Origin of the sequence: uncultured Psychroserpens sp., from assembly GCF_947501425.1 — a bacterium.
In the GTDB taxonomy this organism is placed as follows: domain Bacteria; phylum Bacteroidota; class Bacteroidia; order Flavobacteriales; family Flavobacteriaceae; genus Psychroserpens.
On the sequence record NZ_CANMVN010000002.1, the window covers coordinates 1 to 230686 of the forward strand.

Annotated in this window: 207 protein-coding genes and 4 tRNA genes (1 of these 211 cut by a window edge); 117 read left to right on the plus strand and 94 right to left on the minus strand. The window is 34.2% G+C overall.

All coding sequences use genetic code 11. From position 1 onward, the window contains the following. Positions 1-380 precede the first annotated feature (380 nt). From thrS to Q0951_RS02495, 5 genes are all read left to right on the plus strand, one after another. Positions 381-2324: a threonine--tRNA ligase gene (thrS, locus tag Q0951_RS02475; protein ID WP_299333874.1), complete on the plus strand. Its 1944-nt coding sequence runs from the start codon at positions 381-383 to the stop codon at positions 2322-2324. 26 nt (positions 2325-2350) lie between these two features. Beyond that, positions 2351-2902 (plus strand): translation initiation factor IF-3, encoded by a 552-nt coding sequence (infC, locus tag Q0951_RS02480; RefSeq protein ID WP_299334945.1) that lies wholly within the window; start codon positions 2351-2353, stop codon positions 2900-2902. Positions 2903-2997: 95 nt separating this feature from the next. After that, positions 2998-3195 (plus strand): 50S ribosomal protein L35, encoded by a 198-nt coding sequence (gene rpmI, locus Q0951_RS02485; RefSeq protein WP_040250651.1) that lies wholly within the window; start codon positions 2998-3000, stop codon positions 3193-3195. A 105-nt stretch (positions 3196-3300) separates the two neighbouring features. Further along, positions 3301-3645, plus strand: coding sequence for a 50S ribosomal protein L20 (gene rplT / locus Q0951_RS02490; RefSeq protein ID WP_204347045.1), 345 nt, complete (start codon positions 3301-3303; stop codon positions 3643-3645). 152 nt (positions 3646-3797) lie between these two features. Next, a complete protein-coding gene (locus tag Q0951_RS02495) occupies positions 3798-7055 on the plus strand; it encodes an amidohydrolase family protein (RefSeq protein WP_299333876.1) in 3258 nt (1085 codons plus the stop codon). 37 nt (positions 7056-7092) lie between these two features. On the opposite strand, the gene Q0951_RS02500 is transcribed toward Q0951_RS02495, so the two are convergent. From Q0951_RS02500 to tgt, 10 genes are all read right to left on the minus strand, one after another. Continuing rightward, the gene (locus Q0951_RS02500) at positions 7093-8166 is read right to left on the minus strand and encodes an adenylate/guanylate cyclase domain-containing protein (protein WP_299333878.1); all 1074 of its coding nucleotides are present in this window, start codon (positions 8164-8166) and stop codon (positions 7093-7095) included. A gap of 19 nt (positions 8167-8185) precedes the next feature. Further along, positions 8186-9445: an asparagine synthetase B gene (locus Q0951_RS02505; RefSeq protein WP_299333881.1), complete on the minus strand. Its 1260-nt coding sequence runs from the start codon at positions 9443-9445 to the stop codon at positions 8186-8188. A gap of 99 nt (positions 9446-9544) precedes the next feature. Then, the gene (locus tag Q0951_RS02510) at positions 9545-10276 is read right to left on the minus strand and encodes a sulfotransferase family protein (protein ID WP_299333883.1); all 732 of its coding nucleotides are present in this window, start codon (positions 10274-10276) and stop codon (positions 9545-9547) included. Then, on the minus strand, positions 10266-11186 hold the full coding sequence (locus Q0951_RS02515; RefSeq protein WP_299333886.1) for an aminotransferase class IV: 921 nt from the start codon (positions 11184-11186) through the stop codon (positions 10266-10268). Before Q0951_RS02515 ends, Q0951_RS02510 begins: the two co-directional genes overlap by 11 nt. A 58-nt stretch (positions 11187-11244) precedes the next feature. Next, on the minus strand, positions 11245-12291 hold the full coding sequence (locus tag Q0951_RS02520; protein WP_299333888.1) for an AI-2E family transporter: 1047 nt from the start codon (positions 12289-12291) through the stop codon (positions 11245-11247). A gap of 69 nt (positions 12292-12360) precedes the next feature. Further along, the gene (dnaB, locus tag Q0951_RS02525) at positions 12361-13902 is read right to left on the minus strand and encodes a replicative DNA helicase (protein WP_299333890.1); all 1542 of its coding nucleotides are present in this window, start codon (positions 13900-13902) and stop codon (positions 12361-12363) included. A 166-nt stretch (positions 13903-14068) separates the two neighbouring features. Next, positions 14069-15022 (minus strand): acetyl-CoA carboxylase carboxyltransferase subunit alpha, encoded by a 954-nt coding sequence (locus Q0951_RS02530; RefSeq protein ID WP_299333891.1) that lies wholly within the window; start codon positions 15020-15022, stop codon positions 14069-14071. Between the two features lie 59 nt (positions 15023-15081). Continuing rightward, positions 15082-15996, minus strand: coding sequence for a DMT family transporter (locus Q0951_RS02535; RefSeq protein WP_299333893.1), 915 nt, complete (start codon positions 15994-15996; stop codon positions 15082-15084). Beyond that, the gene (locus Q0951_RS02540; RefSeq protein WP_299333895.1) at positions 15983-17053 is read right to left on the minus strand and encodes an LptF/LptG family permease; all 1071 of its coding nucleotides are present in this window, start codon (positions 17051-17053) and stop codon (positions 15983-15985) included. Before Q0951_RS02540 ends, Q0951_RS02535 begins: the two co-directional genes overlap by 14 nt. Before the next feature lie 2 nt (positions 17054-17055). Continuing rightward, positions 17056-18186: a tRNA guanosine(34) transglycosylase Tgt gene (tgt, locus tag Q0951_RS02545; RefSeq protein WP_299333897.1), complete on the minus strand. Its 1131-nt coding sequence runs from the start codon at positions 18184-18186 to the stop codon at positions 17056-17058. Positions 18187-18409: 223 nt separating this feature from the next. Between tgt and Q0951_RS02550 the strand changes: the two genes are divergently transcribed. The 4 genes from Q0951_RS02550 (at position 18410) to Q0951_RS02565 (ending at position 21677) form a co-directional block, all read left to right on the plus strand. Then, on the plus strand, positions 18410-19255 hold the full coding sequence (locus Q0951_RS02550) for a transketolase (RefSeq protein WP_299333899.1): 846 nt from the start codon (positions 18410-18412) through the stop codon (positions 19253-19255). A 1-nt stretch (position 19256) separates the two neighbouring features. Then, entirely contained in the window at positions 19257-19964 is a 708-nt protein-coding gene (locus tag Q0951_RS02555; RefSeq protein WP_299333900.1) for a hypothetical protein, read from the plus strand. Continuing rightward, on the plus strand, positions 19961-20917 hold the full coding sequence (locus Q0951_RS02560) for a transketolase C-terminal domain-containing protein (RefSeq protein ID WP_299333901.1): 957 nt from the start codon (positions 19961-19963) through the stop codon (positions 20915-20917). Before Q0951_RS02555 ends, Q0951_RS02560 begins: the two co-directional genes overlap by 4 nt. Positions 20918-21083: 166 nt before the next feature. Continuing rightward, positions 21084-21677, plus strand: a complete 594-nt coding sequence (locus Q0951_RS02565) for an outer membrane beta-barrel protein (RefSeq protein WP_299333902.1) — start codon at positions 21084-21086, stop codon at positions 21675-21677. A 67-nt stretch (positions 21678-21744) separates the two neighbouring features. On the opposite strand, the gene Q0951_RS02570 is transcribed toward Q0951_RS02565, so the two are convergent. Beyond that, positions 21745-22686, minus strand: a complete 942-nt coding sequence (locus Q0951_RS02570; RefSeq protein ID WP_299333903.1) for a hypothetical protein — start codon at positions 22684-22686, stop codon at positions 21745-21747. A 127-nt stretch (positions 22687-22813) separates the two neighbouring features. Here Q0951_RS02570 and Q0951_RS02575 point away from each other — a divergent pair, with 127 nt between their 5' ends. Further along, a complete protein-coding gene (locus Q0951_RS02575; RefSeq protein ID WP_299333904.1) occupies positions 22814-23194 on the plus strand; it encodes a S4 domain-containing protein in 381 nt (126 codons plus the stop codon). Positions 23195-23251: 57 nt separating this feature from the next. After that, a complete protein-coding gene (locus tag Q0951_RS02580) occupies positions 23252-23755 on the plus strand; it encodes a phosphoribosyltransferase family protein (RefSeq protein ID WP_299333905.1) in 504 nt (167 codons plus the stop codon). Here Q0951_RS02580 and Q0951_RS02585 read toward each other — a convergent pair. Then, a complete protein-coding gene (locus tag Q0951_RS02585; RefSeq protein WP_299333907.1) occupies positions 23747-24265 on the minus strand; it encodes a shikimate kinase in 519 nt (172 codons plus the stop codon). The genes Q0951_RS02580 and Q0951_RS02585 overlap by 9 nt on opposite strands. A gap of 129 nt (positions 24266-24394) precedes the next feature. On the opposite strand from Q0951_RS02585, the gene Q0951_RS02590 reads away from it, so the two are divergent. The 7 genes from Q0951_RS02590 (at position 24395) to Q0951_RS02620 (ending at position 29623) form a co-directional block, all read left to right on the plus strand. After that, positions 24395-24467, plus strand: a tRNA-Lys gene (locus tag Q0951_RS02590). Between the two features lie 54 nt (positions 24468-24521). Continuing rightward, a tRNA-Leu gene (locus tag Q0951_RS02595) sits at positions 24522-24606 on the plus strand. Between the two features lie 145 nt (positions 24607-24751). Next, positions 24752-25651, plus strand: coding sequence for a MerR family transcriptional regulator (locus tag Q0951_RS02600; protein WP_299333909.1), 900 nt, complete (start codon positions 24752-24754; stop codon positions 25649-25651). A gap of 53 nt (positions 25652-25704) precedes the next feature. Then, entirely contained in the window at positions 25705-27168 is a 1464-nt protein-coding gene (locus Q0951_RS02605; RefSeq protein ID WP_299333910.1) for an NAD(P)/FAD-dependent oxidoreductase, read from the plus strand. A gap of 1 nt (position 27169) precedes the next feature. Next, positions 27170-28009, plus strand: a complete 840-nt coding sequence (locus tag Q0951_RS02610; RefSeq protein ID WP_299333911.1) for a phytoene/squalene synthase family protein — start codon at positions 27170-27172, stop codon at positions 28007-28009. A 3-nt stretch (positions 28010-28012) separates the two neighbouring features. Continuing rightward, positions 28013-28462 carry a sterol desaturase family protein gene (locus Q0951_RS02615; protein ID WP_299333912.1) on the plus strand — a complete coding sequence of 150 codons (450 nt, stop codon included), beginning with the start codon at positions 28013-28015 and terminating at the stop codon, positions 28460-28462. Positions 28463-28477: 15 nt separating this feature from the next. Next, positions 28478-29623, plus strand: coding sequence for a lycopene cyclase family protein (locus Q0951_RS02620; protein ID WP_299333913.1), 1146 nt, complete (start codon positions 28478-28480; stop codon positions 29621-29623). Here Q0951_RS02620 and Q0951_RS02625 read toward each other — a convergent pair. The 5 genes from Q0951_RS02625 to Q0951_RS02645 all read right to left on the minus strand — a co-directional run bounded on the left by Q0951_RS02625 (position 29610) and on the right by Q0951_RS02645 (position 35827). After that, the gene (locus Q0951_RS02625) at positions 29610-30188 is read right to left on the minus strand and encodes a TlpA disulfide reductase family protein (protein ID WP_299333914.1); all 579 of its coding nucleotides are present in this window, start codon (positions 30186-30188) and stop codon (positions 29610-29612) included. The two genes, Q0951_RS02620 and Q0951_RS02625, sit on opposite strands and share 14 nt — an antisense overlap. 92 nt (positions 30189-30280) lie before the next feature. Further along, positions 30281-31348: a hypothetical protein gene (locus Q0951_RS02630; protein WP_299333915.1), complete on the minus strand. Its 1068-nt coding sequence runs from the start codon at positions 31346-31348 to the stop codon at positions 30281-30283. Between the two features lie 88 nt (positions 31349-31436). Then, complete coding sequence (locus tag Q0951_RS02635; RefSeq protein WP_299333917.1) at positions 31437-32108, minus strand: Crp/Fnr family transcriptional regulator; 672 nt, start codon at positions 32106-32108, stop codon at positions 31437-31439. A 121-nt stretch (positions 32109-32229) separates the two neighbouring features. Then, entirely contained in the window at positions 32230-34500 is a 2271-nt protein-coding gene (locus Q0951_RS02640) for an aconitate hydratase (protein ID WP_299333918.1), read from the minus strand. A gap of 190 nt (positions 34501-34690) precedes the next feature. Next, positions 34691-35827, minus strand: a complete 1137-nt coding sequence (locus tag Q0951_RS02645) for an acyltransferase (RefSeq protein WP_299333920.1) — start codon at positions 35825-35827, stop codon at positions 34691-34693. Between the two features lie 62 nt (positions 35828-35889). Between Q0951_RS02645 and Q0951_RS02650 the strand changes: the two genes are divergently transcribed. Next, on the plus strand, positions 35890-37032 hold the full coding sequence (locus tag Q0951_RS02650) for a hypothetical protein (protein ID WP_299333922.1): 1143 nt from the start codon (positions 35890-35892) through the stop codon (positions 37030-37032). 4 nt (positions 37033-37036) lie between these two features. Further along, a complete protein-coding gene (locus Q0951_RS02655) occupies positions 37037-37639 on the plus strand; it encodes an SCO family protein (RefSeq protein ID WP_299333925.1) in 603 nt (200 codons plus the stop codon). Here the strand turns inward: Q0951_RS02655 and Q0951_RS02660 are convergent. Genes Q0951_RS02660 through Q0951_RS02675 form a run of 4 tightly spaced genes read right to left on the minus strand, consistent with a single transcriptional unit; the run spans position 37631 to position 42799 of the window. Continuing rightward, a complete protein-coding gene (locus Q0951_RS02660) occupies positions 37631-38584 on the minus strand; it encodes a MoxR family ATPase (RefSeq protein ID WP_299333927.1) in 954 nt (317 codons plus the stop codon). The genes Q0951_RS02655 and Q0951_RS02660 overlap by 9 nt on opposite strands. A gap of 1 nt (position 38585) precedes the next feature. Further along, complete coding sequence (locus tag Q0951_RS02665) at positions 38586-40019, minus strand: peptidylprolyl isomerase (protein WP_367179735.1); 1434 nt, start codon at positions 40017-40019, stop codon at positions 38586-38588. Beyond that, positions 40003-40854, minus strand: coding sequence for a peptidyl-prolyl cis-trans isomerase (locus tag Q0951_RS02670; protein WP_299333931.1), 852 nt, complete (start codon positions 40852-40854; stop codon positions 40003-40005). Before Q0951_RS02670 ends, Q0951_RS02665 begins: the two co-directional genes overlap by 17 nt. Position 40855: 1 nt before the next feature. Continuing rightward, complete coding sequence (locus Q0951_RS02675; protein ID WP_299333933.1) at positions 40856-42799, minus strand: peptidylprolyl isomerase; 1944 nt, start codon at positions 42797-42799, stop codon at positions 40856-40858. Positions 42800-43106: 307 nt separating this feature from the next. On the opposite strand from Q0951_RS02675, the gene Q0951_RS02680 reads away from it, so the two are divergent. The 14 genes from Q0951_RS02680 to Q0951_RS02745 all read left to right on the plus strand — a co-directional run bounded on the left by Q0951_RS02680 (position 43107) and on the right by Q0951_RS02745 (position 52439). Next, positions 43107-43844 carry a T9SS type A sorting domain-containing protein gene (locus tag Q0951_RS02680; RefSeq protein ID WP_299333935.1) on the plus strand — a complete coding sequence of 246 codons (738 nt, stop codon included), beginning with the start codon at positions 43107-43109 and terminating at the stop codon, positions 43842-43844. A 109-nt stretch (positions 43845-43953) separates the two neighbouring features. Continuing rightward, complete coding sequence (locus tag Q0951_RS02685) at positions 43954-44409, plus strand: SRPBCC family protein (RefSeq protein WP_299333937.1); 456 nt, start codon at positions 43954-43956, stop codon at positions 44407-44409. Beyond that, on the plus strand, positions 44399-44638 hold the full coding sequence (locus Q0951_RS02690; protein ID WP_299334947.1) for a hypothetical protein: 240 nt from the start codon (positions 44399-44401) through the stop codon (positions 44636-44638). Before Q0951_RS02685 ends, Q0951_RS02690 begins: the two co-directional genes overlap by 11 nt. Positions 44639-44771: 133 nt before the next feature. Continuing rightward, entirely contained in the window at positions 44772-45167 is a 396-nt protein-coding gene (locus Q0951_RS02695) for a hypothetical protein (protein ID WP_299333939.1), read from the plus strand. A 257-nt stretch (positions 45168-45424) separates the two neighbouring features. Then, positions 45425-45811 carry a hypothetical protein gene (locus tag Q0951_RS02700; protein ID WP_299333942.1) on the plus strand — a complete coding sequence of 129 codons (387 nt, stop codon included), beginning with the start codon at positions 45425-45427 and terminating at the stop codon, positions 45809-45811. A 10-nt stretch (positions 45812-45821) separates the two neighbouring features. Continuing rightward, positions 45822-46526: a hypothetical protein gene (locus Q0951_RS02705; RefSeq protein WP_299333944.1), complete on the plus strand. Its 705-nt coding sequence runs from the start codon at positions 45822-45824 to the stop codon at positions 46524-46526. A 26-nt stretch (positions 46527-46552) separates the two neighbouring features. Next, positions 46553-47176: a CpXC domain-containing protein gene (locus tag Q0951_RS02710; protein ID WP_299333945.1), complete on the plus strand. Its 624-nt coding sequence runs from the start codon at positions 46553-46555 to the stop codon at positions 47174-47176. Positions 47177-47218: 42 nt separating this feature from the next. Continuing rightward, on the plus strand, positions 47219-47638 hold the full coding sequence (locus tag Q0951_RS02715) for a hypothetical protein (protein ID WP_299333947.1): 420 nt from the start codon (positions 47219-47221) through the stop codon (positions 47636-47638). A gap of 19 nt (positions 47639-47657) precedes the next feature. Beyond that, on the plus strand, positions 47658-48359 hold the full coding sequence (locus Q0951_RS02720; protein WP_299333950.1) for an SIMPL domain-containing protein: 702 nt from the start codon (positions 47658-47660) through the stop codon (positions 48357-48359). 2 nt (positions 48360-48361) lie between these two features. After that, entirely contained in the window at positions 48362-49258 is an 897-nt protein-coding gene (locus Q0951_RS02725) for a 2-dehydropantoate 2-reductase (RefSeq protein WP_299333953.1), read from the plus strand. Positions 49259-49304: 46 nt separating this feature from the next. Beyond that, the gene (locus Q0951_RS02730) at positions 49305-49688 is read left to right on the plus strand and encodes a hypothetical protein (protein ID WP_299333955.1); all 384 of its coding nucleotides are present in this window, start codon (positions 49305-49307) and stop codon (positions 49686-49688) included. 9 nt (positions 49689-49697) lie between these two features. After that, positions 49698-51185 (plus strand): glycosyltransferase family 39 protein, encoded by a 1488-nt coding sequence (locus Q0951_RS02735; protein WP_299333958.1) that lies wholly within the window; start codon positions 49698-49700, stop codon positions 51183-51185. A gap of 26 nt (positions 51186-51211) precedes the next feature. Next, on the plus strand, positions 51212-51877 hold the full coding sequence (locus Q0951_RS02740; protein ID WP_299333961.1) for a DUF4272 domain-containing protein: 666 nt from the start codon (positions 51212-51214) through the stop codon (positions 51875-51877). A 37-nt stretch (positions 51878-51914) separates the two neighbouring features. Then, on the plus strand, positions 51915-52439 hold the full coding sequence (locus Q0951_RS02745) for a hypothetical protein (protein ID WP_299333964.1): 525 nt from the start codon (positions 51915-51917) through the stop codon (positions 52437-52439). Positions 52440-52564: 125 nt separating this feature from the next. Here the strand turns inward: Q0951_RS02745 and guaB are convergent, their stop codons facing one another. Together guaB and Q0951_RS02755 are read right to left on the minus strand one after the other, a co-directional pair. Next, entirely contained in the window at positions 52565-54037 is a 1473-nt protein-coding gene (guaB, locus tag Q0951_RS02750) for an IMP dehydrogenase (protein ID WP_299333967.1), read from the minus strand. A gap of 370 nt (positions 54038-54407) precedes the next feature. Continuing rightward, positions 54408-54911: a ferritin gene (locus tag Q0951_RS02755; protein ID WP_299333970.1), complete on the minus strand. Its 504-nt coding sequence runs from the start codon at positions 54909-54911 to the stop codon at positions 54408-54410. Positions 54912-55140: 229 nt separating this feature from the next. Between Q0951_RS02755 and Q0951_RS02760 the strand changes: the two genes are divergently transcribed. Then, positions 55141-57366, plus strand: coding sequence for a TonB-dependent receptor (locus tag Q0951_RS02760; RefSeq protein WP_299333973.1), 2226 nt, complete (start codon positions 55141-55143; stop codon positions 57364-57366). Positions 57367-57418: 52 nt separating this feature from the next. Here the strand turns inward: Q0951_RS02760 and Q0951_RS02765 are convergent, their stop codons facing one another. Beyond that, entirely contained in the window at positions 57419-58282 is an 864-nt protein-coding gene (locus Q0951_RS02765) for a hydroxymethylglutaryl-CoA lyase (protein WP_299333976.1), read from the minus strand. A 38-nt stretch (positions 58283-58320) separates the two neighbouring features. Then, positions 58321-58947, minus strand: coding sequence for a LysE family translocator (locus Q0951_RS02770; protein WP_299334950.1), 627 nt, complete (start codon positions 58945-58947; stop codon positions 58321-58323). A 92-nt stretch (positions 58948-59039) separates the two neighbouring features. Here Q0951_RS02770 and Q0951_RS02775 point away from each other — a divergent pair, with 92 nt between their 5' ends. Both Q0951_RS02775 and Q0951_RS02780 read left to right on the plus strand, forming a co-directional pair. Then, positions 59040-59978: a spondin domain-containing protein gene (locus Q0951_RS02775; RefSeq protein ID WP_299333979.1), complete on the plus strand. Its 939-nt coding sequence runs from the start codon at positions 59040-59042 to the stop codon at positions 59976-59978. A 105-nt stretch (positions 59979-60083) separates the two neighbouring features. Next, a complete protein-coding gene (locus tag Q0951_RS02780) occupies positions 60084-61808 on the plus strand; it encodes a T9SS type A sorting domain-containing protein (RefSeq protein ID WP_299333982.1) in 1725 nt (574 codons plus the stop codon). 39 nt (positions 61809-61847) lie between these two features. Here the strand turns inward: Q0951_RS02780 and Q0951_RS02785 are convergent, their stop codons facing one another. Beyond that, on the minus strand, positions 61848-62885 hold the full coding sequence (locus tag Q0951_RS02785) for a quinone-dependent dihydroorotate dehydrogenase (RefSeq protein WP_299333985.1): 1038 nt from the start codon (positions 62883-62885) through the stop codon (positions 61848-61850). Between the two features lie 125 nt (positions 62886-63010). Here Q0951_RS02785 and pepT point away from each other — a divergent pair, with 125 nt between their 5' ends. The 4 genes from pepT to Q0951_RS02805 are packed head-to-tail and all read left to right on the plus strand — an operon-like array spanning position 63011 to position 67092. After that, entirely contained in the window at positions 63011-64252 is a 1242-nt protein-coding gene (gene pepT, locus Q0951_RS02790) for a peptidase T (RefSeq protein WP_299333988.1), read from the plus strand. A gap of 5 nt (positions 64253-64257) precedes the next feature. Next, positions 64258-65679: an amidohydrolase family protein gene (locus Q0951_RS02795; RefSeq protein ID WP_299333992.1), complete on the plus strand. Its 1422-nt coding sequence runs from the start codon at positions 64258-64260 to the stop codon at positions 65677-65679. 9 nt (positions 65680-65688) lie between these two features. Beyond that, positions 65689-66456 carry a hypothetical protein gene (locus Q0951_RS02800; protein WP_299333994.1) on the plus strand — a complete coding sequence of 256 codons (768 nt, stop codon included), beginning with the start codon at positions 65689-65691 and terminating at the stop codon, positions 66454-66456. Positions 66457-66492: 36 nt separating this feature from the next. Further along, on the plus strand, positions 66493-67092 hold the full coding sequence (locus tag Q0951_RS02805; RefSeq protein WP_299333996.1) for a YdeI family protein: 600 nt from the start codon (positions 66493-66495) through the stop codon (positions 67090-67092). An 83-nt stretch (positions 67093-67175) separates the two neighbouring features. Here the strand turns inward: Q0951_RS02805 and yajC are convergent, their stop codons facing one another. The 4 genes from yajC to Q0951_RS02825 all read right to left on the minus strand — a co-directional run bounded on the left by yajC (position 67176) and on the right by Q0951_RS02825 (position 70247). Beyond that, on the minus strand, positions 67176-67466 hold the full coding sequence (gene yajC, locus Q0951_RS02810; protein ID WP_299334001.1) for a preprotein translocase subunit YajC: 291 nt from the start codon (positions 67464-67466) through the stop codon (positions 67176-67178). A 3-nt stretch (positions 67467-67469) separates the two neighbouring features. Further along, positions 67470-67967, minus strand: coding sequence for a DUF1573 domain-containing protein (locus Q0951_RS02815; protein ID WP_299334004.1), 498 nt, complete (start codon positions 67965-67967; stop codon positions 67470-67472). Between the two features lie 127 nt (positions 67968-68094). Next, complete coding sequence (gene nusB / locus Q0951_RS02820) at positions 68095-69006, minus strand: transcription antitermination factor NusB (RefSeq protein ID WP_299334007.1); 912 nt, start codon at positions 69004-69006, stop codon at positions 68095-68097. 137 nt (positions 69007-69143) lie between these two features. Next, complete coding sequence (locus Q0951_RS02825) at positions 69144-70247, minus strand: Glu/Leu/Phe/Val dehydrogenase (RefSeq protein ID WP_299334008.1); 1104 nt, start codon at positions 70245-70247, stop codon at positions 69144-69146. A gap of 132 nt (positions 70248-70379) precedes the next feature. On the opposite strand from Q0951_RS02825, the gene Q0951_RS02830 reads away from it, so the two are divergent. From Q0951_RS02830 to Q0951_RS02840, 3 genes are all read left to right on the plus strand, one after another. Beyond that, positions 70380-72134: an ABC transporter ATP-binding protein gene (locus Q0951_RS02830; protein WP_299334010.1), complete on the plus strand. Its 1755-nt coding sequence runs from the start codon at positions 70380-70382 to the stop codon at positions 72132-72134. 73 nt (positions 72135-72207) lie between these two features. After that, on the plus strand, positions 72208-72618 hold the full coding sequence (locus Q0951_RS02835; protein ID WP_299334012.1) for a PUR family DNA/RNA-binding protein: 411 nt from the start codon (positions 72208-72210) through the stop codon (positions 72616-72618). Between the two features lie 83 nt (positions 72619-72701). Then, positions 72702-75206 carry a M14 family zinc carboxypeptidase gene (locus Q0951_RS02840; protein ID WP_299334015.1) on the plus strand — a complete coding sequence of 835 codons (2505 nt, stop codon included), beginning with the start codon at positions 72702-72704 and terminating at the stop codon, positions 75204-75206. Here the strand turns inward: Q0951_RS02840 and Q0951_RS02845 are convergent. From Q0951_RS02845 to Q0951_RS02855, 3 genes are read right to left on the minus strand one after another with little or no spacing between them, the layout of a single operon-like run. After that, positions 75201-76232 (minus strand): 1-acyl-sn-glycerol-3-phosphate acyltransferase, encoded by a 1032-nt coding sequence (locus Q0951_RS02845; RefSeq protein WP_299334017.1) that lies wholly within the window; start codon positions 76230-76232, stop codon positions 75201-75203. The two genes, Q0951_RS02840 and Q0951_RS02845, sit on opposite strands and share 6 nt — an antisense overlap. Then, the gene (locus Q0951_RS02850) at positions 76229-77140 is read right to left on the minus strand and encodes a bile acid:sodium symporter family protein (RefSeq protein ID WP_299334019.1); all 912 of its coding nucleotides are present in this window, start codon (positions 77138-77140) and stop codon (positions 76229-76231) included. The genes Q0951_RS02845 and Q0951_RS02850 overlap by 4 nt, the downstream gene beginning before the upstream one ends. Before the next feature lie 3 nt (positions 77141-77143). Beyond that, positions 77144-77479: a tRNA-binding protein gene (locus Q0951_RS02855; protein WP_299334021.1), complete on the minus strand. Its 336-nt coding sequence runs from the start codon at positions 77477-77479 to the stop codon at positions 77144-77146. A gap of 20 nt (positions 77480-77499) precedes the next feature. On the opposite strand from Q0951_RS02855, the gene Q0951_RS02860 reads away from it, so the two are divergent. Beyond that, on the plus strand, positions 77500-78054 hold the full coding sequence (locus Q0951_RS02860; RefSeq protein ID WP_299334022.1) for a thioredoxin family protein: 555 nt from the start codon (positions 77500-77502) through the stop codon (positions 78052-78054). Between the two features lie 47 nt (positions 78055-78101). Continuing rightward, positions 78102-79094, plus strand: coding sequence for a hypothetical protein (locus Q0951_RS02865; protein WP_299334024.1), 993 nt, complete (start codon positions 78102-78104; stop codon positions 79092-79094). Positions 79095-79176: 82 nt separating this feature from the next. On the opposite strand, the gene Q0951_RS02870 is transcribed toward Q0951_RS02865, so the two are convergent. Together Q0951_RS02870 and Q0951_RS02875 are read right to left on the minus strand one after the other, a co-directional pair. Beyond that, the gene (locus Q0951_RS02870) at positions 79177-79902 is read right to left on the minus strand and encodes an energy transducer TonB (protein ID WP_299334026.1); all 726 of its coding nucleotides are present in this window, start codon (positions 79900-79902) and stop codon (positions 79177-79179) included. A gap of 89 nt (positions 79903-79991) precedes the next feature. After that, positions 79992-82142, minus strand: coding sequence for a TonB-dependent receptor (locus Q0951_RS02875; RefSeq protein ID WP_299334028.1), 2151 nt, complete (start codon positions 82140-82142; stop codon positions 79992-79994). A gap of 173 nt (positions 82143-82315) precedes the next feature. On the opposite strand from Q0951_RS02875, the gene Q0951_RS02880 reads away from it, so the two are divergent. Further along, positions 82316-82996 (plus strand): lysoplasmalogenase, encoded by a 681-nt coding sequence (locus Q0951_RS02880; protein ID WP_299334029.1) that lies wholly within the window; start codon positions 82316-82318, stop codon positions 82994-82996. Positions 82997-83079: 83 nt separating this feature from the next. On the opposite strand, the gene Q0951_RS02885 is transcribed toward Q0951_RS02880, so the two are convergent. Beyond that, on the minus strand, positions 83080-84351 hold the full coding sequence (locus tag Q0951_RS02885) for an NAD(P)/FAD-dependent oxidoreductase (protein ID WP_299334032.1): 1272 nt from the start codon (positions 84349-84351) through the stop codon (positions 83080-83082). A 135-nt stretch (positions 84352-84486) separates the two neighbouring features. On the opposite strand from Q0951_RS02885, the gene Q0951_RS02890 reads away from it, so the two are divergent. Genes Q0951_RS02890 through Q0951_RS02900 form a run of 3 tightly spaced genes read left to right on the plus strand, consistent with a single transcriptional unit; the run spans position 84487 to position 86097 of the window. After that, positions 84487-84981 (plus strand): RNA polymerase sigma factor, encoded by a 495-nt coding sequence (locus Q0951_RS02890; protein ID WP_299334034.1) that lies wholly within the window; start codon positions 84487-84489, stop codon positions 84979-84981. 4 nt (positions 84982-84985) lie between these two features. Further along, a complete protein-coding gene (locus tag Q0951_RS02895) occupies positions 84986-85624 on the plus strand; it encodes a hypothetical protein (RefSeq protein ID WP_299334037.1) in 639 nt (212 codons plus the stop codon). Next, entirely contained in the window at positions 85624-86097 is a 474-nt protein-coding gene (locus tag Q0951_RS02900; protein WP_299334040.1) for a hypothetical protein, read from the plus strand. Before Q0951_RS02895 ends, Q0951_RS02900 begins: the two co-directional genes overlap by 1 nt. 1 nt (position 86098) lies before the next feature. Here Q0951_RS02900 and Q0951_RS02905 read toward each other — a convergent pair whose 3' ends face one another. Beyond that, entirely contained in the window at positions 86099-86899 is an 801-nt protein-coding gene (locus Q0951_RS02905; RefSeq protein ID WP_299334042.1) for a 1-acyl-sn-glycerol-3-phosphate acyltransferase, read from the minus strand. 48 nt (positions 86900-86947) lie between these two features. Further along, positions 86948-87589 carry a CoA pyrophosphatase gene (locus tag Q0951_RS02910; protein WP_299334044.1) on the minus strand — a complete coding sequence of 214 codons (642 nt, stop codon included), beginning with the start codon at positions 87587-87589 and terminating at the stop codon, positions 86948-86950. Positions 87590-87594: 5 nt separating this feature from the next. Here Q0951_RS02910 and Q0951_RS02915 point away from each other — a divergent pair, with 5 nt between their 5' ends. The 10 genes from Q0951_RS02915 (at position 87595) to Q0951_RS02960 (ending at position 96165) form a co-directional block, all read left to right on the plus strand. Continuing rightward, positions 87595-88302, plus strand: coding sequence for a peptidylprolyl isomerase (locus Q0951_RS02915; RefSeq protein ID WP_299334046.1), 708 nt, complete (start codon positions 87595-87597; stop codon positions 88300-88302). A gap of 97 nt (positions 88303-88399) precedes the next feature. Continuing rightward, entirely contained in the window at positions 88400-90550 is a 2151-nt protein-coding gene (locus Q0951_RS02920; RefSeq protein WP_299334047.1) for a M3 family metallopeptidase, read from the plus strand. Positions 90551-90706: 156 nt separating this feature from the next. Beyond that, the gene (locus tag Q0951_RS02925; RefSeq protein WP_299334050.1) at positions 90707-91078 is read left to right on the plus strand and encodes a hypothetical protein; all 372 of its coding nucleotides are present in this window, start codon (positions 90707-90709) and stop codon (positions 91076-91078) included. Between the two features lie 47 nt (positions 91079-91125). Beyond that, positions 91126-91530: a hypothetical protein gene (locus Q0951_RS02930; RefSeq protein WP_299334052.1), complete on the plus strand. Its 405-nt coding sequence runs from the start codon at positions 91126-91128 to the stop codon at positions 91528-91530. A gap of 180 nt (positions 91531-91710) precedes the next feature. Further along, positions 91711-92598 (plus strand): alpha/beta hydrolase-fold protein, encoded by an 888-nt coding sequence (locus Q0951_RS02935; RefSeq protein WP_299334055.1) that lies wholly within the window; start codon positions 91711-91713, stop codon positions 92596-92598. Positions 92599-92660: 62 nt separating this feature from the next. Then, the gene (locus tag Q0951_RS02940) at positions 92661-93938 is read left to right on the plus strand and encodes a M20 family metallopeptidase (RefSeq protein WP_299334057.1); all 1278 of its coding nucleotides are present in this window, start codon (positions 92661-92663) and stop codon (positions 93936-93938) included. A gap of 122 nt (positions 93939-94060) precedes the next feature. Further along, positions 94061-94522: a VOC family protein gene (locus Q0951_RS02945; protein ID WP_299334059.1), complete on the plus strand. Its 462-nt coding sequence runs from the start codon at positions 94061-94063 to the stop codon at positions 94520-94522. A gap of 103 nt (positions 94523-94625) precedes the next feature. Further along, positions 94626-95066 carry a hypothetical protein gene (locus tag Q0951_RS02950; protein WP_299334062.1) on the plus strand — a complete coding sequence of 147 codons (441 nt, stop codon included), beginning with the start codon at positions 94626-94628 and terminating at the stop codon, positions 95064-95066. A 214-nt stretch (positions 95067-95280) separates the two neighbouring features. Further along, on the plus strand, positions 95281-95700 hold the full coding sequence (locus tag Q0951_RS02955; RefSeq protein WP_299334064.1) for a hypothetical protein: 420 nt from the start codon (positions 95281-95283) through the stop codon (positions 95698-95700). A gap of 12 nt (positions 95701-95712) precedes the next feature. Then, positions 95713-96165, plus strand: coding sequence for a nuclear transport factor 2 family protein (locus Q0951_RS02960; RefSeq protein ID WP_299334065.1), 453 nt, complete (start codon positions 95713-95715; stop codon positions 96163-96165). Positions 96166-96234: 69 nt separating this feature from the next. Here the strand turns inward: Q0951_RS02960 and Q0951_RS02965 are convergent, their stop codons facing one another. Then, entirely contained in the window at positions 96235-96849 is a 615-nt protein-coding gene (locus Q0951_RS02965; protein WP_299334067.1) for a trimeric intracellular cation channel family protein, read from the minus strand. Between the two features lie 220 nt (positions 96850-97069). Next, the gene (locus tag Q0951_RS02970; protein WP_299334070.1) at positions 97070-97813 is read right to left on the minus strand and encodes an RDD family protein; all 744 of its coding nucleotides are present in this window, start codon (positions 97811-97813) and stop codon (positions 97070-97072) included. Positions 97814-97836: 23 nt separating this feature from the next. On the opposite strand from Q0951_RS02970, the gene Q0951_RS02975 reads away from it, so the two are divergent. The 8 genes from Q0951_RS02975 (at position 97837) to Q0951_RS03010 (ending at position 105261) form a co-directional block, all read left to right on the plus strand. Then, positions 97837-98814 carry a stage II sporulation protein M gene (locus Q0951_RS02975; protein ID WP_299334072.1) on the plus strand — a complete coding sequence of 326 codons (978 nt, stop codon included), beginning with the start codon at positions 97837-97839 and terminating at the stop codon, positions 98812-98814. Beyond that, a complete protein-coding gene (locus Q0951_RS02980) occupies positions 98801-99742 on the plus strand; it encodes a hypothetical protein (protein ID WP_299334075.1) in 942 nt (313 codons plus the stop codon). The genes Q0951_RS02975 and Q0951_RS02980 overlap by 14 nt, the downstream gene beginning before the upstream one ends. Continuing rightward, positions 99735-100493, plus strand: a complete 759-nt coding sequence (locus tag Q0951_RS02985) for a DUF4129 domain-containing protein (protein WP_299334077.1) — start codon at positions 99735-99737, stop codon at positions 100491-100493. Before Q0951_RS02980 ends, Q0951_RS02985 begins: the two co-directional genes overlap by 8 nt. Then, on the plus strand, positions 100490-101686 hold the full coding sequence (locus Q0951_RS02990) for a DUF4350 domain-containing protein (RefSeq protein WP_299334079.1): 1197 nt from the start codon (positions 100490-100492) through the stop codon (positions 101684-101686). The genes Q0951_RS02985 and Q0951_RS02990 overlap by 4 nt, the downstream gene beginning before the upstream one ends. Positions 101687-101689: 3 nt before the next feature. Then, entirely contained in the window at positions 101690-102793 is a 1104-nt protein-coding gene (locus tag Q0951_RS02995) for a MoxR family ATPase (RefSeq protein ID WP_299334081.1), read from the plus strand. A gap of 9 nt (positions 102794-102802) precedes the next feature. Next, positions 102803-104134 (plus strand): DUF58 domain-containing protein, encoded by a 1332-nt coding sequence (locus tag Q0951_RS03000; RefSeq protein WP_299334084.1) that lies wholly within the window; start codon positions 102803-102805, stop codon positions 104132-104134. 100 nt (positions 104135-104234) lie between these two features. Then, positions 104235-104693 (plus strand): hypothetical protein, encoded by a 459-nt coding sequence (locus Q0951_RS03005; protein ID WP_299334087.1) that lies wholly within the window; start codon positions 104235-104237, stop codon positions 104691-104693. 148 nt (positions 104694-104841) lie between these two features. Further along, positions 104842-105261: a DUF2141 domain-containing protein gene (locus tag Q0951_RS03010; RefSeq protein ID WP_299334089.1), complete on the plus strand. Its 420-nt coding sequence runs from the start codon at positions 104842-104844 to the stop codon at positions 105259-105261. Between the two features lie 71 nt (positions 105262-105332). Here Q0951_RS03010 and Q0951_RS03015 read toward each other — a convergent pair whose 3' ends face one another. From Q0951_RS03015 to Q0951_RS03025, 3 genes are read right to left on the minus strand one after another with little or no spacing between them, the layout of a single operon-like run. Next, on the minus strand, positions 105333-107633 hold the full coding sequence (locus Q0951_RS03015; protein ID WP_299334091.1) for a TonB-dependent receptor: 2301 nt from the start codon (positions 107631-107633) through the stop codon (positions 105333-105335). Continuing rightward, complete coding sequence (locus Q0951_RS03020) at positions 107630-108556, minus strand: FecR family protein (protein WP_299334094.1); 927 nt, start codon at positions 108554-108556, stop codon at positions 107630-107632. The genes Q0951_RS03015 and Q0951_RS03020 overlap by 4 nt, the downstream gene beginning before the upstream one ends. Positions 108557-108606: 50 nt before the next feature. Further along, positions 108607-109119 carry an RNA polymerase sigma factor gene (locus Q0951_RS03025; RefSeq protein WP_299334096.1) on the minus strand — a complete coding sequence of 171 codons (513 nt, stop codon included), beginning with the start codon at positions 109117-109119 and terminating at the stop codon, positions 108607-108609. A 130-nt stretch (positions 109120-109249) separates the two neighbouring features. On the opposite strand from Q0951_RS03025, the gene Q0951_RS03030 reads away from it, so the two are divergent. Next, the gene (locus Q0951_RS03030; protein ID WP_299334099.1) at positions 109250-110728 is read left to right on the plus strand and encodes a hypothetical protein; all 1479 of its coding nucleotides are present in this window, start codon (positions 109250-109252) and stop codon (positions 110726-110728) included. An 81-nt stretch (positions 110729-110809) separates the two neighbouring features. On the opposite strand, the gene Q0951_RS03035 is transcribed toward Q0951_RS03030, so the two are convergent. Further along, positions 110810-111289: a Dps family protein gene (locus Q0951_RS03035; RefSeq protein WP_299334101.1), complete on the minus strand. Its 480-nt coding sequence runs from the start codon at positions 111287-111289 to the stop codon at positions 110810-110812. 103 nt (positions 111290-111392) lie between these two features. On the opposite strand from Q0951_RS03035, the gene Q0951_RS03040 reads away from it, so the two are divergent. Next, positions 111393-112331: a LysR substrate-binding domain-containing protein gene (locus tag Q0951_RS03040; RefSeq protein ID WP_299334103.1), complete on the plus strand. Its 939-nt coding sequence runs from the start codon at positions 111393-111395 to the stop codon at positions 112329-112331. A 57-nt stretch (positions 112332-112388) separates the two neighbouring features. Here the strand turns inward: Q0951_RS03040 and Q0951_RS03045 are convergent, their stop codons facing one another. The 4 genes from Q0951_RS03045 to Q0951_RS03060 all read right to left on the minus strand — a co-directional run bounded on the left by Q0951_RS03045 (position 112389) and on the right by Q0951_RS03060 (position 116480). After that, positions 112389-112586 (minus strand): hypothetical protein, encoded by a 198-nt coding sequence (locus Q0951_RS03045; RefSeq protein ID WP_299334106.1) that lies wholly within the window; start codon positions 112584-112586, stop codon positions 112389-112391. A 182-nt stretch (positions 112587-112768) separates the two neighbouring features. Then, positions 112769-114985, minus strand: a complete 2217-nt coding sequence (locus Q0951_RS03050; RefSeq protein WP_299334109.1) for a T9SS type A sorting domain-containing protein — start codon at positions 114983-114985, stop codon at positions 112769-112771. 102 nt (positions 114986-115087) lie between these two features. Beyond that, entirely contained in the window at positions 115088-115912 is an 825-nt protein-coding gene (locus Q0951_RS03055; protein WP_299334112.1) for a TIGR00266 family protein, read from the minus strand. Between the two features lie 112 nt (positions 115913-116024). After that, a complete protein-coding gene (locus Q0951_RS03060) occupies positions 116025-116480 on the minus strand; it encodes a DUF4442 domain-containing protein (RefSeq protein WP_299334114.1) in 456 nt (151 codons plus the stop codon). Between the two features lie 144 nt (positions 116481-116624). Between Q0951_RS03060 and Q0951_RS03065 the strand changes: the two genes are divergently transcribed. From Q0951_RS03065 to Q0951_RS03090, 6 genes are all read left to right on the plus strand, one after another. Beyond that, positions 116625-117071 (plus strand): DUF4870 domain-containing protein, encoded by a 447-nt coding sequence (locus tag Q0951_RS03065; protein ID WP_299334115.1) that lies wholly within the window; start codon positions 116625-116627, stop codon positions 117069-117071. A 96-nt stretch (positions 117072-117167) separates the two neighbouring features. Next, entirely contained in the window at positions 117168-117512 is a 345-nt protein-coding gene (locus Q0951_RS03070) for a PadR family transcriptional regulator (RefSeq protein ID WP_299334117.1), read from the plus strand. Further along, entirely contained in the window at positions 117505-119358 is a 1854-nt protein-coding gene (locus Q0951_RS03075) for a PspC domain-containing protein (RefSeq protein ID WP_299334120.1), read from the plus strand. The genes Q0951_RS03070 and Q0951_RS03075 overlap by 8 nt, the downstream gene beginning before the upstream one ends. A gap of 89 nt (positions 119359-119447) precedes the next feature. Further along, positions 119448-120239, plus strand: a complete 792-nt coding sequence (locus tag Q0951_RS03080) for a DUF3471 domain-containing protein (RefSeq protein ID WP_299334122.1) — start codon at positions 119448-119450, stop codon at positions 120237-120239. A gap of 26 nt (positions 120240-120265) precedes the next feature. After that, positions 120266-120985 (plus strand): head GIN domain-containing protein, encoded by a 720-nt coding sequence (locus tag Q0951_RS03085; protein WP_299334125.1) that lies wholly within the window; start codon positions 120266-120268, stop codon positions 120983-120985. 108 nt (positions 120986-121093) lie between these two features. Continuing rightward, entirely contained in the window at positions 121094-121927 is an 834-nt protein-coding gene (locus Q0951_RS03090) for a DUF2807 domain-containing protein (protein WP_299334127.1), read from the plus strand. Between the two features lie 78 nt (positions 121928-122005). Here the strand turns inward: Q0951_RS03090 and trxB are convergent, their stop codons facing one another. Continuing rightward, positions 122006-122983 carry a thioredoxin-disulfide reductase gene (gene trxB / locus Q0951_RS03095; protein ID WP_299334129.1) on the minus strand — a complete coding sequence of 326 codons (978 nt, stop codon included), beginning with the start codon at positions 122981-122983 and terminating at the stop codon, positions 122006-122008. A gap of 191 nt (positions 122984-123174) precedes the next feature. On the opposite strand from trxB, the gene Q0951_RS03100 reads away from it, so the two are divergent. After that, positions 123175-123585 carry a hypothetical protein gene (locus Q0951_RS03100; RefSeq protein ID WP_299334132.1) on the plus strand — a complete coding sequence of 137 codons (411 nt, stop codon included), beginning with the start codon at positions 123175-123177 and terminating at the stop codon, positions 123583-123585. 107 nt (positions 123586-123692) lie between these two features. Here the strand turns inward: Q0951_RS03100 and Q0951_RS03105 are convergent, their stop codons facing one another. The 6 genes from Q0951_RS03105 to Q0951_RS03130 form a co-directional block, all read right to left on the minus strand. Continuing rightward, positions 123693-123830 (minus strand): hypothetical protein, encoded by a 138-nt coding sequence (locus Q0951_RS03105; protein ID WP_299334134.1) that lies wholly within the window; start codon positions 123828-123830, stop codon positions 123693-123695. 18 nt (positions 123831-123848) lie between these two features. Continuing rightward, positions 123849-124010 carry a DUF1328 family protein gene (locus Q0951_RS03110; protein WP_299334136.1) on the minus strand — a complete coding sequence of 54 codons (162 nt, stop codon included), beginning with the start codon at positions 124008-124010 and terminating at the stop codon, positions 123849-123851. A 113-nt stretch (positions 124011-124123) separates the two neighbouring features. Continuing rightward, the gene (locus Q0951_RS03115) at positions 124124-124831 is read right to left on the minus strand and encodes an SOS response-associated peptidase family protein (RefSeq protein WP_299334137.1); all 708 of its coding nucleotides are present in this window, start codon (positions 124829-124831) and stop codon (positions 124124-124126) included. 124 nt (positions 124832-124955) lie between these two features. Beyond that, positions 124956-125405 carry a PA2169 family four-helix-bundle protein gene (locus Q0951_RS03120; protein WP_299334139.1) on the minus strand — a complete coding sequence of 150 codons (450 nt, stop codon included), beginning with the start codon at positions 125403-125405 and terminating at the stop codon, positions 124956-124958. Between the two features lie 173 nt (positions 125406-125578). Next, positions 125579-126661 carry a DNA topoisomerase IB gene (locus Q0951_RS03125; protein WP_299334141.1) on the minus strand — a complete coding sequence of 361 codons (1083 nt, stop codon included), beginning with the start codon at positions 126659-126661 and terminating at the stop codon, positions 125579-125581. A gap of 6 nt (positions 126662-126667) precedes the next feature. Continuing rightward, positions 126668-127102, minus strand: a complete 435-nt coding sequence (locus Q0951_RS03130) for a hemerythrin domain-containing protein (protein ID WP_299334142.1) — start codon at positions 127100-127102, stop codon at positions 126668-126670. 391 nt (positions 127103-127493) lie between these two features. Here Q0951_RS03130 and Q0951_RS03135 point away from each other — a divergent pair, with 391 nt between their 5' ends. Next, positions 127494-128537 (plus strand): AraC family transcriptional regulator, encoded by a 1044-nt coding sequence (locus Q0951_RS03135; protein ID WP_299334144.1) that lies wholly within the window; start codon positions 127494-127496, stop codon positions 128535-128537. A 48-nt stretch (positions 128538-128585) separates the two neighbouring features. Continuing rightward, the gene (locus Q0951_RS03140) at positions 128586-129185 is read left to right on the plus strand and encodes a DUF2652 domain-containing protein (protein WP_299334146.1); all 600 of its coding nucleotides are present in this window, start codon (positions 128586-128588) and stop codon (positions 129183-129185) included. A gap of 82 nt (positions 129186-129267) precedes the next feature. Here the strand turns inward: Q0951_RS03140 and Q0951_RS03145 are convergent, their stop codons facing one another. Genes Q0951_RS03145 through Q0951_RS03155 form a run of 3 tightly spaced genes read right to left on the minus strand, consistent with a single transcriptional unit; the run spans position 129268 to position 130154 of the window. Then, positions 129268-129468: a hypothetical protein gene (locus Q0951_RS03145; protein WP_299334147.1), complete on the minus strand. Its 201-nt coding sequence runs from the start codon at positions 129466-129468 to the stop codon at positions 129268-129270. Between the two features lie 2 nt (positions 129469-129470). Continuing rightward, positions 129471-129818, minus strand: coding sequence for a hypothetical protein (locus Q0951_RS03150; RefSeq protein ID WP_299334149.1), 348 nt, complete (start codon positions 129816-129818; stop codon positions 129471-129473). 3 nt (positions 129819-129821) lie between these two features. Beyond that, complete coding sequence (locus Q0951_RS03155; protein WP_299334151.1) at positions 129822-130154, minus strand: YtxH domain-containing protein; 333 nt, start codon at positions 130152-130154, stop codon at positions 129822-129824. Positions 130155-130341: 187 nt separating this feature from the next. Here Q0951_RS03155 and Q0951_RS03160 point away from each other — a divergent pair, with 187 nt between their 5' ends. From Q0951_RS03160 to Q0951_RS03170, 3 genes are all read left to right on the plus strand, one after another. Continuing rightward, positions 130342-131694 (plus strand): NAD-dependent succinate-semialdehyde dehydrogenase, encoded by a 1353-nt coding sequence (locus Q0951_RS03160; RefSeq protein ID WP_299334153.1) that lies wholly within the window; start codon positions 130342-130344, stop codon positions 131692-131694. Positions 131695-131707: 13 nt separating this feature from the next. After that, on the plus strand, positions 131708-131860 hold the full coding sequence (locus Q0951_RS03165) for a hypothetical protein (protein ID WP_299334155.1): 153 nt from the start codon (positions 131708-131710) through the stop codon (positions 131858-131860). Positions 131861-131949: 89 nt separating this feature from the next. Further along, the gene (locus Q0951_RS03170; protein WP_299334158.1) at positions 131950-132426 is read left to right on the plus strand and encodes a hypothetical protein; all 477 of its coding nucleotides are present in this window, start codon (positions 131950-131952) and stop codon (positions 132424-132426) included. A gap of 15 nt (positions 132427-132441) precedes the next feature. Here Q0951_RS03170 and Q0951_RS03175 read toward each other — a convergent pair whose 3' ends face one another. The 5 genes from Q0951_RS03175 to Q0951_RS03195 all read right to left on the minus strand — a co-directional run bounded on the left by Q0951_RS03175 (position 132442) and on the right by Q0951_RS03195 (position 137472). Then, positions 132442-133821, minus strand: a complete 1380-nt coding sequence (locus Q0951_RS03175) for a sulfatase-like hydrolase/transferase (RefSeq protein WP_299334161.1) — start codon at positions 133819-133821, stop codon at positions 132442-132444. Then, the gene (locus Q0951_RS03180; RefSeq protein ID WP_299334163.1) at positions 133818-134630 is read right to left on the minus strand and encodes a phytanoyl-CoA dioxygenase family protein; all 813 of its coding nucleotides are present in this window, start codon (positions 134628-134630) and stop codon (positions 133818-133820) included. Before Q0951_RS03180 ends, Q0951_RS03175 begins: the two co-directional genes overlap by 4 nt. A gap of 517 nt (positions 134631-135147) precedes the next feature. After that, a tRNA-Pro gene (locus Q0951_RS03185) sits at positions 135148-135225 on the minus strand. Between the two features lie 19 nt (positions 135226-135244). Further along, a tRNA-Ser gene (locus Q0951_RS03190) sits at positions 135245-135329 on the minus strand. 97 nt (positions 135330-135426) lie between these two features. Continuing rightward, the gene (locus Q0951_RS03195; protein WP_299334166.1) at positions 135427-137472 is read right to left on the minus strand and encodes an HDIG domain-containing metalloprotein; all 2046 of its coding nucleotides are present in this window, start codon (positions 137470-137472) and stop codon (positions 135427-135429) included. A gap of 168 nt (positions 137473-137640) precedes the next feature. Between Q0951_RS03195 and Q0951_RS03200 the strand changes: the two genes are divergently transcribed. Both Q0951_RS03200 and Q0951_RS03205 read left to right on the plus strand, forming a co-directional pair. Further along, positions 137641-138819 carry an acetyl-CoA C-acyltransferase gene (locus Q0951_RS03200; protein ID WP_299334169.1) on the plus strand — a complete coding sequence of 393 codons (1179 nt, stop codon included), beginning with the start codon at positions 137641-137643 and terminating at the stop codon, positions 138817-138819. Between the two features lie 9 nt (positions 138820-138828). Further along, positions 138829-139578, plus strand: a complete 750-nt coding sequence (locus tag Q0951_RS03205) for a C40 family peptidase (protein WP_299334171.1) — start codon at positions 138829-138831, stop codon at positions 139576-139578. Between the two features lie 56 nt (positions 139579-139634). On the opposite strand, the gene Q0951_RS03210 is transcribed toward Q0951_RS03205, so the two are convergent. Together Q0951_RS03210 and gyrA are read right to left on the minus strand one after the other, a co-directional pair. Further along, a complete protein-coding gene (locus Q0951_RS03210; RefSeq protein ID WP_299334174.1) occupies positions 139635-140912 on the minus strand; it encodes a tetratricopeptide repeat protein in 1278 nt (425 codons plus the stop codon). Positions 140913-140939: 27 nt separating this feature from the next. Continuing rightward, a complete protein-coding gene (gyrA, locus tag Q0951_RS03215; protein WP_299334176.1) occupies positions 140940-143486 on the minus strand; it encodes a DNA gyrase subunit A in 2547 nt (848 codons plus the stop codon). A gap of 257 nt (positions 143487-143743) precedes the next feature. On the opposite strand from gyrA, the gene Q0951_RS03220 reads away from it, so the two are divergent. After that, a complete protein-coding gene (locus tag Q0951_RS03220) occupies positions 143744-146293 on the plus strand; it encodes an ATP-dependent Clp protease ATP-binding subunit (RefSeq protein WP_299334179.1) in 2550 nt (849 codons plus the stop codon). An 84-nt stretch (positions 146294-146377) separates the two neighbouring features. Then, positions 146378-146746, plus strand: a complete 369-nt coding sequence (locus Q0951_RS03225; RefSeq protein WP_299334182.1) for a hypothetical protein — start codon at positions 146378-146380, stop codon at positions 146744-146746. A 249-nt stretch (positions 146747-146995) separates the two neighbouring features. Here the strand turns inward: Q0951_RS03225 and Q0951_RS03230 are convergent, their stop codons facing one another. Together Q0951_RS03230 and hutH are read right to left on the minus strand one after the other, a co-directional pair. Beyond that, the gene (locus tag Q0951_RS03230; RefSeq protein WP_299334185.1) at positions 146996-157492 is read right to left on the minus strand and encodes a T9SS type A sorting domain-containing protein; all 10497 of its coding nucleotides are present in this window, start codon (positions 157490-157492) and stop codon (positions 146996-146998) included. A gap of 375 nt (positions 157493-157867) precedes the next feature. Next, positions 157868-159379, minus strand: coding sequence for a histidine ammonia-lyase (gene hutH / locus Q0951_RS03235; protein WP_299334188.1), 1512 nt, complete (start codon positions 159377-159379; stop codon positions 157868-157870). 127 nt (positions 159380-159506) lie between these two features. On the opposite strand from hutH, the gene Q0951_RS03240 reads away from it, so the two are divergent. Continuing rightward, complete coding sequence (locus Q0951_RS03240; RefSeq protein ID WP_299334191.1) at positions 159507-160892, plus strand: TlpA disulfide reductase family protein; 1386 nt, start codon at positions 159507-159509, stop codon at positions 160890-160892. A 50-nt stretch (positions 160893-160942) separates the two neighbouring features. Here the strand turns inward: Q0951_RS03240 and Q0951_RS03245 are convergent, their stop codons facing one another. Continuing rightward, the gene (locus Q0951_RS03245; RefSeq protein ID WP_299334194.1) at positions 160943-162496 is read right to left on the minus strand and encodes an NAD(P)H-hydrate dehydratase; all 1554 of its coding nucleotides are present in this window, start codon (positions 162494-162496) and stop codon (positions 160943-160945) included. Between the two features lie 322 nt (positions 162497-162818). Here Q0951_RS03245 and thrA point away from each other — a divergent pair, with 322 nt between their 5' ends. Genes thrA through Q0951_RS03265 form a run of 4 tightly spaced genes read left to right on the plus strand, consistent with a single transcriptional unit; the run spans position 162819 to position 168582 of the window. Then, positions 162819-165263 carry a bifunctional aspartate kinase/homoserine dehydrogenase I gene (gene thrA / locus Q0951_RS03250; protein WP_299334196.1) on the plus strand — a complete coding sequence of 815 codons (2445 nt, stop codon included), beginning with the start codon at positions 162819-162821 and terminating at the stop codon, positions 165261-165263. Next, a complete protein-coding gene (locus Q0951_RS03255) occupies positions 165263-166183 on the plus strand; it encodes a homoserine kinase (RefSeq protein WP_299334198.1) in 921 nt (306 codons plus the stop codon). Before thrA ends, Q0951_RS03255 begins: the two co-directional genes overlap by 1 nt. Continuing rightward, complete coding sequence (gene thrC / locus Q0951_RS03260) at positions 166184-167479, plus strand: threonine synthase (protein ID WP_299334201.1); 1296 nt, start codon at positions 166184-166186, stop codon at positions 167477-167479. 41 nt (positions 167480-167520) lie between these two features. Further along, positions 167521-168582: a tetratricopeptide repeat protein gene (locus tag Q0951_RS03265; RefSeq protein ID WP_299334204.1), complete on the plus strand. Its 1062-nt coding sequence runs from the start codon at positions 167521-167523 to the stop codon at positions 168580-168582. Positions 168583-168612: 30 nt separating this feature from the next. Here the strand turns inward: Q0951_RS03265 and Q0951_RS03270 are convergent, their stop codons facing one another. The 5 genes from Q0951_RS03270 to Q0951_RS03290 form a co-directional block, all read right to left on the minus strand. After that, a complete protein-coding gene (locus Q0951_RS03270) occupies positions 168613-169311 on the minus strand; it encodes a hypothetical protein (RefSeq protein ID WP_299334207.1) in 699 nt (232 codons plus the stop codon). Continuing rightward, complete coding sequence (locus tag Q0951_RS03275; protein ID WP_299334210.1) at positions 169308-174767, minus strand: T9SS type A sorting domain-containing protein; 5460 nt, start codon at positions 174765-174767, stop codon at positions 169308-169310. Before Q0951_RS03275 ends, Q0951_RS03270 begins: the two co-directional genes overlap by 4 nt. 33 nt (positions 174768-174800) lie before the next feature. Further along, positions 174801-177131, minus strand: a complete 2331-nt coding sequence (locus Q0951_RS03280) for a hypothetical protein (RefSeq protein WP_299334212.1) — start codon at positions 177129-177131, stop codon at positions 174801-174803. A gap of 31 nt (positions 177132-177162) precedes the next feature. Continuing rightward, positions 177163-177672 (minus strand): T9SS type A sorting domain-containing protein, encoded by a 510-nt coding sequence (locus Q0951_RS03285; RefSeq protein WP_299334214.1) that lies wholly within the window; start codon positions 177670-177672, stop codon positions 177163-177165. 114 nt (positions 177673-177786) lie between these two features. Further along, complete coding sequence (locus Q0951_RS03290; protein ID WP_299334217.1) at positions 177787-178434, minus strand: hypothetical protein; 648 nt, start codon at positions 178432-178434, stop codon at positions 177787-177789. A 228-nt stretch (positions 178435-178662) separates the two neighbouring features. On the opposite strand from Q0951_RS03290, the gene Q0951_RS03295 reads away from it, so the two are divergent. From Q0951_RS03295 to Q0951_RS03305, 3 genes are all read left to right on the plus strand, one after another. Further along, complete coding sequence (locus Q0951_RS03295) at positions 178663-180468, plus strand: tetratricopeptide repeat protein (protein WP_299334220.1); 1806 nt, start codon at positions 178663-178665, stop codon at positions 180466-180468. Between the two features lie 534 nt (positions 180469-181002). Then, positions 181003-181545, plus strand: coding sequence for a DUF4287 domain-containing protein (locus tag Q0951_RS03300; protein WP_299334221.1), 543 nt, complete (start codon positions 181003-181005; stop codon positions 181543-181545). 226 nt (positions 181546-181771) lie between these two features. After that, complete coding sequence (locus Q0951_RS03305) at positions 181772-182584, plus strand: hypothetical protein (RefSeq protein WP_299334223.1); 813 nt, start codon at positions 181772-181774, stop codon at positions 182582-182584. On the opposite strand, the gene rimO is transcribed toward Q0951_RS03305, so the two are convergent. Further along, complete coding sequence (rimO, locus tag Q0951_RS03310; protein WP_299334226.1) at positions 182585-183889, minus strand: 30S ribosomal protein S12 methylthiotransferase RimO; 1305 nt, start codon at positions 183887-183889, stop codon at positions 182585-182587. A 104-nt stretch (positions 183890-183993) separates the two neighbouring features. On the opposite strand from rimO, the gene Q0951_RS03315 reads away from it, so the two are divergent. Further along, on the plus strand, positions 183994-185085 hold the full coding sequence (locus Q0951_RS03315) for a serine hydrolase (protein ID WP_299334228.1): 1092 nt from the start codon (positions 183994-183996) through the stop codon (positions 185083-185085). Here the strand turns inward: Q0951_RS03315 and Q0951_RS03320 are convergent. From Q0951_RS03320 to Q0951_RS03370, 11 genes are all read right to left on the minus strand, one after another. Beyond that, positions 185082-186749: an amidase family protein gene (locus Q0951_RS03320; RefSeq protein ID WP_299334231.1), complete on the minus strand. Its 1668-nt coding sequence runs from the start codon at positions 186747-186749 to the stop codon at positions 185082-185084. The two genes, Q0951_RS03315 and Q0951_RS03320, sit on opposite strands and share 4 nt — an antisense overlap. A gap of 36 nt (positions 186750-186785) precedes the next feature. Continuing rightward, positions 186786-187211 carry an SRPBCC domain-containing protein gene (locus Q0951_RS03325; RefSeq protein WP_299334233.1) on the minus strand — a complete coding sequence of 142 codons (426 nt, stop codon included), beginning with the start codon at positions 187209-187211 and terminating at the stop codon, positions 186786-186788. 337 nt (positions 187212-187548) lie between these two features. Beyond that, complete coding sequence (gene ftsY, locus Q0951_RS03330) at positions 187549-188523, minus strand: signal recognition particle-docking protein FtsY (protein ID WP_299334235.1); 975 nt, start codon at positions 188521-188523, stop codon at positions 187549-187551. Positions 188524-188847: 324 nt separating this feature from the next. Then, positions 188848-189000 (minus strand): DUF4295 domain-containing protein, encoded by a 153-nt coding sequence (locus Q0951_RS03335; protein WP_179351793.1) that lies wholly within the window; start codon positions 188998-189000, stop codon positions 188848-188850. Between the two features lie 16 nt (positions 189001-189016). Further along, a complete protein-coding gene (gene rpmG / locus Q0951_RS03340) occupies positions 189017-189199 on the minus strand; it encodes a 50S ribosomal protein L33 (protein WP_031444791.1) in 183 nt (60 codons plus the stop codon). A gap of 27 nt (positions 189200-189226) precedes the next feature. Continuing rightward, positions 189227-189463, minus strand: a complete 237-nt coding sequence (rpmB, locus tag Q0951_RS03345) for a 50S ribosomal protein L28 (protein ID WP_299224996.1) — start codon at positions 189461-189463, stop codon at positions 189227-189229. An 81-nt stretch (positions 189464-189544) separates the two neighbouring features. Beyond that, on the minus strand, positions 189545-190792 hold the full coding sequence (locus tag Q0951_RS03350) for a competence/damage-inducible protein A (RefSeq protein ID WP_299334241.1): 1248 nt from the start codon (positions 190790-190792) through the stop codon (positions 189545-189547). Continuing rightward, positions 190792-191133 carry an Hpt domain-containing protein gene (locus Q0951_RS03355; protein ID WP_299334244.1) on the minus strand — a complete coding sequence of 114 codons (342 nt, stop codon included), beginning with the start codon at positions 191131-191133 and terminating at the stop codon, positions 190792-190794. The genes Q0951_RS03350 and Q0951_RS03355 overlap by 1 nt, the downstream gene beginning before the upstream one ends. 3 nt (positions 191134-191136) lie before the next feature. Continuing rightward, positions 191137-191748 (minus strand): fumarylacetoacetate hydrolase family protein, encoded by a 612-nt coding sequence (locus Q0951_RS03360; protein ID WP_299334246.1) that lies wholly within the window; start codon positions 191746-191748, stop codon positions 191137-191139. 90 nt (positions 191749-191838) lie between these two features. Continuing rightward, positions 191839-192759: a carboxypeptidase-like regulatory domain-containing protein gene (locus Q0951_RS03365; RefSeq protein ID WP_299334249.1), complete on the minus strand. Its 921-nt coding sequence runs from the start codon at positions 192757-192759 to the stop codon at positions 191839-191841. A 35-nt stretch (positions 192760-192794) separates the two neighbouring features. After that, a complete protein-coding gene (locus Q0951_RS03370) occupies positions 192795-193571 on the minus strand; it encodes a 3'-5' exonuclease (protein ID WP_299334252.1) in 777 nt (258 codons plus the stop codon). A gap of 94 nt (positions 193572-193665) precedes the next feature. On the opposite strand from Q0951_RS03370, the gene Q0951_RS03375 reads away from it, so the two are divergent. The 4 genes from Q0951_RS03375 (at position 193666) to Q0951_RS03390 (ending at position 198617) form a co-directional block, all read left to right on the plus strand. Next, positions 193666-194796 (plus strand): AraC family transcriptional regulator, encoded by a 1131-nt coding sequence (locus Q0951_RS03375; protein WP_299334254.1) that lies wholly within the window; start codon positions 193666-193668, stop codon positions 194794-194796. A 117-nt stretch (positions 194797-194913) separates the two neighbouring features. Further along, a complete protein-coding gene (locus tag Q0951_RS03380) occupies positions 194914-195309 on the plus strand; it encodes a hypothetical protein (RefSeq protein ID WP_299334257.1) in 396 nt (131 codons plus the stop codon). Between the two features lie 3 nt (positions 195310-195312). Beyond that, complete coding sequence (locus Q0951_RS03385; protein WP_299334260.1) at positions 195313-196809, plus strand: alpha/beta fold hydrolase; 1497 nt, start codon at positions 195313-195315, stop codon at positions 196807-196809. Between the two features lie 248 nt (positions 196810-197057). Then, a complete protein-coding gene (locus Q0951_RS03390; RefSeq protein ID WP_299334261.1) occupies positions 197058-198617 on the plus strand; it encodes a hypothetical protein in 1560 nt (519 codons plus the stop codon). 50 nt (positions 198618-198667) lie between these two features. Here the strand turns inward: Q0951_RS03390 and Q0951_RS03395 are convergent, their stop codons facing one another. The 5 genes from Q0951_RS03395 to Q0951_RS03415 all read right to left on the minus strand — a co-directional run bounded on the left by Q0951_RS03395 (position 198668) and on the right by Q0951_RS03415 (position 204594). Then, positions 198668-198826, minus strand: coding sequence for a hypothetical protein (locus tag Q0951_RS03395; RefSeq protein ID WP_299334264.1), 159 nt, complete (start codon positions 198824-198826; stop codon positions 198668-198670). A gap of 3 nt (positions 198827-198829) precedes the next feature. Beyond that, positions 198830-200170: a dihydrolipoamide acetyltransferase family protein gene (locus Q0951_RS03400; protein ID WP_299334267.1), complete on the minus strand. Its 1341-nt coding sequence runs from the start codon at positions 200168-200170 to the stop codon at positions 198830-198832. 90 nt (positions 200171-200260) lie between these two features. Continuing rightward, positions 200261-201358 carry a glycosyltransferase family 2 protein gene (locus Q0951_RS03405; protein WP_299334270.1) on the minus strand — a complete coding sequence of 366 codons (1098 nt, stop codon included), beginning with the start codon at positions 201356-201358 and terminating at the stop codon, positions 200261-200263. A gap of 7 nt (positions 201359-201365) precedes the next feature. Next, entirely contained in the window at positions 201366-201983 is a 618-nt protein-coding gene (gene recR / locus Q0951_RS03410; protein WP_299334273.1) for a recombination mediator RecR, read from the minus strand. 97 nt (positions 201984-202080) lie between these two features. Beyond that, positions 202081-204594 carry a T9SS type A sorting domain-containing protein gene (locus Q0951_RS03415; RefSeq protein ID WP_299334276.1) on the minus strand — a complete coding sequence of 838 codons (2514 nt, stop codon included), beginning with the start codon at positions 204592-204594 and terminating at the stop codon, positions 202081-202083. Between the two features lie 163 nt (positions 204595-204757). On the opposite strand from Q0951_RS03415, the gene Q0951_RS03420 reads away from it, so the two are divergent. Beyond that, complete coding sequence (locus tag Q0951_RS03420) at positions 204758-206218, plus strand: sodium:solute symporter (protein WP_299334278.1); 1461 nt, start codon at positions 204758-204760, stop codon at positions 206216-206218. On the opposite strand, the gene Q0951_RS03425 is transcribed toward Q0951_RS03420, so the two are convergent. Next, positions 206205-206567: a CoA-binding protein gene (locus tag Q0951_RS03425; protein WP_299334280.1), complete on the minus strand. Its 363-nt coding sequence runs from the start codon at positions 206565-206567 to the stop codon at positions 206205-206207. The genes Q0951_RS03420 and Q0951_RS03425 overlap by 14 nt on opposite strands. Positions 206568-206736: 169 nt before the next feature. On the opposite strand from Q0951_RS03425, the gene Q0951_RS03430 reads away from it, so the two are divergent. Continuing rightward, positions 206737-209202, plus strand: a complete 2466-nt coding sequence (locus tag Q0951_RS03430) for a TonB-dependent receptor (RefSeq protein ID WP_299334283.1) — start codon at positions 206737-206739, stop codon at positions 209200-209202. Positions 209203-209761: 559 nt separating this feature from the next. On the opposite strand, the gene Q0951_RS03435 is transcribed toward Q0951_RS03430, so the two are convergent. Continuing rightward, entirely contained in the window at positions 209762-210772 is a 1011-nt protein-coding gene (locus Q0951_RS03435; protein WP_299334285.1) for a 3-oxoacyl-ACP synthase III family protein, read from the minus strand. 185 nt (positions 210773-210957) lie between these two features. Here Q0951_RS03435 and Q0951_RS03440 point away from each other — a divergent pair, with 185 nt between their 5' ends. From Q0951_RS03440 to Q0951_RS03515, 16 genes are all read left to right on the plus strand, one after another. Further along, a complete protein-coding gene (locus Q0951_RS03440; protein ID WP_299334288.1) occupies positions 210958-213417 on the plus strand; it encodes a prolyl oligopeptidase family serine peptidase in 2460 nt (819 codons plus the stop codon). A 132-nt stretch (positions 213418-213549) separates the two neighbouring features. Then, positions 213550-215436, plus strand: coding sequence for a molecular chaperone HtpG (gene htpG, locus Q0951_RS03445; RefSeq protein WP_299334290.1), 1887 nt, complete (start codon positions 213550-213552; stop codon positions 215434-215436). Positions 215437-215714: 278 nt separating this feature from the next. Continuing rightward, complete coding sequence (locus Q0951_RS03450) at positions 215715-216296, plus strand: Crp/Fnr family transcriptional regulator (RefSeq protein ID WP_299334291.1); 582 nt, start codon at positions 215715-215717, stop codon at positions 216294-216296. 188 nt (positions 216297-216484) lie between these two features. Next, positions 216485-217663 carry an NAD-dependent epimerase/dehydratase family protein gene (locus Q0951_RS03455; RefSeq protein ID WP_299334293.1) on the plus strand — a complete coding sequence of 393 codons (1179 nt, stop codon included), beginning with the start codon at positions 216485-216487 and terminating at the stop codon, positions 217661-217663. Between the two features lie 185 nt (positions 217664-217848). Continuing rightward, positions 217849-218214, plus strand: a complete 366-nt coding sequence (locus Q0951_RS03460; protein ID WP_299334295.1) for a hypothetical protein — start codon at positions 217849-217851, stop codon at positions 218212-218214. A gap of 26 nt (positions 218215-218240) precedes the next feature. Further along, positions 218241-219968 carry a thiamine pyrophosphate-dependent enzyme gene (locus Q0951_RS03465; RefSeq protein ID WP_299334297.1) on the plus strand — a complete coding sequence of 576 codons (1728 nt, stop codon included), beginning with the start codon at positions 218241-218243 and terminating at the stop codon, positions 219966-219968. A gap of 52 nt (positions 219969-220020) precedes the next feature. Next, positions 220021-222012 (plus strand): hypothetical protein, encoded by a 1992-nt coding sequence (locus Q0951_RS03470; RefSeq protein WP_299334299.1) that lies wholly within the window; start codon positions 220021-220023, stop codon positions 222010-222012. Between the two features lie 154 nt (positions 222013-222166). Then, complete coding sequence (locus tag Q0951_RS03475; protein ID WP_299334301.1) at positions 222167-222694, plus strand: nuclear transport factor 2 family protein; 528 nt, start codon at positions 222167-222169, stop codon at positions 222692-222694. A gap of 1 nt (position 222695) precedes the next feature. Further along, positions 222696-223328, plus strand: coding sequence for an MOSC domain-containing protein (locus Q0951_RS03480; protein WP_299334303.1), 633 nt, complete (start codon positions 222696-222698; stop codon positions 223326-223328). 20 nt (positions 223329-223348) lie between these two features. After that, a complete protein-coding gene (locus Q0951_RS03485) occupies positions 223349-223966 on the plus strand; it encodes a hypothetical protein (protein ID WP_299334304.1) in 618 nt (205 codons plus the stop codon). 6 nt (positions 223967-223972) lie between these two features. Next, the gene (locus tag Q0951_RS03490; RefSeq protein WP_299334306.1) at positions 223973-224527 is read left to right on the plus strand and encodes a hypothetical protein; all 555 of its coding nucleotides are present in this window, start codon (positions 223973-223975) and stop codon (positions 224525-224527) included. Positions 224528-224700: 173 nt separating this feature from the next. Next, the gene (locus Q0951_RS03495) at positions 224701-226032 is read left to right on the plus strand and encodes an OmpP1/FadL family transporter (protein ID WP_299334308.1); all 1332 of its coding nucleotides are present in this window, start codon (positions 224701-224703) and stop codon (positions 226030-226032) included. 10 nt (positions 226033-226042) lie between these two features. Then, positions 226043-227293, plus strand: a complete 1251-nt coding sequence (locus Q0951_RS03500) for an FAD/NAD(P)-binding oxidoreductase (protein WP_299334310.1) — start codon at positions 226043-226045, stop codon at positions 227291-227293. A 4-nt stretch (positions 227294-227297) separates the two neighbouring features. Further along, a complete protein-coding gene (locus Q0951_RS03505) occupies positions 227298-227615 on the plus strand; it encodes a TusE/DsrC/DsvC family sulfur relay protein (RefSeq protein WP_299334312.1) in 318 nt (105 codons plus the stop codon). 28 nt (positions 227616-227643) lie between these two features. Next, positions 227644-228129 (plus strand): DsrE/DsrF/DrsH-like family protein, encoded by a 486-nt coding sequence (locus Q0951_RS03510; protein ID WP_299334313.1) that lies wholly within the window; start codon positions 227644-227646, stop codon positions 228127-228129. Between the two features lie 100 nt (positions 228130-228229). Next, positions 228230-229465, plus strand: coding sequence for a DEAD/DEAH box helicase (locus Q0951_RS03515; RefSeq protein ID WP_299334315.1), 1236 nt, complete (start codon positions 228230-228232; stop codon positions 229463-229465). A 55-nt stretch (positions 229466-229520) separates the two neighbouring features. Here the strand turns inward: Q0951_RS03515 and Q0951_RS03520 are convergent, their stop codons facing one another. Next, positions 229521-230138 (minus strand): hypothetical protein, encoded by a 618-nt coding sequence (locus Q0951_RS03520; protein ID WP_299334317.1) that lies wholly within the window; start codon positions 230136-230138, stop codon positions 229521-229523. A gap of 6 nt (positions 230139-230144) precedes the next feature. Then, positions 230145-230686, minus strand: the 3' end of a protein-coding gene (locus Q0951_RS03525; protein ID WP_299334318.1) for a hypothetical protein. It continues 622 nt past the right edge of the window; only the last 542 of its 1164 coding nucleotides appear in the window; the start codon falls outside the window, past its right edge; its stop codon occupies positions 230145-230147.

Genomic DNA, 230686 nt, shown 5'->3' on the forward strand with positions numbered 1-230686 from the left:
TAAGTACTTTATCACTTAAGCGGGTGCAAATATAAAACCCTTTTTTTTATCCCACAATACTTATCTGTACTTTTTTTGAAATTATTTTTAATTCAATTTAATTACTCAAAATATTGCGTTAGAACATCACTAACTTATCCCGTTAGCGGGTGCAAATATACAACCACTATTTTTATACCACCAAAACTTTTTTAATCTTTTTTTCTATTTATTTTTTTTGTAATCCCACATCAACTATAAATGAGGGAATTAGACTACTGTAATTGTAAAAGATTTTTCTTTTCCACAAAATTATGAAGTAAATAATATTATCTATTACATATATATTGTATCTGAATATTTAAGATACTATCTTTGCCAACTTAATTATACTCAATATTATGATAGATATTACTTTACCAGATGGTAGTATAAAAACTTTTGAGGCAGGAACTACTCCAATGGAAGTTGCCAAAAGTATAAGCGAAGGGTTTGCACGAAATGTTATTTCTGCAAATTTTAATGATGAAGTAATAGAAACTTCTACACCTTTAAATACAGATGGATCTTTAGTACTATATACGTGGTCTAATGAAGAAGGAAAAAAAGCGTTTTGGCATTCAAGCTCTCACGTCATGGCTCAAGCTTTGGAAGAGCTATATCCTGGTATTAAGCTATCAATTGGACCTGCAATTGAAAATGGATTTTATTACGATGTCGATTTTGGAGAACACTCTATATCAGAGAAAGACTTCAAAACTATCGAAAATAAAATGTTAGAGATAGCACGAGGTAAACATGATTTTAAAATGCGCTCTGTAACAAAAGCTGAGGCACTTTCACTTTATAAATCTCAAAATAACGAATATAAGGTTGAACTTATCGAGAACTTAGAAGACGGTACCATCACATTTTGTGATCATTCTACGTTTACAGATTTATGTCGTGGAGGACATATTCCAAATACTGGAATAATCAAAGCTATTAAGCTTATGTCTGTTGCTGGAGCATATTGGAGAGGTGACGAGAACAACAAGCAACTTACCAGAGTTTATGGCATCTCATTTCCGAAGCAAAAAGAATTAACCGAATATTTACAATTATTAGAAGAAGCAAAAAAACGTGACCACAGAAAATTAGGAAAAGAGTTAGAACTATTTACATTTTCACAAAAAGTAGGTCAAGGGCTCCCTCTATGGCTTCCAAAAGGTGCCGCATTAAGGGAAAGACTTGAAAATTTTTTGAAGGCCGCTCAGAAAAAAGCTGGATATGAAATGGTAATTTCTCCACATATTGGACAAAAAGAACTGTATGTAACCTCTGGTCATTTTGCAAAATATGGTGAAGATAGTTTTCAACCTATAAACACACCTGCTGAAGGCGAGGAATTCTTATTAAAGCCAATGAATTGTCCACATCATTGTGAAATATACAATTCAAGACCTTTTTCATATAAAGAATTACCTAAGAGATATGCCGAATTTGGCACAGTTTACAGATATGAACAAAGTGGAGAACTTCATGGTCTAACCAGAGTAAGAGGGTTTACTCAAGACGATGCCCATATATTCTGTACTCCAGATCAATTAGATGCTGAGTTTAAAGAGGTAATAGATCTTGTATTGTATGTCTTTGGTTCTTTAGGATTTGAAAACTTTAAAGCTCAGGTATCACTTAGGGATCCCGAAAATCCTGATAAATATATAGGTAGCGATGAAAATTGGAAAAAAGCTGAAGATGCTATTTTAAATGCAGCGATTGACAAGGGTCTAGATTATGTTGTAGAAACAGGTGAAGCTGCATTCTATGGTCCAAAATTAGATTTCATGGTTAAGGATGCTTTAGGTAGAAACTGGCAACTTGGTACAATTCAGGTGGATTACAATTTACCAGAACGATTTGAATTAACCTATAAAGGAAGTGACAATGAACTTCATAGACCTGTGATGATTCATCGCGCACCTTTTGGAAGTATGGAGCGTTTCATTGCCATTTTATTAGAACACACTGGTGGTAATTTCCCATTATGGCTCATGCCTGAACAGGTAATTGTACTATCATTGAGCGAGAAATATGAAAAATACTCGGAAAAAGTTTTAAATTTGCTAGAAAATCACGAAATTCGCGCCCTCGCAGATAATAGAAATGAGACCATAGGTAAGAAAATCCGTGAAGCGGAAATGAATAAAATACCTTTCATGATTATTATTGGTGAAAACGAAGAGAAAGAAAACAAGATATCTGTTCGTCAACATGGTGGAGAAGATTTAGGCATGATTAGTGTAGATAAATTTTCAGAGATTGTTGAAAATGAAATAAATAAGACATTAAAAACATTCAAATAAATAAGTTTAATTAAAATATATAAGTCATAGCAATACGTAGAAGACACAACTCAAGAAGAGTAGTAAAAGAAGATCAACACAAAATTAACTCTAAAATTAGAGCTGAGAAGGTAAGACTTGTTGGTGATAATGTAGAAGTTGGTATTTATTCAACAAAGGAAGCATTAGCCATTGCCGATGAGCAAGGGTTAGACCTTGTTGAAATTTCGCCAAAAGCTGATCCTCCAGTCTGTAAAGTTATGGACTATAAAAAGTTTCTTTACGAACAAAAGAAACGTGAAAAAGCGCTTAAAGCTAAAGCTTCTAAGGTGACTATAAAAGAAATTCGTTTTGGACCTCAAACTGATGACCATGATTACGAGTTTAAAAAGAAACACGCTGAGAAGTTTTTAAAAGATGGTGCAAAACTTAAAGCCTTTGTATTTTTCAAAGGACGTTCAATTATATTTAAAGAACAAGGTCAAATCTTATTATTAAGATTAGCTCAAGATCTTGAAGAATTAGGTAAAGTTGAACAAATGCCTCGTTTGGAAGGTAAGCGTATGACGATGTTCATTGCGCCAAAAAAACCAAAATAAACCTTCGCCAAAGCTTCGGTTTATGTAATAATGAATAACTGCTGAAAAGTTCAGCATTAAGATAATAAGCGAAACGTAAATAAAACTAGGAGACAATGCCTAAAATGAAAACAAAATCAAGTGCTAAGAAACGTTTTAAACTAACTGGCACTGGTAAGATTAAAAGAAAGCACGCTTTTAAGAGTCATATTTTGACAAAAAAATCTAAAAAGCGTAAGTTAGCTTTAACTCATGACACTTTGGTACACAAAGCAGATGAGAACAATATTAAAACAATGTTACGTTTAAAGTAATACGGTTTTAATCGGTTAAAACAAATTATAAACCCTGGAGTTAGGCAAAAGTATTTAGCAAGTGTCAATTTTTTGACCGCCTACTACAAAAAAACAATTTAAAAAATGCCAAGATCAGTAAATTCAGTAGCGAAAAGAGCCAGAAGAAAAAAGGTTCTTAAGCAAGCAAAAGGTTACTTCGGAAGACGTAAAAACGTTTGGACAGTAGCTAAAAATGCGGTTGATAAAGCGATGCAATATTCGTACAGAGACCGTAGAAATAAAAAAAGAACATTCCGCTCACTTTGGATCATGCGTATCAACGCAGGAGCTAGACAACACGGAATGAGCTATTCTAAGTTTATGGGAAAACTCAAAGCTAACAACATCGAATTGAACCGTAAGGTTCTTGCAGATTTAGCAATGAATAACCCAGAAGCTTTTGAAGCAATAGTAAACAAAGTAAAATAGGGCTTTCGCCTAAACAATAACAACAATTCGCTTATAAAACCGATTCAGAAATGAATCGGTTTTTTTATGTTCTTATTTTAATTTCTCAAAGTCAAAATCACACGACATTTCATTTTTTATAATTAACTTACAAATCAATTAAAACAAATCCTATGAAGCGTATTCAACTCATTGCAACCCTCACTCTACTTGTCACGTTCAACATATTTAGCCAAGAAAAAAAGAAAGAAAAGTCTTGGGACGTTTCTAACCCTGAAGGTAATTGGGACTTTAAAGAACTAAAACTATCAACTAATGAAGGTACATGGATGAATTTAGATGTGAGTCCGGATGGTCAATCTATTGTTTTCGATCTCCTTGGAGATATTTATAAGTTAGATATCTATGGTGGAAAAGCTAAAATACTAAGAGAGGGGTTGCCTTTTGAAATCCAACCACGTTTTAGTCCAGATGGAGAACATATTTCTTTCACTAGTGATGCAGGTGGTGGTGATAATATTTGGATTATGAATAGTGACGGATCTGATGCCAAACAAATCACGAAAGAAAATTTCAGATTATTAAACAATGCGATATGGACTCCAGATGGAAATTATATCATTGCCAGAAAACACTTTACTTCAGGTCGTTCGTTAGGAGCTGGAGAGCTATGGATGTATCACAAAACTGGAGGTAGTGGTATTCAACTTACTAAAAAGAAAAATGATCAACAAGACGTCAATGAGCCATCACTTTCTCCCGATGGTAAATACCTATATTATAGTGAAGACATGTATCCTGGTGGCTTTTTTCAGTATAATAAAGATCCTAATAAACAAATCTATGTCATTAATAGATATGATATGGACACTGGTAAAACTGATAGAATTACAGGCGGTCCAGGTGGCGCAGCACGTCCTCAAATTTCAAGAGATGGAAAAAAACTAGCCTTTGTTAAACGTGTTCGTACTAAATCTGTGCTTTATATTCATGATCTGGATACTGGTGAAGAATGGCCTATCTATGACCAGCTAAATAAAGACCAACAGGAGGCTTGGGCTATATTTGGAGTGTATACAAATTTCAATTGGATGCCAAATGATGAAGACATCGTTATTTGGTCTGGTGGAAAAATAAAGAAGATTAATATCAATTCACTCAATGTTTCTGAAATCCCTTTTCAAGTGGATGCTACGATTAAAATGGCTAAAGCAATTGAGTTTGACACACCTGTAGCACCAAAAACCTTTGATGCAAAAGTAATTCGTCATGTAGTGACATCTCCTGATGGCAAATCAATTGTATTTAACGCCTTAGGCTATTTGCACACACAAAAATTACCTAACGGAAAAGCAGAACGTTTAACTACTGGAAGCGATTTTGAATTTGAACCTACCTTCTCTCCTGACGGAAAAACAATTACCTATGTGACATGGAATGATGAAAATCTGGGAGCTATCTATTCTGTTCCTGTAACAGGAGGAACTCCTACTAGACTATCTTCTGAAAAAGGAATTTACAGAAATCCGTCATACTCACATAATGGGAAACATATTGTTTATCGTAAAGAAGGCGGTAATAATGAACAAGGAAGAACCTATACAAAGAAGACAGGTCTATATCTTATGAATGCTGATGGATCAAATCCAAAACGTGTGAGTAAAGAAGGTGATTATCCAATATTCAATACTGATGATACGAGAATTATTTATCAAAAGGGTGGACAATTTTTTGGGTCCCTTACTAAAGAATTAAAAAGTGTAGATCTCAACGGTTTTGAGGAACGTATTCATGTCAAGTCTAAACACGGAAACCGTTTGGTTCCAAGTCCTGATGGCAATTGGATTGCATTTATTCATTTACATAAAGTCTATATGGCTCCAATGCCTAAAGCAGGAAAAACGCTTGATCTTACAGATAAATCAAAGTTTGTTCCTATATCCAAACTCTCTAAAGATGCTGGTATCAATTTACATTGGTCTAAAGACAGTAGAACCATTCATTGGACATTGGGTCATATGTACTATTCGGCACAAGCTTCAGAAGATACTAAGCTCGTTGAGAAAGGCACTAAGATAAATCTGGAAGCAAAAACCGATATACCTGATGGAAAGATTGCTTTAAAAGGTGCTCGAATTATCACTATGGAAGGTAATGAAGTTATAGAGAATGGAACAATCATTATTACAAATAACAAAATAGATCGTATTGGTAATTCTTCAGAAATAACCATACCATCAGATGCAAAGGTTTATGATGTTTCCGGAAAAACTATTATGCCTGGAATGGTTGATGCCCATGCACATATAGGTGGATTCCGTTACGGGCTGACCACACAAAAGCATTGGCAATTCTATGCAAATCTAGCGTATGGTGTCACCACTGCTCATGACCCTTCTGCTCATTCTGAAACTGTTTTCGCACTTTCCGAATTACAAAAAAATGGAACACTAGTTGGTCCACGCCTCTACTCTACTGGATTTATACTTTATGGTGCTGATGGTGATTTTAAAGCAGTTATCAATAATCTGGAAGATGCTCGCTCATCCATAAGACGTACTAAAGCATTTGGCGCCTTGTCTGTAAAAAGTTATAATCAACCTAGACGTGAACAACGACAGCAAGTATTACAAGCGGCAAGAGAAGAAGGTATTTTTGTTGTTCCAGAAGGAGGATCGACTTTTTATCATAACATTACTATGGTTATGGATGGACATACAGGTGTTGAGCATAATATTCCGGTAGCTCCTGTTTATAAAGACGTTTTAGAACTTTGGGGACAAAGTAATGTTGGGTACACACCTACACTAATTGTAAATTATGGAGGTATGAACGGTGAAATGTTTTGGTATCAAAATACTAATGTGTGGGAAAATGAAAAGTTACTCAAGTTTACACCAAGAAGTATTATTGATGCACGTTCAAGACATCGTATTATGATTCCAGATGAAGAATATGACAATGGACACATATTGGTTTCAAAAACCTGTAAAGCACTTAACGACGCTGGTGTTAAAGTAAATCTTGGTGCACACGGACAATTACAAGGCCTAGGAGCGCATTGGGAATTGTGGTTGCTCCAACAAGGAGGCATGTCAAATCATGAGGCTTTAAAAGCTGCTACCATCAATGGTGCCAATTATATTGGAGCTGCAAATGATATTGGTTCATTAAAAGAAGGAAAACTTGCAGATCTGATTGTAATGGATAAGAATCCCCTAGACGATATCAGAAACTCGGAAAGCATTATTTACACCATGATTAATGGTCGTATGTATGATACTGAGACTATGAATGAAATTGGAAACCACCCTAAAGAACGTAGTAAATTCTATTGGGAAAATTCTAAATATAACCAAGCGTTTCCTTGGCATGAAGACTCACAGAGTTTTACAAGAAGTGGTTGCGGTTGTCATGTAGGATCTCACTAAAAATAAAACAATCCAATTCATATAGAATTGGATTTTTTTATGCGTTGATAATATATACTTTGAGCTTTTTTTGTTTTCCTTTTAGCGTAACATCTTCATCTATTTCCTCATAGTTAATTAGGTTACTATTGAGTTTTGCTAACACTGTTTTAGAGATGATAAGCGAAGCGTTGTAATTTTTACACAAGCCTTGAATTCTGGATGCTGAGTTAATCACATCGCCATGAAAAGCCAATTCTTTTTTAACAGTTCCAACTTCAGCAATCATAATTGTGCCAAAATGCACTCCTGCTTTAAATACTGGTGTATGCTCATATTCAGATTGATAATACTGTGACTTTTCAAGCAATGATTTTTGAAATGCAAAAAACAGCTTTGTGCAGTTATTATTTTTAAATCCCCTTTTCTCAGTCCAGTTAATAACAGCTTCGTCACCAACATACTGATAGACTTCTGCTTCATATTTCCGAAGTAAGTTATTTAAATCTTTAAAACAGTCTTGTATGAATCGACTATATTTTTCGTGACCTAAATGTTCTGCTATCTTAGTAGAATCTTTAAGGTCTAGAAACATTAGAACTCGTTTCTCTTCTTTTGGTTTTTTATATTTACCAAGAAGCATATTTAAAAACACGCCTCGCCCAAACTTATCATTAGCTATACGTATAAGTGAAAATACTACTGATGAAATGATAAAGAAAATAACTGTGTTCCAAAAGAAAGGGTCTTCGCGCCACCAGCCTCTTTCATTAGGTAAATCTATATCTATACTGTCCTCAATTAAAAAAGATATAGAACTTAACAAGATAACTATAAGTACAAAATAGATTATTGATTTAATAAGAATTGTTGCTCCTAAAATTAGTTTTTTGCTGATATAGATATCAAATAAAAATTCTATAATAGCATATACAAACCCCATAATTGCACCAACTAAAATTGCGAATTCAAAATAAGCTCTTATGGGCAAATACAACACATCGTCTGTAAATATTTTGAGTTCCTCCTCTAATCCATTGTAGCGAATTGTTGTAAAGAATATGAAGGCTAATACCCAGTAAATTACTGAGGAGAATTGTAATAAAAAGAATTCCTTAACTCTATTATTCATCTAGCTGAAATAAAGTTTTTTATGTTTTTTGCTTTTTCTTTTTTGCTGCTGGAAAGAGCACATTATTTAAAATTAATCGGTAACCTGGTGATGTAGGATGAAGATCCAGTTCTGTTTTTGGGTCTCCTACTTTGTGTGTATAATCTTCCGGATCATGTCCTCCATAAAAGGTAAAAAATCCTTTTCCTTTTATTCCATGTATGTATTTTGCCTCACCATTGGTTTTATTTTCACCCATAATCAGAACATTAGATTTTATTTCATCACGTGTAAATGATGTTGTTTGCCCCATAAATCCTTTAACTAAAGCCGTATGGTTTTGGCACAACATTGAAGGTATTGGATCCCATTTCGCCGAAAACTCCATCAGAGAAAAATAATCTGTAGTCATAGGAATACGACGCTTTCTAGTCATATCAATTGATGAAAACTCGTATACATTTGGACTTCTTTCCAGTAAGAAATCTTTAAATGCGAATGTTTTACTGTAATCTATTTTATTTTGATAACCAGCATCACTACCATCACCATCAAACATAGGCTCGCAAATATCTACACCATCAGCAGATAAGGCAATATCAAAACTATCTGTTGCACTACACATAGCAAACATAAATCCGCCTCCTATAACATATTCTCTAATTTTTTTGGCTACTGCTAATTTCTCTTCGGAGACTTTAGCGTATCCTAATCTTGCTGCTAATTCTTCTGCTTCTTTCTTTTCTTGAATATACCAAGATGCAGAACGATAGGCTCTGTAGAACTTTCCGTATTGTCCAGTAAAATCTTCATGATGTAAATGTAACCAATCGTATAAAAGCAAAGCATCATTTAAAACTTCTTCATCATATACTGTTTCATAAGGAATTTCAGCATAAGTCAATACCATAGTTACAGCATCATCCCAAGGCTGCAAACCTTTTGGCGTGTATACTGCAATTTTAGGAGCTTTCTCTAAAACAACAGCTTCCATATTTTGAGATGGACTGGCAATCATATTTAGAATCTCCTCTGCTTTAGCATTTGAAATGACTTCAAAACTCACGCCTCTTATTTGACATTCACGTTGAATTTCTTCAGAATCGGGTAGTAAAAATGAGCCACCTTTATAGTTGAGCAACCACTTTACTTTGAGTTGCTTTTCGAGCGTCCAAAAAGTAACACCATAAGCTTTAAGGTGATTATCTTGACCCTCCGCATCCATAGGAATTAAAATATATGATGCATATGAAGGTAAAGCAACCAACATTAGAAAGAGTAAAACAATTATCTTTTTCATTTGAAATTTATCTTTTTACTATTGAAATATACTTAAAAAATAATGCTAAGCGATACGCTTTAATATAGTTTTATGTTTTTTTAGCTGAAATACACGTTTTCAAGATAACGCTAGCTTTTGTAGTTGATTGTAGTAAGGTTGACATTCGTTTAACAAGGGTATCAGATGCTGCGGAAATGGATCTGTTTTAGGCGTATAAGTCGAGAACCCAGAAGACTTATGCACATTAGTGTACCAATATTTTGCCCAGACACCATCCTCTGGACGTTTGGCTGGAGTCCAGTTAAGCATGTGCTTGTCGAAAGAAATTCCAACATGTTCACATAACTGTTTGAGTACACCTTCAGGATTTAATAATACATTCTTAGCGTCTAAAACCACATAGTCGATATCTTGTTTTTCAAATTCGTTTAATAAATCAATATGTAGTTTGTAACCAACATCATCAATGGTAGGATTTTTAATCACTTTATCAAAAGAGGGTAACATTTCTTTCGGATCTCTGGTCAAAATCACATTGGTAAGCTGTTTCATGAAACTACGATCGAGATCAAGTATATGATGTGTCATATTTTTAAAAAATAAGACTGGTTTCTCCGAGTAGTTGAGCATCATTTCTACAACTGCACTGCCATCGTTTTCCATAGTTCTCAAAATCTCCTCAGCTCCTGGATGGTAAGTTTTTGCACTGCTATTATTAAGATAATAGGCATATAAAGGTTCATCAAATACTCGTGTATCCTGTCGTTGAGCAAAGCTATACATCAATGCTGTAGAAATATTTCGAGGTCCTGACCATACCGAAATTCGTTTTATCGTATCAGTTCCCATGGCTCACCGCTTCTTTGATAAGGTCTTGATATAAACCACTAAGCGTTCTGGTCATATCTCCAAAAGACTTGGTTCCAATTTGTCGGCCATCAATTTTGGTCACAGGCGTTAATCCACCAAAAGTTCCAGTAACAAAGGCTTCATCTGCACCATAAACATCAAATAGTGAGAAGTTTTTTTGGTGGCATACAATACCGTTTCGAGAACATGCTTCAATTACCTTTGCTCTTGTGATACCATTCATACAGTACTGGCCTGTAGAGGTCCAAACTTCTTCATTTTTTATCATAAAGAAATTGGTAGCATTACAAGTTGATACAAATCCGTTGATATCCAACATTAATGCTTCATCTGCTCCAGCTTCTATAGCTTGAATGAGTGCTTGAACTTCGTGCAATTTACTATGACAATTGAGTCGTGGGTCTAAATAATCTGGTGCTCCTCGTCTAATGGTGCTTGTAAATAAGGTGATGCCTTTCTCTTTACTTGTTTCAGAAGCTTTTTTATATTCAGGAATGATTACAATATTTGGCCCATAAATAGTTAATCTTGGATCTTGTGATGGTGTTTTTTTAACACCACGTGTGATCATAACTCTGACGTGCACATGATCGGTCATATTGTTCTCATTGAGAACGTTCCAGATGGTTTGGGTCAATTCTTCTTTTGAAAACGGAAATGTCATTCCAACCGTTGCAGCTGCTGTCCACAAACGTTCCAAATGATCCTCAAGAAATACTAAAACACCTTGATGTAAGCGCATAGCTTCCCAGATGCCATCACCTACTAAATAACCACTATCAAATACTGAAATCTTAGCGTCTTCGCGTTTAAAAAATTCACCGTTAATGTAGATTTTAATGTCTTTATTTCTGTCGTCACTGACAGCATTATGCGTTCCATGAACCATTTTTAAAAAAGTTTAAATATGATTCTAGAAAGATAATTAAAAAACCAGAGTTGTCAATCTATTTTTTGAGTGGTTTAATACTACGCTCAGGTCCGGAAAGTAATGATGCAATGACTTTGGTTTCCTGAAATTGCTCAAGAATGATTTTGACAAATACAGTAATTGGAATAGCCATAATCAAACCAGGTATGCCCCAAATAAAACCCCAAAGCATAAGCATTATTAAAACAGTGATCACATTTATTGAGAAGGATTTCCCCATAAAAATAGGCTCCAAAATGGCACCAAATAATACCTGTACTCCTGATATGGAAACAATAAAGAAGAATAAGGTGCTTGTAGGATCTAACTCTACAAATGCAAATATTGACAATAAGATCACAGAAATAAAAGATCCTACCATTTGTACAAAGTTGATTAGAAATGCAAATAGTCCCCAAAAAATAGGAAAACTCACATCAAAGAATACACATGCCAGACCTGTAAATATTCCAGTAAGTAAACTCACTAAAAATTTCACTTTAATAAATTTAATCAAGTCTTTTTCAATTTTCATGAAAGTCTTTATCGAAGTATGCTTTCGTTTAAGAATAGTATTATTCATTACCTTATGCATATTGATAGATTCTGACAACCACAAAATTGTAAAAAAAGTAATCATCAATATATTAGTGAGGAATTTTCTTATAAAATCAAATGTTGACCCTAAATTCTCTTGTTGAAAAAATTGGGCAAAGAAGTTACCTTCAGTATTGTATTCCAAACCAAATTCCTGTTGCAAATAGGTCATTAAATCATTGATCTTTACTTCAGCTTTACTAAGAAATTCAACATTATTGGACATGATTTGCTTACTAGATAATTGCACCAATTCGATACCAATAAAAACACCAATAGCTACAAGACTAATGACAATAATAATACTAATCAATCTTGGTACATTTCGTCGTCCCAACCAGCGCATTAATGGTAAGAATAACAACGCAATGAACATTGACGAAATTAACGGAATAAAAATAAACGATAAGATCTTAAGTAAATAAAATATCAACGGAATCACAATGACCAACAATAAAATATTAGTCGTACGTCTTTGGTCTAACATGAGGCAATCTTTTCCTTAGCTGAATTAGCAAATTTAGGGTATTAAGTTGTTAAATTTTCCCAAAAAAACTTAAAATGGCACATCATTATCATCATCACCTTCTGGTGCATCGAAAGCATCAGCTGCTGATGGGAAATTATCAGGTTTGAATGTGTCATCATTAGCCGCTGCATTCATTTTAGAATGGAACTCTCCAAATGGTGTATCAAAATCGTCGAGATTATCAAACTTACCTAAATGACCAATAAATTTGAGTCGGATATTTTCTAAACCACCATTTCTGTGTTTAGCAACAATAAACTCTCCCTGACCTTCAGTAGGAGAACGTTCTTCGTCATCCCATTCATCAATTTTATAATATTCGGGTCTGTAAATAAAACTTACAATATCGGCATCCTGCTCAATGGCTCCAGACTCACGTAAATCGGATAAGAGTGGTCGTTTACTACCACCACGTGTTTCTACAGCACGTGATAACTGAGACAGTGCAATAACAGGAACGTTCAGTTCTTTTGCTAAAGCTTTTAAGTTACGAGAGATCATAGATATCTCCTGCTCACGGTTTCCACCTTTCTGACTTCCACCTGCTGTCATTAATTGCAGGTAATCAATCATAATCATTTTGATACCATACTGCGATGCTAATCGACGAGCTTTTGCTCTAAGATCGAAAATGGACAATGAAGGTGTATCATCAATAAACAGTGGTGCTTTCTCTAGAGTTTTAACCTTGACATTTAACTGCTCCCACTCGTGCTTCTCTAATTTTCCTGTTCTTAATTTTTCCGAAGATAATCCAGTTTCAGAGGAGATCAAACGTGTGATCAATTGTACTGAGGACATCTCTAATGAGAAAAATGCTACTGGAATATTGGTGTTTACAGCAATATTTCTTGCCATAGTCAAGGTTAAAGCAGTTTTACCCATACCAGGACGTGCAGCTACAATAATCAAATCACTAGGTTGCCAACCAGAAGTTAACTTATCTAATTTTGTGAATCCAGTAGGAATTCCACTCAAGCCCTCTTTATTTGAAATCTCTTCAATTTTCTTTTTGGCCTGAATTACTAGACTCTGAGCAGTTTCTGTTGATTTTTTGACGTTACCTTGAGTAACTTCATAGAGTTTAGCTTCAGCATTATCTAAAAGATCAAAAACATCTTTAGTTTCATCGTAAGCTTCTTCAATAATTTCGTTTGAAATTTTAATTAAACTACGTTGGATATATTTCTGAAGAATGATACGAGCATGAAACTCAATATGTGCTGAAGAGGACACACGTTGGGTCAATGATATGAGGTAAAAATCACCTCCAACCAAATCTAGTTTCGAATCCTTTTTTAGTTGACTAGAAACCGTTAATAAATCGACAGGCTCACTATTTTCAAATAATTTGAAAATAGCTTCAAAGATATGTTTATGTGCATCTTTATAAAAAGCGTCTGGGCTTAAAATATCAATAACCTCATCAACACCTTTTTTATCTATCATCATTGCCCCAAGCACAACTTCTTCTAAATCAATAGCTTGCGGAGGAATTTTTCCTTTCTCTAGGCTTATAATCGTGCTCTTATCAACTTGATAACCTTTTATTTGGTTGGGTTGTTTCATATCTGCGAATGTAAATAAATTGTTACCTAAAATTGAATTTACATTATTTTCAATCTCAACAGTTCGTTAACAATTTAACTGTTAATAACTTAAATATATTGTTAATAGTGATAAAAAAAACCGAAACCAATGGTTTCAGTTTTTTTAATCCGTTATTTTATAAGGATTAGCCTTTAAAAACTCCCATTGCTAAGTATTTATCCATACGTTGGTTTACTAAATCTTTTGGTGATAAGTTTTTTAGCTCCTCATAATTTTTTTCGATGGCTGTTTTAACAGCAAGAAAAGTTGCTTCTCTATCTGTATGAGCTCCACCTAATGGTTCTTTAATAATAATATCTACCAGCTTCAGTTTTTTCATATCTGGTGCTGTCAATTTTAATGCTTCGGCGGCTTGTTCTTTGTATTCCCAGCTTCTCCAAAGTATTGAAGAGCATGATTCTGGTGAAATAACAGAGTACCATGTATTCTCTAACATGAGTACTTTATCACCAACACCTATTCCTAAAGCTCCACCTGATGCGCCTTCACCAATAATGACAGTAATGATAGGCACTTTAAGACGTGTCATCTCTAAGATATTTCTGGCAATCGCTTCTCCTTGTCCGCGTTCTTCAGCTTCCAAACCTGGATAAGCTCCTGGTGTATCGATTAGTGTTACCACAGGAATTCCAAATTTCTCTGCCGATTTCATTAAACGCAATGCTTTACGATAGCCTTCTGGATTTGACATTCCAAAGTTTCTATACTGACGTGTTTTGGTATTAAATCCTTTTTGCTGACCAATAAACATATAGGTTTGGTCACCAATTTTACCCAATCCACCAATCATGGCTTTGTCATCTTTGACATTTCGATCACCATGCAATTCTAAAAATGAATCACCACAAAGTGCTTTGATGTGGTCTAATGTGTAAGGTCTATCAGGATGCCTAGATAGTTGAACACGTTGCCAAGCGGTTAGGTTTTTATAAATCTCCTTTTTAGTTTCTAAGAGTTTCTTTTCAATTTTTTTACAGGTTTGAGTAACGTCTACATCACTCTCCTCGCCTATTAATTGACATTTCTCTAGTTGATCCTGGAGTTCTTTTATGGGTAGTTCAAAATCTAAATATTCCATTGAAATTTTGATTTAGTTCTTAATTAGTTTCTTAGTTAGTCACTGCAAATATAAAAACTTTAATTGGGTTTGTTCACTATGGATTTACGCTTTTTAATACTCTTTCTGTTTTTGAGGATACCATCGGCTAAAACAGTAGCTAAGACTAGGAAGGCTCCATAATAAAATTGAGTACTCATGGTTTCGGTTTCAGGAAATAACAATAGTGCTAAAGCTATACCATACAAGGGTTCTAAATTATAGGTAAGTACTACAGTATACGGACTTATATAACGCATAACCTTTACTGATCCAATAAAAGCATAGGCTGTGCAAACAGATGCCAGTATAAGTATGTAGATCCAATCTGAAGTTTTTAAACTGAAAAACGCTATAGAAAATCCATCGTTAAAAATCAAAATGAATAAAGACAAGAAAATAACACCACTTATAAATTCATAAAATGAAATCACAGTAGCTCTGTGTTGTTCAATAAATCGTCCGTTGATTACAGCAAATAAAGTAGAAAACAAAGCTGAAGATATCCCTAGTAAAATACCATTAAGGTATTTTATTTCGCTTTGCGTAATCAAAAACACTCCTAGTATAACAATTATTCCGAAGAGAATTTCATACCAGATAATCTTTCGTTTATAAATTAATGGCTCGATAAAAGAAGCAAAAAATGCACCTGTTGAAAACATGGCCAATGTTATAGATACATTAGATTGGTTAATGGCTTCAAAAAAAGTAATCCAATGTAAAGCAATAATGATTCCTGCGCCAAAAAATTGCAATTTGGTTTTAGCAGATACCTGAATTTTAAGCTTAATAATTTTTATGTAAGTAAACATCAGTACACCAGCAATAAGCATACGATACCATACTAAGGCTGTGGAACCAATCGAAATCAATTCACCTAAAATAGCTGTAAATCCAGCAATAAAAACCAGAAAATGTAAATGAAAATAATTCTTGAGCTTAGCGTTTGGCATTGAACAGCAGATAAGCAGCTAAGATACCAAAAACGATATTAGGAAACCATACAGCAACAATTGGTGAGAAGCTAGACTGTTCTGCCATTACACCAAAAACTTTATCAAAGAACACAAAAACCATAGCAATTGTAATCCCAAAAGCGAGATTTACTCCCATACCACCACGACGTTTAATAGACGACACTGAAACTGCTATAATGGTAAGAATGAAAACAGATATAGGTAAACTCCATTTTTTATACTTCACGACTTGATAGCGACCAATATTTGAAGAACCTCTTTTTCTTTCTTTTTCTATAAATCGAACAAGTTCTCCATATTGAAGTGTTTCTGCAATATATTCTTCTGGAGTTAAATCTTCGGCATCAAACTCAAAAATCATATCCTTTCGTCTTTCAGTTTCAATGATATCTTCATTTTCTCCAAAAATTCGTTTTGAATAATTATTGAGTCTATACATACTATCGTTGTCTTTAATTGATTTAGCCGTTATTTTATAGACGAGTTTATTACCTTCAAAATGTTCTAATTGAAAATCTCTTCCTCTTTTAGTTACCGGATTAAAACTACTTAGATAGATGTAATCGTTATCATTGATTTGCTTGTAAATGTTTTTTGTTTGAACAACATTAGCATTATTTTTTAAATACTTGTATTTAAATTCATTGAACCCTTTACTGGCTTTTGGCGCTAGATACAGTCCCATTATTAAAGCAAAACTTGCAATAATGGTTGCACCTATCATATAAGGTCTCAAAAACCTCCAAAATGACACTCCTGAACTTAAAAAAGCAACAATTTCGGTATTGTTTGCCAATTTTGAAGTAAACCATATAACTGAAAGGAATAAAAATATGGGAAATAATAAATTGGCAAAATAAATTGTAAAGTCTAAGTAATATTGAGCAACAGCCCCAAAGGGCACATCACGTTCTAGTATTTTACCTATTTTCTCTGCAAGGTTTACAGTTATTCCTATGGGAATAAATAAGAGCAACATCATCAAAAATGTAAACAAATAACGTTTTAATATGTACCAATCGAGTATTTTCAAAATTATAAGCGATTATCCATTTGTTTAACCATTTTATCTTTCCATGCTCTAAAATCTCCTGCTAATATATGCTTTCTGGCTTCCCTTACCAACCAAAGGTAAAATCCGAGATTATGTATGGTTGCGATTTGTTTACCCAATAATTCATTAACTGTAAATAAATGTCTTAAATAAGCCTTGCTATATTCAGTATCAACAAATGTGATACCCATGTCATCTATGGGTGAAAAATCATCTGCCCATTTTAGATTTTTAATATTAATTGTTCCGTGGGCAGTAAATAGCATACCGTTTCTTGCATTACGCGTTGGCATAACACAATCAAACATATCTACACCAAGAGCAATATTTTCTAGTATGTTTATAGGTGTACCAACTCCCATGAGGTAACGTGGTTTTTCCCACGGAAGAATCTCACAAACCACATCGGTCATGGCATACATTTCTTCAGCAGGTTCTCCAACAGACAAACCACCAATCGCATTTCCCTGTGCACCAGCATTGGCAATATATTCAGCAGATTGTTGTCGTAAATCTTTATAGGTACTTCCTTGAACTATTGGAAAAAATGTTTGTTCATAATCATACATGAACGGTGTTTTATCTAAATGCTTTAAACAACGCTCTAACCAACGATGCGTCATATGCATGGAGCGCTTGGCGTAATTGTAATCACATGGATATGGTGTACATTCATCGAATGCCATAATAATATCAGCTCCAATACTACGTTGAATTTCCATGACATTTTCTGGTGTGAACACATGGTAGCTTCCATCGATATGCGATTTAAATTTCACACCTTCTTCTTTAATTTTTCTATTTGCAGATAATGAATATACTTGATAACCTCCTGAATCGGTTAGAATATTTCTATCCCAATTCATGAATTTATGCAACCCTCCAGCTTTCTCCAAAATTGGTGTTTGAGGTCTTAGATATAAATGATAGGTGTTTCCTAAAATAATATCAGGATTGATATCATTTTTAAGTTCACGCTGATGCACTCCTTTTACAGACGCAACCGTACCAACAGGCATAAATATAGGTGTCTCAATTTGTCCATGATCAGTCGTAATTACTCCTGCTCTGGCTTTACTTTGAGGATCACTTGCTTTTAATTCAAAATTCATAAAAAAACTTAGTCAGTGAGCAAAGATAATTATATCGGTGTATTAAGGTCTTAAACATTTAATAAAATTATGCAGAGACCAACTTAAAACAATAATGAATTATTTTAATTCTGATTTAAATTGTTAGCAACTGACCAAAATCGTTAATAAGTGACTCGTTTCTATTTTTGTTTAGCCTTATGAAAACTTTATTTTTGGTGCTGAAATTACTCACACTTTTTTTATGCCAAACACACAACAATTAGAAGACTTAACAACACAAGTTCGTAGAGACATTTTACGAATGGTTCACAAAGTAAACTCAGGTCATCCTGGAGGCTCATTAGGATGCGCCGAATTTTTTGTCGCACTCTATCAGGAGATTATGGACAGAAAAGACACCTTTGATATGGACGGAATTGGCGAAGACCTTTTCTTCTTATCAAATGGTCATATTTCACCTGTTTTTTATAGCGTACTCGCGAGATCAGGATACTTTCCAGTTGACGAGCTGAATACTTTCAGATTGATCAATTCCAGATTACAAGGTCATCCAACAACCCACGAAGGCTTGCCTGGAATTAGAGTGGCCTCTGGTTCTCTTGGGCAAGGTTTTAGTGTTGCTTTGGGTGCAGCAGAAACCAAAAAATTAAATAATGATAACCATTTAATATACAGCTTACATGGAGATGGCGAATTGCAAGAAGGGCAAAACTGGGAAGCCATCATGTATGCTGCTGCTAATAATGTAGATAATATTATTTCTACTATTGATCTTAACGGACAACAAATAGATGGAGCTACTGATGATGTGTTACCAATGGGAAGTGTTCGAGCTAAATTTGAAGCTTTTGGTTGGACCGTTGTAGATATTGAAGAGGGGAATAATATAGATGCTATCCTTAAAGGAATGGCTGAAGCAAAATCTTTAACTGGTAAAGGAAAACCTGTTTGTGTTTTACTTAAAACAGTTATGGGTAATGGTGTAGACTTTATGATGCATACACATGCATGGCATGGGAAAGCACCAAATGACGAACAATTGGAAATTGGTTTATCTCAAAATGCTGAAACTTTAGGTGACTATTAATATGAAGAAAATATATACACTTATTGTTTTACTATTTGTTGCTTTTGGTTACTCACAAGAGCAAAAAATTACCATTGACTATACTGTTGATTACATCATCCCCAACAATCGGAAGGGTACAGCAGATACAATTACTATAGGATATTCTAAAAATGGAAAACACCTCTGGACAAACAGCGAATACCTGGCAAAAGATCTTGGTAAATCGATGTTTAAGAGTAATTCTAAAATGATGGAAAATGCTGATTTAGATATTATTTACGATTCTGAAAACAGCATATTAATTATGCACTTTGAATCGGGTAAAAATGATATGTTTATAAATATGGATTTAGAGACATTGATGACTAAACAAATCAGTTTTAATGAAGATGATGAATTTGAATTAATTTCAGAGAATACAAAAGAATCTATTGATGTAGCTGGTCATAAAACTACCATCTACGATCTTTACCCATCAAATAAACCTTCAGATATAATATCGGTAGCCTTTGATGAATCGATAGAAATCCAGAATAATACACTATTTAAATCGCTTTTTGAATTGATTTTCGCAGCTGAAGGCAGTGCTAATTTATTAGGCATGAATCTTCCAAACGGACTAATCATGAAAGCTACCAATAAAGGCAATACAATGATAGAGGCCTACAAGATTGATACAAGAAAAAAAACAATTAATATTAATTACAGTTTCAAAATCACAGAATGAAAACATATACTAACACAGGAAATAAAGACACACGCTCAGGTTTTGGAGCTGGATTAACAGAATTAGGAAAAACCAATGAAAATGTCGTTGCCCTTTGTGCCGACCTTATTGGTTCATTAAAAATGGACGACTTTAAAGCGAATCACCCAGAACGCTTTTTTCAAGTAGGAATTGCTGAAGCCAATATGATGGGTCTGGCTGCTGGTATGACCATTGGAGGAAAAATTCCATTTACTGGTACATTTGCCAACTTTTCTACAGGTCGTGTTTATGATCAAATCAGACAGAGTATAGCATATTCACATAAGAATGTAAAAATCTGTGCATCACATGCAGGATTAACATTAGGTGAAGATGGTGCCACACACCAAATTTTAGAAGATATTGGCTTGATGAAAATGTTACCAGGAATGACTGTAATTAACACGTGTGACTTCAACCAAACTAAGGCTGCCACTATCGCTATTGCTGAATACAACGGACCAGTTTATCTACGCTTTGGAAGACCAAAAGTAGCCAATTTCACTCCCGAAAATCAAACCTTTGAAATTGGGAAAGCTGTTCATTTAACCGAAGGTAAAGACGTAACTATTGTTGCTACTGGGCATTTGGTTTGGGAAGCACTTGAAGCTGCTAAAACCTTAAATGAAAAAGGTATCTCTGCTGAAGTGATAAATATTCATACTATTAAACCTCTTGATGATAAAGCTATTTTAGACTCTGTTGCTAAAACTGGTTGTATTGTTACTGCTGAAGAGCACAATTATTTAGGTGGTTTAGGAGAAAGTGTGGCAAGAGTACTTGCGCAACACCAACCTACTCCTCAAGAATTTGTAGCTACACAAGACACCTTTGGTGAGTCTGGAACTCCAGCTCAATTGATGGAAAAGTATGGTCTAAATGCCAATGCCATTGTGAACGCTACTGAAACAGTATTGAAAAGAAAAAACTAAAGTTAAAACAGTGTCTTCAAAATCTAAAGTTCAAATAAATTAGACTGATACTAAGGAAATAATTTTCGTTTGGCAACGTTTTTGATACTATACATCAAAATCACAAAAAACGAATATTATGAGAATTTTCAAAAAATGTCACGAACACTTTAATAATAAAAGTACCGTGAGCAAAAGATTAGTTATTAGTACGTTTTTATTAACGCTATTTTGTTTTAGTGCCCAAGCACAAAAGGGAAATTCGTTTGGAATTAAAGGTGGATTAAATTACAATGCTAATGGCGATTATTTCCAATCTATTGGTGACAATGCACAAAACCCAGATCGTAATATCGGGTATCACATTGGTCTTTTCGGAAAGATTGGTAATGACCTCTATTTTAGACCTGAACTAGTTTACACAAGCACAAAAAGTGATTATGACAGCGACGTCTTTGATATGAAAAAAATTGACGCTCCTCTATTAGTCGGTGTTAAAGTTATTGGCCCCTTAAGTGTGTTTGGAGGTCCGTCATTACAATACATACTCGATACTGAGTTTGAAGGTATTGATATTGATAATATTGACAATGATTTTTCTGTAGGCTTAAATTTTGGTATCGGACTTTCATTGAATAAAATTGGAATAGACTTAAGATATGAAAGAGGCTTTAGCGACAATGAAGCTACATTTATTGGTAACAATTTAGGTGAAGGTGTCGTAAGTAGAATTGACACTAGACCAGATCAATTGATACTGAGTTTATCAGTTGCCTTTTAATATAGACTTATAAAATCAAAAAAAGACGCCGAAAAAGCGTCTTTTTTTTGTATTGCGAATTATAGGTTTAACTATCCAGATTTGATTCCGTAGAATCCTCATCTAAATAATTTGGTATACCATCATTATCAGAATCATCATTTGTTGGATCACCATCTTCATCAAGATCTTCATTGATCGTTAAAACACCATCACCATCATCGTCTGGATCAAAGAAGTTTGGTACATTATCCTCATCAGTATCATCATCATTGATGTTAAAATTTTCATTTAAATCTTCTAGGTGTGATAACACACCATCGTTGTCGTGATCATTAGGTTCTGCCTGATATAATTCAAACTTAAAAATAAGGTTAGAATACACCGGAACTCCAAATGGAGGGTTAGCAAAATAAGCCAGACCAGATGGCAAGAACATAACTCCAAGCCCATAACCTGAGTAGTCTACTGTACCATCTTCATTGATAATAAAATCTGATGAAGTGTTAAATTGAGGAATTACATTTCTCCATCCCTGAATTAAACCTGTAAGATCAAATGGAATGTTAGGATTGACTGCACTATCAAAAATATCTTCGTCTTGCAAATTACCTGAATATACCAATCTAACATCATCAGTAAAATTCGGGCTATAATCACCTTGTCCTTGATTAATTCTCAGAATGTAGTATTCATATTCAACCTCTTCATAAGTTGTTGTATAAGTCTCTACAGCATCAATTAAAAGTGTATTGTTATCTGGGTCAGGAAGTGGCAAATAATCACCATTGTCATCTTGTGGAAGTTCAGTTATTATAATTTCATCAATATTGTGGTCTGTTACACCATCAAAAAATGATTCATTATAATAATGTGTTTCCAGGTAGCCAATCATTGAATCACGATCAACGACTTGCTGTTCTGTTCTATCTCTATCAGGAACTAGACTCACCTCTGGATCATCTGGTTTACATGACATGATGGTCACAATCAAAAGAAGTAAAACGATAAGGTTGTTTCTTAAATTCATAGTGAATACATTTTTCTTTAATTCAAATACAATTTGAATCGTTCAATATTGCTTATTTTTAGCACGCAAGATACAATAATATAATATTTTTGTGCAATACAATTAACGTCAATTTCACAGATTTAATATGCGAGTAGATAAATATCTTTGGTGCATTAGATATTGCAAAACAAGAAGCATAGCAACTAACGCTTGCAAAAAGGGTCATGTAAAGGTCAACGGCCAAGTTGTAAAACCCAGCAGAGATGTTTATGCTACAGATAAGATAGAGTTTAGAAAAGATCAAATCAACTATCAAATAATAGTTAATGATCTACCCAAAAGTAGAGTTGGCGCAAAACTGGTTGATATTTACAGAACTGATATCACTCCAAAAGATGCTTTTGAGGCTAAAGAATTACTTAAATATTCTAAAGATTATTATCGAAAAAAAGGCACTGGACGACCTACAAAAAAAGACCGAAGAGATATTGATGATTTTTATGATACTCCTGAAGAACATAACTAGAGTTTAATAGGCTCATTAAGAAAACTCTTTTTTATCTTTGAATAAATTAAATCAAGTATGGACACAGAAAAAAATATCATTCTAAATCATCAGCAGATCCAGCATAAAATAAGACGAATTGCTTACCAAATCTACGAAAGTAATGTTTATGAAGACGATATCATTCTGGCTGGAATTGAAGACAACGGATATATACTTGCAAAAAAATTAAAACAACAACTAGAAAAGATTTCCGAACTAACTCCTCAGCTTTGCAAAGTAACTATTGATAAAAAAAACCCATTAACTGAAATAAAAACATCTCTAAAAAAAGAAGATTACACAAACAAATCAATTGTCCTCATTGATGATGTACTAAACTCAGGCAGTACGTTAATATATGGTGTCAAACACTTTTTAGAAGTACCATTAAAACAATTTAAAACAGCAGTTCTCGTCAATAGAAATCATAAAAAATATCCTGTAAAAGCCGATTTTAAAGGCATCTCATTATCAACTTCTCTTCATGAACATGTTGAGATTGTACTTTCAGGAAAAACGCACGAAGCCTTTCTAAAATAATTGTAGCAAAATAGCTTTCACTAAATCTTCTACTGATCTATTATCTGTTTTTACACTAATATGTGATTGCTCATAATAAGGCGCTCTTTCAAATAAGTGCTTACCAATAAACTCATTGAGTTCTTTTACAGTAGATACATGTGAGATCAAGGGGCGTTTTTCTCGCTCTTCAAATAGTCTTTCAGACAATGTAGGAATGTTAGCTTTGAGGTATATACTCGTGGAGTGCTTTGCCTCTAATATTGTAGCCATATTATTACCATAGCAAGGTGTTCCTCCTCCCAAAGACACAACTGTTTTAGGCAAATCTAAAACATCTCTCAGATAGTTATATTCAGCTTTTCTGAAATAAATTTCACCTTTGGTTTCAAAAATTTCCTTAATAGTTGATTGCTCCTTAGTCTCAATATAATTATCAAAGTCCAGATATTCATAATTTAAAATATCAGCCAAAGCTTTACCTATTACTGATTTTCCAGAACCCATATATCCAATTAAAAATAAGGTCATTTTTCTCTTATAAATTGATTATTAAAAACATAAGATAATTTACAGCAAAAAAACAAAAAATTATCTAAAAATAGGTTTGGAATATTAATTAATCGTTTTATATTTGCACCCTCGTTAGAGAAACTTATTGACTTGGTAGCTCAGTTGGTAGAGCATCTCCCTTTTAAGGAGAGGGTCCTGGGTTCGAGCCCCAGCCAAGTCACTACAAAAAAGTTAAGCACTCGCTTAACTTTTTTTTTATCTTTACTGAAATAATGCGCACGTGGCGGAATTGGTAGACGCGCTGGCTTGAGGGGCCAGTGACCGCTTAGGTCGTGGAAGTTCGAATCTTCTCGTGCGCACTTTTACTCAACTCTTATTTCCTTAATTTCCTCTACATTCAATAATATCCTTTTTTTAGAATAATAGTGATACTATTAAAAAAAACATAAAATTTAGTGTAGTCCTAAAAAAAGCTTATTTTTGTTTAACTTTTTTATTCTAAAAATGAACAACGTAAAAAGTACTTTTAGCATCAAGGACCTAGAAAACCTTACAGGTATCAAGGCTCATACCATAAGAATCTGGGAGAAAAGATATAATCTTTTACAACCTGAAAGAACAGATACTAATATTAGATATTACAGTTTGGGTAATCTTCAAAAGCTACTCAATATTAGTTACCTCAACAACAATGGTTTTAAGATTTCTAAGATTGCATCTTTAGACCCTACCGAGATTACTAAATTAGTGAAAGAAGTAGCTCAAAATGACACTACGAACAATCACGCTATCGATACTTTCAAATTATCGATGCTCAACTTTGATCAAAAGTTATTTTATGACACTTATAATAGTTTACTGAAAGAAAAGAATTTCACAGATATCTTTTATGAGGACTTTATTCCTCTACTTTCAGAGATAGGGTTACTGTGGCAAACAGATACTATTACTCCGGCTCATGAGCATTTCTTAACGTCTTTAATAAGACAAAAGATATTAATAAACACAGAGCTTTTACAATCTAAAAATCCTGTTGATACAAATCAAGTATTTGTATTATATCTACCAGATAACGAAGTTCATGAATTAGGCTTAATGCTCATTAATTATGAAATTATAGCTAGAGGTCATCAAGCCATTTTCCTTGGCCAAAGTGTACCTTTAGACAGTCTTGGAGATCTCCTTAATTATTACGACGACATTACCTTTGTGTCCTATTTCACTGTAAAACCTGAAAAAGATCAAATTGCAGACTACCTTAAACAGTTTGAAGAGAAAATGTTAGCAAATAAATCCATGAAATTATGGATTTTAGGACGAATGTTAGATGAAATTGACTTAAATTCATTACCAAAACAGATTGTTCCGTTTAGTACCATCAAAGATTTAGTTAAAAAACTCTAAAAATTTATTGCTCAAGTTAAAATTGTTTAACTTTTGTATAAATTTGTTAAACAATGAAAAAACACATCGCCATAATCGGTTCTGGATTCTCAGCACTATCAGCATCCTGTTATTTAGCAAAAGAGGGGTATGACGTCACTATGTTTGAAAAAAACAGTACAGTTGGTGGCCGTTGCAGACAATTTAAAAAAGAAGGTTTTACATTCGATATTGGTCCGAGCTGGTATTGGATGCCTGACATTTTTGATAAGTTTTTTGGAGATTTTGGTAAAAAAACATCAGACTACTATCAACTTGATAAACTGAGTCCAGCATATAAAATTTTCTTCAAAGACGAAGTTATTACTATAGGAGACACACTTGAAAAAATATGTGATGAATTTGAGCGTATTGAGCCAGGAAGTTCTAAACCACTCAAAAAATTTATAAATAAGGCTGCCACCAATTATGATATCGCTATAAACAAGGTTGTTCTCAAACCAGGTATATCGCCTTTTGAACTGGTAACACCTGAAACAGCAATGCGAGTAGATCAGTTTTTTAAAACAATTAGTAGTGATGTGAGACGCAATTTCAAAAACCCTAAATTGATATCAACACTTGAATTCCCTGTACTATTTTTAGGTGCTAAACCAAGTAATACACCATCATTTTACAGTTTTATGAATTATGCCGACTTTGGTCTAGGAACCTGGCACCCTAAAGGTGGCATGTACGAAATCATAAAAGCTATGAGCGCTTTGGCAGAAAGCTTAGGAGTTAAAATACATACAAATAGTCCAGTTGACAAAATTAATGTTGAACAAAAAAATGCTATCTCTGTTGAGATACATGGAGAAGAAAAAATATTTGATGTTGTATTGAGTGGCGCAGATTATCATCATACTGAAACATTACTTGACCAAAAACACCGTCAATATTCAGAAGATTACTGGGAAAATAAAACGTTTGCACCTTCCTCACTTTTATTTTATGTAGGATTTGATAAGAAACTTAAAAACATACAACACCACAACCTATTTTTTGACACCAATTTTGAGACACATGCCGAAGAGATTTATGATGATCCAAAATGGCCTGAAGACCCACTGTTCTACGCTAATTTCCCTTCAGTTACAGATGAAACCATGGCTCCAGATAACAGTGAAACCGGATTTTTTCTAATCCCAATCGCTCCAGGTATCGAAGATACTGACGAGTTACGAGCTCAATATTTCGACATTATCATGTCCCGCTTTGAAAAATTGACGAAGCAAAATGTAAAAAATAATATTATCTTTAAAGAGTCCTTCTGTGTTAAGGATTTTATAAAAGAGTACAATTCATACAAAGGAAATGCCTATGGAATGGCCAACACACTATCCCAGACTGCGTTTCTAAGACCTAAACTAAAAAGTAAAAAAGTAAACAACCTTTATTTTACAGGTCAGTTAACTGTTCCAGGACCAGGAGTACCTCCTTCATTAATTTCTGGTAAGTTAGTCTCAGAATTAATAAAAAAACACCACAAAAACTAATATGAAAGCTATTTTTGATACCGTTTCAAACCAATGTAGTAAGACAGTTACCAAATCTTACAGTACTTCTTTTTCGTTAGCCACCAAAATGTTATCCAATTCTATACGCCAGGATATATATAATATTTATGGTTTTGTAAGATTTGCAGATGAAATTGTAGATACATTTCATGATTACGATAAAGAATTATTATTTAATAATTTTACTAAAGATCTAGAACTAGCTCTCGAACACAAAATAAGTCTCAATCCAATATTAAACTCATTTCAGGAAACATTTCACAAATATGAAATCGATATGGAATTAGTCAATGCTTTTATGAAAAGTATGCGACTGGATTTACACAAACAAGACTACCTTACAGATGCTGAATACAAAGAGTATATCTATGGTTCTGCGGATGTAGTAGGTTTAATGTGTTTAAAAGTTTTTGTTAAAGGTGATAACGAAAAATATGAATCGCTTAAAGACTCAGCAATGAGTTTAGGCTCGGCATTTCAGAAGGTGAATTTTTTAAGAGATCTAAAGGCTGATTTTGAAGATCTGAGTAGAACTTACTTTCCTAATACAGACCTCAATCAATTAGATGAAGCATCTAAGCAAGCCATTATTGACGATATTGAAAATGATTTTGCCAAAGGACTTCATGGTATTAAAAAACTACCTATTGAAGCTAAGTTTGGTGTGTTTATGGCCTACAGGTATTACAGCCAATTACTCAAAAAGCTAAAAAAGACACCAGCTCTTGAAATAAAATCAACCAGAATAAGAGTACCAAACTATAAAAAGTTTGAGTTACTCACACGTAGTTATGTAAAGTATCAACTTAATTTATTATAAAACATGCAAACTGTATTTTGGATTCTTATTTTTTTAGGTGTGTTCTGCACTATGGAATTTATGGCTTGGTTTACCCATAAGTATGTCATGCATGGCTTTTTATGGAGTTTACACAAAGATCACCATCATAAAGATCATAAAAGTTGGTTTGAAAGGAACGATGCCTTTTTTATATTCTATGCTGTTGTCAGCATGATTTGCTTCTATCTCTGGAGCTATGAAGATATCTGGTATTGTTTACCCATTGGTTTAGGAATTATGGCTTATGGAGCTACTTATTTCTTAGTTCATGATATTTTTATCCACCAACGTTTCAAACTGTTCAGAAATGCGAATAATTGGTATGCAAAAGGTGTTCGAAGAGCACACAAAATTCATCATAAGCATCTTGGTAAAAGTGACGGTGAATGCTTCGGAATGTTATTTGTTCCATTAAAATATTTTAAAAAATAGTTTTTTCGAGCATCTATGACTGATTCTTCCCATTTCGATTATATCATTATAGGAAATGGTTTAGCTGGTTTACAACTGGCTTTAAAACTTGCTTCAGATCCGTATTTTGATAAGCACTCGATCGCTCTAATTGATCCTTCAGAAAAAAACACCAACGATAAAACCTGGAGTTTTTGGGAAACCCAACCGTCTCAATGGACATCAATTATCCATAAATCCTGGAATAAAGCTGCTATATTAACATCAGATAACTCTATTGAGCTCGACCTCAAACCTTACAGTTACAATACCATTCGTGCTATAGACTTTTATAGAGAAGCTAAAACTAAACTCAAGCAGCATGACAACATTCATTTTATTCTTGAACACGTTACAACAGTTTCAGAAAAAAGCCCCGTTACTGTAACCACAAATAGAAATAGTTACTCTGCTACTCATGTATTTGACAGTCGAGTACCTGAGACATTTTCTAAAGCATCAAAAAACAGTATCTCAATCATTCAGCATTTTAAAGGCTGGATAATCAAAACAGAAAAAGATAGTTTTGACGAAAACAAGGTAATCATGATGGATTATCGCTTAAAAGATGGAGACCAAACCACATTTACCTACGTCCTCCCCTTTTCTAAAAGAGAAGCATTGGTAGAGTTTACTTATTTCACTGAACATACGGTCAAAGAAGGGGTTTATGATAGTTTTATTAAGACCTATATCAAAGATTATTTAAATATAGACACCTACAGTATTGTTGAAACTGAAATGGGTCAGATACCAATGTCTAACTACAACTTTTCAAAATTCAACACTAAGTACATTACCAAAATTGGTACAGGTGGTGGCTGGGTTAAAGGATCAACAGGATATTCGTTTAAACATACTGAAAAGAAAGTTTCTAAAATCATTGAGAATTTAAAAACCGATAAAATACCATCACATCAACTTTTTAAAAGTAAATATCGATTCTACGATAAAGTCTTTCTAAAAGTTCTTAAAGATGAAAATCATAAAGGCGAATGGATCTTTCAGCAATTTTATGACAAAAACAGCGTACAAACCATGTTTCGCTTTTTAGATGAAGAATCCATGTTTTCAGAAGAACTTAAAATTATGATGTCATTATTTTCCTGGAGTTTTATCAAAGCATTTTTCAAAACGCTTTAAGTGCTTGATCAATAGCATTTCTAACACGCTCACTATTCCAATCTGCGGCACCTGTTTTATCAATAACAATTTCACCCTTTTTATTAATTATAAATGTTCTCGGTATTGAAGACACATTAAAAACCTTAGGATAATCACTTAAAGATTGATAGACTTGAAAACTATAACTATTATGAGTCATAAATTCATATAATAGCTCTTTATCTTCATTAGACACAAATAAGAATACCACATCGTCATTTGGTATATAATGTTGATACAGCTCATTAAGACTTGGCATTTCTGCAATACATGGTGGACACCAGGTAGCCCAAAAATTAATAATGACAACTTTACCTTCTGCGTAATGAAAATCAAAATCATTTCCTGAAACATCTTTTAATATCCAATCATAATTAGAAAGTGTTTGTCGTTCCGAAGCATCAATTACCGAAGGTTTCACAATAGCTGCAATAGCTTTATTCAAAAATATCTGTATAGGCTGTCGTGTTTGTGGAATTAGCAATAGAACTAAAGCTACAATAAAGATAAGATTTGAAATGTTTACTTTTTTGGATCTAGCCATATCGTTATTAATGAAGAAACGCATTACCATAGTCGGTAACGCGCTTCAAATCTAACAACAAAACTTTAATTTTTGTGTTTCTATTAACTTAATTAGTTTCTTGTAACAGTAATTGAGTTTGACAAGTGGAAAGTCCCAGTTAAGTCGTTAGCATTAGTCACTGTAGAAATATTAGTATCATCTTCGTATCGTAAATACCAGATCAAACAAACTCCAGTTCCAGCAGCATCAAAATCCACGCCTTCTACAGCGGCTAAGGTTGGTGGAGTTCCTAAGATCATTCCAGCATCATCGGTAATAACCCAAGTTGCATTGGTTCCAACTCTATTATCTGGATTCTCAAATCCAATTCCACTTACCATATCTGGAGTACCATCTACTGTGAAATTAAATGGACCTCCAGTAAGTACATCTGCATTAGGACCCCTTTCTACCCTTATAGAATTAGACAGGTCAAAGCTTCCTGTCAAATCTGCAGCATTAGTTACTGTAGCAATATTTGTATCATCTTCATAACGCAAATACCAAATTAAGCACACACCACGCCCTGCACCATCAAAATCAACACCTTCTAACATCTCTAATGTACCAGGTGTTCCTAAAATATTTAAGTTAATATCTGTAATTACAAAAGTTCTATTAGTCCCTACAGCATTAGGGTCTGTAGAAATTCCGCTTACCATATCTGCTGTTCCATCTACGATAAAATTGAATGGTCCGCCAGACAATGTACCAGCGTCTGGAGCTCCAAGTCTATTTACGGTAATCGAATTTGATAAATCAAAATTTCCTTGAAGATCATTTGCGTTTTGACCTTCTTCTAAACCTTGTAATCCATTTTCATATCGTAGGTACCATATCAAACAAGTTCCTACACCAGCACCATCAAAATTCACACCTTGAAGCGCCTCATTAGTTGGTGGAAGTCCTAAGATATTTCCTTGATCATCGGTTACTACGAACGTTCTGTTTGTACCTACTGCATTGGGATCGGTTGTGATTCCACTTACAAAATCTGGAGTTCCATCAACCACAAATGTAAAAGGTCCTCCACTCAATGTTCCTGCGTTAGGAACAATAGCTTGCACTGCGTCATCATCATTACTACATGATGTTATTAAACTTAGTGCTAATACTGCTAAAAACATTTTTTTAATCATTACTTTATAATTTTAAAATTTATACTTCAAAATTATAACTAGTAATTCTCATAAAATGTTAGCTACCTAACACAACTGAAAAAAAAAATTATGCGGAATGTTTTAGGATTCTGATTTCTCTTCTATTAAAATCAATATAATTCTCCTCTTTAAGTTCATTGAGTAATATATTAAGTGTAGGTCTTGAGGTTCCAATTAGGGAAGCAATATCCTTTTGCGTGTATGGATGTTTGATAACATGATCTCCAGTTTTCGGGCAATCATATCCATAATCTGAGCAGAGTTCATCCAGAAATTCAACGAGACGTGTCTTAGTATCTTTAAACAATAATAACTGAAGTCGGCGTTCTAACTTTTTAAATTTGAATCCTATAAACTTATAGACTTTAAAACTAAACGTTTGATTATCTCGCATGAGATCGTGCATGGTGCTTACACCTATTGGACAGATAGAAGTTGTATTATCAATGGATTGCGCAAACTCATCACGCTTACTATCACCTAATATTGCTTTCTCACCAAACAATTCGCCTTTTGATAGAATAGCTTTTACAATCTCATCTCCATTTTCATTATAATACCCAATTTTCACTTTACCTTTTTCTATAAGATAAACTTTGTTTGCAGAATCATCTTCAAAGTAGATATAGTCTTTTTTTTTGTAAGCATCAAAATCATGATCTTTCTTATATGCTTTGAATTTATGAGGACAAAGCACCTTGAACAGGTTGACATCATCAAAGAACCAGAGTGACTGCATTTGGGTGAGTTTTTTTGTTAGATACTTAAAAAGTCGCAGTAACTCATTAATACTTACATCTTAAGACAAAAAAAGCTCCTGATTTCTCAGAAGCTTTTTTCTATGCATTTTGAAACTACTGTTAAGCAGCATTTTCCTTTTTGATCAAGTTCAATGCAGATCCTTCATTATACCAATCGATCTGAGATTGGTTATATGTATGATTTACTTTGATGGTGTCTTTACTTCCATCTGCATGAACAACTTCAATTGTTAATTGCTTATCTGGAGCAAACTCATTTAAATCTAAGAAGTTAAATGTATCATCTTCTTGGATAAGATCGTAATCATTTTCGTTAGCAAATGTCAATCCTAACATCCCTTGCTTTTTAAGGTTTGTTTCGTGAATACGTGCAAACGATTTTACGATCACAGCAGCAACACCTAAATGACGTGGTTGCATTGCAGCATGCTCACGAGATGAACCTTCACCATAGTTATGATCACCAACAACAATAGATTTAATTCCAGCAGCTTTATAAGCTCTGGCAGTATCTGGTACTCCACCATACTCACCAGTTAATTGATTTTTAACAAAGTTTGTTTTCTTTCCGAAGGCATTTACAGCTCCAATTAATGTATTGTTTGAAATGTTATCTAAGTGACCTCTAAAACGTAACCAAGGTCCAGCCATAGAGATGTGATCTGTAGTACATTTTCCAAACGCTTTAATCAATAGTTTAGCACCTGTTATTGAATCTCCTAATGGCTCAAAAGGTGTTAATAATTGAAGTCTTTCAGAATCTGTAGCAACTTTAACTTCAACACCACTTCCATCTTCCATTGGCTCTAAGTATCCGTTATCATCAACATCAAAACCTTTAGGTGGTAATTCCCATCCTGTTGGTTCGTCTAACATCACTTCTTCTCCATTCTCATTGATCAACTTATCTGTAAGTGGATTAAAATCCAAACGACCAGCAATAGCAATAGCTGCTGTCAATTCTGGTGATGCCACAAAGGCATGTGTGTTAGGATTTCCGTCGGCACGCTTAGCAAAGTTTCTATTAAACGAGTGAACGATACTGTTCTTAGGTGCATTTTTAGGATCTTCATAACGTGCCCACTGACCAATACATGGTCCGCAAGCATTTGTAAAAATCTTAGCATCTAACTTTTCGAATATTTCTAATATCCCATCTCTTTCGGTAGTATATCTAACCATTTCAGAACCTGGATTAATTCCAAATTCAGCTTTAGTTTTTAAGCCTTTATCTAAAGCCTGTTGAGCAACCGAAGATGCACGAGATAGATCTTCGTAAGAAGAATTGGTGCAAGACCCAATAAGTCCCCATTCTACTTTTAAAGGCCAATCATTAGCTTTAGCTTTTTCTGTCATTGTAGAGCCAACTGGTGTGGAAAGATCTGGAGTAAATGGTCCGTTTAATAATGGTCCTAGCTCAGATAAATTAATATCAATCACTTGATCAAAATACTGTTCTGGATTAGCATATACTTCAGGATCAGCAGTAAGATACTCCTTGACTTCATTAGCTGCATCTGCAACATCTGGTCTATCTGTTGCACGTAGGTAGCGCTCCATTGATTCGTCATAACCAAATGTAGATGTTGTAGCACCAATTTCGGCTCCCATATTACAAATGGTTCCTTTACCAGTACAAGACATAGCAGTAGCACCAGGTCCAAAATATTCTACAATAGCTCCAGTACCACCTTTAACAGTTAGTATATCAGCTACTTTTAAAATCACATCTTTTGGTGCAGTCCATCCAGATAATTTACCTGTTAATCTAACACCTATTAACTTCGGAAATTTCAACTCCCAAGCCATACCTGCCATTACATCCACTGCATCTGCTCCACCAACACCAATAGCAACCATTCCTAGTCCTCCAGCGTTTACTGTATGAGAATCGGTACCAATCATCATACCTCCTGGAAATGCGTAGTTTTCTAGAACCACCTGATGGATAATACCAGCACCAGGTTTCCAAAAACCGATACCGTATTTATTAGATACAGACTCTAAAAAATTGAATACTTCATTACTGGTATTGATTGCATGCTGTAAATCTTGAGTAGCTCCAAGTTTTGCCTGGATTAAGTGATCACAATGTACTGTAGTTGGCACAGCTACCTTATGCTTTCCAGCTTGCATAAACTGTAATAAAGCCATTTGAGCAGTTGCATCCTGACATGCTACTCTATCTGGTGCAAAATCTACATAATCCTTACCTCTGGTAAATGCCTTAGTAGGAGTTCCATCCCAAAGATGTGAGTATAATATTTTTTCAGAAAGCGTTAGAGGTTTACCAACAACATCACGAGCAGCGTCAACACGCTCAGACATATTTGCATAAACCTTTTTAATCATGTCTATATCAAAAGCCATATGTATTATTTAAAGGGTTAATTATCATTTTTAAAGTCCTGCAAAAATACAAATTATATAGCAAATTTGAAAATGTGTAACAAATAGCTAAAAACATTGAATATAAATCAGTAAACAGCACTTTTTTTAGACTAAAAATGAAAAATTAGTAAAAAAAATATAATATAATTATTAAATTAACAGTTTAATCTTATTTAAAATGATTCTTAATTTTCTTCGAATCCCTCAGATTAGTCATTGGTCTTTCAAAAATCACATAAAGTATGTAGGACAGCACTATCGTAATAATAAAATAGATCACTAAATAGACTATTAGTATTGAGGTTGGCAATCCTTCCGTAGGAAAAAAGTATTTCATGATTTGCATGACTACCGAATAGTGAATTAAATACATCGAATAGGATATCAGGCTGATGATTGTTACTGGAACTAAAATTAATTTTGGAGCAGATTTGATTTGAGATAATACTGGCAATGTAAATGCAATTGCTAATGAATTTATTGGTAAATACAGTACATTCCAGAACAAAGGATGTGTCTCAATAAAGATCTGCTTTACAGGTATTACAACATTTAATCCAAGAAGCATTAAACCTCCAATACCCAAGAAGACATAACGATAGGTCTTCCAGAAGTGTTGCCATACAATTGAGATATAAGCTGCCAGTACACCATAGTAAATGGCATCAATTCTATATATGCTTATAGCTTTGAGGTTGACATTCCAAAACATCATATTCGTTTCTGTATAAAAATGATTGTACATCACCTTTGTTCCTAGGAAAAAGAAAATAATCAGGCAGGTCACCATCAAAAACAGCTTAGATCTACTGATCTTCAATTTTAAAAATAAAACTAAATACAATAATAACGGACCAATGATATAAGCAAACTCTTCAATAGGTAAACTCCATGATTCGCCAAAAAATAAAGGCATTTCCCAAGCAAAATTTTGTATAAAGAAAAAATACTGCCATAAATTATCAGGTAATGAAACACCTAAAATTAATGCCAGAAGAACATTAAAAATTAAAATCAAATAATAATTGGGTAAGGTTCTAAACCAACGTCTGACCCAAAAATAATTCACATCCTTAAAACTAAAATCTGGAGCTGTAAACAACTTATAAATGAGTCGTCCGATTAGAAATCCACTGAGTACAAAAAAAATCTCCACTCCTAAAACACCTGCAATACTCATAAGGTCAGTCATGACATTTTTGGTTCTTGGGAAAATCCACACGGCATGAGAGGACACAACTAACAAGATAGCCATAGCACGCATAATGTCTAAACCAAAAATTCGTTTTGAAAAATCTATTCGCATTGTTATCTCACAATTTTTTTAATCATTAAGGTTTCATTATTTTTGATTACATACATTGTATTATGCGTCGGAAGTTTAAATTTATACTAATTTTTCTGGTTTTAATTCTTGGAGCTGGATTTATTTATTTTAAATCTCTCAAGACAAGACATCAGGAATTGATAAAATCAAAGATCTATTACGCCCTAAATTTAGTAGATTCTGAATGGAAAAAAGATCTAGACAATAACAAAGTAGTCTTTACGTCTCCCACTTTTGTTATTAGTAATATTTACAAGTCTATGGAAGGTCCAAAATCTGATCAATATGTAGTGATAGACGATTCAAAAGAAGAATTATTATACTTAACCTCATTTAAAACTAATGCGGTTTCCTCTGATGAATCTCGACAACTTTCTAATGATTTTGTTTGCCATACCAACTTTGAATATCGTGATGCTGAGCATTACAACCGCTGGAATATGACTAATCGAATCAATTCTCAATATCCAAGAATTACCTCAATTAGTAATGGTGTTGAAGATTTTGAATTGCCTGATGGTTTTGGTTTTCCTGTATTTTCAAATGAGCGATTATTTATCAATGCACAAGCATTGAACCACAATGTTACAGATTCAACCTTCAATATCAAACACAAAATCGAAATAGGATTTACAAAGCATCGTGATAAACCATTAATTCCATTACAGCCAAAAACAGTTTTCATGATGTTTCCTTACGATCCAAATGATCCATTTAAGGGACCAACTGAACAAATTCCGAATGCCTGCATTCCTGTTGAAACTAAAAATCATTCATATCTGGATACAGAAGGTAACGCCCTGTCTGGTCACTGGATCATATCACCAGGTAAACACAGATATTCTTATGATGCCTCGTCTCAGTTAAACATTACAGACAGTATTAGGTTGCATCAAATCACATCACATTTACATCCATTTGCTAATCGTTTTCTTTTGAAAGATAAAACCACAAATACAATTATTTATGATTGTAAAAGTGAGAATTTCACCAATAAGATAGGTTTAAAGAACACACCTTCATTTGCCAGTCAAAAAGGCATATGGATGTATGAAGACCACATTTACGAAATGCATTTAGACATTGACAATACCACAGATAAAGATCAGGAAATGATGGCAAGCATGGCTATTTTTTACTATGATGGTGAGATGAAGGACAAAATTAGCGAACTCAAATTGTAGTGTTTTGAAACTAAAAATAGTTTGTATTTTTTTTATTATTTCTACAGCGTGTAAATCTACTACATCAGAACTTCCTATATTAAGCTATAATTATATCGACGGAAAAAAGGAACTCTACAAAATAGATGGATTTGAATTTATAAATCAAGATGGAGACACTATTAGTTCTACAAATACTGAAGGGAAAATCCATACTATGAATTTCTTCTTTACGACTTGCCCATCTATTTGTCCGCCAATGCGAATCAAACAATCAGAAATAGCAAAAACCTTTTCTAGTTATCCTAGTTTCAGACAATACTCAATATCAATTGATTTTAAAAGAGATACATTAGCACAATTGCAATATTACTCGAAATTACATGATATAAATTCAGAACAATGGCAGCTGTTAAGAGCACCTTCCGAAGCACAACTTAATGCTATCGCTACACTCTTAAAAAGCAACTTTGAGCCTAATGAAGATGGTACCGATTTTTACCACTCAAGCTATTTAGCTTTGATAGACAACCATCAACACATAAGAGGGTTTTACGATATTCTTAAAGACGAAGAAATCGTACTTTTGAAAAAAGACATTACTGTTTTACTGAATCAATTAGAATAAGCTTTTGATGATTTGCTCATCACTAATACCTTCAGCTTCAGCTTTATAATTTTTAATGATTCTATGTCGAAGAATTCCCGATGCCACTGCTTGTACATTTTCGATATCAGGAGAAAACTTTCCATTAATTGCAGCATGAGTCTTAGCAGCTAGCACTAAATTTTGTGATGCTCTAGGTCCTGCTCCCCAATCTACAAACTCAGAAACCAATTCAGAAGCTGTTGATGCATTTGGTCTGGTTCTACTTACCATTTTCACTGCGTATTCTATCACATTATCTGGCACAGGAATACGACGAATAACATGTTGATAATCCATGATTTCCTGGGCAGTAAATAAAGCGTTTACTGTAGCCTGAACATCTGTAGTTGTTGTTTTAACAACCTGTACTTCTTCATCAAATGTAGGATACTCTAAATTGATAGCAAACATGAAACGGTCAAGTTGAGCTTCTGGCAATGGATAGGTACCTTCTTGCTCTATTGGGTTTTGTGTTGCCAACACAAAATAAGGTAAACTTAATTTATAATGATGTCCAGAGACAGTAACTGCTCTCTCCTGCATAGCTTCCAGTAATGCAGCTTGAGTTTTAGGTGGAGTACGGTTGATCTCATCTGCTAAAATAATGTTGGCAAATATAGGTCCCTTTATAAATTTAAAGTGCCTGTTTTCATCTAAAATCTCACTACCTAATATATCACTAGGCATTAAATCTGGAGTAAATTGGATACGTTTAAAATCTAGACCCAATGCTTGCGCTATGGTATTTACCATTAAGGTTTTTGCTAAACCAGGAACACCGATTAGTAGTGAATGTCCGCCAGAGAAAATAGAGATCAGAATCTGATTGACTACCTCATCCTGACCAACAATAACTTTGGCAACTTCGGTTCTTAGGGCTTTATATTTTTTTACAAACTGTTCTATTGCAGCTACGTCAGACATATTATTCTTTTTCAGTTTTTAACCAGTTACTATTGAACTCACAAGCTTTATAATCTTCACTTATCTTAATATAAGTGTCAAAAATCTTTTCTTCTTGCCATTCTTGAATTACCTTGTATTGCTTGTCTTGTAAAGCTAAAGCTTTGATTTTAAGATAATCACGAGCAAAATCAGCTTCATGCTCATTAATTCTATCAGTAACTGTTAATATTTTAAATTTAATAGGATTGATTCTATCCTGATCTTCTAAAACTAAAGTAACTTCACCATCTTTTAGATCTTGTATTTGTCCGTAAAGTTCTGGATCCATTTTAGTTAGTTCCATTTTAGAGTCTTGAGTATAAGGATTAATCAATTTACCACCTTCATACTTTGTTTCTTCCTCGTCACTAAACTCGCGAGCAGCTTCTCCAAACTCAAGATCTCCAGCAATAATACGTTCTCGCACTTTAGTTATTTCTTCTTTAGCAGCAAGAACAGATGCTTCTGTAATTTCAGGACGAATTAAAATATGTCTTACATCATACTCCTGACCTCTAATCTTTTCTAATAAAATGATGTGGTATCCAAAATCGGTTTCGAATGGCTCAGAGATTTCTCCTTCCTGAAGAGAGAATGCTACATCACGAAACTCTTTAACCATTTGAGGACGTTTTCTGTTCAAAGTATACGCACCACCTTTTCCACGAGCAGCTTTATCATCAGAATAAAATACAGCTTTTGTTGTAAAGCTTGCACCATTCTCAATCACATCTGCTTTAAATTCTTTTAACTTATCAATAGCTGCTTGCTTAGCTTCTTCGGTAACTTCTGGTATCACTACAATTTGAGCAACTTCTAACTCAGTACCAAAGGTAGGGCGTTCATCTTTTGGAATACTATTATAATATGCTCGAACCTCTTCTGGAGTCACTTCAACATCAGAAACAATTTTTCGCTGCATATCACTTGCCAGCTTATTGTTTTTGTTAAGCTCAAACATTTCTTCACGTAAGCTTTGTTCGCTGTCTTTATTATAGAATTCCAATAGTTCTTGCATGGTTCCTTTTTGTTCTAAAAAGGCATCTATTTGTTGTTCAATATTTGAACGAATTTCTAGTTCATTTACAGTGATACTATCTTGAATGGCATGATGCGCATATAACTTATCTTCGAGGAGTTTTCCAAATAATTGACATCTTGTGATTTCTCGTATGGAAACACCTCTGTTTTGAAGTTGAATGTATTCTTTATCAATATCAGAATCTAAAACTACAAAGTCGCCAACTACAGCAGCAACACCATCAACTTTTTTTCGACCGTTAGATTGCGTAGTATCCATAGTCTTTTTTGAAGCATCTTCCACATCTGGAATGATCTCTTGTGCTGCTGAGAGATTTATAGCAAACACACACAATAAACTAGTTATGATTGTGGATTTAATTGTAGATTTCAAATTGTTTGTTTTTAATTGCATCTTTGGTAATATCTTTTTCAAGTTGCTTGATCAACTCTAATTTTCTTTTGTTTATTATGATCTGTCTAATTGTAGGTTTAACGTACTCTAAAGGTGCAAGATCATTTTGCTTTAGTACATCATTTATTTGCATCAAATATAGGTCTAATGAATCTTTGAGCTGTACATAATTAGATTTTTTTAACAGTTCTTTTTTGTTTTCAGAATTAAGAACAGAAATTTTCTCAGTGATCTGTGACGCTTTGATCCATATAGAATCGTTAAGTGAATAGCCTTTAAACTGAACAGATATTGAATCTAAGTAGGCTTTATCTTCATTATCAAACCTTTTGAAACGCTCTTTAATTTCATCTTCGTTGATTGCGTTTTGTGGAATCGTAATGTATCTAAATTTGACCAGTTCTTCGTTAAGTTTGAACGTCTCTTTGTTAGTCTCATAAACTTCATTTGCCTGATCATCTTCTATAATAGTATCTATACTTTTTTTGACCAACGCCTCTAGGTAGGCTTTAGTATATAAATCGTTCTTGTATTGATCTACCAACTTATTGAAATCCTCTTGTTTGTTTTCTGGCAAGTTTCGCTCTGCGCCATCCAGTAAGAGTTGCTGTGTAGCCCAACGATTGATGAAGCTATTCACTATTTGTGTACTATCATCACTGGGAGTACCTTCAGCAACAAGATCGTTGATATCCTCTTCGTATAGGTATGTTACTCCCACTCTAGCTACAGGAATCCTATCGTCTGATCTTTTAAAAAAATCACAAGATACCAGAGTAATGATACAAGAAAGAATAACAACTATACGTCTCAAACTATTGCTTTTGAATTTGTTTTTTTACACGCTTTAAAACTGATGGATTGATCTTTACTTTAAATCGGTTGTTTAAATCTTTTACCCAATTGGTTTCAATATAATTTTGATAATCACTAACGACTTTACCTCTGGCCTCTTCTAGTGTTTTATTACCAGCTGGTAAAATAGCATTTACCTTAACAACGTGGAATGCATCATTATGATTATAGATTTCAGAAACACCTTCTTTGAATTTAAAATTATTAGGTAACGTTGAATTTCCGTCTTCAAAAACATCAGCAGTTGGCAAGACATTTAACTCTCCGCCTGTATTCATCGCAGTCATTATATTCTCAACAGAACTTCCGTTCTCAAGTTCACTTTTCACCTTTTCGATATCCTGTTTCGAAGCTGAGGAAATAATTACAGCATCTGCTCTATCTTTCCATACATAGTTAGATCTATTTTTATCAAAAAACTCTTGAAGTCCTACAGAATCTTTAGAAGCCGCATTCCAAACTTCTTTTTCCATAAGATCAAAAAGTAGAAGACCGTCTCTGTATTCTTTGAGCACAAAAGCAAAGTCTTCATTTTCAAATTCAAGATTATCTTCGTGATATTTTAGAACCTGAGCTTCATATAAAGCCTTATACTCTTTATTTAAAACAGCTTTAAGGTCTGGTCTTCTGTTGTAATAATTTCGTTGATTTTTCATTAAATGAGCCAAAAAATCTTTGTAAGTTACTGTGGTATCACCAATACCAATTAGTACTCCATCGTTATTGAAATCCTCAGGTGCCTTCCATGCCTGTTTGAAATAGCTATCGTTAAGTATTGATTGAAAATAAGCCAATCCTTCTTCATGTTCCTTAACATTATATTTGGCTGCTAACTTTTTAACCAAAGCAGAATTAATAAGTTTAGATCTTGAATCACGTTTTACTCTATTTTGCAACTCTGCTTTAACTTCTTCAAAAGGTTGTATTCCTTTTTTGCGAATCAATTTAATGATATGCCATCCATAATCTGTTTTGAATGGTTTTGAAATATCACCACCATTTTCGAGAGAAAAAGCCATGTCCTCAAATGCTCTCGAACTCAGTTGGCCTCCAGTAAAAGGTGATAAGAGCCCTCCTTTTTTTGATGAACTTTTATCATCAGAAAATTGTTTAGCTAAAGACTCAAACTTTTCCCCTTGTTGGATTTTTTTGTAAATCTGATTGATTCTAGTTTCAGGATTTAAGGTACTATCTTTTTGTTTATTTGACACCATGATATGAGCCACAGTAACTTCTCCCAATGATTTACGTTTTTCAAAGACCTTGACAATATGATATCCAAAACGCGTTCTAAATGGCATAGACACTTCACCAACAGGAGTGCTAAACGCAGCTGTTTCAAATGGATAAACCATTTTAAATCCGCCAAAGTAACCAAGATCTTCAGCAAAAATAGTTTTTCCGTTATGTACATCTTTTTGAACAGCTTCATAGCCTTCATTAATCACACGTTCACGTAATTCAAGTAATTGATTATACACTTCTAATGTATCGGCTTGGGTTTCATCTAATCGAACTAAAATATGAGACGCTTTAACATCATTGGTAGTTCGCTCATAAGCTTCTTTTACCAAAGCATCTGTAACTTTACTATCAGACATATAATTCTTTGTGAGCTGTCTTTTGTAATTATTGAACTCTCTTAGATATTTAGGGTCTTTATCTAACTCTAAACGACGTGCTTCTTTGACCTTCAGTTGGTAGTTTACAAAAAGATCCAGATAGGCATCAACGTCTTTTTGTGTTTCATCTTTAACCAAGTCTAAGTTTTTGTTATATACCCTTATAAATTCAGAAGCCATTACGGGTTCGTCATCCACAGTAAATAACACATCGTTATCTTTAACTTGTGCTTGTAAAAACACAGTAAAACAGAGAAAAACAGTAGTTACTAATAATTTCATATTGAATATTAAATTTTATATTTAATGGTATGTTGCATCCATTATGCCAAAACCTTATTAAACAAGATATTTCGGTTTTAACTTGTTGTTATTCTTGAACTCATCAAGTTCAGCAAAAATAATACAATTACCATATAAAACAAGGTGTTTTTTAAACACCACATACGAGATTACACATTCGTAAATTACAGCATACTCATGAACCTGGCATTGATAAAGCGGAAAAACTTATAAACACGAAAACGTTATAGTTTCTGGTAAATTTTATGACTTACAAGAGAATTTAGTATTTTTCAAAAAAAAATACATGAAACATATTTACTTATTCACATTACTGACAATTTTCTCTTTACCGCTTTTTGCACAGGAAACTGTAACATTTTCTGGCTATAATGGTTCAGGAAGCATCTTATCGGTTAATGCAACTTCTAATGTTAACCAAACCATTACAATTGTGTTCGAAGACACAGATATTATACAAAATTTTTATACCCAGTTTCAGAACTCAATATTTATGTACGGAGGTTTAGATACTGATGCTGGAGGGTTTCAAGGTGCGCCCGATTTTAATGATTTATCCAATCAGCCTGAACTAGTATTAATTGATGCAGATAACAATGCACAACCAAACACCTATAGCATCACTATAAATCTTGCTCAACATTATGCTAGTGTACCAAATGGCACTACAGTTTATGGGCTTAATTTATTATTTCAGAATCAGTTTGGTGGTGGAGGAAACAACCAAACTTTAGACTTATATATTGATCTAGCTGATGCTCCAAAAGATGATACATTGAGTGTTTCTGAAGTTTTGGATTCAAATACAGTGTCGTATTTCAACAATACACTTACTTTGAATAATTTTCAGGGACCTACAGTAATTAGTGTATATGATGTTTCTGGTAAACGTGTAAAAAAGATAAACACTTTAAGTGATATGCAAAGGCAAACCATAAATCTGGAACTTCCAAATCCAGGGCTTTATATTGTTACGGTTGCCTCAGAATTCTCAACACAAACCTTAAAAATAATTTCGCGTTAATGTTAAAAAATAACCACTCAACTAAAATTATGGCGATTGAACTTTCAATCGCCATTTTATTTTGAAAAACAATTATCTTTAAAATTGAATTATCCCTCTAAATTCAGAAATGAAATATACTACAGAAATAAAGGTCAATGTTCCTTTGGACGAATTCATTAAAAAAATGGATAACGTTGAGAACTTAAAACATTGGCAGCGCGGACTCGTATCTGCTGAGCATATCTCAGGTGATCCTGGAGAACTAGGTGCTAAAATGAAACTGTCTTATAAATTTGGTAAACGTAAAATGGAGCTTATTGAAACAATCACTAAACGAAACTTCCCAAATGAATTCCATGCCAATTACACCAGTAAGAGCGTGCATAATATTCAACAGAATTATTTTGAAAAAACAAATGATGGGTTTACAAAGTGGACATCTAACAGTGAATTTTTACCGCTTAATCTAGTCATGCGAATCCTGCTTTTTCTAATGCCAGGAACTTTTAAAAAACAATCTTTAAAATACATGCAGGATTTTAAGAACTTTGCTGAAAACGGAACCTCAGTTAATAATGCGTAAACTAAAACTTATATGGGACTTTAGAGGTCCTGATGCTCTCAAAATTGCAGAGCACCACGAAAAGCATCTCAAAGACTATATTGCTATCGAGAATACAAACCTCAATATTACTGGATTTGAACAACTTAATGAACTACACAGCATTGCATTTATGGTGGTCACAGATGATGAAATGAAACCGATAAGAGATGCACTGAAACCTCATCGCGGACAATTATTTACGGAGTAAAACCGAACTGTTTTTTACCTTTAGTTGTCTGATACAGTGAATTGACATACTCACATGTACAAAAACAACTAAAAATCAAACCATTAACAGTTTGGCAAAACATTGTTAATTTAAATTGTCTTAAAATTGATGTATGAATAAACCTTTCTCACTCATATTTTTCGGGTTTCTTGCTGTAATAATGAGCATTGGTACAAATGACAATGAACTTATTCCTTCAGAAATAAAACTCATATTTGGAGTTGTACTTATAGTTTACGGCATCTACTTTATGAGCGTATCTTCTAATCAAAACACGACAACAAAATCGTTGCCTAAATCACTCAAAAAAAGTGGACGCTCATACATTTTTATGGCTTTAGGAATCCTGTTGCTTAAATCTCCAACTTTTCTCTATCCAGATGAATCCTATGCATGGAATATTGTTGTCATCTGCGTAACTATATTAGGCTTTGCATTTTTGTTTTATGGCTTAAACTTATTTCTGAAGGGTAAAAAAGATAAACGAGAAAGTGGTTCGATAGAATGAAAATCCATACATACATACTAACTAATCTTACACTATAACCTCCATCATTGTCGTAAAAATTTCACAAACCTAGTTGATGTATCACATCAAAAAACTATGCAACTTAGATTTAATTAATAACCAAGAATCTTGCGAACTCCGTTTCTTTTGCTAATTTTAGTTGCTCAGACACTTCAATAGGTACTCAACATATGAAAAGCATACTCTATACAATATTATTATTCATATGTTACAATTGTTCAAGCCAAAATAAATCAATGACCGAAAAAGAATACTTAGAACACGGAAGATATATCTGGCAACACTATGTTCCAAAATCTGGGCAATCAGAGTTTGTACAGGGAGAACTACTGAGAGCTATAGAGAAATTACGTGATGAAGCGCACAGAAATGGAAATATAAACTTTAATGAAAAGTGCCATAGGATTCTCATTTCATATTTAAGAGAAAAATTAACCGATGAACACTTATTTGACAACGCTACAATAAAAAAAATCAATAAAGATTTAGACCGATTAAGCATTGAAGATCAACCCTATACTTACGATGATATTTATGACAGGATTGATAATCGAATTGTAGATTGGTATCTGTATTATGGAAACGACATCAAGCATGAGACAAACACTGATTTATACTGCTAAAAACAGATTTATGAAACGAATTTTATGTCTTCTGATATTGATTTCAAACTCACTGAGTGCCCAAGAACTAAATGATAAATTATCCTCAGATTATTGTCACTGCTTTAATAAAGGATCATTAGAGATTAACGGTGAAATCAATTACCAACTTCTTGAAGAGTGTTTGGTGTATGGATTAAAAAACAATGCCAAAGCTCTTGAACAAGTTGTACTTAAAGATGTTGACACCACTGGCTTTGACGAAGAGACCTACTACAAGTATGGTTACAAATATGGACGTGACTTGTTTGGCAACCTACAGGAACAACTCATAGACCAATGCGATTCGTATTATGAGTACGCTAAAAAACTGAATGCTACAATGCGACAAAGTTTTGTAAGGGATGCCTCAAAAAAAGCTTTAGATTCATTATCTGCATTAGTCGATAAAAACACAAGCAGTTTAGAATTACGAATGGAGCGTGGTTCTCAGCATTTGGGATTAAATGATTTTAAATCGGCTAAAACTGATTTTAAACAATGTTTAGAACAAAATCCTGATTATTTTCCTGCACAATTCTTTCTGGCCTACACATATGATCTTGATGAAGATTTTGACAATGCTATTAAGGGTTATCAAGACATACTAGACAATGTGATTGACGTTGGAGCACTTAAAGATATGACCAAAATATATTTGGCAATTGTCAAACGTAAAAAGAAAGAACAAGACTAAACTATACACATCTAACTAAAACTAATATGAGCTTAGAGCAAAAGCGTTTATCGAATTGTCCGAACTGTGGAAGTGAAGAACAACTTACATTTTATTCAAGTGTCAATGTTACCATTCAACCAGAATTGAAAACAAAAGTCATCAAAGGACAATTGAATGACAATACCTGTTCAAATTGTAAAAAAAATATCAATGTTGTTTCTGGTTTTCTCTATCATGACATGCAAAATCAAATCATGATAAACTTTAAAACTGAAGACACAAACGACGACTCTGAAGGAATCTCTGGTTCAGAAATACTCAAAGACCTAAAAGATAAAGGCTATATCTATAGAGAGGTTTTTTCATATCCGAAACTTGTAGAAAAAATTCAAATCTTCGATCTAAAATTAAACGATCAAATCATAGATAAAACTGCTGAAGGTCTAAAACTTATGCTTTCAGAATCGTTAAAGGCTACAGTGGAAGATCCTGAAGACTACAAAGTTAACATTCTGTTTAATTCAATTAAAAAAGGACTATTTAAAAAGAAGATCCAATACTACTTTTTTACACACCCAAGCCAGATGATGCAGATAGAATATGACTTTAAAAATTTAACCAAAGAGGATAGAATTAAATTATTTCAATTTGATAGCCTTAGAGATTAATCATTTGATCAACAAAATCACTAACTAAATACAATAATCATTATGAATCCGATTCTTAAAAACATAATAGCAGTCGTTTTGGGCTGGTTTATTGGCAGTGTTGTCAATATGGGACTTATAGTTCTTGGTCATAGTATTTTTCCCATTGAAGGTGTAGATATTAATGACACAGCAGCACTTTCTGAAGTCATGCCAACTTTAGAGTATAACTATTTTATTTTTCCTTTTCTCGCTCATGCCTTAGGTACTTTTGTTGGCGCAACCATTGCTGGTATGATAGCTGCAAATCGTAAAATGACATTTGCAATGGTCATTGGTGGCTTATTTTTTATCTTCGGAATAATAGCGCATAATATGATCTCAGGTCCAACATGGTTTACAGTCTTTGATCTCGTAGCAGCTTATATCCCAATGGCATGGCTTGGTGGAAAACTGGCCTTAAAACTGTCAAAAAAAGACTAATCTTAAACTACATACATTTATGAGAGCACTATTTTTAATTATTTCAATTTTACTCTTTTCGGTAAGTCATTCACAAAACGAGATACAAAAAGAGCAACCGTTTATTGAAGTTATTGGTACAGCACAACAAGAGGTCATTCCAGATAAAATCTATATCGAAATTATATTATCTGAAAAGGTCGTTAACAGAAAAAGTTACACTGTTGTTGAACAGGAAAACAATCTTAAAGCTAAACTAAACGCTCTAAATATTAGCTTGGATCAATTAGCCTTATCTGACTCAAACTCTGAAATATTAAGACGACGTAGACGACAAACTGGTGTTAAGATTACTAAAGAGTATGTACTTTTGGTAAACACTTCCGAAGAGGTTTCCAATGTGTTTAGAGCACTTAAAAATATCAATATCAACGAGGCATCTATCTTAAAAACTGAGAATTCAAAAATTACAGATATCAGACGCGAAGTTCGTATAGCCGCTATAAAAGCAGCTAAAGAGAAAGCCGCTTACTTACTGGAGGCTATTGATGAAGAATTAGGACAACCTATGGAAGTTAGAGAATACAATGTGAGTAATGGTAATAGAAGTAATTCTTCCATTATGGCGCAAAGTAATATCGCTCGATTTCAAAATACTAGTGATAGTTTTTTTGAAAATGATATTGCCTTTGAAACCTTTACGGTTAAGTTTTCCTATTATATCAAATATGCCATAAAATAATTATGAGTCCAAGAACTAAAATCGGTGTTTTAGGGATTGGAGCTATTGGTACAGTAATGGCTTATCAGCTACAGCGATTACCTTCACATGACATGTTCTATTTCAGTAGAACTAAAAAGAAGACTCTAAAACTAATAGTTGAAAGTCAACCTTTTGACATTCCTGTTGTAAGTAAAACAACTTCGGAAACTTTAAAACTCGATTGGTTGTTCATTTGTATTAAAGAGCATCAGTATCAAGAAGCTAAACATTGGTTTTCAAAACTCATCTCTCCTTCAACCAAAGTTGTCGTTATTAGAAACGGACTTAATTTAAAAGAACCCTTGCTTGATTTTTCAAATGAAGATCAAATTCTAGAATGTCTGATCGATTGTCCTACTGAGCGGGATAAAAAGGGTTATTATAATTGCATCAAAATGCCAAAATTAATAGTTCCAAAAAGTGATCTAGCTTCAGAGTTCGAAACCCTCTTTAATCGCTCAGGAATAGAAATAACCCAATCCAATGATTTTAAAACAGATGCTTGGAAAAAGCTATTAGAAAGTGCAACCTTAGGTGCTGTTTTGTGTATTTATAATCGTACTTGTGAGATCTTCCAACTTAGCATAGCGAAACATCTTTATAGGAATCTAATGGAAGAATCTATTAAAGTTGCAAAAGCCGATGGTGCAAAAATAGAAGAGAATTTCACTGATAAAATGATTAACAAATTAATGAATTACCCTAAAACCAAAGGGAGTTCTATGCTAACAGATTTGCGACAAGGCAAGCCGCTCGAGCTTGGTGCCAAAAACGGTATCATCTCCAAACTAGGAAAACAATATGGCATTGAAACTAGTATAAATGACTGGATGATTAGAATTCTTGCAAAAACAAAAATAGAATCAAACTTATCTTAACAATAAATCTTAACTTGGATACATCTAAATCATCAAAATAGTAGATATGAAATCTATAATTATTCTTTTTTCGCTTTTAATAAGTATAACGTCACCATTTAAAGATCAGGAACCTAATATTGATTTAGATCTTTTATGTTCTGGGAAGTGGAATATGGCATATGTCATTATGCAAAATGAGCGAATGGATTTGCCATCAGAAGGCGATCAGATTAGCTGGATGATATTTCATAAAGACGGAAAACATGAAGTTATGTCGTTTGGACGAAAGTTTGTTGGTAGTTGGGAATACCTCAAAGAAAGTAACGAAATTAGAATGACTGATCCTGGTGGTAGTGTAGATCAGAAAGTAAAGAAGCTTACAAAAACCGAACTCATATTCATGTATAACTTGGGAGGTAGCGACGATATTATCGGACTAAAAAAATAGCTGTTTACAATGAAAAAATATCTTCCTATAATCCTCATACTCTCTCTTTTAAAATTCATTATACAATGGCTAGGCAATAGAAATTATGGTTTTCATCGTGACGAATTATTACACCTCTCTGTAAGCGAGCATATGGATTGGGGATATATGGAGTTTCCCCCACTAATTGCCGTATTTGGAAAACTATCCTATTGGTTGTTTGACTATTCATTGGTTGGTGTACGATTATTTCCAACATTAGCTGGAATTACAATTCTCATACTATGTTGTGCTATGGCAAAAGAACTTGGCGGAAAGTCGAAAGCTATCTTACTTTCTGGTATTTGCGTATTGGCTTTTTTACCATTTTACAGAAATCACACCTTGTTTCAACCTGTTGCATTCGATCAACTCTTTTGGGCTTTAGGCTTTTATTTCCTAATCAAATACATCAATACCAAACATAAAAAATTTCTGTTCCTGATTGGTCTTACACTCGGACTCGGACTCCTAAACAAATACACCATGTTTGTCTGGGCCTTTGGAATATTTATAAGCCTGTTCTTCTATCAAAAAGGAAATCTACTCAAAAGTAAATGGCTCTATATCTCCGCTGGCATTGGATTACTAGTGTTTTTACCAAATCTCATCTGGCAGATGCAACATGATTTTCCCTTGTTAAGTCATTTAGAAGCACTCAACGAAAACCAATTGGATGATATCAATCCGATGGATTTTGCTCTAGACCAGTTAGAATTACCATTCACACTACTTATAAGCTTGATTGGTATTGCAGCACTATTAACAGATAAGTATTTAAAAAAATACAGAAGTATTGCTATAGCTGCTTTGGTAATTTTCTTTACCATGTGGATTTTAAATTCGAAATCGTATTATCTTTTTGCCATCTATCCTGTACTTTTTGCTGCTGGAGCTGTAAAAATCGAAGCCTTGCTCCACAAAAAACCTGTATGGATGTATGTGGTTTCTGCTAGTGTTATTCTCCCTGTACTCTATTTTATTCCAGACCTAACACCTATTTTGCCTATTGAAACCTATGTGAGCTATGCGGATTTGGAAGAGAAAGATGGGCGAATCGAATTAACAGGTGATTACGCCGATATGTTTGGCTGGGAAGAACAAGTTAAACTAGTTGATAGTGTCTACCGGTCGTTGAGTGAGAAAGAGCAAAAAAATTGTGTGCTATGGGCAGAAAACTACGGTGAAGCTGGAGCCCTGAAGATTTTAGGAAAATCATATAACCTTCCTGATCCAATTAGTAGACATGGAAGTTTTTGGACTTGGGGATATGGCAATGAGAATGCTCATGTATGGATTAGTTTAGGTAATGAAGAACCATCTGTAAACTATGTATTTGAAGAGGTAGAACTTGTTAAAATAATCACGCACAAATATGCCATTGGCGAAGAAAATGGTATTCCTTTATATATCTGCCGAAAACCAAAAGTTGATATCAAACAATGGTGGAAAGATTATGAAGCTCATATATTTGATTAGAACCAAACGTAATTTAAAATCAATTCATGTTCAATTTATTTAAAAAGAAAGTACTCACGCGAAAAGAGCAAACCGAAAAGTTTCTCAAAAAAAAGGGAGTAAAGATCAATTATAACCTTCCGCATATAGAATCAGATGAAGACACAACAATTAGATCCCCAAAGGACATTGCTCAAAGAGTCACAGTTCTGGCGGTTACTAATCTTGTTGCATTTAGTGCAATGACAGGAGATCAAGCCATAGAATATCTTAAGAGATATGACCTATGGAACTATGTAACTCCGGACGAAATAGAATTTTTAAATGATCCTACTGATGAGAAAAAAAATCAGGAGTCATGGAAATGTGAAGGCATCTGGACCTTGTTATGGGCACTTAATGTTATAGATGACTTGGGTTTTCCGAATGAAATGTGTGATCTTAATACTATTCCGATAGAACACTATCCTATCAAACCTGATGAAGACCCTAATTTATTTATCAATGCCGCAAAAACCTCCAGAGCTAAAAAAGAAATATTAGATGCCAACGATTTGTATTATCGTTTAGACTGGACCTGTGTGGATGCCAGAATAAATGGCTACGAATTAAAAGCGGTCAATCCTGGAGTTGTTTATGAAAGGCATTATGCCTTGAATTGGCTTATTAACTATATGAATCAGGAATGGGATGATATTTCTTGCGACACTTAAATAAAAAACTATCGTCAAATTAATACAAAACTAGACCATGACCAAACGAGATTTTTTCCGAATACTTATAAAGCTATTCGCTTTGTATTCCTTGATTCTGACAGTCTTTTACTGGATACCTTCAAACTATATCTATACCATTTATGAATTTGAATTACTACCTGTTTTAAGTCTTTTACTGTTTACTTTACTTGCTGTTTTGTTCTATTATGCTCTAATAAAATATACAGATAACATCATAAATCTGACTAAGGTTGATAAGGGATTTGATGACGAATTTATTAAACTTGGAGACCTTAAAACCAAACAAATACTAATGCTAGGTATTATTCTGATTGGAGGATTTCTGCTTATTACAAATCTAACCGACTTTATACAGTATACATTTCTGGCATTTAAAGATAAAGTTTCCGCAAAAAGTGATTACCTTTTTAGTATAACAGAGGAATTTGGATCGCCTGATGACTACTTTAATTGGACCTATTCTGCCATGAATATTATATTGGGTTATCTGTTGCTAACAAATCACAATCGCATTTCTAATTGGCTTGAAAAAAAATAATAACATATTAGTTAATTCCAAGTTCATCTAGATAAAGAAAACCTATAAAAGCTGCCACAATTAGAAGTTTCCGAAGAAGGATACCATTTATTCAAATAATACATGAGCCTTCACTCAGCAGCATATTATCTCGAATAATTAGGAGCTTCCTTAGTAATGGTTACGTCATGCGGATGACTTTCATTAATACCAGAGGCCGTTATTTTTACAAATTTACCTGTGGCTTTTAATGTCGCAATATCTTTAGAACCACAATATCCCATTCCTGCTCGTAAGCCTCCAATAAATTGGTGGATACTTTCTACTAATTCACCTTTGTATGGTACACGACCAACAATACCTTCGGGAACCAGTTTTTTAATATCATCTTCAACATCTTGAAAATAACGATCTTTACTCCCTTGCTTCATAGCTTCTACAGATCCCATACCTCGATAAGATTTGAATTTCCTACCTTCATAGATGATTGTTTCTCCTGGACTTTCCTTGGTTCCAGCTAAAAGTGAACCTAACATCACACTATCAGCACCAGCAGCAATAGCTTTTGGAATATCACCAGTATATCGAATTCCTCCATCAGCAATCACTGGAACACCAGATCCTTTAATGGCTTCGGCGACTTCCAATACTGCGGAAAACTGCGGAAATCCAACACCAGCGACCACTCTGGTTGTACAAATCGATCCAGGACCAATTCCAACTTTAACAGCATCGGCTCCAGCTTCAACCAAATATTTAGCAGCTTCACCAGTGGCGATATTTCCGACGATAACTTCAAGGTTAGGAAATTTCTCTTTAATGGCTTTTAAAACCATCACCACACCTTTGGTATGACCATGAGCTGTATCAATAATCACAGCATCTACACCTGCTTTCACCAAAGCTGAAGCTCTATCAACCGCATCACCTGTGACACCAATTGCAGCTGCAACACGCAATCGTCCATAGGTATCTTTATTAGCATTAGGCTTTTGAGTAACTTTAGTAATATCTCTAAAGGTGATGAGTCCAACCAGTTTATAGTTATCATCAACAATTAGTAATTTTTCAATTTTATTTTGCTGAAGGATTTTTTCTGCATCCTTCAATGAAGTGCCTTGAGCAGAAGTGACTAGATTTTCTGAGGTCATGACCTCAACAATAGGTCTATCATTTTGATGTTCAAAACGAAGATCACGATTGGTAACAATACCTTTTAAGGTTCCAGACTCATCAACAATTGGAATACCACCAATCTTATGCTCTGCCATGTTCTGTTTAGCATCAGCCACAGTTGCAGTAAGCGGAAGCGTTACTGGATCTATGATCATACCGCTTTCAGCACGTTTAACACGTCTTACTTTATCAGCTTGCTGTTCGATGGTCATATTTTTATGCAACACACCAATACCACCTTCCTGAGCCATAGCAATAGCCATTTTACTCTCAGTTACAGTATCCATAGCAGCTGAAACTACAGGAATATTAATTGTAATGTTACGTGTGAATTTTGTTTGGATATTTACCTCTCTTGGTAAAACTTCTGAAAATGCTGGAACTAATAGAACGTCGTCATAGGTAAGTCCTTCCCCAACAATTTTGTTTTCGTGTGCTGTCATGATGCAATTACAGTTATAATTGCATGCAAATCTACGGATTTTTTTCCCATTAATGTTAACTTAATTAGGGAATACTCTAAAGTCTATGTTAAATCTGAATATGTAGAAAATAAAAATCAGTTTTTGAAGATATTGTTACTTATAAACGTGGACAACGTCTACAGTTGGACTTTCCCTTTTTCTTATACTTTTTACAACACTTTGTCTTCTTATTGATATCACAATAGACAATACAGGAGGTAATGATTATAGGTGTCGGTTCTTGAGTAAAATCTGACTTCATTATTTTAATTTATTCTAAATAAATACAAATTTATAAAAAAAAGATACCTATTAGGTATCTTTAGATAAATAATTATTAACAAATCATCTATTCATTTTCATGAGCAGCAGCAATGGTATTGATATCACGATCAAATAAATAATGACCAGACTTATCTGCTCCAATAATGTTTAATTTATCAAGTAATGTTCTCGCCATCGCTTCTTCTTCTAGTTGCTCTGTAACATACCATTGCATGAAATTATGAACATTATAATCTTTGTGCTGTAAACATTCAAAAATGACGTGATTGATCTGCTCTGTCACAAACATTTCACTATCTAAAAACTTTTCAAACAACTCATTTAATCCCTTAAATGCTGGTTTTGGCTTATCTAATTCAGGTATGATTACATTACCGCCTCTCTCATTGACAAACTTGATTAATTTGGTCATATGCAAGCGCTCTTCTTCAGACTGACTATAAAAAAAATCAGCAACACCGTTATAGCCTTCAGCATCAGCCCAAGATGCCATGGCTAAGTATTGCATTGATGCCTGAGCTTCATATTTAATCTGTGCATTTAAAAGTTGTTCTATAGTTGAATTCATAGCTGAAAATTTAAAATTTAATACCACTAAATTAAGCATTCTAATCAAGATTTAAGCGTTAATAAGCAAACAATAATTAGTCGTATTAAAAAAAATAGATTCGAAGCTTATTGAAAACCAAATTGTTATAAATTTTATTTTTATTTATTCTAAATAAACTTTGTTCAAGTAAAAATCATGCTTAAATTTGCACCCGAAAAATCACTTATTTTAAACCAGTCTAAATAAAATGAAGACAAAAACTGTATTATTATTCCTACTTATTGTTGGGATTGCAAAAGCTCAGAATAATCCGCAAACAACACCACAAGATTCTATTCAGAAATTAGATGAAGTCTTATTAAAAACCAGTGTCATTTTTGGTAATAAATACCAGGCCAAGAATCGAACAGGTTCATCGTATTATATATCGCCTAAAGAATTAGCTAAATTTAATTATACAGATATTAATCGTGTACTTCGAACTGTTCCTGGAGTTAATATTTACGAGGAAGATGGCTTTGGATTACGTCCAAATATTAGCTTAAGAGGAACATCTCCACAACGAAGCGCTAAAATTTCTATTATGGAAGATGGTGTTCTCATTGCACCTGCTCCTTACAGTGCTCCTGCTGCTTATTATTTTCCTTCAGTAGCAAGAATGGATGCAGTAGAAATTTTAAAAGGAAGTAGCCAGGTTCAATATGGTCCTTTTACTTCTGGAGGTGCAATAAACTTCGTCTCAAGTCAAATTCCAGAATCATTTACTGGTCGTTTGAAAGCAAGTACAGGTAGTTTTAATACCAGCCAATTACATGCCAAAATTGGAGATCAAAAAGGACGTGTTGGTTATAGTATTGAGTACTTAAACTTTAACTCTGACGGATTTAAAAATCTACCAGACAATAGCAATACCGGATTTGACAAAAACGATGTGGTTGCCAAATTTAGAATAAATAGTAAAGCAAGTAAAACATTTGAGCAAGCTCTAGATTTTAAATTTCAATATTCTGATGAAGTCTCTAACGAAACTTATTTAGGTTTGAGTCAGAACGACTTTAACACCAACCCTTTTGATAGGTATGCTGCGTCTCAAGAAGATGTTATGACTAATGATCATATCCAATTTATGATAAACCATCAAATGGATTTTAATCAGAAATTAAGAATTACAACCACAGGATATTACAACGGGTTCTCAAGAAACTGGTACAAACTTAATGATGTTGTTGTTAACGGAACTAAGGTTGGTATTGCTGATATTCTTGAACGTCCTGATGAATTTTCAAATTATATCGATATTGTTAATGGATCAGTAAATTCAGATGCTGATGCGCTACTTGTAAAAGCTAATAATAGAGATTATACCTCTAAAGGGATTCAGACCAAATTGGATTATCATTGGTCTGGTGAGCAGGTTTTTCATGATCTGGAGATTGGTTTACGCTACCATTATGATGAAGAAGATCGTTTCCAATGGAAAGATGGCTACAGCATCATTGATGGTGAAATGATTCAAACAACGGCTGCAACTCCAGGTACTGATGCTAATAGAATTAGTAGTGCTAATGCTTTCGCATCTTACCTTATGTACAAGCTGAAATATAAAAAACTGACTGTAACTCCTGGACTTCGCTATGAAAACATTGTGTTACGTAGAGAAAATTTTGGTACTGATGATCCTAACAGAACAGGCTCAAATGTATCAACCCGAGAAAACAAAGTAGACATCTTTATTCCTGGAATGGGATTCAACTACAAATTCAATAACGATGTTTCTCTTTTTGGAGGTGTACACAAAGGGTTCTCCCCTCCTAGTAATCAAGAAGGTCAAAAAGCAGAAGAAAGTATTAACTACGAACTAGGTACACGTTTTAATTTTAAAGGTATTAGAGGTGAACTTGTAGCTTACTACAATGATTATAGCAACCTACTAGGTAGCGACTTAGCTGCTACTGGTGGCACAGGATCTCTTGAGCAATTCAATGCTGGTGAAGTTAGCGTTAGAGGAATAGAGTTATTATTAAACTACAATCTAATGGATAATCACCCAAAATTTGCTTTACCTATTACTTTTGGATATACATTTACTGATACCGAATTCCTAAATAGTTTTGGTAGTACAGATAATCTATGGGGAGAAGTAAACAAAGGTGATGAGCTTCCTTACATTGCAAAACATCAGTTTAATACGTCAATTTCATTAGAACATGAAAAGTTCGAACTGAACTTAAACGGACGTTTTAATGGTGCTTTTAGAACTACAGCTGGAACAGAGACTATTACAGATGCTAATGGTGTGACCTCTAATTTTATTATTGATTTTTCAGGTAAATACCACCTCTCTAAATATTTAAGTATTACAGGAAACATTATTAATCTTTTAGACGAAACCTATGCAGTATCTAGAGTACCTGCAGGATTACGACCTGGTCATCCTTTTGGAGCTTATGCTGGATTAGAAGTTCGATTCTAAAACCAATTAATTATTTTGAAAGAGTCATTATGAGAATAATGGCTCTTTTATTTTAGTGGTATTTCGTAAAGATTTTTGTAGCTTCATTATATGCGCTTTCAAAACTCATCGCATTTAAATTATTATTCTTGTTAGATGTGAAATAAGATAGTAATTTTTCTGTAGGCATGTTTCCTGTGAGTTCATCTTTTGCCATAGGACATCCACCAAAACCTTGGATAGCACCATCAAATCGTCTACATCCTGCTTTGAATGCAGCATCAATTTTTTCAAACCATGTGGAAGGTGTGGTATGCAAATGTGCACCAAACTCAATGTCAGGATATTTCGTAATTAAATTTGAGAATAAATAATCAATACTTTCAGGATTAGAACTTCCAATAGTATCACTAAGTGACAATATCTTTACGCCCATTTTACTTAAACGTTCGGTCCATGCTCCAACAATATCCACATTCCATGGATCACCATAAGGATTCCCAAATCCCATTGATATATAAACCACAACTTCCTTTTGATGTGTATCTGCTAACTCTAAAATTTCAGATAAAGTCACTACAGATTGTGCAATGGTTTTATGTGTATTACGCATTTGAAAATTTTCTGAAATAGAAAACGGATAACCTAAATAATCAATTTCAGGATGTTTACAAGCATCGTTTGCGCCTCGTGTATTGGCTATGATAGCTAGCAACTTACTTGTAGTCTGACTTAAATCCAGTTGCGCTAAAACTTCGGCTGTATCAACCATTTGTGGAATAGCCTTTGGTGAGACAAAACTTCCAAAATCGATAGTATCAAACCCAACCCTCAATAAAGATTGAATGTATTGTACTTTCTTTTCCGTAGGAATAAAGTCCTTAATACCTTGCATGGCATCACGCGGACATTCGATTATTTTTAGAGGTTTGTTCATCTTCTTCAAAGATAATAATTCAGATGATTTTTCAGAGGCTATTTTTCCGAAGTAAAAATGATGATTGCAATACCAACAAAGACAATAATTTGCAACCATTTAAAATACAATCCAACACGCTTATTTGCCTTTGTATATTCTGAAATGGATCCAGCTAAAATAGCAATAGTCGAAAATATAATGGTAGAAACTAACATAAACAATAATCCCAATACATAAAATTGGACGACAGTACTTAGTGTTTTGCTAAATAAAAACCCTGGAAAAAACGCTAAAAAGAAAATAGAGACCTTTGGGTTCAAGACATTCATAATAAACCCTTGTTTAAAAAGTTGAGGCATGCTTTTTTTTGGGACATCTTCAGAGCCTAAATGCAATTCGGCATTTGAAATGTAAACCTTATACGCCAGAAATAGTAAGTATAATGCACCAAATAATTTAATAATGAAGAAAATGGTGTCATTCTCCTTAATAATAGCAGAGACTCCAAAAGCAACTAATGTGGTATGAACCAGACATCCTGAGATCAAACCAGCTACAGTTGCCAATCCAAATTTTTTGCCATGGACCATGCTTTGCATTAGTACATATATATTATCTGGACCTGGTGAAATTGCCAAAGCAGAGGTAGCTAACACAAATGATATAAGGAGTTCGTAATTCAGTAGATCAATTTTTTGTAAAAATAATTAAAAATTACTGTAAGCATTTGAATTACTATTACGACTGATATGTTTTAAACTTAATCCATAACCACATGAAAAACATTACTTTAGTTTTAAAACCTCTAATCTACCTATCATTATTATGCTTTGTAACTACTGTAATGGCTCAATCAACAGCTAGCTACAATATTACATTTAGTAGTGATTGGGAAAACGAAACTGTAGATCCTGTAAAAGGTAATAGTACAGCGCCAATTCCAGGAAATGCTCATTGGTCTAATTTAGTTGGAACTACTCATAACAGTGATTACACTATGGTGAGAATGGGAATGTTAGCTTCTACAGGAATTAAAAATGTAGCTGAAGCGGGAAACAACACCGCATTAATGAATGAAATCAATAGTACTGGAGATGCCAACCAATGGCTCCAGCAAGGCTTTTCTCCTTTTGCTGCCATAAGTTCAGCAACATTAAGTAATGTTGTTGTAAGTACCGATTACCCCTTGTTAAGTCTGGTATCTATGATCGCTCCCAGTCCTGATTGGATGATTGCTATCGATGCTATTAACCTAAGAGATGGAAACACTTGGAGAAACGAGATCATCATTCCTCTATTTCCTTATGACGCTGGAACTGACAGTGGTACAATGTATGGTTCACCAAATCAAGTAACAACTCCATTTCAGCCTATTTCAGTTTTGATCAATCAAGGTCCATTTAATGATAAACCAATTGGTACGATGACCATTACACTAAATCAGGTACTTAGTGTGGATGAGCAAAGTTTAACTGAAGTTGCCGTATATCCAAATCCGACAAATGGTATTCTTAATATTCGCACTTCTAATGCAAACCCTTTAAAAATGGCATCAATTTATGATGTTCTTGGAAAACAAGTAGTTAGTCTGCAAAATACAAATTCAAGAATTGAAAACAACTTAGACCTAACCGCTTTAAACAAAGGAGTTTACTTAGTTAGAATTGAGTTTCAAGATGGATCTTCTTCTACAAAAAAGGTGATTCTAAACTAAGTTTAATGTGTATTTCATCGATTTATTGAGTATTTTATCGGATTTTTTATTATGTTTACATCCTAAATTTTTTTGACATAACATATTCAATAAACGATAAGCCCCATGAAAAAGACTTTACTCCTACTAACATTATTGTGTAGTTTCATCATGTTACCAGCACAAAATGAACCACAGTGTGGTTTCGTACAAACTGCTGAATCTGAAGAATATTTCAATAATCTAATGCCGCAACTTAAACGTTATGAGCAGGAATTTTACCAAATCAGAACTCAAAGACGTTCTTCAACCGCAATAAGCTCTGTACCTATCAAAGCTCATATTATTAGAGATGATAGTGGAAATGGCGGACTTACAGAAGCTGAACTTAACAATGCTATTGCGATTATGAATTCCTACTATGCTAATGCATATTTGGAGTTTTTCCTATGTGATGGTATCAATTTCATTGACAGCTCTACATATTACGATTTCGAAACTGATGAGCAAACTGCTATGACAGACACCTATAATGTCAATAATGTTATTAATATTTATTTTGCTAACTCTGTAGTTAGTAGTTCATCTGGTGGTGGATTATGTGGATATGCTTATTTCCCTGGTGGTCCTGAAGTTATTTTAATGGATAATTCTTGTGCTACCAATGGAAGTACATTATCTCACGAAATGGGACACTTCTTTGCATTGTCGCATACGCATGGAGGAATAAATGGAACATTAACTGACGAATTAGTAGATGGTTCAAATTGTGATTCAGCAGGAGATTTTATTTGTGATACACCAGCCGACCCACAATTGAGTTTTAGTAACGTATCATTCTCTTGTTCATATACAGGATCGACCACAGATTCTAATGGAGATACATTTGCCCCAAACCCCTTAAATATCATGTCGTATTCTCGTAAAGCTTGTCGTACTGAATTTTCGCAAGGACAATATGCCAGAATTTACAGCGTATATCAAGCTTCACGAGCTGTTATGGCGTGCCCAAGCTTTAACGTAGACATTGCCGCAAATTACACGCAAGACTGTAGCACTTCTGTTGATGTTGCTTTTACCGATAATAGTGTAGGTGCAACCTCATGGCAATGGGATGTTGATGGTGACGATATAATTGATTACACCATTCAAAATCCAACACATACCTATACGAGTTCTGGAGATTATGATGTGACTTTAACCATATCTAATGGTTCAAGTTCTTTAACCAAAGTCTATCAGGAGTTTGTTGGAGTTGGCGCAAACGAAATCAATACAACGCAGATTAATCTTGAATTAACTACTGATAATTACCCTGGGGAAATTGCATGGACTTTAAAGAACAGTGCTGGAACAACATTATATTCAAGCCCTGGATATTCAACTGCTGGAGAAACTGTTACAGAAAACTTCATAGTAGCAACAAATGATTGTTACACATTTGAAATTACAGATGGATTTGGCGATGGTATTTGCTGCGGACAAGGACTAGGATCATACCGATTATCAACTCTAGAAGGTGCTACTATCAAAACAGGTGGTGATTATGGAACTGGAGAAACTGTATTTATGTCTAATGCTTTATTGGGTGTTGATGACTATTTTGTGAATAATCCAATTTCAGTATATCCAAATCCGACTAAAGACATTTTAAATATCAAATTATCCAACACAAGTGATCTTCCTGATGCTTACACAGTTTACAATGTGCTTGGTCAAGTGATTACAAGTAAAATAATTCAACAAGATGACGATTTAAGCATTGATGCTCAGAATTTGAGTGAAGGTATTTACTACGTGAAAATTTCTAAAGGAAATAACTCTAGTACAGTATCATTTATTAAAAACTAATACTGAGATAAGTTTAAACAAAAAGCGAATTGATAGTTATCAATTCGCTTTTTTTATAAGTGCTTTGTTGATGTCTTTAATGAGTTTAGGTCCTTGGTAGATAAAACCTGTATAGATTTGAACCAGATCTGCTCCTGCTTCAATCTTTTCCAACGCATCTTCAGCAGAGTGTATACCGCCTACTCCAATAATTGGAAACGCTTTCCGACTCTTATCAGCCAGATATTTAATCACTTTCGTTGATTTAGCTTTAATTGGCTGACCGCTAAGTCCGCCATTTCCTATTTCGGCTAAACGTTCCTCAGAGGCTTTCAAACCAGTTCTATCTACAGAAGTATTGCTGGCTATTACACCATCTAAATGCGTTTCTGCGATAAGCTCTATAATTTCGTCTAATTGATTTGTATTTAAATCTGGAGCAATTTTAAGCAAGATTGGTTTTTGCTGAGTAAATGTATTATTAGCTTTTTGTACTTCGGAAATAAGCTCTAACAAGTAGTCTTTGTCATTCAATTTTGCATGACTACCAACATTAGGACAACTGACATTGAGAACAAAGTAATCCACATAAGGATGCAATGCGTTAAAGCATTCTAAATAATCTTTTGTGTAATCCTCAGGTGCTGTAGCAGTATTTTTACCAATATTTCCACCAATAATCAATTTCCCTTTATTCTTTTTTAACTGTGCAATAGCAGCTTGTAGTCCTTCATTATTAAAACCCATTCTATTGATGATACCTTTATCATCTTTAAGCCTGAATAAGCGCTTCTTAGGATTGCCAACCTGACCTTTTGGAGTTACGGTTCCTATTTCTATAAATCCAAAACCAAAATTTGCTAATTCGTTGTACAGCACCGCATTTTTATCAAAACCAGCAGCTAATCCAACTGGATTCTTGAATTTAAGTCCGAAAAGTTCTCGCTCTAAAGCCTTGTCATTTACCTGGTACAAACTTCTAAAAAGTGATGGTATTCCTGGTATTTTAGACACATTACGAATAAGTGAGAATGTAAAGTGATGTACTTTTTCAGGGTCAAAACAAAATAAAATTGGTCTCAATAAAAGGGTATACATGCAAAATCTTTTCTAGTGCAAAAATAACATTCATTTGATTAAAATCGCTAACTTTCATGCCAAAACCTTGCAGGTTTTAATTTTATATCACTCAAACTCTTATTACACTTATAACCGCATACAATATGATTACCAAAGAAGACATTATAAAACGTTTCATTAGTTACGTTACTGTAGATACAGAATCAGATCCAGAAAGTGACACGACACCTAGTACTGCAAAACAATGGGACTTAGCTAATGCATTGGTTGCAGAATTAAAGTCTATTGGAATGAGCGATGTTAGCATTGATGAGAATGCCTATATCATGGCAACGCTTCCTAGTAATGTGGATCATGAGGTTCCAACCATCGGTTTTATTTCTCATTTTGATACCACTCCAGATTTTACTGGTGCAAACGTAAAACCTCAAATTATTGAGAATTACGACGGAAAAGATATTGTATTAAATGCAGCTGAAAACATTATTTTATCTCCTGATTATTTTGAAGATTTATTGTTATACAAAGGAAAAACCTTAATCACAACTGATGGAACTACACTTCTTGGTGCAGATGACAAAGCAGGAATTGCCGAAATTGTTTCAGCCATGGAATACTTGATTCAGCATCCAGAGATTAAACACGGAACAATAAGAGTTGGGTTTACTCCAGACGAAGAAATTGGTCGTGGTGCACATAAATTTGATGTTGAAAAATTTGGAGCAGACTGGGCTTACACAATGGATGGAAGTCAGATTGGTGAACTCGAATATGAAAACTTTAATGCTGCAGGAGCAAAAGTAACTGTAAAAGGTAAAATTGTTCATCCAGGTTATGCCAAAGGAAAAATGGTAAACTCCATGTATATTGCTACAGAGTTTATCAATTCATTACCTCGAATGGAAACTCCTGAACATACCGAAGGCTATCAAGGTTTTTTTCATTTATATAGTATTGATGGCAAAGTAGAAGAAACCATTTTACAATACATCATCAGAGATCATGACAAAGGTCATTTTGAAGCACGAAAAGACGTCATGCAAAAACTCACCAACGAAATCAACACACAATACGGAAGAGAGGTTATCGCTATAGAGATTAAGGATCAGTACTTTAATATGAAAGAAAAGGTAGAGCCTGTGATGCATATTGTTGATATTGCCGAAGAGGCAATGAAACAACTCGATATTGAACCGCTCATAAAACCAATTAGAGGTGGTACAGACGGCTCACAATTAAGCTATATGGGATTACCTTGTCCGAATATTTTTGCAGGCGGACACAACTTTCACGGAAGATATGAGTATGTGCCTGTAGAAAGCATGATCAAAGCTACTGAAGTGATCTGTAAGATTGCTGAACTCACTGCTGCTCAAAAAAAATAACCATTATGAATCTAAAGGTCATATTTACCCTTACTATATTTTTATGCTTTAGCCATCTAAGTGCTCAGGAATTCTCACCACAAGTCGAGCGTTTTATTAGCTCAAATGACAATGACTTTGCAATTACTAATGTAACCCTTATTGATGGCACTGGTAGTGAAACTAAAACAAATCAGACCATTATCATCAAAAACAAAAAGATTGAAGCCGTTGGTAACACCAAAACAATCAAAATCCCTGAAGGTATTAAGGTCATTGATGGTACCAATAAAACTGTCATTCCAGGTTTAGTAATGCTTCATGAACATATGTTCTATACCAAACCTTTTGAAAATTGGTTTAGTGTAGGTCAAATGACCTTCACATTTCCGAGGTTATATTTAGCTGGTGGTGTAACAACTATGAGAACTGGAGGAAGTATACAACCACAAACAGACCTCAATGTGATGAAATGGATCAATGAAGGTAAAATGACTGGACCTAAAATGTTTGTTACTGGTCCTTTTATTGAACGTGAAGGACCAAAAGTACCAGAACTAGGCTTTATCAATAATGCTGAAGAGGTTGGTTTTTTGGTTAACTATTGGGCAGACAAAGGTGTAACTTCATTTAAAGTCTACAACAATATTACCAGAGAGGATCTCGAAATATGTGTGACCGAAGCTCATAAACGTGGTTTAAAAGTCACAGGACACTTATGTTCATTAACCTATGCTGAGGCCTCAGAAATAGGCATTGACAACCTCGAACACGGATTCATGGCCTCAAGTGACTTTTCAACAGATAAAGCTGAAGATCTTTGTGATCCTTATAGTGCCAGACGAGGTCTCGCCAATGAAGATGTTAATGGTAAAAACATCAATGCACTTATTGACCTATTAATAAAGAATAAAACTGTAATTACAACCACACCCAATGTTTTTGAACCTTACACTGATAGAGAAATAGTGCCTGGAGGTGGTTTTGATGCACTAATACCTCAAATCCAAGAGCGTTTAAAATCAAACCACGAGCGTAGTCAGGGAAGAGATGCTAATAGCTTAGCACTTTTCAACAAGAACCTTACTTGGGTAAAACGCTTTTACGATAAAGGAGGGGTTTTAGTTGCAGGAACAGATCCAACAGGTGCTGGACGAACTGTTGCTGGTTATGCCAATCAACGTACTGTTGAGATTTTAGTTGAGGCAGGTTTTACGGTTGAAGAAGCTATAAAAGTATGTACTCTAAATGGCGCAACGTTTCTGGACATTAATAATAATACTGGAAGTCTAGAAGTTGGCAAAACAGCCGATTTAATTCTAATCAACGGAAACCTCAATACCAATATTAAAGACATCAGAAATATGGAAATTGTATTTAAAGATGGTATTGGTTTTGACTCCAAAGCCTTATTTGAATCGGTTAAAGGAAAAGTTGGGTTAAATTAAATAATAGACATGAAGCTTTTTTTTATTATCCTAACTATCATTTTTTTTGTACTGCCTGTTGTTGGTATTATCCTTCTTATTCGATATGTCATCAAAAAATCGAGTGCAAACCAACCACCACACGTTCTTGCTAAGGAGAAACAACAATTAATTGAAAAAGTAAATAAAACCAGGAAAAAACTGAAGACCTGGCAACCTGAGTATTTAATTCAAATTTCTAATGAGATTGACTACAATTATTCTAAAGGATTTACACGGAAATTCAATGGGATTATTAAAAGTAGTAACTCCGACAAAATTATTGCATTCAGGCGTTTGGATCGCGGATTGGATATCAATTCCAAAATTATGGCAGTAACTAGTGATACCAGCTTTTATTTTGAGGTCACTCCCAAGCCAAGTCTTGTTAAAATATTCGTTAACGATCAATACCTAGGCAAAATTGAAAATCATCTTAGTATTTTCAATACTGATGGAATAGCTTTAGGTCATATAAACAGAAAGAAAACCACTTCTGGGATTTATGATGTTGTCTTTAATGAAATCACGTTAGCACAACTTATAAAAAATTCAGATCGTAGAATGTTTTTAAAAAATCCGTTTCATAACTCGAGTGGACGTTTAGGACCTAACAATCCAATGTTCATTCAAAATGATGTTAAGATCGAAAACTCACTAGTTAACGTTACAACCGAATTAAATGATTACGAATATCGATGGATACTAGCCTTAGCTATATTTGAATGTATATATTATGGAATTGATTTTAACCAATAGGGTAAAAATTGTATTTTAATAGGAATTGAAGACCATATGAAAAAAATCCATTCTGTAGAAGAATATATAGAAACTAATGCGCATTACGCTGAAGCCTTAACTATTTTACGTAATATTATTAACACAACAGAGCTTGAAGAAACTGTAAAATGGAGTATGCCAACCTATTGCTTGAAAGGTAAAAACGTTCTTGGTATTGGTGCTTTTAAAAACCATTTTTGTTTGTGGTTTCATCAAGGTGTATTTCTTAAAGACGAACATGGCTTACTCATCAACGCTCAGGAAAACAAAACCAAAGCTTTACGTCAGATGCGTTTTGAAACAAAAGCAGACATCAATCAAGCTGCTGTTCTGGATTACGTTAAAGAAGCTATTGAAAATCAACGTTTAGGTAGAGAAATTAAACCTAGTCGTAAAGCAAAAGAGGTTGTTGTTCCAGATGAATTGAAAACAGCATTTAAGTCAAATACTGAACTCAACACTGGTTTTAAAGCGCTTACTCCAGGAAAGCAGAGGGAATACTGCGACTATATTAGCGAGGCAAAACGAGAAGCAACTAAACAGTCTCGATTGGCTAAGATCACGCCAATGATTATTCAAGGTATTGGATTAAATGATAAGTATAAGAATTGCTAGATCTCAATAGTTAAATTATCAAAAAAAACAAAAAAACTCCGAAAGCAGATACTTTCGGAGTTTTTTTGTTGAATGTATATATTCTATTTTGTTTTCGCTGGTGCGTTTAGCTTCTGACTAATTTCCATAGAAATTGCAGAACGTTCAAACTTTATTTTTCCAGCGAGAGTTTCGATAACACAACTGTTGTCTTTATCATTAAGATCAACAATTTTTCCGTGCATACCGCTTTTAGTTACTACTTTATCACCTCTCTTTAAACCTGCAGCAAAGGCTTTTTCTCGTTTTGCTCGTTTCATTTGCGGTGCAATCATAAAGAAATACACCACAGCAAACATGGCTATAAAAGGTAAAAAATTTCCAATATCTCCCATAAATTATTTTACAGACTTTATTGAAGCAGTACCTGCTTTTTTATCTTTTGCGTTTGGATCTGGCTGAACAAAAGCTTTAATCTTAACAACTTCAGAACCTTTTTCAGTATTTGTTGTTAAAGTAATTGACTTTTGAACTTGATTTGTTCCTTTTCCGTTAAACTTTACAGTAAATTCAGCAGACTCACCTGGAGCTAAAGGATCTCTGTTCCAATCTGAAGGTACAGTACATCCACAAGTACTTTTGATATTACTTACTACTAAGGGTGTTTTTCCTGTGTTAGTGTACTTAAACTTAGTTTCAACTGGAGTACCGTTTACGATAGTTCCAAAATCATGTTCAGTTTCTTCAAAAGTAATTACCGGAAAATCCTGAGCACTTGCGTCTCTTTCTGCAGCAGCTGCTACGTTATCAGAATTGATCTTGCTAGTTGCATCATCTTTACATGATGTAAAAGCTACTAAACATAATGCGCTTAACGCTAAAATTGCTTTTTTCATTACTATGGTTTTTTAAATAATTTTTGATTCGAGAAGCCAAATGTACTAATTATTTCATCTAATTAAAATTTTTAGGACACTTTCAAACAAAACATTAACAGTCTAACACCTGTAAAATCTAGAAAATCTAGAGTAAACCACGACCTATTTTATTGAGTTTTCCTTCGGAAGTATACTCCTTTATAATTTTATCTAAGATACCATTGATAAAGTTACTACTCTTTGGAGTAGAGTATTCTTTAGCAATCTCCAAATACTCGTTAATGGTTACTTTTATTGGTATTGACGGGAATTTCTGAAATTCACAAATTGCCATTTGCATTAAAACGGTATCTATTTGAGTGATACGATCTGCATCCCAATTTTTGGTTTTTGTAGCTATTTCAATATTAAAAGCAGCTTGATTTAGAATCGTTTTTTTCAAGAGTTCTAAACCAAAATCTCTGTCTTCCAAATCTTTAAATAATTTAGGCGTGAAAAAATTTCCTTCTGAAGAAGCTTTCACTTTCTTCAATAATTTTAAAATAGCTGTATTTACAACTGGAAGATCGTCTAACCAAGTGATACGTTTATCCTCAAAGTATTCATATAGTTTATCGTTTGGTGCAATAATCTCTGTGAACATATCAATCACAAAATTCTTATCCTCCTTAAAGGTAGAGGTCTTTGTCGACATATATTCTTTGTACAAATCACTATCAAGAATAGCTTTAAAAATAACATCAATGTATTCGAAATCTAAATACCATGGATTCTCTTTCTGGCTCTCTATACGTTCTTGCAAAGCTTCATTAGAGCTAAGTAGTAATAGGACTTCATTGTTGATGAATTTGGAATTTGGATTTTTATCCTCTTGAGTCGCTAGAAGTTTCTTTTGATTTTTCTCTAATCTATCTTTTGACTTTTTATGTACTTCAATAAGTAATGATAATTGCGCTAAAAATAAATCGTACATGCTATCTAGACTTAGAAGCAGAAATTTCTCATTGGTCTTTATGTTGTCACTCTCACTTCCTTGAGAAGCGTAAAGTGTTTGCATAACTTTAATACGAATGTGACGTCTATTTAACATGGTTACAAAGAGCTAAAAATTACAGAGCGAAAGCTTTGACACTTTCGCTCTGCAAAAATACTATTATTTTAAATGTAGAAAAATTTTTAAATAAGGTTTTAAATTTATTTCTCCTGCATTCTTTTTCTGTCTTCTATACGCTCTTTAGCAATACGTAATGCTGATACATTTGTAGTGACATTATTTTGTTTAGCACCTTCAAATATTTCAAGTGTTGTATTATAGATATTTTCTGTTTTACGCATGATTTCTTGTTTACCGTAGTTTTCCAGTTCTGCATAAACATTAATGATTCCACCTGCATTGATTAAGAAATCAGGTGCATATAGAATTCCTCTTTCCTGAAGAAGCCTTCCATGTTTTGCTTCATCTGCTAATTGGTTGTTGGCTGCTCCAGCAATGATATCTGCTTGAAGTTTATGGATGGTATCGTCGTTAATTGTAGCTCCTAAGGCACATGGTGCATAGATATCCATTGGCTCGCTGTAAATATCTTGTCCGCCATAAATAGTAACATCATGTCTAGCCTTAACAGCTTCTAGACGCTCTTGATTAATATCTGCTATAGTTACCTTAGCTCCTTCATTAAGTAAATGCTCAACTAAAGATTCTCCTACGTGTCCTATTCCTTGAACAAATATCGATTTGTCTTCAAGTACATCGCTACCATATCTAAATTTTGCAGCTGCTTTCATTCCCATAAAAACACCATAGGCTGTTATTGGTGAAGGGTTACCAGCACCACCTTTACTTTCTGAAATACCAGTAACGTAAGGAGTCACTTCTCTTACTGTATCCATATCTGCTGTTGTCATACCAACATCTTCTGCTGTGATATATCTTCCGCTTAAAGAATGAACAAACTCTCCAAATTTTTTCATTAACTCAGGAGTTTTTTCAGTTTTGGCATCTCCAATGATAACAGCTTTTCCTCCTCCAAGATTTAATCCTGTAATTGCAGATTTAAAGGTCATACCACGAGATAAACGTAGGACATCATTTAATGCTTCCCACTCATTATTATAATTCCACATTCTAGTCCCTCCAAGTGCAGGTCCTAAAACTGTGTTATGTATTCCTATTATTGCTTTTAAACCAGTATCTTTGTCGTTGCAAAAAACGATTTGCTCATGATTATCGAATGATAATTGTCCAAATACAGGGTCAATTTTTGAGAGTTCTTTAGAACTTAAAACGTCTGATGTCATTTGAAAGTAAATTAAAATCTATTTTAAATTATACATAAAATAGCGTGCAAAAATAACTCAATATTGGAGTATTAACAAAAAATAGAGCGTTAAATTATCATATTGCTAAAAATCGAGCCTCAATAATTCTAAATGAAGGAACTAAAACATATCAATAAATACTTTTATAAGTACCGTTACCGACTTTTATTTGGTGTATTGATCACTATTGGTGCGAAAATATTTGCATTGTTTACGCCGAGATTTCTTGGTAAAGCGATTACTACAATCTCTAAAGCCTACGATGGAGAAATTACTGAAGCTGTTTTTAAGCAAGAACTAGCCTCTAATATTCTTTACCTTATAGGAGCAGCAGTCATTACTGGAATCTTCACATTTCTTATGCGTCAAACCATTATTAATGTGTCTCGCTATATTGAATATGACCTTAAAAATGAAGTCTATGAGCAATATCAAAACCTATCGCTCAATTTCTATAAAGCCAATAGAACTGGTGACTTAATGAATAGAATTAGTGAGGATGTAGGTAAAGTCCGAATGTATGCAGGACCAGCTATTATGTACACTATAAATACAGTCACATTGTTTATAGTGGCTTTAATTTACATGCTTAGTGTAGCTCCTAAACTAACCCTCTACACTATTATACCGCTTCCTGTACTATCATTCATAATTTACAAACTAAGTAAAATCATTAACAAACGTAGTAGAATAGTACAAGAGTATTTATCACATCTATCAACCTATACTCAGGAATCTTTTAGTGGTATTTCAGTCATTAAATCCTATGGAATTGAATCTGCAAATTATGAGGAGTTCAATACACTTTCCGAAGAAAGCAAACAAAAACAGATCGATCTCACTAAAGTTCAGGCTTTGTTTTTTCCATCAATGATATTATTAATTGGTATTAGTAATATTCTTGTAGCTTACGTTGGAGGTATGCAATACATTAATGGTGAAATCAAAGAAATTGGAACCATTGCAGAGTTTTTGATCTATGTTAATATGCTTACCTGGCCTGTTGCAACTGTAGGTTGGGTTACTAATCTCGTACAGCAAGCTGAAGCGTCTCAAAAACGAATCAATGAATTTTTAAAACAAGAACCAGAGATCAAAAATCTGAATCCTAAACCAACCAATATTGATGGCAATATTGAGTTTAAAAATGTGACTTACATTTATCCTGATACTAATATAAAAGCTTTAGATAAAGTAAGTTTTTCTCTTAGCAAAGGAGAAACATTAGCTATTTTGGGTAAGACAGGTTCGGGAAAGTCAACCATATTAGATTTGATTGGAAGATTATATGATGTTCAAGAAGGTCATATAGCAATTGATGGCACTCAAATTGACCAGGTTAATCTTAAGAGTTTGAGAGATCACATTGGTTATGTTCCGCAAGATGCTTTTCTATTCTCTGACACTATAGAGAACAATATCAAATTTGGTAAAGAGGATGCAACTGAGGCTGAAGTCATAAGAGCGGCAAAATTAGCCGATGTACACCGAAATATCGTAAAATTTAAAGAAGGATACAAAACCAAACTGGGTGAACGTGGTATAACCTTGTCTGGCGGACAAAAACAACGTATTTCTATTGCAAGAGCCATTATAGAAGCACCAGAGATCATGTTATTTGATGACTGTTTATCGGCTGTTGATACTGAAACCGAAGAAAAAATCCTAACTAGCCTTAGAGAAATCTCAAACGGAAAAACCACCATTATTGTTAGTCACAGGGTATCTTCGGCTAAAGATGCAGATAAAATCATTGTACTTGAAGATGGCAAAATCATTCAAAACGGAACTCACGAAACATTAGTTAACACCGACGGTTACTACAAAGAGCTTTACTTGAAACAACTTAGCACAAAAGAATTATAATTATTTTTGTTTACTAATCTTTTTTTTTAGATTTTTGATGCACAATCAAATCAAAAAAAAATTAAAATTAGCTATGAGTGACCACGGAATGATGGAAAAAGAGGAAATTTTTTCAAAAGTATTGCGAGCAGGAAGAAGAACCTACTTTTTTGATGTAAGAGCAACTAAAGCAGGTGATTATTACCTTACCATAACAGAAAGCAAGAAGTTTACTAACGACGACGGATCGTTTCATTACAAGAAACACAAAATCTATCTCTACAAAGAGGATTTTTCTGAGTTCAACGACATCTTAAGAGAAATGACAGATTATATAATCGCTGAAAAGGGAGACGAAGTGATTAGTGAGCGTCATCAAAAAGATTTCAAAAAAGAAGATTATTCATCTCAAACCAATAACGATGACATTGCAGAAGGAGGAGAATCCATAACAGATTCTGATTCTGCTGAAAAGTTTACAGACATCAATTTTGAGGATATTTAATCCTCACAATTGTTAAATATTATTAAACCGTTATTCTAAGAGTAGCGGTTTTTTTATTTTTATACTCTAACCGATACATATATATGAGACTAACTATCCTTCTATTCATATTGAGTTGTTTCCAATTCAATGCACAATCGCAAACCGACCTATCGTATTACCTTCCGCAAAACATATCATACAACCAAAATATACCCACTCCTGAGTCGGTTATTGGACACCAAGTTGGTGAATGGCATATTACTCACGACAAGTTAGTATATTACATGCAGACCTTAGCTGCTGCTTCCGATAGGATTCATATCGAAAATAGAGGTAGTACTTTTGAGGGAAGACCACTACTCCTACTCACGATAACTTCGCCTAAAAACCATAATAATCTGGAAAATATCAGGCAAACACATATTGCTTCTACAGAGGGTAATTCTGTAGACACCAGTAATATGCCTATTGTAGTATATCAAGGATTTTCAATTCATGGTAACGAGCCTAGTGGATCAAATGCAGCTTTACTAGTAGCCTATTATTTAGCTGCTGCTGAAAGTGACGAGGTTAAAGATCTATTAGACCATACAGTTATTTTATTTGATCCTGCTTATAATCCGGATGGTTTACAGCGATTTGCATATTGGGCTAATACCAACAAAAGTAAGAACTTAAATCCTGATCCAAACGACAGAGAATACAGTGAGGTTTGGCCTGGAGGGAGAACAAATCATTACTGGTTTGACATGAATAGAGACTGGTTACCTGTTCAGCTTCCAGAATCTCGTGTACGAATTGCAAGTTTTCATAAATGGTTACCAAACATTCTAACAGACCACCATGAAATGGGAACTAATGCAAGTTTTTTCTTTCAACCCGGAATTCCTTCCAGAACTCATCCTCTTACTCCAAAATTAAACCAGGAATTGACAAAAAATATTGGAAACTTTCATGCCAAAGCACTAGATAAAATAGGTTCTCTATATTATACTGAAGAGAGCTTCGATGATTTTTACTACGGAAAAGGTTCTACTTTTCCAGATATCAACGGTGGAATTGGCATCCTCTTCGAACAAGCTAGTTCTCGCGGACATATTCAAGAGAGCGTTAATGGTATTTTAACCTTTCCATTTACCATTCGCAATCAATTTACAGCTGCTCTATCCACACTTGAAGCAGGCAAAACCATGAGACGTGAAATCTTACAATACCAACACGATTTTTACAAAAATGCAAGAAACGAAGCAGCTAAAGAAAACGATAAGGCTATTGTCTTTGGCGACGAAAAAGATGCAGCCAGAACCTATCACTTAGCCGAAATATTAAAACGCCAACATATTGATTTCCATGAATTGAAAAATGACATGACCAGTAATGGCAAACGTTATAAGAAAGGCTATGCTTATATCGTTCCTAAGAATCAAAAAAATACACGCTTAATAAATGCTATGTTTGAAAAGCGTACCAAATTTCAAGACAGTTTATTCTACGATGTGTCGGCATGGACGTTTCCACTTTCATTTGGATTAGATTATTCTGAAAATGCAACTACCCGAAATGCAGGAGTTAAAGTTGAAGACCTGCAAATGCGTACAGGAACTGTATCAGGAAAGAGTAATTATGCATACCTTATGGAATGGCATGAGTATTATTCGCCTAAAGCATTAAATGCCATTTTAGGAAAGGGATTAAGAGCAAAGGTAGGTATGAAACAGTTCAGTATGAATGGAAAGACCTATGATTACGGAACGATTCTGATTCCTATTCAAAATCAAAAACTATCATCAGACGAGCTTTATAATTTCATGAAGCAGGTTGCAGCAGAAAGCCATATTGATATTGATGCCGTTAATACAGGATTAACTGAAGGTATTGATTTGGGAAGCAATCAATTTAGAGCTTTAGAACAACCAAAAGTAGCGATGCTCGTTGGTTCGGGTATTAGAAGTTATGATGCTGGAGAAATATGGCATTTATTTGATCAACGCTATGATATGAGACTGACCAAATTAGATACAAAATCATTGACTCGAGCTGATTTAGATAGATACAATACGATTATTGTTCCTAGCGGTTCTATTGATGCTAATGCTACAAAACGACTTAAATCCTGGGTCCAAAATGGTGGAACTTTAATTGCATACCGAAGTGCTTTAAATTGGTTAAAACGAAATGAATTAATGAAGCTTGACTTCAAAAAGTCTGAGCGCACAGCAAAAGATATTTCGTTTGAACAACGCGGAAATTATAACGGCGCACAATTTGTTGGAGGTGCTATTTTTGAAGCTAAAACCGATCGTTCACATCCTATAAATTTTGGGTACAAGAATGATAAAATCGCACTATTTAGAAATAATACACTGTTTATGAAAGCTGATAAACAGAGTTATAATAATCCAATTACATATACTAAGAATCCTTTATTAAGTGGCTATATTTCTAAACCAAATTTAGACAGTTTAGCACTTACAGTTCCGTTTAAAGTAAAGCGATTAGGAAGCGGAAATGTAGTAGCCTTTACCGACAATACTAACTTTAGAGCCTTTTGGTATGGTACTAATAAGTTATTGATGAATGCTATTTTCTTTAGAGAAGAATTATAATTTAACTGCAAGCAACACTAAGACAATCACAAAAATCAAATATAAAGCCCCAATTTGAAATTGAAAAATTGTTGACAATAATACAAAAACAATTAGCAGAAAAATTGGCACTAATGTTATAGCCATAGCAAATCTAAATGTTGATATAAACTCAACCTCTTTGATTTTAGGCTTAACCACTTTTTTCCAAATGACATAAGGAACAATAAGGCAACAGATCAGTAAAAACTTTGAGAATACTTTAAATACACCATGTGTGTTTACTGGGCGACTCTCACAGGTAACAAAATTACTTTTGAGGCATGCATTCACACGTTCAGGTTTTGTAAAATCTACGTTTAAGTTTTTAAGTGCTTTGAGTTTAGTATCGTAGTGTTCACTTTCAATATGAGTTGTAAGTTGACATAATTCATCAAAAACTAACGCTTTAAGGTCTGAAACACCTTTATTCTTATCATTTAGAATACTAGTATTTATTTCTATTACTTTTCCGAAGTTAACTAAAGTACTATCACCAAATTGAGTAGCATTGGCAAAATTCAATCCTACAGGAATTAAATTGATTTTTGCATTAGGATATTGTTCAAGAGTTTCAAATATAATACGTGTAAACCCTTTGCTCAATGGTCTTACTGTACGTTTAAGATTATGGCTTCCTTCCGGAAAAATAACAATAGCTTCTTTTTTACTTAATAGTTTAGAACTTTCAGAAAACACAGAATTATTTTTAGTCAAATTAGCCCAACCATCTCTAATTCGATACACTGGAAGCATGAGTAAGCTTTTCAAAATATTACTAATGATTGGTTTACTAAACACACTTGCTCTTGTCAGAAAGTAAGAAAATCGATCATTTTTTGCTGCAATAAGCAACGCATCTAACAATGCATTTTGATGATTTCCCAAGAACAAAACAGCTTCATATTTTGGTATGGAATCTACACGTCTTACATCAATTTTTTTGAAATAGAAAAAAAGACCTAAACGTAAATAAGCTCTCACTGTATGTAACCATAATCGCCTCAAACCTCAACTACATTAGATGGTTTATAGCTCCAATAAAAAGAAATTGCCAGTCCGGAAATGATATGCCAAATCCCCCAAAAAGCTGCCATTATTGCCATACCTCCCAAACCATTAAAAAACGTAAAAATAAGGAGCAAGCCCAAACCCGAATTTTGAATTCCAGTTTCTATAGCCAAAGTTTTTTGATCTTTAAAAGATAACCTAAATGTTTTTGCAGTAAAAAATCCTAGTAGGATTGCCAAAAAATTATGACCTATACCAATAAGCAGCACATAATGAATATAATTATTGAATACAGTCATGTTTTTTGAAAAGGCAATAACTACTATTGCAACAAACACTATGATCGAAATAGGTTTCAGTTGTTTTGAAAGTCTGACAGCAAAATTTTCATTTTTGTGTCTTACAAACATTCCAATCAATAAAGGAATTCCTAAAATAAGTAACACCAATTTTACGAGTTCAAACGGTTGTAATTCAACACTTTTTAATAATTGAGCAGTAGGCTCATATAAATTTCCATACAATTGAAAATTTAAAGGTGTAACGACCATAGCCAACAAGGTACCAAAAGCAGTTAAACTAACAGATAAAGCGGTATTACCATTTGCTAAATAAGACATGAAGTTAGAAATATTTCCACCAGGACAGGCTGCAACCATCATCATTCCTAAAGCAATACTAGGAAGTGGTTTAATTATCAAAATAACAATAAAAGTGAGAAGTGGTAATAAAATAAACTGAGACAAAACACCAACTAATACCAGTTTAGGTTTTTTAAATAAAGACTTAAAATCATCTATAGTAATTCCAAGAGCAACACCAAACATAACGATGGCTAATGCAATATTCAAAACCCAAAGCCCGCTGCTATCGAAATTTATTTTAGCGTTATCTAATTGATCCATGCACTATGATACTATTGATCCGTTTTTTACTTTTAGTTGAGGATTTAAGAGTATCACATCCTTTCCGTTCACTGCGCCAAGCACTAAACACTCGCTCATAAATTTTGCTATTTGTTTCTTCGGAAAATTAACTACTGCTACAATTTGTTTGTTGAGTAAATCCAGCTTATTGTATACTGTTGTTATTTGAGCAGAAGATTTTTTAACACCTAATTCTCCAAAATCAATTGTAAGCTGGTAAGCTGGTTGTCGTGCTTCAGGAAAATCATTGACATCTATAATGGTTCCAACGCGGAGATCAACCTTTGTAAAGTCTTCGAAAGTTATTATATTATTCATAATCTAAAAGTAAAAAAAATATGGCACTTACTCCATCAAACATGCTACCCTTAGGGACAAAAGCTCCCTACTTTAGTCTAAGGAATACAGTTGACGACACTATAATTACCTTAGAAGATGGCAAAGGCATTAACGGAACGCTCATCATGTTTATATGTAACCATTGTCCGTTTGTAAAACATGTTAATACTGAACTATCAAGACTAGCTAAAGATTACAAATCTAAAGGCATCAATTGTATTGCTATTTCTAGTAATGACGTTGTAAATTACCCAGACGATGCACCACATTTAATGAAACAAAATGCCATTGAACAGGATTTTATTTTTCCATACCTCTACGATGAAACTCAAGAAGTAGCAAAAGCTTATGATGCCGCTTGTACTCCCGATTTTTATATATTTGATGAAAATGAAACCTTGATATATCGTGGTCAGTTAGATAATTCAAGACCAGGAAATGACATACCAGCTACTGGTGAAGACATTAGACGTGTTCTTGATAACCTCATCAACAACCAACCCATCAGTGAGATCCAAAAACCAAGTATTGGTTGTAACATCAAGTGGAAATAAGCGCACAGCTCATCAAAATATTTGTAAGAATTTACCGTTGTTTTAAAATGAAATCAACTTGTCCTATTTACATACTTTTATTACTAAGCTTAACGCTTGTAAATTGTCGTGAATCTGGCACTAAACAAAGAAGCAGTGATACGGTAAATATGCACTTTGAAGATGTAGATAATTTTTGGCGAGCCTATGAACAAATAAAAACCATTAAGAGTCATGCAGAGCGCAGTAAAATCATTCAGGAAGAATATATAAATAAAAGTAGTCATGGCTTAAAACTCCTTATTGAAAAAGATAAGCTCACTGCAGCAGATTATGCTACATTTCTTAAAGACACTGTGTTCTTCAATTCCATAAAGAAAGTCACCTTAGAGGCTAAGAATGATACCACTGAAATTAGACAAAACCTTCGTTCTTTTGAAACCCTTTATCCAAAAGCTACTTTTAATGATATTTATTTTGTAATCGGACAATTTAAACGTGCGGGAACAGTCATTGACAGCACAATGATTATAGAGTTAGAAAAAAACGCGAGGAGTAGTTATACAGCGTCTGCTTTTTTATATGATGAAGATCAGTTAAATAATCTCAATGATTTTGAATCCCTAATTCCATTAGTCGTTCATGAACAAGTTCACATCAATCAAAAAAACATCAATACCAGAGATCTTTTATCCAAATCTATTTGTGAAGGTGCTGCCGATTTTTTAATGCATTTACAAACCGGACAATTTCCGTCAGCAACTAGAGAGACTTACACTTACGGCGAAGCACATGAAGCAGAGTTATGGGTAAAATTCCTAGGCGACCTAGACATTAACTACAAATACATCAAAACCGACTGGTTCTATAATTATGACCGAAATGATATTCCGCCAGATCTGGGTTATTATATCGGATTTAAAATTTGTGAGAAGTTTTATAATGAATCTGAAGACAAGGTCAAAGCCATACAATTTATGCTAGATGTCTCTAATAGTGAAAAGCTTTTAGAATTAAGTAATTATAATGGTGGTCTTCAAAAAACCAGCGCTCGTCATTGACGAGCGCTAATTAAAAACTATACTAATTTACATATTTGGAAAAGTTAAAAACCTTTTACAAATCAATTTTAAGGACATTCATTTAATCTTGTAAGACAAAACTAATTGGAATACTATATGGCATACTTACAGCTCTGCCTCGCTGTTTACCTGGCGTCATCTTAGGTAATAAACCTATAATACGTTCAGCTTCATTTTCTAACAATTTATCTGGACCTCTGGTTTGAATTTTAGTGGTATTTCCATTTTTATCAATTACAAATAGAACAAACACTTTCCCATGCATTCCTAGCTCTAAAGCTGTCTCAGGATATTTAAAATGTTTTTTAACGTGAGCCTGAATAGATCTTTGGAAACATTCCATTTTCTGTTCTTTAGTACCTGTCTCACATCCAGGAAATACAGGAACATTTTCAATAACTCTAAAAGGTACTACAATATCCTCTTCTACTTCCTCTACTTCCACATCTTCAACATTAGCTACATATTCTATAGCATCATCTTGACCTATCTCACTACTCTCAATAATTGTTTCTTCTATTTCAACAACGTCTTCCACAATTCTGAGATCTTCAGAGACAACTGCTGGTGGTGGAGGTGGTGGAGGTGGAACATCAATATTCACAATTGGAATATCTTCTTCTATAATTTCATCCATTTGGACGATATCTCTCTCATAAGTTGTATTTTCATAGAACTTATGTTCAAATAGCAAATATGTTGATAACAACATTAAATTCAAGCCGATAGCGAAATAGAGACTACTATTTCTTCCGACATCTACGTTTGGGTTCTTTTTAACTTCCATAATAACAACGATTTATACTATGAAATTACGCCAATATCTTCGGAAAAAATATGACAATTGTCATGTTGGGCAAAAAAACCAAAATTAGTTTACAAATTATCTAATTGATTATCGGTTCCATCCTCACTTATTGTCCAGAAGAATCCTACGAAGAAAAACTGATCAGCTGCAGGTCGTAATGCACGTCTTCCGAAGTTTCCATTAACATCTGGAGTATTGGAATATTGATAACCGTTTATATTTTTGAAGGCAAATACATTGTTCACTGAAGCATAAATAATTTTTTGCGGACTAATCAAATACGCCCAATTTAAACTGATACTATTAAAACTTTTTGTTTTCTCACTAAGAAATTCGTTGGTATTAGGATTTGTGTAAGGTCTACCAGATGCAAATGTGTATGCAAAACCAACCTGGCTTTTCCAATCATCAATCCAATACTTTGCTATGGCTGAAAAATTATGCGTATTGGCAAAATTGGGTTGTGCTTGTTCTGGATAGTTACGATAATCACGTTCTGTGTCCAAATATGAATAACTGATCCAATAATCCATATTCTTAATGCTTTTATTGTCTCTCCAGAATATATCTAACCCTTGCGCATATCCCGAACCCGAATTGTCGTAGTTAGCATCAAAACTTTCAAAATCGGTATCAAACTTTACAAGATTATCGTATTCCTTTCTGTATACTTCGGCTCTAAATAGTCGTCCGTTATTTACATATTGGTAGTTCATAATGTAATGCTTGGTATTTTGAGTTTGTATGTCTGGACTAAACTTTAAGATATTAGCATTGGCATTTTGATAAAAATCGCCATAAGCCAATGATAACTGTCCATTCTTAGATGTTTTATAAGCTAATGACAGTCGTGGCGCAATTTTAAACTCATTAGAAAGCGCATAGTTATCGGCTCTCAATCCAGCCTTGAGTGCTAAATTTCTACTAAAAATTATATCTGATTCTACAAAAGCTCCAAAATTATTATTATCAAAACCATAGGATGTATTAAACCCTTCTGTAGAAAATGTTTCATCAAAATTGGTGGAGAAATGTTCTGCACCGAAACTTAATTTAAAGCTACTGTTAAAACGCTTTTTCAATTTCAGTTTGATATGTGTTGAATATTCATCGGCACTAATGTCATCACCAATAATTCCAACGTCGGTTTTCCCAATGGTATAGCTCAACCCTGTTTTCATAGACCACCCACTTCCTAAAACACCTTGATACGATGTATTAGCGTAAAAGTTTCTGTTATTCAGATTAAAACGAATCCCTTCTGCAACATCAATATCGTCTTGTATGAGATCAAAATTAGAAGTATCAAAAGCTGCATAGAATTTCAATATCCCGTTATCAAAACGTTGACGAAATACTGCTTCTCCTTGTGCTCCTTCATATGGTTTTTTCCAATCATTGCGATCAGAATAGAATTCTAAATAAGGTGCCAAATTAATATATGAAGCATTAACACTAAGTGATGTTTTCTCCCATTTCTCTGTATGACCTAAACTTCCTCCAACTGACATAATTCCTATATCTGTTTTTTCTTGATCTGGCTCGTCAATAGTATTTAATAATAGTACACTTGAGAGTGCGTTACCATATTCGGCCGAATAACCACCAGTTGAAAATGTAATTCCATCAAACAAAAATGGAGAATACCGTCCACGAGTGGGTACATTATTAGGTGTAGGTGAAAAGGGTGTAAATACACGAATTCCATCAATAAATATCTGAGTTTCTTCAGCATCTCCTCCTCTAACGAATAAGCGTCCGTCTTCAGACACAGTTGATGTTCCAGGAAGTGTTTGCAAGGCACCTACAAAGTCACCAACAGCACTTGCTGTGGTTACCACGTCAAGAGGCTTTAATACTGAAACTTTACTATTGTCGTTAGCTTCAAATGTTCCTGCGGAAACTACAACCACATCTAAAGCTTCCATATCATCCTTTAATTTGATCTGAAGGTCTTTAAGCGCAGACACCTCGTTCACAATGGTTTTAGTTTCGTAAGATAGAAATGAAATGATCAAGGTTTGAGATCCTGTTTCAGAAGTTGTAAAACTAAACTCTCCGTTTTCATCTGTAGTGTCACCATCATAGGTGCCATCTAAATAAACATTTGCTCCAGGAATAGGTTGATCTTTTGAGTCTACTACTTTTCCATTAATAGTGGTTTGAGCACATGTTACAGATGCGATAAGGAAAGTTAAAATGAATACTGTGGTTTTCATGGTTGATGATTTAAACTGTTCGTTTTTTGATTATTTACTCCTAAGCTGTAGCGAAGGAGTGTTGATTGACGGTTCAAAGATGTTAAAGAACAGTCACAGACAAAATTCAATGTTACCGAATTGTCAAAAATCATTACCGAATTGCATATTTTTGAACAATCATCATTTTTCCTATGCTTTCGAAATCAGATAAAATATTCAGTATCATCTTTAGTAGTATTGTTATTATAGAACTCATTTTTGGTTCCAATTCATCGTATGAACAGTTCCACTATATCTCTAAACCTGCAATAGTAGTGTCTTTACTTATTTTTTTCTGGATGAATAGTAACGCATTACATGCTAAATTGAGACGATTGATAGCTATGGCGCTTACATTCTCTCTGTTTGGAGACCTACTACTAATGTTTGTTAGTACATCTCAAACCTATTTCCTTCTTGGATTGGTAAGTTTTCTTATCGCACATGTCATTTATGTCATAGCATTCTTAAAAGATCGTAACAGCAACTTAAAACCTTACGTATTTATAATTGTGTTATTGATATATGCCAGTGGGTTATTCTATCTTTTAAAAGATGGTTTAAATGACATGCTCATCCCTGTTATTATATATATGATTGTGATTCTAAGTATGGCTACATCGGCATTCTTAAGATGTAAAATGGTCTCAAAAGTGAGCTATTTACTTGTATTTACAGGAGCGATACTATTTATGCTATCCGATAGCATATTGGCTCTTAATAAGTTCTATCAACCTTTAGCTTACGCCAATGTGAGTATTATGCTAACTTATGCTTTGGCTCAGTTTTTAATTGTTTTAGGAATCTTAAAGCAAGACCAACACTCGCGTTAAGGATGGAAATGGCATCCTTTTGTTTACAAAAGATATAATGTACAGCCTAACCTACTGAAGCTTCAGCGAAAGTAGGTAACGCCCTATTTCTTGAAAGGTCTGATGATTAATCGTGCAGCTTTATCAAAATTGATATAGTTATAAGTCCAATTAAAGAATACAATAACTCTATTTCTAAATCCGACCAGTGCCATTAAATGGATAAACATCCAGATGAACCATGCAAAAAATCCTCCAAATTTAAATCGTTTTAAATCGACTACAGCTTTGTTTCGACCAATAGTAGCCATTGATCCTTTATCTTTATATACGAAAGCTTTTAGTGGCTGTTTCTTTATCAATCGCATTAGGTTTTTACCTAAAAGCTGGCCTTGCTGAATTGCGGGTTGTGCCACTTGAGGGTGACCATTTGGATAGGCTTCTGTTTGCATTAGAGCAATATCACCTAGCGCAAAAATAGTCTCATAACCTTTGACTTGATTATAGGCATTTACGTAATATCTATTTGTTTTTTCAGACATTGTATCTGTATCCAAACCATTAATTAATGAACCTGTGACACCAGCAGCCCAGATTAAGGTTTCAGTATCAAAAACCAGATCTGAATTTGTTGATGCAATCTTTCCATCATAGTTAGTAACAAGTGTATTGGTATGTACCACAACTCCGAGGCTTTTCAAAAAAGATTCAGCTTTTTTTGAGGCGTGCTCACTCATTGGAGGCAACACTCTGTTTGCTCCTTCTAGTAAATGAATTTCCATGAGGTCTATGTCCAGATCATGATATTCTCTGGGAAGCACATGATTTTTAAGCTCTGCTATAGCACCTGCTAATTCAACACCTGTTGGTCCTCCTCCAACAATTACATAGTTTAAAAGTGCTTTCTTTTTTTCATAAGACTCTGTTATGGTTGCTTCTTCCAAGTTTTGTAATATCAGGCTTCTAATATTAAGCGCTTGCGGAACAGTTTTCATTGGCATACTATTATGCTCAATTGTTTTATTTCCAAAGTAATTGGTTTTGGTTCCTGTAGCAATCACTAAATAGTCATAGCTTAAGGTACCAATACTGGTATCAATTTCATGCTCTTGAGGCTTGATCTCATAGACCTCTGCTAATCTAAAAAATGAAGCTTTGTGTTTTTTTATAATTTTTCTCAGAGGATAAGCAATAGAATCAGGCTCTAAACCTGAACTTGACACCTGATATAACAGCGGTTGAAACGTATGATAGTTGTGTTTATCTAATAAGACGACCTGCAAGTTCTTATTTGCTAATGATTTTGCCAAATTCACACCTGCGAAACCACCTCCTATAATAATGACTCTAGGCGAATTTGATTTAGGAATATTCATAGAAAAAATCACTTTAATTAAGTGGTATAAAGATACGAATTACCTAACTCAAATGCCTATTTTTGAATTAATGTTATAATCCTTGTAACATTTTAAAACATGTGACTACAAATAGATAACTAACTAATTGAAAATTTGGACAAGGAACTCGAACATAATTTTGTGGAATTGCTTGAGAAGCATCAAAACATTGTGCATAAAGTATGTAGATTATACACCAATAATCAGGATGCTCACAATGATTTGTTTCAAGAGATCACCATACAGTTGTGGAAAGCATATCCAAAATTTCGAGGTGATGCTAAGTTTAGTACTTGGATGTATCGTGTAGGTTTAAATACAGCAATTACACTTTACAGAAAGTCAAAACGCAGCATAAAAACCCAAGAGTTTGAGTCGGTATCTTTTAAGATTAAATCGGTTGAATATGATGACACAGAGGAACAACAACTCAAATTACTATACAAAGCCGTTCATCAATTAAATGATATTGAAAAAGCATTGGTCTTCTTGTATTTGGAAGATAAAAATTATAGTGAAATAAGTGAAACCCTTGGTATTACAGAAGTTAATGCTCGTGTAAAAATGAACAGGGTGAAGAAAAAATTAAAAACAATATTAAATCCGTAATCCTATGGATGAATTAGAATTATTAAAAAAGGATTGGCAGTCTAACACAACTCAAGTAGAGCATCAACTCACTGAAAAGGAGCTTTATCCGATGATGCATAAAAAATCATCATCAATTGTTAAGACATTATTTTACATTAGTGTCGCTGAGTTAATATTCTGGATAATCATTAACAGTATTCCTTATTTTTCTTCGGAAGAATACAGAGCAGAATTAGCAAGTATGTATGGTAATAGTGGAGTATTACTTGGTATTACCATCTTTAGTTATGCTGTGATATTAGGTTTTGTTTATTTGTTATACAAAGCTTACAAGTCTATTTCTGTAACCGATAATGCCAAACGATTAATGGAAAGCATTATAAAGACCAGAAAAATCATTAAATATTACGTCATATATAATCTAGTTATGGCATTTTTATCAATGACCTTTGGCTTGTATTACACTGTTTACGAAAACCCTGAGGTTTCCGAACAATTTGCCAAATTCTCTGATAAACAAATGTTCTTTGCCATGGTAATCATGGTGTTAGCAATAGCATTTTTCGTTTTAATTTTCTGGATATTCTATCGCATTATCTACGGTATTTTATTACGTAGACTGAACAGGAACTATAAAGAACTCAAAAAACTGGAAGTGTAATGATGAAACCTATTGATTTTAAAGTTGAGAATCACACCATAAGCTACAAACTAAACTGGCTTGGTGTTGAAACTGTTTTACTTGACGGAAAGATTATTTCTAAAAAGGTTTCGCTTGGAAAAAGAGTTCACACTTTCAATCTTATCATTGATGGTGTATCCCATACATTTCACTTAGAATCAAAGCAAAGCTTTTCAACAAGCAGTGTTAGAGTGCAGTTATTTCAAAACGGTAAGCTTTTAGATACTGACCATGTGGAATTTTTTCAAGATTCAAAAAACAACAATACAACGCATGATCATGGAGGTGGCTCGTCATTTATGATAGGGATACTGCTCATTTTTTTCTCGATGTCCTTTGATTGGCCTAGGTTTTTCCTGTTTATTGGTTTGATCTTTCTTTTTGATGCTGTATCAAAGAGTCATGCCAAACAGCAGAAAGACAATCAAAAGCAGCTCGAAAACAACGATTAGATTACCAGTCTCTCAATTCTCTATTTAAGCGCTCTTTTTCCTCTAAGACCTCCTGAGGAATTACCTTTAAAAATGAAGGATGTTGCTCAATAGCATACTCAATCTTTTCAACTATTTCGGCTATGGATTCATTATCATAGTCAATATCTAAAGGTTCTTTTACTTCAAAAGATTGATAGACATTTTTCTTTTTAACCCGTAGCCCTTTTTTATCAAATGAACGTCTAAACCCATCAATTACAATAGGCACGACAATGGGCTTGTATTGCTTTATAATATGTGCAGTACCTTTTCTAATAGGTTTAAAAGGTGTAGTTGTTCCTTGCGGAAATGTAACAACCCATCCATCATCAAGTGCTTTTTTGATACTGGTAATATCACTCATTTTCACTTGTCTATTGACATCTTGCCCTTTTGAACGCCATGTACGCTCAATACTGATAGAGCCTGTGTAGGCAAATATCTTTGGGATAAGTCCAGATTTCATAGTTTCCTTAGCAGCTACATAATACATATTAAGCTTAGGATTCCAGAGGTATCCTACATTTTTAATATTATCCAAACGCCCACTAAGACTAGCATTAAATACGTGAAACATTGCAATTACATCTGCAAAATACGTTTGGTGATTTGATATGAAGAGCACGTTAGTATCCGGAAGATTTTTAATGATTTCAGAGCCTTCAATTTGAAGTTCATTAAATCCTCTAAACCTTCGGTGTGTTAGGAGCCCGAGGATTCTAATTAGCCATTTCTTTACAAAAAGTATATGCCCAAAGGGGTTTCTTTTAAATAATCCCATTAATCGTTAGTTATTAAGCGGAATGACAAACTTACAAAAATCTAGGGCTTATAAAGTCATTTTTAACAAGTCTTTTAGTTCACTAAGCATCATTGCTGTTGCTCCCCAAACCACATGTCCATTGAGTTTGAAAGCAGGAACTTCTAACTCCAGATTGTAAGAGGTCATTACTGTAGTAGCTATGGCATTAGCATCACTGAGGAAATCAGTGATCTTGACTTCTATAAGATCTTCAACTTCTTCGTCTTGTTTTATAAAATTTGGTGTTTGATGCGTGATTCCCACAAAAGGAGCGACAGTAAAATTACTAGGTGGAATGTACAAAGGTGTCATTGGCTTTAAAACCTCAACTGTATGCATTGGCACACCAACCTCCTCTTCGGTTTCACGCAATGCTGTATATTCCAAATGCGGATCTTGATCTTCGTATTTTCCGCCAGGAAATCCAACCTGAGCAGAATGCACTCCTTTATAAGTTTTACGAAGTATCAGTATCAAATGAGTTTCTATATACCGATCTGGATAGAACAAGGCCATTACACCCGCTTTTTTAGCATACTTCATTTTCTCTCTGTTCTCTTCAATTAGATGCTCGCGAAACGGAGGCGACATTTTAAACTGCGAGGATTCTCCCGGAAGATTTAGATTTTTTATTTTTGATACCGATTTTATAAACGTTTCAAAATTCATTACTCATGAGATTTTTAATGCTTTTTGCATTTTGCTTGCTATTATTCAATTGTGAAGATAAACAATCTCAAAAGAAAACGACTACTCAAACCGTAGATTCTACAACAGTAAAACAACAAACTATAAAAGACACTTCTGAGACGATTTCCGAAGAAAAAGACAGTCTATTTCTCTTGACCAAAGACAATGCTATGGAGTTCTTTTTGGAGTATGATAAAAAGCATAAAGAAAATAAAGTTCGCATTGTCACCGATTTTGGTAATATTGATATTTTATTATTCAACGAGACCAAATTTCACCGCTCTAATTTTATCTACCTTGCTAAGAAAGGGTATTTTGATAATACACAATTCTATCGCGTTATTGAAAATTATATCATTCAAGGTGGTAGTACAGATGATCGTGATGTGATGCGTAAACGACGATATATTGGCAAATATCTATTACCAACTGATACAAAACGAGGGTTTCGTCACGACAGAGGTGTGATCTCCATGCCAAGTAGCGATATTGATAATCCGTATAAACTGGCCTCTCCTTATGAGTTCTTTATTACCTTAAGAGATGTCTATCAGTTGGATGGCGATTATACCATCTTCGGAAAAGTGATTCGCGGATTAGATGTTGCCGACAAGATAGCCAATGTAGAAACTGATAATGCCGATTGGCCGCTTCAGAATGTCTACATCAAACGTGTAGAAATTTTAGACTGATTTATCTTTTTCCGAAGTATAGATTTTTAAGATTCTCAACTTAAAATTCCTCATTTTTAAGTACCTTCAAGGTCATAAAATCAAAACTAATTATCTAATGATTTCAAAATCCCTAAAAGCTACAATACTATGTAGCATTGTTCTCTTTGCAAGCTGTAAAGACAACACAAAATCTAAAGACGATATGGCTACTAGCTACAATAATGTATTATTACAAGAATGGACTGGCCCTTACCAAGGTGTGCCTGCCTTTGATAAAATGAATTACAAAGATATCAAAGAGGCTATGGAAACCGGAATGGAATTAAGCCTTAAAGATATTGATGCCATAGCAAATAACACCGAAGATCCAACTTTTGAGAATACCATAATTGCTCTTGAAGCATCTGGAGACAAATTAAACGATGTGTTTACATACTACGGCATTTTAAGTAGTAATATGTCGTCTCCAGAATTTAGAGAAATCCAAGCTGAACTAGCACCTAAACTATCTGAATACAACTCTAAGATCTCACAAAACGAAGCCTTATTTAAACGTATCAAAACGGTTTATGATACTTCTCAACAAACACCTTTGGAAGCTGATCAGCAACGTGTTGTTGACCTCACTTACAAACAATTCGAAATGAATGGTGCTAATCTCGATGCCGAAAAGAAAAAACGCTATGCTGAGATCAATAAAGAATTATCGTCATTATACACCAAGTTTTCAAACAATGTGCTTCATGATGAAGAAAACTATGTAACCTATTTGAATAAAAATCAATTGGGTGGTTTATCAGAATCGTTTATCAATTCGGCAGCTAAGATTGCAACCGATAAAGGTCAGGATGGTAAATATGCCATTACAAATACACGATCTTCGATGGATCCATTCTTGACCTACTCTACTGAACGTAATTTAAGAAAAATAGTATGGACCAACTATTATGCTCGAGGCGATAATGGTGATGAGTATGATAACAATAAGATTATTGCCGATATTTTAAAACTACGTAAAGAGCGTGTAGGATTATTGGGTTATGACAACTATGCTGAGTGGCGCTTACAAGACCGCATGGCGAAAACACCTCAAAATGCTATGGACCTCATGGAAGCGGTTTGGCCTGCAGCCATTGCACGCGTAGATGAAGAGGTTGCCGATATGCAAGCTATAGCAGATGCTAATGGTGATAACATTAAAATTGAACCATGGGATTATCGTTACTACGCTGAAAAAGTGCGACAAAAGAAGTATGATCTCGATAGTGATGAAGTAAAGCAGCACCTGCAATTGGATAAATTAACCGAAGCCTTGTTTTACACAGCTGGTCGCTTGTTCAATTATAAATTCACACCTATTGAGAAGGGAAAAGTTCCTGTGTTTCATGAGGATGTTAATGTTTGGGAAGTTACTGATAAAGATTCAGGAAAACATATTGGCTTATGGTATCTGGATCCCTTTGCCAGAGAAGGAAAACGTTCAGGAGCTTGGGCTACCACATACAGAAGCTATACGTCCTTTCAAGGTGAAACAAATGTGTTAGCTTCCAACAACTCAAATTTTGTAAAGCCTGCTCCAGGTGAAGCTGTTTTGGTATCTTGGGATGATGCTGAAACATTTTTCCATGAGTTTGGACATGCGTTACACTTCTTTTCAAGTAATGTGCGATATCCAACATTAAATGGTGGCGTGAGAGACTACACAGAATTTCAGTCGCAATTACTAGAACGATGGTTATCTACAGACGAAGTGATTAATCAATTTCTGGTACATCATAAAACAGGAGAGCCAATTCCAGCAGCTTTAGTGGAGAAAATCAAAAAAGCCTCTACCTTTAATCAAGGTTTTGGAACTACAGAATATTTAGCCTCAGCACTCATTGATATGAAATTACACTTAGCTGATCCAACTGATATTGATATTGACACCTTTGAACGTGAAACTCTTGCTGAGTTAAACATGCCTGATGAATTACCAATGCGTCATAGAACACCACATTTCGGACATGTATTCTCTGGTGAGGGCTATGCTACAGCCTATTATGGGTATATGTGGGCTGATGTGTTAACGAGTGATGCTTCGGAAGCGTTTAGAGAAGCACCAGGCGGATTTTACGATGCCGACTTAGCTGACAAGCTAGTGAAGTATTTATTTGCACCTCGTAACTCTATGGATCCTGCAGAAGCATATCGTTTATTTAGGGGACGTGATGCTAAGATTGAAGCTTTAATGCGAGATCGCGGCTTTCCTGTCCCTCAGAGTTAAACCATAGTTAAACATAAAATTACTCACTTATCTTTAATGGCTATGAGGTAAGTGAGTTTTTTTTTAAGAATTATAGTGAAATATTAAATACTTTCACCTCGTTAAGTGAACGGGATAAGATGTATATTTATACTTACATAATTAGTTGTGTACAATATGAAACAAACTCTAGTCGTGATTCTGTTATCTCTATTTCTGAACTCTTGTAATTTCGGGAAGAAAGGAATCGATGTTTTAATTGAAAATAAAACTAAATATACCTTATATAATATTTCTGTTTCTGCAAGTCCAGTCGCAACAGTGAAATTTGACAGTATAATTCCAAATCAAATTATTACAAAATATTTGGATATGAATGAAATACCAAGAGCAGACGGATCTTATAATATTAATTTTACTTATCCTGATGGGGATGCAATGAATGAATCTTTCGGTTACTACTCTAACGGATGGCCAAATAATTATTTGATATGCTGTTCAATAAGTGAAATGTCTACTTATACTAGATTTGATAATTACTGCGAATAATAAATAAAGTACACAAATACGTTGAATGTAATGCGAACAAAACGTTTATGATTGATAAAAAGATCTACAGATACTCTAACGTTGAATTACTTGATGTTATAAAAAACGGAACTGATAAATCTGTAATCAAAAAAGCGGAATCGGAATTCAAATCGCGGAATCTCACCCTTGAACAAAAAGCTAAAATTGAATCTGATTACCTGAAGTACAAAGAATTTCAAAAAGAACGAAAAAACAAACCATTAACTCGAGAAGAATGGCTTACCTTCTTTATTTTACCTTTTTTTACGCCTAAACCAACTGGGAGAAATGACCATTACTCAGAATCTGAAATGGAACGATTTGAAAAATATGGATTTACAGAAAAAGCTCGACAAGCAAATCAAGTGAAATTATTCGGAATAATTTTTTGGTTTGTAATAATAGTTTGTCTGATTTTAATATTTAATTAATAGAATTAAATTGTACAACATACTACAACGTGTATAATCAATGCTTAGCTCCTGCTTCATTTAAAATTTATATATTTAAAAAACCGATTTGCCTCGACTGAAAATCCAACGGGTTCTCAATCGCACAAATCATATACAAACACGTTGGCTGTAATGTCCAAATTTGAACCCTGAAGAATAATGATATTTATAACATCTAGAAAATCACTTATTGTTACTTGCCTTTTATTGATTTTCCAAACTGTATCACTTGCACAAAAATTAGATCCTAAAGGACGGAATAGTTTTAAACCAGACCATATCATTAATTCTGACATTACAAATAAGAGCTATTTAATTCATATGTCTTTTCCAAAGAATTATTCTGTTCAGGACAGCATAACTTATCCTGTACTTTATGTTTTGGATGGAAAAAGCACATTTGGATATTTCGAATCATCTTACATTGATTCTGAAAAAATCGAGGATGTAATTCTCGTTGGAATTAGTCATAAGGTCAATGGAATGGAATCCAAAATTAACAGATTTAATGACTACACACCATATCGAGATACAATAACTGAAAGAAGATTTGAAAGGAAATTTGGTGTGAAAAAAGGAACTATCAAAACTGGTGGAGCTGATAAATTTTTAGAATGCTTAAAAAAAGAAATTGTGCCATTTATTGACAAGTACTATAAAACAAATTCTGATAGAGGAATTTCTGGACATTCTCTTGGTGGATTATTTACATCATATTGTTTTTTAAATTCAGACAATTACTTTACTCGATTTGGAATAAATAGTCCTTCTTTCCAGCTTAACGAAGACATATTTTTAAAGCCTGCGATTATTAAGTTTACTGATAATCAAAATTGGGATATTAAACCAACTAAAGTATTCATTTCTACTGGAGAAAATGAAAGTCCAATGATGGTGTCTAATATGATTAAGTTTAGTTTATATCTTAAAAAAAATAACTATGAACATATTGATTTGAATTGGCGTATATATAGAAACGAAAACCATACGTCAGTAATTCCGTTTAGTTTAAATGGTACTCTGAAAACATTATATGAAAAAAAATAAAAGTCAGCATATAACAACGTATACACTACTTTAGTTAGTTAAGGCAATAAAAAAAATATCGAATGAAAATAACACTTAAATTCTCAATAATCGGACTTATACTAAGCGCGTTGGTTTGTTGTCAGAAAGCTGAGAAAAACTACCACCAAAATATAGAAAAACATACCGACGACATTTTTGACAGCTTAGTGAATATTAAGCGAGATCTGCATATGTATCCTGAATTATCAGGAGAAGAAAAGCGAACCTCTAAAATTGTTGCAGAATATTTGAAAGGTTTAGGATTGGAGGTCATTACAAACATATCTGGCAATACGGTAATTGGCATTTTAAAAGGTTCCAAGGAAGGAAAGAAAATAGCATGGCGAGCAGATATGGATGCCATTAAAATAGAAACCCACGATACTCTTGATTATCATTCTCAAAACAAAGGAATTGCCCATATGTGCGGACATGATGTCCATACAACTATTGGATTGGGTATTGCTAACGTTTTATCAAAACAAAAGGAAAATCTTCAAGGCACTATATACTTTATTTTCCAACCATCTGAAGAAACATTTACAGGCGCAAAAGATTTAATTGATAATGGCCTTTTTGATTTAATTGAACCTGATGAAATTTACGCGCTTCATATTGGTCCAGCTGAAAAAGGCACTATCAATACAAAGGCAAAAGAACTATTTGCCTATCAAAAAAGTATTCAAATTAAATTTGAACCCGATACCAATGAAGAAGACATTACAATGTTTCTAACAAAGGTAATGCAAGGGTTTGTAAGGAATACGCCAAACAGTGAACCATGGTCTCTTGACTATTTATCTGATCCAAAAATAGGATTGGAAAATAAAGAATCTATTTATAAAGACTACTTTATTCTACAATACTCCGGAATTGATAAAAGAGAGGATTATGTTTCATTCAACGCTCATTTTCTTGAAACCAATAAAGAAAACACCGATAGTATTCCACAACAAATCAAAAGTAAAATTCTAAACTCAGAATTTAAAAACTCATTGATTTCAGTAGCATATACTTCTGGTAACCCAACAGTTTATAATGATCCTGAATTGACAACAATTGGATTGCAAACAATTGACAGTTTATACAATACAGATCTAATCAAACCAATTTATGGGCAAATACCTTACTTTAATGAGGACTTTATTTATTATCAACAACACGTTCCGGGTGTGATATTTCTTTTGGGTGGCTCAAATACGGAAAAAGGCATTATTTCAATGGCTCATACACCTGATTTCGCTGTAGATGATGATACCATAAAATATGGTGTGAAGTATTTTTCATCTCTAATTTTAGAAAGAACAAACAGTAAATAGCTCATTGTTCTGAAACCCTTATTTGGAATTTCTATTGCTAACGACCAATTGTTTCCATTTTGTTTTATTAACTTTAATAATTCAACCTGCTTTTCGATTGACTTACACAGCCAAAAACATATATGATTAAAGGACTCTACGAAACTCATCTATTTGTTGAGGATCTCGATCGTTCGATTGAGTTCTACACAAAAACACTCGGATTAAAACTATGTCGCTATGGCGCTGAACGAAGAACAGCCTTTTTCTGGATTGGAAAAGATAAGCAGTTTATGTTAGGGCTTTGGGAAAAACCAAAAAATCAGATAGATATTCGGCATTTTGCCTTTGAATGTGAGCCAGAATGGATCTTAAATGAGTCTGTTAATTTTTTAAAATCCCGTAATCTAAATTTTTGGAATTTTCTAAACGATGATACAGAGCAACCAATGGTATTTTGTTGGATGCCAGCTATCTCTATATATTTCAGTGATCCAGATGGACACGATCTCGAATTTATTGGGATTCTGCCTGGAAAACCTAAATCTGATGAAGAAAAGCGAGTTGTTACCTACGAAGAATGGCTTAAAATAAAAGATGATTAAAACAGCATACAACGACTCTAACTACAAGTTATAAAATAGAAACATGAGGATATTTAATATGATAGTTTTGATGTTATCATTTAGTTTTTGTTTCTCTCAACAAATGACTAAATCTGAATTCAAAAAAATTATAAATAATTCAATAAAGGAGAAAAGAAAAGGAGAAAGAAGAGGTTCATCCACAAGTCACTACAATATACTTTCAAACAACAAAGACAGTATTTTTTTTAAAACAAAGAAAGTTGAAATTTTCACAAGTCAAGCTGCAGCAAGACAAAAAGGACTATGTAGAACTATTGAATTAGAATTTTTAAAAAATAGGCAAATTATATTCTATGACAGTCAAAGTTGTAATGAGCCTTCTAGTGGTCTGATTCCAACTAGAAAAAATCTATATAAATATAAAATTAAGCAAATCAATAAACAATTATATATCTATTTTAAAAATAGTTTTAACGAAATGAAATTCAAGGTTGTTTCTGCCTCAAGAAAATTACTAAATGGAAAAAATTATTATGAAATTGAAATGGAAAGAATTAAATAAAACAAGTTATAAAATGTATTGCTTCTTTTCTAACCTTTCGGAATAGTTCCTACATTTTCAATGCCTTTTAATTTATTAATTTAGATTCTGATTAATCAGCTTTCTTGTTATCAGACACCACATAAAATAAGAATACACTAATTAAAATAGAGCAGAAAAAATAATGACAATAACACACAAGTAATAAATTGATTCTAAAACACAATTAAATCATATGTCAGCACTAGGTGAATTATTTATCTGGATTATATATGCCCTACTCTGTATTCCTACACTAGCCATCATTTTAATATTGATTGCAGATAGAAAGAGACACAAAAGTAAACGATTGATTTATCTCCTAATATCACTGCTACCAGTATCATTATTTGCTTACCATCAACATAGTGAGCATCGTCAACAAGAACTCAAATATGTTGGTGTATATTATCTCACTACTTACCCAAGTTGCAACTCTTGTACACTTCATTTAAACAAAGACAATACCTATGAAGTACATCGCGATTCTACTAAAATTGAACACGGAAATTGGTCCTATCGCAGTGGTAGTGATTATTGGATTGTAGATATCGGTGAATCTGGGCAATTGGGAAGTGGGAACTATACCTATATAACTTCTGAAAATGGACACTAAATCTAAAATTATATGAAAAATATCTATATCCTTCTTTTAACATTAATCTGCTTACCAGTTTCTTCACAATCTAAAAACAATGATTTAGACCTCATCAAAATATGTATTCAAAATTATTTTGATGGCTATATTGAACGTGACATAGTCAAACTCAACAATGCCTTTGATACTGAAAACGGCACAATGAAAGTCCCAGTGAATATCAATGGAAAAATTACGGCTTATGAAAATAAGTATTTTAAAGACCTAATGCCGCAATGGGGAAGTCGAGATAAATTACCTGAAGCTGTTTTAAACAATTGCGCGCTCCACATTCTTAATATAGATATCGATAATAGTAAAATAGCAACTGCTAAGATCAGCATGAAAGTTGATGACATCACATATATTGACATTCTATCGCTTCAGAAAATAAATGACAACTGGAAGATCACTAATAAAATGTACTATGTATCAACTAATTAAAAAATTAGTATTGATTTTTGTAGTTAATAGTTTGAATTTATGATTACTCGAAATAATTCATAATTGTAGTTAGAACTCCTCAGCACCATACAAACTAGGCAAGCTGATTTTGAATCGTACAGCAAGTAATCTTACGATGATCACTATCAATCCAGCAATGACGAAAATAAAATTGGTATCAGCTACAAATTCACGTAATAAGAAATATGAAAAACCACCTAAAATACAAGGTGTAGCATAAATTTCCTTTCTAAAGATTACTGGTATCTCATTACATAAAATATCTCTGATCACACCACCAAAACAAGCTGTCATGGTACCCAAAGCTATACAAATAATAGGATGTAATCCTGCTACAATACCAGTTTCAATACCAACCACTGTGTAGAGTCCGATACCAATAGTATCAAACAAAAAAAGAGAGCGACGTAAATAGTTTATTTGTTTCCGAAGTAAAACCGCAAAGAATGCAGCTCCTAAAATAACATACACATAAGTCATGTTGGTCATCCAAGACACTGGGTGAATTCCAACCATTACATCTCTTAGAGTTCCACCTCCAACTGCTGTTACAAATGCAATGATTACTACACCAAAAGCATCCATTCGCTTATCCAGAGCAACTAACACACCTGAAATAGCAAAAGCTATGGTTCCTAAAATATCTACAACTTGAAAAAACATGGTTTACTTGAATAATTCGAGGCAAAAATACTTTGCAATTTTGGGATTTCTTTAAATATGAAGAAAAATTTGGCTTTCGTGATCCCGAAACCAATTTGGGATAAGCGATTCACACAAGTTTTGAAAAACAAAACTTGGTTCTTTACTAATATTGAGATCCCGAAACCAATTCGGGATAAGCGATTCACACAAGTTTTGAAAACAAAACTTGGTTCTCTGCTTACATCCCTTGGGTATAGTAATTATAATCTTTTAGAATCTTATCGATAAATTCAATATCGGTGTCATTGAAATCTTTAATCTCAATCACTTCAATAATCTTCTTTCTCAACTTAGTCAATGTTGCATAATCCTTAGAAGCTTTTGCTCTAACAAAAGTCTCTTTTATAATACGAGCATCATTATCTGACAACCTAATTACATTAGGATATTTGGGCACATAACTATCGTCTAATTCTTCTAGAATGGTATGACTTATATTAACGTTATTTTTTAATGTAATCACAGATGTTCCAGCTGTCATATCACCCAATCGCTGACTCTTTTTACTGGTAACAATAGTGACTAATGCTACTAGACCGGTTAACATATTAAGGTCTATAATTCTAAAAAACCAACGAATAAGATAATCAGCTAAAGAGGCCTGATAGCCATCAATTTTAACCACTTTAATCTTCATAATACGCTTTCCTATGGTTTGACCATCAAGAAAAGTTTCAAAAATGAGCGAGTAAAATATAACTGGTAAATAAAACAAAAGAAATATAGCAATTTGCGACCATTGATCCATATCATCGATAAGGTCATATATATCAAATAAATTAAACATAATTTGATAAGCTACTACGATGTAAGCGATTTTAATAATCCAATCTATAATAAAAGCCAATATACGCTCACCTACACTTGCTGCAATGAAATTTATATTAACGTTTTGTGTCGTATTTATTTGTAACTCTACCATTAATTGCTTTAATTTGAATGCGTATGAGAGAAGTTGCTTTTATTAAACAAAATAAAGAAAAATGGCTCAATTTCGAAAAGGCTATTTTTGGAAAAACCCTAAAAAATCCTGATGAATTAGCATCTCTTTATATACAATTAGTAAATGACCTGTCTTACGCTCAAACTTACTATCCCAAAAGTAAAACAATTCTTTATTTAAACAACCTGGCAGCCAAAGCTTTTCAAAAAATTTATAAAACGAAGCGGGAAGACACCAATAGGTTTGTGCATTTCTGGAAGGTTGAAGTTCCTCTTATCGTCTATGAATACAGGCGTTATGTGTATTATGCTTTTGCCATATTTTTAAGCTTTGTGGCTATTGGAGCCTTGTCTGCTGCTCATGATGATTCGTTTGTGAGACTTATTTTAGGTGATAGCTATGTCAATATGAGCTTAGAAAACATCAAAGATGGTGATCCTGTTGCTGTTTATAAAAGCGGTAGTAATTGGGGCAGTTTTATTGGCATTACTCTCAATAACCTTTATGTAGGAATTTGTTCTTTCATTTTTGGTGTTATTGGTGGTTTAGGAACAGCTTACTATATGTTAGTTAACGGGATCATGGTTGGCGCATTTCAGTATTTCTTCTATCAGGAAGGTGTGCTCTGGGAAAGCGTTAGAGGTATTTGGATTCATGGGTCTATGGAAATATTTGCTATTGTCATAGAAGGCGCAGCAGGATTAATTCTTGGAGCCAGTATCTTATTTCCAAAAACTTATTCCAGAATGATCTCTTTTAAAATGGGAGTGAAAAATGGTGTGAAAATTTTAATTAGCACTTTTCCATTTACCATTGCTGCAGGATTTTTAGAAGGTTATGTTACACGATATTCTAACACCATGCCCAATTGGTTATCGGTTGGTATTATACTATTTACATTGAGTTTGATCTCTTATTACTATTTGATCTATCCATTTATACTCAACAAAAAAATTAAAAAAACATATGCAACTATATAAATCTAGAGGTTTTGGAGAATTCTTTCAGGATACTTTTGCCTTTCTAAGAGAAAACGGAAAACATTTTTTTAAACATTTTTTTATTGTCAATGGTATTTTCCTGTTGATCTTAATGGTAATGACCTACTTCTTTAGTAAATTCTATACCGATGTTGTTTTTGGAAGCCTCGTCTATGGCAATCAAAATGCATTTGATCAATATTTGAACCAGAACTCAGGAATTTTTATTTTACTGTTATTTCTCTTTATTCTAGTTGCACTAGTTGCTGCTGTCATTTCCTATTCATTTGTACCTATATACTTAAAACTATATACTGAACGCAATGGCAAAGAATTTACAGCTACAGATATCATCAACGTTTACAAAGCCAATATTGGCAAGATCATTATATTTTTAGTTTGCGGTATCCTTATTGGTATCCCATTGATGGTATTTGTAGGGCTCCTAACATTTATACTCACCATTACTATAATTGGTCTTTTAATGCTTCCTCTTGTTGCTGGAGGCGTTAGCTTGTATTATCAGGGAACACTCATGGAATACCTCAATAACAAGAAAGGAATCTGGGAAAGTTTTGGTTACTCATGGAAACTCATGAGCTCAAAGTTTTGGGCTGCTATTGGATGTGTTGGAATCTTTTTTCTAATGAGTTATGTGGCACAATATATTGTAGCTATTATTCCTTACTTCTTCGGAATGGTTAACATCCTTACAGAGGTTCAGCCAGGTGTTAATTCAGATCCGCAAGACTTAGGCAAATCTATGATGGTCATGATGATTGTTGTTTTTATGCTCTCTTTTTTGGTAAGCAGCTTATTAGGTGTGATAGTACAGCTTAATCAAGGTGTGATTTACTACAGCTTGAAAGAAGATAACGAAAACATTAATACTAAAAGTGATATTGATCTCATAGGAACTGGTGCGTAATTATATCCATTTACATATCATCTTGTTGTTCTTCGGAATATCGCTTAACTCCAATGCAGCTGGCTTAGAGAAGATCATCCATTTTCAAACTCCAGATCAGGAAGTCATTGTGGATACAGAATCTATGGAGAAACGCGAATACAATGATCTTAAGGATAAATACAATGGTAACGATTTCATTTATGAGCGCTCCACAGAAAATTCAGGTTGGTGGACACGTTTTAAGCAATGGTTAACAGATTTTTTTAAAGACCTGTTCAATATTAATACAGATGCTAGAGCTGCTGATATTACAGACATAATACTAAAAGTATTCTATGTCGTCATTTTTCTCCTTGTCGTGTTCTTTATTGTAAAAGCCATTATCAACAAAGAAGGAAATTGGGTATTTGGAAAATCGTCAGATAAAAGCATTATTCCTGTTACCGACATAGAAAATAATATTTACGAAGCCGATTTTAAATCGCTCATTCAAAATGCTGAAAAAGAAAACAATTACAGATTAGCCATACGATATTACTATCTGTGGTTGCTGAAGACGCTTTCCGAAGCAGAAATAATAGATTACGATGTAGAAAAAACCAATAGCGATTATTACATCGAAATTGAAAAAGAGGAGATGAAAAAAGATTTTTCGTATACCTCATACCTCTACAACTATATATGGTATGGCGAATTTGATATTGATGACAATCAATTCAATAAAGCCAAAGATGCGTTTACTCAATTTTTAAGATCACTTTGGACATGAGTAAAACACTAAAAATATACATCGGGATTTTGATATTGCTTTTTGCAGGTATTTTTGCTATTGAGTTATCGACACCAGAACCTATCAATTGGCAAAAAACCTACAATGAAACTCAAAAGATTCCATACGGTACTTTTATCTTCTATGAAGAGTTGAATGATCTATTTCCAGAGAGTAAAGTTCAGGATATTAAAATGACCCCTTACGAATTTTTTGATGATTATTACAGTTGGGAAGACTCCAGTTACTTAACCACTGGAACTTACATGCTTATTGATGATTATTCTGATCTGGACAATACTTCAGCGCAAGAATTATTAGACTTTGCATCACATGGAAATGATATTTTTATTTCTAGTAATTACTTTCCAAACCGCTTATTAGATTCGCTTGGTTTTGATACACGTAACGATTACAGCTTTGAAGGCAAGGCACAATTTACATTTACAAATCCTACATTTAGAAACGATTCAATTACCATAGAAAAAGGCCTAAGTAATATTTATTTTTCTGAAATAGACACCCTTAACACAACGGTTCTTGGTCATCAGAAATTTGCTGATTCTACATATACTAACTTTATTAAAACCTCATGGGGAGATGGGAATTTCTTCATTCATTTACAACCTATAGTATTTACAAATTATCATTTACTTAAAAATTCTAACCAAAAGTATGCCTCCAGTATAATGTCTTATCTTGGAGATGATACCATATATTTTGATTCTAGAAATAAGGTTGGTAAAAATCTTGGAAATTCACCATTACGCTTTATTAATAGCCAACCTCCTTTGCGTTGGGCATGGTATTTAGCTCTTATTTCCATTGTCTTGTTTATGATTTTCAATGCCAAACGAAAGCAACGCGTAGTTAAAGTAATTACACCTTTAAAAAATACTACTGTAGATTTTACTAAGACCATTGGTAATTTATACTATGAAACCAAAGATCATGACAATTTAATAGAAAAGAAGATTACTTATTTCTTAGAATATATACGTAGAGTATATTATTTAGATACTCAGCTATTGGATGATAAGTTTGTTAAAAACCTATCGTTAAAGTCTGGAAAAGATGAAGACGATATAAAAAAATTAATTAATCAGATTGTATATTTAAAAGCTAAAACAGCATGTAATGAAAATGACCTGCTCAGACTAAATAAAGCTATTGAAGATTTTTATACCACATAAATTATGGAACATTTAGACGACAACCAAAACGAAGATTTAACACCAAAGAACGAACAATTTGATGAGTCGTTATTAGGAGATCCTAGTGCATTAGAGCCTACTGAAACACCGCAAAGTCCTGAAACGACTGATAGTGACATCAGTTTTAAAAATCGTATTGATTTAACTGAACTTCAAGAAGGTATCGCCCTAATCAAAAACGAAATAGGAAAAGTCATCGTTGGTCAAAAAGGAATGATTGATATGCTTATTGCTTCAATCTTAGCTAACGGACACTCATTAATTGAAGGTGTTCCTGGTGTGGCAAAAACCATCTCTGCAAAATTATTAGCCAAATCTTTAGATATTGGGTTTAGCAGAATTCAATTTACTCCAGATCTCATGCCTAGTGATATTTTGGGTACATCGGTCTTCAACATGAAAAACTCAGAGTTTGAGTTTAAAGAAGGTCCTATTTTCTCTAATATGATTCTTATTGATGAAATCAACAGAGCTCCAGCAAAAACACAGGCCGCTTTGTTTGAGGTTATGGAAGAACGACAAATTACTATCGACGGACAAAAATTTAAAATGGATTTGCCGTTTATTGTTCTGGCAACACAAAACCCTGTAGAGCAAGAAGGTACGTATCGTCTACCAGAAGCTCAGTTAGACCGTTTCCTGTTTAAAATTGATATTGATTATCCTAATGTTGATGAAGAAGTGGAAATTTTAGTTAGAGAACAAAATTTACAAGGCAATATTAAAACAGATCAGGTTACAGCACACTTAAGTAAAGAACAGATTAATACATTCCAAAAGCTGGTAGATCAGGTCATTATAGAATCACATCTTATCAAATATATTGCAGATATGATTGTCAATACTAGAAACAATCCGTTTTTGTATCTAGGAGCCTCTCCAAGAGCATCCATTGCCATTTTAAAAGCCAGTAAAGCATTTGCGGCTATGAGTGGAAGAGATTTCGTGACTCCAGAAGATATCAAGAGAGCTGCAATACCAGTATTACAACATCGTGTTATTGTAACACCAGAGCGTGAAATGGAAGGCGTAACCACCAAACAAATTATTAAACAAATTATTGAAGCTGTAGAAATCCCAAGATAATCAAGACCTTTGAAACGTATTAAACCTTTTTATTTACAAAACAGATTTTTCTATGCTTGCATAGCCATTATGGTGTTGTTTGTTGTGAGCTTTATTTTTCCAAGAGGTTTTGCCGTTGTCAAACTATTACTCCTACTTCTGGTCACACTTACCGTATTAGATACCATTATACTTTTTGCAGCTAAAAATGGTGTTAAGGGTAATAGATACCTGCCAGAAAAATTTTCAAATGGTGATCAGAATTCTGTCAATTTGGTGATTAATAATTATTACACATTTCCCGTTTACATCAAGATCATCGACGAAATTCCAGAGCAATTTCAAGTCCGTGATTTTAGTATCACCAGAAAATTAGAGGCATCAAGTACTTCAGAAATTGAATACAAATTAAGACCAGTAGAACGTGGTGAATATCACTTTGGAAAATTAAATATCTATGTCACTTCAGTTTTCGGTTTGGTAGCTAGACGCTTTTCATACGATGATAAAGCTATGGTACCTACTTACCCTAGTTTTATTCAACTTCGGAAATATGATCTCATTGCTATTAGTAACAATCTACATCAATACGGCATAAAAAAAATACGTAAGATTGGGCATACTATGGAGTTTGAGCAAATCAAAGATTACGTATTAGGTGATGACCTGCGAACTATAAACTGGAAAGCCACAGCCAAACGAAATCAGTTGATGGTCAACCAATTTCAGGACGAAAAATCACAACCAGTCTACTCTATTATTGATAAAGGTCGTGTGATGAAAATGCCATTTGACGGCCTCACATTATTGGATTATGCCATCAATGCGGCTTTAGTCATTTCAAACGTAGCACTTAAAAAACAAGACAAAGCAGGTATATTGGCATTTTCTAAAAAATTAGAAAACATAGTCGTTGCCGAACGACGTACCTCGCAAATGAATCTCATTTTGGAGACACTTTACAATGTAAGCACAGATTTCTTCGAAACAGATTACAGCAGGCTTTATGCAGATGTCAAACGAAATATCACACACCGAAGTTTGATGCTATTGTATACTAATTTTGAGACACTAGACAGTTTACACAGACAACTACCTTATTTAAAAGGTATTGCTAAAAACCACTTACTGGTAGTTATTTTCTTCAAGAATACAGAACTCAACACCATAATTACCGAAAAAGCCGAAACTGTTCAGCAGGCTTACGACAAAGTTATTGCCGAAAAATTTGCTTTTGAAAAACGATTGATCGTCAATGAGCTTCAAAAATACGGGATTCAATCTATTCTAACCTCTCCTGAAGATCTAACCATTGATACTATTAATAAATATCTCGAGATCAAGGCACGAGGACTCTTATAAAACCTCTGATAACATAACATGTCGTATTCAATTTGTTTTATTAAATTAGTTAAATCAAAACATGAAACTACTGCTTACAATACTTATAATTATTTGATATATGGATATCACTAAATTAAACCTAAAAATAGATAAGAATTCTAAACTCAACGATCTCTATCTGCAGTTTCAAAAACTTTTGAGTGAACTTCGGAAAAAAGAACTTTCAGATACTTTAGTCTCATCCATAAACAAAGATATAGAAGCGCTTCAATTAACCACTACTTCTGAAAACACACTGAAAAAGCAGATAAAAACACTACAAACCAGAGTGATAAAAAACGTTGAAAAAGCATCTAAAATTGTACCTAAAAATTATTATCGAAACCAATGGTTAGCATTAGGAATGGCTGTATTTGGAATACCAATAGGAGTGGTATTTGGATTAAGTATGGGTAATATGGCTTTTTTAGGAATTGGCCTTCCTATCGGTATGGCAATAGGTACTGCTATTGGTGCTAGTATGGATAAAAAAGCATTAAATGAAGGACGGCAACTTGATATTGATATCAAATTCTAAGTTTAATTTGATTATAACAAAACATCTTTTTTACAATTCAGTCATAAAAACTGACAATTCGGTTAGTCTCTTTATGTAAAGTTTTCAGTTCGTTAGATATTTGAACTATCAATAACAAACGAACCATTAATCATTAATCAATACTATTATGAAAACTTTATTCTTAACAATCGCATTAACACTTGTATCTACTTTAGGATTTGCTCAAGACAACAAAGGACAAACCATTACAGTCACTGTAGAAAACTTTTTAAGTAACGACGGAAAAGCAGTCATCTCTTTACATACCTCTGACACCTTTATGAAAGGTGCTGGAGTACAAAACTTAGAAGGTAAAATAATAGATGGAAAAGCGACTTTTACTTTTGAAAATGTTGCCTCTGGAGATTATGCCATCATGGTACTTCATGATAAAAACGAAAACAACAGAATGGATTTTGAGGAAAACGGTATGCCAAAAGAAAGCTATGGAACATCAAACAATGTGAGAAGTTTTGGTCCTCCAGTATACAGTGATTCAAAATTTGAAGTTAAAGACGAAGATCTAAAATTAACGATAAGACTTTAATACCTTAACTCATCAATCAAAACGTTAGTCAATCTCTAAAAGAACCTTTAATCAGAAGGTTCTTTTTTTTGCTACCAGTACAACCTAAACATGACATTAGGTGTAAAACCAATTGAGAATTTATCTATGACTTCAATCTCACTGTTAAAATCATTATTGCCTAAATACTCTCTACTGATCAAATTGGTCTTATTGTAGATATTTCGGATTGAGAAACCAACCTTAGCTCTTAACTTACTATCTCGTGAAAATTTAAATCTATAAGTTGACGAGAAATCAAGTCTGTGATAATCTGGTAATCGTTTCGTATTTATTCCATTATTAAACTCTAATCCGTCTGTAGCTTCAGTAGCTTCAGTATATGGTTTTCCGGTTTGCCATCGCCATGCCAAAGCCACTTGAAAATCAGATTTTTTATAACCTATTGATGCAGTAATAGCATGGATTACATTAGAACGCGATGTAAAAAAAGCTTCATTATTTAAATTTTTGTAGCGACTTTCAGAATTGTTAAACGCATAACTCACCCAAGAATTAAATCCATTAAAGCGCTTTCTTAAAAACAAATCAATCCCGTAAATTCTTTGTTCACCAATATTGAATTGACTACCATTTGGATTTAAAAATCCAAACGACAAAGCTGTGATGTTATCTAATGTCTTATAATAATTATCAACGTCTAAGGTCCATCCATTTCTTGTGTAAATAAATCCTGCAGACACCTGCTTGCTGTTAATGATAGGAAATTCGTTACCATTAGCCAATCGCCACAGCCTGTTCTCCAAAGAGAGATCACTAATGATAGTTTCATCTATTTCACTAATGATTTGATTTTTTATTTCTCCTGAAATTTGAAGTTTAACGTTTTTGAAAAGCTGTTTGTACATCAGCAATCGTGGCTCAAACCTAACCGCATTCAATTCGTCAAAATAAGTAGCTCTTAATCCGAAGGACAGATCAAATAACTTTGGGTTTTTATAGTCATAGTTTCCATATAAACTGTGTGTTCTAACTACTGTTTTATCTTCATCTAAAATAAACTGAAGATTGGTAGTATTCAAAAACGCATACGCAACATCTTTGACTACATATTGGTAGCCAAGGGTTATTATGTTATTATCATTGATTATTTGCTGTAATTCGGTTGAAATTCCAGAATCGAAAATAATATTACGTTTTTCAAAATCTGAAACTTGCGTGCCATTTTCCGAAGTAATAAAATTATAATTCAGTTTATAGTCTGAAAAATAAGCAGACGTATGTTGTGCTAGCTTAGTATTCCATTGCGTAGACCAACCCAAACCATAACCTGTATTTTTGATCGACATTTGGTCATTAAAGCTTTCGTTAGTATTTGACTGATTAACTGTATAATCAAGAGTATTGTCAATAGCAATCATACTGGCATACAAGCTATTTTTTGCGTTTAGCTTATAATTTAATTTAAGGTTGTAATCTAAAAAGCTAAAATCGTTATCTGGATTATCTCCATTTTGAATTTTAGTACTCTCAAACACTTTATCAGCCAATCTGTCAAAGGTGTAAGATTGATATAAATTGGTATAACTGGATCTCAAAGACGCCTGAACTCCCAATTTATTTTTGATAATAGGAACTTCGACAAACGCATCTGCATTAATGCCATTAAACCCTAACTGCGCTTTCACATCGTTTTCTATAGCTGTATTAGTAGTCATTGATATTACACTCGATGCGCGTTCACCGTAACGTGGATGTGAGCCTTTATTAATAAATGTTACAGCTTTGGTAGCATTGGGATTGAATGGTGAGATCATTCCAAAGAGGTGTCCTTTATGATACATGTTTATACCATCCCAAATGAGACGATTTTGATCCATGTGTCCGCCTCTAACTAAAAAACCAGAGGCTGTTTCATTTGGACTAACAACTCCTGGTAACAATTGAATACTTTCCAGCACATCAGGCTCTGTTAAACCTGGTAAAATCCCCAAGCTTCTGGGATCAATCTTAAAGGAGGCGTCCTTTTGTTTGCTTATCCCTTTGGTAAGGTAACTATTGAGAATTATTTTATCAAGCTCTTGTATATACACCTCATCTCTTGCTTGATTGACAATGATGTAACGATTTACAACAAGCTCAAAACTTAGACCAGTTTTTGCTTCAACAGTTCTTAAAAGTTGAGATAACGACCGCTTTTCTTTTGTTAAGTTGATCGTTGTATTTGCTATGATGGCATCCTGATAAGAAAACCTGACATCATACACATCTTCAATAACTTCAAAAGCGTCCTTTAAAGTGACATTATTAAATTGAATGTAAAATTTAGCCTCTTCTTGCGAAAAGGCTAAAACGGGTAGAATTAGTACAATGCTAATAATCAATTTTTTCACTTTGAGCTCAAATAGATGTTTCGGTTTTCTTTTACAATATATCGTATTTGTAAAGGTTTGAATACAGTTTTTAATGCTGTGTCCAGATCTTTATGTGTAAAACTACCTGTAAAAATTATATGCTGGTCTATAGTATCTGAATTGACTGTGACATTGTATTGCGCCTCTAAAGCAGAAATCACATAATGCAAAGGCACACTTTTAAAACTACTCTCGCCATCTATCCACGTTGGCTTATTCTCAACAACTTCCCATAGCTCGGCCGTATGACCATTTATGCGTCTAAAGGACTTAGAAGGCAATAGTATATGGTCCTCTCCTTTTGAATTGACACTCACTTTTCCTTCAAAACAAACCACCTCAAAAAGCTCGTTGACAGTATTAACATTAAACTGCGTTCCTAAGACGCTTACATTGCCATTTTCAGTAGTAACAGTAAACGTACTACCTTTTTTAACTTTAAAATAGGCTTCACCTATTAGGTTGATAGTTCGCTCAGAAGCCCAGTTATCTTCATCATAGGTTAAGGTAGATTTGGAGTTTAATATCACTTCAGAACCGTCTAACAAAGCAATAGTGCGTTGTTCACCAAAACTAGTTTCGATAGTAATTATATCATCTCCCAAAATAGTGAACAACCCAAAAAACAATACCACAGAAGCCGCAATACCAATAAGCCAGGTTTTTGCATGCAATGGTTTGACCTTGGACTCTTTTTGCGAGATATGCGCTTTGATCTTTTTAAATGAAGCAGCTGTTGGTGTATCTAAAACCTCATGAGCGTCAATCCCTTTTCTAATTTTGAGATAGGCTTTAAAATCAGATTCAGATACCAGAGCTTTTAGCTCATCATCAGAAAGATCTCCTGCTAACCATTGGGCCAAAAATGTATCTTTTTCGTTATGTAAATGTTGCTCTTTCATGACTTTCTTATTAATAGGACAACTACAACCTGTAAAACCCTACTTTAAATTTAAATATTTCCAATATCGCGTCTAATAACTAACAATGCCAAATGCATTCGCTTCTCAACTGCTTTCACTGAAATGTTTAATTGCGAGGCAATATCTTTGTATGTTTTCTTTTCGATACGATTGAGTAGAAATACTTCTTTTTGCTTCTCAGGAAGTGAATTAATAGTGCGCTCCAGCTTATCCATAAACTCGTTCTCCAGCATGATAAATTCTGGCGACTCGTTAGTGGTAGGATTATTAATTCCCTGCTGATGTTTTCTCACTACCTTCTCATGTTTGATCATATTTAAAAAAGTATTTGTAGCTACCGTGTACAGATAACTTCTTACTTTTTCATGGTTGACCTTATTACAATTATCCCAGAGTTTTATAAATGTCTCCTGTAATATGTCTTCGGCTTTATCGATATCCTGAGTTTTAAAAAAAATAAAGCGTCTAAGATCTTTTGAATACTTTTGATATATAGTTTCAAAAGTTTTAGAATGACATACACTATGTTGATCTTTAGACATTGTTTGGTTTGGTTGTGAACGTTTCAAAACTAAATAAAAAAAAATTAGAGAAAAAAGTAGGGTATTTTTTTTGAGGGTTGTCTTAGTTATGATTAATCGACAAAAACATATTTAATCTTAAAAAATTGCTATGATGAAGAATTTCAAACTATTGCTTTTAAGTTTTGCCTTAATAGCTGGTGTTTTAACCTCTTGTACTAATAATGAACCTGTAGTAGAGCAACAAAACATTCAGGAAAGCGAAGCTATCACAACCTCACTTGGTGAATTACAACTTCAATTCAACTCTGAAGGTGATATGATTCCAGATGAAAATCCTGCTGGAAATATTGTTCTAGATTTCTGCTTCGATTTTGTATACCCTTTAAATTTATCTTACAATACTGGAACTACAGTCACTGTAAACAGCCTTGAAGATCTCGTTCTTATAATGATCAATTCTACAGATGAGCTCTATGTGAATGGCATTGAGTTTCCTTTTGATGTAGAGACTTATAATGATGATTCAGATGCTATAGAAGTAGTAACTATTAACAATGAAGACGAATTTATTGATCTTTTAGAAGATTGTGATTTTGACGACTCTGATTGTGAATGTTTTGAAGTATATGACCCTGTTTGTGTTGAAATAACTGCACCAGATGGCCAATCCTTTGTGGTTACCTATCCAAATGCATGTTATGCACAATGTGATGGTTTTACCCAAAATAATTTTATTGAAAACTGTGAGGACGATTATAATGGTCCTGGAGATATTGAATGCTTCGAATTTGTTTTCCCAATAACTATTATTACTGATGATGGTAATACTATTGTTGTGAATTCTCAGGAAGAATTAGATAATGCACTTTACAACGCCTATTACTTCGATTTTGAATATCCTTTCGAGGTCGCACTATTTGATCAGGCTGAAGTAGTAACTATAACTAGTGATGCGGATTTTGAAGCACTTTTAGAGGATTGTTATGATGATTATGATGACGATTGCGATTGTGAAAATCAAGCAGGTCCTGTTGTTTGTGTAGAATACGAAGAAGACGATGGTCAGGTGTTCGTCATTCCTTTTCCAAATGCATGTTATGCAGAATGTGAAGGCTTTACTCAAGAGGACTTTGTTGACTGTGGAGATGTCTCTGAATGTGAAGAATGTTTAGATGAAGCGATAGATCCTGTATGTGTTCAGTATGAAGACAACGGACAACTAATTATAACGGTTTTCCCTAATGCATGTTATGCAGAGTGTGAAGGCTTTACTCAAGAAGATTTTGTAGAGTGTGATGATAATAACAATCCATCAGACTGCTCTGAAGAAGATGTTGAAGGATATTTGGTAGAATGTCAGTTTTGGACTGCTACCATTGATGATATTGAATTCACCTATGTGTTTGGAAGCGATGGTACGATCAATGTAAGCCAAAATAATCAATCAGTTGCCACAGGAACCTGGGAGGTCTTTGCAGAACCTGCTGGTGGTGTGGGTGTTGAAATTAGTACTAACTCAGGTAACCTTAATAGTGTTTGGTTATTCTTTGATTGCGATAATCCAGATGGTCCCGAAGTAGAAAGTGTTGAACCATGGGTATCTAACATTACATCGGGCTGTGAATAAAACCCTATTTAATTGAATTTAATTAATAAAAAACCCTTCAGGATTACTCTTGAAGGGTTTTCTTTGCTCAGTACAGAGAAACTACACACTCTGTCCTAACCACGCTTTCATCATCCAGACTGTTTTTTCCTGTTCAGTAATAAAATCACTCATCATGGCATTGGTACCTTCATCATTTGCTTCGTCGGAAACGTCTAAGATTTGACGCTCGATCTTGAGCAACTCGGTTAATGAACTTACAATGAGTTCAACCGCTTTTTCATCTTCGGAAATGTTCTTCCCTACTGGCACTTTAGCCGCTTTAGTGTAATCTTCAAACGTATGCAATGGTGTTACACCAAGAGTTAAAATACGTTCTGCAATCTCATCAACTTTTAAATTGGCATCTGTGTACAGTTCTTCAAACTTAGTGTGTAAGTCAAAGAATCGCTTTCCTTGAATATTCCAATGGATACCTCTTAAATTTTGATAATATATTTGAAAATTAGCCAATAAATGATTCAAATCACTTGCTATGTCTTTTGTTTTTTTGGAGTCTAAACCGATACTATTTAATGTCATTTGTTATATTGTTTTTGTTTATACAAATTTAATTTATAATTAATAAAATTTATTATAGTTTTTATAGATAGTTTTTATATTTTTATAGTCTAAATGAATAACTATGACAATCACACAATTACATTACGTACTAGCAATAGCCGAACATAAAAATTTTACTAAAGCCGCAGAAAAGTGCTTTGTTACGCAGCCAACCTTGAGTACACAAATTCAGAAATTGGAAGAAGAATTAGACATATTGATTTTTGACAGAAGTAAAAAACCTATAGAATTAACAGATGTTGGACGAAAAATAGTTCAGCAGGCAAAGAATATTGTGAACGAATCAGACCGCATCCAAGATATTGTTGATCAGCAAAAAGGATTTATAGGTGGCGAATTTAAAATTGGTATCATACCTACTATAATGCCAACCTTATTACCGATGTTTCTTAAAACCTTCATTAAAAGATATCCAAAGGTCAAACTAAAGATCGAAGAACATACTACTGAAGAGATTATTGCAAGAATTCAAGATGGTCATCTCGATGCTGCTATTGCAGCAACACCTTTAGAACACGAAGCTATTAAAGAACGTGTATTATACTACGAACCTTTTGTAGGCTATATTCCTGATGATCACAGACTAAAAGACAAAAAGAAAATTGATGTTTCAGATCTGGATATTAATGACATGTTACTGTTAGAAGATGGTCATTGTTTTAGAGATGGCGTGATCAATCTTTGTAAAGCATTTAAAAGTCATGACGATGACCAGTTTCAATTAGAAAGCGGAAGTATAGAAACCTTAGTAAAACTATCTAATGAAGGTTTAGGGATGACTCTACTACCCTATCTAAACACCTTAGACCTTAATGAAAAAATGGTTAATAAATTACACCATTTTAATGAGCCTTCACCAGCCAGAGAGGTTAGTATTATTTATCACAAAAGTGAGCTAAAGATGCAAATTATCGATGCTTTACATAATGTGATCTCAGGGATTATAAGAGGTGCAATCGCCTTTCAAAATGTTGAGATTATTAGTCCGATAGCAAAATAATAGTAGTACAACTTAACATACAGATATAAAAAAAGCGACTCGTAAGTCGCTTTTTTTTTATGGTTTTAATAAGATTAAACATTGATTTAATTCTGGGTTTTGCAAAATTAAAGATTTGATGTAAATCTTAAGCTCTTCAATTTCATAAGGTAATAATCGTTGAAGTGCTTTTTGTAATTCTTTGCAAAACAATGTAGCGTCAAAGCTTACTTTTTTAAGTATAGTTTTAGTATACTCAAACATTGCTCTTGCCATTTTTTAATTGGGTTTAGGGTTTCTAAGTAGATTTGTTATATAAGCGATTATTTTTTAATTACGATTCTAAATTTAGTAAAAAAAATGATTGCTCAGACGATGGGTCTAAATTTTAACAGCCAATAATTTGTTAAATCATTCCAGATCTACCTGTAAAAAACTAATTAAACAATTCTGAAAACCTAGCGTTTCACGATCTTCAAGGTCTCACTTTTTGAGTTAGAAAACACCTTTAAAAAGTAGAGTCCTGCCTTTAATTGACTAAGATCTAATTTATATGTATTGGTGTCAACGTTTGTGCTTAACATAACTCTACCATTTATATCATACATAGTTGTCGACTCTATAACTGTATCACTTTTGATGCTAAGGAAATCTGTTACTGGATTTGGATGCACTCGTGTGTTCAATTTGGTAAATTCGTTTGTGCTTAATTGTTCTTCGGAAACTTCTGTTGTGTAAGTATTAGTAATGATTGGTGCATTAAAATCGAAATAAATTTCAGCTTGATTTGAAAACGTATCACCAAGAACTAAACTTTCCAAAGTTTTGATCTTGTAAAGAACATAGCCATCATTATTAGCATCGTCAAAAGGTAAGTTGATGTTTTCAAAAATGAACTCTACTTCATTTTCGGTATTTATTCGTGTATAATATTCATGGCTTCCATTAAGAGGTGCCAAAGAATTGACATCAAATTTTGTAGCGTCAATTGTATTCTTAATAACAATATTGGTCGCATTAGCTGTCCCTAAGTTTTCAAATCGGATTAAGTAATGTACATACTCACCAACGCGTTCTGGTAAGATGTTTTCGCCTTCCAAACATCTGATATCATTAGGATCAAAAGAGTTGACCACAATTTGTTTTAATCCGAAATCGTTATTATCTGGTGTTTCGTCAATTGCATTGGAGCTTATTAAAACTTCAAAATTCAATTCATGATCAGCATTTAAAGGAAAATTAGTATCGGTAGGTGTATTCAAATTAAAAGTCGCTACTATTTCTCGAGTTTCAAAAGGCACTAAATCTATATAATCCCAGGATAATATATTATTGACATGTCCATTTTCTGAAGGAACAGAAGACAAATACTGCATATAATCACTATCAAAACTAAAATCAAAGTCTAATGTTCCAGACAAGACGGTATTCCCAACATTTCTGTACACTATTTTATATTCTGAATCAAAACCAGGAACTGCATCAGTAATTGGAACAATAAATACTTCTAAATCATTATAAATCCCATTTGGTGTGAGGCAAAAATCTTGATTATATAAACTTCCGTCCGAAGGAAAATTCAAGGTTACAACTGATGGAGAAATCGAATAATAATTAGGGTTGTCGAATAATGGTGTAAAGGTATAAGAGCCTTCATTGACCGAAATATTATAATGCCCTGTGCTATCTGCAGTGTATATTTCCTCAGTTATACCATTACCAATACTAAACTTTAAGCTTGAATACAAATTATCGTTCACATCACAACCATCCAAATTCATATCAAATCTTGTTACTCCCTCTACGATATAATAGTCACCTCCAGGCGTAAAGGAACAATAATTATTCACTAAACAATTATTGATACTATATTGTGTTAAAACGTTTTGAATGTCATCTAGTTGATTGGCATCTGCACAAATAAAACTAAGGTTTACAGAGCCTTCTAATTGCAAATATTCCTCGAGACCATTTTTTAAATTTAAGGTTTCAATTGGTGTACTTATTAGATCCAAATACAAAATACCATTAGGACTTTCTATAACACTACTAACGTCTAAATCTATAACTGGATTACCTTCCAAAGATATCTTTTGACAATACTCCAATGCACTTATATTTAGTTCACTTAGGTTACCTAAAGGAAAATAAAGATAGTCTGCATGAATAAGTGCATCAAGATTGACAGTTCCAAGCGGACCATTACCTCCTTCTAAAATCTGAACACTTTCTAAAGATTCTAAATTTAAATCTATCAAGTTTGTTTCATAAACTTTTATTATATCAGCGTTCACCAGATTACTTAAATCTAATGATTCCATTGGATTATTGTCTAAAAGCAAATCGCCAATAGACGTTAAAAAACTAAGATCCAAATCAACGATATTATTATGTCTTGCATAAAAATCTGTTACATTCGAAAAATGCTGAATACCTTCAAGCGATGTAATATTTTTGTTAGATATATTTAAAAAACTCACAGCCAAAGCTTCATTAAGTTGAATTTCTCCGTCATTATTTGTATCCACATCAGTTAATCCATTAGAACCACCAATAAAAGCCACATTATCATTCACCAAAGCATTTTTAAAATTCGCATCTGGGATATCAATTATTTGAGCTGTTAAGCATTCAAGTGTAAGGAAAAGTAGTAAAAAAGTAATTTTGATTTTCATAAAGCAAGAATTAGTAGTTTGTTTCCTATAAGATGTGTAACAATAGAAAAGGTTGCGTAGTAAACGCAACCTTTTTGGTTTATTCTTAAAAGTAAATAACGTTTAAAAACGATTATCACCATCTAAAAGATCTCCTAATCCGCCAAGGATACTACCTTCGCCTTTACTGTTGCCTCCTCTTGGTATTGAAGACACGATTCGTCCTGCAAGTCTACTAAATGGTAACGATTGTATATAGACTACTCCAGGTCCTTGAAGCTTGGCAAAAAACAAACCTTCACCTCCAAAAACCGTATTCTTAATACCACCAACAAACTCAATATCATAATCAATGTCTTGAGTAAAACCAACAATACATCCTGTATCTACGCGTAGAGTTTCACCTGCTTGCAATTCTTTTCTTGCCATAGTGCCTCCTGCATGGACAAAAGCCATACCATCACCTTCCAGTTTTTGCATAATAAATCCTTCACCACCAAAGAGTCCGCGTCCTAATTTTTTAGAAAATTCTATACCAACGCTCACGCCTTTAGCAGCGCAAAGGAAAGCATCTTTCTGGCAAATAAACTTACCTCTGTATTCTGTGAGGTCAATAGGAACAATTTTTCCTGGATATGGTGATGCAAATGAGACATTTCGTTTTCCTGTTAGGTCATTATAAAATGCTGTCATAAATAAACTCTCACCTGTGAGGATACGTTTTCCTGCACCTAATATTTTTCCTAAGAAGCCTTTGTCTTTTTGAGAACCGTCACCAAAAATAGTTTCCATTTTGATGCCGTCATCCATCATCATAAAACTTCCTGATTCTGCAATAACCGCTTCTTGAGGATCGAGCTCTATTTCAACATATTGCATTTCTTCGCCGTAAATACGGTAATCTATTTCATGAGCATTTCTATTGTTATAATCTGGTAATTTTTCCATTGTAATAGTATTTTCGTTTTAAGGTTGATTTATGTATTGGTTGTCTCATTCATGGTTTTGTTACAAAATTGAAAAATCCAAAAATCATAACTACTTAGTTTAAAGTAACATTTTAAGATTTCACCTTGAGTGTCCATTCAAAATTAAAATCAGATACTTGAACACCTTCTTTATTTATACCTTTAGAATTCAGCACAACGGTTTGTCCTTCACCTGTAGCGATAGCATTTTTGATGGCCTCATCTACTTTAGCACCTTGATCACAGGCAAAAGTGATTCTTCCTGTAGCCTTTTTGGTAAACGACGCATTATTATTGGCTACCAGCATGGAAATATTTTGTCCGCTTGCTTTGATTTTAGACATTACTAAAGCACCTGTGGTCAACTCGGCTGCCATACCTTGCACAGCCCAAAACATCGAATTAAACGGATTTTGATTGATCCATCTGTGCTTCACAGACACTTTACAAGAGGTGTCATCTAATGCTGTTGTACGCACACCACAGAAGTAAGCAGCTGGTAATTTGAATAATAGAAACATATTGAGTTTTCTAGGCGAAATGGTCATATTTACAGGATGTTTCAGCTAAAATATTGAAAATAATCGACATAACCATTTGTTAATATTATGTTAATTTTTAGTACTATGCGTAACATAATACCTGTTTTTAGACATATATTTGTATAAGAAATTACTATATGTTTTAAAATCATGCCAAACAATCATCAAAAAAACATCGCAACCTTCATCCATCTATCAACCTTTAGTAGGTTTTTAATTCCGTTAGGAAACTACATCGGACCAATAGTGATATGGATGGTAAACAAAGACAAATCAGAATTTGTAGACACTCATGGAAAGCAGGCTATTAATTTTCAGATCAGTATTCTATTATATACGTTGATTATTGGAACACTTACCATTCCGTTTTTCATTTTTAAATTTTTCAACGGATTGGACTTTATAGATTTTCATGGATTTCATGATTTTCATATTAATGTTGGAGAACCTTCTCCCCTACTGTATATAACAGGCGGACTTGGATTTTTAGCTATAATTGGATTTATCTTGGAGTTAGCATTTATAGTTATTGCAAGTTTAAAGGCCAGAGACGGAGAACTCTATGAATATCCATTAACCATAAATTTTCTAAAATAAAAATATCATCAATTAACCATCATCAATCAAATCTCCTTTGCAAAAGCTTCGGAGAATCAATCAAAAAATGAACAGTTTCACTTTAAAATCTCATTTATGAAGATAGAAAACACAAAAGCACAAATGCGAAAGGGTGTATTAGAGTACTGCATATTATCAGTACTAAAAGATGATGATGCTTACGTGGCAGAAATCTTAGGCACACTTAAAGACGCAAAATTGCTTGTAGTAGAAGGGACCATTTATCCCCTTCTCACAAGGCTCAAAAATGCTGGATTACTCAATTATCGTTGGGAAGAATCCACATCAGGACCACCAAGAAAGTATTATGGTCTCACAGAAACAGGTCAGTTATTCCTCAAAGAATTAACAATCACCTGGAACGAATTACAAAACGCAGTTAACATAGTAACAAGAGAAAAAACAAAAAATAATGAATAAAACAGTCAACATAAATTTAGCAGGTATATTCTTCCATATAGACGAAGATGCATACTTAAAATTGCAGCGCTATCTTGAGGCTATAAAACGTTCATTTACAGACTCTCAAGGTCGATCAGAAATTATATCTGATATAGAAGCACGTATCGCCGAATTATTTAGTGAGCGTGTACAAAACGAAAGACAAGTTATTGGTCAGAAAGAAGTTGACGAGGTTATTACTATAATGGGACAACCTGAAGACTACTTGGTAGATGACGAGATCTTTGAAGATGAACCTCAACGTTCATATACCAGAAAAAGTTCTAATGCCAAAAAACTATTTAGAGATACAGACAACTCATATGTAGGAGGTGTATCAGCAGGTTTAGCACATTACTTTGGTGTTGATGTGATTTGGATTCGTCTGATCTGGATCTTACTCATCTTTGGAGCAGGAACTGGTGTTTTACTATACATTTTACTGTGGATTTTTGTTCCTGAAGCTACAACGACTTCAGAAAAACTAATGATGAAAGGTGAACCTGTCAATATTAGTAACATTGAAAAAAAAATCAAAGACGGATTTGATAGTGTATCCACCGCTGTCCAGAATGTAGATCTTAAAAAACAAGGCGATAAAATAAAGGAAGGCTTTGAACATGTTACGGAGTCAATTTCCGAAGGGGTAAAAAAAGCCGATCTGCCAAAACAAGGTGAACGCATTAAATCCACTTCAACCTCATTCTTTGAGACCATCGGTAATATTATCATGTTCTTTTTAAAGATGTTTGCTAAGTTCTTTGGACTAATCTTAATGTTTGTAGGTGCTGTAACGATTATATCTCTAATTGTAAGTTTACTTAGCCTGAGTTTATTGGAAACGGTGAACATTCCAGGCACTAACTTTTATGACATTGCAGAGGCAACTAACCTCCCACTTTGGGTCATGTCACTCTTAGTATTTTTCTTTGTTGGCATTATTGCATTCTTTGTATTCTACCTAGGATTGAAAATACTAATCACCAACTTAAAATCTATAGGTAATGCTGCTAAATACACATTACTTGGATTGTGGTTCATTTCGTTTATATCGCTCATTGTTTTATCAGCCAGATTTGGATTAAGCTTCAAGGAAGAAGGGTCATACATCAAAACTGAAAAACTAGCGGCAATTACTTCCAATGACACGATCACCATGCGAATGAATAATAACGATCTGTTTACAAGTCGCTATTGGAGAAGTTATGGATTTGATACAGCCTATGACGAAAACGACAATAAAGTATTGTATTCGAGAGGTGTTAGATTAATTGTAAAATCTACCAAAGATAGTATTGCAAAAATAAGAGTTGAACGTAGCTCAAGAGGTTTTGATTTTGAAGATGCTAAAACCAGAGCAGAACGTATAGAATATAACTACCAATTAAAAAACAAAGAACTATTATTGGATAGCTATTTCACACTACCAATCAACGAATCGCGTAAGGGGCAAGAAGTTATTGTTACAGTTTATTTACCTGAGGGCTCTGTACTTTATGCTGATAGTAACACTTATAATTATCATAGTAATCAAAACTATTACAATGATATTTTAGACCATGACATGGAAGAGCATTATCTAAAAATTATCACTAATGGTGTGGAGTGTCTCGATTGTCCAGAGGATGAAGAGTTTAAAGTCAAAGTAGATATCGAAGATGATGAGAATTCAGGTCTGAAAATCGATGAGGATGGTATCAAAGCAAAAACCGAAAATAGTAGTCTTCAAATAGATAGTGACGGTATTAAAGCTAAAAGCGATGATGTAAAGGTCAATATTGATGATGATGGTATAGAGATTACTACAGATAACGATAACAATTAACAATTCATCATAAACAATCAACGGTTCAGATATTTAAAATACCACTAACCAACCTTTTTTTAAATATTTGAACCATAATCAATCAAAAAATGTTTCAGTTTACTTATAAAATAATCATAATAAGTGCGGTGTTCTTCGGAATAATCACTGACAACAAAGAGCAAACCAGCGAATATTCTGATTTGTATGAAATCCTTAAAGCTAAAGACAGCTTACTATTTGAACGTTCTTTTAATAAATGTGAAACACAATACCTAGATCAACTCATAGCTGAAGATTTCGAATTCTATCACGACATAGGCGGACTTGAAACTTCAAAAGAGGGATTCATTACATCAATGAAAAATGGCATTTGTAATCCAGATAATAAGACAACATCACGAAGAGAGCTCCTTGAAGGAAGTCTTGAAGTTTTTCCTCTAAAACAAAATGGAGAAGTCTATGGTGCTCTACAAAACGGTGTTCATAAATTTTTTGAAACAACCAATGGAAAAGAAGTTGCAGGAAGTATTGCAAAGTTCTCGCATTTATGGATCTTAGAAGAGGGACAATGGTATTTAAAACGTGTGATCAGTTATGATCACCAAATGGAAAAGCAGGCCACTACTGATGAAATAGATATATCTGAAGACCTATTAGACACATATATCGGTAAATATCAAGCTAAAGCAACAGGTTTGGTCATTATCTCAAGAACTGAAAAAGGTTTACACATCAATGCTGGAGAAATGAGTGCTGAGATTTATGCGAAATCACAAACACTTTTTGCGCATCAACAAGCACCTTTAACCTTTGAGTTTATATCAGATGAAGAGGGTCAGGTTACAAAGTTTATCGTTAGAGAAAATGGCAATATTGTAGAAGAGGCCATAAAACAATAATAATCATCAATTTAAAACAATCAATCATGACAACATTAACAAAAATTACAGTTACAATATTACTAAGCTTATTGCTTATGTCTTGTATCAATATTACTCCTGGAGTTAAAGGAAACGGAAATGTATCTACAGTAGATCGCACAATTGAGGAAGACTTTAATCAAGTTGAAGTAAGTAGAGGCTTAGATGTTTACTTGACGCAAAGTGATTCTCCAATGCTGAAAGTTCAAGCCGATGAAAATCTACATGATATCATTATAACCGAAGTGGAAAACGGTGTTCTTAAAATCTATGCCGACAAAAATATTAGTACTTCTGAATCGAAAAAGGTAATGGTCAATGTCAAAGACTTAGATTTAATATCGGCAACGAGCGGAAGTGATGTATTTTCAACGAATACCTTAGAAGCCGATGCTATTAAATTAATTACTACAAGTGGTGCCGATTTGGAAGTTGAAATCAATGCAGAGGTTACTGTACTCGCAGCAACGAGTGGAAGCGATCTAAAGGTCTCTGGAACAACAAGTAAACTAAGTGCTTCAGCTACCAGTGGAAGTGATATTAAGGCTGGTCAGCTGGAATCTCAAAATTGTACAGCGTCTGTAACCAGTGGCGCAGTTATCATTGTTCGCGCAGAGAAAAGCTTGTCGGCTAGCGCTACCAGTGGAGGTGATATTAAGTATCTTGGAAATCCTGAAAAAGTAAGTAAAAGCGACGGTGTTTCTGGTAGTATAAGAAAACAGTAAGACGATTTAACAACCAACTAATCAATCAATTTTTAAACCATTTCAAGCTCAATAATGAGTTTGGGATGGTTTTTGTTTTATATTTGTTCTAATACTTAATTTATACTAATGAAAAACATTACTTTATTTCTATTAATTGTTCTCGGTTATAGTGTAGCTGGTTTAGCACAAGATAACGAGAAAGTAAAAGGTGATAGAAATTTAACCATTAAACAAACTTATGTTGATGGATTTGAAAAAATTATTGTTGGTGAAGATTTTAAAGTAGAGTTATTTTACAATAAAAAGCCTTCGGTAGAAATTGAAACAGATGACAACCTTCATGAATATATAGACGTTAAGGTTGTTGACAGTGTACTTACCATAACCACGACTAGAGACATAAGAGCAAAAAAGCTCAATGTAAAAGTAAATTACGGAGATGAATTCTCGCATATTGAAGTAAAAGATGACGGAGAAGTACGATCGTTAACCTCACTTGAATTAACTAATGCATCACTTAAAACCAGTGGCTCATCAAGAGCGTATTTAAATATTAAAACAGATGATTTTACTTTTATAAGTTCAGACAAGACCAAAGTAAAATTAAACATCACAGCAACTAATGTTTCTGTTGAAATTAGCGATAATACTAAAATGGATGCTTTGATCAATGCTACTGATGTAAAAATGGATCTCTACCAACGTACTAATGCTGATGTTGAAGGGACCGTTGATAATTTGATGCTGAGAACAGATAATAATGCACAGTTCAACGGTAAAAACTTCACGAGTAAAACTTGTAATATCATTGCTGAAATAGCTAGCGATGTTTATGTTGAAGTCACAGAAGATATCGTTATTGAAGCCTCAGGTGCCAGTGAAGTATATCTCTATGGAAACCCAAAAATCACAATCAATAGATTTACCGATACTGTAAAACTTCAGAAAAAGGAAAAATAAAGTGTCTTCATTTCCGAAGAACAAAAAAATCCGAAGCTTAAACGCTTCGGATTTTTATTTATTAGTATGATTAATTCTCTAATACTGAGGTGTTACAAATTCAAAATCAGATTCCTTAGCGGCCAAATAGCGTTCAGCATCTAAGGCAGCCATACAACCAGTACCAGCAGCAGTAACCGCTTGACGATAGACATGGTCTGCAGCATCACCAGATACAAACACACCTTCTACATTAGTTTTAGCTGTTCCAGGTACATTAATGATATATCCAGTCTCATCTAAATTTAAATAATCCTTAAAAATATCTGTATTAGGCTTATGTCCTATAGCGACAAAAAATCCTGTAGCAGGAATTTCAAACTTTTCATTGGTTTGATTATTAAACGCTCTAACACCTGTTACCACTTGACCGTCACCAAGTACTTCATCGGTTTCAGTGTTGTAAAGAATCTCAATATTCTCAGTGTTTTTAACACGGTTAGCCATGATCTTTGATGCTCTAAATTCATCTCTACGAACCAGCATAGTTACTTTCTTACAGAGTTTAGATAAGTAGTGAGCTTCTTCACAAGCGCTATCTCCTGCTCCAACGATTACAACTTCCTGATTTCTGTAGAAAAATCCGTCACAAACCGCACAGGCAGAAACACCTCCACCAAGTTTTAGATATTTTTGCTCAGAGTCTAAACCTAAGTACTTAGCTGATGCACCAGTTGAAATAATAACTGTTTTACAGTGAATCTCTTTAGTATCGTTCACCCAAACTTTGTGAATATCTCCTGAAAAATCTACTTTAGTTACCCATCCATCTCGAATATCAGTTCCAAAACGAGCAGCTTGTTTCTGTAGTTCTATCATCATTTCAGGACCTGTAATACCGTCAGGATAACCAGGGAAATTCTCAACGTCATTTGTAGTGGTTAATTGACCTCCAGGTTGCGTTCCTTGATAAAGTACAGGTTCCATATTAGCTCTGGAAGCATAAATAGCTGCAGTATAACCTGCAGGTCCAGAACCTATAATTAGGCATTTTACATTCTCTATTGTATCAGACATATGTTTTTTCAATTTATTATAGACAAAAGTAGGATTTTTGATTAAAAACTTACATCAAAGTTATTAACAGTTAGAATAGTCATATTAGATTTTTCTATGTTGGTTTCATTTGCCATTGTAGTTAATGATAATTGGATTTGAGTCAATAAAAAAATGTGTAAAGTAGTAGTTTAGATATAACATTTAATATTATGAATACTATATCAACACACAAACACATGAATAAAATCTATTACAGCTCGCAATCATCAATTGGCAAACAAACTTTGGCCTATCTAAAATCTTCATTTAAAGATTTGCTGGCAATTGATGTCACTAAAACTAATGTAACTGGAACACAATGGAAAGCATTGGCAGAAGCGTTACATATAAATGTTGAAGATCTGATATACAAGAAACATCCTGTGTATCTTAAAGATTACGAATCAAAAACTAATCTTGACGAACATGGTTGGATTAAAATTCTCAATAATAATCCAGAAGTATTAAACTATCCAGTGGTTATTTTAGGTCATGACTATTATCAAATAAAAAACCCATCAGCCATTGAGAAAGCACTAGAATCAAATTATACCAAATTCGATCCAAGAAGTCAAAACTAACAAGTTTGTAATTCATGACTAATCATAAAAATCCTAAACAACTAGATTCGCATAAAAAAAACGCCTCTTTTCAGAGGCGTTTTATATTGATATGATAATTATATTTTCTAATCTACAACATCTTCAACATCGTCTGCAACATCTTCAACAGCGTCTTCAGCTTGTTCAGCAGGTGTTTCTCTACAACCAGTAAAGACAATAGACATTGTGAATAGAATTAAAAATAGTTTTGATAATTTTTTCATAATATTTTATTTGATTGTTTATGATTTAACGCCTTTTTTCAATAAAGAAAAAACGAATAATACTAAAAATACAAAAAACAAGATTTTCGCAATAGATGCTGCTCCTCCAGCAATTCCACCAAATCCTAGCACTCCTGCAATAATAGCAATGATTATAAAAGTAATTGACCAACGTAACATAATATATAGTTTTAATTATTAATACTGACTATCAGTATCTTATATTACAATATCTATATAAATAACGATCAACCTTTGCTCTATTAAGTAAATCATTAACCCTTTTGCCTAATCTATGATATTTTCAAATTGGAGGTTTGAGAGGATGTATCGAACTCCGATGGATACCAACTATATTCCGAAACATCGTTTATGCTAATTTCCGAAGATTCAAAATCATAGACCTCATGGTCTCTAATCAGTAATTCAAGATGTTCAAAACGTCGTGTCGGATTTAACCATTGATTAAAATCCTGCTTTTTAAAAATTAGCGGCTCCTGGTTTCCAAAGTTAGATACCTCAGAATACTTCCTATTAGAACTTTTAATTAAAAGGGAGCACGTAAGAAAACCATCTTCTGTTGTATTGTAAATTCCTGCCACACAAAAAGGCTTATGATTTTTTAAATGCAAGTATTTAGTACAAAGTTTTCCATGTCGAATCACCGAAGTAAAAAGGCCATTAACAATAATTAAACAGCGTTGTTTAGATAATGTTTCAGGATAGATCATTGCATCAGCATGCTTATCATTAACATGTGTGTTCAACGTATTGCATACATTTTGAAAAGCTTCCCAAGAGTCATCGTAGCATTGAGGTAGAATTCCCCAGATTGCTGACTCAATGATTCTTGCATCTTGTGATATAATGACTGGTAGATTAGACTCTTCAAAACCATTTATTATAAGCTTTGGTTCATATAAATCAGGATATCTAAATTGTGCTTTAAATTCGTTTTCAATAGATTTTAAACTAGACGTATTGGATAGTTTATAAAACATTTTTTTGTTTTTCAAGTACGAAAAAATAGACGTTAAGGTTTAACTTGTTTCGTAAAAAAATGTCTTCAAATGCAAAAGACACCTTTAAAAGGTGCCTTTTAATCATTATCATTTAATGAGGTGATTATCTTAAATCTTCGAGAGATTTAATATTAGACAATCCGTTCTCAATTGTATTTTTTTGACTTGTAAGAATATTATTTGTCGATACAGGTAGACTTGTTTCATTTAAAACATCCTGATACTCTTCTATTGCTGCTTTTTCTCCTCTGATGGCTTCCTCGAGCATTGATTCCTGATTATCAGAAGAAAATAACGATTTCACATCCATCCAAGCACGATGTGCTGTTCCTGTTAAACTTCCACCTTTATCAACATCTTGATTAAAAGATTTGATTTCTAGTTTTAACTCATGACCAAAATTATATCGCTCTTGTGCCTTCTGTTCGAAATAAGATTTCAATCCGGAGTGATCAACATTCTCTGCTGCTTTTTTAAACCCTTTCTCTGCATCGTATGTTTTTTCTAATAGATTGTTTAACTTTTTTCCGACTTCTTCTGTATAAGTACTCATGTGTATATATAATTTTTAATTACTGATAGTTTCTTATAAGATGCCTATCATTTTGCATCTAAAGCAGATTTCTGCTTTTCTTTCTTTCAAAACAAATGTATTAACAACGATGTACATTGTTTGATGCGTTTCCATTAAAACTTAACGCAAATCATCTCTGAGTAAAACTTTAACTAAATTATAGGACGATAATTCCTGATTAATTTCAAAACAGACATTTCGGTTGGAGTGAGATATCCAGAAATTTCTGGTGAAGTTTCTATCTCTGTAAATACATCATGTAGCGTATCATCTTTGTAAGATTGTTCTAAAATAGGGTGTACATAATACTTTCGGCATACATTTCTTGTATTTCCTAATTCACTTGAAGTAATGTCATAAGCGGTAAGAATATTTTTATCTATTTCCTTTTCAGATGTTGGTCTGTCAAAATCCATAAGCGCTTCCATAAATATGACGCTCGCAGACCAGGTTCTAAAATCTTTAGCTGTAAACGATGCTTTGGTAATGTTTTGAAGATAGTCATTAACCATACTACTGTCAATGTGATGCTTTTCACCTGATTTGTCATAAAACTGAAACAATTCCCAGCCAGGCAATTCTTCGCACTTATTGACTAAGTGGACAAGCTTCTTATTTCGAAGTGTAATGCTGTGCTCCTTCCCTTTTTTACCTGTAAATTCAAATCTTAAGCGGTCTTTAAAAAGATGAACGTGCTTGCTTCGTAATGTTGTCAATCCGTAGGTTTTATTCTTTTTTGCATAATATCTATTTCCAATTCTAATATGAGTTTCCTCCATTAATTTAATAACCAGAGCTAAAACCTTAGATTTGGTCCAATTAGGTTGGATGATATCTTTTTCAACTTGATCTCGAATTAAGGGAAGTGCTTCTCCAAACTTAGCCATTTTGAAGAATTTAGTTTGATTCTTGATTTTATTCCATTTCTGATGGTACCTGTATTGCTTTCTGGATTTTAAATCCCTACCTGTTGCTTGTAGATGTCCGTTGGCTAAAGTTGAAATCTTAACATGTTCCCAAGCTGGAGGAATAACAAGAGACTCGATGCGTTTAAGATCCTCTCTATCTCTGTATAACTTTCCTTTGTATGTATACTGAAATATCTTCCCTTTTCTATGCCGATGGATAGCCAATTGCTTCGGATTAATATAGGTAAGATCTAGTGTTTCGATGGCGTGTTCAGGATGCTCATCAATTTGCTCTAAAAGTTTAGGTAAAAGCGGTTGCTTTGACATAATATATTATCTATGATCAGACATATATTTCTGGTAAACTTTTGCCAGATCCTGTTTTTGTTCTTCACTTAAAACTTTACCTGAAAGCTGAAAAAACTTCTGTTCCTCATCTTCCAAATGATGTTCTACTTTATGTTTTAAGTCTTTTGCAATTTTCAACCATGCGGATGAATCGTAATCTGTCTCTTCTAACTTTTCGATCAATTCATCTATTTCATGATGCTCTGCAATGCCATGTCTAGCTTTTTCCTGCATTATATCAGAATCAATTAAAGGTTTATAGTAATGTCGTTCCTCAGCGTCGGCATGAATTTTTAGTTCTGTTTTTAATGATTTGAATAATTCATCTCGTGTTTTGGTATCACCTGAAGTATCAACAAGCTTATCTAATAAATGGCGTTGAATATCATGGTCTTTTCTAATGGCTTCAAAAATGTTCATAGTATTAGTTTTAATTAAAAATGGAGTAAAAAACCCCAGAAACTAAAAAAATTACTGAGGTCTTACTAACTAATCAACTTATCGAAAGTTGGTTATCATCTATGATAACAATCAAATTTACTAGATAACACCATACCAACAGTGCTGTATCAAATAGGATATTAACTCAAATAAGGAAACTATGTGTTTTTAACAATTACTTAGTATAAACAACTTACTAACTGTGATTCAATTCTTATTTTGAATAAACATCATCAAACACCCTTAATAATTTAGTTAACTACAATAGTTTTATCGTTTTTGTCTGACTTTGAGTTAAAAAACATTTAAATTAAGTGAAGTCATCATATTAAGAGTTAAATTTGAAGATTCAAACCATCATATTATTAACATGATCGAAATCGATATTATTCCAGAAAGTCCCAAAGACTTACTCAATCAAATTCAGGAAGTCATAGGTGGTACAATCACTGAAAAATGGAATGAATACAATTTAAGTTTTAATAACGATTATGCGTTTGGGACTATTAAATTTATGCCATTTGATTGGGGTGTTAATCTTTTAGATATGGATATTACATTCCGTAATGAGATTATTTTAAAAATTAAAGCTGAAGATTTTAACCCTATTCGCTTTATTTATACTTTGGATGGAAGTTTCAAGCACAGATTTGGAATTGATAATGAAGAGCAGATTGTTGAACAGTTTCATTCTTTAATCTTCACTAATAAAACTGGTGGTTACAATTATTTACATTTTCCGAAGGATAAAAAATTAGAAATCAGTATTGTTCAAATTGTAAGACGAAAATTTCTTAAAAAACGTACCACTAATGTATCTCTATTAAATGATCGTTTATATGAGGTGTTTGTAGATACTGATCATGACAATCGCTTTGCGCATTATGGCGCATTGAATCTTAAAATGGCTGATTTTATCAAAAAGATGAAAAAGATAAAATCTAAAGGCATGGTTAAAGTTTTAAAAATTGAAGCACTTGTCTATGATATGCTATCGCTATACATTCAGCAGCATAATAAATTTCAAAACGGTGTTCAATTACCAAACTTGTTGTCTAAGACCGAATTAAAAATTGTAAAACAGCAAGGAAATAGCATTATTAAAAATCCGTCATTTAATTATTCTCTAGAACAACTTGCTCAGGACACTGGACTGTCTCAAGCAAAGTTACAGGATGGTTTTAAATTTTTATATAAACGCACTGTCACAGAGTATGTACGACATGTGAGATTGGAAGCTGCTCGTGATCTTATGAATAATGCTGATTTAAATGTTTCCCAGGTAGTATATAGCATTGGATTTACCAGTAGAAGCTACTTTTCCAAAATTTTTAAAGAAAAGTATGATATTACACCAAGCGAATACAGAAAAAAAGTACTAAATAATTTAATTGTAGATTCGGCTGTTGCCTGATTATCTGTAAAACGCGCTCGCAGAATGAGTAAAATCTCATAATATACTATGGAAAAGGAACCTATTTTAATCTGCATACCTGATATAAGCGGATTTACGCAATTTATGAGTGAAACCAACTCCGATTTCAGTTCTAAAATAATCCCTTCGCTTTTAAACAAAATCATATATGCAAACGATATTGGTCTTAGAGTTTCAGAAATTGAGGGAGATGCAGTTCTCTTCTATAAAAGAGGTCTTTTACCGAGTCTTAAAGCACTAATTAATCAATGTAAAGCGTTCTATACACAATTTTACGAGCAATTAGAATTTCTAGCTGAAAAGTACGATACCAATAAGGACAGTAACAAAATACCTAATACATTGGGCTTAAAAATCATATTGCACTATGGAGAAGGTGTAGACGCAGTTCAAATTGGAAAACATATCAAGCTTATGGGCGAAGATGTAGTTATAGCTCACAAATTACTAAAGAATAGTATTCCAAAAGATGAATATTTATTGATTTCAGAACAACTTATGCTGCAATATGATATGGAAAATTTGGATAATAAATTGTACTGGTCAGAACTCAAACTTGGAGATAACATTTACGAACATATTGGTGAAGTTAATTACACCTACATAGACTTAACGCCTTTGCAGTAAGTAGTCTAGACTTATTTTTATACCATTTGGCATAAAAAAGACAGGAGAATTTTCCTGTCTTTTATTTATTAAATCGAGTCTTTTATTTGACAATTTTTTTGATGAGAACATACGAGCCATATTTACCAACATACTTCAAAGCTGTTTGCATCCAATGGATAGGTTTTAGGTCTTCTTTAATATCACCTTTAATACCTTTCAGTTCTTCATAAGCAATCTGACGCTCAAGCTTTAATCGCTTAAGATCATATTCTATCTCTTCAAATGTTGTGTAATCTTTCATGTTTAATCAAAAAAATTATTAGATAATCGTTTAACTATCGTTCTGTCTAAATGTTTTCTCAAACTGTAAGCTAATAATGCTAGTACTATGAATAAGCTTCCAATGCATACATAGCCCAAGGCAAGATTTCCAAGTTCATTTCCGATGGCAATGGCTGCCGAAACTGCTAAAAAAATTAAAGCAATTCCAATTAAACCTCCAATCACTATTAATTTAATAGCTAAACTTATAGACAGAGACAGCTGTTGGAACACCTTGAGTTTAACATAATCTCGAGACGTTTCAACATATTTCTGTGCGATGTCGCCAGCCTTATCTGTGGTATTATTTAACGATTCGAATACAGTCATTTATTACGACGTTTTTTGTAATTTCTTATTCTTAGCCTTTAATTCAGATAACTTTTTCTCAAGAGAGGTAATAACATCATCTGCTTTATGACTAGCATCTGACAAAATTGTTTCTAGTTGCGTATCTAAAGTATCCTTTTTATTAGTCACTGTATTAACCACGCTCTCCTTTAAAACTCCAGCTTTTTCAGCAAGTTTATCTTTTGTATTAATTGCTTCGTCCGCAATACGCTGTCTGGTTGAGCTTCCTTTATCTGGTGCAAACAAAATTCCTAGTGTTGCTCCAATTGCTGTTCCTGCTAAAATTCCTAAAATTGTACTACTATCTTTTCCCATTATTTTATTTTTTTAATTTATATTAATTTGATTCCTTACAAATCTCGCAATTCTACCAAGCTGTATTTGACTCTATTGATTTAAATATTGACTTAAATAGAAATCACATTTCCGATAACTTTTATAGCATTTGAATCAATAGAATGAGAAAACACATCTTAAATTGTATAAAAAAAACATAGTAAATATGAAAACCATAAACCCCTACTCCTTAAAAGACATTAAAACGTATAAATATCATACTAAAGGTGAAATCAAGTCCATTTTAGAAAGCGCAGAAAGTTGTTTTAACGAATGGAAACTAAAAGATTTGAATCACAGAGTAAATTTATTAGACAATGTTGCAGATACTCTAAATGAAAATATTGAAAAATACAGTAAACTGATCACCGAAGAAATGGGAAAACCAATCTCAGAGAGCAGAGCTGAAATAGAAAAATGTATTTTTCTTTGTGATTTTTATAAAACTAATGCAACCTTATTATTGTCTGATGAGATAATAGAAACTGATGCTCAAGAGAGTTTCATCAGTTACGATCCACTAGGAGTAATATTAGCCATCATGCCATGGAATTATCCTTTTTGGCAAGTTATGAGATTTGCCATCCCTACCTTAACTGCTGGAAATACAGCCTTATTAAAGCACGCGAGCAATGTCTCTGGATGTGCTTTAATCATTCAGGAGGTGTTTGAACAATCCGGATACCCTAAAGGATGCTTTCAAACACTTTTGGTAGAGCACGAAAACATTGAAGATATTATTGGTCACGATATTGTAAAAGCAGTGTCATTAACTGGAAGTGAAAAAGCTGGTAAACACATTTCACAAATTGCAGGAAAACATCTTAAAAAAACAGTATTAGAATTAGGAGGTAGTAACTCGTGTATTGTTTTAAATGATGCCGATTTAACTAAGCACCTTCAGACTATGGTAAAAGCCAGAATGCAAAATACCGGACAGAGCTGTATTGCCGCCAAACGATTTATTGTGGTAGATTCAATTTATGAAGAATTTTTAGAGCGATTCACAGAAGCTGTAAGAGAATTAAAATCTGGAAATCCCATAGATGAAGACACCGAAATAGGTGTATTAGCAAGAACTGATTTAGCTGATTTGTTGGAAGAACAAGTAAATAAATCTATTGAGCAAGGTGCAAATGTGCACTACGGAAATTTTAAAGATAAAACCTATTTTGAGCCTACAATTTTAACGAATGTTACGTCTGAAATGCCTGTTTTTAAAGATGAGACTTTTGGACCAGTTGCTGCGATAATTAAAGTCAAAAATAAAGACGAAGCCTATAAGACAGCCTCTCAGTCTAAATTTGGTTTGGGCACTATGATCTTCACTAAAGACACTGAAGATGCAAGAAAACACATATCACAAATTGAAGATGGGGCATTCTTTATCAACGAGCTTGTAAAGTCTGATCCAAGATTACCTTTTGGTGGCACAAAAAAATCAGGCTACGGCAGAGAATTGTCTAAAGAAGGCATCTTAGAATTTGTCAATAAAAAAACTGTATTTATTAAACATTAAAAAAAACTATCAAATGAAATTTATAAAAAACAAAGACGAAGAAAGAAGAGATTATATTTTACAAAAAGATGAGACTACAAAAAAAACATCGCTATTTGTAATTGTTGTATTGGTTGTACTTTTGTTGGCAGTTATTGCCTCAGGAATTTACTTTCTTGCATACTAACCAACAACGTGATATGATGCTACATAATTAGATGAACTGCTAGTTTTTTTGTAAATTTAAAGTAATTCACACCTTAAAATCATCAAGTTATGAAAGCTAGAATTGCATCACTCCTAATTATTCTGTTGATTTTTTCATGTAAAGAAAAACCAAAAAATGATGTTGTTGACTCCATATCAGATATTACAGAAACTACAGGCACAAATCCTCTAGAAGGGGCTTGGGAACTTGTAGGTTATTACAATTATTTAGACAATAAGGTTATTGATTCTTTTAAAACCTCAGAAGGTTATAGACAAGTTAAAATGTACACTAATTCTAAAGTGATGTGGAGCAAATATGTACCTTCAGATTCTTCGGAATGGTTCGGCTATGGTAGCTATAGAATGAATGGTTCTGAACTGATAGAAATTCTAGAATACGGTTCAGAAATGATGAGCAAAATTATTGAAGAGAAAAAAGAATTCAAACATGAGCTTATCATCAATGGCGATACATTTAGTCAAATAGAAATTGACGAAGACGGCAACAGAATTTATGCTGAAAACTATGAACGGATTGAATAGTTAAGCACTTCTATTTCATTTATGCTTGGTTTTCCAAATTTCAATTTGCGCCTTGAAATCGTTTACCACGTCTCGATGGGATTCGGCTAAATTATCATTGTTTTTAGGGTCTTTATCCATATCGAAAAGACCAATAGTTTTTGTAGTTTGATTCCATTGAAAAAACCAACGATCAGTTCTAGCCCAATAGGCTTCAATCTTCATGCCCATCATATCTTCTTCGGAACGCATTTGAGTGGCTTGACCTATGATTATTTCTCTTTCTGTTTTTGACGGATCTTCAATAATAGCTCTATAGGATTTTCCAAAATAATCATCTGGTATTTCTACATCCAAATAATCTAAAATGGTAGCTGGAATATCTGCACTATGCATCAAGGCCTTTGACTTGGCATTTGCAACAATTTTGTCTTTCCATGAAAAAATAATTGGTGTTCTGAAGGATTGGTCGTAAACAGATAATTTACCTTTATCTCCACCATTATGCCAGCGTAAGGAATCATGTCTGAACTCCTGATGTGGTTCCTGTTCCCAACCATTATCATTAACGTAAACAAAAAGGGTATTATCAAATTCATCTTTTTCTTTTAAATAGCGTACTAATTCACCTACTCCATCATCAAACCAAGTACAATTAGCATAATAACGTTTAGCCGATTCGGTCATGTCTTTATCCTTGTAAATATTGTAATATTTATCTGGAGCATCAAATGGATAATGTGGCAATTCTGGTGCAAACCAAATAAAAAAAGGATTATCTTTATTGGCTTCTACGAAATCATAAACAGGTTGCATTGTAGCGCGTGCTAATTTACGACCATCGCCTCCCATAAATTGTAAAAACCAATCGTCGTTTTTCTTATCTCCTTTTTTCCAACCCTTGGTCATACCTGCATCAAAACCTCCATTTTGGTAATTGAACTCCCACCATTTACCGCCTTGAAAACTTTTATAGCCTTGTGTTCTCAAAATTTTTGGTAAGGTCTCAAAGTACTGCATAGCGTGATGCTTAAAATTGACTGCCCACTGGTCTGAATCTTGATACGGAAGTCCTCTTTGATTATTAAGCGAATCATGAATCATTTGATTCACCTTTTGCTCATAACCAACAGGCAAGGTTCCGGTCATTAATGTTTGTAATGATGGTCTGCAATGGTTTTGTGGCACATAACCATTAGTGAATAAGGTTCCACTTGCAGCGAGCTTATCCATATTTGGTGTTTGAACATAATCAGCTCCCATAAACCCAAAATAAGGATAACCTTGATCATCTCCTATTAATAAAACAATATTTGGACGCTCTTCATTTGTTTTTCTATTTGATTCAGGTTTAGTTTTATTATTACATGAAAACACTACAAAACACACACATATAATCAATAATTCTTTTTTCATTTTATATACACTATTGGATTTAGATTTGTATTTATTATTTCACCAACTTTAGCTCCTGGGCACCAGGATTTCCAATCATTTTCCTGACCTGAATTAGTTGGTTTTTTCAATGTCATGTCCTTATCCATATAGATAATGGTCATAACTTTTCTCATTTTATCTGATGTATTAGCACCTGCACGATGGAATACCCAACCAGAATGAAAACTAATTTCACCAATATCAAAAGGCTCTATAACATGTTCAAAATCTGTGACTTTAAGTCGCTTTTCTATTTGAACTTCACTATCATCACTAATAGACAATTCTCTTCCATCCATAATTTCATGACTTCCTGCACTAAATTCTAATGGCCCCATTTCTAAAGCTGTTTCTTGTAATGGTATCCAAGCTGTAATTGTTTTATCAGTGCTTAAAGGCCAGTAATGTTGATCGGCATGCCAAGGCGTAATTCCGCCTCCAGCCTCTTTAAAAAGTGCTTGATCATGATATAACCTCACACCACTCACTTGCATCAAATCTGCAGCGATTTTAGCAATTCGCTTACTAAACACCAACTTTTTAATTATCTCGTCTTTTGTCCAAAGATTAGATAACTGAAGAAATGCTTTCCCATAGGTTGTACGTTCATTTAATGGTAATTTTTGTTCATTAAGCTCATTTACCTTTTGAGAAATTATGGCATTAAAATATTCTAGTGTAGCTGCATCTAAAACGTTTTTTAACTTAATGAAATGATGTTTATTATAAAACTGAACTTGCCTATCGGTTAACTTGTAATAATCATCAAGTATTGAAGTTATTTGCATACTAAGCATTTTCAATTTTAAAGGTATAAGTTAACACATATAAAAAACTCTTGCAAACCAAAAAAACTGAACAGAACTGTTCAGTTTCTATTGGATTAGCTCCGCTGATCCTGAAAAGTGATTGTTGCTCATAAAAGCTAAAACATTCCATGTTTTTACTTTTTTTATGTTCACTGCGTTTACGAAGTAAACTTCTAACTTGTGAAGGATTGAATCAAAAACTATTCATTAGGATTAGCTGCGCTGATCCTGTATAAGGATCGTTGCTCATAAAAGCTAAAACATTTCATGTTTTTATTTTTTTATGTTCACTGCGTTTACGAAGTAAACTTCTAACTTGTGAAGGATTGAATCAAAAACTATTCATTAGGATTAGCTGCGCTGATCCTGTATAAGGGTCGTTGCTCATAAAAGCTAAAACATTTCATGTTTTTATTTTTTTATGTTCACTGCGTTTACGAAGTAAACTTCTAACTTGTGAACATAAAAAAAGCTGAACAAAATTGTTCAGCTTCTATGGTCGGGGTGGCAGGATTCGAACCTGCGACCTCCGCGTCCCAAACGCGGCGCGATAACCGGGCTACGCTACACCCCGAAACGGTTATCAAAAAAAGCGGAGAGTATGGGATTCGAACCCATGCGACAGTTACCCGTCGACAGTTTAGCAAACTGCTCCATTAACCACTCTGGCAACTCTCCAATATGTTTTAAAAAGAACGTCTTTTTAATGGGATGCAAATGTAACTTTTCATTAGCAAGAACACAACATTTTTTTAAATTTTTTTCTTTTGAAGACTTACTCTGGGTATTCAATCCTGAGATGGAATATATTAGCTAACTTAGTTTTGAGGACTTTCTTTATGGATTGAATTTCTTTAAATGTAATATTCGCATTTAAAAACTGTCCGTCCTCCATTTGTTTACTGATGATACTTTCAACAAATTTATCAATCTTAGTAGTTGTAGGCTCCTTTAAACTCTTAGAGGCAGCTTCAACACTATCACACATCATTAATATAGCGGTTTCTTTACTAAATGGTTGCGGACCTGGATATCTAAAGTCATCCTCTTTGGCATCATCGTTTATATCCTTCTCTTTCCTGTAAAAGTAATAAACCATGCTTGTACCATGATGAGTTCTAATAAAATCAATAACTCGGTCTGGCAAATTATTTTTCTTGGCTATTTCAATACCATCTAACACATGATCAATAATAATCTTTGCACTCTCGCGTGAGGATAATTCATCATGCGGATTGATACCTGTAGCTTGATTTTCGGTAAAATAGGTAGGATTTTTCATCTTACCAATATCGTGGTATAAGGCACCTACCCTAATTAACATGGCATTTGCTCCTATCTCATTGGCTGAGGCTTCTGCTAAATTTGCCACATTCAAAGAATGATGAAATGTACCAGGTGCTTTATTAGATAGTTCTTTTAATAATTTAGTGTTGGTATCAGATAATTCTAATAGTGACACATCAGATACTAAACCAAATAATTTTTCATAAATATAGATTAGAGGTTGCACAAATAAAGTTGCTAATCCACATAATACAAACAAACCAAATGTTCTTGGATCTAAGTTGGTAATATTACCTTCATGAATCACATAAAATGCAAAGTAGGCAATGATATATATAAGTGTTATTTGTCCTACAGAAATAAATAAGTTTGCTCTTTTGTACAATTCGGAAACCGTTAAAATGGTTACAATTCCGGCTATAATCTGTAAAAACATATATTCATAACTATTAGACACTATAAATCCTAATAGCAATACTGTAAGCACATGAGCAAACAGACCAAGTCTTGCATCAAAAAAGGCCTTTAACACTAAAGGAAGAATACACAATGGTACAACATAAACGTATTGTGAATTGTAATTAATGATCAATGTGGTTAGAAGGATCATCAACAAAATATTGAAAAAGATAAAGGTCACTTTAGTGTTATCTAGAAAAACTTCAATTCTGTATTTCCGAAGAAAGAGCAAGAGCATTAATAATGCAAGAGCAACCAGAAGTGCGTAAGCAAAAACAATCAGATTATAGTTAGATTCATTCCAAACCTGAGATTCATATTCAGACTCTAATGATCGTAATTCGTCATATTTTTCACCTTCAACAATTTCACCTTTAGATATGATGAGCGTCCCTTTTTCTATACTTCCTCTAACGGTAGAAATACTCTCGAGTCGCTCCTCGAGTGCTTGCTCCGTAAATGAGGAGTTAAGTCGAAGATTAGGTTTTACTATATCAAAAAAGATAGAAATAAATGTGGCATCAAATTGTTTTAAACCACTACCCGATAAGTTGCTTTCTAATACACCTCTAAAACCATCTAATTTTGTAAGATTAGAAAATTGTGTTTCAGCATATTGGCGTTGAGCATCTAATAATATAACTGTTTTATCACCCAAATATTCATAGTCCTCGTCTAATACACCAAATTGATAGATGTCCTCAATAGTGGATTTTCCCACAGCAAATAAACCTCGGTTTCTGTTCACTATACTATCAGCAAAGGAGGTTTTAAATTTTTCTGAATACGCTTTTAATACTGCAGTTTTTACTGAGGTATCAATATCAAAATAGACGGCACTCTTATTTGAAGCTTCAATACGTTCTTGTTGAATTTCTTCGGAAGATTTTTGTATTGCAAAATCGAAAGGAGCTAATAGGCTTTCAGATTGCCACGGTTTTCCTTTATCGAAATCATATCTGAATTTTCCACTTTTCGGAAATAAATAAACGATTAAAAATGTAGTCGTTAAAAATAAAAGCACCTTATATAAAAGCGCATGATTTTTATACCATTTATTAATTAGATCATTCATTATGATTACAATTTCAATACATTAGAACCTGAAAAAATTAGTAGGCTTCAAATTATGCTTGCACTTTCAAAAGTAAGAAAATATAATAGAACTCATGTTATGAGATCTAAGCACTTATTTAATTAAAAAATGATTAATTTTGCAGCTAGAAAATAAAACGAATTAAAAATGAGTAGAGACGTTGTAATTGTATCAGCAGCAAGAACTCCAATAGGAAGTTTTTTAGGAGCTTTATCAACAGTTCCTGCACCAAAATTAGGTGCTATTGCTATTAAGGGAGCCTTAGATAAAATCAATTTAAAACCAGAAATGGTAGAAGAAGTTCTAATGGGAAATGTTGTTCAGGCTGGAACTGGACAAGCTCCTGCCAGACAAGCTGCTATTTATGCTGGTATTCCTGATACAGTGCCTTGTACTACAATCAATAAAGTATGTGCCTCTGGTATGAAATCGGTTATGCAAGCCGCACAATCTATTGCTCTTGGAGATACTGATATAGTTGTTGCTGGTGGAATGGAAAACATGAGTATGATCCCACATTATTTTCATGCTAGGTCTGCTACTAAATTTGGGCCAGCTACGCTTGTTGATGGCATGCAAAAAGATGGATTAGTAGATGCTTATGACCAAAATGCGATGGGTGTATGTGCAGACGCATGTGCGACTGAATATGAGTTTTCAAGAGAAGACCAGGATGCGTTTGCCATCCAGTCTTACAATCGATCAGCTGCAGCATGGGATTCTGGAAAGTTTGATAATGAAGTTATTCCTGTGGAAGTACCTCAAAGACGTGGAGAACCTGTAATAGTATCAAAAGACGAGGAATATACGAATGTAAAAATGGAAAAAATTCCAGCACTTCGTCCAGCATTTACTAAAGATGGTACTGTAACAGCTGCTAATGCTTCAACAATAAATGATGGTGCTGGAGCTATGGTATTAATGAGCAGAGAGAAAGCAGATGCCTTGGGATTGAAACCTTTAGCTACTATCAAAAGCTATGCTGATGCCGCTCAAGAACCAAAATGGTTCACTACTGCGCCAGCTAAAGCTTTACCAAAAGCTTTAGATAAAGCTGGAGTATCTATCGATGATGTAGATTTCTTTGAATTTAATGAAGCGTTTTCTGTGGTTGGATTGGCGAATATGAAAATACTCGGACTTAACGATAGTAACGTAAATGTTAATGGTGGAGCAGTCTCTCTTGGACATCCACTAGGATGCTCTGGAGTACGAATTGTAATAACACTTTTAAGTGTGCTTCAACAAAACAATGCTAAAATTGGTGCAGCTGCTATTTGTAATGGTGGTGGTGGCGCTTCTGCAATTGTAATCGAACGTAATTAATATAGCTTAATGCAATACGGAATTTGTAATCTGAGTATTGTTCCGCTTAGAGTTGAACCTAGTGATTCTTGCGAGTTAGTCTCTCAGGTACTATATGGTGAAATTTTTAAAGTATTAGAACAGCGGAAATCCTGGAGCAGAATTCGATTGGCTTTCGACAAATACGAGGGTTGGATAGATAATAAACAGTATCTTGAAATCACTGAAGATAATTACAAGAGAATCAAGCAAGAAGATCATATTTTATCTACAGATCTTATTGAATATGTACAAGATGAAAATCAGCAGTTATATACCATTCCTATAGGATCATCATTAAATGGATTAGAGTTATTAAAGCATACTCATGATGGTAATACAGTAGCATCAAAACAAGATAAATCACATCTGATAAAAACAGCTTTTACTTATCTTAACAGCCCTTATCTTTGGGGAGGAAAAACACCATTTGGTATTGATTGTTCGGGTTTTACACAAATGGTTTATAAATTAAATGGATATCACATCCTTAGAGATGCTTCTCAGCAAGCAACTCAGGGTCAAGCATTGAGCTTTATTGAAGAAAGCGAACCTGGTGATCTTGCTTTTTTTGATAATTCAGAAGGACTTATAACTCATGTTGGTATTATTATGGAAGACAATTATATCATCCATGCACATGGTAAAGTAAGGATAGATAGACTAGACCACTCTGGTATCTATAACGTAGATAAGCGAATGCATACTCACAAATTGAGGGTGATCAAGAAAATCATATAAATAAAAAAAGCGTCCTGAAATTCTCAGGACGCTTTTTTTATGTAAGTACTTGTAAATTAGTTTCCAGCTTGAAGTTCTTCTACTTTAGCTTTCATTGCTTTAAACTTATCCATTTGAGAAGTAGCACTATAAATATTCATTAATGTTTGCGCTGCATTAATACTCTTTGGTTTTAATTTAAGAGCTGTCTCAAGATATGGAATCGCAGACTCGTACAATTTTGTACGCTCAGCTCTAAGCTCATCATAGCGTTTGTTATCTGCACTAGAAGTACCAAGAGAATTCATCTCTTCAACAATGGCTTCCTCTCTACTTAAAATTAAAACAGCCATATTGTTGTAAGCATCTGCATACGAAGGATCTAATGCAATTGCTTTTTCATAATATGCTTTAGCTGCATCAGCTTCTCCTGCTTCGGCTGCAATAACTCCTAAGTTATATTGTAACTCAGCATTGTCCGGATCTTTTGTTGTTGCTTCTTGCATCAACTCCTTAAACTTATCCTTATTACCCATTTTAAGCTGAACATTAGCTTCAGAAATTAATAGACCAAGATCATCAGGATTCTGTGCTCTAGCATCTTTCATAGCACTCATTGCTTTTTCATTATCTCCATTAGTTAAATGGATCAATGCAATATTTTTTACAATCTCAGCTGATTTTGATGCTGTTTTCTTATCTCTTGGAGCAATATACTGTCCTGCTTTCACTCCTGCATCACGAAGAAGTTTTGTATCAAAAAGCTCTTCTTGACCAGTTTCTTTATTAGTTGCAAAATATTGGTAACCTGCACCATTGTATCCAAGGTCTCTTAACTCTTCATAGTATTTGAGAGATGCCACATAATCTTGCGCTGTTACAGCAGTAGATGCTGCGTAATAAAGGTAAAGTGTATCCTGAGGAGACATTCTGTATGCTTTTTCAAAACGTGCAGAAGATTTCATATACTCTTTATTTTGGAGTGCTGTTTGGGCTTTTGATAATAAACCGTTTAGCATTTCTCCTTTAATGACATTAATCTCATCTGTATATTTTTTCTTTCCAGAAGAAGCTTCAATAGATTTTGCCTTATCAAAACTTTCAATAGCCATATCTATATCATCATTAGATGCGTTACCCATGGCGTACATTGCCTTACCTTTTAAAAAGTAAAATTTAGCCTTCATTTTATCATCTGCACTTCCTATTAGAGATTCAGCAGAAGTAATAGCTGATTTGGCATCAGCAAAATTTCCAGATTTAATTGCTTTTTCAGCAGCCTTAAGTTCATTTTTTTGTGAAAATGAAATAGTACTCACTAAAAGTGCTAAAGCAACTACAATTTGTTTTTTCATTATTTAGTTATTTTAAGTGTTAATATGTTATTCTTCTTCATTATTAGCAAGAGTTGTGCCATCCTTGTTAACATCCTCTGCATCAGAATTTTCTACATCTACATCTTCTTCGTCTTCTTTCATTACTTTAGCAACAGCAGCTATAGAATCATTTCCTTTTAAGTTGATAAGTTTAACACCTTGTGTCGCTCTTCCCATAACTCTAAGGTCTTTAACTTCCATTCGTATAGCAATACCTGATCTGTTGATAATCATCAAATCATCATCGTCTGTTACAGATTTTATAGCGACTAAGTGACCCGTCTTATCGGTTACAGAAATAGTTTTCACACCTTTTCCACCACGATTAGTAATTCTGTAAATTGCTTCTCCATCTTCAGGATCATCGATATAACTTCGCTTACCATAGCCTTTTTCAGAAACAACTAAAACCGATTCTTCTTGAGGATTCTCAATAGCAATCATTCCAATGACCTCATCATTTTCATTTGCCAAGCGGATACCTCTTACACCAGAAGCATTTCTTCCCATGGGTCTTGTTTTCTCTTCTTCAAATCTTATGGCTTTACCAGATTTAAGTGCAAGCATCACTTGACTATTTCCAGTAGTTAATTTCGCTTCTAGTAATTCGTCATCTTCTTTGATAGTGATGGCATTTATACCATTAGTACGTGGTCTTGAATATTGTTCTAAGGACGTTTTCTTAACCTGACCTTTTTTGGTAGCCATGATGACATAATGACTATTGATATAATCTTCATCTTTTAAATCCTGAGTACAAATGAAAGCCATTACTTTATCATCTTGTTCAATATTAATTAGATTTTGAATAGCTCTTCCTTTAGATGTTTTACTTCCTTCAGGAATTTCATAAACACGCATCCAGAAACACTTTCCTTTTTGAGTAAAGAATAACATGTATTGGTGGTTTGTACCAACAAACAGGTGTTCAAGAAAATCTTCATTACGAGTAGTAGATGCTTTTTGACCTACTCCTCCTCTATTTTGTGTTTTGTATTCTGTAAGTGATGTCCTTTTAATATAACCAGCATGTGAGATAGTAATCACTACCTGCTCATCTGGAATCATGTCCTCAATGCTTAGGTCACCACCAGCGTATTCAATTAGTGAACGACGTTCATCTCCATACTTATCCTTAATAACCAGAAGCTCATCTTTAATGATATCCATACGACGCTCTTTCTTGTCAAGAATATCTTTAAGATCTTCTATAGTCTTCATCAAATCTTCATACTCAGAACGCAGTTTGTCCTGTTCTAGTCCAGTAAGCTGACGCAAACGCATCTCTACAATTGCTTTGGCTTGGATTTCTGAGAGTTTAAATCGTTCAATTAATTTATTTCTCGCTTCATCTGCATTGGAAGAAGCACGAATTAGTGCAATAACTTCGTCAATATTATCTGAAGCAATAATCAATCCTTCAAGGATGTGTGCACGCTCTTCAGCTTTACGTAATTCGTATTTTGTACGTCTTACGACAACTTCATGTCTATGTTCAACGAAATAATGTATTAAATCTTTTAGGTTTAATAATTGAGGCCTTCCGTTTACTAAAGCAATATTATTTACACTAAATGAAGATTGCAGTGCTGTATACTTGTAAAGTTTATTCAATACAATATTCGGTATAGCATCTCTCTTTAATACATAAACGATACGCATACCGTTTCTATCGGATTCATCACGAATTGTAGAAATACCTTCAAGTTTCTTATCGTTAACTAAATCGGCAGTCTTTTTGATCATATCTGCCTTATTAACCTGATATGGTATTTCAGTTACAATTATACACTCTCTTCCCTGAACTTCTTCAATGACCGCTTTTCCACGTAACACGATTCGTCCACGACCTGTTTTGAATGCCTCTCTTACACCATCATAACCATATATTGTTCCTCCTGTTGGGAAGTCTGGTGCTTTTACATGTTGGATTAACTCATCTATTTCAATATCATTATTATCAATATAGGCTACGGTGCCATCAATAACCTCAGATAGATTATGTGGTGGCATATTTGTGGCCATACCCACAGCGATACCAGAAGCACCATTTACTAATAGACCTGGTACTCTAGTAGGAAGTACCGTTGGCTCTTGTAAGGTATCATCAAAATTTAACTTATGATCTACAGTTTCTTTATCAATATCTGCCAACATTTCTTCAGATATCTTTTTCATTCTGGCTTCAGTGTAACGCATTGCTGCAGGACTGTCACCATCAATTGAACCAAAGTTCCCTTGACCATCAACTAACATATAGCGTAAGCTCCATTCTTGAGCCATACGTACCATGGCGTCGTAAACAGACGTATCTCCATGTGGGTGATATTTACCCAATACTTCACCGACTATTCTAGCTGATTTCTTATGAGCAGTATTTGACCTAACACCAAGTTCATGCATTCCATAAAGTACACGTCTATGAACAGGTTTCAAACCATCTCTCACATCTGGTAATGCACGTGACACAATGACCGACATTGAATAATCAATGTAGGCAGATTTCATTTCATCCTCAATGTTTATAGGGATCAATTTCTCTCCTTCTTCCATATATTATATAAATTAGATTTTTGTAGGTTTTCAAATCGTGCTAAGATAAGGATTTTCATAGTGTTTGAGCGACTTATATGTTCAAAATTTAAAACTTTTTATTAACAAATTTTAACGCCATTTTTAATAAGTATCTTGTTAAATACTTTGAATTTGTAAAGTTTTTTCACTCTATTAGTACCAGCCTAGTATTTAAGGTATAGTTTTTGCCATTTTATAGGTAGATTTTATTATTTTTAATGCAGAAAGAGTTTACTATGGACGATAATTTTTCCCCGAGAGTTAAAGATGTAATTGCTTACAGTAAAGAAGAAGCTTTGCGATTAGGTCACGATTTTATAGGCACCGAACATTTAATGTTGGGTCTGCTTCGTGATGGCAGTGGTAAAGCTATTGATATTTTAAATGCCTTAGATATTGACCTTAATCACTTGAGACGTAAGGTAGAAATCTTAAGTCCGGCAAATCCAAATATCTCAGTAGCTTCTAATGAGAAAAAAAACCTACATCTTACAAGACAAGCTGAACGTGCTCTAAAGACTACTTTTTTAGAAGCTAAGTTATTTCAAAGCACTTCTATCAATACTGCACATCTTTTGTTGTGCATTTTAAGAAATGAAAACGATCCTACCACAAAACTTTTGAATAAGCTAAAGGTAGATTATGATAATGTAAAAGAACAATTCAAATTTATGATTACAAATGATGATGAATATTTAGATCTGCCAAAAGCAGAATCTTTCTCTGACGATGAGCCTAATGACGAAGGCGAAGCTAAAGAAAACCCTTTTGGTCAATCGTCTGCCAAATCGACAAAAAAATCAAAGACTCCTGTTCTGGATAACTTCGGAAGAGATCTCACAGTTCTTGCTGAAGAAGGCAAACTTGATCCAGTAGTAGGAAGAGAAAAAGAAATACAGCGTGTCTCTCAGATTTTGAGTAGACGAAAAAAGAATAATCCATTATTAATCGGAGAACCAGGTGTTGGTAAATCTGCTATTGCTGAAGGTTTGGCACTTAGAATTGTTAAAAGAAAAGTATCCAGAATACTATTTAATAAACGTGTTGTTACTCTAGATCTTGCAAGTTTGGTAGCTGGTACAAAATATAGAGGACAATTTGAAGAGCGTATGAAAGCTGTAATGAATGAACTCGAGAAGAATGATGACATTATTCTTTTTATTGATGAAATTCATACTATTGTTGGTGCTGGAGGCGCTACAGGTAGCTTAGACGCTTCTAATATGTTCAAACCAGCTCTGGCAAGAGGTGAAATTCAATGCATTGGAGCCACTACACTTGATGAATACAGACAATACATTGAAAAAGATGGTGCTTTAGAACGTCGTTTTCAAAAAGTTTTAGTTGAGCCTACAACTGTTGAAGAAACTATTGAGATTTTGAATAACATCAAAGGCAAATATGAAGAACATCATAATGTTGATTACACACCTGAAGCTATAGAAGCTTGTGTAAAATTAACAAACAGATATATGACAGAACGTTTCTTACCTGATAAAGCTATTGATGCTTTAGACGAGGCTGGATCTCGTGTACATATTACTAACATTGATGTTCCTAAACAAATTATCGAGTTAGAAAAGAAATTAGAAGAAGTTAAAGAGACAAAAAACACTGTTGTAAAAAAGCAGAAATATGAAGAAGCTGCAAAGCTAAGAGACGATGAGAAGCGTCTTGAGAAAGAATTAGCCGTAGCTCAAGAAAAATGGGAAGAAGAAACCAAGCAACACAGAGAAATTGTTTCTGAAGATAATGTTGCAGATGTTGTTTCGATGATGACTGGAATTCCTGTGAATAGAATTGCTCAAACAGAAAGCAATAAACTGGCTCAATTACCAGAACTAATTAAAGGTAAGGTTATTGGTCAGGATGAAGCTGTCGCAAAGGTCGTAAAAGCCATTCAGCGTAATCGTGCTGGACTTAAAGATCCTAATAAGCCAATTGGGTCATTCATATTTTTAGGTCAAACAGGCGTTGGTAAAACGCAATTAGCAAAAGTATTAGCTCGTGAACTTTTTGATAGTGAAGAAGCTCTCGTCAGAATTGATATGAGTGAATACATGGAAAAATTTGCTATTTCAAGATTAATTGGAGCACCTCCAGGATATGTAGGTTATGAAGAAGGCGGTCAGTTAACTGAGAAAGTTCGCCGTAAACCTTACGCTGTCATACTTTTAGATGAAATAGAAAAAGCACATCCAGATGTATTTAACATGCTTTTACAAGTTCTGGATGATGGTTACCTTACCGATAGTTTAGGTCGTAAAATTGATTTCAGAAACACAATCATTATTATGACTTCTAATATCGGAGCCAGAAAACTAAAAGATTTTGGTCAAGGTGTCGGATTTGGAACTTCAGCCAAGGCTGCTCAAGCCAGCGATAATTCGAGAAGCATCATAGAAAATGCACTTAAAAAAGCATTTGCTCCTGAATTCTTAAACAGAATTGATGATGTCATGGTCTTTAATGCACTAGAGAAAGAAGACATCAATAAAATTATTGATATTGAATTAACACACCTTATCAAGCGAATTAAAGACTTAGGCTATCAACTAAAACTGAGTAAAAAAGCTAAGGATTATATTGCTGATAAAGGTTTTGATAAAGATTATGGTGCACGACCTTTAAAACGAGCTATTCAAAAATACATTGAAGATGCACTTGCTGAAGAAATTATTAATTCTCAGCTTCAGGAAGGTGATACCATACACATGGATTTAGACACAAAAACTGAAGAGTTAACAATAAAAATTGTTAAGTCTGAAACTAAAACTGAGTCTTAATTTTACATTATATGATATGAAAAGCCTCTTATTTTAAGAGGCTTTTTTTTGTTTCAAATTTTTTTATTGATTAACTTTAGAAATATGACAGACAAATTAACACTTGATTTTTGTAAGATTCACATATACGATCACTATATGATTGTTACTGTGAATACAGGTGAAACTATAAGTCTCGAACATAATAAAACCCTAACAAATATAGCAGACACCTACTTCGATAACAGACCCTTTGTTTATATTACACATCGAATCAATTCTTATGCAGTAGATCCTGGAGTGTATAAAGAAACCTCAAAAATCTCCAATCTTGTAGGTTTTTCTGTAGTTTCTAAAAACTATTTAGCAAAAAGCACAGCTCAAATAGAAAAATTATTTTTAGATAAACCTTTCGAAATTTTCGACTCACTTAAAGAAGCCATTGATTGGGCTAAATCTCTTACTAATAGCTAAACCAATCTCCGTTTTAGCATTTTAATAGCCATACGCATTCTCCTATAAACTATTGTTCTGAATGAGTATTCAAAATTACACTCTAATCACATAAGCTTTGATCTTTCTGATTAGCTTCTCAACACTATATTTAATACAATAAAACCAACCATCATACTTCATAAATCTAAATACAATGCATAAAAAAGGCAGCTATAAAATAGCTGCCTTTAATTTTACCCTTAGGGAATATCCCTAATTATTTATCTATTATTTCTTACCTGAAGAAACAATTTTCTTAGTTACTGATCCTTGACTAGTAGTCACTTTCACATAGAACATTTGGTTAGAGATTCTAGACAAGTCAAAAGTAGCTTTGTCTTTAGAACCTGCAACGTATCTGCTGTTAGTCTCACTTAAGATCAATAGACCTTTAGTATCGAATAACTCAATAGTTACGTTAGTATCAAACTCAAATGAGTATGCAATGTTAACTTCCTTATCAAATGGTACTGGATACGCAGTAAAGTCGATAGTCAAGTTCGTTTGTCTAGCCTGATCTCTAGATCCTTCTTCGAATCCGAAGAATTCAGGGTAGTTTGTAGAACCGCTCTCTCTAAATGTAACTCCACCTGTACTCCAAGAATATTCTACAGAACATTCTCCAACATTACCACAATCATCAGTTGCAGTAAACGTACGAGTAAATGAGTATTCAGTTACATACTCGAACTGAGCGCACTCGACTGTAAACGTCTTATTGTGATCTCCGAAGAAATTCCAAGTTGAGTTACATAAATCAAGTCCAACAAATCCAACATTACCTAATCCATGGTAAACGATATCGTAATCATTGAAGTAAGAGTTGTAAACTAACTCAACTACATCATCACTGATAATATTACCAAAGTAGTCAGTAAATACTCCAAATTGATGTGGTGCTTCACCGAAGTCTAAGATATAATCACCAAAGATTAATCTTAACGCAGATCCTACTTGAACTTGCTCACCTTGAGTTTCAGTTATTTCACTATCTGTAAACTCTTGAGTTTGTCCGTCTGCACTACAGTTGTCAGTATATGGTGCTTTATCAGCAAATGCTGTAGGCGTTTCATATACGTGACCAAAGTCAACATCTTGTGGACAATCAATAACTGGTGCTTGAGAATCACTTACTGTGATAGTTTGTGTATGAGTAGTCTCATTTCCACAAGCATCTTTAGCGATCCAAGTACGAACTATTGTTCTGTTACAATCATCCTCAGTTTCGATATCGAAGTTAGGATCTTCAACACACTCAGATAATGCAACATTAAAGTCACCATTACTGTAGTAGTTTGAACCATTGTAATCACCTGAGATTCTAATCCAAGTAGATACTCCTAATCCATCACTCTGTAAACTAGCTTTATGACCGTATTGTAAACCAAATACTAAGTTAGCTGGGTTATGAGATAATGATAACTCAACTCCTGCAAGATCACCTTGTCCAACTAATTTGTTGTCTTTAGTTTCATCCATTAGGTAGTATGTCCAAGTCTGTGCATCTGCTAATGACGCTCCATTAGTAGTTCCAGCATCCAATTTAGGCTGACGGAATCCTGTTGAAGACGCAGCATTAGGTGTAGATGTCCACTCATCATAAGTACTTGCACCTTTAAACCAAGCTACAAATTCGAATGACTTGTTAGGGTTACTTACGTTAGCAGTAGTACCAGTCAACTTAGCCGTTCCATCTGAGAATTGCTCAAATGTAGTAGGACCTGTTGCTGTCCAGTTTTTACTATCAACTCCTAATCCAGCTTTGTTAGCGATCCATAATGTATGGTTGCTAGCATCATCAGCTTTACATTCTCTCTTAGAAACTTCAGGGATATACTCTACAGTTGCATCTGAACAATCATCGGTAGCAGTTAATACTGCAGGCTCAGGAATATCACTACCACATTCGATAGTCATATCTTGAGGTAACTCTTCATTAAATGCAGGTCCAGTAGTATCCTCTACTATAAATGTACAAGTAAATGGTTCAGATACGTTTTCACAGTTATCTTCAACTTCAAAAGTAACAGTAAGTGTTGTTGAACAAACTCCTTTATCAACTCCTTTTCCGATTACTCTGAAAGTTAATTCTTCTGGTAACGCACAGTTATCAGTGAAGCATGGTCCTAAAGTTCCATTAAGCTCCTCTAACGTGAATCCACCTACAGTCCAGTCTCTGTCTGCAATAGAAATCTCGTCTCCAATTTGAAGTGAAATCTCAGCAGTTTCAGGACATCCTTCGATAGTCATTACTTCATCATCACAAACTCCTGTTGGTTCTGGTGCAGACATGTCTCCTCCAGAATACGTGATTTTGAATAATTCAGCAGGAGTACCACAAGCATCTTTTGCAATATACTCGTATACTCTAATCCACTCACAGTCTGATCCGATAGATAACTTCTCTATTTTCTCAACTGTAACTTCGCTACAGTTATCAACGTAAAGTGCAGCAATTTCTTCTGCTGATGGCTCACCTAAGTCAGCATCTTTACATGCGTTAATAGAGTTTACAACATTAGGAGGTAATTCACCTTCTAATTCAGGAGCTTGTGTATCAGCTCCACTGTTAACGATTACTACGTTATCTGCGAAGTTTTCACAAGAATCTTGAACAGTGTAAGTATATGTAGCAGTCCATCCACAATCATCACCTTCGATAACTGGTTCTAATGCAGTTACTGTTACCTCTCCACAGTTATCTGTGTAAGCTGCTTCAATATCAGCAATTGATGGAGCACCTGGATTTTCACTTAAGCACTGTAATCCTGTAACACCTTGAGGTAAATCTCCTACTAATTCAGGAGCAGAATTATCACCACCATTGTAAGCAATCTTAACTGGTGCAGCCATATTACCACAATCATCTTCAACATCATATCTGTAAACTATTGCCCACTGACAGTCATTATTTTCATCTGGAGAGAATGTAGATTTAGTAACATTTACATTTCCACAGTTATCTTCAAATAATGCAGCGATCTCAGCTTCAGTTGGTCCTGCTGGTGCATCTGCGAAACAAGCGTTTATATCAGATTCACCTTGAGGATATTCTCCTACTAACATTGGAGCTGTTTCATCAACTACAGTGATTGTTTGTTTAGCTGTAATTGTTCTTCCACAGTCATCAGTGTAAGTAAAGTCAACTTCAAACGTTCCACAGCTACCATCAAATGGTTGTGCTTCACCTTGAACAGATCCTTCAATTAGACATGCTCCTGTTCCTTCATTACTATATGATAAGAACTCTGGTTCGTAAGAAGATAATTCTTCACAAGGGATAGAAGCATCTAATATTTCATCGAACTCAGCCATTGGTGCAGGCTCAACTGTAATAGTCTGGCTAGCATCAATTGTTCTGTTACAATCATCAGTATAAGTCCAGTTCACTGTGATAGTTCCACCACACTCATCGTAATTTGGTGTAGCTTCACCTGGTACAGATCCTTCGATCAAACATGCTTCAGTTGAAGCTCCATTTGAATATCCTAAAGATGCTGCTTGGAATACATTAGCTTCCTCACAAGAAATTGTATCATCTTGTACTGGGTTGAACATAGCCATTGGTGCTGGCTCAACAGTGATTTCCTTCTTAGCTGTGATAGTTCTTCCACAATCATCTGTGTAAGTCCAATCAACATATAATGTACCACCACACTCAGTGTATGATCCACTTAATTCACCTTCTACAGATCCTTCGATTAAACAAGCTGGATTTAAAGCTCCGTTTGAGTATCCTAAAGACCCTGCTGTAATTGATGCTGCTTCATCACATGATACTGTCATGTCTTCTACTTCATCAAACTCAGCCATTGGTGCTGGCTCTACTGTTACTGTCTTACTTGCTGTAATTGTTCTTTGACAATCATCAGTGTAAGTCCAGTTTACAATAATTACACCACCACACTCATCGTAATCTGGTGTAGCTTCACCTGGTACAGATCCTTCGATCAAACATGCTTCAGTTAAAGCTCCGTTTGAATATCCTAAAGATCCTGCCTGGAATGATCCTGCTTCATCACATGAAATTGTCATGTCTTCCACTTCGTCAAACTCAGCCATTGGTGCTGGCTCTACAGTGATTTCCTTCTTAGCTGTGATAGTTCTTCCACAATCATCTGTGTAAGTCCAATCAACATATAATGTACCACCACATTCAGTGTATGATCCACTTAATTCACCTTCTACAGATCCTTCGATTAAACAAGCTGGATTTAAAGCTCCGTTTGAGTATCCTAAAGATCCTGCTGTAATTGATGCTGCTTCATCACATGATACTGTCATGTCTTCTACTTCATCAAACTCAGCCATTGGTGCTGGCTCTACTGTTACTGTCTTACTTGCTGTAATTGTTCTTTGACAATCATCAGTGTAAGTCCAGTTTACAATAATTACACCACCACACTCATCGTAATCTGGTGTAGCTTCACCTGGTACAGATCCTTCGATCAAACATGCTTCAGTTAAAGCTCCGTTTGAATATCCTAAAGATCCTGCCTGGAATGATCCTGCTTCATCACATGAAATTGTCATGTCTTCCACTTCGTCAAACTCAGCCATTGGTGCTGGCTCTACATTGATTTCCTTCTTAGCTGTGATAGTTCTTCCACAATCATCTGTGTAAGTCCAATCAACATATAATGTACCACCACATTCAGTGTATGATCCACTTAATTCACCTTCTACAGATCCTTCGATCAAACATGCTTCAGTTGAAGCTCCATTTGAATATCCTAATGATCCTGCCTGGAATGATCCTGCTTCGTCACATGAAATTGTCATGTCTTCCACTTCGTCAAACTCAGCCATTGGCGCTGGCTCTACTGTGATATCTTTCTTAGCTGTGATAGTTCTTCCACAATCATCTGTGTAAGTCCAATCAACATATAAAGTACCACCACACTCAGTGTATGATCCACTTAATTCACCTTCTACAGATCCTTCGATTAAACAAGCTGGATTTAAAGCTCCGTTTGAATATCCTAAAGATCCTGCCTGGAATGATCCTGCTTCATCACATGAAATTGTCATGTCTTCTACTTCATCAAACTCAGCCATTGGTGCTGGCTCAACTGTAATAGTCTGGCTAGCATCAATTGTTCTGTTACAATCATCAGTATAAGTCCAGTTCACTGTGATAGTTCCACCACACTCATCGTAATTTGGTGTAGCTTCACCTGGTACAGATCCTTCGATCAAACATGCTTCAGTTGAAGCTCCATTTGAATATCCTAAAGATCCTGCCTGGAATGACCCTGCTTCATCACATGAAATTGTCATGTCTTCCACTTCGTCAAACTCAGCCATTGGTGCTGGCTCTACAGTAATTGTTTTCTTAGCTGTGATTGTTCTGTCACAATCATCAGTGTAAGTCCAATCAATATATAATGTACCACCACACTCAGTGTATGATCCACTTAATTCACCTTCTACAGATCCTTCGATTAAACAAGCTGGATTTAAAGCTCCATTTGAGTATCCTAATGATCCTGCTGTAATTGATGCTGCTTCATCACATGATACTGTCATGTCTTCCACTTCATCAAACTCAGCCATTGGTGCTGGCTCTACTGTTACAGTCTTACTTGCTGTAATTGTTCTTTGACAATCATCTGTGTAAGTCCAGTTTACAATAATTACACCACCACACTCATCGTAATCTGGTGTAGCTTCACCTGGTACAGATCCTTCGATCAAACATGCTTCAGTTAAAGCTCCGTTTGAGTATCCTAAAGATCCTGCCTGGAATAATCCTGCTTCATCACATGAAATTGTCATGTCTTCCACTTCATCAAACTCAGCCATTGGTGCTGGCTCTACTGTGATTTCCTTCTTAGCTGTGATAGTTCTTCCACAATCATCTGTGTAAGTCCAATCAACAAATAATGTACCACCACATTCAGTGTATGATCCACTTAATTCACCTTCTACAGATCCTTCGATTAAACAAGCTGGATTTAAAGCTCCGTTTGAGTATCCTAAAGATCCTGCCTGGAATGATCCCGCTTCATCACATGAAATTGTCATGTCTTCTACTTCATCAAACTCAGCCATTGGTGCTGGTTCTACTGTGATTGTTTTTCTCGCTGAGATTGTTCTGTTACAATCATCAGTGTAAGTCCAATCAACATATAATGTACCACCACATTCGTCATACTCACCACTTAACTCACCTTCTACAGATCCTTCGATCAGACATGCTTCAGTTGAAGCTCCGTTAGTGTATGATAATGGGTTAACAACATATTGGTTAGCTAAATCACAAGTAATAGAAATATCCTGTACCTCAGCAAATTCTGCCATTGGTGCTGGTTCAACTGTTACTGTTTTCTTAGCTGTGATAGTTCTTCCACAATCATCTGTGTAAGTCCAATCAACATATAATGTACCACCACACTCAGTGTATGATCCACTTAATTCACCTTCTACTTCTCCAGCAATTAAACATGCTTCAGTTGAAGCTCCATTTGAGTATCCTAAAGATCCTGCCTGGAATGATCCTGCTTCATCACATGAAATTGTCATGTCTTCCACTTCATCAAACTCAGCCATTGGTGCTGGCTCTACTGTAATAGTTTTGCTAGCTATAATAGTTCTTTGGCACTCATCAGTGTATGTCCAGTTAATTGTAAGTGTTCCACCACACTCATCGTATGATCCACTTAATTCACCTTCTACTTCTCCAGCAATTAAACATGCTTCAGTTGAAGCTCCGTTTGAGTATCCTAAAGATCCTGCTGTAATTGATGCTGCTTCGTCACATGATACTGTCATGTCTTCCACTTCATCAAACTCAGCCATTGGTGCTGGTTCTACTGTAATTGTTTTCTTAGCTGTGATTGTTCTGTCACAATCATCAGTGTAAACCCAATCAATATATAATGTACCACCACATTCAGTGTATGATCCACTTAATTCACCTTCTACTGATCCTTCAATTAAACAAGCGTCAGTCGAAGCTCCGTTTGAATACCCTAAAGATCCTGCTACGATTGATGCTGCTTCGTCACATGATACTGTCATGTCTTCCACTTCGTCAAATTCAGCCATTGGTGCTGGCTCTACTGTAATAGTTTTACTAGCTTCAATAGTTCTTTGGCACTCATCTGTGTATGTCCAGTTAATTGTAAGTGTTCCACCACACTCATCGTATGATCCACTTAATTCACCTTCTACTGATCCTTCGATCAAACATGCTTCAGTTGAAGCTCCGTTTGAATATCCTAAAGATCCTGCTGTAATTGATGCTGCTTCATCACATGATACTGTCATGTCTTCCACTTCATCAAACTCAGCCATTGGTGCTGGTTCTACTGTGATTGTTTTCTTAGCTGTGATTGTTCTGTCACAATCATCAGTGTAAACCCAATCAACATATAACGTACCACCACACTCAGTGTATGATCCACTTAATTCACCTTCTACTGATCCTTCAATCAAACATGCTGGGTTAGCAGCTCCGTTTGAGTATCCTAAAGACCCTGCTACGATTGATCCAGCTTCATCACATGATACTGTCATGTCTTCTACTTCATCAAACTCAGCCATTGGTGCTGGCTCTACTGTTACAGTTTTACTAGCTGTGATTGTTCTTCCACATTCATCAGTGTAAGTCCAGTTTACAGCGATAGTTCCACCACACTCATCATAATTAGGTGTAGCTTCACCTTCTACAGATCCTTCAATCAAACATGCTTCAGTTGAAGCTCCATTTGAATATCCTAAAGATCCTGCCTGGAATGATCCAGCTTCATCACATGAAATTGTCATGTCTTCAGTTCCATCAAACTCAGCCATTGGTGCTGGCTCTACTGTAATAGTTTTCTTAGCTGTAATTGTTCTTCCACATTCATCTGTGTAAGTCCAATCAATTTCAAGTGTTCCTCCACACTCAGTGTATGATCCACTTAATTCACCTTCTACTTCACCTGCAATTAAACAAGCATCAGTTTGAGCACCATTTGAATATCCTAAGAATCCTGCTTCAATAGATGCCGCTTCATCACATGATACTACCATGTCTTCTACTTCATCAAATTCAGCCATTGGTGCTGGGTTAACTTTGATTTGTTGTCTAGCTGTGATTGTTCTCTCACAATCATCAGTGTACGTCCAATCAATATATAATAATCCACCACACTCATCATATTCTCCACTCAACTCACCTTCTACAGATCCTTCAATCAAACATGCTTCAGTTGAAGCTCCGTTTGAATATCCTAAAGATCCTGCTGTAATTGATGCAGCTTCGTCACATGATACTGTGATGTTATCAACAGGCTCAAATTCAGCCATTGGTGCTGGCTCTACTGTAATAGTTTTGCTAGCTTCAATAGTTCTTTGGCATTCATCAGTGTATGTCCAGTTAATTGTAAGTGTTCCACCACACTCATCGTATGATCCACTTAATTCACCTTCTACTTCTCCAGCAATTAAACATGCTTCTGTTGATGCGCCATTTGAATACGCTAAGAATCCTGCTGCAATTGATGCTGCTTCATCACATGATACTGTCATGTCTTCTATTTCATCAAACTCAGCCATTGGTGCTGGTTCTACTGTGATTGTTTTCTTAGCTGTGATTGTTCTGTCACAATCATCAGTGTAAACCCAATCAACATATAATGTACCACCACATTCTGTGTATGATCCACTTAATTCACCTTCTACAGATCCTTCGATTAAACAAGCTGGGTTAGCAGCTCCATTTGAATATCCTAAAGATCCTGCCTGGAATGATCCTGCTTCGTCACATGAAATTGTCATGTCTTCCACTTCGTCAAACTCAGCCATTGGTGCTGGTAATACTGTGATAAATTGCTCATAGTATAACTCTCTACCACATTCATCAACAAATGTCCATGTAGCTAATAAGTCTCCACCACACTCGTCGTATGTTCCACTTAATTCACCTTCTACTGATCCTTCGATCAAACATGCTTCGTTTGAAGCTCCGTTAGAATAGTTTAATGATTGTAATTGGTATCCATTAGCATCTTCACAAGTAATTTGAATGTCTCCTGGACCATCAACTATTTCAGCCATTGGTGCTGGCTCTACAGTAATTGTTTTCTTAGCTGTGATTGTTCTGTCACAATCATCAGTGTAAACCCAATCAATATATAATGTACCACCACATTCAGTGTATGATCCACTTAATTCACCTTCTACAGATCCTTCGATCAAACATGCTGGGTTAGCAGCTCCGTTTGAGTATCCTAAAGATCCTGGTACAATTGATCCAGCTTCATCACATGATACTGTCATGTCTTCCACTCCGTCAAATTCAGCCATTGGTGCTGGTTCTACATTTATAACAAATGGACCTGCACTTAATGGACGCTCACATGCATCAACATCATCATATGTAACTGTGATTGTTCCACCACACTCAGTGTATTGGAAATCAACCTCAGCCTGTATAGAACCACTGATTGCACATGCTCCGCCATCTACACCATTGCTAAATGATGCGTCATCAGCTTGAAATTCTCCAGCTTCTGCACATGTAATGCTAGATGGGAATTCTGGTGCACTTACCGTAGCCTCAGGTGTAGGTAAAACAGTGATAGTTTGAGTTTGAGAATCACTATTTCCACAACCGTCAACAACAGAGTAAGTTCTAACAATTACTCCGCCTAAACATGAATCTAATTCACTTGGGTTATCAGAAACCTGAACCTCTAATTTATCTGCACAGTTATCGGTAGCAGAAACTTCTTTAAATGCAGGAGCTGGAACCTGATCAACACAGTCTACTGTGATATCTCCAGGAACTCCAGATAATACTGGATCTTCTAAATCTCCACCATAATAAGCTACTACTACTGATTCAGCAAAATTGTTACAATCATCTTGGATTGTATAAGTAAATTCTGCCATCCACTTACAGTCATCTCCTTTAGACACAACTGATTTAGTTACATTTACATTTCCGCAGTTATCTTCAAATAATGCAGCAATATCCTCTGCAGTTGGACCTTCAGACTTACTATCAAAACATAAGTTGATTCCATACTGATCAGTTGGAAGTTCTGCACCTTTAGCAAGTTGAGGAGCTTCATCGTCTCCACCACTATAAGTTACAACTAAATCTTCAGCGAAATTATCGCAAGCGTCTTTAATTGTGTAGGTGTAAACAGCTTCCCACTGGCAGTCATTTCCTTCTGGTGCACCAGACTTAGTAACAAAAACTTCGCTACAGTTGTCTGAATACAACAAAGCGATGTCATCAGCAGATGGTCCTGCTGGAGCATCACTAAAGCATAAGTTTAAGTCTTGTCCTCCAGTTGGAACTTCGGCACCATCATTTAATTCTGGTACAGTAATATCTCCACCATTATAACTGATTTTGATTTGCTCTTCGAAAGCGCCACACTTAACATCGTAAGTATATTCAACATTCCAAGCACAATCGTTACCTTCCATCAAAGTAGACTTAACTACTTCAGCAGTAAGATCTCCACATTGATTCATGTAAAGATTGGCAACATCCGCCTCTGTAGGCCCAGGAGGTGCTTCATCCTGACATCTGTTGAAGAAAGTACTTCGAGCCAGGTCTTGTTGTGCGAACACTGATGTTGTACTAAACGCAAAAAGCATGATAAAGACTAATGCCTTCATGCTTCTACTTTGTTTAGTCATAAGATCAATGCTACAACACGATAAGTTCGTGATAGATTGCCAGATTTTGGCGCGTCTACCACTTCGAGTAAAATTGCTCATAAACATAACATTTGGTTTTAAATTAAAATTATCTTAACATTTATATAGGACAATACACGTATTGTCGGCAAAAGCGCAAATACAAGATTTGCGAGTAAGCTTAAAATCAAATATGACGTACTGAATAAACAGAACATCAAACTAGAATGACAATCATTCTAAATCAATAAATGTGCTAATAATCAATTGTTGTGCTATCAAACAATTTTTCGGTAAGAACAGTAAGTTTAATTGCTATTATTTCAACTTACTATCGGGATAAAAATGAACAGAATTCACCTCATCTTAGTTTCAAAAGTATATTATAATATATTGAATGCCAAATAAATTTATTCTTTTTTTTCATAATAAACAGTTGAACATTTTTTTCTGCATTTAATCGAAAAGTAATTCATTTTCGATGTAAAATTCATCGATAAAATGTAATGTTTTTTTAATCAGTTTATAAAAAACTTGATCTTCAGTTACAAATGGCACCTCTTCTCTATAACTATCTAAAAAAGATTCAATTAGAGGAGAAGATTTTTGTGGTTGTCTAAAAAATATGGCCTGAGAGGCATTGAGCAATTCAATAGACAAAATGCGCTCTATATTATATATGATTTCGTAGCATTGAGTTGCTGCATTAGCTCCCATGCTTACATGGTCTTCTTGTCCGTTACTGGACACAATACTATCAACGCTTGCAGGTGTTGCTAATTGCTTATTTGCACTTACAATACTAGCAGCAGTATATTGTGGTATCATAAATCCAGAATTCAATCCAGGGTTATCCACTAAAAATGTAGGTAAGCCTCTCAGTCCTGAGACTAATTGATAGATTCGTCTTTCGGAAATGTTACCAAGTTCAGACATTGCTATCTTAAGATAATCAAATGCTAGCGCAAGCGGTTGTCCGTGAAAATTTCCACCAGAGATAATTTCATCTTCACCAACAAAAATATTTGGGTTATCGGTAACTGCATTGATCTCAGTTTTAAAAACCTTATGTACAAATTCTAAAGTATCTTTAGATGCTCCGTGGACTTGTGGAATACATCTAAACGAATACGGATCCTGAACATGACTTTTCTCCTGAGCGATCAATTCGCTATGTTCAAGAAACGCTCGTATACGCTCAGCGGTTTTAATTTGTCCTTTATGAGGTCTTACAAAATGTACTAACTCATTGAAAGGTTCTATACGACCATTAAAAGCATCTAATGAGATGCTTGCAATAAAATCGGCAAAATAAGATAACTTATATGATTTTATAAGAAGATGAACTCCGTAGGCACTCATAAATTGTGTTCCGTTGAGTAGCGCAAGACCTTCTTTAGATTGTAATTGAATAGGTTTCCAATCAAATTTTTTAAGAATCTCTCCAGACTCATAAATTTCACCTTTATACATTACTTCACCTCTAGCAATGAGCGGCAAAGCTAAATGTGCTAATGGTGCTAAATCTCCTGATGCTCCCAGAGACCCTTTAGTAAAGACAACAGGTAACACATCATTATTATAAAAATCTATAAGACGCTCAACGGTTTTAAGTTGAACTCCACTATGACCATAACTTAGCGATTGCACTTTAAGCAACAACATAAGTTTAACGATTTGATCAGGAACTCTGGCTCCCACTCCACAGGCATGAGACATCACTAAGTTTTCTTGAAGATGTGTCAATTTATCTTTAGATATCTTAACATCACATAAAGATCCAAACCCAGTATTGATACCATAAATAGGTTGATCCTGATTTTTAATTTTATCATCCAGATAGTTTCTGCATCTTTCAATTTTATCAATTGCCTCTTTTGAGAGTGCTATTTTTTTATTTTGAAAAATGATAGTATTTATGGTTGAAAGCTCTAAAACTTCCGAAGAAATAAAATGCGTTGTATCCATGGTTGTTATTTACAAATTCAAAAGTCAGAATAACATCTCTACTTTGCAACAAATGTTAATAATTAATAAAGATTCTCATAAAAACTCAAGAAACTGTATTTTTGAGTAACTAAAACAATTTCAAATTATGAAAAGATTAATTATTGCTATTTGTGCCATTACTATGGTTGCATGCCAGCAAGAACCAAAAATTGATTATGCTATCCTTTCAGGTAAAGTTGAGAATTCAAGAGCTACTTCTGCTACACTAAGCAGTATTGATTTTAAAAAAGAAATAGCCATTAATGAAGACGGAACTTTTTCTGACACATTACGTATTCCTGAAAAAGGGTTTTACTCCTTATCCATAGGTAGAGAATATACTCCAGTTTATTTAGGCATGGGGAACAATGTGAACCTAACTGTTGATGCTGCAACATTTGACGAAAGTATCAGCTATACAGGTGAAGGTTCTGTAGAGAATAACTATTTAGCTTCTAAAATGCTTAATGAAAGTAAAGGTATTGAAAACCCAGTGGAGTTTTATTCAATGACTGAAACGGATTTTAAAAATAAAGTTGCTGAATTGAGATCTAACAACGAATCATTACTAGGCGAATTAGTCGATGCCGATCAGGATTTTATTGCTACGGAAAAACAAAATTTAGTTTATGACAACTATGCGATGTTACACAATTACGTACAACGTCATGGCTATTATACAAAAAAAGAAAACTTTGAAGCTTCAGAAGGTTTTCTTCCTGAAGAATTTAAAAACATGACCTTTGACGATGAAAAAGCGTATAAATCTTCAATGTCATATAAGAATATGGCATTTGACAAAGTCATGACGAATATATTTGATACCATTGGTGATGACATATCTACTGTTTCTGTAGATCATTTAAAAGGTCTTAATGATATTAAAATTCAAGCTTTAAAAAATGAAGCTATAGACTATTTAGGAAGCTTCCTAGTGTCTCCAGGAAACTCGAATATGGAATCCATTTATAACTTTTTTGTAAGTAATACCACTAAGGAAGACACAAAAAAGAAACTGACTGAAACCTATGAGAAAAATAAAGATCTCGTCAAAGGAAAACCATCACCTCAATTTGAAAACTATGAGAATCATAAAGGTGGTGAGATGTCACTTGCTGATCTCAAAGGGAAATATGTATATATAGATGTATGGGCAACATGGTGCGGACCTTGTATTAGAGAAATACCATCACTCAAAGAAGTTGAAAAGCAATTTCACAATGAAAACATTGAGTTTGTGAGTACTTCTATTGATGAAGTTAAAGACCACGACAAATGGGTGAGTATGGTTAATGATAAAGAATTAGGTGGTGTGCAGCTTATGGCAGATAACGCATGGAAATCTAAATTTGTTGAAGAATATGCTATCCAGGGAATTCCAAGATTTATACTCATAGATCCTAACGGAAATATTGTAAGTGCAGACGCGCCAAGACCATCTGATCCTAAGTTAAAGGAATTACTTGAAGAGGAACTTAAAATGCAACCGTAATTTTTGATAATACATAAAAAATGCCACTTTATTTAAGTGGCGTTTTTTATTTATGATTCTTTAGATTCTTCCTCCTCTACTTGAGGCTGTTCAGGCTGTTTAAAGAGATCAACATAGGCTTCACCAAGAGCTTCAATAATATAGCTCGCTATCAAACTCTGATAGCCTAGATCTTCAATAGCAATATCTGCAGCTCTGCCATGTAAATACACACCAAAAATAGTTGCTGGAAGCGGCTCATAACCCTGAGATATTAAACCTGTTATTATTCCTGTTAAAACATCTCCAGAACCAGCCGTAGCCATACCAGGATTTCCAGTAGTATTGATGTAGTATTTATCATTAAAAACAGTGATTGTATTTGCACCTTTAATGACAACAATTACATTGTATTTTTTTGAAAACGCCTTAGTCTTATTTAATTTATCAAAATCATCTTTCCATGTCCCAATCAACCGCTCTAATTCTTTAGGGTGAGGCGTTAAAACTGAAAGCTCTGGAAGATGTTTTAAAAGTGTTTTTTTCTTAGATAAGATATTTAATCCATCAGCATCAATCACTAATGGAATCTTATTGGTTTTAAGAAATTTTTCTAATGCTGAAATCGTCACATTCTCTGTTCCCATACCAATACCTAAACCGATTACTTTAGGTTCAATATCCAATATAATATCAGATATCAATTCTTCGTTTTTATCAGTTATAACCATAGCTTCAGGAAAAGCAGTTTGCATAATTTGATAGCCACACTTAGGAACAAAAGCAGTCACCAAACCTGCTCCAATAGATAATGCAGAGCGACTGGCCAACAATACAGACCCTATTTTTCCGTAGCTACCACCAATAATCAAACTATGTCCAAAATCGCCTTTATGTGCATATTTCTGTCTAGGAATATAAATGGGTAAAACTTCATGTTTTCCAATTAATTCTGCGTTAGTTTCTGTTGTAAACAAAAACTCTCGGTCAATACCAATATCAAGCACTTCCCATTGTACAGAATACTGGGCAGTTTCAGGTAGAAAAAATATCAATTTGGGCGACTGAAAACTCAAGGTATAATTTGCCCAAACGACACCATTCTCATCCTCAGGAATTTTATCTGTATAAACACCAGAGGGAATGTCTATAGAAAGTGTAAAAGCCTTACTATTTCTAAAGTGTAAAAATAGTGATTTCACCCAATCACTTGCAGGTCTGTTAAGTCCGATTCCAAACACTGCATCGACAATAATATCATCTTTATGAATTTCAGGAAAATCAGCTTCACAATTCAACATTTCTGGCCAACTTTTAGTGGTCTCTTTAATAAGATTATAGTTAATCAAAAAGTCTGGAGAACGCTTATCACTACAATTAACCACGTAAGTATTAACGTTATAGCCATGCGTGCTTAAATGTCTTGCTACAACTAATCCATCTCCTCCATTATTTCCAATACCACAAAACACATGAATAGGGACTTGAGCACCTTGCATTCGGACGTGCAACCAATTGAAAATTTGAATTCCTGCACGCTCCATCAATTCTGTAGAACTAATATTTTGCTTTTTAGCCGTAAGTTGATCTCCTTGATAAATCTGTTCTTTTGAAAAAATCTTCATGTATAAGCTTTATATTCAGTTGCTAAATTGCCATTTTCTATCGTCTAAATGCTAGATATTTATTTTTATTTCGCTTTAAACAGAAAAAAATGCAAAATAACCTTTTAAGTTTTTTTATTCTCGTAAAAATAATACATTTGAAAGGTATAGACTACTATTCATGCAAAACCTATCAAAAATATCTATAAACCTAGGCTTAACATCACATTTGAGGATGTCAAATTTGACAACCCTTAGGGGTTTTTAGTCTATTATATACTCATCTCATTACTTGTCCTGTTTCAGGAAAAAAGCAAACCCAATTCACTTTAAATAACTGCAAATGAAGGTTTTAAAATTTGGAGGAACTTCAGTAGGTTCAGTAAAACATATAAATAAAGTCATTTCTATTCTAGATGATTATGCAAAAAACGGAAAAGTAATTTGTGTGGTTTCTGCTGTGGGTGGCATCACAGACAAGCTTCTAAAAGCTGGAGAATTAGCTCAAAATAAAGATGATGCTTACAAAAGTGTATTTGATGAAATTACCAAAGTTCATTCTAAGATATTATCAGAATTGATTCCTGATAAAAACCAAACTACACTTAGCCAATTAGACGCTAAACTAGACGAACTAAAAAATCTTTTGGATGGTATTTTTCTGATTAACGAACTATCTCCAAAAACCTCAGATAAACTGGTGAGTTTTGGAGAATTATTATCCTCATTTATCATTTCAGAAACCATGAAAAATAGAGGTTTGGATTGCATTAGAAAAAACAGTCAGGAGTTAATTGTAACCAATTCTGATTTCACCAAAGCTGAAGTGAATTACAAACAAACTTATGACAACATTAAAAATTACTTTTCAGATGCAAATCAAGGGATTACAATATTACCTGGATTCATATCGAAATCGAGCACTGGAGAACAAACTACTTTAGGTCGTGGAGGGTCAGATTTTACGGCAGCCATTGTTGCTTCAGCTTTAGAAGTAAATCAACTTGAAATCTGGACGGATGTTAGTGGTATGTTCACTGCAAATCCTAAATTAGTAAAGCAAGCAATTCCTATTAAAAAACTTTCCTATCAGGAAGCTATGGAATTATCACATTTTGGTGCAAAAGTTCTATATGCACCAACGGTACAACCTGCATTAGATGCTGAGATTCCTATCCTTATTAAAAATACGCTAAAACCTAATGATGAAGGCACACTCATTTCTAAGTTCCACGAACAACATGAATTGGCAGTAAAAGGAATTAGCCATATTAGTGGCATCTCATTGATTACCTTACAAGGAAGTGGAATGGTTGGAATTCCTGGATTTTCAAAACGTTTATTCGAAACCTTAGCCAATGAAAAAATCAATGTTATTCTTATTACTCAGGCCTCTTCAGAGCATTCCATATGCTTAGGGATTGATCAGAACAATGTCGACACTGCAAAATCAGCAATAGATGGTGCATTTGAATATGAAATATCACTACATAAAATAGACCCAATTATTGTTGAAAATGATCTTTCTATAATAGCTTTAGTTGGTGATAATATGAAAAATCATCAAGGTATTTCTGGCAAAATGTTTAGATGTTTAGGAAAAAACAACATTAACATCAGAGCCATTGCTCAAGGTGCTTCAGAGCGGAATATTTCGGCAGTAATTGCAAATAAGGATATCAAAAAAGCACTTAATGTCTTGCATGAAAGTTTCTTTGAAGTAAAAACAAAACAACTCAATGTTTATATTACTGGAATTGGTAATGTTGGTGAAAAACTTATAGATCAAATTCAGCAACAACATACCTTTTTAAAGAAAAAATTAAAAATTGATGTAAGAATCATCGGTATGGCAAATTCGCGTAAAATGATTTTTAATGAAGATGGTATTGATCTTGATGATTGGGCATCTCAATTTCATTTTGCAGAAAAGTCAAGTCTGCATGGCTTTTTTGACAAGGTTGTTGAGCTAAATTTAAGAAACAGCATATTTGTTGACATAACAGCTAGTGAAGATGTGGCAAACCTCTATGATGATTATTTAAGACAAAGTATTGCTGTTGTTGCATGTAATAAAATTGCATGTGCCAGTTCTTACGATAATTATCAAAACTTGAAAATGCTTTCGTTAAAATACAACGCTCCATTTCTATTTGAAACCAACGTAGGTGCTGGATTACCAATTATTAACACATTAAATAATTTGGTTGCATCTGGTGATAAAGTCACCAGCATTGAAGCTGTTTTATCTGGTAGTTTAAACTTTGTGTTTAATAATTTTAGTGACAAAAACAACTTTCATGACACTGTGAAACGGGCTCAATTTGAGGGTTATACAGAACCAGATCCTAGAATAGATCTCAGTGGTATTGATGTTGCCAGAAAGATGCTAATTTTAGCCAGAGAAAACGGAATGACCATGGAGATTGACGATATTGAAAATGAATCCTTCTTAACCAAAGCTAATTTAGAGAGTGATTCTGTAGATGATTTTTACGATACTTTAAAAACAAATGAAGATCATTTTCAAAAACTGTATGCCTCTGCTAAAAAGAATAATTGTCAGCTTAAATATGTGGCCGAATTTAAAAAAGGAAAAGCTAAAGTTGGACTCAAAGAGATTCCTAAAGGTCATCCTTTTTATAATTTAGAAGGCAAAGACAACATTGTGATGTTCCATACCGAACGCTATCCAGAGCAACCACTCATAGTAAAAGGTGCTGGTGCAGGCGCAGATGTTACAGCATCAGGTCTTTTTGCTGACATCATTAGAATAGGAAACAAATAATGAAAGCACTCAAAATATTTTCACCAGCAACTGTTGCCAACGTCTCATGCGGATTTGATGTACTTGGATTTTGTCTGGATGCCATTGGTGATGAAATGGTTATTAGAACAACAGAAAAAAAAGGCATACACCTAACTAAAATTGAGGGTTGTGAATTGCCTTTCGAAGCTGATAAAAATGTTGCAGGCGTTTCGGCTTTAGCACTTATTGAAGATGCCGATCCTGATTTTGGTTTTGAGATTGAAATTTATAAAAAAATAAAGCCTGGTAGTGGTATTGGCAGTAGTTCTGCTAGTGCTGCCGGAAGTGTTTTTGCTATTAACGAACTTTTGGGCAAACCCTATAGTAAGACTGAGCTTACTCGTTTTGCAATGAAAGGCGAAGTACTCGCAAGTCAAAGTGAACATGCCGATAATGTTGCTCCAGCTATTTTTGGAGGTTTTACATTGGTCAAATCTGTAAATCCGTTAGAAGTCTTACAGTTGCCAACACCCAAAGATTTATATGCTGTTATCATCCATCCGCAAATAGAAATTAAAACTGCTGAAGCACGAGCGATTCTACCAAAAGATATTCGGTTAAAAGATGCCATTACGCAATGGTCTAATGTTGGTAGTTTGGTACACGCACTTCACACCAACAATTATAATCTCTTAAGCAAATCGCTAACTGATGTCATTGTTGAGCCTCACCGCAGTAAGCTCATTCCTCATTTTGAAAAGGTGAGAGAAACAGCATTACTTCATGGTGCTTTAGGTTGTGGAATCTCTGGATCTGGACCTTCTATTTTCAGTTTATGCCATGGTAAAGAAGTGGCTCAACAAGTTGCAATGCAGATAAAATATGTATATTCAACAACTGGTATTCCTTTTGAAATTTATACTTCGGAAATCAACACAAAAGGGATAAAAATAATATAAATGAATTATTACAGTCTAAATAAAAAAGCACCAGATACTAGCTTCGCAAATGCTGTGATTAAAGGACTAGCACCTGACAGAGGACTTTATTTTCCAAAGAAAATCAAGCCTTTACCAGCTTCTTTTTTTAAAAATATAGACCAATTCTCTTACAGCGAAATTGCCTTTGAAGCCATAAAGCAGTTTGTAAGTTCGGACATTCCTGAGTCCAAGCTAAAAACTATTATTGAAGACACTCTATCGTTTGATTTTCCAGTGGTGAAGCTCAATGATCATATATCTACTTTAGAATTATTTCATGGACCAACTATGGCATTTAAAGATGTTGGTGCGCGATTCATGGCAAGATGTTTAGGCTATTTTAATCGAGATAACAACAACGATGTTACTGTTCTTGTTGCTACTTCTGGTGATACAGGAGGTGCTGTTGCCAACGGATTTCTTGGTGTGAAAGGTGTTAATGTGGTTATTTTATATCCTTCAGGAAAAGTAAGTGATATCCAGGAAAAGCAATTGACAACATTAGGTCAAAATATTACTGCTTTAGAAGTAGACGGTGTGTTTGATGATTGTCAAGATATGGTAAAAAAAGCCTTTCTGGATGAGTCTATTACAAGCAACATGCAATTGACCTCTGCTAATTCTATTAATGTAGCGAGATGGCTACCGCAGATGTTTTATTTCCTATTTGCCTACAAACAATTACACCATCACCATGATGATATTGTGTTTTCAATTCCTAGCGGGAATTTTGGTAATATTTGTGCAGGTATGATGGCGCAACAATTAGGCCTACCTGTAAAGCACTTTGTTGCTGCTAATAATGCCAATAATGTTGTAACCGAATACTTAAAAACTCAAGACTACAAGCCTAAATCTTCAGTTCAAACCATTAGTAATGCTATGGATGTTGGAAATCCGAGTAATTTTATCAGGATTCAGGAGATCTATGGCAACGATTTCAATACACTCAAAACTTATCTTTCTTCTTACAGTTTTTCTGACGAAGAGACCAAACAAGCACTAAAAGAGATATACGACTTATATAATTACATTGCAGATCCACATGGAGCTGTTGGGTATTTAGGTTGTAAATCATATCTTAAAACGCATAAAAATGCGCATTGTGTCTTTTTAGAAACTGCTCATCCTACAAAATTTCTAAATGTGGTTGAACATGTTATTCAAACTAAAGTAGCTTTACCTCCTCAAATTAGAGCCGTTATGGACAAAGAAAAAGTAGCCACTAAAATTTCAAATTATGAAGATCTCAAAGCTTTTTTACTGAAATCTTAAAAATCTAGACTTATCTATCTTTAAATCAATACAAGGCAAATATGAAAAAGCTCTTCCTGCTCTTAATTCTAATTTCAATCACAAAAACCTTTTCACAAACTAATAAGGAACTTGCACTTTCAAAAGCCAGAGAAGCCATTCAACTTATGGATAACGGAGAGATTGACAAAAGTGTAGAACTATTAAAAGAGGGTGAAAAACTTGATCCTGAAAATTATTTGTTTTCATACGAAATAGCCTATGCATATGTACTGAAAAAGGACTATAAGAAAGCTGCAGACATCCTTAAAAAAACGAAAAAATTCGAAGTTATCAATAGTCAGGTTTATCAAATGCTAGGTAATTGTTATAGCTATTTAGGGCAACCTAAAAAAGCGATTAAAGAATATGAAGAAGGCATGAAGCGATTTCCTAATGCAGGAAACCTTCACTTAGAAAAAGGTAACATTTTTAATCAGGAAGAACAGTATAATGAAGCTATTAAAAATTATGAAAATGGCATTAAAGTCGACCCAATGTACCCTTCAAATTACTATCAACTGGCTTTACTTTATCTCAATTCGAATGATAAATTATCTGGTTTGATCTATGGCGAAATTTTCATGAATATTGAACGCACAACTAATCGAACAATCGAAATAAGTGAATTACTTTACATGACTTATAAAGATGCAATTACACTTGGAGAAGAGGAGTCTAAAATTGATTTTTGTGAAATAGTCATAGATGCCAAATCGGTTACTAAAGATGATCTAACACTACCTTTATGTGCGATATTTGGTAAAAATTTTGTCTTTGGTATTTTAGGTCAGAAAGAATTCAATTTGGATACACTTTCGCAAATGAGAAATTCATTCATTGACAATTATTTTACTGAAGACTACAAAACACATCCAAACGTGCTTTTTAGTTATCACAAAACACTTAAGGATAAGGGACTATTTGATGCTTATAATCATTACTTATTTCAAATGGGCGCTTCCGAACAATTTGACTCATGGTTAGCTAACAACGAAGAGGCGTTCAATACTTTTAAACAATGGTACATAAGTACTGATAACACTATTGAAATTAACCAAAGTAATGCGTTTATCAAGCAATAGTCTTTTTGGTTGATACCTATTATTAATTTACTACAATATTCTAAACTCAAAAACGCCAGATTCTGATGAATTTCCTTCAGCATCTTTAGTGATGATATTCCAATAATACGTATTACCAGTCGACACTGGAACTGTAATTTGTTCTGTTGAAATGTCGCTCGTATTTAGTTCAGGAGGATTAGTGGTTCCGAAATACACATCATAACCTACAATATCGTCATCAACATCACTTCCATTCCACTCTAATGTTACAGAATTGGTAGCAGGAATCGTTTGGGCCATAGTTGGTGATATTATTTCCGCAGGAAAAGGCGCGTAGGTTTGCACACCAGGACCAGCATTATAAAAATTCCAGACAGCACTCACTTTAGTTTCATTCTGATACGCATATTCGACAAACCATCTGAAAGCCTGAGCACGATTTATAGTCACTGGAAATATAAAATCTACAGTTTCATATTGCTCAATATTATCTGTATCTAAATTTTCTATGGTAAGTAAATACGTTTCGGCATTATCGTTGGGTTCCCATTCAAAAAATACAGTGCTCTCTGTTGGTGTTGGATTTTCACCCTCGTTACACAACATATCTTCCTGAGGAAAGACCAGTTGTACTCCATTAGGCGGATCTTGAGCTCCTCCGTTATTGTTTGGAAGACCATCATCTGTAGTATCCTTACAGCCTAAGAATAAAATTGCTACACAAAAAATATAGGTTATCTGTCTCATTGTTTTACGATTTTATATGTAGATATTGTAGTCTCTGTTTTTACGACCATTATATACACACCAGCTGTTAAGTCTGTAGTGTTTACACTCATCTTCATTCCTTCATTTTCAATAGTTTTACTGAGAACCAATTGCCCTAATGAGGAATATATATTTATACTTAGATTGTCTCCTTCAATACCATTATAAATATTAACTAGATTTTTAAAAGGATTTGGATACACTAGGAAATTATCTGTCATGACTATACGTTCTTCATAAATTCCCTGACAATCGAGATCTGTACTCACCTTTAATGTATTTACTCCCGGAAGCAAGTCTAGAGTGATTGAGTTATTATGTGTAGTGAATGTATCTCCATTAAACTTAATATTATAACTAGAACTACCAGACAAATCAAGTGTTAGTTGATCTCCTGACATTGTTCTATTTGCAAAAACTTCCAATGGATCAGGCTCTGTTATAACGATTGTATAGCAAAGCTCATAATCTGGCCATTCTTCTATGGTAATGCACATATCATAAGTACCAGCAAGAAGATTAAAGATATCAACATCGTTGGTAAAATTATATGCCTGAAAGAAGTCGTCATTACCTAGAGTAACTGTATATGTATAAAGTTCCTGAGCTATAATAGTCACCTTTCCATTGTTACTATTTAGGCAGGTTTCACCAGTAATTGAGACTGTAAAATTATCGTTTGGCAAATCTGGATAAGCACATCCATTAAAATCCACAGCAGCTCCAAATTCAGTATTAGGACAAAGATCGTCTTCATTTGGAACACCATCATTATCTGCATCTTCGCATATGGTTTGATAACTCGCTGATTCGTCTTTTACCCAATTATCATATGTACCATCTGTATTAGAGATTACTGCTACAGGATCATCAACTAAAATACATCCTAAGTCTGGATTATTAGTTGCATTAAAAATTTGCAAATTTTGATTATTTCCATTCTGTAAATTAAGCTGGTCAGCAATAAGCATATTAGACTGGCAGAACAATTGCGTCAAGTTAAAATTTTGTGTAATGCTAAGACTAGTTAATTGGTTTGCTGCGCAATTGAGTTCAACTAAATCTATCAAAATATCTACATTTAAATTTGTAAATAGATTATTGGATATATTTAAATCCACGAGGTTTAAATTCGTGTCGAAATTCAATTGGGTGATGCTATTGTTAGAGACATCTAAGTCTGTTAAATTTGATAACATTGACGCATCCATATCTGTTAGCATATTGCCTGAGGCGTCTAAATCTACCAAAAGGACATTGTTACTAAGGTCTACTGTAGCTACTAGATTTTCACCAAAATCTAGAGTTGTTAAGCTTACAAAGTCTTCAATACCTGTGAGATCTAAAATCTCATTTCCGCTTACATTTAAAAATGTAATGTTTTCAATATTCTCTGTTAATACATAATCATCTAAAGCACCAGAGTCATAACCTAAATTAATCAAAGCTTGTTCAAAATTATCATCTGGCACATAGGTTTGTCCGAAAAAACATTCCGTAGCAAATTGTGCTGTAGTATCTATGGACCAAGTAGCACCAGCTGGCACTGTACCATTATCGGTTTCAATACACATTAAATCTGGATTATTGGTTGCATTCAGATTAGCTAATATTCCATTTTGTCCATTTTTGACATTAAGAGTTTCCAATATATTTGATTGACAATTGATACTTAATAACAATTGGTTTTGCTGAAAATCGAGCTCTGTAATTTGGTTATTCTCGCAACTAAACACCTCTAATGATAACACTTCAGCAGGTAAAAATGATGTAAATGCATTGTTACTAATATTCAAATTTGAAAGATTAGAGTTGGCGCTAAGATCTAAACTACTGATGGAATTACCAGCACAGTTCAATATGGTCAAAGCTGTATTATTTTCAACATTCAACTCAGACAAGGTATTATTAGAGCAATCAATATTGAGTAGATTAACATTAGAACTCAGGTCAATTTCGCTTAAATTATTATCAGCACAATTCAAACTTTCTAAAGCCAGGAAATCCTCAATTCCTGTTAAATCAGCAATAGCATTTCCATTAATATCTAAGCTTGTTAAAGCCTCAATATTTGCAGTTAACACATAATCATTTAATGGACCAGAATCATACCCTAAATTGATCAATGCCTGTTCAAAATTATCGTCAGGCACATAGGTTTCACCAAAATTACAATCCTCACTATAGCTTGTATCGCTATCTTTCACCCAATTAGCTCCAATAGTATTAGCGTCATCTACCTGAATACAAGTTAAATTAGGATTACCTGAAGCATTTAAACTTGCAATGTCGGGATTGATTCCATTTTGAATATTTACAAAATCGAAAAGGTTATTAGATACGTTTATAATTACAGTTTCTGGACAAAACTGGGTTTGATTTGTATTGTATACACACGCAGAGATTGCCATGGTAGTTAAATCAATATCACCTTCAATTTGATTACTACTAACATTAAGTCGCTTTAATGTTCCTAAATTATTAGATAAAATAATATTGGTTAAGAGATTAGAACTGCAATCTATTTCAATTAGGTTTCCATTGCCAGACAAGTCTATTGTTGTTAATTGATTGTTAGGACATGATAAAAATTCCAGAAGAGTGTTTGAACTTAAATCCAGTTGAGTTATCTCATTAAAACCACAGTTTAATTGCTCAAGAGCAATATTAGCAGAAACATCAAGCTGGGACAGATCATTTTGAGATACTTGGGCTTCAATTAAATTGATGTTATTTTGTAGGTTAATATCTGAAATTTGATTGTCTGTTACAGCCAAAAATGTTAATTGTGGATTTGACAATACATCTATTTGTGTAAGGTCGTTTGATGCACAATTTAAAGTCTCTAATGACTGATAGTTATCCACCGAAATATTAGCGAGCTCATTGTTGACGCAGCTCAAACTTATAAGAGTTGTGTTATTTACAGTTGTAGTAACTAAATTAGTTATGTTATTACTGTTGCAATTAAGATCTTCAAGAGCAGTGTTACTACTTACGTCAAGACTTGTCAAAGTATTATTAGAGCAGTTTAATTCTCTCAATGCAGTATTGCCTGAAATATCTAAAACATCTAAATCATTATCAGCACAATCTAAAAATTCCAGGTTAATATTTTGAGATGTGTTAAGGTTAGCTAAATTATTTCCTGCACAAAACAACTCTACTAGACTAACAGTTCCAGTAGTATTGAATACTCCGTTGGCATCGTTAATATCATTTGTAAGCAAGAAGTTAGAACTACAATTGAGACGTTGTAAATAAATCATATCGCTCACGTCTAAATCATCTAAATAATTGCCACTACAATCCAATTCTACTAAAGATTTGAAATCTCTAATACCTGTTAAATCAGAAATACTTTGGTCGCTAACATTTAAGGCTTCTATATGCTCAATATTTGAGGTCAATACTTGTCCATCAATAACATCATCGTAACCAAAATCAATTAGTGCTTGTTCAAAAAATGGATCTGGAATTGCGGTAAAACGACTATTAAGACAATCGCCATTATAGGTTGCAAAATCATCTTTCAGCCAACTTCCAGGAATACTTCCTTCGATGGCATCATCAACATTGATACAGAACAAATTAGGATTATCAGTAGCATCAAAAACAGTCAAAGCTCCATTATTTCCGTTTTCAATATTTAAAGCTTTTAATGCATTAAAATTACATAGCACTGATGTTAAGGCAGTATTAGCTGTGAGGTCTAAGTCTTCTATTTGATTGATTGAACAATCCAAAATTTGAAGAGCAGTATTATTACTCAAATCCAAACTAGTGATTAGGTTATTTGATATGTTCAAATTTTGTAAGGCAGTAAAATCCTGAATTCCTGTTACGTCTTCAATTGCAAGTCCTGAGACATTTAAGACCGTTTCAGTATTGATGTCTGCAGTGGCCACGTAATTATTAAGTATTCCGTCTGAGTCTATATTCTGGTCGATGAGTGCTTGTTCAAAATTATCATCAGGTATGTAGGTTCCACAGTCGAGATTGTAAGCAGCTATCGCATCTTTTTGCCAACCTGCTGCACCATCAGCAAAAGCCACATCGTCTACATTTATACAAAATAGATTAGCATTATTTGTTGCATCAAAGCTTGTTATAGCAGTATTATTTCCATTATTAATATTCAATGCAAATAGATTATTACTGTTACATAATAAAGTGGTCAAAGCAGTATTTGATGTTGTATCTAAACTTTCAATTTGATTCATTGAACAATCCATATTACTCAACGCTGTATTACTACTTATATCGATACTAGTAAGTCCATTATCAGAACAATTTAGTGTTGCCAGAGATGGATTACTACTTAGATCTAAATTTTCGATTGCATTATTCGAGCAATTTAGTGTTGTTAAAAGTACATTAGCGTTTACATCAAGGACAGACAAATTATTATCTGAAATATCTATATCTAAAAGCGCCGTATTATTAGAGAGATCTACACTTTCAAGTGTATTATTACTACAATTCAGAATCTGTAAAACCGAAAAATCTTCAATTCCAATCAAACTTGAAATTGATACATTCGAAATATCTAAATTGATGATATCATCTATACTATCTGTGAGCACTAGATTATCTATGACATCATCATAGCCTTGGTTGATTAATTCTTGCTCAAAGTTATCATCTGGTACGTAAGTATAAATGTCCACGCAAGTGTTTTCACTGTAATAAGTCCAATCATCTTTCAACCAACCAGAAGGTGTGAATCCGCTATCAATTTGAATACAGAAAAGATCTGGGTTATCAGTAGCATCAAATAAAGACACAAGGTCATTGAAACCATTATTGACTATTAGGGACGTTAGTTGATTTCTGGAGACATTAATTAAAGCCGAACCTTGACATAGGGTAATTGGATCGGTTTGCGGATCAGGACATACTACTGTATTGATAGAACTTAAATCTAAATTAGTCAATGCATTATTTGAGACATCAAGACTTTTCAGAACAGTATTTACTGATAAATTGAGCGTACTAATTTGATTTGAAGAGCAAAACAGATCTTCTAAATCTAAGTTATTGCTTACAACCAACTCACCAGTTAACCTATTATTTGATACATTTAATAGTTTCAAATTAGTGTTAGCTGAAACATCAATAGTAGCTAATCTATTATCATTACATAATAAAATCTCTAAGTTTGTAAAATCTTCTATACCTGTAAGGTCAGCAATTTCCAAATCAATGACACTAAGTGTGACAACATTTGATATTCTGTCTGTAAGTACTAAGTTATTATTAGCTATACCATCTCCCATACTATTGGCATCTCCAAGATTTACCTGAGAACCGTCTTCAGCATGCGTTTCTAGGTACTCTTCGAAATTATCATCTGGAATTGAGGTTGTTTGGGCCCCTAATAGTGCGGAGGTAAACAACATTATCAAAATCAAAAATTGGACACTTTTTTTCATAACACTTTTGTTATTTAAAACACCTGATTAATTTTAATGTTTTGCTTCTTTAATAACTTCTTTGTGATAATGAATTTGTTTATCAAACTTTTCTTTTACTGAATTAATAAACTTAAGTTTAAAATCAGGATCTTCATTTAATTTCTTCCACACTAGATGTTTTCTTGTATCAACACCTTCATCCTTCATCATTTTTTCAGCTAATTTTAAGCCGTTTTCTATATCAGCATCTGTTATTTCATAATAGATGATATTATCTTCAACTGTATAATTTCGACCATCTGCTGAAGTTCCACTTAGAGCATCTTCATCCATCTGCGAACCGTCATCACCAGAAATCAAAGCTCCATTTTCAAGCGCATCTATTCTACTAATAGTCTGCTCTAAAAGTTGCTTTAATTCATTTATTTCATTGGCCTGACTTAAAAATTGCTCCTCTAATTTCTCAATAAACGGACTTGTATCATTAGCATTCAAACCTACAGCGACATTGACATAATTAAAACCAGATTTAAACTCTACTGATTCCCATGCAACACCAACAATATTTTTTATATCTCTAGGTTGTATTTGAGCTGGCGATACAGCTATACCAATACCATCATTATTTCCGCTAGGTAAAATATAATCGCCTATATTAACCTTTCCATAGACTTTCACAGGAACTTGCCCCATAAACGCTACTTTTTCATAGTACTGCTCTAATTGAGGTTGCGGTAAAGCACCAAGAACAATTGGCTTATAAGAAATTACCATCATTCTATGTGAATTATCAGTATTCTTAGTGATCTTACCTCCATTAACTCCAACAATATCTCCGTAAGACATAGTTTCATTAATATCTGCTCTAACCAAATACTCGGCATAATCTCCTGCTCCAGAGGCATAAGAGACACCTCTAAATTTTTCTTTATTATAATCAAACACTTGTAAGTTTCTAATGGCGAAAATTTCGTTGGCTATTGCAGCAATTTCCTTAATTACTTCAAGTGCTAAAGATGCAATTTCTGCTGCAATCTTTGCTGGCCCAGGAGAAACCACACATGCGCCAAACCCTACACATGCTCTAACATCAGCAGAAGCTGAAGTTAATGCAATACCTGCTATTGTAACATCTATAGTTTGCCATACCAAATCTAGAGTACCATCAACAACATCGTAGGTTACATTAAGTCTATCTAAGTTGTAATCTGCGTTATTGGTAAATTCGCTTTGTTCAGTTTCACCTTCTATTCTACCCCAAAGCATTGGTGCACCTTCGTAATTTGGAATTGTTACGCCAGATACTGTATTGGCATTGTTACCATAAAAATCTGTCCATGGTTCAAATGGTGCTCCACCACTCAATAAATCCCATAAAATATTAGCTGCACCTCCAATACCTCCCAATGGTGGTAATTCACTTGTATCACTAGGAGAAGTTGCATCCCAAAATGAAATGAAATTATTTTCGTTTTTAGCGCCTACAGCATTGACCTTAATTGCTATACCTTGATTTCCACCTTCAACCAATAAAGGATACTTATTGATATCTAAATCCGAACCCTGTAAGGTCGATGTTATTTTTACTTGCGAATCTGATGTAACATTAAGTCCGCCACCCAAATTAGTAGAATCTGTTACCCTGAGTGTTGCTGCAGTTAAATCACCAAAACTAGCTTCACCATTCACGACAAGATCATTTAAGGTTGTTAGTCCGAGAACATCGAGAGTCCCATCTAAAGCCGTGTTGGCATTAACATTTAAATCACCAGTAAGTATTGAAGGGCTACCATTATTTACATTAAACGCCTCATTCAAGTTGACAATTCCGTCAACATCTAAGGTTCCCGTAAGATTGGTAGCATTACCATTGTTAACATCTAGAGTACTACTCAAATTGGTTGGGCCTTCCACCTGTAATTCACCATTGAGATAGGTTCTATCATCAACTGTTAAAGTGCCTGTAGCTGTAATATTTCTGTGATATGCATATGGTAGAAAGGTTAATCTTTCTCGACTCATCGTTTCAAAATTATTTCCTGCGTCGAAATCAATCTCCACTTTTAAATCTTTTGGAGTACCATCCCAGCTTATTTCCTTGAAATAATCATGTTCTGCATCACCTATTAAAAGATTGATTCGTCCAAATTCATCAGTATCCGTAATTTGTACCTCTTGAAATTCTATTTGATTACCACTATCATAAATTGTAAATCTTATAGCAATTGTGGTATTTGGCAAATAATTACCTTCTGAATCTACTCCAGGTAATTCTAAATTATCCGGACTAATGATAACGGCTTGATAGGTTATACCATCGGTTTGTGCAAATGCTTGAGACATCAAACAAATAAAGAACGCAAAGGTTAATATTCTTTTCATAATTGGTGGGTTTATAATTATTGATTCTTTTTTAAATTTTAATGAGTTTTGTACTGAAATGTTTTCTACCAGAAACTACTTTTAAGAAGTATGATCCTGTTGAAATAGTATTGATATTAACTCTGATGCTTTGTGCTGGTGAAAATTCCTGTGAATGAACAAGCTTACCTTCAACATCATACATTACAACAGATATACTGTTAAGTATTGAATTACTAAATGTGATTGTTATGGATTCCTTAAACGGGTTAGGATATACTTTAGCTTCTAGATCATGATTATAACCTCCAACAACTTTAATCTTACCTAAAGGCTGTTGATAACCTTGCCTTAAGTAGTAGCCGTTATTAGAGTGCGTTCCGATAACGCTCGACTGACCTATGCTTTGACTAATAATGTATGTACCATTACTGGTCACCACGTTCTGAGAAGAGCCACTGCTACCAAGATTTGATCGTATTATGCGATATCCTGATTGATCTTGTGCATGAAATTCTTGAAAAAATCCAAACAACACTATGATATAAATTATAGCTTTCATTGATTTATTATGTTTATTTTCAAACTATTAACAGTTTAAACTTATAAGTAAAAATTCATTTATTTTAATAACTAGTCTAATGTCCACCTTTTGTCTACTCAAATGCCTAATTGACTAATAACTGCAAAAACATTTAGGCAGATTTATGATGAAACCCAAACCAAATTGATGCGCATTCAAATTCAATTTTTCAGCATTCTTACCACTACTAATTAGTACTGATGTTCCATAAGAATACCGCACAAAAATTGCAGTACTCCTTGAAATTGGATACTGCATTTCCAGACCGCCTCTAAAAAATAGAATGTTATTATTGAACTCCTCCTCACCTACTAGGTTGAAGACATCATTATTAATGGTTTGATTTCCTCGAATTAAAAATTCTGAAGCTGCAGATACATTAGCTAAAAACGTAAGTTCTCTAAGCTCAAACAGTTTAATATCTAATCCAGCTTTTACACCTAAGTAACTTACATCCCATTCAAAGTAATTATCAACACTGCTTTCGCTACCTATTGCTCCGTAACTATTGTAAGAAGCACCGAGCGACCAAAACAATGTATTAGCATCATTTATAGATTGCCTGTAACCCATACCAAAGTATGATTTTGATTTAGACAGCAAATTATTTAGTGGTCTTCCCTGTGAATTTTCATAATCAAAGGCGGACACTGTTGTACCAAACTCGAAGGTAAGTTGTTGGCAGAAACATAAATTACTAATCAATAGAATTGATGTAAGAATCTTGTAATTCTTTAGCATGAAACCAGTTTTTGTTGTAGCAATTTAGATAAAATAAAGACTGGTTTTTCATAAATATAGGGCTGTCCACCCTTTGTCCACCATAAAAAAAACGGTCTATTTAAAATTTTGAAGATATTTATGTAACACAATTACACTAAGTAATTATATTATTAATAAACTGATTATCAATATTTTAAAACATTAAACTAAATGTCATTATCTTAGATAATCTAACTACCACAAAACATGGAAGCAAATTCTCGAGTCAAAAATGTCCTAATTTTTAGATTTTTAAATTATGTCTACTTAGAAGTGGACATTTCCGTATTACTCATTTCGGTCTTTCTTATAAGTCAGGTAAGTTTTTCACAAGATCAAAAGCGAGTAGATAGTCTTTTACAGGCAGCATCACAACAAACAGACACAACTCAAATTATCACCTATGCGCACTTATTTGCAGATTATATATATGTAGATCCATTAAAAGCCAAACCCTATCTGGATAGTACTATGGTGTTAGCAAATCGATTAGGGAACAAAAGTTTTATAGCAAGAACTACTAACTATTTAGGAGTATATTATAATTTTACATCAGACTACAGAAAAGCCGATTCTACTCTCTCTATAGTGATAGAGCAATATGCTGAAATTGGAGATAGTATTCAAATGTGTGCCACAATGAATAATAAGGCTATTGCTCTTAAGAGTCTTGGCAATTATAGGGAAGCATTAGAAACTCATATGCAGTCTCTAAAACTCAAAGAACAACTCAACGATACAGAAGAAAGCATAGCTGCCAGTTATTGGAATATAGGAAATTTACAGGGAGACATTGGCAATTATGAAGCGTCAAACACCTATTACAATAAAGCAAAAGTAATCTTTGAAAAACTTGATCTTGAACAAGACCTAAAATCTATTAATAATAACATTGCAATCAATCTCAGTACCATGGGACATTATGAGGAATCGATTCCTTTATTTTTGGATGCCATTGCCTACAATAAAGCCAATAATTACAACAATGATCTTGCGGGAGCCTATGACAATATTGGTTCTGCATATTATAATCTGGATAGCATTGCTATAGCAAAAAGCTACTATGAAAAGTCACTTGCTATTAGTCAGAATTATGGCGAAACCTCTTTAACCGGACTCAATTACAGGCATTTGGGTGAAGTTTACATGAAAGAAAACAAACCCAGAATTGCCTTGGATTATTTCAAAAAGGCTTTAAAGATTTCTGAGGAAACTGGTACATCAAAAAAAATGATCACAGACTATCTTCGCTTATCTCAGGCATATTCTGCTGTAGGTCAATTTGAGAAAGCTTATCAAAATCATGTTAGTTATCATAAACTCCATGACGACATCCTAAATGAGGAAAATATAGAGCGAATGAATCAATTGGAGATCAGCTATCAAACCGAAAAAAAAGAAAAAGAACTCGCCATCCAGAAAGGCGAGATTGATGCTCTTAAGCAAAAGGAAGAAATCTCTAAAAACCGTCAACGCTTGCTTGGTATTGGTAGTCTGTCCTTATTATTATTTGCAGGTGCATTATTCTATGGTTTACGACAAAAAATGAAGCGAAACAAACTAGAACGCGAGCAATTAGATACCTCATTGCGATTCAAAGAAAAAGAACTCACTACACATGCTTTACATTTAGCGCATAAAAATGAAGTATTACTCGATCTCAAGGCACAACTCAAAGAACTTAAATCAGACAGTCCAAATTCCAGGAGTTATCAAAATGTGATCAATACCATTAACCTAGATATCAATAATGATAGCAACTGGGAACAGTTTAGAACTTACTTTGAAGATGTCCACAAAGATTTCAATGCCAATGTAAAACGCAACTATCCTGAGGTATCAGCAAACGACCTGAGATTGATGTCATTACTTAAAATGAATTTATCCACTAAGGAAATTGCTAACATTTTAAATATCTCCACCGAAGGCGTTAAAAAAGCACGCTATCGTCTACGTAAAAAACTAAATCTAGCAACAGAAGACTCACTTCAAGAATTAGTTATAGACCTATAAATCAATTGTTTAAAAAACAAAGTCCACCTTTTGTCCATGAGTCCATATAAAGACGTCCACAAGTTGTCTACCTTCAAAATTATGAATCATCATAATCTGTATGTATGTTTGGTATGTCATTAAGTTGACAACCAGTTTTGTGGTGCCTTGCACTGGTTAGGCTGCAGACTTTACCAGTTGCAAGTCGCTACGAAAACTAATAATAACATACCACAAAACACAATTATTTTGAATCTTCAAACCCAAAACTGCGTTATAATATCAATGGTCTATGACCTTATAAACAAATTACGATGCTTATAATCCTCTTTATACTTCGAATCATACTATCAAAAGCATAGTATATCTAGACCATTAAGTGATAACTTCAATGCGCAAGAGCATAGTTAAATAATCACAACGACATTAAAAATAATGGGATTAGCCAAAATCACGTTAGTTTGTTTAAAAGAGTGAGCAGTTATGTTTACTCTTTTTTTATTCTGAAAAATTGCTAAACTTGTTATATCTTTAAATACATAAACTGATTGAGTTATGGATAAAGCATTACAAACAATGATCAATAATATGCCAGAAAAAACTGGTAAGTCATTAGAGGAATGGACATCAATTTTAAAAGCCAAAGCATTTGCCAAGCATTCAGAAGGTGTAAATTTCCTAAAAAAAGAACATGGTGTGACTCACGGTTTCGCTAATACTATCGTAACCTTATCAAAAGGAGATAATCATTCAGCAGATGATCTGGTAACCAATCAATATAAAGGTAAAGAACAACTATTTCCTATATATGAAGCACTATTGAAAGAGGTGAAGTCTTTTGGAAATGATATCACCATTACACCCAAAAAAACCAGTGTTAGCGTCATTAGAAAACGACAGTTTGTTCTCATAAAACCAGCTACAAAAACCAGAATTGATCTCGGACTCAAATTACCAGGAAAACCAACCACAGATCGTTTAGGAAACTCTGGTCCGTTTGGAACTATGTGTACTCATCGTGTGCAATTAACTTCAGAAAAAGAGGTTGATCCAGAACTTATATCATGGATAAAAGAGGCTTATAATCTATCTCAATAAAACATTTACATATTTGCCGAGTTTAAAAAACAAAGCTATTCAGAAAAACAATACATAAACTCTAACTAGGTCACTTAGACTCCAACATTATTGCTATACAAATTAGCGGTGTCTTGAGTACAATAGAGCGTTTGACATAAAATTTACACTTTTTTTACATTTTATCGGGTTTTATAACTCACTCTAGTCGATATATTTGACTTAGATAAATCAAAAAACGCCTATTATGAAAAAATACATCATTATTATCTGCACAATACTAGTTATAGCGAGCTTATCAATTTTAGCTTTCACAAATTGGGACCACACTAATACTGAACAAGCAGAATTATCAAAAGAGCATATTTCAGTCATAAAAAATCAGAACACCAATCATCTTAACACTAAAAAAATTCCCGACTTATACTATGGTGTAGATTCGAGATTTGCTCCTGTAAAACTATCAGATGTGCACAATGCGACAACCATTTATGATTTTTTAAATGAGGGAGAAAAAGCACAAATAGATCAGATCAATTCTGTTAGACTCATCATGGTTGAAAACAACCAACTCTCTGAAAAACGTGCCTATGGCAACAACGAATTCCTTACAGATGCTCAAAAAGACCTTTTGAAATCAACAGCTTACTTTAGTCATTTTACAATCAGAACAAAATTCACAGCAAAAAACGAAGAGACTGGTCAAATGGAAGATCGTTTTTTTGGTCCGCATATCACTGTTGTTCCCAATCAACAAGCCACCTACGTTGATGGTAAAGACGCACTTATAAATTACCTAAAGGCACAGAGTAAAGACTATATGAATGTTATAAAAGACATGAAACTTGGCGCTATTAAAATCTCTTTTAAGGTAACTAGCGAAGGTAACATTTCAGATGTTAAACATGATGCGATGTCAACTGGTTATAAATCCATTGATGATCAATTCATGACTCTTATCAAAAACATTCCAGGAACATGGATTCCTGCGGAAAATAATAAAGGAGAAACATTAGATCAGGAATTGGTATTTACGTTTGGACCTGCAGATGGTTGTTAACTAATTCACGACCTCAGCGTATAAATCGAAATCCTCGGCTTCTATGACTTTTACAGTTGTAAATTCGCCTGTCTTAAGATACGTACTTGTTGCATCAATCAACACTTCATTATCCACATCAGGAGAATCATATTCGGTACGACCAACAAAGTAGTTGCCTTCTTTTCTGTCGATTACGACTTTAAATTCTTGTCCGATTTTGGCTTGATTCAATTCCCATGAGATCTGCGATTGGATTTCCATGATCTGATTAGCACGATCCATTTTCACGGCTTCAGGCACATCATCTTCTAAATTATAGGCATGTGTATTTTCCTCGTGAGAATATGTAAAGCATCCTAAACGCTCAAAACGCATCTCTTTAACCCATTGCTTTAACGTTTGAAAGTCGTCTTCAGTTTCACCTGGATAACCTACGATAAGCGTAGTTCTAATAGTCATCTCAGGAACTTTAGCTCTAAACTCCTGAAGCAGCTTTGTGGTTTTCGCTTTGGTGGTTCCACGACGCATACTTTTTAGAATACGATCTGAAATATGCTGCAATGGAATGTCTAAATAATTACAGATCTTCGGTTCGCGGTTCATTACATCTAACACATCCATAGGAAACCCTGTTGGAAATGCGTAATGTAAACGAATCCACTCAATACCTTCTACTTTTACCAAATGCTCCAGTAATTCGGCAAGGTTTCTCTTTTTATAAAGATCTAATCCATAATAGGTCAGATCCTGAGCAATAAGTATCAATTCTTTAACACCATTAGCTGCTAATTTTTCAGCTTCTGTTACTAAATCTTCAATAGGTGTACTCTTGTGCTTTCCTCTCATCAAAGGAATCGCACAGAAGCTACAAGGTCTGTCACAGCCTTCTGCAATTTTTAAATAGGCATAATTTTTTGGTGTCGTTGTTAAACGTTCTCCTATTAATTCATGCTTATAATCTGCTCCAAGAGCTTTCAATAATTGTGGTAATTCTGTGGTTCCAAAATATTGATCAACATTTGGAATTTCTTTCTGAAGATCTGGCTTGTAACGTTCGCTTAAACATCCTGTAACAAATACTTTATCCACCTCGCCTGCTTCCTTTTTTTGCATGAATTCTAAAATAGTATTCACACTCTCCTCTTTCGCATTATTGATAAAACCACAGGTATTGATCACAACCACATTGCCTTCTTCCTCATGCACAACATCTTTCCCACTAGCTTTTAGTTGTCCCATTAACACTTCGCTATCGTAAACATTTTTACTACAACCAAGGGTTACAACATTGATTCTATTCTTCTTAAGTGATTTCGTTCTCATAGTTGAATTTCAGTTTGCAAAGATACATAATGATTTGTGATATCTTTGTGTTGAGACAATTAAACCTTTCTCATAGGAAATAGTCCAACTATGAAATCTTTGTTATGAAGTCTTTACACTACATCGCCCTTTTTATATGTTTCTCACTGTGTTTTAATTGCTCATCGAGTGATGACACCTCGGAAATGCCCATAGATGGAACTCCAGAACCTGAATTCACATACTTTCCCCCTACTGATGGAAGCGACACATGGGAAACCAAATCCATTTCAGATTTAGAATGGAACAACGCTGAATTACAACCGCTTTTAGATTTTCTAGACGACAAGAATACCAAGAGTTTTATGATACTTCATAACGGAAACATAGTGGTTGAAGCCTATATGAATGGGCACACAAACGCAACACCATGGTATTGGGCTAGTGCAGGAAAAACACTAACAACAACTGTAATAGGAATTGCTCAAGATGAAGGTTTGATAGACATAGATGATAAGGTATCTGATTATATTGGAACAGGATGGACAAGCATTCCATTAGATAAAGAAAATCTGATCACTTGTAAAAACCTATTATCGATGAATTCAGGCCTAGATGACAGTCTGGGAGATGATATTTCACCTGATAATCTTCAGTATATTGCCAATGCTGGTGATCGATGGGCCTATCATAATGTCTATGTCAAATTACAAGACGTGGTAAGTGCTGCCAGTAATCAAACCTGGAACTCCTATTTTAATACCGTCCTAAAAAACAGAATAGGCATGTCTGGAGCCTGGTTTCCTATTGATGATCTCAATGTGTATTGGAGCAATACCAGAAGTATGGCACGTTTTGGATTAATGATCTCTGCTAATGGCAAATGGGAAGAGGATCAAATTGTATCTCAGTCTTTTTTAAACGAGGCTACAAATACCTCTCAACCACTCAATCAGGCTTATGGATATTTATGGTGGCTCAATGGAAAATCATCCTATCGCTTACCGCAATTTCAACTTGAATTTTCCGGAGAATTAGTTCCAAATGCACCTGAGGATATGTATTGTGCCTTAGGTAGAGACGATCAGAAAATCTATATCGTACCAAGTAAAGATCTTGTGGTAATCAGAATGGGAGAACCTGCAGACGATATCAATTTTGCATTGTCCAATTTCGATAATGACCTTTGGGAAAAGATCAATGCCTTAACCAACTAATTATAATTTGCTGGTGACTTCCTCATTTTCGATGCCTGTTCGTAGACATAAGCCCATTGTAACAATCGTCGTTCATTTCCAATAGTTATAAATGTCAGACCTTTAGGAGCTCCATTTTCAGCATAACCCATCGGAACCGTTAATGCAGGATACTCAGCTACTGCTGCAAAACCAGCATGATAGTTATTAATAGATAATATGCCATCTAAGTTGTGAGTAGTCATTGGTTCGTCAAAAAAGCGTTTTCCATTGGTTTTTAAAGTACTTTTTATTTTGGCAAATTCTGCTTCGGTTGCCGAGTCATCAGATACACCCTGAAATAATTTTTGTCCATAAGGCATGACATTCAAGCTGTCCTTACGATTAAAGTCCATAATATCTTCAATAGACGAGTATTCTAAATTAGGATTTCCATAGTTTTTTAAATAAGTTACCAGATCTACTTTCATATCCAGATTTAACAACCTTAAAAATCCTGGAAGGCCAATATCGGCAGCCTCTATTTCTATAATTTCAGCACCTTGAGCTTTTAGTACTTCAATAGCGTTGACATACAGTTGATCTTCCATCAAGCCTTTAATGGCACCAAAACGTTTTCCTTTTACATTTTTTACATCTGTTAAACCACTATAATAGTATGATCCAGGCCATTTCGGATTTAAAGATTTTTGGTCGTTGTCATCATACCCATAGATAGCAGACATTAGTATAGCATTATCCATGACATTTTTAGTCATTGGTCCAGCAGTATCTAAAGTTGATGAAATAGGAATAATGCCACTACGACTCACTAAACCTATAGTTGGTTTGAGTCCAACTACGGAATTCTGACTCGATGGTGACAAGATAGAACCAGACGTTTCGCTACCAATAGCAGCCACACAAAAATTTGCAGCTACGGCCACACCACTACCAGAACTGGAACCTCCTGTATCAATAATTTTTCGTCCGTATGGATTTAATGTTTGTCCGCCGATTGCCGAATAACCGCTCGGACAATCACCACAGAAGAAATAAGCCCATTCGCTTAAATTTGCTTTACCAAGAATGAGTGCACCTTTCGATTTCAATTGTTTCACAATGAAAGCATCTTCAGTAGTATTATCTTTCAACGCTACTGCTCCAGCTGTAGTTGACATTCCTGTTGCATTGATATTATCTTTTAATAAGATTGGCATTCCATAAATAGGGTGTCTTTGCTGTTTTGATGCCTTAAAAGCTTTATCACATGCTTTCGCATCATTTATAATATTGGGATTAATAGCTATTACAGAATTGAGGGACAAAGCATTGTTTCTGTCAAATGTTTTAATTCTGTGGAGGTAAAACTTGGTGAGCAATTCGTATGTCAATGCTCCACTTGTAATGTGTTGTTGAAGGGTTGGAATATCCTGATCCAGGATAAGTGGTTTTAGTGCATTGTATTTAGCTTCAGTAAAATCTTTTAGATCCTTTTCAAATATATCCCAAAGTTCATTAGAGTTAATGTATTTAGAATCTAAGACTTTAAATTCTCTGAATTCTTTCGTAGAAATATCACTAATATCATTTTCGTCTTTAGTATCCTGACTCGTTTCAACATCAGTAGGGGTTTCCTTTTTCTCTTCGGAAGGTTTACAGCTGTAAGTAATAAAAATAAGGCAAAGTAGAAGTATGTATCTCATGGTTAGCATTTTTTATAAAAATACATAAAAATGAGATTAATTACGTTGTTCAAAAGGAATCACATTTCCCTTTTCAATATAATTTTTTAAGCCTTGGAGTAATTGTGCCCAGCAAAATGAAGAATTCCTGAATTCATGATTATTCTCTGGCCAATTGGTATGTGAGAACTTGAATAAGGTTTTATTATCATGCGATTCAAGTGTGATACCAAAAGTAGTCGGATTCCAATCGCTACTTGAATCTGTCATTTTTAAATAGAAGTATTCGTTTGCTTTTACTTTTGAGACTTCGGCAAACCAATTATAGTCATCTGTAAAATTAAGATTGTATATGTGACCTAATTCAGGTTTCCCCGATGATTTTAAAGTCCACCAATTGTCTAAATGTTCTGGCAAACAAAACGCATCGAAGACCTGCTTTACAGATGAATTGATATAGAGATCGAAGTAAATATTATGCATAAGGATTGAAACTATTTACGAATTCATAAACGTAACTTCCCATAAAGATAAATAAAACAGAATAGATGAAAAGAAGCCAAATAGCATAAGCATTGTAACGCTGCTTATTAAAACTTCTATAGGTATATATTCCTATTAGGATAAATATTAAAGACAGAATAACCATTGGAAACACAGTATATTTCCAGAGATATTTAGGAATTAGTGGACTGCTAGTTCCGTCAAGATAAGCGTAAACAATACTCTGGAGATAATACAACACGCGAATTATTGCAAGACCAAAGGTTATGATAGAAAGGAGTCTTAACGTTTTTTCGCTATTCAAATATGTGGTTTTCTACTTAAAGAAACTATCTACAAACTCATACTTATTAAAGACCTGAAGATCTTCAATACCTTCACCTACTCCAATATACTTTACAGGAATTTGGAACTGGTCACTAATACCAATCACTACACCACCTTTAGCTGTTCCGTCAAGTTTAGTAACCGCTAATGTAGTAACTTCTGTAGCTGCTGTAAATTGTTTAGCTTGTTCAAAAGCATTCTGACCTGTAGAACCGTCTAACACCAACAATACATCATGAGGTGCGTCGCCAACCACTTTTTGCATGACACGTTTCACTTTGGTCAACTCGTTCATTAAATTGACCTTGTTGTGAAGTCTTCCCGCAGTATCAATAATGATAACATCAGCATCCTGATTAACACCTGATTGTAAGGCATCAAAAGCAACACTAGCTGGATCACTTCCCATTTCTTGACGAATCATTGGGACATCAACGCGATCTGCCCATACCTGAAGTTGATCAATAGCCGCAGCTCTAAAGGTATCTGCTGCACCAAGAACAACTTTAAGTCCTTTCTTTTTAAACTGATAAGCTAACTTACCAATAGTTGTTGTCTTACCAACACCATTTACACCAACAACCATTAATACATAAGGTGTTTTAGAGCCGTCTTCTTGTCTTGGTAATTCTGGAATGGTATACTCTGTATCTTCTCCAGAATTCGTCTCAGACAAGAGTCCAGCAATCTCTTCACGTAAGATTTGGTTGAGCTCAGAAGTTCCCAGATACTTATCTTTAGAAACACGTTCTTCGATACGTTCAATGACTTTCAATGTGGTATTGACACCAACATCACTAGTCACTAAAACTTCTTCGAGGTTATCTAAGACATCATCATCAACTTTAGATTTACCTGCAACTGCTTTATTTAATTTTGAGAAAAACGATGTTTTCGATTTCTCTAACCCTTTATCAAGGGTTTCTTTTTTTTCCGAAGAAAATATCTTTTTAAAAAAACTCATTGTATTGTATCGTCGTTTTTAGTTTAGCTGTTCTATTATGCGTTAGGGATTGCAGCGGTATCCTTTTCTCATGTCACCTTGAGCGCAGTCGAAAGGTTTTAACATGATAAAAGATTTAAGCGTAAAGCCCGACGCTCCAGAGCTTTTAAGCCTACGAAGCACTTCGGCGAAGAAGGCGAGCGAAAGAGCGTAACGTCAACACATAGAATACAACAACCTTGCCCTAATTAATACACTGCTAAGTTGTCATACTTCCTCAAATATAGACATAAAAAAACTGCTTTCAAATCTGAAAGCAGTTCGGTATTAAACACAAGTGTTTAATTATTTTTTACTTAAAAAATCATTGACAAACTCTGGTGCCATTACTGACTCAACAAACATGTAAGCGCCAGTTTTTGGAGATTTTACCATTTTGATCGCTTTAGTAAGTCTTTTAGATCCTGTTTGTAATGATGCTACTGATTTCTTTGCCATGACTTATATAATTTTCTTATTTAATCTCTTTGTGAACTGTCATACGCTTTAAGATAGGATTGAATTTTTTGATTTCCATTCTATCTGGCGTATTCTTTTTATTTTTTGTAGTGATGTAACGAGAAGTTCCTGGCATTCCAGACTCTTTGTGCTCTGTACATTCTAATATAACCTGTATTCTATTTCCTTTTTTTGCCATTGTACGTGTATTTAACGCGTTATGCTATTATTTTAAAAATCCTTTGGATTTTGCTTCTTTGATTGCAGCAGAAATACCAATCTTGTTGATGGTCTTCAATGCTGAAGTAGATACTTTTAAAGTAACCCACTTATCTTCTTCAGGAATGTAAAAACGTTTCTTGATCAAGTTAGCGTTAAATTTACGCTTTGTTTTATTCATCGCGTGAGAAACATTGTTTCCAACCATCGCTTTCTTTCCTGTAAGTTCACAAACTCTTGACATTTCTTTCTAACTTTAAATTATGTTCTTTTAAAACAGGGTGCAAATTTAGTAAAACTTTACAATACCAACAAACTAAAAGTGTTACTTTTTTAAAATTTCTTTTTGTAACATTTCAAAGGCTTTATTTGCTGCTTTATTGATCACTTTTACACGATGATTACCAAAACTAAACTTCTCAGAATACACACGATCTTTTGTTGCGATAGCTATATATACTATACCCAGATCTTCTGCAGTATCATCTTTGGTAGGACCAGCATTTCCTGTAGTAGCAATGGCATAATCGGTTTGTATCAATTGTAAGACATTTTTAGCCATCGCTTCAGCAACTTCTCCGCTCACTACGGAGTGTTTATCTATAATAGCTTCGGAAACCTTGAGCACATTCACTTTAGTCTCTTTGGTATAACTCACTACACTTCCTTTAAAGTATTTTGAGGCTCCTGCATTGGCTGTAAAGCGCTCTGCTATGAGTCCGCCAGTGCAACTTTCAGCAGTAGCCACGGTTTTTCCCATTTCAGTTAAATACTTACCAATAACAGCTTCAATGGATAAATCCTCCTCAAAACCAGCAAAGATATCTTCAATTTGCGGTAATAAGGTCTGGGTTTGCTTTTCCATTTCGGTTGTAATGCGTGCTTTATCCATGCCTTTTGCTGATAAACGCAAACGCACACGTCCTAAACTAGGTAGATATGCCAATTTTATAAAATCTGGCAAGGCACTTTCAAAGGACTCAATACGTTCTGCTAATGAACTTTCACCCATGCCATAGGTCAAAAAGGTTTTATGCTGTATGTAAGGAAATTCAAATCGCGTACGCAATTTTGGCAGGACTTCGTCTTCTATAAGTGCTTTCATCTCATAAGGCACTCCAGGTAGTGATATAAAAACAGTCTCATTTTTTTCAAGCCACATGCCTGGTGCACTACCATATTTATTCATTAACACCTCAGCCTTTGATGGTACTAATGCCTGATCTAAGTTGACTTGCATGATAGGTTTCTTGACATAAATCTCCCAAATATGCTCGATATTTTTTCTCACTGAAACATCTTCTTTTAATGTATCATCGAAATAATCGGCTATGGTTTTTTTTGTGATGTCATCTTTTGTTGGCCCTAAACCACCAGTAACAATGACAATATCTGCATTGGCTTCCGCTTCTTCAAACGCTTTTAGAATATGAGTTCTATCATCTTGTACTGAAGTGATCTGGTATACTGAAACTCCTATTTTATTGAGTTGCTTTGCTATAAATGCTGAGTTTGAATCAACAATTTGGCCAATGAGAATTTCATCACCAATGGTAATAATTTCTGCTTGCATTATAGATTAAAATCTTGCTTTAGTTCTGCAGTTGCTTGTTCTACAGCAGTTAGTACCAAGTCTAATTCTTTAGAACAATCTTCATCTGCTTTCTCAAACTTTCCCCAGTCTTGTACAACAATCAGATCCTGAAGTACACCAAGTTCAAATAAATCTACTGTTGGCTTCATTTTATGTGCTGCCTGATAGGCATTGTAGTAATCTTGTTCAGCTACTGCTTTTTTGAGTCGTTCTGCATCTTCAGGCACTTCCTCTAAAAATGCTTCTGCCAATGATTTCACAAAATCCATGTCATTATCGGCTAATTCTTTAACTCTTGCTAATTTGTAATGTTGTTCCATGTATTATTTTACTGTAATAGAAAACAATTGTTTGTCTTCGATATAACCCTTTAATTTATCGTTTGCAATAACTTTGCCAACTCCTGATGGAGTTCCCGTAAATATAACATCTCCAATCTTTAAAGTAAAATATTTTGAGACATATTCTATGATCTCATCAATTTTCCAGAGCATCAAACTCGTGTTTCCGTCTTGAACAATCTCATCATTTTTGTACAAACTGAAATTGATGTTATTGACATCTTCAAAGTCGGTTTTAGGGAGCCATTGACCTATAACTGCTGCTCCATCAAAAGCTTTAGCTTTCTCCCATGGTAATCCTTTAGCTTTGAGCTGTGCTTGTAAATCTCTTGCTGTAAAATCAATACCCAATCCAATATGATCATAATATTTATGAGCAAACTTTTTAGCGATGTGTTTTCCTACTTTATTAATCTTAACCAAAATCTCAACTTCGTGATGCACGTCTTCTGAAAAATCTGGAATAAAAAACGGCTGCTTCTTTAATAAAATAGAGGTATCTGGTTTTAAAAATACTACAGGATCTGTAGGCCGTTCGTTTTCTAATTCTTTTATGTGGTCTGTATAATTACGACCAATACAAATGAGTTTCACCTTTATTTAGAGTTTAGCTGTTATTCTAAAATTAGATATTTCAATTAAAGGGACAAAATTACGGAAAGAATTACAGAGCAACTAATAACTTTAGTTAGATAATGTAAGGGTAATAGCTGGAATAAACATTTTTTGATCTGCAGGCGTATTAACATTATAGTTCCACCATTTACCATCAACATAAAAAACGACTTTATGATCTCTTACCAAAGCAGATGTGGCCGCAAAAGATGGTGCATATCTTGTAATTTTTCTGGTTTCTCTTTTTCCTTCTGGATTGACAAAACTAGTTGTTCCTTCGTAGGCATTATAGGGTATAGCCAAGCCTTCTAACGCAACATATAAGCCATTAGTTGGAAATGTAACACTGTGCCTTGACAAGTCAATAAAAACCAGATCCTGGTCTTTTCCAACGTTAATAATGATGTTCTGAAATATGAGATCCTCATCAGGCAAACCATCTTTACCAACCGTATATAATCTAATTCTAAATTTAGAGTCGCGTTGATCAGTAAACACCCCTTCATTGAGATGAACTGTAAGCGATTTCAGATATTGTGTTTGTTGATAATTTGCACGATACGGAAAGTATAATCCTATGTTCCATGGTCGTGTACCAGCTCCAAAACCTCCGTAAATATTATCCTTTCGCAACGGATTTATCTCTAAAAACTGATCCTCTATTTTTTTAGAAATCAAAACTTCATTGAGTTCTTCAATTGAAGGTTGTAAATAAATCTTTACTGTTTTCAGTAAATCTACTACTGTTATTTCCTTATCATGATAACCAAGAGAGGATAACCTCACGGATTTTTCTAAATCTTCATTATATATGGTGAGAGTATAACTTCCATCTTCCTGACTGGATGTTCCTGCTTTGGAGTTGACGATACTGATATTGACATACGGAATTGGCGCTCCGGTTTTTGCATCTAGAACAACCCCTTTTGCTTCATTTTCCTGAGCAAAAATAAATAGTGGTAATAGAAAAAAGAGGAGTTTTAATTTCATTTAAAAAAGGGCGTATCTTAATTATAAAAACGTCTTTAATCCAATTTATTATTAAACTGACGTAATTTAATGGCTGTTAACACTTTTTTGGTATATAACGGAAAATCTGCATTGAGCAACCATCCAAAATAGCCTGGTTCTTTTTCCAGGATTTCAGTTACCAGTTTCCCTTTGTGCTTTCCAAATGAAAAACACTCTTGACCTTCTTTGTTAAAGCTAATAAAACCTGCAAAATCTGCAAATTTCTTTCTTGAGCTGAAATCGGCCAGAAATTTAGCATCGTTCTCAAGTGTTTCATATCGGTCTAATTGTGATTTCAGTACTTCGTAGGTTGCTAAAGTATCCGCTTCAGCACTATGCGCATCATCCAGGTTTTTATCACAATAGAATTTATAGGCTGCTGTCAATGTACGCTGCTCCATTTTATGAAATATGGTTTGTACATCAATTGATAATCTGTTTTTCATATCGAAATCAACATCGGCACGTAACATCTCTTCTGCCAGCAACGGAATATCAAAACGATTAGAGTTGAAACCACCGAGATCAGAATCTTTGATCATGGCATACACCTCTTTTGAAATCTCCTTAAATGTTGGTTTATCAGCAACATCAGCATCTGAAATACCATGCACTAAAGTAACCTGAGGTGGAATAGGAATGGTAGGATTAACACGTTGGGTATACGTTTCTTCTTTTCCGTTTGGGTGCACTTTTAAAATTGAAATTTCTACTATTCGATCGTTGGTAATATTAATTCCTGTAGTTTCCAGATCGAAAAAACAGATAGGCTTTGATAAATTTAGTTGCATAGCGAAGATTTTAAACAAAGGTAACCAGAATAAATAAAAAATTCTATTGATATGAAATTTGAGTTTACAAAATAAAAAGCCGAAATTCGTTTCAATGGAAATAACAAAAATTCTCATTGTTCTACTTTTATGTATTGGAGCCATACAGGGCTTGATTTACGGTATTATTTTATTCAAGTCTACAAAACGCAATAAGACAGCCAATAAATTATTAGCTATTATTTTGTTCTTTTTATCCTATCGTCTAATTGTACAAATCATGCGTCTATTTGGTCTGGGTTACTACGATAGCTGGTATTATATAATGATTGATTTAAGCTGGATTCATGGAGCACTTCTTTATTTCTATACAAAGGCACAAATTCAACCTAGTTTAAAACTAAAAAGAAAAGATTTAATTCATTTCATTCCTGTAGTCCTACAAATTACATGTAGTGTATTTGTTAGATTACAAAATCTCTATTGGGATGGTACGAAAGAAAGTTTATCCTGGTTGGGATATTGGGGATATGTTGTTTGGATGAATAATTCTACAATTTATATCATTGCCAGTATGCTTATCATATTTTACACACATAAATCTCAAAAACTACTAAGCTCTGCAACAGAAATACTGGATACAAACGATAAAAAACTGTCATGGATCAAACGGATAATGACCTCCTTTAAGGTGTATTTCATTGTGGTCTTGTTAGTACTACTTATTGATCTAATCGTCTATAATTACACTAATGAAGGCTCTTATTTCTATTTTGTACGATTCTATTATTATCCTTTTTTCATAGGCATCGCTATTCTTACCTATTGGATAGGTCTAGAAGGATTCTCTCGAAGAAATGATCCTGAATTTACTGTAAAAACCGAACTTAATTCAGAAGAAAAAAAGAAGCTTGAGAAAATTGCTAAGACTTTGGAACAATCAATGCAAGAAAAAAAGCTTTTTAAAAACCAAGATCTATCTTTAAATAGTCTTGCCAGGCAACTAGATATCAAACCTTATTTAATTTCTCGTTGTTTGAATGAGATCTTCAACAAAAGATTCAACGATTATATCAATGGATATCGAGTAAAAGAAGTTCAGGAATTAATCAACGATCCAAAAAACTCAAAATACACATTACTAAGTATGGCAATGGAAGCAGGTTTCAATTCTAAATCTTCATTTAACCGTGCCATAACAAAGCAACTTGGTATTTTACCTAGCGAATTAAAACCGAATAAATAAAGGTTTCAATTTGTTAATTGGCACCATATAAATTCATTAAAAAAGTGTCAATTAGCTATTTGAAACGATAATTAGAATTCTAATAGATAGGTTTGAAGAAATTTTAAATCAAAAACTATGAAACCCATTTATGTAATACTTATTGGAATCTTATCAATGTTACCAATTCAAACAAATGCTCAATCGGTCGAATCTGACTTAAGTGTTTTAAAAGGTGTCTGGATATTGGATATGAGTCCGCAAGACACTACAGATTCAAATTTTGCCAAAATGATTATCACTCATGCAGATACTAAAAGTCTAAAAGGTTTTTTCTATCGTGATGGTGTAAAAATTCGGAATGGAAAAACAAACACACAAACTCATACGATTTATGCAGCATTAATCTCAGGAGATGGCACAGGCGATTATAACACGTCATTTTACTACAAAGACGGAATACTTTACGGAACAACACATGCAGTTGATAGAGATTTCCTTTCAGTTTGGACTGCCACTAAAGAAAAAGAATAAACTATGAGATTACTAAAGCATCCTACCATTATATATATTACGACTTTTTTATTAATGTTTCAGTCGTGTAAGAGCCAAGAGACATCTCACTTTGTACCTACGTTTAAAGAGTCAAAAAACTCTTTTTTCAAAATTAAGGAAGACCAAGCCTACACCTTTGGATATCTAAAAGTTCTTGAGAACAGAGATAAACCAAACGGAAGAACTATAGAACTTCCTATTTATATTTTTAAAAGTCGTCATCCCAACCCCAAAAAAGATCCTATAATTTATACTGTAGGTGGTCCTGGTAATTCAAGCATGTATTCTGCGCAATACATGAAGTATTATAAATATTTAGATGATAGGGATGTTATTCTCTTTGAACAACGAGGAACAGAATTCTCAAAACCTCATCTGGACTGTCCGGAATGGGCTGAAGCGCTTTACCAATCCAGCCTACCAGATTTTGACAAACAAACCTCAGATCAACTTTTAGAATCTGCAGCAACAGCCTGTAGAGAACGATTAAAAGAACAACAAATTGATCTGAATCAGTATCACACGACTGCTATTGCTGAGGATATAAATGATTTAATTAATGCTTTAGACATTGAGTCTTATAACTTACTAACCATATCATATAGTACAAAAATTGCCCAAGTGCTTTTAAGAGATCATCCAAAGCGTATTAGAAGTGTAGTTATGGATTCGCCTTTACCCTTAGAAGTTAATTATGATGAACAAAGCATTACTAATTTGGTAGAATCTGTGGATAAACTTTTTTTTGATTGTGAAAATGATAGGGATTGCAACAAAGCTTACCCTAATGTAAAGACACGCTTCTGGACGTTCTTATCAGAAACAACAAAAACACCAATAGAGCTTACTGTGGAGCATCCAAACACTAAAAAAGAGGAATTATTTTATCTTTCAGGCAATGATCTCATTTCTATTGTTTCTGCTGCATCAACAGGAGATATCTATGCAGTTCCTTCTGAAATAGACAAACTGTTACGCGACGATTTCAGTACTATCAAATACAAGTTAATTAATCTATTACAAAATAAAGGCTCTGGCTCTGGAATTGGAATGCGTTTATCTGTTTGGTGCGCTGAAGAGTATCCTTTTGCTTCTCAAGATGCTATTTACAAAGAATCAAAAGCATATCCTGAATTAATAGGATTAGAACCTGACGTTTATTCTTCCTCAGTTTGTAATATATGGAGCGTAAAAAAAGTGGAAGACATTGAAAATTCACCTGTAAAAAGTGATATTCCTGTATTATTAATCAATGGGGAATATGATAGTCAGACACCACCTAAATGGGCAGCTCAAATGCAAAATAACTTATCTAGTAGTTTTCATATTATTTTTAAAGGATGGAAACATACACCAACAACTAATTGGAGTAATACTTGTGCTATGGAAATGGCTAATCAATTTTTTAATGACCCAACTACTAAACCAATTATTCCCTGCTTTGAAAATATAACATCTCCAAAATTTAAAGTTGATTAATCCTTTGAGATTCGATATTAGACACTGAAAGTTATTTTTATTCAAATACAACCCAATACTACATTGACAGTTTTATTGTAAATAAGATAGTTATCACATTGTCATACTGTTGTTTTATTTTTTCATTTTGAAATCCCAAACTTAATAATTAGTTAACAGACTATAAAAACAGGTGTTTCTACCCGTTTATAACATTCAAGTTTCATTTAAATTAGACCTAAATTAATTTTAACTCTACATCTACTATTATGAACACCTATTTAACAAAATCATTATTGTTTTTACTCACAGTAATGTTTACACTCTCATGCAAACCAAAACCTGCGGAAAAAGGGAATAACAATCAAAAGTCATCAGATTTTCCATACACGCTTTCTGTTGAAGTCACCGAAAAGAAAAACGCACCTTCTTTACAATCTTTTGTACATGGTGTACATGGGAATGATTGGCTCTTATTTGCTGGCAGAACCAACTCCGGAAGTACTGATGATGGTGGCTTACACTCGATAAATAAAGGCAACTATGCTAATACATCATTTTTACCTCCTTCATTCAATGAGGATATTTTTGTCTATAATATTGATGAGGATAAAACCATAAAAATATCATTGGCAACTTTAGATTCAGTTCTTAAAGCGAAATATCCTAAAAACTATTCGGTTTATAAAGACTACAAAGCTGTATTTAAAAACTCGAATGCTTTAGTTAAGCAGCATGGAGAATATCTATACGTCCTTGGAGGTTATGGTCCAGTTGACTTAGTTAATCCTGGTAAACAATATGAAACCTATAAGCAAGTTGCTAAAATCCATGTGCCTTCGTTGATCAATATTGTAAAAAAGAAATACGAAGGTGTTAACAGCGAAAAGTTATTTGCTTTTGGCAAAGATAAAGACAGTTTATTAGTAAGTACTGGTGGAGAATTACATACTACAGGCACTGGGTCATCACTTAAATTTTACATGGCTGGAGGTCATAATTTTAATAATGCTAGACAAAAATATGTGGATGCTGTTTACCCATTTACCTTAATAGACTCCAGTCACACTCTAAAGATTTCAGTTAATACTGCCATCACTGATGTGATTGATCCTAGGCAAACTATTGCTGACAATCTCTCAAAATTTAGAAGACGAGACGGACCAATAACTCCAACACTTTATAAAAGCCCTGTAAAAGATCAAATAGAACAAGGGCTAGCATTTTACACAGGTGTATTTAAACCAGGTAACGACTTACAAGCTTGGAATGATGCTGTGTATGTACATCCAAATTTTGCTAATGATGAAGGTAGATTGTTTACAATAGACAAAGCTTATAATCAAAATAATTACAATGTGTACTCTTGTCCGAGTTTTGTCACCTACGATTCAAAAACCGACATCTCACACACCTTTCTAATTGGAGGTATAGGTGATGGAAATTTTGCCGATAGTGGCAATCTATCAGGTTTTACAAATACTGCAGTACATATCGAAACAAATATTGGAGAACGACCATTTAGAAGTACACATCAACTGATACAGCCTGATGATCTGTTTAATCAAAAAGATAAAAACGAACCGCCCTTTTATGGTGCTGAAGCCATTCTTTTTGTAAATGATAATGTTCCTCTTTATGCCATTGCAACAGACAAAGCAACCATTACCACAGAAATTCTAGATATGGCATCTTTTGAAGACACGAACATTGAAGTTGGCTATATTTTTGGTGGTATAGAAGCATTTAAATCTAATCCAGGAACCTATGGAAAAACCAATTCCAGAGCTTCAAATAAAATATGGAAAGTTGTACTGAAAAAGAAGTAATTAGATTGTTAAAAAGTAAAAGCACAACTTAAAAGTTGTGCTTTTTTTATTTATGTTGTCAATGCTATAACTCCCATTGTAATCCAATAAATCACATAAAAGCCTAACACAATAAGAAACCAACCAACCAGATAATACATACGCATTTCGGTAAGCTCCTTTACCACAGTATAAGCCTTAAAAACAAGATGTCTTAACGTTGGTTTCAAAACTTAGATCTCTCTATTAGGATCCCAGGCTTCTAAATAATCTTTTACGGCTTTCACAAATTGTCCGCCAAGTGCACCATTCACCACTCTGTGATCATAAGAATGCGATAAGAACATTCTATAACGAATACCAATAAAATCACCTTCAGGAGTTTCAACCACTGCAGGAACTTTTCTGATGGCACCAAGGGCTAAAATACCAACTTGAGGTTGATTAATAATAGGTGTTCCCATAATACTTCCAAAGGTACCAACATTGGTCACAGTATAAGTTCCGCCTTGTATATCGTCTGGCTTTAATTCATTATTTCTAGCACGAGAAGCAAGATCATTAACTTTTTTGGTCATACCTACCAAGTTCAATTGGTCAGCATCTTTGATTACTGGAACAATAAGATTTCCATCGGCTAAAGCTGCAGCCATTCCTAAATTGATATGCTTTTTCTTAATGATATTATCACCTTGAACAGATATATTCATCATTGGGAAATCACGTAATGCTTTCGCTACGGCTTCCATAAAAATTGGGGTAAACGTAAGATTTTCACCTTCACGTTTGAAGAATTCATCTTTAACTTTCTTACGCCAGTTCCATATTTTAGTTACATCAGCTTCAATAAAACTCTGAACATGTGCAGAGGTCTGAACAGATTCAACCATGTGGTGAGCAATCAATTTACCCATTCTGGTCATCTCAATGATTTCATCATCTCCACTGGCAACTACAGGAGTAGCTTCTGTTTTCTTTTCAGCACCATTAGATTGTGTAGGAACTACTTTAGGTGTTTCCTTAGTCTCTACTTTAGCTGGTGCTGGTTGAGAACCTCTTTGATCTAAGTATGCAAGAATATCATTTTTAGTCACGCGTCCGTCTTTACCAGAGCCAGGCATGGCATCTAACTCACCTTGAGAAACACCCTCCTTTTTTGCAATATTTCTTACTAAAGGCGAATAAAAACGATCACCAGAACTAATAATTGGCGCAGCTGTTTCCTGAGCTACAGCTACTGCCTTAGATACTTCAGCTACAGCTACAGGTTCTGGAACAGATTCTTGTTTTATTGCTTCAGTTTTTGGAGCATCACTTGCACTATTATCATCACCGTCAATTTCAATAACTGCAATTGTTTGACCAACTTGTACTACATCATCAACATCAAATAACTTTTCTAACAAGACGCCATCAACTTCACTTGGAACCTCGCTATCTACTTTATCGGTAGCAATTTCTAATACAGCTTCATCAGCTTCAATAGTATCTCCTACTTCTTTTAACCAAGACGTAATTGTTGCTTCTGCAACACTCTCTCCCATTTTAGGGAGCTTTAGTTCAAATTTTGCCATATCTGTAATCTAAGGTCGATAATTAGTTTGTTGATTGCAAAATTAATGAAAAATCAATACAATTATTGAGATTATTTCAATTAATTATTGTTAGAAAGTAATCACCTCTCCTCTACGTTTAGAGCTGTTACTTCCGATGATAAAGTTAGAATTTTTTGGCAGAATTTTATAGGTTGCATTACAATTTTCAGGTGTATTGGACAAGATTTCGATAATTGACTTAAAATTAAGGTAGTTATTATCTAGAATGTATTCGGTATTGTTTTCGTATGTATCCATTTCTAACTTCAACTTTACATTCTGTTTTAAAACATCTAATAAAGGTTTAGATAATTCCGAAGAAATTAAAACATATTGTTTGACTGTTGTATTTGTATTTTTAGAAGTATTCTTAAATAAAGGTGCTAATTTTATTCCTAGCCATACGAACATATCAAAAATAGAATTTGACTTAAAATGTTTGTCATAAAAAATCTGCATGGCGCCATAAAAACGTTTAGCATAGACCTCATCTTTTAAGGTACTTTCGCCCTTGTAATGTACTACTGAAGTACTGCCATTATAGATATTACGATAACCCGCTCTCAGCACTTTATAAGACAGATCAACATCATCACCATACATAAAATAATCCTCATCAAATCCATTGACTTCTTTGTAGATAGAATTTTTTAATATCATAAAAGCGCCAACAAAAATTGGAACCTCACCAGAGGCTTTCTGATCTAAATCACTTACATAATAAGATCGAGATAGACCCAAAATCTTTTTTATAGCAACATATGGTGTTGGAATATTTCGCTTGCTTTCTGGTAAAAAACGCCCTTGTCCGTCAATAAGTCGGCAAGCTATAATTCCGAGGTTCTTTTCTAATTCAGAATCATTTAATAGCAATTTAAAAGTATCTTCAGCAACTACTGTATCGGGATTTAAAATACATAGGTATTCTCCCTTAGCTTTTGCAACTCCTATATTGTTTCCTTTAGCAAATCCCAAGTTTTCTTTATTTTCTATAAGAATTACCTCTGGAAATAAATTCTTAACCATTATACAGCTATCATCGGCAGATTGGTTATCAACAACGATGATTTCAGAATCTATATCAGTAAGTGCCGCCTGAACACTTTTTAGGCATAACTCCAAAAAGTGGCGCACATTGTAATTTAGTATGATTACTGACAGCTTCAAACGCGGTTTAGGATTTTAAAGAGGCTTCGAAAGGAATTCTATTAATGATACTTCTACCTAAGGTCACTTCGTCAGTATATTCTAACTCGTTGCCTACTGAAATTCCTCGTGCTATTGTAGACGTCTTGACATCGAAATCCTGAATTTGTTTATAGATATAGAAATTAGTTGTATCGCCTTCCATAGTTGAACCTAATGCAAAAATGAGTTCTTTAATGGTTCCCTGTTTTACTTTTTCGACTAAAGGTTGAATATTCAATTCGTTAGGTCCAATACCATCCATTGGAGATATTTTTCCACCTAAAACATGGTATAATCCTTTAAAAGAACTTGTGTTTTCTATAGCCATAACGTCTCTGATATCTTCTACAACACAGACAATATCTTCAACTCTATTAGGATTTGCACAAATTTCACAAAGATCGGTGTCGCTAATATTGTTACAACTTTTACAAAATTTGATCTCTGTTCGCATGACACTTAACGCTTTTGAAAAATCAAGCGTTTGTTCTTTGGGCTGACGAAGGAGATGCAAAACCAACCGCAATGCAGTTCGTTTACCAATTCCTGGTAACTGAGACATTTCGTTGACTGCATTTTCAAGTAACTTTGAAGAAAATTCCATGAGTGCTAAATTACGATTTGTAAGGCAATTTAAAGTAGCTTTAAATAAAAAACCACTATTATTTTAATAGTGGTCATTAGATCGATTTGTGTTTGGTTTATTCTATAATCAGTTTTTTAGTAATAACACCATTAACATTGTTCACCTTAACGAAATACAATCCAGAAGCATAGCTTGAAATATCAATTCGTTTAGGTGTTCCAAGACTCTCATTTTTTGAGTAGTACATAAGTTTTCCAAGAGCATCATAAATTCTAATAGACACGTCAGTGCTTCTATCCCATTCTAAAGTAATGTCTTTAGTAGCTGGATTAGGATATATTGAGATACTGTTTAATTCGAAATCCTCTACACTTAACGACGCATCATAAAGATCTGAAGCCCATACACCTCTTCCAAAAGTTGCACAATAAATTTTATTGTTTGCTGTATTGATCTCTAACTCTGAAACTTCAGCATTTGGCAAATTATTACTAAAAGGCTGCCAGCTAGTTGGTGTTTCGTTATCGATATAATAGACGCCATAATTCATACCTAAGTACAAACCATCTTCACCATTGTCGTGCCATACCAAAGCAAGAGCAGTAAAGTTTGGCAAGTCATACAAATAAGGTGTCCAGGTTGCTCCTGCATCGTCAGAAACATACACTTTTTGAGAACTGTTAGTCGCAATTGCTACTTTATTAGGGTTTGATGGATGAATAGCAATAGAGTTAATATAACCATTAAAACCAGATAATAACTGCCAATTTGTAGCACCTCCATCAGTCGTTCTGTAGAGGTTTGAAGCGTTTGAGGCGTAGATGTAATTAGGATTGGATGTTGCTACTTTCATCTGATCTAAGTTCCCTGAAAACAACTGAGAAATAGGCAACCAGCTTTGTCCACCATCAGTTGATTTATAGACTTGATCGAATCCACCGTAAAGTACATCCTGAGCAATTGGGTCTTGTTCGTATGGTGTTACCCATTCTCCCGATTTATTATCAGGAGAACCTAATGCGGTATAATTAGCACCTCCATTGGTATCTTTATATAAAGATCCGAAATACACAGTTCCGTAAATGATATTACTATTGTTTTTATCTACAATAGCTTCCATACCATCACCTCCCATCCAGTGTTCCCAAGTACCATCAGTCTTCATGATAGTAGTTCCGTTATCCTGAGAGCCTCCATTAATAATAACAGGATCCGTTTGACTGATTCCAATTTTATAAAACTGGTGAATTCCTAGACCTGCTGTAAGGTCTCTGTAGTAATTGACATTTAATGTAGAGGGATCATCTGCAACAAAAATACCTCCATCACTACAGACATATAATTTGTTATTGACAAATTTTAACATGTCAATATCAGCATGGCAATATCCTATATCAAGAAAGTTAGAACTTTGTGGATTCCATTGTGATGTAATCGTAAAATCTAACCCTCCGTTAGTAGATCTCCAGGTATTAATTCCAGCAATATGCACTTCATCTACATTTGTTGGATGAACAGCTATATCCATATCTCTTGGTGCTTGTCCTGGTCCAAAAGTATCAGGATCTGTTGGATTTGTATTATATCCAAAGTAATTTTTACCTGTATGATCTAAAGTTGTAAAAGAGGCTCCAGAATTTGTTGACTTATATAAATTCCCAAAACCGCCACCATCAGCTTCCAAAACATACAGAATATTGGCATCAGTACCAGAAACATTTTCTGAAACTCCAATCATTTTAGGTCCATCTCCAAATCCTGTAACAGGAAGAAAACTAGCTCCTCCATTTGTCGATACGAGGAAAATTTCTCCAGAAGCATAGATAGTATTATAGTCTCCAGGTTTGAATTCAATATCGTAACCTGAATTCATAAATGGATAAATATCTGTCCAAGTCGCCCCTGAATCTGTCGATTTTCTGATACCATAACTCGCTGAGCTACAATACATTTTTGATGTATCCGTAGGGTCGATGAGAATTCTATTTACTGCACCATTACCCATATCACTCAGAAAATTCCAGGTTGCTCCACCATCTGTAGATTTATAAATATTTCCACCAGTAGAACCCCAAAAATAAATGGATGGATTAGTAGGATCAATGGCTAAAGAATATACATTTAAAGTAGGCATATTATCAGTTAATACGGCCCATGTGTTTCCTCCATCTGTAGTTTTCCATACACCTCCAGAGACACCACCAACAATCATGTGGTCAGCATTTCCATTTTCAAATGCCACTGATGTTATTCTTCCCACTCCTGGGTTATAACCTCCTGTAAGGGTCCATGATGTAGGACCAAGTTCTTCCCAGGTTCCTACAGTAGTTCTAGCTAATTGAAAGCTTTCATTGAGTGTTGCATTATAGTTTTCCAGTTCGTCAATATAAAACTCCTGAGATTTGAGCATCCCAGTGTCGTCCATATTTCTGATAGCCCGATATTCCCATCGTTTATAAGATTTGAAACCTGTTCCTCTTTCAGTTCCTACTTCGGCAAAATGCGCTTCAGCTGCTGCTTGTATTTCAGCAACAGTATACGAACCATCTTCAATCATTTGTCGGAAATCTTGTGCCCATGTGACACATATAGAAAGCAAACATATAAATAGTAGGTGATATTTTTTCATAGTGTTAATGGTTATGAATAAAAAGTAATTTTTAAGTCTCATCCCTTTGAATATCTTAATTAAAAGAAAAACAAAAGGTTTAATTAAAAATTACTTAATATTGTTTACAATTTTTTTAGCTAAAATAAGGTTTTTCAATTAAAACCCCGTTAAAACAACATTTATGTCGACGAACGCCATTATTCTTCTCATTGTAGCCTATTTTGGCGTGCTTATTTTAATATCGTATTTCACAGGAAAAGAAGATTCTAATGAAGCCTTTTTTAAAGCTAATAAATCTGCACCTTGGTATTTAGTTGCCTTTGGTATGATAGGCGCTTCTCTGTCTGGCGTAACTTTTATATCTGTTCCAGGAGCTGTTGAAGCCAAACAATTTGGATATTTTCAAGTTGTTCTTGGTTATTTTTTTGGATATCTTATCATTGCTTATGTTCTATTGCCTCTATATTATAAGCTAAACCTAACTTCAATTTACACCTATCTTAAAGAACGGTTTGGTAATACCAGTTACAAAACAGGATCAATTGCATTTCTTATTTCAAGGACTGTTGGTGCTGCCTTTCGGTTATTTTTGGTAGCTAAGGTGTTACAACTACTCATCTTTGATAGTTTTAATATGCCTTTTGCAATTACAGTTATTATCACCATCGCACTCATTTGGTTATACACGTTTAGAGGTGGAATTAAAACCATTATTTTCACTGATACGCTTCAAACACTTTTTATGTTGGTATCCGTTGTGGTTACAATTTCTTTTCTGGCATCAGCTTTAGACCTAAATAGTATTTCAGACGTCTATAATAATGTAAAAGAGAGCCAACTGAGTAAAGTCTTTTTTTTAGATGATGTTAACGATGCTCAATATTTTATAAAGAGCTTTCTTGCAGGAATTTTTATCACGATTACCATGACAGGTTTAGATCAGGATATGATGCAAAAAAATCTGACTTGTAAGAACCTAAAAGAGGCTCAAAAAAATATGATTAGTTTTAGTGTGATCTTGGTATTTGTGAACATCTTATTTTTAGCCTTGGGATTACTTCTAACGCAATATGCAGCACAACATGGTATTTCAGCTAAGAAAGATGATTTATTTCCTACAATAGCTATGCTTCCGGAAATTGGCGTGGTGACATCTGCATTCTTTTTACTTGGACTTATAGCTGCCGCATATTCGAGCGCAGACAGTGCTTTAACCTCACTTACGACCTCTTTTTGTATCGATATTATCGAATTAGATACCAAACCAAAAGCTCAGCAAAAAAGAGTTCGTAAACAAATTCATGTCCTTTTTAGTGTCATTCTTGTAGTGGTTATTATTTTGTTTGATCTCTTATTTAAAGACGTATCGGTAATATGGGAACTATTTAAAGCTGCAGGATATACTTATGGCCCTCTACTTGGATTGTTTGCCTTTGGCATTTTAACTAAGAAACACCTTAAAGATCGTTATGTTTGGATCATTGCGCTTGTAGCACCTCTGGTTTCTTACTTTATAAATATGTATTCGGTAGACTTACTAAATGGCTACCAGATAGGATTTGAGATCTTAATTGTAAATGGGTTGTTGACGTTTTTAGGATTATTATTTATTTCGAAAAAAACGATCGTTAGTATTGATTAGTACTTAATAATACTAAAGTGCAAGCCTCTTCAAAATATATTCCTTCTTGTTTTAAGAAGTTTTGAAATTCAGAATTTTCGGTGCCTGGATTAAAAATAATTCGCTCAGGATTTAGGGCAACGATATAATCATAAAATGCTTTTTGTCGCTCCGGATTAAGATATAAGGCAACAGTATGTATGTCTTTGTAAGGCATCAAATTCGTATCAATAGTAACTCCTGAAACCTCTCCTGTTCTCAAGCCAAAAGCTACCACCTCATGTCCGTGATCTACTAATCTTCTAATAGCAATATTAGAATAACGTTGTGGTTTTAAAGATGCTCCTATTACTAAAGTCCGTTTACTCATATCAAATTATTTGCTGCAAAAATAACACTACAATATTTAAGGTATGCTTCAAATGTTAAAAGGATGTTAAGTTGTGTTAAAAAAAGTAACACAGCATAAAAGATGTCGTCTATGAAGTATCAGCCATCAATTGATGGTGTATAAACTAATCAATCAAATCAATCAAAAAATGAAAAAAATCACACAACTGTGCATTTTTCTATTTGCCCTTATGGCATTTGCACAACCTCCAAAATTAAAAGACGGATCTGTTTCCGGACGTGTTATGGATGCGTCCATAAAGCAACCTTTACCCTATGTTAATGTTGTTGTTAAAGATGCTTCAGACAACATCATCACTGGTGGAATAACTAGCGACGATGGTAAATTCAAAATTGAAAAAATTCCTGAAGGAAAGATCAAAGTTGAGATCACTTACATAGGTTATAAAACCGAATCTAGACAAGCCACTATTGAAAAAGGCAATTACAAAATTGACCTCGGAGACATCTATATTTCTGAAGATGCCGAAAGTCTTGAAGAAGTAACAGTTGTTGCCGAAGTATCAACCATTCAACAAAAAATTGATAGAAAAGTTATCAATATTGGTAAAGATCTTACAACATCTGGACCTACAGCTTCCGATATTATGAATAATATTCCATCTGTAAATGTCGACCAACAAACTGGTGATATTTCTCTGAGAGGAAACCAAAACGTACAAGTGATGGTTGATGGAAAACTTTCAAATATTCCTGCTGCTCAACTTTTAAGGCAAATTCCTTCAACATCAATTAAACAAATTGAATTGATTACAAATCCTTCAGCTAAATACAATCCAGACGGCATGAGTGGGATTATTAATATTATACTTCATAAAAATGTAAACATAGGATTTAATGGTAGTGCTAATGTAGGATTGAGCTACCATCTGGAGCCTAAGTTCAACAGTTCTATTGACATGAATTATAGAAATGGTAAACTGAATTTCTTCGGAAGCTATGGTAATAATATTTCAGATAATAGAAACACTGGATTATTAACACAAACAGAAGCTGAAGTGTCTCAAACTTTCGACTTCTTAGACCAACGTAATTCGCACCTGTTTAAATTTGGCGTCGATTATTACATCAACGATAAAAACACATTTTCGGTGTTTACTAATCAAAATATCTTTGATGGCGGAACTTTAGGTCAAACCAATTTATTTTCCATCATTGACCCGTCAGATAGTCAACTTCAGGACTTTGATAACACTAACGAAAATACAAGTCAGCAATATAATGTCAACTATAAATTAGACTTTGATAAAGAAGGTCATAATATCGAGTTAGAAGTAGATCATAATATTTTTGATAGTGAATTACAAACCCTCAATACATTTACAGGTGTTGATGTTCGACCAAATTTTAATGAGTTAACCGATACCGAACGAAATAGAACGACGATAAACCTAGATTATGTGAATCCGTTATCTGAAACCTCAAAATTAGAGGCTGGGTTACAAGCGCGATTATTTGACAATTCCATTGGTTATAATTCTGATGCACGAGTGAGTAATGAATTTGGAGAATTTATCCCTACACAAACACTCTTTGATTATGAGCGAAACATCTATTCGGCATATGTAAGCTATCAGAAAAAGTTAGAGAAATGGTCTTATCAATTGGGATTAAGAGCAGAAACAGTAAACGTAGAAGCATTAGCTGTAGATACTGATCTTACTGATAACACGACTACAAATTTCCCGTTTGAAAATGATTACACACAAGTATATCCTTCGGCATTTATAACCTACAATCCTTCGGAAAAGAACTCCTATCAATTTAGTTTTAGCCGACGAGTAGATCGTCCTGGTGTTGGACAGGTAAATCCTGTTCCTGAATTTAACACTCCATTAATATCTCAGTTTGGAAACCCTGAATTAGAGCCTCAATTCACAAATTCAGTTGAAGTAAATTACACCAGAAATTTCGAAAAAGGAAGCATTACAGGTGGTGTGTTTTTTCGCTTAATAGAAGACGAGATCAATCAAGGTGTATTTGTTGACCGATCTGATATTGGTTCTGGTCGTGTAATTTTAACCAATGATAATTTTGATAATACTACAGCTTATGGTGTTGAATTATCAAGCAGCTACAGACCAACAACATGGTGGAGTTTTAACGCTAGTTTTGATCTCTATGCACGAAAGCAAACAGGTTTTGCAGAATCGTTAGACCCAACAATTCCTAATCCGACAGAAAGTGATATTGAAGTTAGTAATGTAGAAGTAGATAATATCATTTATAACTTTAGAGTCTTCAATAATTTTAAAGCAACAAAAAAGCTATCATTCTCTCTGTTTGCAATGTATAGAGGAAAAGATACAGGATTAAACTTTGAAATGGATCCAATGTACTTTGTCAACTTAGGTATGCGCTATAGCTTTTTGGAAGATAACAGAGCAACGTTTAGTATGAATTTCAACAATGTATTTGATACTCAGGAAATATCTATCGTGAGTGAACGTCCGTTTAGACAAACTGTAGACTTCCGTCCGGAATTCAATACCATCTTTGTTGGATTGTCATATCGTTTTGGAGGTGGAAAATACAGAGCAAAATCTCGTAAACGTCGTGATAATGATGAAAAATCAGGAGGAGGAATCCTGTAAAAATAAAGTTTAGTAACCTGCATATAATAGTTGATGGTTAGTGTTAATGTCTGGTTATTAAATAAGAAAACCCAAAGCTTTTAAGTTTTGGGTTTTTGTTTTTATACTTTTAGACCTTGTATGTAATGATTTTCAATTACTTACGACTTAGATAGTATCATAAAGTAATTTTTTAGATAGTTAAAACATACTATTGGTTAATTAGCAGGAAATCCGAGATCTGAATGTCTCGGATTTTTTTATGTCACATTTCGTAATGTTAATTGATAGTTAAAAATGTTAAGATTTAAAATAAAAGTAAGGTTTTGACGTCATAAGGTTGTGATAAGTTTTAAAGCTAATCAGTTTAAAAAAATCACTTTTTTATAGTTTGAGTGTTTTTAGTAAAATTGGTTAATAGCAGAAAAATCCCAAAGCCTAGGCTTTGGGATTTTTTGTTCTTATAATTATTTCAAAACAACAATTAACTCTGACTTGTAACACTCAAAAAAACGGTTGTTTCTTATGAGATGTAAATTCTTACAAAAGGTTGCTTCAAAAAGGCAAAAAAAATGTCAAATTACCATTTTATAATCACACTTCCCCATGTAAAACCACTTCCAAAAGCAGCTAATACAACCGTATCGCCTTCTTTGATCTTGCCCTCTTCCCAGGCTTCAGTTAATGCAATTGGAATTGACGCAGCTGTTGTATTTCCGTATTTCTGGATATTATTGAATACCTGATCATCATTTAACTTAAACTTTCGTTGAATGAATTGTGCAATACGTAAATTGGCTTGGTGTGGAATCAACATATCAATGTCGTCCACCTGAAGATTATTTTTCATCAAACCTTCCATAATCACTTCGCTAAAACGAACAACCGCATTTTTAAAGACAAATTGTCCGTTCATATACGGGAAATAACTTTCATCATTTGGATCATTTTCAGCAAGTATATCATTAACCCAACGTTTACCCATTCCTGGAGCTATCAACACCAATTCCTCAGCATGTTCTCCCTGAGAGTGTAAATGTGTAGATAAAATACCTTTAGTTGTGTCTTCCTCTCTCGTTAGAACGGCAGCACCTGCTCCATCTCCAAAGATTACTGAAACACCACGTCCACGAGTCGTTTTATCTAATCCATATGAATGTAGTTCACTACCAATAACCAGTATGTTTTTGTACATACCTGTTTTTATAAAATTATCGGCTACAGAAATAGCATATACAAATCCAGAACACTGATTTCTAACATCTAGCGCACCAACTGTTTTGATATCTAAAGCGTGTTGCACTTGTACACCTGGTCCAGGAAAATACATATCTGGGCTTAAGGTTGCAAAAATGATAAAATCAATATCGTCTTTATCAATTCCGGAACGTTCAATGGCTACTTTTGCAGCTTTAACTCCCATCGTGGCAGTGGTATCTCCAGAGCCTTTCTCTACCCAACGTCGTTCTTTGATTCCGGTTCGTTCCTGAATCCATTCATCATTAGTATCCATCATTTTGGATAAATCATCATTAGTCACCACATTATCAGGAACATAATGCCCTAATCCTATAATCTTGGAATTGTACATAGTAAAATTTAATATTAAATAAATCGTACAAATTTAACCATTTCAATGCTAATCCTATTTGCATTCGTTATGCACGCATAATAATCTTAAGCGAAATATTATAAGTATGTAATTTTAACAACTAATTGCCTCTGAAAGATTTCTATTTTAAGTATCTTAAAGCTCTAATAAAATCCAGATGTAAAATGAAACAATTAATTCAATTATTTACTTTATTTATCGTCTTCAGTAGCTACGCACAACAAAATCTTACGTACCAACAACCACCTGAAGACATTCTTGAACTTGCCGATGTAGAACTCGCTCCTGGAGTGCAAATAGATAGTAAAGGAGAACATATGGTCTTATTGTATCGTGACCAATACAAATCCATAGCTGAATTATCTGAAACAGAATTAAGACTCGCCGGACTCAGAATCAATCCAGTAACAAATATTGGAAGTCGGACCCGATACTTTACAAATATCAAGGTAAAGAAAACAAGCGATAAAGATGCCAGACAAGTTTCTGGTTTACCAAACAATCCTAGATTATCTGGTTTTAGCTGGTCTCCTGATGAATCCATGATTGCATGCCTCAATACGACAACTAAAGGTGTTGAAGTTTGGGTATTACACATAGCAGAAGCAAAAGTCACAAAACTAACTGATGCTGCTGTAAATGCTAATATGGGGAGCACAATCAACTGGTTTAAAGACAATAAAAATTTATTGGTTAAAATGCTTCCTAGCAATAGAAAAGAATTGATTAATACCGCAATTGCAGTTCCTACGGGACCTACAATTTCCGTAAGTGATGGTTCAAAAGCACAAAACAGAACCTATCAGGATCTTTTAAAAACACCAAATGACGAATTTAATTTTGAGCAATTAGCACTTTCAGAAATAAAAAAAGTATCAATAGATGGAACTGTCCAAAACTTTTTAGATCCAGATATGTATCGTGGTATCAGTTTTTCACCTGATGGAAATCATATTATGATTACAAAGATCAAACGTCCTTTCTCTTATTTAGTCACCTACACACGGTTTCCTAGTGAAAGTAGTATTTATGACACGACAGGAAAAGCTATCAAAACGGTTAATACTGTACCTTTAGATGAAGTAAGACCTAAAGGATTTATGTCTACTCGTAAAGGAAAACGAAACATGTCATGGCGCGCTGACCAACCTGCAACATTGGTTTGGGTAGAGGCTCTCGATAATGGTGATCCTGCTGTAGAAACCGATTATAGAGATGCGTTATACCAACTCAAAGCGCCTTTCAATAGTCAGCCAAAAGAAATTTTAAAAACTAAACAACGCTTTGGTGGTGTACAATGGGGAGATGAGTCTACAGCTATTGCCTACGATTATTGGTGGAATACCAGAAATACAAAAACATATGTATTCAATCCATCAAGTCCTGATAGGACACCAAAAATTATTTCAGACAGAAGCTATCAGGATGTATACAGCGATCCTGGAGATTTTGTGAGCTCAAAAAATAAGTTTGGACGCTACACTTTAGAAATGAATGGAGACAAACTCTACCTTATGGGAGATGGTTATACCAAAGAGGGGCAATTTCCATTTGTTGATGAATATAATTTAAAGACGAATAAAACAAAGCGTTTGTATCAATCTGAATACAAAGACAAAATAGAAAATTTAAGTTCGGCTATTGATATGAAAAAAGGTGAAATTCTGGTTCGTATTGAATCGCCAACCGAATATCCTAATTATTACATCAGAAATATTAATAAGAAGAATGACCTTACACCTATCACAGCATTTGAAAATCCGTTTAAAAGCCTAGAGAAAATCAATAAACGTGTTATAAGTTACAAACGTGATGACGGATTAGACCTCGAAGGAACGTTATACTTGCCATTGGATTATGAAGAAGGAAAAAAATATCCTATGATCTTATGGGCTTATCCTCGCGAGTACAAGAATAAATCCAGTGCCTCTCAAAGTACAACCAATCCCAATGAGTTTGTGTATCCATATTGGGGTTCACCAATCTATTGGGTCACCAGAGGTTATGTAGTCTTAGATGATGCCGCTTTTCCAATTGTTGGTGAAGGAGATGAAGAGCCAAATGATTCTTTTAGAACTCAGCTTGTTGCTAATGGAAAAGCAGCAATTGACGCAGTTGATAACTTAGGCTATATAGACAGAAATAAAGTTGCTGTTGGTGGTCATAGTTATGGTGCATTCATGACCGCTAATTTATTATCACACTCCGATCTTTTTGCAGCAGGTATTGCCAGAAGTGGTGCATACAATAGAACTTTAACGCCTTTTGGTTTCCAAAGTGAAGAACGTAGTTATTGGGAATCACCTGAAATCTACTACAATATGTCACCATTTATGCATGCTGATAAAATGAAAACACCTTTATTACTTATTCATGGTGTGGCCGATAATAACTCTGGAACGTATCCTTTGCAAAGCGAACGTTATTTTAATGCGTTAAAAGGACTTGGAGCAACGGTTCGTTTGGTGATGTTACCAAAAGAAAGTCATGGCTATGCTGCCAAAGAATCGATCATGCACATGTTATGGGAACAAGATCAATGGCTAGAGAAATATGTAAAAAACAAAGAGGAAGAGGAAGAGGAAGAACCTATTAGTAAATCTGAGACAGAGATTAAAAACTAGTCACATTACAAAAGATATAAGCCATTCCTATAAGAATGGCTTTTTTTATGCCATCTTGTCATAATTTGTCTATTGGTATTTTATTTGCCTAACACTAACTATTCAAATTAATTATATTAAAACACATATATCATGACAAAAGGAAACATTAATGTATCGGTAGAAAATATTTTTCCGCTCATTAAAAAATTCTTATACAGTGACCACGAAATCTTTTTACGTGAGTTAATCAGTAACGCAACCGATGCTACACTAAAACTTAAACACTTAACAAGCATTGGTGAATCTAAAAGCGAATATGGAAATCCGCAAATTGAAGTCAAAATCGATAAAGACGGTAAAAAACTTCACATCATTGATCAAGGTTTAGGTATGACAGCTGATGAAGTTGAAAAATACATCAACCAAGTCGCGTTTTCTGGAGCTGAAGAGTTTTTAGATAAATACAAAGATGCTGGTAAAGATGCTGGGATTATTGGTCATTTCGGACTTGGATTTTACTCGGCATTTATGGTAGCTGAAAAGGTTGAAATCATCACAAAATCTCACAAAGATGAACCTGCGGCACATTGGACTTGTGATGGATCTCCAGAATTCACACTTGAAGCATCTGACAAAACTGACAGAGGTACTGAAATCATCCTTCATATCGCTGAGGACTCTACTGAATTTTTAGAAGAAGGTCGTATTAGTGAGTTGTTGACCAAGTATAACAAGTTTATGCCAATTCCGATTAAATTCGGAACAAAAACTGAAACCCTTCCAAAGCCTGAAGATGCTAAAGAAGATGATCCTGCCCCAACTCAGGAAGTTGATAACATCATTAACAATCCTAATCCTGCTTGGACAAAGCAACCAACTGAACTGGAGGACGATGATTATAAAAATTTCTACAGAGAACTGTATCCAATGCAGTTTGAAGAACCATTATTTAATATTCATTTAAATGTAGATTATCCGTTCAACTTAACCGGAATCCTATATTTCCCTAAGATGACAAACGACTTGAATATGCAAAAGGACAGAATCCAATTGTACCAAAATCAAGTGTTTGTAACCGACAATGTTGAGGGTATCGTTCCAGAATTCTTAACCATGTTAAGAGGTGTGATTGATTCTCCAGATATTCCTCTAAATGTGTCACGTAGTTATTTACAAGCTGATGGTGCAGTGAAGAAAATTTCATCTTATATCACACGTAAGGTTGCAGATAAATTAAAAAGTTTGTTCAATAATAGTCGTGAAGATTTCGAAAAGAAATGGGACGATATTAAGATCGTTATTGAATACGGAATGCTTTCCGAAGAAAAATTCTTTGAAAAAGCCGATGCCTTTGCGTTATATCCAACAGTAGATGGCAAATACTACACTTATGAAGAATTATACAATAAGATCAAGGCAAAACAAACCGATAAAGATGATAAACTGGTAATCTTGTATGCTGCAGATAAAGATGCACAACACTCATACATTGAAGCTGCAAAAGCCAAAGGATATGAAGTGTTACTACTAGACTCTCCTATTGTATCACACTTAATTCAGAAATTAGAAACTACAAAAGAGAACATTTCGTTTGCACGTGTTGATGGTGATCATATTGATAATCTAATCAAGAAAGACGACACATCGGTTTCTAAACTTTCAGAAGAGGAAAAAACTAAATTAGATGAGTTATTAAAAGAGGTGATTCCTTCAGAGAAATTTAGTGTACAACTAGAGGCTATGGATAGTAATGCATCACCATTTATAATTACACAACCAGAGTTTATGCGTCGAATGAAAGAGATGCAACAAACAGGTGGTGGCGGTATGTTTGGAATGGGCAATATGCCAGAGATGTATAATCTTGTGGTCAATACCAATTCTGAACTTGTTGGTCAGATTTTAGGGACCAAAACCAGAAAAAAACAAGAGCGTTTAATTAATCAAAGTTTAGACTTGGCACGTTTGTCTCAAGGCTTACTCAAAGGTGAAGAGTTGACAAACTTTATCAAGCGTAGCTACGATATGATTAAATAAGATGAAATGTTATGCTGAGTTTAAATCGGCATATCACTAATAACAAAACCACCTTGTATTTTCAAGGTGGTTTTTTATGTAACTGATATTACTCATATGAAAATACCGACATCTTCAATAATTTTGCAATTAGTATTAAAAAATAAGCCATCTTAATTGCTGCCATCTGTTTTTTCTTGTTAATATCAACCAATCAACTGATATTTTAAAAGAATACCGAAGCTTAACAGTTCATTTAAAAGGTTTTGCGTAATTTATACTACCAATCAAAAACTAAAGTGAAATCTGACAATTCCAAAATACAACACATTTTTAAAGATCTTTCATTTTCTGAAGATGAAATTAAGATCATTGAATCTGTATTCCAAAAGGTGGTTTACAAAAAAGGAACAGTCATATTAGAACCAGATGCCACTGTAGAAACCCAGTATTATATTTCAGAAGGTTGTTTACGTTCTTACCACATAGATGCTCAAGGCAAAGAACATACGGTTCAGTTTGGAATCAAAGATTGGTGGATTAGTGATTATACCGCATTCTTTTCTTCATCAAAGTCTATAATGAATATTGAAGTACTTCAAGACGCTGTGTTATATCGATTATCAAAAAAAGACAAAGAATACCTTTATGCTAAAATCCCAAGGATAGAAACTTTTTTTAGAAAAAAACTGGAACGAGCATTTGGCGCGTTTCAAAAACGAATTTTATCTAATTTATCTCAAACTGCAAAAACCCGTTACCTTAACTTTATCAATACCTACCCTAATATAGAACAATGTGTAAAGAACTATCACATTGCCTCTTATCTCGGAATTACTACGGAAAGTTTAAGCAGAATTAGGAAAGAATTAGCAAACTAATTTGATTTCTTAACATACATCAATTTTTTTACCAATCACTAACAGTAGATTTGCACAAAATAGTAAGATTGACATAACCCTATTGTAAATCCCTATGATTAATAGCTGATTAAGCGCAAGTCGAAGACACTTGCGCTTTTTTTTATAACTTTAGTTCCCACAATACTAAATCACAACTTCAGCTAATCATGAAAAAAAACAATTCCAGAAGAACATTTATAAAGAAAAGCACATTAGCTGGTTTAGCTATTCCTCTATTAGGATCAACGCTAGTCTATTGTGATTCAAAGGCGAAAAAAGAACCTAAAAGTTCAGATAAAAAACAACTAAACATCTTAATTCTTGGTGGTACAAGTTTTTTAGGACCTCATCAAATTGCTTATGCTATTTCCAGAGGTCATAAGGTCTCTACATTCACCAGAGGCAAAACTATTCCTACCATTCATCAAGAAGTATTTAAAAATGTTGAGCAGCTTATAGGCGATAGAGAAAATAACTTAAAAGCTTTAGAAAACAGAACTTGGGATGTCGTCATTGACAATTCTGGACGAAAAGTTCAATGGACTAAAGATACAGCCAATCTATTGAAAGACAATGTAGGTATCTACATGTACACCTCCTCAACAGGAGTGTATTATCCGTACAAAGGAAATGATATTTCCGAAGACACTCCACTTGTTTTAAATATGCCTGAGGGACTTACAGAAGACCAAGAATATGAGCAGGACTACGGTATCATGAAAGGCAACTCCGAATTAGAAACCATAAAAGCTTTTGGTAAAGAACGTTCTATTATTGTAAGACCTACCTACATGATTGGTCCTGGAGATAAAACAGATCGCTTTATACATTGGCCTCTCAGATTTGCTCAAGGTGGAAACATTTTAGTTCCAGGAAAAAAGGAAGACCTAGTACAATATTGCGATGTTAGAGATGTCGCTGAATGGTTTATACGTTTAGCAGAAAATAAAAGCTATGGTATTTATAATGCTGTTGGACCTAAAGAGAAACAAACCGTTTTGGAATTTGCAAAAGAAGGTGCTAAAACTTTTGATACCGAAGCTTCATTTACATTGGTTGACGATTATGAATTCCTCAAAGACAATAACATATTTTTCACCATACCATGGGTTATAGCAGAAGGCGATCATTATGGGTCAGCAAGGATTTCGAATACAAGAGCTTTAGAGAACGGATTAACCTACAGACCATTAAAAGACACCGTAAAAGACACCTATGATTGGTGGTTATCTGATGCCGTCTCAGATGAGCGAAAACAAAACTATGCCAACGACCCGAACTCGTTAATGGCAAAAGAGAACGAGATGCTTTCTAAATGGAAAAAACATCAAGGCATTAAGAATTGATGATAATCCGAAATCATTGTTTAAAACAAAGCTTTTCAATAGTTTAAATTCTTACTATTAATAGGTTTCAAACTCTACATTTAACAATAAAAAATCAAATCTAAATCAGGTAGTATTACCTATAAATCTGAGCTTTAAATCATTTACATTGGGTGTTTAATTAGTAATCAATTAAACATCATATTATGAATGAACCAGAATTTAAAGCAACCATGACCATTCCTAAGAATGGAAAAAAACTGTGGACAGACATTATGCAAAATCCACCTGCACTCCCAAAAGGTGTTACCGAAGACCAATATATTGTAGCTTCTTGTGCTAAATTCTCTGATGGCGTAACTGTCTTTGGAGGTGTAGCTGTAGGACCAAAAGATCAAGGTTTTAATTATCCACTATTTATGGTATTTGATAAAAACATGCATCAAGTTGGTGGTTGGCCAATTGATCCAAGTGATTGGGAAGATTTTCAAGTAAGCTCTATTCAATTCGCTATAGATCCAAATGACGATGATGGTAATTATCTACTGAACATTGTTGAAGAAACATCATAATACCAAGAAAATAGTGATAAGAACTTATGAAAGATAAAACACCCAAAAAGGTATTCACAGTAGCTGACTACCTACTTACCCGACTTAAACAATTGAATGTTACTGAAGTGTTTCAGATTCCCGGAGATTATGTAAAACATTTTACCCAGTCTCTGGAACATTTTGATGGAATAGAAACTATAGGTACGTCCAACGAGCTTGATGCAGCTTACGCAGCTGATGCCTATGGACGTACACGTGGTTTAGCTGCTGTATCTCTACAATATGGCGTAAGTACATACAGCGCATTAAATGCTATTGCTGGCGCCTATGTAGAGCGCAGTCCTGTTGTTGTCATTAGTGCAACTCCTGGAGCTGATGCACGCCAAATAGGAGATATGTATAATGTATTGTATCACCATTCTACAGGCAATCTCAATGCAGATCAGGAAATTTTTGAACACGTCACTGTAGCTGCAGACACTTTAAGCACTTCAGTTGGTGCTGCTAAAAAAATAGATGATCTCATCGTGGCAGCAATCACACATCAAAGACCTGTATATATTGCATGTTATAAGGAAGTATGGGGAGAGCCTTGTCAGAAACCTTCTAAAAAGAAGCTTGAACCTATTGTTTCAAAGAGTAAAAAAGCTGCACTCAAAAATGCTGTAACTCAAGCCTGGACAAAAATCAATCAAGCTAAATCGCCGTTGATATTTGCCGGAGTAGAAATTCTACGTCATGGCTTAACTAAAGAATTAAGTGAGCTGATAAAAGTAAGTGGCATGTTATACACCACAACCAGTCTTGGGAAAACAGTTCTGGATGAGAAGGGTGATAAATTTATTGGCACCTATTCTGATCAAGCTTCAATACCAGAGGTTTTAGGATGCGTAGAAGTTTCAGATTGCTTCATAAATTTAGGGACAATCATTACAGATGATTATCTGTGGTTTGTAGAAAATAAATTTGCTGATATGATTATCTCCACCACGCAAGAAATGCGAGTTGGATATTTTACATATGAACGTGTAACGTTAAAAGACTTTATGCTTGCGTTAATAGAACGTTTTAAGGATGACAAGGGGTATCCATTAAAAACCAAAGCTCCTAAGCAACCTAAATTTCCTGAACCATGGATGTCAAATTCTGATCCAAAATTCAACAAGAAACCTGAAACAATAACATTCAATCGTTTTTTTGAGCATTCAATGCAATTCTTAAAGAAAGAAAACATGTTAGATGATATCATTATGACCTTTGGTGTAAGTTCATCAATGTATGTAGCTACCAATGCTTATGGTTTATCCAAAAACTCATACATATCCTCTGCCGCATGGCAATGTATAGGCTTTGAAACAGGAGCTGCCTCTGGTGCACAACTAGGGAGTGGCAAACGTGCATGGACTGTATCAGGTGATGGTGGATTTATGATGATTGCCCAAGCATTGTCAACACTTGTTAAGTATAAACTTAATTCAGTCATTTTCGTAATGAACAACGGTGTTTATGCTATAGAGCAAGTGTTTGTAGATATGAATTCTTTTAAAGCTGGTCCACAATACAAGTTTGATACGTTTGACATCTTACCAAGATGGGATTATCAGGCATTAGCAAAAGCTTTTGGAGCACACAGCTACAAAGCAAAAACAATAGCTGAGCTCAATGCCGTTCTCAAAAAATTAAAAACAAAGACAAATCTTCCAACCTTAGTTGAAATAGTAATCCCTGAAAAGGATTTACCTAAGCAAATGGAAAGAATTGGCAATGAATAACAGCAATACTTGAGACTACAAAACAACAATATTTCAACATAAATAATCAATTATGAAAGCTAAAACATATTCAATTTTTGGTGCAGGTGCAGCAGGATTATATACCGCTTGGAGATTACTCAATGGAAAAGCAAAAAAAGGAAAAGACCAAAGAATGCTAAGAAAAGGCGACGTATTAGAGCTTTATGACTGGGGGAAATATGATTTCTCTAAAAATAATTCAGGTACTAGAGCACCAGGAGCACGTGTGTGCACATGGCACTACAAAGACGATAAAAATAATTCGTATTTAGAATTGGGAGGCATGAGATACTCGTTTTGGGATGGTAAACCAATGGGCGAAGGTCATCGGGTAGTTACAAAAACCATTGAGAGGCTTGGTTTAGACAAATATGCTGTACCCTTCAATGAATCATCAGATCCGTTGATGTCGTTACGAACAAGAAACATGTATATTTCTGAAGTAAATTCTAACCAACCTGCACCTTATTCAGTAAATAATTACGGAGCTGATTCTCCTCCAGATGACGAGTTTAAAACCATAGAATCTGTTGCCATCACAGAAGAATCAGGACCTAAAACCAGAAGAGAATGGTGTGATTTTTATCAGAATGGAAAAATAAATATTGACATGCCAGAAAGCTCAGTATTCCAAAAAGGTGATCTGCTAAAAGACATAGGCTATTGGAATTTAGCTTATGACATGCTTGGTCAGGAAGGCTTTAGTTATTTAGCCGACGGCAACGGTTATTCCTCTAATGTAGTCAATAGTAATAGCGCTCAGTCGTTTAGTGTGAATGATGAATTTACACCTGGAACTGAATATAAAACTCTAACTAAAGGGTTCTCTAGTCTATTTACTGGTTTATTTGTTGATATCGAAAAGCTTGCTAAAAAGAAAGGCGTCACATTACACTATCATCCTGATGTAAGGCTACGTTCCATTCTAGACACAAAAAAGGGCATTCATTTTACAACAGCCACTCGTCAAGCACCTGATAAACTGGCAGAGAGCAAAACTTGTGATGCTGCTTTTCTTGCAATGCCAAGAAGTGCCATAGAATTAGTAGCGCAAGGCACTCGCTATAGTGATAAAGATGGCTTGGACGTGCTCAATCATGAAAAAGTTCAACTTTATCTCGAATCGGTAATCATGGAACCTTCCTATAAGATCGGAATGTTTTTTGACACACCTTGGTGGAGAGAAACGCCTGATGGTTCGCCTAAATATCCTGCCAAATTGACCTCTTACTTTTTGACTTCCGAAGGTATTTCCGAATTAAAACGTCATAAATTTCCAGCTAAATATATCAAAGAGTTACAACATGCTAAGCATCCACCTATTCTGAATACGTCTTACACAGATAAAAATACATTCATAGAAGCTGTGGAAGCTCATACTAAAAAACGCTTGACTTACGAACAGGAACAACTCATTTTGAAAGTTGCTGAATTGGATACCATTGGACCAAGCATTACAGATATGCCAATAAGGCAAGTGGTATACTTTGGAGACAATGCGCTTAAAAAGAAAGGCAAAAAGATCTACGGAATTCTCGCCAGTTATGATGATATTCAATACACCGACTTTTGGAAACCTTTAGAACTAGGACCAAAAGCTAAACGTAAAATTCCAGAGTCTAGAGATGTTCAACCTTTGGAAGGACCTCGTGATGCTCCACCAGTCATGATTAAAGCATTACGTCAACAGCTGGCAACATTACATTTTGGACCACAGGCTGATTATTCATCTGTACCAATGCCATTAGAGACTAAATACATGGATTGGTCGCTACCACCATTCAATGCTGGTTATCACGCCTACAAATCTCATTTCAATATGAGAGATGTACAGCAAAATATTAGAAAACCATCTCAATTGATTAAAGGTAAGAATAGTGAGATATTCATTGTAGGTGAAACCTATTCTAATGATCAGGCATGGGTTGAAGGTGCGTTTTGCACATCAGAATCTGTGTTGAACGAGTTTTTTAATATCGAACCAATTATAGACGAAAAACACTATCCGTTTATTTGTCCGTAAAACATAAAATCAATAGTAACAGTCAACCAAAAACCATCTCTAAAGGATGGTTTTTTTTACAGCAATAAAACCTGTAAATTAGAGCATCATTATTTTTAATTTAAATAGGACTTCTGAATTCGTAAGAACATTGAAAGCCTTGAACACTCTAATCATGCTAAGAACATCTCTTTTTGTAATTCTATTGTTTACACTATATACTAATCATGCTGATGCACAAAATCTAGAGAACCTTAAAGAAATCAATCAGGTTTGGGATAAGTTCTACAAAGCGTTTGAAACCCAAGACTATAGCCTAATGGCAGATATTCATTCTAAAAAACTAATTCGTATTTCTGGTGGCAGATCTATTATTGACTACGATACCTACATTAGTAATTACGAAGCCGGATTTAAAAGAGATATCAATAATAAAGACACCAGTACTATTTCATTACGCTTTTTTGAGCGTATAAACAATGACTCAACAGCGAGTGAAAGAGGTGTTTATAAACTCACAAGAAATAAAGGTAAGAGTAATGAAAAAACCTATTATGGGCAATTTCATGTCATATTCTCTAAAGAAAATGGTGTATGGAAAATAACGATGGATTATGACTCTTCAGAGTTTGATACTATAGGTGAAGGTGATTACCAAAAAGCTCATGCAATTAATGATTATGAAAAGTTTATAAAACAATAAAGTGAAAATCATATCCACAAATATTGCCCAACCCACTACATTTTTATGGAACGGTAAAAACGTTAAAACAGGCATTTATAAAATACCCATAAACACCCCTATTTTTCTCGGAAAAGAAGCTGTTAAAGGTGATGAAGTATCAGACCGAAAAGTTCATGGTGGAGAGTTTAAAGCTTGCTATTTATTTTCTGCAGACCACTATCCCTATTGGAAGAATCTATATCCCGATCTGGATTGGACCTATGGTATGCTTGGTGAAAATTTAACTGTTGATGGTTTAGATGAAAAACAAATTCATATTGGTGATATTTACAAATTAGGAAATGCTTTGATTCAAATCACGCAACCAAGAGAACCTTGTTTTAAATTTGGAGTAAAGTTTAAATCACAAGACGTTTTAAAGCAATTTATTGAACATAGTTATCCAGGTACTTATGTTAGGATTTTAGAGGAAGGATCTGTTAATATTGGTGACACGTTTAAACTTACTGAAAAGGCTAGAAACAGCATCTCTATTTACGATTTTTTCCAACTTTTATTTTCTGAAGTAAAAAACAAGGCACACATTAGAGCTGTTCTTGATAATGATGCCTTACCACAACGAAAAAGAGATAAATTGAAACATTATCTATAAAAATTATTAACTCTTAAACTATGACAAAAACTCCTGGCTTTACAGAAGGAAAATTAATAGCTTTTGACATCTTAACCAACGGTAAGAAAATACGAGATACCATTGAGATTACTGCTATTGAAATTGAACAAGAGGTCAATTTAAATGATCAAGCTTATATAACCATAAATGACGAAAGAGACGACAATAAAAGCTTTAAAGTGACCAATTCTGAAACTTTTAAATTGGACACAAATATTGAAATCAAATTAGGTTACGACTATGCGCAATTTTCGGTGTTTAAAGGGACTATTCATGGGCAATTATTAACTAATTCAACTGAATCTGATTTTCTAAATATCATTTGCAAAACAAATGACATCAGACCAATTGATGAAGATTTCTCGAAAGCACCCGTTTTACAAATTGATTACGAACAGGATGTTATAGCATATGAATTGTTATTACACAAAGATAACCTAACTCAAATTGAAGGATTCGTTTCGTTCAAAGGCTATGCAAACACTAATGTAAACGATACTCTGATTCTTAAAAATTTTGGAGATAAATTCAATAAGATTTACCGTATCACTAAAGTTATTCATCATATTTCAAATGGCGACTGGATAACCACTGCTAATATGATTAGTCAACCCTAAATAAACATGCATATCCCATTTTCTGACAAACTCAACTTTTTTAAATTTTCACTAAAGAAAAATTCTGGTCCGTTATCAATCGGACTCATTTTCATAATCATTGGTGTAGTACTCATGTGCATTGGTTACTTTATTGCTGACAACAATTTTCTAATCGGATTTGGTTTTACATTTTTCAGTTTCAGTGGTTCGTTTCTATTATATACGATGCCTTCAAGCTTTACTCATTATTATGAGCAGGCGCTCACAAAAAAATATGGTAAATATTCCATTGCTAAAGTCATTAAAAAGCGGGTTGATGATTATTCATACACTTCAAACACCTTTGAAAGTGGGCAACTCAAACATTACGAAGAGTTTTTGTATGTTATAGAGTTTCAGTTTGATCATGACCACACAACCTATTATAACGAGTGCTTTTTTGAAGACAAAACAATATACGACGCCATTACTTTAGATACTCCTATACCTATTAAATTCTTAAGAAATAATCCTGAAAAAGTTACGGTTAGACTTCGAAAACTTTCCAATGACCTTGGCCTTTCCCAATCGTCTAAATAGATCTATACATTTTAAATTGATTGAGCTGTTATGTAACATTTGTTACATGCGCACATGACAATTATCATGTTATTTTCTGGTGTTTTGAAGTACCTTTATTAGGCCCTTAAAACATGATAATCATGTGATATTTGATACAATATTTATCAAATATTACAACTAAATATATAATCATGAGATCAATTTTCACAAAATTTCTGTATGTACTATTTTCAGTATCAGCAATGGCACAATCGGGTCATATTATGCAAGGTGCTGGATCAGTTAATATGTCTATGGGAGGTGCGTCGACTGGACAACCTTTAGATATTTCAGGAGCGTTACAATGGAATCCAGCATCAATATCAACATTTGACGGTACCATTATCAGTCTAGACATTGGTTTGTTTTCTTCATCTCCAAGACTTTTTTCAACAGTTCCAGAATTTGACACATCAGGACAACCAACTGGAAACTTCTTTTCAGGTATGACTGAAGATGACAGAGGACTTTCTCCAATGCCTGCTTTAGGCGTCGTTTGGAGCAATGCAAATAGCAAACATACTTTTGGTGCTTCTGCATTTGGTATTAGTGGCTTTGGAGTCACATTTCCTGAAAGTATGACCAACCCTATAAATATGCCACAAAGTATGGGCGGATTTGGTAGAATAGAATCTGATTATAGTCTTTTACAAATTGGATTCACATGGGCTTATGAACTCAACGAGCATTTTTCGATAGGTGTTGAACCTACCTTCAACTATGCTACGTTAGAGCTTATGCCTAACCCTACTGCCGACCCTAATCAAGCAGGTTATCCATCGACGAATAAAGCTACGGCAACAGGATTCGGAGGTCAGATTGGTCTTTTCTATGATTCTAATTCTGGTTTTAAAGCTGGATTATCTTACAAGACAACACAATCCTTTAATAATTTCGAATTTGAAAACACCTATTTAGACAATTCAACAAGTACTAATGAATTTAATATGGATTATCCAGCTATATATTCTATAGGTTTAGGATATTCAAAATCTGATTTTGACATTGCTCTGGATTATAGATTAGTGGATTACGAAAATACCGATGGTTTTTCAACTACAGGTTGGACTCCAACAGCATCTGTAAGTGGTTTTGGATGGGAGAACATCTCTATTATTTCAGCAGGTATTCAATATAAAGGTATAAATAAGCTGCCTTTAAGAGTTGGATATACTTACAGCTCTAATCCCATTAATGAAGACGTTACTTTTTATAATATTCCAGCAACAGCAATTATTAAAAATGCATTTCAATTTGGTGTTACCTATGAAGTTAATGAACGCTTTAATTTGAATGCCTTATATCATCATGGTGATAGTGGTGGTAAAACATCAGGACAAATTTTAAATCCAGGATTTACACAAGACTTCCCTCCTTATGGAGCTATTCCAGGAAGTAATGTGTCCTATGATATGACTACAGACCTATTCATGATAGGATTTAACTATACGTTTAAACGTAAACAAGACGATACAAACCAATAACACTTTAAAGATGAAACAGTTACTTATATTAGGAGCAGGAACATCAGGAACGATGATGGCTAACCATTTAAGAAAAGCCTTATCAAAAAAAGAATGGAATATAACAATTGTTGATCAGGAAGAGACACATTATTATCAACCAGGATTTTTATTCCTACCATTTGATATCTATAAAACGAAACAGGTAAAGAAAAAAATTGAAAAATTCATACCAAAGGGTGTCAAGCTGCTCAAGGAAAAAATAAATAGAATTGATAAGGATAATGATTTGGTTGTACTCGAAAACGAGAATATCCTCCAATATGACATTTTGATTATTGCTACAGGAACCAATATAGCTCCACAAGAAATTGAAGGTATGCTTGGCGATCACTGGCAAAAATCGGTTTTTGATTTTTACACTTTTGAAGGCGCCAGAAACTTAAGAAATAAATTACGTACATGGGAAGGTGGAAAATTAGTAGTTCATATTTCTGAAATGCCAATTAAATGTCCTGTTGCACCATTAGAATTTGCTTTCTTGGCAGATTCCTATTTCATAAACAAAGGCATGAGAGACAAAGTAGATATTACTTACGTTACACCTATGTCTGGTGCGTTTACAAAGCCTATTGCTACTAAGGAATTAGGACATCTGCTTGAGCAGAAAAATATTAAAGTGGTACCTGATTTTAATATAGAACGTGTTGATGCTGAAAATCAAAAAATTATTGATTATGGCGAAGAAGAAGTTGCATACGATCTCTTGGTCACAGTACCAACTAATATGGGAGACGAGCTAATAGAACGATCTGGTTTTGGTGATGAACTTAATTTTGTTCCTACAGATAAAACCACACTTCAAACTAAGGTAAAAGATAACATCTTTGCTATTGGTGATGCTACAAATATCCCAGCATCCAAAGCAGGATCTGTAGCCCATTTTGAAGCTGAAATTCTAACTGAGAATATCCAACGTTATATTCAGGGTAAGGAATTAAAAAAAGAGTTTGATGGTCATGCCAATTGCTTCATAGAAACAGGTCATGGTAAAGCATTATTGATAGATTTCAATTACACTCAAGAACCTGTAAAAGGCACATTCCCATTTCCAAATGTTGGCCCACTAAGCCTTTTAAAAGAAACACATATGAATCATATGGGAAAACTCGCCTTTAGATGGATCTACTGGAATATGTTAATCAAAGGAAAACATATCCCTTTTGTATCTGCCACAATGAGTACATCAGGAAAACAATTAGAAACAACAAATAACTTATAGAATTATGACAACTACTGAAAAAACATATGCAGGTGTTTGTGTCACCTGTAACGAGCAAGGCTACTTAACCAATTTTGAACAATGGAATAAAGATGTAGGCCTTGCAATTGCAAAAGAAGAACAAATTGAGATGACAGATAAGCACTGGGAAGTCATTCAGTTTTTACAAGAACAACACAAGAAGCAAGTTCCACTTAGTATTAGAAAAATTGGAAAAAGTGGTGTGGTTAGTATCAAAGAGTTCTATCAACTTTTCCCAAAAGGCCCTTTGAAAATATCAAGTAGAATTTCTGGTATTCCAAAACCGGTAAGTTGTATATAAAATAGTTTAACCTCTAAACACAATGATCATGGAAAACGGAGAAGACAAACCTATCAAAAAGATGATGCTCATCCTTTCAAAGGCGACTATAGATAATGTTTATGCTTGTTTCATATTAGCCAATGGAGCTAGAATGGAAGGTATAGAATCTGAAATATTTTTTACGTTCTTTGGATTGGAAGCCATTCAAAAAAAGAAACTCGAACACTTACATGTAGCAACAGTTGGTAATCCCGCTATGCATATTCCAACACTATTAGGAGGTTTACCCGGTATGGAAGCCTTAGCGACTAAGATGATGAAATCTGAAATGGAGAAACTCGACATTCCACCAGTTGGTGAATTCTTAGAGATTCTTGCAGCATCAGGCACAAAACTTTGGGCTTGTAAACTTGCAATGGATATGTTCCATATTGAAGAAAAACACTTAATTGATGATTTAGATGGCGTGCTCACCGTTGGTGATTTCTATGTCAGAGCCCAAGGTGATAACACCCATCTTTTATTTATTTAACTTCCAATAATTACAAACGGAAAACCACTTTACATGAGTAAGGTGGTTTTTTAATTTAGACTCTAAGTTTTAAACTATCTTTGTCCACAAATACATCAATATGTCATTTAAAGACCTAAAACTTAACAGACCTATTTTAAGAGCTGTTGCCGAAGCTGGTTATGATAACCCAACGCTGGTGCAGGAGCGCACAATTCCTTTGGTTTTAGATCGAAAGGATATCATTACTTCCGCGCAAACTGGCACAGGAAAAACTGCAGCATTTGCTTTACCAATCTTACAGTTATTATTTGACAGACAAGACGCACCCAAAAAAGGAAAGAAGATTAGGGCTTTAATTGTTAGTCCAACTCGTGAATTAGCGATTCAAATTGCCAAAAACTTTACAACCTACAGCACATATACCAATTTAAGATCTGCTGTTATTTATGGAGGCACCTCTATTGAACCGCAGAAAGATATTCTTGCTAAAGGAATCGATATTTTGGTAGCAACTCCTGGTCGATTACTTGATCTACATAAACAAGATCTTGTAAATTTAGATTATATAGAAACTTTTGTTTTAGATGAAGCCGATCTCATGTTAGATATGGGATTTATTGATGATGTCAAGAAGATAGAGCGTTTATGTCCTGATGACAAACAAACATTGTTATTCTCAGCAACAATGCCATATAAGGTAGAGCAATTAGCCAACTCGATTTTAAAAGATCCTGAACGTATTGAAGTGACACCAACATCTTCAGCAGCTAAAAATGTGAGTCAGTTGTTGTATTATGTTCCAAAGCGTAACAAGATAGAATTATGCTTACATCTTCTCAGAAATGAGATTAAAGGAAGCATTCTCATTTTTAGAAGAACAAAATTTGGTGTTGATAAATTACATCAAACCTTATTAAAAAATGGTTACAAAGCTGAACGCCTGCATGGTGATCGTTCACAAAATGAGCGTCAGAATGCGCTAGCCGATTTCAAACGCAATAAGGTCAATATTCTTATTGCTACAGATGTTGCCGCTCGTGGTATAGATATTAATGAATTAGATGCCGTCATTAATTTTGATCTTCCGAATGTTCCTGAAACCTATGTACATCGCATTGGAAGAACTGGTCGTGCAAGTCATATGGGTCATGCTTATTCATTCTGTTCTGCCGATGAAAAAACATATATCAAAACGATCCAGCAATTAATCAATGTGCAAATCCCTATTGAAGACAACCATCCTTATCCTCTAGATCCAAAGGCAAAACCTATTGTCCATAAGAAGAAAGGCAGTAAGTATAAAAAAGGCAGAAAAAGTCAGGCGTCTAAAAAGAAAAAGAAACGTTGGTATTGATCATAAAAAAACCAAGAGTAATAACTCTTGGCTTGATTTGATTTGCTCTGGATTCTTATTCAAAAATAATCTCAACAAGGTAGTAGTTTGGAATATTAAAAACGCGTCCCCATTCTTCAGGTTTATGCTCACTTCCTGCAACATCGCAGTACTTTTTCCATCCCGTTGTTTTATCGATATAAGGCAAAAAATAGCCCATAATCAAGGTATTAGTGTTTACCGCTACTGACATTGGATCAGAAGTTTTTAAGAAATCATGCAATGCATATTTATCTTTAGAAACCTTGATATCATACAATCGTGGTGTTGAAAACCTATCGAACATAAAATTCATTTTAATGGTATTGTCTAATTGGGTTTTGACATAATACTTAAACTCAAAAACCGAATCAGTAATAGCTGGTATATAATTAAACTTACTACTATCCATAATGGTATCTGTTTTAGCCAGAGAGCCATTAGTATATTCTTTTACCATTAGCCTGTAATCCTTGCCTTTAAGATCATCACCTGTAAAGCTAAGTTTGATCGTTTCTACCTCTTGAAACCTCAGCAAGTCTTGCAATTCTTTATTATCAGAACCATATTTGGTTTGCAGTTTAATGTTACTATTTTGCGCGTTTAGTGTGCTGAAGCAAATCAATGCCACAGCTAATGTGATTAAATGTTTCATATGAATTTATTTTGATTTAATGAATGTTTCGTTGGCTGTGTAAAGAATACCTCTAACCATATCTAAATTGATAGCTCCTGAAAAATGCCCTTGACCTTTAGCTTTACGTTCCATCATGTTGAATTTTTCATCGCTTTTTGTAGGCTGCATGGTAATAGACATATTTTCAAAATGATTAACCGTATTATTACCTATAACACTTAAACTGAAGTCGTAAGTTTCAGGATAGAAGAAATATAACTTGGTATACTCTGAAAAGAGATCAAATCGTTTGAAATCTTTAGCCCAATTATATAACCAATATTCGCCATTATAATCAGTAATACTAACTTTATCTTGAATCTCGCCAATTTCAATTTTAGAGAATTCAGAATTGATGGATACATTTTGCAGACTTCCTATTTTTCCATTGATAACATTATCAAAAGAAAAGTTGCCACCAGAAATTCCTTCAAATTCAAAACTGGCATCATTAACTTTAAAATTATTGTAATTATTACTTAGGTATTTTCCTTCTAAAGTACCTTTTTTTAGGTTTAATGATATCT

What these genes read in the sequence shown, in the direction of transcription:
- thrS (WP_299333874.1), top strand. Translation starts at nt 381, where the DNA reads ATGATAGATATTACTTTACCAGATGGTAGTATAAAAACTTTTGAGGCA.
- rpmI (WP_040250651.1), top strand. Translation starts at nt 2,998, where the DNA reads ATGCCTAAAATGAAAACAAAATCAAGTGCTAAGAAACGTTTTAAACTA.
- rplT (WP_204347045.1), top strand. Translation starts at nt 3,301, where the DNA reads ATGCCAAGATCAGTAAATTCAGTAGCGAAAAGAGCCAGAAGAAAAAAG.
- Q0951_RS02495 (WP_299333876.1), top strand. Translation starts at nt 3,798, where the DNA reads ATGAAGCGTATTCAACTCATTGCAACCCTCACTCTACTTGTCACGTTC.
- Q0951_RS02500 (WP_299333878.1), bottom strand. Translation starts at nt 8,166, where the DNA reads ATGAATAATAGAGTTAAGGAATTCTTTTTATTACAATTCTCCTCAGTA.
- Q0951_RS02505 (WP_299333881.1), bottom strand. Translation starts at nt 9,445, where the DNA reads ATGAAAAAGATAATTGTTTTACTCTTTCTAATGTTGGTTGCTTTACCT.
- Q0951_RS02510 (WP_299333883.1), bottom strand. Translation starts at nt 10,276, where the DNA reads ATGGGAACTGATACGATAAAACGAATTTCGGTATGGTCAGGACCTCGA.
- Q0951_RS02515 (WP_299333886.1), bottom strand. Translation starts at nt 11,186, where the DNA reads ATGGTTCATGGAACGCATAATGCTGTCAGTGACGACAGAAATAAAGAC.
- Q0951_RS02520 (WP_299333888.1), bottom strand. Translation starts at nt 12,291, where the DNA reads ATGTTAGACCAAAGACGTACGACTAATATTTTATTGTTGGTCATTGTG.
- dnaB (WP_299333890.1), bottom strand. Translation starts at nt 13,902, where the DNA reads ATGAAACAACCCAACCAAATAAAAGGTTATCAAGTTGATAAGAGCACG.
- Q0951_RS02530 (WP_299333891.1), bottom strand. Translation starts at nt 15,022, where the DNA reads ATGGAATATTTAGATTTTGAACTACCCATAAAAGAACTCCAGGATCAA.
- Q0951_RS02535 (WP_299333893.1), bottom strand. Translation starts at nt 15,996, where the DNA reads ATGCCAAACGCTAAGCTCAAGAATTATTTTCATTTACATTTTCTGGTT.
- tgt (WP_299333897.1), bottom strand. Translation starts at nt 18,186, where the DNA reads ATGAATTTTGAATTAAAAGCAAGTGATCCTCAAAGTAAAGCCAGAGCA.
- Q0951_RS02550 (WP_299333899.1), top strand. Translation starts at nt 18,410, where the DNA reads ATGCCAAACACACAACAATTAGAAGACTTAACAACACAAGTTCGTAGA.
- Q0951_RS02555 (WP_299333900.1), top strand. Translation starts at nt 19,257, where the DNA reads ATGAAGAAAATATATACACTTATTGTTTTACTATTTGTTGCTTTTGGT.
- Q0951_RS02560 (WP_299333901.1), top strand. Translation starts at nt 19,961, where the DNA reads ATGAAAACATATACTAACACAGGAAATAAAGACACACGCTCAGGTTTT.
- Q0951_RS02570 (WP_299333903.1), bottom strand. Translation starts at nt 22,686, where the DNA reads ATGAATTTAAGAAACAACCTTATCGTTTTACTTCTTTTGATTGTGACC.
- Q0951_RS02575 (WP_299333904.1), top strand. Translation starts at nt 22,814, where the DNA reads ATGCGAGTAGATAAATATCTTTGGTGCATTAGATATTGCAAAACAAGA.
- Q0951_RS02580 (WP_299333905.1), top strand. Translation starts at nt 23,252, where the DNA reads ATGGACACAGAAAAAAATATCATTCTAAATCATCAGCAGATCCAGCAT.
- Q0951_RS02585 (WP_299333907.1), bottom strand. Translation starts at nt 24,265, where the DNA reads ATGACCTTATTTTTAATTGGATATATGGGTTCTGGAAAATCAGTAATA.
- Q0951_RS02600 (WP_299333909.1), top strand. Translation starts at nt 24,752, where the DNA reads ATGAACAACGTAAAAAGTACTTTTAGCATCAAGGACCTAGAAAACCTT.
- Q0951_RS02605 (WP_299333910.1), top strand. Translation starts at nt 25,705, where the DNA reads ATGAAAAAACACATCGCCATAATCGGTTCTGGATTCTCAGCACTATCA.
- Q0951_RS02610 (WP_299333911.1), top strand. Translation starts at nt 27,170, where the DNA reads ATGAAAGCTATTTTTGATACCGTTTCAAACCAATGTAGTAAGACAGTT.
- Q0951_RS02615 (WP_299333912.1), top strand. Translation starts at nt 28,013, where the DNA reads ATGCAAACTGTATTTTGGATTCTTATTTTTTTAGGTGTGTTCTGCACT.
- Q0951_RS02620 (WP_299333913.1), top strand. Translation starts at nt 28,478, where the DNA reads ATGACTGATTCTTCCCATTTCGATTATATCATTATAGGAAATGGTTTA.
- Q0951_RS02625 (WP_299333914.1), bottom strand. Translation starts at nt 30,188, where the DNA reads ATGGCTAGATCCAAAAAAGTAAACATTTCAAATCTTATCTTTATTGTA.
- Q0951_RS02630 (WP_299333915.1), bottom strand. Translation starts at nt 31,348, where the DNA reads ATGATTAAAAAAATGTTTTTAGCAGTATTAGCACTAAGTTTAATAACA.
- Q0951_RS02635 (WP_299333917.1), bottom strand. Translation starts at nt 32,108, where the DNA reads ATGCAGTCACTCTGGTTCTTTGATGATGTCAACCTGTTCAAGGTGCTT.
- Q0951_RS02640 (WP_299333918.1), bottom strand. Translation starts at nt 34,500, where the DNA reads ATGGCTTTTGATATAGACATGATTAAAAAGGTTTATGCAAATATGTCT.
- Q0951_RS02645 (WP_299333920.1), bottom strand. Translation starts at nt 35,827, where the DNA reads ATGCGAATAGATTTTTCAAAACGAATTTTTGGTTTAGACATTATGCGT.
- Q0951_RS02650 (WP_299333922.1), top strand. Translation starts at nt 35,890, where the DNA reads ATGCGTCGGAAGTTTAAATTTATACTAATTTTTCTGGTTTTAATTCTT.
- Q0951_RS02660 (WP_299333927.1), bottom strand. Translation starts at nt 38,584, where the DNA reads ATGTCTGACGTAGCTGCAATAGAACAGTTTGTAAAAAAATATAAAGCC.
- Q0951_RS02675 (WP_299333933.1), bottom strand. Translation starts at nt 42,799, where the DNA reads ATGAAATTATTAGTAACTACTGTTTTTCTCTGTTTTACTGTGTTTTTA.
- Q0951_RS02680 (WP_299333935.1), top strand. Translation starts at nt 43,107, where the DNA reads ATGAAACATATTTACTTATTCACATTACTGACAATTTTCTCTTTACCG.
- Q0951_RS02685 (WP_299333937.1), top strand. Translation starts at nt 43,954, where the DNA reads ATGAAATATACTACAGAAATAAAGGTCAATGTTCCTTTGGACGAATTC.
- Q0951_RS02695 (WP_299333939.1), top strand. Translation starts at nt 44,772, where the DNA reads ATGAATAAACCTTTCTCACTCATATTTTTCGGGTTTCTTGCTGTAATA.
- Q0951_RS02700 (WP_299333942.1), top strand. Translation starts at nt 45,425, where the DNA reads ATGACCGAAAAAGAATACTTAGAACACGGAAGATATATCTGGCAACAC.
- Q0951_RS02705 (WP_299333944.1), top strand. Translation starts at nt 45,822, where the DNA reads ATGAAACGAATTTTATGTCTTCTGATATTGATTTCAAACTCACTGAGT.
- Q0951_RS02710 (WP_299333945.1), top strand. Translation starts at nt 46,553, where the DNA reads ATGAGCTTAGAGCAAAAGCGTTTATCGAATTGTCCGAACTGTGGAAGT.
- Q0951_RS02715 (WP_299333947.1), top strand. Translation starts at nt 47,219, where the DNA reads ATGAATCCGATTCTTAAAAACATAATAGCAGTCGTTTTGGGCTGGTTT.
- Q0951_RS02720 (WP_299333950.1), top strand. Translation starts at nt 47,658, where the DNA reads ATGAGAGCACTATTTTTAATTATTTCAATTTTACTCTTTTCGGTAAGT.
- Q0951_RS02725 (WP_299333953.1), top strand. Translation starts at nt 48,362, where the DNA reads ATGAGTCCAAGAACTAAAATCGGTGTTTTAGGGATTGGAGCTATTGGT.
- Q0951_RS02730 (WP_299333955.1), top strand. Translation starts at nt 49,305, where the DNA reads ATGAAATCTATAATTATTCTTTTTTCGCTTTTAATAAGTATAACGTCA.
- Q0951_RS02735 (WP_299333958.1), top strand. Translation starts at nt 49,698, where the DNA reads ATGAAAAAATATCTTCCTATAATCCTCATACTCTCTCTTTTAAAATTC.
- Q0951_RS02740 (WP_299333961.1), top strand. Translation starts at nt 51,212, where the DNA reads ATGTTCAATTTATTTAAAAAGAAAGTACTCACGCGAAAAGAGCAAACC.
- Q0951_RS02745 (WP_299333964.1), top strand. Translation starts at nt 51,915, where the DNA reads ATGACCAAACGAGATTTTTTCCGAATACTTATAAAGCTATTCGCTTTG.
- guaB (WP_299333967.1), bottom strand. Translation starts at nt 54,037, where the DNA reads ATGACAGCACACGAAAACAAAATTGTTGGGGAAGGACTTACCTATGAC.
- Q0951_RS02755 (WP_299333970.1), bottom strand. Translation starts at nt 54,911, where the DNA reads ATGAATTCAACTATAGAACAACTTTTAAATGCACAGATTAAATATGAA.
- Q0951_RS02760 (WP_299333973.1), top strand. Translation starts at nt 55,141, where the DNA reads ATGAAGACAAAAACTGTATTATTATTCCTACTTATTGTTGGGATTGCA.
- Q0951_RS02765 (WP_299333976.1), bottom strand. Translation starts at nt 58,282, where the DNA reads ATGAACAAACCTCTAAAAATAATCGAATGTCCGCGTGATGCCATGCAA.
- Q0951_RS02775 (WP_299333979.1), top strand. Translation starts at nt 59,040, where the DNA reads ATGAAAAACATTACTTTAGTTTTAAAACCTCTAATCTACCTATCATTA.
- Q0951_RS02780 (WP_299333982.1), top strand. Translation starts at nt 60,084, where the DNA reads ATGAAAAAGACTTTACTCCTACTAACATTATTGTGTAGTTTCATCATG.
- Q0951_RS02785 (WP_299333985.1), bottom strand. Translation starts at nt 62,885, where the DNA reads ATGTATACCCTTTTATTGAGACCAATTTTATTTTGTTTTGACCCTGAA.
- pepT (WP_299333988.1), top strand. Translation starts at nt 63,011, where the DNA reads ATGATTACCAAAGAAGACATTATAAAACGTTTCATTAGTTACGTTACT.
- Q0951_RS02795 (WP_299333992.1), top strand. Translation starts at nt 64,258, where the DNA reads ATGAATCTAAAGGTCATATTTACCCTTACTATATTTTTATGCTTTAGC.
- Q0951_RS02800 (WP_299333994.1), top strand. Translation starts at nt 65,689, where the DNA reads ATGAAGCTTTTTTTTATTATCCTAACTATCATTTTTTTTGTACTGCCT.
- Q0951_RS02805 (WP_299333996.1), top strand. Translation starts at nt 66,493, where the DNA reads ATGAAAAAAATCCATTCTGTAGAAGAATATATAGAAACTAATGCGCAT.
- yajC (WP_299334001.1), bottom strand. Translation starts at nt 67,466, where the DNA reads ATGGGAGATATTGGAAATTTTTTACCTTTTATAGCCATGTTTGCTGTG.
- Q0951_RS02815 (WP_299334004.1), bottom strand. Translation starts at nt 67,967, where the DNA reads ATGAAAAAAGCAATTTTAGCGTTAAGCGCATTATGTTTAGTAGCTTTT.
- nusB (WP_299334007.1), bottom strand. Translation starts at nt 69,006, where the DNA reads ATGCAAACACTTTACGCTTCTCAAGGAAGTGAGAGTGACAACATAAAG.
- Q0951_RS02825 (WP_299334008.1), bottom strand. Translation starts at nt 70,247, where the DNA reads ATGACATCAGACGTTTTAAGTTCTAAAGAACTCTCAAAAATTGACCCT.
- Q0951_RS02830 (WP_299334010.1), top strand. Translation starts at nt 70,380, where the DNA reads ATGAAGGAACTAAAACATATCAATAAATACTTTTATAAGTACCGTTAC.
- Q0951_RS02835 (WP_299334012.1), top strand. Translation starts at nt 72,208, where the DNA reads ATGAGTGACCACGGAATGATGGAAAAAGAGGAAATTTTTTCAAAAGTA.
- Q0951_RS02840 (WP_299334015.1), top strand. Translation starts at nt 72,702, where the DNA reads ATGAGACTAACTATCCTTCTATTCATATTGAGTTGTTTCCAATTCAAT.
- Q0951_RS02850 (WP_299334019.1), bottom strand. Translation starts at nt 77,140, where the DNA reads ATGGATCAATTAGATAACGCTAAAATAAATTTCGATAGCAGCGGGCTT.
- Q0951_RS02855 (WP_299334021.1), bottom strand. Translation starts at nt 77,479, where the DNA reads ATGAATAATATAATAACTTTCGAAGACTTTACAAAGGTTGATCTCCGC.
- Q0951_RS02860 (WP_299334022.1), top strand. Translation starts at nt 77,500, where the DNA reads ATGGCACTTACTCCATCAAACATGCTACCCTTAGGGACAAAAGCTCCC.
- Q0951_RS02865 (WP_299334024.1), top strand. Translation starts at nt 78,102, where the DNA reads ATGAAATCAACTTGTCCTATTTACATACTTTTATTACTAAGCTTAACG.
- Q0951_RS02870 (WP_299334026.1), bottom strand. Translation starts at nt 79,902, where the DNA reads ATGGAAGTTAAAAAGAACCCAAACGTAGATGTCGGAAGAAATAGTAGT.
- Q0951_RS02875 (WP_299334028.1), bottom strand. Translation starts at nt 82,142, where the DNA reads ATGAAAACCACAGTATTCATTTTAACTTTCCTTATCGCATCTGTAACA.
- Q0951_RS02880 (WP_299334029.1), top strand. Translation starts at nt 82,316, where the DNA reads ATGCTTTCGAAATCAGATAAAATATTCAGTATCATCTTTAGTAGTATT.
- Q0951_RS02885 (WP_299334032.1), bottom strand. Translation starts at nt 84,351, where the DNA reads ATGAATATTCCTAAATCAAATTCGCCTAGAGTCATTATTATAGGAGGT.
- Q0951_RS02895 (WP_299334037.1), top strand. Translation starts at nt 84,986, where the DNA reads ATGGATGAATTAGAATTATTAAAAAAGGATTGGCAGTCTAACACAACT.
- Q0951_RS02900 (WP_299334040.1), top strand. Translation starts at nt 85,624, where the DNA reads ATGATGAAACCTATTGATTTTAAAGTTGAGAATCACACCATAAGCTAC.
- Q0951_RS02905 (WP_299334042.1), bottom strand. Translation starts at nt 86,899, where the DNA reads ATGGGATTATTTAAAAGAAACCCCTTTGGGCATATACTTTTTGTAAAG.
- Q0951_RS02910 (WP_299334044.1), bottom strand. Translation starts at nt 87,589, where the DNA reads ATGAATTTTGAAACGTTTATAAAATCGGTATCAAAAATAAAAAATCTA.
- Q0951_RS02915 (WP_299334046.1), top strand. Translation starts at nt 87,595, where the DNA reads ATGAGATTTTTAATGCTTTTTGCATTTTGCTTGCTATTATTCAATTGT.
- Q0951_RS02920 (WP_299334047.1), top strand. Translation starts at nt 88,400, where the DNA reads ATGATTTCAAAATCCCTAAAAGCTACAATACTATGTAGCATTGTTCTC.
- Q0951_RS02925 (WP_299334050.1), top strand. Translation starts at nt 90,707, where the DNA reads ATGAAACAAACTCTAGTCGTGATTCTGTTATCTCTATTTCTGAACTCT.
- Q0951_RS02930 (WP_299334052.1), top strand. Translation starts at nt 91,126, where the DNA reads ATGATTGATAAAAAGATCTACAGATACTCTAACGTTGAATTACTTGAT.
- Q0951_RS02935 (WP_299334055.1), top strand. Translation starts at nt 91,711, where the DNA reads ATGATATTTATAACATCTAGAAAATCACTTATTGTTACTTGCCTTTTA.
- Q0951_RS02940 (WP_299334057.1), top strand. Translation starts at nt 92,661, where the DNA reads ATGAAAATAACACTTAAATTCTCAATAATCGGACTTATACTAAGCGCG.
- Q0951_RS02945 (WP_299334059.1), top strand. Translation starts at nt 94,061, where the DNA reads ATGATTAAAGGACTCTACGAAACTCATCTATTTGTTGAGGATCTCGAT.
- Q0951_RS02950 (WP_299334062.1), top strand. Translation starts at nt 94,626, where the DNA reads ATGACTAAATCTGAATTCAAAAAAATTATAAATAATTCAATAAAGGAG.
- Q0951_RS02955 (WP_299334064.1), top strand. Translation starts at nt 95,281, where the DNA reads ATGTCAGCACTAGGTGAATTATTTATCTGGATTATATATGCCCTACTC.
- Q0951_RS02960 (WP_299334065.1), top strand. Translation starts at nt 95,713, where the DNA reads ATGAAAAATATCTATATCCTTCTTTTAACATTAATCTGCTTACCAGTT.
- Q0951_RS02965 (WP_299334067.1), bottom strand. Translation starts at nt 96,849, where the DNA reads ATGTTTTTTCAAGTTGTAGATATTTTAGGAACCATAGCTTTTGCTATT.
- Q0951_RS02970 (WP_299334070.1), bottom strand. Translation starts at nt 97,813, where the DNA reads ATGGTAGAGTTACAAATAAATACGACACAAAACGTTAATATAAATTTC.
- Q0951_RS02975 (WP_299334072.1), top strand. Translation starts at nt 97,837, where the DNA reads ATGAGAGAAGTTGCTTTTATTAAACAAAATAAAGAAAAATGGCTCAAT.
- Q0951_RS02980 (WP_299334075.1), top strand. Translation starts at nt 98,801, where the DNA reads ATGCAACTATATAAATCTAGAGGTTTTGGAGAATTCTTTCAGGATACT.
- Q0951_RS02990 (WP_299334079.1), top strand. Translation starts at nt 100,490, where the DNA reads ATGAGTAAAACACTAAAAATATACATCGGGATTTTGATATTGCTTTTT.
- Q0951_RS02995 (WP_299334081.1), top strand. Translation starts at nt 101,690, where the DNA reads ATGGAACATTTAGACGACAACCAAAACGAAGATTTAACACCAAAGAAC.
- Q0951_RS03005 (WP_299334087.1), top strand. Translation starts at nt 104,235, where the DNA reads ATGGATATCACTAAATTAAACCTAAAAATAGATAAGAATTCTAAACTC.
- Q0951_RS03010 (WP_299334089.1), top strand. Translation starts at nt 104,842, where the DNA reads ATGAAAACTTTATTCTTAACAATCGCATTAACACTTGTATCTACTTTA.
- Q0951_RS03020 (WP_299334094.1), bottom strand. Translation starts at nt 108,556, where the DNA reads ATGAAAGAGCAACATTTACATAACGAAAAAGATACATTTTTGGCCCAA.
- Q0951_RS03025 (WP_299334096.1), bottom strand. Translation starts at nt 109,119, where the DNA reads ATGTCTAAAGATCAACATAGTGTATGTCATTCTAAAACTTTTGAAACT.
- Q0951_RS03030 (WP_299334099.1), top strand. Translation starts at nt 109,250, where the DNA reads ATGATGAAGAATTTCAAACTATTGCTTTTAAGTTTTGCCTTAATAGCT.
- Q0951_RS03035 (WP_299334101.1), bottom strand. Translation starts at nt 111,289, where the DNA reads ATGACATTAAATAGTATCGGTTTAGACTCCAAAAAAACAAAAGACATA.
- Q0951_RS03040 (WP_299334103.1), top strand. Translation starts at nt 111,393, where the DNA reads ATGACAATCACACAATTACATTACGTACTAGCAATAGCCGAACATAAA.
- Q0951_RS03045 (WP_299334106.1), bottom strand. Translation starts at nt 112,586, where the DNA reads ATGGCAAGAGCAATGTTTGAGTATACTAAAACTATACTTAAAAAAGTA.
- Q0951_RS03050 (WP_299334109.1), bottom strand. Translation starts at nt 114,985, where the DNA reads ATGAAAATCAAAATTACTTTTTTACTACTTTTCCTTACACTTGAATGC.
- Q0951_RS03055 (WP_299334112.1), bottom strand. Translation starts at nt 115,912, where the DNA reads ATGGAAAAATTACCAGATTATAACAATAGAAATGCTCATGAAATAGAT.
- Q0951_RS03060 (WP_299334114.1), bottom strand. Translation starts at nt 116,480, where the DNA reads ATGACCATTTCGCCTAGAAAACTCAATATGTTTCTATTATTCAAATTA.
- Q0951_RS03065 (WP_299334115.1), top strand. Translation starts at nt 116,625, where the DNA reads ATGCCAAACAATCATCAAAAAAACATCGCAACCTTCATCCATCTATCA.
- Q0951_RS03070 (WP_299334117.1), top strand. Translation starts at nt 117,168, where the DNA reads ATGAAGATAGAAAACACAAAAGCACAAATGCGAAAGGGTGTATTAGAG.
- Q0951_RS03075 (WP_299334120.1), top strand. Translation starts at nt 117,505, where the DNA reads ATGAATAAAACAGTCAACATAAATTTAGCAGGTATATTCTTCCATATA.
- Q0951_RS03080 (WP_299334122.1), top strand. Translation starts at nt 119,448, where the DNA reads ATGTTTCAGTTTACTTATAAAATAATCATAATAAGTGCGGTGTTCTTC.
- Q0951_RS03085 (WP_299334125.1), top strand. Translation starts at nt 120,266, where the DNA reads ATGACAACATTAACAAAAATTACAGTTACAATATTACTAAGCTTATTG.
- Q0951_RS03090 (WP_299334127.1), top strand. Translation starts at nt 121,094, where the DNA reads ATGAAAAACATTACTTTATTTCTATTAATTGTTCTCGGTTATAGTGTA.
- trxB (WP_299334129.1), bottom strand. Translation starts at nt 122,983, where the DNA reads ATGTCTGATACAATAGAGAATGTAAAATGCCTAATTATAGGTTCTGGA.
- Q0951_RS03100 (WP_299334132.1), top strand. Translation starts at nt 123,175, where the DNA reads ATGAATACTATATCAACACACAAACACATGAATAAAATCTATTACAGC.
- Q0951_RS03105 (WP_299334134.1), bottom strand. Translation starts at nt 123,830, where the DNA reads ATGAAAAAATTATCAAAACTATTTTTAATTCTATTCACAATGTCTATT.
- Q0951_RS03110 (WP_299334136.1), bottom strand. Translation starts at nt 124,010, where the DNA reads ATGTTACGTTGGTCAATTACTTTTATAATCATTGCTATTATTGCAGGA.
- Q0951_RS03115 (WP_299334137.1), bottom strand. Translation starts at nt 124,831, where the DNA reads ATGTTTTATAAACTATCCAATACGTCTAGTTTAAAATCTATTGAAAAC.
- Q0951_RS03120 (WP_299334139.1), bottom strand. Translation starts at nt 125,405, where the DNA reads ATGAGTACTTATACAGAAGAAGTCGGAAAAAAGTTAAACAATCTATTA.
- Q0951_RS03125 (WP_299334141.1), bottom strand. Translation starts at nt 126,661, where the DNA reads ATGTCAAAGCAACCGCTTTTACCTAAACTTTTAGAGCAAATTGATGAG.
- Q0951_RS03130 (WP_299334142.1), bottom strand. Translation starts at nt 127,102, where the DNA reads ATGAACATTTTTGAAGCCATTAGAAAAGACCATGATATTCAACGCCAT.
- Q0951_RS03135 (WP_299334144.1), top strand. Translation starts at nt 127,494, where the DNA reads ATGATCGAAATCGATATTATTCCAGAAAGTCCCAAAGACTTACTCAAT.
- Q0951_RS03140 (WP_299334146.1), top strand. Translation starts at nt 128,586, where the DNA reads ATGGAAAAGGAACCTATTTTAATCTGCATACCTGATATAAGCGGATTT.
- Q0951_RS03145 (WP_299334147.1), bottom strand. Translation starts at nt 129,468, where the DNA reads ATGAAAGATTACACAACATTTGAAGAGATAGAATATGATCTTAAGCGA.
- Q0951_RS03150 (WP_299334149.1), bottom strand. Translation starts at nt 129,818, where the DNA reads ATGACTGTATTCGAATCGTTAAATAATACCACAGATAAGGCTGGCGAC.
- Q0951_RS03155 (WP_299334151.1), bottom strand. Translation starts at nt 130,154, where the DNA reads ATGGGAAAAGATAGTAGTACAATTTTAGGAATTTTAGCAGGAACAGCA.
- Q0951_RS03160 (WP_299334153.1), top strand. Translation starts at nt 130,342, where the DNA reads ATGAAAACCATAAACCCCTACTCCTTAAAAGACATTAAAACGTATAAA.
- Q0951_RS03165 (WP_299334155.1), top strand. Translation starts at nt 131,708, where the DNA reads ATGAAATTTATAAAAAACAAAGACGAAGAAAGAAGAGATTATATTTTA.
- Q0951_RS03170 (WP_299334158.1), top strand. Translation starts at nt 131,950, where the DNA reads ATGAAAGCTAGAATTGCATCACTCCTAATTATTCTGTTGATTTTTTCA.
- Q0951_RS03175 (WP_299334161.1), bottom strand. Translation starts at nt 133,821, where the DNA reads ATGAAAAAAGAATTATTGATTATATGTGTGTGTTTTGTAGTGTTTTCA.
- Q0951_RS03180 (WP_299334163.1), bottom strand. Translation starts at nt 134,630, where the DNA reads ATGCAAATAACTTCAATACTTGATGATTATTACAAGTTAACCGATAGG.
- Q0951_RS03195 (WP_299334166.1), bottom strand. Translation starts at nt 137,472, where the DNA reads ATGAATGATCTAATTAATAAATGGTATAAAAATCATGCGCTTTTATAT.
- Q0951_RS03200 (WP_299334169.1), top strand. Translation starts at nt 137,641, where the DNA reads ATGAGTAGAGACGTTGTAATTGTATCAGCAGCAAGAACTCCAATAGGA.
- Q0951_RS03205 (WP_299334171.1), top strand. Translation starts at nt 138,829, where the DNA reads ATGCAATACGGAATTTGTAATCTGAGTATTGTTCCGCTTAGAGTTGAA.
- Q0951_RS03210 (WP_299334174.1), bottom strand. Translation starts at nt 140,912, where the DNA reads ATGAAAAAACAAATTGTAGTTGCTTTAGCACTTTTAGTGAGTACTATT.
- gyrA (WP_299334176.1), bottom strand. Translation starts at nt 143,486, where the DNA reads ATGGAAGAAGGAGAGAAATTGATCCCTATAAACATTGAGGATGAAATG.
- Q0951_RS03220 (WP_299334179.1), top strand. Translation starts at nt 143,744, where the DNA reads ATGGACGATAATTTTTCCCCGAGAGTTAAAGATGTAATTGCTTACAGT.
- Q0951_RS03225 (WP_299334182.1), top strand. Translation starts at nt 146,378, where the DNA reads ATGACAGACAAATTAACACTTGATTTTTGTAAGATTCACATATACGAT.
- Q0951_RS03230 (WP_299334185.1), bottom strand. Translation starts at nt 157,492, where the DNA reads ATGAGCAATTTTACTCGAAGTGGTAGACGCGCCAAAATCTGGCAATCT.
- hutH (WP_299334188.1), bottom strand. Translation starts at nt 159,379, where the DNA reads ATGGATACAACGCATTTTATTTCTTCGGAAGTTTTAGAGCTTTCAACC.
- Q0951_RS03240 (WP_299334191.1), top strand. Translation starts at nt 159,507, where the DNA reads ATGAAAAGATTAATTATTGCTATTTGTGCCATTACTATGGTTGCATGC.
- Q0951_RS03245 (WP_299334194.1), bottom strand. Translation starts at nt 162,496, where the DNA reads ATGAAGATTTTTTCAAAAGAACAGATTTATCAAGGAGATCAACTTACG.
- thrA (WP_299334196.1), top strand. Translation starts at nt 162,819, where the DNA reads ATGAAGGTTTTAAAATTTGGAGGAACTTCAGTAGGTTCAGTAAAACAT.
- Q0951_RS03255 (WP_299334198.1), top strand. Translation starts at nt 165,263, where the DNA reads ATGAAAGCACTCAAAATATTTTCACCAGCAACTGTTGCCAACGTCTCA.
- thrC (WP_299334201.1), top strand. Translation starts at nt 166,184, where the DNA reads ATGAATTATTACAGTCTAAATAAAAAAGCACCAGATACTAGCTTCGCA.
- Q0951_RS03265 (WP_299334204.1), top strand. Translation starts at nt 167,521, where the DNA reads ATGAAAAAGCTCTTCCTGCTCTTAATTCTAATTTCAATCACAAAAACC.
- Q0951_RS03270 (WP_299334207.1), bottom strand. Translation starts at nt 169,311, where the DNA reads ATGAGACAGATAACCTATATTTTTTGTGTAGCAATTTTATTCTTAGGC.
- Q0951_RS03275 (WP_299334210.1), bottom strand. Translation starts at nt 174,767, where the DNA reads ATGAAAAAAAGTGTCCAATTTTTGATTTTGATAATGTTGTTTACCTCC.
- Q0951_RS03280 (WP_299334212.1), bottom strand. Translation starts at nt 177,131, where the DNA reads ATGAAAAGAATATTAACCTTTGCGTTCTTTATTTGTTTGATGTCTCAA.
- Q0951_RS03285 (WP_299334214.1), bottom strand. Translation starts at nt 177,672, where the DNA reads ATGAAAGCTATAATTTATATCATAGTGTTGTTTGGATTTTTTCAAGAA.
- Q0951_RS03290 (WP_299334217.1), bottom strand. Translation starts at nt 178,434, where the DNA reads ATGCTAAAGAATTACAAGATTCTTACATCAATTCTATTGATTAGTAAT.
- Q0951_RS03295 (WP_299334220.1), top strand. Translation starts at nt 178,663, where the DNA reads ATGGAAGCAAATTCTCGAGTCAAAAATGTCCTAATTTTTAGATTTTTA.
- Q0951_RS03300 (WP_299334221.1), top strand. Translation starts at nt 181,003, where the DNA reads ATGGATAAAGCATTACAAACAATGATCAATAATATGCCAGAAAAAACT.
- Q0951_RS03305 (WP_299334223.1), top strand. Translation starts at nt 181,772, where the DNA reads ATGAAAAAATACATCATTATTATCTGCACAATACTAGTTATAGCGAGC.
- rimO (WP_299334226.1), bottom strand. Translation starts at nt 183,889, where the DNA reads ATGAGAACGAAATCACTTAAGAAGAATAGAATCAATGTTGTAACCCTT.
- Q0951_RS03315 (WP_299334228.1), top strand. Translation starts at nt 183,994, where the DNA reads ATGAAGTCTTTACACTACATCGCCCTTTTTATATGTTTCTCACTGTGT.
- Q0951_RS03320 (WP_299334231.1), bottom strand. Translation starts at nt 186,749, where the DNA reads ATGAGATACATACTTCTACTTTGCCTTATTTTTATTACTTACAGCTGT.
- Q0951_RS03325 (WP_299334233.1), bottom strand. Translation starts at nt 187,211, where the DNA reads ATGCATAATATTTACTTCGATCTCTATATCAATTCATCTGTAAAGCAG.
- ftsY (WP_299334235.1), bottom strand. Translation starts at nt 188,523, where the DNA reads ATGAGTTTTTTTAAAAAGATATTTTCTTCGGAAAAAAAAGAAACCCTT.
- Q0951_RS03335 (WP_179351793.1), bottom strand. Translation starts at nt 189,000, where the DNA reads ATGGCAAAGAAATCAGTAGCATCATTACAAACAGGATCTAAAAGACTT.
- rpmG (WP_031444791.1), bottom strand. Translation starts at nt 189,199, where the DNA reads ATGGCAAAAAAAGGAAATAGAATACAGGTTATATTAGAATGTACAGAG.
- rpmB (WP_299224996.1), bottom strand. Translation starts at nt 189,463, where the DNA reads ATGTCAAGAGTTTGTGAACTTACAGGAAAGAAAGCGATGGTTGGAAAC.
- Q0951_RS03350 (WP_299334241.1), bottom strand. Translation starts at nt 190,792, where the DNA reads ATGCAAGCAGAAATTATTACCATTGGTGATGAAATTCTCATTGGCCAA.
- Q0951_RS03355 (WP_299334244.1), bottom strand. Translation starts at nt 191,133, where the DNA reads ATGGAACAACATTACAAATTAGCAAGAGTTAAAGAATTAGCCGATAAT.
- Q0951_RS03365 (WP_299334249.1), bottom strand. Translation starts at nt 192,759, where the DNA reads ATGAAATTAAAACTCCTCTTTTTTCTATTACCACTATTTATTTTTGCT.
- Q0951_RS03370 (WP_299334252.1), bottom strand. Translation starts at nt 193,571, where the DNA reads ATGCAACTAAATTTATCAAAGCCTATCTGTTTTTTCGATCTGGAAACT.
- Q0951_RS03375 (WP_299334254.1), top strand. Translation starts at nt 193,666, where the DNA reads ATGGAAATAACAAAAATTCTCATTGTTCTACTTTTATGTATTGGAGCC.
- Q0951_RS03380 (WP_299334257.1), top strand. Translation starts at nt 194,914, where the DNA reads ATGAAACCCATTTATGTAATACTTATTGGAATCTTATCAATGTTACCA.
- Q0951_RS03385 (WP_299334260.1), top strand. Translation starts at nt 195,313, where the DNA reads ATGAGATTACTAAAGCATCCTACCATTATATATATTACGACTTTTTTA.
- Q0951_RS03390 (WP_299334261.1), top strand. Translation starts at nt 197,058, where the DNA reads ATGAACACCTATTTAACAAAATCATTATTGTTTTTACTCACAGTAATG.
- Q0951_RS03400 (WP_299334267.1), bottom strand. Translation starts at nt 200,170, where the DNA reads ATGGCAAAATTTGAACTAAAGCTCCCTAAAATGGGAGAGAGTGTTGCA.
- recR (WP_299334273.1), bottom strand. Translation starts at nt 201,983, where the DNA reads ATGGAATTTTCTTCAAAGTTACTTGAAAATGCAGTCAACGAAATGTCT.
- Q0951_RS03415 (WP_299334276.1), bottom strand. Translation starts at nt 204,594, where the DNA reads ATGAAAAAATATCACCTACTATTTATATGTTTGCTTTCTATATGTGTC.
- Q0951_RS03420 (WP_299334278.1), top strand. Translation starts at nt 204,758, where the DNA reads ATGTCGACGAACGCCATTATTCTTCTCATTGTAGCCTATTTTGGCGTG.
- Q0951_RS03425 (WP_299334280.1), bottom strand. Translation starts at nt 206,567, where the DNA reads ATGAGTAAACGGACTTTAGTAATAGGAGCATCTTTAAAACCACAACGT.
- Q0951_RS03430 (WP_299334283.1), top strand. Translation starts at nt 206,737, where the DNA reads ATGAAAAAAATCACACAACTGTGCATTTTTCTATTTGCCCTTATGGCA.
- Q0951_RS03435 (WP_299334285.1), bottom strand. Translation starts at nt 210,772, where the DNA reads ATGTACAATTCCAAGATTATAGGATTAGGGCATTATGTTCCTGATAAT.
- Q0951_RS03440 (WP_299334288.1), top strand. Translation starts at nt 210,958, where the DNA reads ATGAAACAATTAATTCAATTATTTACTTTATTTATCGTCTTCAGTAGC.
- htpG (WP_299334290.1), top strand. Translation starts at nt 213,550, where the DNA reads ATGACAAAAGGAAACATTAATGTATCGGTAGAAAATATTTTTCCGCTC.
- Q0951_RS03455 (WP_299334293.1), top strand. Translation starts at nt 216,485, where the DNA reads ATGAAAAAAAACAATTCCAGAAGAACATTTATAAAGAAAAGCACATTA.
- Q0951_RS03460 (WP_299334295.1), top strand. Translation starts at nt 217,849, where the DNA reads ATGAATGAACCAGAATTTAAAGCAACCATGACCATTCCTAAGAATGGA.
- Q0951_RS03465 (WP_299334297.1), top strand. Translation starts at nt 218,241, where the DNA reads ATGAAAGATAAAACACCCAAAAAGGTATTCACAGTAGCTGACTACCTA.
- Q0951_RS03470 (WP_299334299.1), top strand. Translation starts at nt 220,021, where the DNA reads ATGAAAGCTAAAACATATTCAATTTTTGGTGCAGGTGCAGCAGGATTA.
- Q0951_RS03475 (WP_299334301.1), top strand. Translation starts at nt 222,167, where the DNA reads ATGCTAAGAACATCTCTTTTTGTAATTCTATTGTTTACACTATATACT.
- Q0951_RS03485 (WP_299334304.1), top strand. Translation starts at nt 223,349, where the DNA reads ATGACAAAAACTCCTGGCTTTACAGAAGGAAAATTAATAGCTTTTGAC.
- Q0951_RS03490 (WP_299334306.1), top strand. Translation starts at nt 223,973, where the DNA reads ATGCATATCCCATTTTCTGACAAACTCAACTTTTTTAAATTTTCACTA.
- Q0951_RS03495 (WP_299334308.1), top strand. Translation starts at nt 224,701, where the DNA reads ATGAGATCAATTTTCACAAAATTTCTGTATGTACTATTTTCAGTATCA.
- Q0951_RS03500 (WP_299334310.1), top strand. Translation starts at nt 226,043, where the DNA reads ATGAAACAGTTACTTATATTAGGAGCAGGAACATCAGGAACGATGATG.
- Q0951_RS03505 (WP_299334312.1), top strand. Translation starts at nt 227,298, where the DNA reads ATGACAACTACTGAAAAAACATATGCAGGTGTTTGTGTCACCTGTAAC.
- Q0951_RS03510 (WP_299334313.1), top strand. Translation starts at nt 227,644, where the DNA reads ATGGAAAACGGAGAAGACAAACCTATCAAAAAGATGATGCTCATCCTT.
- Q0951_RS03515 (WP_299334315.1), top strand. Translation starts at nt 228,230, where the DNA reads ATGTCATTTAAAGACCTAAAACTTAACAGACCTATTTTAAGAGCTGTT.
- Q0951_RS03520 (WP_299334317.1), bottom strand. Translation starts at nt 230,138, where the DNA reads ATGAAACATTTAATCACATTAGCTGTGGCATTGATTTGCTTCAGCACA.